Annotated in this window: 207 protein-coding genes, 1 tRNA gene and 15 pseudogenes (1 of these 223 only partly in view); 100 read left to right on the forward strand and 123 right to left on the reverse strand. The window is 64.8% G+C overall.

Translation table 11 applies throughout. The features are described from left to right. Window positions 1–236: 236 nt before the first annotated feature. A pseudogene (locus tag ACVWYO_RS04800) lies at window positions 237–830 on the forward strand (IS110 family transposase); the annotation flags it as partial. Window positions 831–892: 62 nt separating this feature from the next. Here ACVWYO_RS04800 and ACVWYO_RS04805 read toward each other — a convergent pair. Beyond that, window positions 893–2,022, reverse strand: a protein-coding gene (locus ACVWYO_RS04805) for an IS3 family transposase (protein WP_457349017.1) whose coding sequence is annotated in 2 segments (ribosomal slippage) — window positions 893–1,761 and window positions 1,761–2,022 — 1,131 coding nt in all. Because the reading frame shifts where the segments join, the coding sequence is not laid out codon by codon here. 86 nt (window positions 2,023–2,108) lie between these two features. Between ACVWYO_RS04805 and ACVWYO_RS04810 the strand changes: the two are divergent. After that, window positions 2,109–2,564 (forward strand): annotated as a pseudogene (locus ACVWYO_RS04810) (transposase); the annotation flags it as partial. 355 nt (window positions 2,565–2,919) lie between these two features. On the opposite strand, the gene ACVWYO_RS04815 reads toward ACVWYO_RS04810, so the two are convergent. Next, the gene (locus ACVWYO_RS04815) at window positions 2,920–3,639 is read right to left on the reverse strand and encodes an anti-sigma factor family protein (RefSeq protein ID WP_457349018.1); all 720 of its coding nucleotides are present in this window, start codon (window positions 3,637–3,639) and stop codon (window positions 2,920–2,922) included. Beyond that, window positions 3,636–4,124, reverse strand: coding sequence for a sigma-70 family RNA polymerase sigma factor (locus tag ACVWYO_RS04820; RefSeq protein ID WP_457354864.1), 489 nt, complete (start codon window positions 4,122–4,124; stop codon window positions 3,636–3,638). The genes ACVWYO_RS04815 and ACVWYO_RS04820 overlap by 4 nt, the downstream gene beginning before the upstream one ends. A 195-nt stretch (window positions 4,125–4,319) precedes the next feature. On the opposite strand from ACVWYO_RS04820, the gene ACVWYO_RS04825 reads away from it, so the two are divergent. From ACVWYO_RS04825 to ACVWYO_RS04850, 6 genes are all read left to right on the forward strand, one after another. Further along, a complete protein-coding gene (locus tag ACVWYO_RS04825; protein ID WP_457349019.1) occupies window positions 4,320–5,465 on the forward strand; it encodes a S8 family serine peptidase in 1,146 nt (381 codons plus the stop codon). Between the two features lie 94 nt (window positions 5,466–5,559). Further along, window positions 5,560–6,447: a hypothetical protein gene (locus tag ACVWYO_RS04830; RefSeq protein WP_457349020.1), complete on the forward strand. Its 888-nt coding sequence runs from the start codon at window positions 5,560–5,562 to the stop codon at window positions 6,445–6,447. A 473-nt stretch (window positions 6,448–6,920) separates the two neighbouring features. Continuing rightward, a complete protein-coding gene (gene tnpA, locus ACVWYO_RS04835) occupies window positions 6,921–7,262 on the forward strand; it encodes an IS66-like element accessory protein TnpA (protein ID WP_457349021.1) in 342 nt (113 codons plus the stop codon). Then, window positions 7,259–7,600 carry an IS66 family insertion sequence element accessory protein TnpB gene (gene tnpB, locus ACVWYO_RS04840; protein ID WP_457349022.1) on the forward strand — a complete coding sequence of 114 codons (342 nt, stop codon included), beginning with the start codon at window positions 7,259–7,261 and terminating at the stop codon, window positions 7,598–7,600. Before tnpA (ACVWYO_RS04835) ends, tnpB (ACVWYO_RS04840) begins: the two co-directional genes overlap by 4 nt. Window positions 7,601–7,649: 49 nt before the next feature. Next, window positions 7,650–9,296, forward strand: coding sequence for an IS66 family transposase (tnpC, locus tag ACVWYO_RS04845; protein WP_457354866.1), 1,647 nt, complete (start codon window positions 7,650–7,652; stop codon window positions 9,294–9,296). Then, window positions 9,296–9,520 (forward strand): hypothetical protein, encoded by a 225-nt coding sequence (locus tag ACVWYO_RS04850; RefSeq protein ID WP_457349023.1) that lies wholly within the window; start codon window positions 9,296–9,298, stop codon window positions 9,518–9,520. Before tnpC ends, ACVWYO_RS04850 begins: the two co-directional genes overlap by 1 nt. Window positions 9,521–9,592: 72 nt before the next feature. Here ACVWYO_RS04850 and ACVWYO_RS04855 read toward each other — a convergent pair whose 3' ends face one another. The 15 genes from ACVWYO_RS04855 to ACVWYO_RS04925 form a co-directional block, all read right to left on the reverse strand. Beyond that, complete coding sequence (locus tag ACVWYO_RS04855; RefSeq protein ID WP_457349024.1) at window positions 9,593–10,498, reverse strand: tyrosine-type recombinase/integrase; 906 nt, start codon at window positions 10,496–10,498, stop codon at window positions 9,593–9,595. 349 nt (window positions 10,499–10,847) lie between these two features. After that, on the reverse strand, window positions 10,848–11,069 hold the full coding sequence (locus ACVWYO_RS04860; RefSeq protein WP_457349025.1) for a DUF2274 domain-containing protein: 222 nt from the start codon (window positions 11,067–11,069) through the stop codon (window positions 10,848–10,850). Next, complete coding sequence (locus tag ACVWYO_RS04865) at window positions 11,062–12,315, reverse strand: TrbI/VirB10 family protein (RefSeq protein ID WP_457349026.1); 1,254 nt, start codon at window positions 12,313–12,315, stop codon at window positions 11,062–11,064. The genes ACVWYO_RS04860 and ACVWYO_RS04865 overlap by 8 nt, the downstream gene beginning before the upstream one ends. Beyond that, window positions 12,312–13,280, reverse strand: a complete 969-nt coding sequence (trbG, locus tag ACVWYO_RS04870) for a P-type conjugative transfer protein TrbG (RefSeq protein ID WP_457349027.1) — start codon at window positions 13,278–13,280, stop codon at window positions 12,312–12,314. Before trbG ends, ACVWYO_RS04865 begins: the two co-directional genes overlap by 4 nt. Then, on the reverse strand, window positions 13,277–14,080 hold the full coding sequence (gene trbF / locus ACVWYO_RS04875; protein WP_457349028.1) for a conjugal transfer protein TrbF: 804 nt from the start codon (window positions 14,078–14,080) through the stop codon (window positions 13,277–13,279). Before trbF ends, trbG begins: the two co-directional genes overlap by 4 nt. A gap of 4 nt (window positions 14,081–14,084) precedes the next feature. Then, window positions 14,085–15,392 carry a P-type conjugative transfer protein TrbL gene (trbL, locus tag ACVWYO_RS04880; RefSeq protein WP_457349029.1) on the reverse strand — a complete coding sequence of 436 codons (1,308 nt, stop codon included), beginning with the start codon at window positions 15,390–15,392 and terminating at the stop codon, window positions 14,085–14,087. Window positions 15,393–15,497: 105 nt separating this feature from the next. Next, window positions 15,498–16,250, reverse strand: coding sequence for a P-type conjugative transfer protein TrbJ (gene trbJ / locus ACVWYO_RS04885; RefSeq protein ID WP_457349030.1), 753 nt, complete (start codon window positions 16,248–16,250; stop codon window positions 15,498–15,500). Next, window positions 16,247–18,712, reverse strand: a complete 2,466-nt coding sequence (gene trbE, locus ACVWYO_RS04890) for a conjugal transfer protein TrbE (RefSeq protein WP_457349031.1) — start codon at window positions 18,710–18,712, stop codon at window positions 16,247–16,249. Before trbE ends, trbJ begins: the two co-directional genes overlap by 4 nt. Beyond that, on the reverse strand, window positions 18,706–18,978 hold the full coding sequence (locus tag ACVWYO_RS04895) for a VirB3 family type IV secretion system protein (RefSeq protein WP_133189169.1): 273 nt from the start codon (window positions 18,976–18,978) through the stop codon (window positions 18,706–18,708). The genes trbE and ACVWYO_RS04895 overlap by 7 nt, the downstream gene beginning before the upstream one ends. After that, entirely contained in the window at window positions 18,975–19,271 is a 297-nt protein-coding gene (locus tag ACVWYO_RS04900) for a TrbC/VirB2 family protein (RefSeq protein WP_354289044.1), read from the reverse strand. The genes ACVWYO_RS04895 and ACVWYO_RS04900 overlap by 4 nt, the downstream gene beginning before the upstream one ends. Before the next feature lie 41 nt (window positions 19,272–19,312). Beyond that, complete coding sequence (gene trbB / locus ACVWYO_RS04905) at window positions 19,313–20,302, reverse strand: P-type conjugative transfer ATPase TrbB (RefSeq protein WP_457349032.1); 990 nt, start codon at window positions 20,300–20,302, stop codon at window positions 19,313–19,315. Further along, the gene (locus tag ACVWYO_RS04910; RefSeq protein WP_457349033.1) at window positions 20,299–20,700 is read right to left on the reverse strand and encodes a CopG family transcriptional regulator; all 402 of its coding nucleotides are present in this window, start codon (window positions 20,698–20,700) and stop codon (window positions 20,299–20,301) included. Before ACVWYO_RS04910 ends, trbB begins: the two co-directional genes overlap by 4 nt. Further along, window positions 20,697–22,757 carry a conjugal transfer protein TraG gene (locus tag ACVWYO_RS04915; protein ID WP_457349034.1) on the reverse strand — a complete coding sequence of 687 codons (2,061 nt, stop codon included), beginning with the start codon at window positions 22,755–22,757 and terminating at the stop codon, window positions 20,697–20,699. Before ACVWYO_RS04915 ends, ACVWYO_RS04910 begins: the two co-directional genes overlap by 4 nt. Window positions 22,758–23,169: 412 nt before the next feature. Further along, a complete protein-coding gene (locus ACVWYO_RS04920; RefSeq protein WP_457349035.1) occupies window positions 23,170–23,595 on the reverse strand; it encodes a DUF3291 domain-containing protein in 426 nt (141 codons plus the stop codon). Beyond that, complete coding sequence (locus ACVWYO_RS04925; protein WP_457349036.1) at window positions 23,592–24,710, reverse strand: zinc-binding alcohol dehydrogenase family protein; 1,119 nt, start codon at window positions 24,708–24,710, stop codon at window positions 23,592–23,594. Before ACVWYO_RS04925 ends, ACVWYO_RS04920 begins: the two co-directional genes overlap by 4 nt. Before the next feature lie 118 nt (window positions 24,711–24,828). Here ACVWYO_RS04925 and ACVWYO_RS04930 point away from each other — a divergent pair, with 118 nt between their 5' ends. Continuing rightward, window positions 24,829–25,740: an AraC family transcriptional regulator gene (locus ACVWYO_RS04930; protein WP_457349037.1), complete on the forward strand. Its 912-nt coding sequence runs from the start codon at window positions 24,829–24,831 to the stop codon at window positions 25,738–25,740. A 73-nt stretch (window positions 25,741–25,813) separates the two neighbouring features. Here the strand turns inward: ACVWYO_RS04930 and ACVWYO_RS04935 are convergent, their stop codons facing one another. The 4 genes and pseudogenes from ACVWYO_RS04935 to ACVWYO_RS04950 all read right to left on the reverse strand — a co-directional run. Next, window positions 25,814–26,746 carry a ketopantoate reductase family protein gene (locus tag ACVWYO_RS04935; protein WP_457349038.1) on the reverse strand — a complete coding sequence of 311 codons (933 nt, stop codon included), beginning with the start codon at window positions 26,744–26,746 and terminating at the stop codon, window positions 25,814–25,816. 512 nt (window positions 26,747–27,258) lie between these two features. After that, on the reverse strand, window positions 27,259–30,081 hold the full coding sequence (locus ACVWYO_RS04940; RefSeq protein ID WP_457349039.1) for a YncE family protein: 2,823 nt from the start codon (window positions 30,079–30,081) through the stop codon (window positions 27,259–27,261). A 385-nt stretch (window positions 30,082–30,466) separates the two neighbouring features. After that, entirely contained in the window at window positions 30,467–31,282 is an 816-nt protein-coding gene (gene cobA, locus ACVWYO_RS04945) for a uroporphyrinogen-III C-methyltransferase (protein WP_457349040.1), read from the reverse strand. Next, window positions 31,275–33,029, reverse strand: a pseudogene (locus ACVWYO_RS04950) (molybdopterin-dependent oxidoreductase); the annotation flags it as partial. The pseudogene ACVWYO_RS04950 and the gene cobA, both read right to left, overlap by 8 nt. A gap of 64 nt (window positions 33,030–33,093) precedes the next feature. On the opposite strand from ACVWYO_RS04950, the gene ACVWYO_RS04955 reads away from it, so the two are divergent. Beyond that, the gene (locus ACVWYO_RS04955; RefSeq protein ID WP_457348219.1) at window positions 33,094–34,026 is read left to right on the forward strand and encodes an IS5 family transposase; all 933 of its coding nucleotides are present in this window, start codon (window positions 33,094–33,096) and stop codon (window positions 34,024–34,026) included. Window positions 34,027–34,068: 42 nt separating this feature from the next. Here ACVWYO_RS04955 and ACVWYO_RS04960 read toward each other — a convergent pair. From ACVWYO_RS04960 to ACVWYO_RS05020, 13 genes and pseudogenes are all read right to left on the reverse strand, one after another. Next, a pseudogene (locus tag ACVWYO_RS04960) lies at window positions 34,069–34,914 on the reverse strand (molybdopterin-dependent oxidoreductase); the annotation flags it as partial. Beyond that, window positions 34,911–35,255 (reverse strand): nitrite reductase small subunit NirD, encoded by a 345-nt coding sequence (gene nirD / locus ACVWYO_RS04965; protein ID WP_457349041.1) that lies wholly within the window; start codon window positions 35,253–35,255, stop codon window positions 34,911–34,913. The gene nirD and the pseudogene ACVWYO_RS04960, both read right to left, overlap by 4 nt. Further along, window positions 35,252–36,610, reverse strand: a pseudogene (locus ACVWYO_RS04970) ((2Fe-2S)-binding protein); the annotation flags it as partial. The gene nirD and the pseudogene ACVWYO_RS04970, both read right to left, overlap by 4 nt. Window positions 36,611–36,659: 49 nt before the next feature. Continuing rightward, a complete protein-coding gene (locus tag ACVWYO_RS04975; RefSeq protein ID WP_457348219.1) occupies window positions 36,660–37,592 on the reverse strand; it encodes an IS5 family transposase in 933 nt (310 codons plus the stop codon). 36 nt (window positions 37,593–37,628) lie between these two features. After that, window positions 37,629–38,777: pseudogene (locus ACVWYO_RS04980) on the reverse strand (NAD(P)/FAD-dependent oxidoreductase); the annotation flags it as partial. After that, on the reverse strand, window positions 38,774–39,991 hold the full coding sequence (locus ACVWYO_RS04985; RefSeq protein ID WP_457349042.1) for an alginate export family protein: 1,218 nt from the start codon (window positions 39,989–39,991) through the stop codon (window positions 38,774–38,776). The pseudogene ACVWYO_RS04980 and the gene ACVWYO_RS04985, both read right to left, overlap by 4 nt. Continuing rightward, on the reverse strand, window positions 39,991–41,274 hold the full coding sequence (locus ACVWYO_RS04990; RefSeq protein WP_457349043.1) for a nitrate/nitrite transporter: 1,284 nt from the start codon (window positions 41,272–41,274) through the stop codon (window positions 39,991–39,993). Before ACVWYO_RS04990 ends, ACVWYO_RS04985 begins: the two co-directional genes overlap by 1 nt. A gap of 184 nt (window positions 41,275–41,458) precedes the next feature. Then, window positions 41,459–42,673 (reverse strand): CmpA/NrtA family ABC transporter substrate-binding protein, encoded by a 1,215-nt coding sequence (locus tag ACVWYO_RS04995; protein ID WP_457349044.1) that lies wholly within the window; start codon window positions 42,671–42,673, stop codon window positions 41,459–41,461. After that, on the reverse strand, window positions 42,670–43,248 hold the full coding sequence (locus ACVWYO_RS05000; protein WP_457349045.1) for an ANTAR domain-containing response regulator: 579 nt from the start codon (window positions 43,246–43,248) through the stop codon (window positions 42,670–42,672). The genes ACVWYO_RS04995 and ACVWYO_RS05000 overlap by 4 nt, the downstream gene beginning before the upstream one ends. A 381-nt stretch (window positions 43,249–43,629) precedes the next feature. Continuing rightward, window positions 43,630–44,136 (reverse strand): annotated as a pseudogene (locus ACVWYO_RS05005) (IS66 family transposase); the annotation flags it as partial. 120 nt (window positions 44,137–44,256) lie between these two features. Then, window positions 44,257–44,604 (reverse strand): IS66 family insertion sequence element accessory protein TnpB, encoded by a 348-nt coding sequence (tnpB, locus tag ACVWYO_RS05010; protein ID WP_457349046.1) that lies wholly within the window; start codon window positions 44,602–44,604, stop codon window positions 44,257–44,259. Continuing rightward, complete coding sequence (gene tnpA, locus ACVWYO_RS05015; RefSeq protein ID WP_457354868.1) at window positions 44,601–44,963, reverse strand: IS66-like element accessory protein TnpA; 363 nt, start codon at window positions 44,961–44,963, stop codon at window positions 44,601–44,603. Before tnpA (ACVWYO_RS05015) ends, tnpB (ACVWYO_RS05010) begins: the two co-directional genes overlap by 4 nt. A gap of 57 nt (window positions 44,964–45,020) precedes the next feature. Further along, entirely contained in the window at window positions 45,021–45,548 is a 528-nt protein-coding gene (locus tag ACVWYO_RS05020) for a GGDEF domain-containing protein (protein ID WP_457349047.1), read from the reverse strand. Window positions 45,549–45,639: 91 nt separating this feature from the next. Here ACVWYO_RS05020 and ACVWYO_RS05025 point away from each other — a divergent pair. The 11 genes and pseudogenes from ACVWYO_RS05025 to ACVWYO_RS05075 all read left to right on the forward strand — a co-directional run bounded on the left by ACVWYO_RS05025 (window position 45,640) and on the right by ACVWYO_RS05075 (window position 57,385). Then, window positions 45,640–46,776 (forward strand): annotated as a pseudogene (locus ACVWYO_RS05025) (IS3 family transposase). Window positions 46,777–47,016: 240 nt separating this feature from the next. Beyond that, a pseudogene (locus tag ACVWYO_RS05030) lies at window positions 47,017–47,247 on the forward strand (transposase); the annotation flags it as partial. Between the two features lie 184 nt (window positions 47,248–47,431). Next, on the forward strand, window positions 47,432–51,370 hold the full coding sequence (locus ACVWYO_RS05035) for a PAS domain S-box protein (RefSeq protein WP_457349048.1): 3,939 nt from the start codon (window positions 47,432–47,434) through the stop codon (window positions 51,368–51,370). Window positions 51,371–51,518: 148 nt separating this feature from the next. Continuing rightward, complete coding sequence (locus ACVWYO_RS05040) at window positions 51,519–51,917, forward strand: response regulator transcription factor (protein WP_457349049.1); 399 nt, start codon at window positions 51,519–51,521, stop codon at window positions 51,915–51,917. A 54-nt stretch (window positions 51,918–51,971) separates the two neighbouring features. Further along, a complete protein-coding gene (locus ACVWYO_RS05045; protein ID WP_457349050.1) occupies window positions 51,972–52,403 on the forward strand; it encodes a response regulator transcription factor in 432 nt (143 codons plus the stop codon). Between the two features lie 818 nt (window positions 52,404–53,221). Beyond that, window positions 53,222–53,551, forward strand: a complete 330-nt coding sequence (locus ACVWYO_RS05050; RefSeq protein WP_426265366.1) for a hypothetical protein — start codon at window positions 53,222–53,224, stop codon at window positions 53,549–53,551. A 273-nt stretch (window positions 53,552–53,824) separates the two neighbouring features. Next, window positions 53,825–54,193: a hypothetical protein gene (locus ACVWYO_RS05055; protein ID WP_457349051.1), complete on the forward strand. Its 369-nt coding sequence runs from the start codon at window positions 53,825–53,827 to the stop codon at window positions 54,191–54,193. Window positions 54,194–54,524: 331 nt separating this feature from the next. After that, window positions 54,525–54,869, forward strand: coding sequence for a low affinity iron permease family protein (locus tag ACVWYO_RS05060; protein ID WP_426265368.1), 345 nt, complete (start codon window positions 54,525–54,527; stop codon window positions 54,867–54,869). Window positions 54,870–55,278: 409 nt separating this feature from the next. Next, complete coding sequence (locus tag ACVWYO_RS05065) at window positions 55,279–55,740, forward strand: polysaccharide deacetylase family protein (protein ID WP_457349052.1); 462 nt, start codon at window positions 55,279–55,281, stop codon at window positions 55,738–55,740. A gap of 15 nt (window positions 55,741–55,755) precedes the next feature. Further along, window positions 55,756–56,256 (forward strand): hypothetical protein, encoded by a 501-nt coding sequence (locus ACVWYO_RS05070; protein WP_457349053.1) that lies wholly within the window; start codon window positions 55,756–55,758, stop codon window positions 56,254–56,256. A gap of 313 nt (window positions 56,257–56,569) precedes the next feature. Next, the gene (locus ACVWYO_RS05075) at window positions 56,570–57,385 is read left to right on the forward strand and encodes a class I SAM-dependent methyltransferase (protein WP_457349054.1); all 816 of its coding nucleotides are present in this window, start codon (window positions 56,570–56,572) and stop codon (window positions 57,383–57,385) included. A 164-nt stretch (window positions 57,386–57,549) separates the two neighbouring features. Here the strand turns inward: ACVWYO_RS05075 and ACVWYO_RS05080 are convergent. Further along, a pseudogene (locus ACVWYO_RS05080) lies at window positions 57,550–58,032 on the reverse strand (integrase core domain-containing protein); the annotation flags it as partial. Between the two features lie 189 nt (window positions 58,033–58,221). On the opposite strand from ACVWYO_RS05080, the gene istA reads away from it, so the two are divergent. After that, window positions 58,222–59,724: an IS21 family transposase gene (istA, locus tag ACVWYO_RS05085; protein WP_457349055.1), complete on the forward strand. Its 1,503-nt coding sequence runs from the start codon at window positions 58,222–58,224 to the stop codon at window positions 59,722–59,724. A gap of 5 nt (window positions 59,725–59,729) precedes the next feature. After that, window positions 59,730–60,566, forward strand: a complete 837-nt coding sequence (gene istB, locus ACVWYO_RS05090) for an IS21-like element helper ATPase IstB (RefSeq protein WP_457354858.1) — start codon at window positions 59,730–59,732, stop codon at window positions 60,564–60,566. An 86-nt stretch (window positions 60,567–60,652) separates the two neighbouring features. Here the strand turns inward: istB and ACVWYO_RS05095 are convergent. Then, a pseudogene (locus tag ACVWYO_RS05095) lies at window positions 60,653–61,308 on the reverse strand (transposase); the annotation flags it as partial. A gap of 420 nt (window positions 61,309–61,728) precedes the next feature. On the opposite strand from ACVWYO_RS05095, the gene ACVWYO_RS05100 reads away from it, so the two are divergent. Continuing rightward, window positions 61,729–62,010 carry a hypothetical protein gene (locus tag ACVWYO_RS05100; protein ID WP_322164274.1) on the forward strand — a complete coding sequence of 94 codons (282 nt, stop codon included), beginning with the start codon at window positions 61,729–61,731 and terminating at the stop codon, window positions 62,008–62,010. A 304-nt stretch (window positions 62,011–62,314) separates the two neighbouring features. Here ACVWYO_RS05100 and ACVWYO_RS05105 read toward each other — a convergent pair whose 3' ends face one another. The 15 genes from ACVWYO_RS05105 to copC form a co-directional block, all read right to left on the reverse strand. After that, a complete protein-coding gene (locus tag ACVWYO_RS05105; RefSeq protein ID WP_457349056.1) occupies window positions 62,315–64,891 on the reverse strand; it encodes a TonB-dependent receptor in 2,577 nt (858 codons plus the stop codon). A gap of 196 nt (window positions 64,892–65,087) precedes the next feature. Then, a complete protein-coding gene (locus ACVWYO_RS05110; protein ID WP_457349057.1) occupies window positions 65,088–65,672 on the reverse strand; it encodes a phosphatase PAP2 family protein in 585 nt (194 codons plus the stop codon). A gap of 110 nt (window positions 65,673–65,782) precedes the next feature. Then, window positions 65,783–66,787 carry a gluconolactonase gene (locus ACVWYO_RS05115; protein ID WP_457349058.1) on the reverse strand — a complete coding sequence of 335 codons (1,005 nt, stop codon included), beginning with the start codon at window positions 66,785–66,787 and terminating at the stop codon, window positions 65,783–65,785. A 67-nt stretch (window positions 66,788–66,854) separates the two neighbouring features. Next, a complete protein-coding gene (locus ACVWYO_RS05120; RefSeq protein WP_457349059.1) occupies window positions 66,855–68,264 on the reverse strand; it encodes a sensor histidine kinase in 1,410 nt (469 codons plus the stop codon). After that, window positions 68,251–68,928: a winged helix-turn-helix domain-containing protein gene (locus ACVWYO_RS05125; protein ID WP_457349060.1), complete on the reverse strand. Its 678-nt coding sequence runs from the start codon at window positions 68,926–68,928 to the stop codon at window positions 68,251–68,253. The genes ACVWYO_RS05120 and ACVWYO_RS05125 overlap by 14 nt, the downstream gene beginning before the upstream one ends. Before the next feature lie 213 nt (window positions 68,929–69,141). Further along, complete coding sequence (locus ACVWYO_RS05130) at window positions 69,142–72,252, reverse strand: efflux RND transporter permease subunit (RefSeq protein WP_457349061.1); 3,111 nt, start codon at window positions 72,250–72,252, stop codon at window positions 69,142–69,144. Then, complete coding sequence (locus ACVWYO_RS05135) at window positions 72,249–73,274, reverse strand: efflux RND transporter periplasmic adaptor subunit (RefSeq protein ID WP_457349062.1); 1,026 nt, start codon at window positions 73,272–73,274, stop codon at window positions 72,249–72,251. The genes ACVWYO_RS05130 and ACVWYO_RS05135 overlap by 4 nt, the downstream gene beginning before the upstream one ends. Further along, the gene (locus ACVWYO_RS05140) at window positions 73,271–74,614 is read right to left on the reverse strand and encodes a TolC family protein (RefSeq protein ID WP_457349063.1); all 1,344 of its coding nucleotides are present in this window, start codon (window positions 74,612–74,614) and stop codon (window positions 73,271–73,273) included. The genes ACVWYO_RS05135 and ACVWYO_RS05140 overlap by 4 nt, the downstream gene beginning before the upstream one ends. Continuing rightward, on the reverse strand, window positions 74,611–75,966 hold the full coding sequence (locus tag ACVWYO_RS05145; protein WP_457349064.1) for a sensor histidine kinase: 1,356 nt from the start codon (window positions 75,964–75,966) through the stop codon (window positions 74,611–74,613). Before ACVWYO_RS05145 ends, ACVWYO_RS05140 begins: the two co-directional genes overlap by 4 nt. Continuing rightward, window positions 75,959–76,636, reverse strand: a complete 678-nt coding sequence (locus tag ACVWYO_RS05150) for a winged helix-turn-helix domain-containing protein (protein ID WP_457349065.1) — start codon at window positions 76,634–76,636, stop codon at window positions 75,959–75,961. The genes ACVWYO_RS05145 and ACVWYO_RS05150 overlap by 8 nt, the downstream gene beginning before the upstream one ends. A 30-nt stretch (window positions 76,637–76,666) precedes the next feature. Beyond that, window positions 76,667–76,960 carry a PepSY domain-containing protein gene (locus tag ACVWYO_RS05155; protein ID WP_332794787.1) on the reverse strand — a complete coding sequence of 98 codons (294 nt, stop codon included), beginning with the start codon at window positions 76,958–76,960 and terminating at the stop codon, window positions 76,667–76,669. Window positions 76,961–77,265: 305 nt separating this feature from the next. Further along, window positions 77,266–77,649, reverse strand: a complete 384-nt coding sequence (locus ACVWYO_RS05160) for a MerR family DNA-binding protein (protein ID WP_457349066.1) — start codon at window positions 77,647–77,649, stop codon at window positions 77,266–77,268. Next, the gene (locus ACVWYO_RS05165) at window positions 77,646–79,949 is read right to left on the reverse strand and encodes a heavy metal translocating P-type ATPase (RefSeq protein ID WP_457354870.1); all 2,304 of its coding nucleotides are present in this window, start codon (window positions 79,947–79,949) and stop codon (window positions 77,646–77,648) included. The genes ACVWYO_RS05160 and ACVWYO_RS05165 overlap by 4 nt, the downstream gene beginning before the upstream one ends. Window positions 79,950–80,324: 375 nt before the next feature. After that, entirely contained in the window at window positions 80,325–81,251 is a 927-nt protein-coding gene (gene copD / locus ACVWYO_RS05170; RefSeq protein WP_457349067.1) for a copper homeostasis membrane protein CopD, read from the reverse strand. A 4-nt stretch (window positions 81,252–81,255) separates the two neighbouring features. Continuing rightward, window positions 81,256–81,624, reverse strand: a complete 369-nt coding sequence (copC, locus tag ACVWYO_RS05175) for a copper homeostasis periplasmic binding protein CopC (protein ID WP_457349068.1) — start codon at window positions 81,622–81,624, stop codon at window positions 81,256–81,258. Between the two features lie 126 nt (window positions 81,625–81,750). Between copC and ACVWYO_RS05180 the strand changes: the two genes are divergently transcribed. From ACVWYO_RS05180 to ACVWYO_RS05205, 6 genes are all read left to right on the forward strand, one after another. Continuing rightward, entirely contained in the window at window positions 81,751–82,026 is a 276-nt protein-coding gene (locus tag ACVWYO_RS05180; RefSeq protein ID WP_457349069.1) for a hypothetical protein, read from the forward strand. Then, on the forward strand, window positions 82,023–82,463 hold the full coding sequence (locus ACVWYO_RS05185) for a periplasmic heavy metal sensor (protein ID WP_457349070.1): 441 nt from the start codon (window positions 82,023–82,025) through the stop codon (window positions 82,461–82,463). The genes ACVWYO_RS05180 and ACVWYO_RS05185 overlap by 4 nt, the downstream gene beginning before the upstream one ends. Then, the gene (locus ACVWYO_RS05190) at window positions 82,460–83,029 is read left to right on the forward strand and encodes an RNA polymerase sigma factor (RefSeq protein ID WP_457349071.1); all 570 of its coding nucleotides are present in this window, start codon (window positions 82,460–82,462) and stop codon (window positions 83,027–83,029) included. Before ACVWYO_RS05185 ends, ACVWYO_RS05190 begins: the two co-directional genes overlap by 4 nt. Window positions 83,030–83,096: 67 nt before the next feature. Then, window positions 83,097–85,049 (forward strand): copper resistance system multicopper oxidase, encoded by a 1,953-nt coding sequence (locus ACVWYO_RS05195; protein WP_457349072.1) that lies wholly within the window; start codon window positions 83,097–83,099, stop codon window positions 85,047–85,049. Then, a complete protein-coding gene (locus ACVWYO_RS05200) occupies window positions 85,046–86,206 on the forward strand; it encodes a copper resistance protein B (protein WP_457349073.1) in 1,161 nt (386 codons plus the stop codon). Before ACVWYO_RS05195 ends, ACVWYO_RS05200 begins: the two co-directional genes overlap by 4 nt. 94 nt (window positions 86,207–86,300) lie before the next feature. Further along, a complete protein-coding gene (locus tag ACVWYO_RS05205; RefSeq protein ID WP_457349074.1) occupies window positions 86,301–86,690 on the forward strand; it encodes a DUF305 domain-containing protein in 390 nt (129 codons plus the stop codon). Between the two features lie 86 nt (window positions 86,691–86,776). On the opposite strand, the gene ACVWYO_RS05210 is transcribed toward ACVWYO_RS05205, so the two are convergent. After that, entirely contained in the window at window positions 86,777–87,709 is a 933-nt protein-coding gene (locus ACVWYO_RS05210) for an IS5 family transposase (RefSeq protein WP_457348219.1), read from the reverse strand. Between the two features lie 174 nt (window positions 87,710–87,883). On the opposite strand from ACVWYO_RS05210, the gene ACVWYO_RS05215 reads away from it, so the two are divergent. From ACVWYO_RS05215 to ACVWYO_RS05235, 5 genes are all read left to right on the forward strand, one after another. Then, the gene (locus tag ACVWYO_RS05215) at window positions 87,884–88,252 is read left to right on the forward strand and encodes a hypothetical protein (RefSeq protein WP_457349075.1); all 369 of its coding nucleotides are present in this window, start codon (window positions 87,884–87,886) and stop codon (window positions 88,250–88,252) included. A 90-nt stretch (window positions 88,253–88,342) separates the two neighbouring features. Further along, complete coding sequence (locus ACVWYO_RS05220) at window positions 88,343–89,596, forward strand: TolC family protein (RefSeq protein ID WP_457349076.1); 1,254 nt, start codon at window positions 88,343–88,345, stop codon at window positions 89,594–89,596. After that, window positions 89,593–90,810: an efflux RND transporter periplasmic adaptor subunit gene (locus tag ACVWYO_RS05225; protein ID WP_457349077.1), complete on the forward strand. Its 1,218-nt coding sequence runs from the start codon at window positions 89,593–89,595 to the stop codon at window positions 90,808–90,810. The genes ACVWYO_RS05220 and ACVWYO_RS05225 overlap by 4 nt, the downstream gene beginning before the upstream one ends. Continuing rightward, a complete protein-coding gene (locus ACVWYO_RS05230) occupies window positions 90,807–93,968 on the forward strand; it encodes an efflux RND transporter permease subunit (RefSeq protein ID WP_457349078.1) in 3,162 nt (1,053 codons plus the stop codon). The genes ACVWYO_RS05225 and ACVWYO_RS05230 overlap by 4 nt, the downstream gene beginning before the upstream one ends. Further along, complete coding sequence (locus ACVWYO_RS05235; RefSeq protein WP_457349079.1) at window positions 93,965–94,297, forward strand: copper-binding protein; 333 nt, start codon at window positions 93,965–93,967, stop codon at window positions 94,295–94,297. Before ACVWYO_RS05230 ends, ACVWYO_RS05235 begins: the two co-directional genes overlap by 4 nt. Window positions 94,298–94,339: 42 nt before the next feature. Here the strand turns inward: ACVWYO_RS05235 and ACVWYO_RS05240 are convergent, their stop codons facing one another. Then, window positions 94,340–95,176 carry a tyrosine-type recombinase/integrase gene (locus ACVWYO_RS05240; RefSeq protein ID WP_457349080.1) on the reverse strand — a complete coding sequence of 279 codons (837 nt, stop codon included), beginning with the start codon at window positions 95,174–95,176 and terminating at the stop codon, window positions 94,340–94,342. Window positions 95,177–95,999: 823 nt separating this feature from the next. Further along, the gene (locus ACVWYO_RS05245) at window positions 96,000–96,566 is read right to left on the reverse strand and encodes a helix-turn-helix domain-containing protein (RefSeq protein WP_457349081.1); all 567 of its coding nucleotides are present in this window, start codon (window positions 96,564–96,566) and stop codon (window positions 96,000–96,002) included. A gap of 246 nt (window positions 96,567–96,812) precedes the next feature. On the opposite strand from ACVWYO_RS05245, the gene ACVWYO_RS05250 reads away from it, so the two are divergent. After that, entirely contained in the window at window positions 96,813–98,006 is a 1,194-nt protein-coding gene (locus tag ACVWYO_RS05250) for a hypothetical protein (RefSeq protein ID WP_457349082.1), read from the forward strand. 401 nt (window positions 98,007–98,407) lie between these two features. Here the strand turns inward: ACVWYO_RS05250 and ACVWYO_RS05255 are convergent, their stop codons facing one another. The 4 genes from ACVWYO_RS05255 to ACVWYO_RS05270 form a co-directional block, all read right to left on the reverse strand. Further along, on the reverse strand, window positions 98,408–99,634 hold the full coding sequence (locus ACVWYO_RS05255; RefSeq protein WP_457349083.1) for an MFS transporter: 1,227 nt from the start codon (window positions 99,632–99,634) through the stop codon (window positions 98,408–98,410). Window positions 99,635–99,745: 111 nt separating this feature from the next. Then, on the reverse strand, window positions 99,746–100,138 hold the full coding sequence (gene cueR / locus ACVWYO_RS05260; RefSeq protein ID WP_457349084.1) for a Cu(I)-responsive transcriptional regulator: 393 nt from the start codon (window positions 100,136–100,138) through the stop codon (window positions 99,746–99,748). Continuing rightward, on the reverse strand, window positions 100,135–102,510 hold the full coding sequence (locus ACVWYO_RS05265) for a heavy metal translocating P-type ATPase (protein WP_457349085.1): 2,376 nt from the start codon (window positions 102,508–102,510) through the stop codon (window positions 100,135–100,137). Before ACVWYO_RS05265 ends, cueR begins: the two co-directional genes overlap by 4 nt. 48 nt (window positions 102,511–102,558) lie before the next feature. Then, entirely contained in the window at window positions 102,559–102,933 is a 375-nt protein-coding gene (locus ACVWYO_RS05270) for a transposase (protein ID WP_457354872.1), read from the reverse strand. Between the two features lie 264 nt (window positions 102,934–103,197). On the opposite strand from ACVWYO_RS05270, the gene ACVWYO_RS05275 reads away from it, so the two are divergent. Continuing rightward, complete coding sequence (locus ACVWYO_RS05275; RefSeq protein WP_457349086.1) at window positions 103,198–106,404, forward strand: PAS domain-containing protein; 3,207 nt, start codon at window positions 103,198–103,200, stop codon at window positions 106,402–106,404. 340 nt (window positions 106,405–106,744) lie between these two features. Here ACVWYO_RS05275 and ACVWYO_RS05280 read toward each other — a convergent pair whose 3' ends face one another. The 4 genes from ACVWYO_RS05280 to ACVWYO_RS05295 form a co-directional block, all read right to left on the reverse strand. Further along, entirely contained in the window at window positions 106,745–107,257 is a 513-nt protein-coding gene (locus ACVWYO_RS05280; RefSeq protein WP_457349087.1) for a hypothetical protein, read from the reverse strand. A gap of 86 nt (window positions 107,258–107,343) precedes the next feature. Continuing rightward, window positions 107,344–108,294, reverse strand: coding sequence for a CorA family divalent cation transporter (locus ACVWYO_RS05285; protein WP_457349088.1), 951 nt, complete (start codon window positions 108,292–108,294; stop codon window positions 107,344–107,346). Window positions 108,295–108,490: 196 nt separating this feature from the next. Next, window positions 108,491–108,886 (reverse strand): response regulator, encoded by a 396-nt coding sequence (locus ACVWYO_RS05290; protein WP_457349089.1) that lies wholly within the window; start codon window positions 108,884–108,886, stop codon window positions 108,491–108,493. Between the two features lie 89 nt (window positions 108,887–108,975). After that, window positions 108,976–109,953: a sensor histidine kinase gene (locus tag ACVWYO_RS05295; protein ID WP_457354874.1), complete on the reverse strand. Its 978-nt coding sequence runs from the start codon at window positions 109,951–109,953 to the stop codon at window positions 108,976–108,978. A 274-nt stretch (window positions 109,954–110,227) separates the two neighbouring features. On the opposite strand from ACVWYO_RS05295, the pseudogene ACVWYO_RS05300 reads away from it, so the two are divergent. Next, window positions 110,228–110,563 (forward strand): annotated as a pseudogene (locus ACVWYO_RS05300) (RidA family protein); the annotation flags it as partial. A gap of 29 nt (window positions 110,564–110,592) precedes the next feature. On the opposite strand, the gene ACVWYO_RS05305 reads toward ACVWYO_RS05300, so the two are convergent. Further along, complete coding sequence (locus ACVWYO_RS05305) at window positions 110,593–111,384, reverse strand: alpha/beta fold hydrolase (RefSeq protein WP_457349090.1); 792 nt, start codon at window positions 111,382–111,384, stop codon at window positions 110,593–110,595. A 319-nt stretch (window positions 111,385–111,703) separates the two neighbouring features. Between ACVWYO_RS05305 and ACVWYO_RS05310 the strand changes: the two genes are divergently transcribed. After that, a complete protein-coding gene (locus tag ACVWYO_RS05310) occupies window positions 111,704–112,147 on the forward strand; it encodes a VOC family protein (protein WP_457349091.1) in 444 nt (147 codons plus the stop codon). A 79-nt stretch (window positions 112,148–112,226) separates the two neighbouring features. Here the strand turns inward: ACVWYO_RS05310 and ACVWYO_RS05315 are convergent, their stop codons facing one another. Further along, window positions 112,227–112,406 (reverse strand): hypothetical protein, encoded by a 180-nt coding sequence (locus ACVWYO_RS05315; RefSeq protein ID WP_457349092.1) that lies wholly within the window; start codon window positions 112,404–112,406, stop codon window positions 112,227–112,229. A 41-nt stretch (window positions 112,407–112,447) separates the two neighbouring features. On the opposite strand from ACVWYO_RS05315, the gene ACVWYO_RS05320 reads away from it, so the two are divergent. Continuing rightward, entirely contained in the window at window positions 112,448–113,851 is a 1,404-nt protein-coding gene (locus ACVWYO_RS05320) for a methyl-accepting chemotaxis protein (RefSeq protein ID WP_457349093.1), read from the forward strand. 223 nt (window positions 113,852–114,074) lie between these two features. Further along, on the forward strand, window positions 114,075–114,728 hold the full coding sequence (locus ACVWYO_RS05325; protein ID WP_457349094.1) for a dihydrofolate reductase family protein: 654 nt from the start codon (window positions 114,075–114,077) through the stop codon (window positions 114,726–114,728). 163 nt (window positions 114,729–114,891) lie between these two features. Here ACVWYO_RS05325 and ACVWYO_RS05330 read toward each other — a convergent pair whose 3' ends face one another. Both ACVWYO_RS05330 and ACVWYO_RS05335 read right to left on the reverse strand, forming a co-directional pair. Further along, window positions 114,892–115,188, reverse strand: a complete 297-nt coding sequence (locus tag ACVWYO_RS05330) for a hypothetical protein (protein ID WP_457349095.1) — start codon at window positions 115,186–115,188, stop codon at window positions 114,892–114,894. A gap of 3 nt (window positions 115,189–115,191) precedes the next feature. Beyond that, window positions 115,192–115,500 (reverse strand): hypothetical protein, encoded by a 309-nt coding sequence (locus ACVWYO_RS05335; RefSeq protein ID WP_457349096.1) that lies wholly within the window; start codon window positions 115,498–115,500, stop codon window positions 115,192–115,194. Between the two features lie 138 nt (window positions 115,501–115,638). Here ACVWYO_RS05335 and ACVWYO_RS05340 point away from each other — a divergent pair, with 138 nt between their 5' ends. After that, window positions 115,639–116,469 carry an aldo/keto reductase gene (locus ACVWYO_RS05340; protein ID WP_457349097.1) on the forward strand — a complete coding sequence of 277 codons (831 nt, stop codon included), beginning with the start codon at window positions 115,639–115,641 and terminating at the stop codon, window positions 116,467–116,469. 72 nt (window positions 116,470–116,541) lie between these two features. On the opposite strand, the gene ACVWYO_RS05345 is transcribed toward ACVWYO_RS05340, so the two are convergent. Beyond that, window positions 116,542–117,414: a 3'-5' exonuclease gene (locus tag ACVWYO_RS05345; protein ID WP_457349098.1), complete on the reverse strand. Its 873-nt coding sequence runs from the start codon at window positions 117,412–117,414 to the stop codon at window positions 116,542–116,544. 123 nt (window positions 117,415–117,537) lie between these two features. Between ACVWYO_RS05345 and dinB the strand changes: the two genes are divergently transcribed. Then, the gene (gene dinB / locus ACVWYO_RS05350) at window positions 117,538–118,650 is read left to right on the forward strand and encodes a DNA polymerase IV (protein ID WP_457349099.1); all 1,113 of its coding nucleotides are present in this window, start codon (window positions 117,538–117,540) and stop codon (window positions 118,648–118,650) included. Further along, the gene (locus ACVWYO_RS05355; protein WP_457349100.1) at window positions 118,647–119,933 is read left to right on the forward strand and encodes a DUF763 domain-containing protein; all 1,287 of its coding nucleotides are present in this window, start codon (window positions 118,647–118,649) and stop codon (window positions 119,931–119,933) included. The genes dinB and ACVWYO_RS05355 overlap by 4 nt, the downstream gene beginning before the upstream one ends. A 44-nt stretch (window positions 119,934–119,977) precedes the next feature. On the opposite strand, the gene ACVWYO_RS05360 is transcribed toward ACVWYO_RS05355, so the two are convergent. Genes ACVWYO_RS05360 through ACVWYO_RS05370 form a run of 3 tightly spaced genes read right to left on the reverse strand, consistent with a single transcriptional unit; the run spans window position 119,978 to window position 120,879 of the window. Beyond that, window positions 119,978–120,145: a hypothetical protein gene (locus ACVWYO_RS05360; RefSeq protein WP_457349101.1), complete on the reverse strand. Its 168-nt coding sequence runs from the start codon at window positions 120,143–120,145 to the stop codon at window positions 119,978–119,980. Between the two features lie 13 nt (window positions 120,146–120,158). Next, complete coding sequence (locus ACVWYO_RS05365; RefSeq protein ID WP_457349102.1) at window positions 120,159–120,656, reverse strand: hypothetical protein; 498 nt, start codon at window positions 120,654–120,656, stop codon at window positions 120,159–120,161. After that, the gene (locus tag ACVWYO_RS05370; RefSeq protein WP_457349103.1) at window positions 120,637–120,879 is read right to left on the reverse strand and encodes a DUF6582 domain-containing protein; all 243 of its coding nucleotides are present in this window, start codon (window positions 120,877–120,879) and stop codon (window positions 120,637–120,639) included. The genes ACVWYO_RS05365 and ACVWYO_RS05370 overlap by 20 nt, the downstream gene beginning before the upstream one ends. Before the next feature lie 108 nt (window positions 120,880–120,987). Here ACVWYO_RS05370 and ACVWYO_RS05375 point away from each other — a divergent pair, with 108 nt between their 5' ends. The 4 genes from ACVWYO_RS05375 to ACVWYO_RS05390 are packed head-to-tail and all read left to right on the forward strand — an operon-like array spanning window position 120,988 to window position 122,190. Continuing rightward, the gene (locus ACVWYO_RS05375; RefSeq protein WP_457355135.1) at window positions 120,988–121,116 is read left to right on the forward strand and encodes a hypothetical protein; all 129 of its coding nucleotides are present in this window, start codon (window positions 120,988–120,990) and stop codon (window positions 121,114–121,116) included. Continuing rightward, complete coding sequence (locus tag ACVWYO_RS05380; protein ID WP_457349104.1) at window positions 121,067–121,480, forward strand: TraR/DksA C4-type zinc finger protein; 414 nt, start codon at window positions 121,067–121,069, stop codon at window positions 121,478–121,480. Before ACVWYO_RS05375 ends, ACVWYO_RS05380 begins: the two co-directional genes overlap by 50 nt. A gap of 49 nt (window positions 121,481–121,529) precedes the next feature. Further along, entirely contained in the window at window positions 121,530–121,862 is a 333-nt protein-coding gene (locus tag ACVWYO_RS05385) for a hypothetical protein (protein ID WP_457349105.1), read from the forward strand. Further along, complete coding sequence (locus ACVWYO_RS05390) at window positions 121,852–122,190, forward strand: hypothetical protein (protein ID WP_457349106.1); 339 nt, start codon at window positions 121,852–121,854, stop codon at window positions 122,188–122,190. Before ACVWYO_RS05385 ends, ACVWYO_RS05390 begins: the two co-directional genes overlap by 11 nt. Window positions 122,191–122,210: 20 nt before the next feature. Here the strand turns inward: ACVWYO_RS05390 and ACVWYO_RS05395 are convergent, their stop codons facing one another. From ACVWYO_RS05395 to ligD, 3 genes and pseudogenes are all read right to left on the reverse strand, one after another. Further along, window positions 122,211–123,239: an ATP-dependent DNA ligase gene (locus tag ACVWYO_RS05395; protein ID WP_457349107.1), complete on the reverse strand. Its 1,029-nt coding sequence runs from the start codon at window positions 123,237–123,239 to the stop codon at window positions 122,211–122,213. After that, on the reverse strand, window positions 123,236–124,033 hold the full coding sequence (xth, locus tag ACVWYO_RS05400; protein WP_457349108.1) for an exodeoxyribonuclease III: 798 nt from the start codon (window positions 124,031–124,033) through the stop codon (window positions 123,236–123,238). Before xth ends, ACVWYO_RS05395 begins: the two co-directional genes overlap by 4 nt. 4 nt (window positions 124,034–124,037) lie before the next feature. Next, window positions 124,038–125,381: pseudogene (gene ligD, locus ACVWYO_RS05405) on the reverse strand (DNA ligase D); the annotation flags it as partial. A 49-nt stretch (window positions 125,382–125,430) separates the two neighbouring features. Here ligD and ACVWYO_RS05410 point away from each other — a divergent pair. Continuing rightward, window positions 125,431–126,363, forward strand: coding sequence for an IS5 family transposase (locus tag ACVWYO_RS05410; RefSeq protein WP_457349109.1), 933 nt, complete (start codon window positions 125,431–125,433; stop codon window positions 126,361–126,363). 155 nt (window positions 126,364–126,518) lie between these two features. Here ACVWYO_RS05410 and ACVWYO_RS05415 read toward each other — a convergent pair whose 3' ends face one another. The 4 genes and pseudogenes from ACVWYO_RS05415 to ACVWYO_RS05430 form a co-directional block, all read right to left on the reverse strand. After that, complete coding sequence (locus ACVWYO_RS05415; RefSeq protein WP_457349110.1) at window positions 126,519–126,644, reverse strand: hypothetical protein; 126 nt, start codon at window positions 126,642–126,644, stop codon at window positions 126,519–126,521. A 123-nt stretch (window positions 126,645–126,767) separates the two neighbouring features. Then, window positions 126,768–127,810 (reverse strand): annotated as a pseudogene (locus ACVWYO_RS05420) (rod shape-determining protein). 4 nt (window positions 127,811–127,814) lie between these two features. Further along, window positions 127,815–128,537, reverse strand: coding sequence for a spermidine synthase (locus ACVWYO_RS05425; protein ID WP_457349111.1), 723 nt, complete (start codon window positions 128,535–128,537; stop codon window positions 127,815–127,817). A 147-nt stretch (window positions 128,538–128,684) separates the two neighbouring features. Beyond that, window positions 128,685–130,094: a L,D-transpeptidase family protein gene (locus ACVWYO_RS05430; protein ID WP_457349112.1), complete on the reverse strand. Its 1,410-nt coding sequence runs from the start codon at window positions 130,092–130,094 to the stop codon at window positions 128,685–128,687. Between the two features lie 463 nt (window positions 130,095–130,557). Between ACVWYO_RS05430 and ACVWYO_RS05435 the strand changes: the two genes are divergently transcribed. Then, the gene (locus ACVWYO_RS05435; protein WP_457349113.1) at window positions 130,558–131,154 is read left to right on the forward strand and encodes a murein L,D-transpeptidase catalytic domain family protein; all 597 of its coding nucleotides are present in this window, start codon (window positions 130,558–130,560) and stop codon (window positions 131,152–131,154) included. A 15-nt stretch (window positions 131,155–131,169) separates the two neighbouring features. Here ACVWYO_RS05435 and ACVWYO_RS05440 read toward each other — a convergent pair whose 3' ends face one another. The 4 genes from ACVWYO_RS05440 to ACVWYO_RS05455 all read right to left on the reverse strand — a co-directional run bounded on the left by ACVWYO_RS05440 (window position 131,170) and on the right by ACVWYO_RS05455 (window position 134,555). Continuing rightward, the gene (locus tag ACVWYO_RS05440; protein ID WP_457349114.1) at window positions 131,170–131,616 is read right to left on the reverse strand and encodes a D-alanyl-D-alanine carboxypeptidase family protein; all 447 of its coding nucleotides are present in this window, start codon (window positions 131,614–131,616) and stop codon (window positions 131,170–131,172) included. Between the two features lie 236 nt (window positions 131,617–131,852). Then, window positions 131,853–133,046, reverse strand: a complete 1,194-nt coding sequence (locus ACVWYO_RS05445) for an IS91 family transposase (RefSeq protein ID WP_457348794.1) — start codon at window positions 133,044–133,046, stop codon at window positions 131,853–131,855. Window positions 133,047–133,053: 7 nt separating this feature from the next. Next, the gene (locus tag ACVWYO_RS05450) at window positions 133,054–133,959 is read right to left on the reverse strand and encodes a tyrosine-type recombinase/integrase (protein ID WP_457348793.1); all 906 of its coding nucleotides are present in this window, start codon (window positions 133,957–133,959) and stop codon (window positions 133,054–133,056) included. 80 nt (window positions 133,960–134,039) lie between these two features. Beyond that, window positions 134,040–134,555, reverse strand: coding sequence for a D-alanyl-D-alanine carboxypeptidase family protein (locus tag ACVWYO_RS05455; RefSeq protein WP_457349115.1), 516 nt, complete (start codon window positions 134,553–134,555; stop codon window positions 134,040–134,042). A gap of 352 nt (window positions 134,556–134,907) precedes the next feature. Between ACVWYO_RS05455 and ACVWYO_RS05460 the strand changes: the two genes are divergently transcribed. The 3 genes from ACVWYO_RS05460 to ACVWYO_RS05470 all read left to right on the forward strand — a co-directional run bounded on the left by ACVWYO_RS05460 (window position 134,908) and on the right by ACVWYO_RS05470 (window position 137,432). Further along, window positions 134,908–135,639, forward strand: coding sequence for a hypothetical protein (locus tag ACVWYO_RS05460; protein ID WP_457349116.1), 732 nt, complete (start codon window positions 134,908–134,910; stop codon window positions 135,637–135,639). Window positions 135,640–136,170: 531 nt separating this feature from the next. Next, the gene (locus ACVWYO_RS05465; protein ID WP_457349117.1) at window positions 136,171–137,139 is read left to right on the forward strand and encodes an MBL fold metallo-hydrolase; all 969 of its coding nucleotides are present in this window, start codon (window positions 136,171–136,173) and stop codon (window positions 137,137–137,139) included. 95 nt (window positions 137,140–137,234) lie between these two features. Next, window positions 137,235–137,432, forward strand: a complete 198-nt coding sequence (locus ACVWYO_RS05470) for a ComEA family DNA-binding protein (protein WP_457349118.1) — start codon at window positions 137,235–137,237, stop codon at window positions 137,430–137,432. A gap of 3 nt (window positions 137,433–137,435) precedes the next feature. Here ACVWYO_RS05470 and ACVWYO_RS05475 read toward each other — a convergent pair whose 3' ends face one another. Further along, window positions 137,436–137,747, reverse strand: coding sequence for a hypothetical protein (locus tag ACVWYO_RS05475; RefSeq protein WP_457349119.1), 312 nt, complete (start codon window positions 137,745–137,747; stop codon window positions 137,436–137,438). 444 nt (window positions 137,748–138,191) lie between these two features. Between ACVWYO_RS05475 and ACVWYO_RS05480 the strand changes: the two genes are divergently transcribed. Beyond that, entirely contained in the window at window positions 138,192–139,232 is a 1,041-nt protein-coding gene (locus ACVWYO_RS05480) for a diacylglycerol/lipid kinase family protein (RefSeq protein WP_457349120.1), read from the forward strand. Window positions 139,233–139,493: 261 nt separating this feature from the next. Here ACVWYO_RS05480 and ACVWYO_RS05485 read toward each other — a convergent pair. Both ACVWYO_RS05485 and cpdR read right to left on the reverse strand, forming a co-directional pair. Further along, window positions 139,494–139,568 (reverse strand) — tRNA-Val (locus ACVWYO_RS05485). Window positions 139,569–139,647: 79 nt separating this feature from the next. Next, a complete protein-coding gene (cpdR, locus tag ACVWYO_RS05490) occupies window positions 139,648–140,025 on the reverse strand; it encodes a cell cycle two-component system response regulator CpdR (RefSeq protein ID WP_140847034.1) in 378 nt (125 codons plus the stop codon). A 112-nt stretch (window positions 140,026–140,137) separates the two neighbouring features. On the opposite strand from cpdR, the gene ACVWYO_RS05495 reads away from it, so the two are divergent. Beyond that, a complete protein-coding gene (locus ACVWYO_RS05495; RefSeq protein ID WP_457349121.1) occupies window positions 140,138–140,986 on the forward strand; it encodes an N-formylglutamate amidohydrolase in 849 nt (282 codons plus the stop codon). A 169-nt stretch (window positions 140,987–141,155) separates the two neighbouring features. Here ACVWYO_RS05495 and ACVWYO_RS05500 read toward each other — a convergent pair whose 3' ends face one another. The 3 genes from ACVWYO_RS05500 to ACVWYO_RS05510 are packed head-to-tail and all read right to left on the reverse strand — an operon-like array spanning window position 141,156 to window position 144,024. After that, complete coding sequence (locus tag ACVWYO_RS05500; protein WP_457349122.1) at window positions 141,156–141,731, reverse strand: cytochrome b; 576 nt, start codon at window positions 141,729–141,731, stop codon at window positions 141,156–141,158. Next, window positions 141,731–142,501, reverse strand: coding sequence for a SapC family protein (locus ACVWYO_RS05505; protein ID WP_457349123.1), 771 nt, complete (start codon window positions 142,499–142,501; stop codon window positions 141,731–141,733). The genes ACVWYO_RS05500 and ACVWYO_RS05505 overlap by 1 nt, the downstream gene beginning before the upstream one ends. A 59-nt stretch (window positions 142,502–142,560) precedes the next feature. Beyond that, a complete protein-coding gene (locus ACVWYO_RS05510) occupies window positions 142,561–144,024 on the reverse strand; it encodes an FAD-binding oxidoreductase (RefSeq protein ID WP_457349124.1) in 1,464 nt (487 codons plus the stop codon). A 79-nt stretch (window positions 144,025–144,103) separates the two neighbouring features. On the opposite strand from ACVWYO_RS05510, the gene ACVWYO_RS05515 reads away from it, so the two are divergent. Together ACVWYO_RS05515 and ACVWYO_RS05520 are read left to right on the forward strand one after the other, a co-directional pair. Continuing rightward, window positions 144,104–144,559: a hypothetical protein gene (locus tag ACVWYO_RS05515; protein ID WP_457349125.1), complete on the forward strand. Its 456-nt coding sequence runs from the start codon at window positions 144,104–144,106 to the stop codon at window positions 144,557–144,559. A gap of 99 nt (window positions 144,560–144,658) precedes the next feature. Next, window positions 144,659–146,299 carry a DEAD/DEAH box helicase gene (locus ACVWYO_RS05520; RefSeq protein WP_457349126.1) on the forward strand — a complete coding sequence of 547 codons (1,641 nt, stop codon included), beginning with the start codon at window positions 144,659–144,661 and terminating at the stop codon, window positions 146,297–146,299. 266 nt (window positions 146,300–146,565) lie between these two features. Here the strand turns inward: ACVWYO_RS05520 and ACVWYO_RS05525 are convergent, their stop codons facing one another. From ACVWYO_RS05525 to ACVWYO_RS05570, 10 genes are all read right to left on the reverse strand, one after another. Continuing rightward, complete coding sequence (locus ACVWYO_RS05525; RefSeq protein WP_457349127.1) at window positions 146,566–147,189, reverse strand: glutathione S-transferase family protein; 624 nt, start codon at window positions 147,187–147,189, stop codon at window positions 146,566–146,568. A 64-nt stretch (window positions 147,190–147,253) separates the two neighbouring features. Continuing rightward, complete coding sequence (locus tag ACVWYO_RS05530) at window positions 147,254–148,126, reverse strand: dienelactone hydrolase family protein (RefSeq protein ID WP_457349128.1); 873 nt, start codon at window positions 148,124–148,126, stop codon at window positions 147,254–147,256. A gap of 100 nt (window positions 148,127–148,226) precedes the next feature. Continuing rightward, window positions 148,227–149,294: an MBL fold metallo-hydrolase gene (locus ACVWYO_RS05535; RefSeq protein ID WP_457349129.1), complete on the reverse strand. Its 1,068-nt coding sequence runs from the start codon at window positions 149,292–149,294 to the stop codon at window positions 148,227–148,229. A 44-nt stretch (window positions 149,295–149,338) separates the two neighbouring features. Further along, window positions 149,339–149,995 (reverse strand): HAD hydrolase-like protein, encoded by a 657-nt coding sequence (locus ACVWYO_RS05540; RefSeq protein WP_457349130.1) that lies wholly within the window; start codon window positions 149,993–149,995, stop codon window positions 149,339–149,341. 9 nt (window positions 149,996–150,004) lie between these two features. Further along, entirely contained in the window at window positions 150,005–150,472 is a 468-nt protein-coding gene (locus ACVWYO_RS05545) for an EF-hand domain-containing protein (RefSeq protein ID WP_457349131.1), read from the reverse strand. Next, window positions 150,469–151,512, reverse strand: a complete 1,044-nt coding sequence (gene queA / locus ACVWYO_RS05550; RefSeq protein WP_457354876.1) for a tRNA preQ1(34) S-adenosylmethionine ribosyltransferase-isomerase QueA — start codon at window positions 151,510–151,512, stop codon at window positions 150,469–150,471. The genes ACVWYO_RS05545 and queA overlap by 4 nt, the downstream gene beginning before the upstream one ends. Window positions 151,513–151,544: 32 nt before the next feature. Further along, window positions 151,545–152,309 (reverse strand): peptidylprolyl isomerase, encoded by a 765-nt coding sequence (locus tag ACVWYO_RS05555; protein WP_457349132.1) that lies wholly within the window; start codon window positions 152,307–152,309, stop codon window positions 151,545–151,547. A 92-nt stretch (window positions 152,310–152,401) separates the two neighbouring features. Next, a complete protein-coding gene (gene coaD, locus ACVWYO_RS05560; RefSeq protein WP_457349133.1) occupies window positions 152,402–152,911 on the reverse strand; it encodes a pantetheine-phosphate adenylyltransferase in 510 nt (169 codons plus the stop codon). Next, complete coding sequence (locus tag ACVWYO_RS05565) at window positions 152,908–153,807, reverse strand: polyprenyl synthetase family protein (protein ID WP_457349134.1); 900 nt, start codon at window positions 153,805–153,807, stop codon at window positions 152,908–152,910. The genes coaD and ACVWYO_RS05565 overlap by 4 nt, the downstream gene beginning before the upstream one ends. A gap of 4 nt (window positions 153,808–153,811) precedes the next feature. Then, window positions 153,812–154,051, reverse strand: a complete 240-nt coding sequence (locus tag ACVWYO_RS05570; protein WP_010185119.1) for an exodeoxyribonuclease VII small subunit — start codon at window positions 154,049–154,051, stop codon at window positions 153,812–153,814. Between the two features lie 90 nt (window positions 154,052–154,141). On the opposite strand from ACVWYO_RS05570, the gene ACVWYO_RS05575 reads away from it, so the two are divergent. Further along, on the forward strand, window positions 154,142–155,488 hold the full coding sequence (locus ACVWYO_RS05575; RefSeq protein ID WP_457349135.1) for an NAD-dependent succinate-semialdehyde dehydrogenase: 1,347 nt from the start codon (window positions 154,142–154,144) through the stop codon (window positions 155,486–155,488). Between the two features lie 77 nt (window positions 155,489–155,565). Here ACVWYO_RS05575 and ACVWYO_RS05580 read toward each other — a convergent pair. Continuing rightward, a pseudogene (locus ACVWYO_RS05580) lies at window positions 155,566–156,568 on the reverse strand (NAD(P)H-quinone oxidoreductase). Window positions 156,569–156,636: 68 nt separating this feature from the next. Here ACVWYO_RS05580 and ACVWYO_RS05585 point away from each other — a divergent pair. The 12 genes from ACVWYO_RS05585 to ACVWYO_RS05640 all read left to right on the forward strand — a co-directional run bounded on the left by ACVWYO_RS05585 (window position 156,637) and on the right by ACVWYO_RS05640 (window position 171,901). After that, on the forward strand, window positions 156,637–156,834 hold the full coding sequence (locus tag ACVWYO_RS05585; protein ID WP_457354877.1) for a DUF1192 domain-containing protein: 198 nt from the start codon (window positions 156,637–156,639) through the stop codon (window positions 156,832–156,834). Window positions 156,835–156,974: 140 nt separating this feature from the next. Further along, on the forward strand, window positions 156,975–159,302 hold the full coding sequence (gene clpA / locus ACVWYO_RS05590; RefSeq protein ID WP_457349136.1) for an ATP-dependent Clp protease ATP-binding subunit ClpA: 2,328 nt from the start codon (window positions 156,975–156,977) through the stop codon (window positions 159,300–159,302). A 291-nt stretch (window positions 159,303–159,593) separates the two neighbouring features. Continuing rightward, window positions 159,594–161,138, forward strand: a complete 1,545-nt coding sequence (locus ACVWYO_RS05595; protein WP_457349137.1) for a diguanylate cyclase domain-containing protein — start codon at window positions 159,594–159,596, stop codon at window positions 161,136–161,138. A 56-nt stretch (window positions 161,139–161,194) separates the two neighbouring features. Further along, window positions 161,195–161,392 carry a hypothetical protein gene (locus ACVWYO_RS05600; protein WP_457349138.1) on the forward strand — a complete coding sequence of 66 codons (198 nt, stop codon included), beginning with the start codon at window positions 161,195–161,197 and terminating at the stop codon, window positions 161,390–161,392. Between the two features lie 67 nt (window positions 161,393–161,459). After that, window positions 161,460–163,154, forward strand: a complete 1,695-nt coding sequence (locus tag ACVWYO_RS05605) for an AMP-binding protein (RefSeq protein ID WP_457349139.1) — start codon at window positions 161,460–161,462, stop codon at window positions 163,152–163,154. A 160-nt stretch (window positions 163,155–163,314) separates the two neighbouring features. Further along, window positions 163,315–164,214, forward strand: a complete 900-nt coding sequence (locus ACVWYO_RS05610) for a UDP-2,3-diacylglucosamine diphosphatase (RefSeq protein WP_457349140.1) — start codon at window positions 163,315–163,317, stop codon at window positions 164,212–164,214. A gap of 5 nt (window positions 164,215–164,219) precedes the next feature. Then, the gene (locus tag ACVWYO_RS05615) at window positions 164,220–165,257 is read left to right on the forward strand and encodes a glycosyltransferase family 4 protein (RefSeq protein WP_457349141.1); all 1,038 of its coding nucleotides are present in this window, start codon (window positions 164,220–164,222) and stop codon (window positions 165,255–165,257) included. Window positions 165,258–165,626: 369 nt separating this feature from the next. After that, window positions 165,627–166,310 (forward strand): cell cycle transcriptional regulator TrcR, encoded by a 684-nt coding sequence (locus ACVWYO_RS05620; RefSeq protein WP_457349142.1) that lies wholly within the window; start codon window positions 165,627–165,629, stop codon window positions 166,308–166,310. 122 nt (window positions 166,311–166,432) lie between these two features. Continuing rightward, window positions 166,433–167,587 carry a tRNA guanosine(34) transglycosylase Tgt gene (gene tgt / locus ACVWYO_RS05625; protein WP_457349143.1) on the forward strand — a complete coding sequence of 385 codons (1,155 nt, stop codon included), beginning with the start codon at window positions 166,433–166,435 and terminating at the stop codon, window positions 167,585–167,587. Next, the gene (locus ACVWYO_RS05630) at window positions 167,587–167,775 is read left to right on the forward strand and encodes a hypothetical protein (protein ID WP_457349144.1); all 189 of its coding nucleotides are present in this window, start codon (window positions 167,587–167,589) and stop codon (window positions 167,773–167,775) included. The genes tgt and ACVWYO_RS05630 overlap by 1 nt, the downstream gene beginning before the upstream one ends. Before the next feature lie 126 nt (window positions 167,776–167,901). Next, complete coding sequence (locus ACVWYO_RS05635) at window positions 167,902–170,733, forward strand: M16 family metallopeptidase (RefSeq protein ID WP_457349145.1); 2,832 nt, start codon at window positions 167,902–167,904, stop codon at window positions 170,731–170,733. A gap of 136 nt (window positions 170,734–170,869) precedes the next feature. Further along, complete coding sequence (locus ACVWYO_RS05640; protein WP_457349146.1) at window positions 170,870–171,901, forward strand: cell wall hydrolase; 1,032 nt, start codon at window positions 170,870–170,872, stop codon at window positions 171,899–171,901. 174 nt (window positions 171,902–172,075) lie between these two features. Here the strand turns inward: ACVWYO_RS05640 and ACVWYO_RS05645 are convergent, their stop codons facing one another. Next, on the reverse strand, window positions 172,076–173,980 hold the full coding sequence (locus tag ACVWYO_RS05645; RefSeq protein WP_457349147.1) for a prolyl oligopeptidase family serine peptidase: 1,905 nt from the start codon (window positions 173,978–173,980) through the stop codon (window positions 172,076–172,078). A 78-nt stretch (window positions 173,981–174,058) separates the two neighbouring features. After that, complete coding sequence (locus ACVWYO_RS05650) at window positions 174,059–177,313, reverse strand: S41 family peptidase (protein ID WP_457349148.1); 3,255 nt, start codon at window positions 177,311–177,313, stop codon at window positions 174,059–174,061. 131 nt (window positions 177,314–177,444) lie between these two features. On the opposite strand from ACVWYO_RS05650, the gene ACVWYO_RS05655 reads away from it, so the two are divergent. Together ACVWYO_RS05655 and ACVWYO_RS05660 are read left to right on the forward strand one after the other, a co-directional pair. Continuing rightward, window positions 177,445–178,806, forward strand: a complete 1,362-nt coding sequence (locus ACVWYO_RS05655; RefSeq protein WP_457349149.1) for a hypothetical protein — start codon at window positions 177,445–177,447, stop codon at window positions 178,804–178,806. Between the two features lie 49 nt (window positions 178,807–178,855). Continuing rightward, window positions 178,856–179,542, forward strand: coding sequence for an ATP12 family chaperone protein (locus ACVWYO_RS05660; protein ID WP_457349150.1), 687 nt, complete (start codon window positions 178,856–178,858; stop codon window positions 179,540–179,542). Between the two features lie 7 nt (window positions 179,543–179,549). Here the strand turns inward: ACVWYO_RS05660 and gmk are convergent, their stop codons facing one another. The 4 genes from gmk to ACVWYO_RS05680 form a co-directional block, all read right to left on the reverse strand. Then, window positions 179,550–180,206, reverse strand: coding sequence for a guanylate kinase (gmk, locus tag ACVWYO_RS05665; protein WP_457354879.1), 657 nt, complete (start codon window positions 180,204–180,206; stop codon window positions 179,550–179,552). A 51-nt stretch (window positions 180,207–180,257) separates the two neighbouring features. Beyond that, window positions 180,258–180,479 (reverse strand): hypothetical protein, encoded by a 222-nt coding sequence (locus ACVWYO_RS05670; RefSeq protein ID WP_457349151.1) that lies wholly within the window; start codon window positions 180,477–180,479, stop codon window positions 180,258–180,260. A gap of 58 nt (window positions 180,480–180,537) precedes the next feature. After that, window positions 180,538–181,926 (reverse strand): class II fumarate hydratase, encoded by a 1,389-nt coding sequence (gene fumC, locus ACVWYO_RS05675; RefSeq protein ID WP_457349152.1) that lies wholly within the window; start codon window positions 181,924–181,926, stop codon window positions 180,538–180,540. Window positions 181,927–182,160: 234 nt separating this feature from the next. Beyond that, window positions 182,161–182,643 (reverse strand): SspB family protein, encoded by a 483-nt coding sequence (locus ACVWYO_RS05680; protein ID WP_457349153.1) that lies wholly within the window; start codon window positions 182,641–182,643, stop codon window positions 182,161–182,163. Between the two features lie 71 nt (window positions 182,644–182,714). On the opposite strand from ACVWYO_RS05680, the gene hisB reads away from it, so the two are divergent. The 9 genes from hisB (at window position 182,715) to ACVWYO_RS05725 (ending at window position 188,466) form a co-directional block, all read left to right on the forward strand. Beyond that, window positions 182,715–183,302 carry an imidazoleglycerol-phosphate dehydratase HisB gene (gene hisB / locus ACVWYO_RS05685; RefSeq protein ID WP_457349154.1) on the forward strand — a complete coding sequence of 196 codons (588 nt, stop codon included), beginning with the start codon at window positions 182,715–182,717 and terminating at the stop codon, window positions 183,300–183,302. Between the two features lie 103 nt (window positions 183,303–183,405). Further along, window positions 183,406–184,011 (forward strand): imidazole glycerol phosphate synthase subunit HisH, encoded by a 606-nt coding sequence (hisH, locus tag ACVWYO_RS05690; protein WP_457349155.1) that lies wholly within the window; start codon window positions 183,406–183,408, stop codon window positions 184,009–184,011. Then, complete coding sequence (gene hisA / locus ACVWYO_RS05695; protein WP_189677138.1) at window positions 183,999–184,736, forward strand: 1-(5-phosphoribosyl)-5-[(5-phosphoribosylamino)methylideneamino]imidazole-4-carboxamide isomerase; 738 nt, start codon at window positions 183,999–184,001, stop codon at window positions 184,734–184,736. The genes hisH and hisA overlap by 13 nt, the downstream gene beginning before the upstream one ends. Before the next feature lie 4 nt (window positions 184,737–184,740). Continuing rightward, a complete protein-coding gene (locus ACVWYO_RS05700) occupies window positions 184,741–184,959 on the forward strand; it encodes a hypothetical protein (protein ID WP_457349156.1) in 219 nt (72 codons plus the stop codon). Further along, window positions 184,956–185,723 (forward strand): imidazole glycerol phosphate synthase subunit HisF, encoded by a 768-nt coding sequence (gene hisF / locus ACVWYO_RS05705; RefSeq protein WP_457349157.1) that lies wholly within the window; start codon window positions 184,956–184,958, stop codon window positions 185,721–185,723. The genes ACVWYO_RS05700 and hisF overlap by 4 nt, the downstream gene beginning before the upstream one ends. A gap of 130 nt (window positions 185,724–185,853) precedes the next feature. After that, the gene (locus tag ACVWYO_RS05710) at window positions 185,854–186,042 is read left to right on the forward strand and encodes a hypothetical protein (protein WP_457349158.1); all 189 of its coding nucleotides are present in this window, start codon (window positions 185,854–185,856) and stop codon (window positions 186,040–186,042) included. A 31-nt stretch (window positions 186,043–186,073) separates the two neighbouring features. Further along, window positions 186,074–186,397: a phosphoribosyl-ATP diphosphatase gene (locus ACVWYO_RS05715; RefSeq protein WP_457349159.1), complete on the forward strand. Its 324-nt coding sequence runs from the start codon at window positions 186,074–186,076 to the stop codon at window positions 186,395–186,397. 22 nt (window positions 186,398–186,419) lie between these two features. After that, the gene (locus ACVWYO_RS05720; protein WP_457349160.1) at window positions 186,420–186,797 is read left to right on the forward strand and encodes an HIT domain-containing protein; all 378 of its coding nucleotides are present in this window, start codon (window positions 186,420–186,422) and stop codon (window positions 186,795–186,797) included. A 79-nt stretch (window positions 186,798–186,876) separates the two neighbouring features. Further along, complete coding sequence (locus tag ACVWYO_RS05725) at window positions 186,877–188,466, forward strand: amino acid permease (RefSeq protein WP_457349161.1); 1,590 nt, start codon at window positions 186,877–186,879, stop codon at window positions 188,464–188,466. Between the two features lie 189 nt (window positions 188,467–188,655). Here ACVWYO_RS05725 and ACVWYO_RS05730 read toward each other — a convergent pair whose 3' ends face one another. Continuing rightward, on the reverse strand, window positions 188,656–189,654 hold the full coding sequence (locus ACVWYO_RS05730) for an adenosine kinase (protein WP_457349162.1): 999 nt from the start codon (window positions 189,652–189,654) through the stop codon (window positions 188,656–188,658). 132 nt (window positions 189,655–189,786) lie between these two features. On the opposite strand from ACVWYO_RS05730, the gene ACVWYO_RS05735 reads away from it, so the two are divergent. Then, entirely contained in the window at window positions 189,787–190,467 is a 681-nt protein-coding gene (locus ACVWYO_RS05735) for an EI24 domain-containing protein (RefSeq protein ID WP_457349163.1), read from the forward strand. Continuing rightward, entirely contained in the window at window positions 190,464–190,829 is a 366-nt protein-coding gene (locus ACVWYO_RS05740) for a hypothetical protein (RefSeq protein WP_457349164.1), read from the forward strand. The genes ACVWYO_RS05735 and ACVWYO_RS05740 overlap by 4 nt, the downstream gene beginning before the upstream one ends. 1 nt (window position 190,830) lies before the next feature. On the opposite strand, the gene queG is transcribed toward ACVWYO_RS05740, so the two are convergent. Further along, complete coding sequence (queG, locus tag ACVWYO_RS05745) at window positions 190,831–191,892, reverse strand: tRNA epoxyqueuosine(34) reductase QueG (protein WP_457349165.1); 1,062 nt, start codon at window positions 191,890–191,892, stop codon at window positions 190,831–190,833. A 104-nt stretch (window positions 191,893–191,996) separates the two neighbouring features. Here queG and ACVWYO_RS05750 point away from each other — a divergent pair, with 104 nt between their 5' ends. The 3 genes from ACVWYO_RS05750 to ACVWYO_RS05760 are packed head-to-tail and all read left to right on the forward strand — an operon-like array spanning window position 191,997 to window position 195,456. Next, entirely contained in the window at window positions 191,997–192,944 is a 948-nt protein-coding gene (locus ACVWYO_RS05750) for an ABC transporter ATP-binding protein (RefSeq protein WP_457349166.1), read from the forward strand. After that, window positions 192,941–194,197 carry an ABC transporter permease gene (locus ACVWYO_RS05755; protein WP_457349167.1) on the forward strand — a complete coding sequence of 419 codons (1,257 nt, stop codon included), beginning with the start codon at window positions 192,941–192,943 and terminating at the stop codon, window positions 194,195–194,197. The genes ACVWYO_RS05750 and ACVWYO_RS05755 overlap by 4 nt, the downstream gene beginning before the upstream one ends. Window positions 194,198–194,226: 29 nt before the next feature. After that, a complete protein-coding gene (locus ACVWYO_RS05760) occupies window positions 194,227–195,456 on the forward strand; it encodes a cytochrome P450 (protein ID WP_457349168.1) in 1,230 nt (409 codons plus the stop codon). 101 nt (window positions 195,457–195,557) lie between these two features. Here ACVWYO_RS05760 and ACVWYO_RS05765 read toward each other — a convergent pair whose 3' ends face one another. Next, on the reverse strand, window positions 195,558–195,842 hold the full coding sequence (locus tag ACVWYO_RS05765; protein ID WP_457349169.1) for a hypothetical protein: 285 nt from the start codon (window positions 195,840–195,842) through the stop codon (window positions 195,558–195,560). Window positions 195,843–195,957: 115 nt separating this feature from the next. On the opposite strand from ACVWYO_RS05765, the gene msrB reads away from it, so the two are divergent. Further along, on the forward strand, window positions 195,958–196,449 hold the full coding sequence (msrB, locus tag ACVWYO_RS05770; protein ID WP_457349170.1) for a peptide-methionine (R)-S-oxide reductase MsrB: 492 nt from the start codon (window positions 195,958–195,960) through the stop codon (window positions 196,447–196,449). A 33-nt stretch (window positions 196,450–196,482) separates the two neighbouring features. On the opposite strand, the gene ACVWYO_RS05775 is transcribed toward msrB, so the two are convergent. After that, window positions 196,483–197,010 carry a CHAP domain-containing protein gene (locus tag ACVWYO_RS05775; RefSeq protein WP_457349171.1) on the reverse strand — a complete coding sequence of 176 codons (528 nt, stop codon included), beginning with the start codon at window positions 197,008–197,010 and terminating at the stop codon, window positions 196,483–196,485. 204 nt (window positions 197,011–197,214) lie between these two features. Between ACVWYO_RS05775 and ACVWYO_RS05780 the strand changes: the two genes are divergently transcribed. From ACVWYO_RS05780 to ACVWYO_RS05790, 3 genes are all read left to right on the forward strand, one after another. Beyond that, on the forward strand, window positions 197,215–197,694 hold the full coding sequence (locus ACVWYO_RS05780; protein WP_457349172.1) for a hypothetical protein: 480 nt from the start codon (window positions 197,215–197,217) through the stop codon (window positions 197,692–197,694). A 142-nt stretch (window positions 197,695–197,836) separates the two neighbouring features. Next, window positions 197,837–198,982, forward strand: a complete 1,146-nt coding sequence (locus ACVWYO_RS05785; RefSeq protein ID WP_457349173.1) for an acyl-CoA dehydrogenase family protein — start codon at window positions 197,837–197,839, stop codon at window positions 198,980–198,982. A 160-nt stretch (window positions 198,983–199,142) separates the two neighbouring features. Beyond that, window positions 199,143–199,931: an SDR family NAD(P)-dependent oxidoreductase gene (locus ACVWYO_RS05790; RefSeq protein WP_457349174.1), complete on the forward strand. Its 789-nt coding sequence runs from the start codon at window positions 199,143–199,145 to the stop codon at window positions 199,929–199,931. Window positions 199,932–200,048: 117 nt separating this feature from the next. Here the strand turns inward: ACVWYO_RS05790 and ACVWYO_RS05795 are convergent, their stop codons facing one another. Both ACVWYO_RS05795 and ACVWYO_RS05800 read right to left on the reverse strand, forming a co-directional pair. Beyond that, window positions 200,049–200,672: a retropepsin-like aspartic protease family protein gene (locus ACVWYO_RS05795; RefSeq protein ID WP_457349175.1), complete on the reverse strand. Its 624-nt coding sequence runs from the start codon at window positions 200,670–200,672 to the stop codon at window positions 200,049–200,051. Window positions 200,673–200,735: 63 nt separating this feature from the next. Continuing rightward, the gene (locus ACVWYO_RS05800; protein WP_457349176.1) at window positions 200,736–202,031 is read right to left on the reverse strand and encodes a glycoside hydrolase family 130 protein; all 1,296 of its coding nucleotides are present in this window, start codon (window positions 202,029–202,031) and stop codon (window positions 200,736–200,738) included. Window positions 202,032–202,231: 200 nt separating this feature from the next. On the opposite strand from ACVWYO_RS05800, the gene ACVWYO_RS05805 reads away from it, so the two are divergent. Continuing rightward, window positions 202,232–203,791, forward strand: a complete 1,560-nt coding sequence (locus ACVWYO_RS05805; protein ID WP_457349177.1) for a hypothetical protein — start codon at window positions 202,232–202,234, stop codon at window positions 203,789–203,791. 10 nt (window positions 203,792–203,801) lie between these two features. Here the strand turns inward: ACVWYO_RS05805 and ACVWYO_RS05810 are convergent, their stop codons facing one another. Next, a complete protein-coding gene (locus ACVWYO_RS05810) occupies window positions 203,802–206,060 on the reverse strand; it encodes an NADP-dependent malic enzyme (protein WP_457349178.1) in 2,259 nt (752 codons plus the stop codon). 60 nt (window positions 206,061–206,120) lie between these two features. Then, on the reverse strand, window positions 206,121–206,507 hold the full coding sequence (locus ACVWYO_RS05815) for a winged helix-turn-helix transcriptional regulator (RefSeq protein WP_457349179.1): 387 nt from the start codon (window positions 206,505–206,507) through the stop codon (window positions 206,121–206,123). Between the two features lie 99 nt (window positions 206,508–206,606). On the opposite strand from ACVWYO_RS05815, the gene ACVWYO_RS05820 reads away from it, so the two are divergent. Together ACVWYO_RS05820 and mutS are read left to right on the forward strand one after the other, a co-directional pair. Continuing rightward, on the forward strand, window positions 206,607–207,359 hold the full coding sequence (locus tag ACVWYO_RS05820) for an SDR family oxidoreductase (RefSeq protein WP_457349180.1): 753 nt from the start codon (window positions 206,607–206,609) through the stop codon (window positions 207,357–207,359). Window positions 207,360–207,472: 113 nt separating this feature from the next. Continuing rightward, a complete protein-coding gene (gene mutS, locus ACVWYO_RS05825) occupies window positions 207,473–210,046 on the forward strand; it encodes a DNA mismatch repair protein MutS (protein WP_457354881.1) in 2,574 nt (857 codons plus the stop codon). A 15-nt stretch (window positions 210,047–210,061) separates the two neighbouring features. Here mutS and ACVWYO_RS05830 read toward each other — a convergent pair whose 3' ends face one another. Next, window positions 210,062–210,754 carry a GNAT family N-acetyltransferase gene (locus ACVWYO_RS05830; RefSeq protein ID WP_457349181.1) on the reverse strand — a complete coding sequence of 231 codons (693 nt, stop codon included), beginning with the start codon at window positions 210,752–210,754 and terminating at the stop codon, window positions 210,062–210,064. Window positions 210,755–210,821: 67 nt separating this feature from the next. Further along, window positions 210,822–211,709, reverse strand: coding sequence for an ion channel (locus ACVWYO_RS05835; protein ID WP_457349182.1), 888 nt, complete (start codon window positions 211,707–211,709; stop codon window positions 210,822–210,824). A gap of 76 nt (window positions 211,710–211,785) precedes the next feature. Between ACVWYO_RS05835 and ACVWYO_RS05840 the strand changes: the two genes are divergently transcribed. From ACVWYO_RS05840 to ACVWYO_RS05850, 3 genes are all read left to right on the forward strand, one after another. Next, complete coding sequence (locus ACVWYO_RS05840) at window positions 211,786–214,530, forward strand: [protein-PII] uridylyltransferase (RefSeq protein WP_457349183.1); 2,745 nt, start codon at window positions 211,786–211,788, stop codon at window positions 214,528–214,530. A 68-nt stretch (window positions 214,531–214,598) separates the two neighbouring features. Beyond that, window positions 214,599–215,048 carry a YaiI/YqxD family protein gene (locus ACVWYO_RS05845; RefSeq protein ID WP_457354883.1) on the forward strand — a complete coding sequence of 150 codons (450 nt, stop codon included), beginning with the start codon at window positions 214,599–214,601 and terminating at the stop codon, window positions 215,046–215,048. Window positions 215,049–215,147: 99 nt separating this feature from the next. Beyond that, on the forward strand, window positions 215,148–215,549 hold the full coding sequence (locus ACVWYO_RS05850; RefSeq protein WP_457349184.1) for a VOC family protein: 402 nt from the start codon (window positions 215,148–215,150) through the stop codon (window positions 215,547–215,549). An 82-nt stretch (window positions 215,550–215,631) separates the two neighbouring features. On the opposite strand, the gene ACVWYO_RS05855 is transcribed toward ACVWYO_RS05850, so the two are convergent. The 3 genes from ACVWYO_RS05855 to thrS form a co-directional block, all read right to left on the reverse strand. Beyond that, window positions 215,632–218,457, reverse strand: coding sequence for a TonB-dependent receptor (locus ACVWYO_RS05855; RefSeq protein ID WP_457349185.1), 2,826 nt, complete (start codon window positions 218,455–218,457; stop codon window positions 215,632–215,634). 242 nt (window positions 218,458–218,699) lie between these two features. Beyond that, entirely contained in the window at window positions 218,700–219,224 is a 525-nt protein-coding gene (gene infC, locus ACVWYO_RS05860) for a translation initiation factor IF-3 (protein WP_037492586.1), read from the reverse strand. Between the two features lie 198 nt (window positions 219,225–219,422). Beyond that, complete coding sequence (gene thrS / locus ACVWYO_RS05865; protein ID WP_457349186.1) at window positions 219,423–221,441, reverse strand: threonine--tRNA ligase; 2,019 nt, start codon at window positions 221,439–221,441, stop codon at window positions 219,423–219,425. A gap of 143 nt (window positions 221,442–221,584) precedes the next feature. Between thrS and ACVWYO_RS05870 the strand changes: the two genes are divergently transcribed. After that, entirely contained in the window at window positions 221,585–222,013 is a 429-nt protein-coding gene (locus ACVWYO_RS05870) for a hypothetical protein (protein WP_457349187.1), read from the forward strand. Between the two features lie 126 nt (window positions 222,014–222,139). Here ACVWYO_RS05870 and gorA read toward each other — a convergent pair whose 3' ends face one another. Genes gorA through pgi form a run of 3 tightly spaced genes read right to left on the reverse strand, consistent with a single transcriptional unit; the run spans window position 222,140 to window position 225,411 of the window. Beyond that, on the reverse strand, window positions 222,140–223,489 hold the full coding sequence (gorA, locus tag ACVWYO_RS05875; RefSeq protein ID WP_457349188.1) for a glutathione-disulfide reductase: 1,350 nt from the start codon (window positions 223,487–223,489) through the stop codon (window positions 222,140–222,142). Window positions 223,490–223,534: 45 nt separating this feature from the next. After that, window positions 223,535–223,921, reverse strand: coding sequence for a DUF4174 domain-containing protein (locus ACVWYO_RS05880; protein ID WP_457354885.1), 387 nt, complete (start codon window positions 223,919–223,921; stop codon window positions 223,535–223,537). Next, the gene (gene pgi, locus ACVWYO_RS05885; protein ID WP_457349189.1) at window positions 223,921–225,411 is read right to left on the reverse strand and encodes a glucose-6-phosphate isomerase; all 1,491 of its coding nucleotides are present in this window, start codon (window positions 225,409–225,411) and stop codon (window positions 223,921–223,923) included. Before pgi ends, ACVWYO_RS05880 begins: the two co-directional genes overlap by 1 nt. Window positions 225,412–225,527: 116 nt before the next feature. Here pgi and lepB point away from each other — a divergent pair, with 116 nt between their 5' ends. From lepB to ACVWYO_RS05900, 3 genes are all read left to right on the forward strand, one after another. After that, a complete protein-coding gene (gene lepB, locus ACVWYO_RS05890) occupies window positions 225,528–226,364 on the forward strand; it encodes a signal peptidase I (RefSeq protein WP_457349190.1) in 837 nt (278 codons plus the stop codon). Then, a complete protein-coding gene (rnc, locus tag ACVWYO_RS05895; RefSeq protein ID WP_457349191.1) occupies window positions 226,361–227,056 on the forward strand; it encodes a ribonuclease III in 696 nt (231 codons plus the stop codon). The genes lepB and rnc overlap by 4 nt, the downstream gene beginning before the upstream one ends. An 81-nt stretch (window positions 227,057–227,137) precedes the next feature. Continuing rightward, window positions 227,138–228,073, forward strand: coding sequence for a D-2-hydroxyacid dehydrogenase (locus tag ACVWYO_RS05900; protein WP_457349192.1), 936 nt, complete (start codon window positions 227,138–227,140; stop codon window positions 228,071–228,073). 42 nt (window positions 228,074–228,115) lie between these two features. Here the strand turns inward: ACVWYO_RS05900 and ACVWYO_RS05905 are convergent, their stop codons facing one another. Together ACVWYO_RS05905 and ACVWYO_RS05910 are read right to left on the reverse strand one after the other, a co-directional pair. Continuing rightward, window positions 228,116–228,442, reverse strand: a complete 327-nt coding sequence (locus tag ACVWYO_RS05905; RefSeq protein ID WP_457349193.1) for a hypothetical protein — start codon at window positions 228,440–228,442, stop codon at window positions 228,116–228,118. A gap of 238 nt (window positions 228,443–228,680) precedes the next feature. Further along, window positions 228,681–229,087: the final stretch of a hypothetical protein gene (locus ACVWYO_RS05910; protein WP_457349194.1), read on the reverse strand. The gene runs 862 nt beyond the window's last position; only the last 407 of its 1,269 coding nucleotides appear in the window; its start codon lies off the right edge, out of view — the gene reads right to left on this strand; its stop codon occupies window positions 228,681–228,683.

Raw genomic sequence — 229,087 nt, forward strand, 5'->3', positions numbered from 1 at the left:
CCGCCATCAGTTTTGCAACAAAGCCCTTCTGACAATAGCTGCCGATGGAGCGCTCCGAAGCGGACCGTCAGGAAAGCGCCCCAATTGTCGCCATTCAGGCGGTTGCGTTGCTGTCTTAAAAGATGGTGTATCGCGGCGGCTGCATTTCGACAGCAGATGAGATTGCAGCCCCTTCACGTACGATGCCTGGATCGGGGTCGACCTGACCTCGTGCATCGAGGGGAGGAGTGAGAGCGATGACGCATTTCGTGGGTCTCGACGTCTCGGTTAAGGAGACGTCGGTGTGCGTGGTGGACGATGCCGGCAAGGTGGTGTGCGAGCGCAAGGTGCCGACCGAGCCGGATGACATTGCCGTCCTGCTGACGTCGGTCGGCGGCGATTACGTGCGGGTCGGGATCGAGGCTGGGCCGCTGTCGCAGTGGTTGGTCAACGGGCTGAGCGAGGCAGGGCTGCCGGTGATCTGTGTTGAGACCCGCCACATGAAGGCGCTGTTGCAGGCGCAGCAGATCAACAAGTCCGACCGCAACGATGCGCGCGGCATCGCCCAGATGATGCGGGTCGGGTTGTTCAAGCCGGTGCATGTGAAGACGCTGGCGGCGCAGGAGCAACGCATGCTGCTGACAAGCCGCAAGCTCGTGCAGCGCAAGCTGATCGACATCGAGTCCGACATGCGCGGCACGCTGCGCAACTTCGGCCTAAAGGTCGGCGTGGTCAGCACGATCGGCTATGAGGCTCGTATCCGTCACCTGGTCGAGGGCTTTCCGAGACTGGCGGCGATTGTCGAGCCGTTGCTGACGGTGCGGCGGGTGATGCGCCAGCAGCTGGCCAAGAGAGGTGGCTCCGCTTGTCTGAACAGGCTCGCGGTCTGGATAAGTGGACTACCGCGGGTTGATCATGCCGCTGCGAGAAGCGGCTGGTCGAAGTATACCTGGTCCGGTGTTCTGGCGCCAAGGGCTGAATGTGGCCGGACGCCGTTATAAAATGCGAGATATCGACCGATGCCGGCGCGGGCTTCGGGAACCGAGGCGTAGGCATTGAGGTACACCTCTTCGTATTTCACCGAGCGCCACAGGCGCTCAACAAACACGTTGTCCCGCCAGCACCCTTTGCCATCCATGCTTATTGCTATCTCTTCGCGGTGCAGGACGGCGGTGAAGGCCACACTGGTGAATTGCGAGCCTTGGTCGCTATTGAAAATGGAAGGCTTGCCGTACCGTGCGAGCGCTTCCTCCAACGCAGCGACGCAGAACGCGACATCCATCGAAATCGACACTCGCCAGGCCAGCACCCGTCGGGTGAACCAATCGACGATAGCCACCAGATAGACGAAACCGCGAGCCATTGGGATGTACGTGATATCCGTCGCCCAGACCTGGTTCGGCCGGATCACTGCCAGCTTGCGCAGCAGGTACGGATAGATCTTGTGCCCCGTCGCCGGTTTCGACGTGTTCGGACGGCGGTAGATCGCCTCGAGCCCCATTCGCTTCATCAGCGTCGCGACATGCCGTCGCCCGATGACCACGCCTTCCTGCCGGAGCAGATCGCGCAGCATCCGGCTGCCGGCGAACGGATAGAGCAGATGAAGCTCATCGATCCGCCGCATGATCAACAGGTCGGCCGGCGAGACAGGCCGCGGGAGATAGTAGATGCTGCCGCGGCTGATCTTGAGCTGCTGCGCTTGACGGGCCAGCGGCAGCTCATGGTCACGGTCGATCATCGCTTTGCGCTCGGCAACAGACCGGCCTTCCCGAGCGCACCGGCCAAAAAATCGTTCGCCAGCGTCAGCTCGCCAATCTTTGCGTGCAGCACCGTTATATCGACCGCTGGTTCGCTCGCTGCCGGCACCGCTCCGAACACGTCTGACGCCCCCTCCAGCAGCTTGGACCGCCACTGATTAATGAGGTTCGGGTGCACCTCATACTCCTGCGCCAGTTCGGCCAGCGTCTTCTCGCCTCCCACGGCAGCCAGCGCCACCTTGGCCTTGAATGCCGGGCTGTGGTTCCGGCGGGGTCGCTTGCTCATCTTGCCTCCTCTTCGCGGCCAGCATGGCCGCTCTCAGATCGGCAATCCACTTATCCCCGCTGTTCAGATTCCTAGAACCACCTCTCAAGCTCCACAAGATGCTGCTCGACACGGTCCGGCACGATCCGGTGTGTCGGCGGTTGATGACCGCACCCGGCGTCGGCCCGGTGGTTGCGCTTACCTATCGCGCCTCGATCGACCAGCCGCAGCGCTTCATCCATTCCAGAGCGGTCGGCGCACATGTCGGGCTGACACCCCGGCGGCATCAGTCGGGCGAGATCGACTATGACGGCGGCATCTCCAAGTCCGGTGACACCATGCTGAGAACGATGTTGTACGAAGCGGCGCAGATCCTGATGACCCAGAGCCGGCATTGGTCGTGGCTCAAGGCATGGGGGATTAAGGTCGCACAGCGCCGGGGCATGCGGCGCGCCATCGTCGCCCTCGCACGCCGCCTGGCCGTCGTTCTCCACCGCATGTGGACGGACGGCACCGACTTCCGCTGGGGAAGCGAACCCGGCACCGCGGTCGCGGTCGCCTGATACGATCTCAGAAAGGAGCTTTCACGGTTCTGCCTCGGCAGAAAGAGGTCCTCACGGGGACGAAGGTGGTGTGAGATCGTAACGTCCGCAGCCCTGTCGCCAGCGACAAGGGCGTCCAAAAGATTGATCCACACCGCTTTTTCTTACCCCATCATGGGGCGGCTACGTGCCGACCCCGGAGAGAAGCACGAACCCCGTGTGGCGATCTCAAGCCCGGCAGAAACCCAGTATTGCACTTCGTCGCCTGCCCATCCGTCACGACCGGCGCATTCGCGACGGCGGGGAGTGACGTGTGCCTGTTGACTCAAGCCGCGATAGAGAAGTGGACGTTCGGTCGTGCGCACTTCCAAATATTTCAAAGCAATCGCCAGTTATTTTGCCGTGAGCGCATCTCGGCAGTCGCGTCGAACGGTTCGCCGGACATGGCGGCTTCCGCGTCGGCCATGAGTGCCGCGTCGTCGGAGCCCGCCTGGCGATATTCGGTCGCCGCCGCCGCGCGCCGGCTGCGCGTTTCGCGGAACACCCACGCATCCTTGTCACGGCAGGCGATGCCGCCCAGTGTCGGCGTCGTAAAGGTTCGGCAGATCGCGCCGGATCGATCGCGAAAGCTGACGAGCATTCGTGTTGTCGCCGCGCTGTGTTGATTAGATGCGAGTTGCGTATTCAAGGCGCGCGCGAGACTGCCGGACGCGACGAGAACGCCGTCGCGACTTGCAATGGGTGCGTCGCCGCTGGTCCGGCCGCCCAAGAACAGGCCAAGCGTCAGGCTCGCCGCTATCGCGCCGCCGAACCACAAAGCGCCCAGGTTGCGCGTCCGATGGCGCTCTGCCCGCGCTGACATGAGACTCACCACTTTCGGCGCCGCGACCGCCGCCAACAGTGGCGCCGGAACGGGCTCGGTGGCGATCGGTTCAAACGTCAGCGTCAGCGTTTCGCGAAGCGCGCGGTGGCGCGATATTGTAGCGAAAGCGTCCGGGTCGCTGGCGATGGCCCGCTCTACGCGCTTGGCCGAGACCGGATCGAGCTCGCCATCGGCATAGGCCATCAACATTTCGGGATCGATCTCGCCGCTCATGCCGCTTCCCCCAGCGTTCGCATCAAGGCCTCCCGCCCGCGTACCAGTCGCGAGGTAAGCGTACCTATGGGGATATCCAGCACCGCTGCCGCTTCCTTATAGGCGAGCCCTTCCACCAGAACGAGCGCGACCGCCTCGCGCTGTTCCGGGGGCAGCATCGCCATGGCGCGGCCGACGTTACCAAGTTCGACGCGCGCCTCAATCACGCGGTCGCCCTGATCACCCACCCGTTCGCCTGCCTCCGCCTCCACAAAGGTCTCGCCGCGTCGTTTTGTCGCGCGGACAGTGTCGATCCAAGCATTGCGCATGATACGGTACATCCAGCTATCCAGTCGCGTTCCCGGTTGCCATTGGTCACGCGACTTCAATGCACGCTCGATGGCCGCCTGGCAGAGGTCGTCAGCATCGGCGGTCGCGAAGGCGAGCGTGCGGGCGAAGCGCCGCAGACGCGGCAGCAGGCCGATCAGCTCGTCCTCGAAACTCACCTCTCCCTGGTCCTCCACCTTTACGATATGGATGAAACGACTGCCCCGATCCGTTTCATCCATGACATGACAGAATTTCCCGCTTTGGCTATATCTGCACGCACCATGATGAGGCGCGTGCTAGTCCCTGCCTTTCTGCTGCTGCTGGCAATACCCGCAACGGCGCAGCTATTGCCCGCGCAAGTGCCCGGTGTCGTGAGCGGTGCGCTGCGCGGTGTGACCGACAGGGTGATGACGGTGCCCGCACTGCCTTCGGCCGTTATAACGCTGGCAGAGGATCGGCTTGATCGGATCGCGGCCTTGTTGCGTGATCATCGCGCCGAGATCGCTCGCGACGATCATGGGGATCCCGCACGCGCGGCCACCATTCTCGTCAACGATCCGGACGATGCGCTGGTCTCGGCCGCGGCACGCGCAGGCTTTGTGTTGGCCGAACGGGGTGAGATGCAGGACCTCGGTATCGCCTACGCGCGTTTCGATGTGCCAAGCGGCAGATCACTGGCCGACGGACTTCGTGTCATGCGCAAGCTGGCCAAGGGGCACGACGCCTCGGCCGATCAATTGCATTTCGAGAGCGGCGCCGTGGCAAGCGCCGCGACTTCGGGCGCGAGCGCCGCGGGGGAACGTGTGTCCGGCGCGATCGGGATGATCGACGGTGGGGTGGCCGTGCTCGGCAGTCCGATGGAGCAGCGCGGCTTTGCGGCGGGTGCCCCGTCGCCCGGTAATCACGGCACGTCTGTCGCGTCGCTTCTGGTCGGCGGCAGCGACGTGACCGGCGCGGCGGCAGGCGCGCGACTGTACGTGGCGGACGTTTATGGCAGGGACCCGGCGGGCGGCAGCGCACTTGCTATCGCCAAGGCACTGGCCTGGCTCAGCAGCGAGCGTGTGCCTGTGACGGTCATCAGCCTGGTCGGTCCGTCAAATCCGTTGCTCGCGCGTGTCGTGCAGGCAGTGCAAGGTCGCGGCATGATCGTTGTTGCAGCGGTGGGAAACGATGGCCCCGCTGCGCCGCCATCCTATCCGGCTTCGTATCCTGGCGTGATCGCGGTGACAGGCGTGGATGCGCGCGGGCATGCTCTGATCGAGGCGGGGCGTGCGTTGCATCTCGATTATGCCGCGCCCGGAGCGGATATGCTCGCGACAGACGTGCAGGGCCGAGCCGTGGCGGTACGCGGCACATCTTTCGCCGCGCCGCTGGCGGCCGCACGGCTCATGCGTTTCGCGGGCGGTGGCAGGGCTGCCGCGCTCCGGGCTGCGGATAGCGAAGCACGCAAGGCTGGTCGGGCCAGCCGTTACGGTCGTGGAATCCTCTGCGAAAGCTGCAGGACGGCGCCGAACTAATTTTCCGGCGGCGCGGATTAAACGCCGGACGGCACCCGTTCTTCCTTTGAGGGCCCGATGAGGAGCCCGCACGATCAAAGGAAGGAATGATATCATGAAGACGCTCCTTATGGGTACGACCGTGATCGCTCTCGCATTCGGCGCGATACCTGCGTCGGCGCAATTGCTGGGCGGTGGCGGGGGACTCGGCGGCGGCCTGAGTGGATCGCTCGGCGGCGGGCTCGGCGGAATCGCAAGTACCGGCACCGGCTCGCTCAGCGGTACGCTGAACGGTACCTCAACCATTACACGCGGCGTGCGCTCGTCGACACAGGGTACGCTCGACAACACCGTGTCGACCAAAGGGTCGAGCAAAGTCGATCGCCGGAAGGGCAGCGTGTCGACCAACCGCTCTGTCGACAGCGCGATCGGCGGGACCGTCGCCAACGCGACCGGTCCGGCGAGCGGCTCGGCATCGGGCAGCGCCACTGGTTCTGCATCGGGCAGCGGTGGCGCGCAGTTGATTGGCACGGATGCCGTTCAAGGCGCGGCAGGCCACGCGATCGGCACCACGCGAAACACGGTCGGCACGGTTCGTGACCGCGCTGACGATAGCGTGGGCACCGTGCGCGACCGGGCCGGCAATGTGGTGAGCAATGCGCGTAATCGTGCGGGTGGGTTGACGTCGGGCTCCGGGTCGGCGGATGGTAGTGCCTCCGGCAATGCCGATGGGGGCGCTGGCAACTTGGCGTTGGCCAGTAGCGGCGAAGCGAATGGATCGGGCGGCTTCACCGTAATGCGCGGCATGAAGGTGCGCGATACTGCGGGGAACGTTATCGGCCGCGTCCGTTCGGTGGCGACCGATGCGCGGGGCCGTATCGAGGCGATCAGCATGAAGGTCGGCGACAAGCTTGCGACGCTGCCTGCGACCAATTTCAGCGGCAACGGCAATCTTCTTATCTCGGCAATGGGCCAGAGTGAGGTGCAGAGAGCGGCGAACTAAGCGCGAACTTACGTGGAGTCTCGGAAATGCAGCGTTTCGACCCGGGCGGGTTTTCGCCCGGGTCGAAGGCTTTGTTGGCGACGCACGGACTGTTCTCGGAAGTAGGAGGCGCTTGCGATCAAGTCATCGCCATCAGGCAGCCAATCAGAATACCCACCCCGATAGCGGCCAGCCACCAAGTGGCCCATGCTCTGTCGATCTGCAATGCCGGTCAGGCAACCTCTGAATGTCTGTTCCTGGCGAGAGCTGCTGTTCGAACTTTCGCTCTGGAACGACAGGATCGTCCCAAACTTGGTCACCCCCAAAGTCGATGTCGCGCATGAATGCACGGCAGCTTTCAGGTTTTTCTGAGCGGCTTTGAATGACGAGGAATGCGTATCGCAGGTAGCCATCCGGCGGAGGCCGCCTTGCTGATTGTGGGCTGGAGCTAGAGGACGTCCTTACAGTCGCACGTAAGGACGTCGGTTTCGATCATGGCGCAGGTAACGATACTGGCGGGACCGGAGCGTCGCCGTCGCTGGAGCGATGAGCAGCGCGAGCAGATTGTCGCAGAGGCGTTTCAGTCGGGCGCGCGGGTCTGCGACGTGGCGCGGCGCCATGACGTTGCCCGCAGCCAGATCTACGAGTGGCGGCAAGTGATGCGGCGCCAGGCGGACCCGGCCTTCGTGCCGGCGGTGCTGGTGGATGAGCGACCCCAGCAAGTGTGCGAGCCCGTTGTCGCTGCCGTTTTCGATCTGCCCGATGGCGGGCGGCTGAAGATCTTTGCTTCAGCGTCACCGGCTCTGGCGGCGGCGGCCTTGAAGGCGATGCGATGATCCCGTCGGATGCACGGGTGTGGATCGCGATGGGCCACACCGATATGCGCAAGGGGATGCAGGGTCTGGCGCTGCTCGTGCAGCAAGGTCTGGGCCGCGATCCGCATGGCGGCGACCTGTACGTGTTCCGAGGCCGTGCCGGATCGTTGGTGAAGATCATCTGGCACGACGGGATCGGCGCATCGCTCTACTCCAAGCGGATCGAGCGCGGCCGCTTCATCTGGCCCTCGGCGAAGGATGGCGTGGTGTCCTTGACGCGCTCGCAGCTGGCCTGCCTGCTCGACGGGATAGACTGGCGTAATCCGCAGCATAGCTGGCGCCCGGCGAGCGCGGGATAGCGCATTTTGCGGCTTGCATGAGGGCGTGGAGGATGATTCACTCTCCGTCGTGGAAGCCGTCATTTCGCCTCTTCCGGATGATATCGCAGCGCTCAAGGCGCTGCTTGCTGCAACGATCCAGCGCGCCGACGAGGCCGAGGCGCGCCTTGCCACCGCCGCGGCGCGCGAGAGCGCGACCCAGGCGATGATCGTGCACCTCAAGCTGCAGATCGCCAGGCTCAGGCGTGAACAGTACGGCCCAAGCGCCGAGCGCAGCCGCCGTCTGCTCGAGCAGATGGAGCTGCAACTCGAGGACCTTGAAGCGGACGCCGGCACGGACGGCCTCGTCGCCGAAGTCGCCGCCGCCAAGGCGACCAGCGTCGCCTCGTTCGAGCGCAAGCGACCGGCGCGCCAGCCATTCCCCTCCCATCTGCCGCGCGAGCGCGTGGTCATCGCAGCGCCGTGCGCGTGCGCGGCCTGCGGTGGCACGCGCCTGTCGAAGCTCGGCGAAGATGTGACCGAGACGCTCGAGGTGATCCCGCGCGCGTGGAAGGTCATTCAGACCGTGCGCGAGAAGGTCGCCTGTCGGGACTGTGAGAAGATCACCCAACCGCCGGCACCGTTCCATGTCGTGCCGCGCGGGTGGGCCGGACCCAGCTTTCTCGCGATGCTCTTGTTCGAGAAGTACGGGCAGCACCAGCCGCTGAACCGCCAGGCCGAACGGTTCGCCCGCGAAGGCGTGCCGCTCAGCGTCTCCACGCTCGCCGATCAGGTCGGCGCGGCCGCCTTTGCGCTCACGCCGCTTTACAAGCGGATCGAGGCGCATGTCCTCGCCGCCGAGCGGCTGCACGGCGACGATACGACCGTGCCGGTCATGGCCAAGGTCAAGACCGATGTCGGTCGATTGTGGGTGTACGTCCGCGATGATCGGCCGTTCGCCGGTGCCGATCCGCCGGCAGCACTGTTCCATTACTCACGCGACCGACGCGGCGAACATCCCCAGGCGCATCTCGCGACCTGGTCCGGGATCCTGCAAGCCGACGCTTATGGTGGCTATGGTGCGCTGTATCGAGACGGGCGCTTGCCCGGTTCAGTGCGCGAGGCTGGTTGCTTCGCGCACGCCCGGCGCAAGTTCTTCGAGCTCGCCGATGTCGCGGGTGCCGCTCGCAAGAAGAGCCGCGGCGAACACGCCGGCATGATCTACCCGATCGCGCTTGAGGCGGTGCGACGGCTCGATACCCTGTTCGACATCGAGCGTGAGATCAACGGCAAGCCTCCCGCCGATCGCCTGGCCGCGCGGCAGCAGCGCAGCGCGCCGGTAATGAACGAGCTTCAGGCCTGGCTCACCGCCCAACACGCGACGTTGTCGCGCAACCACGACCTCGCCAAGGCGATCAACTACATGCTGCGGCGCTGGGGTGCGTTCACCCGGTTCCTCGACGATGGCCGGGTCTGCCTCTCCAACAACGCCGCCGAGCGTACGCTTCGCTGCATCCCGCTCGGCCGCAAAGCGTGGCTGTTCTGCGGTTCCGATCGTGGCGGGCAGCGTGCCGCGATCCTCTACACCCTCATCCAGACCGCGCGGCTCAGCAACGTCGATCCGCAGGCATGGCTCGCCGACGTCCTCGCCCGTATCGCCGATCATCCCGCCGCCCGGCTCGACGAACTCTTTCCCTGGAACTGGTCACCCTCGAACCAGGTCGCAAAAGCCGCCTGATGGCCGCCCCGTCCATGGTGTTCACCAGTCGCTACGCCGCACTCCGACTCTGTGTTGATCTCGATCTCATTGAGGAACTGGCCGAACAAATGTCACCCGAGGACGGCTGCCTCAGCATCATCGACAGCCTCGACGAAACAGCCGAGTCCGTCACCGCGTTCACTCGTTGGGGCCTCGATCGCCTCAACGAAATGCTCGATGAACGACGCTCGCAGCTTATGTAAGATAGCTTGGCTGCGCGGCCTTCGCCGGATGGATACTATCGCAGCCGCTGCAACTTACTAAATTGTACTTGCTCACACGAGCTTGCTGACCGCTTCCTGCATATGAGTGGTATCGACGGCGGCGTAGCGCTGGACCATTCGCAGCGATTTCCACCCGCCCAACCGCATGATCGTGATGAGATCCACCCCGGCCATTACGCAATGGCTCGCCCAGTGGTGGCGCCAGTCATGGACGGTAAAGTTCGCGACGCCGGCGCGTTCGCAAGCGGTGGTGTGGGCGCGTTTGAGCGGGTTGCCGCCTTGCACCGCGAGGTCGCGCGTGTCGGTATAGGGGCGACCAAGTCGGTTTAGGAACACGTGCCCTGTGTCCGGCTTGCCGCGCTTCTCCCACAGCGGCCGCAGCATCGCTTCCACGCGTGGGTGCAGCGCCACCGTGCGCGGGTTGCCGGTCTTCGTACGCGCAAAGAAGATCGTGCCACGTGCGAGGTCCACGCCCCCTGCCCCCCAGTGCAGCTGCAGTGCTTCCTGCGTCCGGGGACCCTGGAAGGCGAACATCGTCACGATCGGCTGAACATGACCCACATAACACCCGATCAGCCGATCGCGCTCGGCATGACTCAAGAAGCGAATTCGCTGATTGTCGAACGCGATCGCCTTGATTTTGATCGGCGGCAGGTCGTGCCGCTCCTGCCAGACGTTGATGCAGGCCTGGAGTAGCGAGCGGTAGCGATCCTGGCCGGCTGGCGCGTATCCCGCCAGAAACGCGTCCTGAAACGTCCGCCACGCAGCGCGAGGATCCGCCAGCGACATGTTCCCGATCCGCTCGTTCATAACTCCAACACGCAGGTTATCGCTCGAGTTAGGTCGTTTGGGCTTTGCCAGATACGCCTCGAACGCGTCGGCGATCACTGCGCGGCTGGCCACAGCCCGCGGCCCGAACATCAACTCCTCGCGCAGCGCTCGCTCGCGCTCCGCCATCAAGTGCCGCGCCGCATCCTCGTCACGCGTGCCCGTACTGAATTCTGCGACGACGAAGGACCGCTCGCCCAACGAGACCGATCCTCGACCGTGCCAGATCCCCGCGCGACCGCGCCGTCTGATCGTAAGCATTTCAGCCTCACAAGGAGTTCCGAATATTGTGCCTCCGTGAGCCGCATGCGCCCGCGCACCCTTAACGGCACGATGCTGTGTTGCGCACAAAGGCGTCGTAGCCAGCGGCGTACGTCTCGAACGTCCACGCGGAGTCGCTCTGCCACTTCACTCGGCGTCAACAGCGCTTCTCCCGCCACTGGCTGTGTCATTTTGCTGCTTTCAACCCGGCCAGTGGTTAAGTGGACCGATTTCGAATCGCGCGCGAGAAGTCTCGGTCGCTATCGAGGAACGCCGCCAAAATCGCCGGTATCAACTCAACGACCGGCTCCTCGCGACCATAGCTGGCCGCGTAGACCGCAGCATATTCGCTCAGCATTTGGTTCAGATCGGGCGCAATCGTGATAGTCAGCTTGACCGGTGTTCTGTCCGGCAAACGCGCGAGTTTCAGGTTAGCCATGGTCTCCTCCTATCGAACCGGGGGGGGCAAAGATCAGGTCACGGTGAACCACGAGGCGCACCGGTGCGCCGGGACGGATCGTGATCGTCGGCTGAATTTGCAGGTTTCGAGAGGTGAGCTGGTCTCCCGCGCGCGAAACATTTTGCTGCGTAGACTCTCGAATTGCCTGGACCAGATCGCTCTCTCCAGTGACGGTCAGGCTCGAACCGACGCCCAATAGCGTCGACAACGCTACCCCTTTGAGCAGCGCCCATGTGTGAAAATCCACTTTATCTTTCAGCCCGGCATAGCCGGATGGATCGGCCGCCGGCACATTGTCGATCTGCAGCGAGCTGCCATCCGGCATGATGATCCGCTGCCAGACGACCAGAGCGTTACGTTGCCCGAAGGCCACCACGCTATCGTAGGAGCCGATCAACCTTGCCCCCTGCGGAATGAGCAGAATTCGTCCGGTGGCACTGTCATAGACCCGTTCGGTAATTTGCGCGGTTACGAGCCCCGGCAGATCGGAGCGTAAGCCCGTGATGAGGCTGGCAGCGATCACGCTGCCGGCCGATAGCATGTAGGGAGACCGCGCGGCGATAAGGGCGTGCGGATTGACGTCGCCTCCCTTGTCCTGCGCACCCACGAAATCGGACTTGCGCTGCTGCCCGTTCGGGTCGTGCTCGGAGTCCGTCGCGACCTTGACCGGCTCTGTCGCGGTTGGCGCGGCGTTGGGCGAGGCAACGGGCTCAACTGCCGCCGTCCGGTTGCCGGATTGGACGATCAGGCCCGACTCTCTTGCGGATTTGATTTCGGCATCACGGCGCTCGCGCGCGGTAACCTCCGCTTGGTCGATCTTGGCCCCCTCTCCCATTGCGTCCTGTGGCGGCATGCTGCGCTGGCGCTCGAGGATCCCCCGGCCAAGATCGCCAGGCAGAGGCGGGCCGAGCTTTGGTGCCGTGCCATAAGTGTCGGGCAAAGCGTTTAGCGCGTCCGGCGTACCCTTGCCCGCAACAGCGCGCTCATCGTCCGCATGGATCATCCGCACCACGGCCGGCCTGAGTGCAATGTAGCCGACTGCCACGAAGACGATCACTGCGAGAGCAGCGCCTCCAATGATGATCTGTCGCTTGAACCGGATCGCACGGGAGGGCTTTGCCCTTAACACCATGGCTTCGGGATCAAGTTTGGGTGGGGCGCCCTCCTCTACCGTTTCTCGCTCGTGTGGACGCTCTTCAACGGCGCGCTCGTCGACCTCGGTCACGACGCCCTCCCTTGCAAAGCAGCTGGCGCGGCAGCGCGCGAAATCCGGACCACATCCTGATGTTTGGTCCCGAGCCTGAGTTCTGCGGCATCGAACAAGCGATCGACGATGTAGAAGCGTCCCGACACCCGGTAGTTCACGAGCTGCGCAACGCCGTGGCTATCGACCAGAAAGAGCGGCGGCGCTTCACCAACAGCCAGTGATGCAGGGAATTCGATGAACGTTTGCCGGCCATCGTCGAACGCGCGCAGCGGTCGCCAGGCCGGATGGTCACCGGATAGCGCGTAATCGAAGTGAAGCTTTTCGATTTCAAGCCCCGTCGCCACAGGAGCCGCAGCCTGAGCTTGGGCCTCGACGTGTTTCAACGCGATCATCGCATCCTGCGGATAGATCCAGGATATCGCTGCCATGGCCGCGGCAGTGCTGGCCAGCGTTATATGATACGTCCGACGATCCGTCGTGATGACGAGGTTGGTCGTAAGCCCCGTCGCGAATGGCTTTACCAACACGTGCGTCCGCTTTTCGGCGCCGGAGCCACTGCTGGTATCGCCGATCACCCAACGAACGGTGTCGCCGCTTGCTACCGCGCCGAGCGCTTCGCCCGGTTGCAATGCGATGTCGGTCACCCGCTCGGGCGCCGCATACACGTGATAGAGGATGCCCTCGGCATAGGGATAGACCTGCACTCCGTTGAGATAGGCGTGCGATGTCGGCTCGAGCGTCGCCGCTCGATTGGCCGCTGCGACATGTGCCAAGGCAGACGGCAGCGCGCGGCGATGCAGGCGGCTGAAGCGCCGCGCGGGTCTCAACGAGCCCCGGGCTTCTTCCCGCGCGGTCACGGCGCTGGGCGCCGGTCCAGGCTTGACACTAGTCGGGACGGTCTTCGCTTGAATGGGCAATGCGCTGCCAGCCGGTACGATCATCACCACGGTCGACAGAGCTGCGAAGATAGGAAAGCGGTTCACGGCTTAACCTCCGGAGATTGGATGGATTGAGTTGCGAGCGTCGGATCGACCGGCGAACCGACCGGAACGGTCTGCGCCTGGTCCGGCGGGGGCAGCGGGGGTTGCGCAGGCGCCGGCGGATCAAGTTCGCGGCTCCAGTCGATCGCGTCCACATAGATGCCGAGCGGATTCCTGCGCAGCGTTTCGGCGGTCGACGGTGTCCGGGTGGCGATCGTCAGGATGCCGGTCCAGTGCGATACGCCGACTGACGCACCGCGGTCATAAGCACTCTCGATCCACTTGATCTGGAATGACCGATCCGACGCGCGCACTACGCTGACGATCTGCACCGACACCGTCTTCTCGCCGATTGCGGCGAACGGATTGGCGGTGTGCGCGTAATCGCCGAGGGCTACCGCGCCACGCTGGGTTGCGAAATCGTAGGCGGATAGCCAGTCTCGCCGCATCAGCACGGGATCGAGCGAAATCGAACGGACGTTCTCGATGAACTTCGCCAGGTGCCACGCGATCTGCGGATCAGTTGCGCGGTAGCCCGCTTCGGCCGCCGTGACCGCTCGGGCCTCTCCAAGGCGATCGACCTCGACGACATAGGGCGTGACACGGCTCTGTGACGACTGCCAGATCAGAGCCGCTGACATCATGCTCGAGAGGGCAAGGCCACCAAACGCCATCAAGCGCCAGTTGCTGGCCTGAGCGCGCGCGGTACCGATGCGGTTGTCCCACATTTGGCCGGCACGCTGATAGGGGGTCTCGGGTTCGGGAGTGCGCCCGTAACGCTGCACGCTTCGCTTGAAGACCATGGGATCAATCCTCCTTTTCCTTGATATCGGGGGTTGCAGATGCGCCGCCGCGGTCGCCTTCGCGCAGCGCCTGCACGGCAGCGTGGCGATGATGGCGCGCGGATTGCTCCTGACGCATGGCGCGTGCCCATCCGGGCACTGACGGGTCGCCATCAGAACGGCCGCCGCGCGGACTAGGGCTAGAGCTGCCATTCAGCGCGGACCAAGCGGCGTCGCGGCCTGATTGCCGCGCCTCGGCGAGACCAAGCGTCGCACTGGCCTTCTGCCGCAAGGCCCCACCAGCCGCCTGAGCTATGCCATTCAAGCCAGCACCGACGGTGTTCAATCCCGCGGCAGTCTGGCCGAGGCCATAAGCGGTGGATGTCGCCGATCCCATCGCCGTCCCGCCGCGGACTGCGCCGAGCGCTCCAGCTCCGGCCGCGCTCACGGCACCGGCCACCGCGCCGCCGCCAAGGGCGGTTATGCCGGCGGCGCCGATCGTGGTCCCAATCGCGGCGCCAGCACCAAGCTGCGGAGCGCCGGCCACCAGGCCCGAGGCGATGCCCGGTCCGAACACGCCGAGCCCGAACAGGCTGAGCGATCCCAGCACCAGGCTCATGGCTTGGCCGATATCCGGCTCGTGACCCGCGAGCGCTTTGGTGAAATCCGTGAAGAAGCCCGAGCCGATTCCAACGATGACGGCGAGTACCATAACTTTTACGCCGGAGCTGACGACGTTACCGAGCACCTGCTCGGCAAGGAAGCTGGTCCGATTCCACAGCGCGAACGGCACCAGCACAAAGCCTGCCAGCGTGGTCAGTTTGAACTCGAGGATCGTCACGAACATCTGCACCGCGAGGATGAAGAAGGCGCAGATCACCATCACCCAGGCAAACAGCAGCACGACAATCGTCAGGAAATTGTCGAAAAAGGTCGTGAAGCCGCTCAGCTGCCGCACCTGATCGAGCAAGGGCCACGCTGCGGTGAAGCCCGTCGCGGCAAGCCGGCCCGGTCTCAGCAGATCGTCGGCGGTGATCGTACCCCCGCCCGCGGTCAGGCCTGCCGCTGCGAAAGACCGGAAGATGATGTCAGCGAGCATCGAGAAGCGGTTGAGGATGAAGGCGAAGGCACCGACGTACAAAATCTTCTTCAGCAGTTTGCCAAGAACATCCTGATCGCCGCCCGTTGCCCACCACAAACCGGCGAGCGTGACATCGATCGCGATCAACGTACTCGTCAGGAACGCGACGTCGCCGCCCAGCAGACCGAACCCGCTGTCGATATATCGAATGAAGGTGGCCATGAACTGGTCGATGACGTTGAGGTCATTCATCGGAGTGCCTTCCCGATCGTGAAAGATGCCGCGAGGCGCGCGTAGGGGCCGCGCGCGCCGCGGCGAAGGCGATGGCGAGAGGACCGCGGCCGTCTGTCCGACCACCTACTTGGGCGTGTAGGCGGAGCCGGAACCAAGAAACTTGGCCGTGGCGGCGCTGCTGTCGCTCTGCGACTGAAGTTGCCGAGCCTGATCGAGCGCGGAGGCGCGCCCCTGCGATACCAAAAGGTTCTGGAGCTGCATCTGTTGCTTGGCGATTAGCGCAAGCAGCTGATTGGTCGCTTGCGCTGCCTGCAGTGCGCCTTCCGCACCCTGGCTCTTGGCGGTCAACGCCGACAAGGTCGCGGCGTCGGCCGTCACGTTCGCAACGATCTGCGCCTGCACGTCCATCGTCTCCTGATAGGCCGACATCGAGGCATCCATCCGTGCCTTGGCAGCGGCAACATGATCGTTCGACGTCAGTGCCGCGTTGAAGCTTGTCGGAAACATCTGCCGGAATTGGGCATCGACATTGCCGACCTGATATTCGATCGCCTTGGCCCGTCCCATCAGCGTGTCGATCTGCTGCAGCGTCGCACGCAGCGCCTGGAGCTCGGGAAAATCGATATGGCTGAGGTTCTTCGCCATGTTGGTAAGCATCATCGCCTGATTTTGTAGCGACTGGATCTGGTTGTTGATCTGCTGAAGCGAGCGCGCGGCGGTGAGCAGGTTCTGCGAATAGTTGGTCGGGTCGAACACCGTCCATTGCGCGCGGACCGGCACGCTCGCCAGCGCCAGAAGTACGGCAAGGGTTACGCCGGAACCCCGTTTTGAGATGGTGTGCAGGTGAACTGAGCGCATTGGGCTGAGCGAAATCATGACGGCATCTCCAAGTCTGACGGTTGCGGTTGGGAATCTGCGAGGAAGCGGAGCAGTGTTGCTGCCCAGTCGAGACCGGCGTCATTGAGCCAGTGCGCGGCGAAGCTCTCGGCACCGTGCTCGGCGAGCAGGGCATCGATGCGTTTCTGCGACTCCGGATCGGACACTCCACACAGCGCCAGAGCGACCGGCCCCAGGCCAAGTTCGAAGAGCCGATTGCCGCGGGTCGATTGCAGGTAATATTGCCGCTTGGGCGTCGCGCGGGCGATCAGTTCGATCTGACGGTCGTTGAGTCCGAACCGCTCATAAGCGGAGCGCGACTGCGGTTCGATCGCGCGGTCGTTAGGCAATAGGATACGCTGCGGGCAGCTTTCGATGATCGCAGGCGCAATGCTGCTGTCGGCGATATCGGCCAGGCTCTGCGTCGCGAACAGCACCGCGACATTCTTCTTGCGGAGCGTCTTCAACCACTCGCGGATGCGCGCGGCGAACAATGGATGGTCGAGAAAGATCCAGGCCTCGTCGAGGATCAACAACGTCGGTCGTCCATTGAAGCGCTGTTCGAGCCGGTGGAACAGATAGGTGAGCACCGGCGCGACCACACCCGCCTGCCCCATCAGCGCTTCGGTCTCGAAACACTGGATATCCGAGATGACGAGCCCGCTCTCGGCGGCATCGAGCAGCCGACCGTATGGCCCCTCCAGCGTGTAGGGCGTGATCGCTGATCGCAGCGCGTTCGACTGCAGCAGCAGCGCCAGGCCGGTGAGGGTTCGCTCTTCCTCCGGGGCCGAGGCAAGGATCCCCAGTGCCGACCAGATCGTCTCCTTGATCTCGGGGGTGACGACGATCTTTTCGTGCGCGAGCAGCGCGGTGACCCATTCGGCCGCCCACGCGCGTTCGGCAGGCGCATCGATGTCACGCAGCGGCTGGAACGCGATACCGCCCTGCCCTCTCGTTTCAGCGCCGAGGCCGAGCGCGTGATGCGCGCCTCCCATGGCCAGTACCGCGGCGCGCGCCGAGTGTCCCTTGTCGAAGATATAGAGTTGCGCACCGTGATAGCGGCGGAATTGCAATGCTATGAGGGCGAGCAACACGGACTTCCCCGCGCCGGTTGGGCCGACGACAAGCATGTGGCCGACATCGCCAACGTGCGTAGACAGCCGGAACGGGGTCGAGCCCGCCGTCTGCGCGGTCAACAATGGTGCCCCGCCAAGATGCGTGTTCTCGGTGGGGCCCGCCCAGACCGAAGACAACGGCATGAGATGCGCGAGGTTGAGCGTGTGGACGAGCGGCTGGCGAACATTTGCGTAAACTTGTCCCGGCAGCGATGACAGCCACGCCTCGACGGCGTTGATGCCCTCCCGCATGCAGGTGAACCCGAGCCCATTGACGATGCGCTCGACGCTACGCACCTTGTCGTCGGCGCGAGCGCAGTCGGCATCGGCAACGGTGATCGTTGTCGTCAGATACCCGAACGAGACATACTCGCTTCCGAGCGCCTGCAGTGCGAGATCGGCGTCGAGCACCTTGTTGTCGGCGTCGCTGTCGAGGAGTTGCGCTGGCTGGTTGTACATCACTTCGCGCAGCATCGCGGTGATCGACTTGCGCTTGTTGAACCACTGCCGCCGTATCCTGGTCAGCGCCTTGGTGGCCTCGGTCTTGTCGAGTGCGATGAAGCGAGTAACCCAGCGATACCCGAAATTCTGGTGGTTGAGCGCGTCGAGGATTCCGGGCCGGCTGAGGTTGGGAAAGCCCATCACGGTCACGGTCCGCAGGTGCAGGTCGCCCAGTTTTGGCTCCAGACCACCGATGAGCGGTGTATCGGCGAGCACCCCGTCGAGATACATCGGCGTCTCGGGCACGCCGAGGTAATGACGGTGGGTCGAGATCGTGCCGTGAAGGTAGGTGAGGGTTTCGGCGGACCCGAGTCCACGCATCTCGGGCATGAAGCCGGCGAGCAGATCGATGACGCGGTCGGTCTCTGCAGCGAATGCGGCGAGACTTGCCCGCCAGTCCCTGCCCTTTGCATCCTCGGGCCGCTCGATCATCGACCGGCCTGCCGCGTCGGCACCATCCGCGCCCGGAAGCCAAGTCAGGGTAAGAAAGAAACGGCTTTCAAAATGGGTGCCCTCGGCCTGGAAGGTCGCGCGGCGCTCCTCGTCGACCAGCCGCGACGCGACGTCCGGAAACACGCTGTCGGGGTACCCAATAGCTTCGCGCCGCTCGGCCTCGAAGAACAGCGCCCAGCCCGAGCCGAAGCGTTTCAGGACGTTGTTGGCACGCGCACAGGCCGAGACCAGTTCCGCCTCTGTCGCACTCTCGAGATCGGGGCCACGAAACGCGAGCGTCCGTTGGAAACTGCCGTCCTTGTTGAGCACCACCCCCGGTGCCACCAGAGCGGCCCAAGGAAGATGATCTGCCAGCCGGTCGGCACGCTGGCGGTATTCACGCAGATTCAGCATGCGAAATACCCTTTCTGCCGGAGGTGGCGGAGCAGGACGGGCGCGAAATCCGGATCGCGCCGGGCGGCGAACACTGCGAGGCTGTGCCCGCCCGCCCAGAGAACCAGTCCGACCAGCCATTGCTGTAGCCCGAGCCCGAAGGCAGCGGCGATCGTGCCGTTGACGATCGCGATACCGCGCGGGGCCCCGCCGAGCAGGATGGGCACCCCGAGCGCGCCGTGGATCGGCGCCTCGAAGCCGGCGATGTGCTGGCCGGACCCGATCATGCGATCAGCGCCCCGCCGCCGAAGCTGAAGAAGCTCAGGAAGAAGGACGACGCGGCAAAGGCGATCGAAAGCCCGAAGACGATCTGGATGAGCCGGCGGAAGCCGCCGGCGGTCTCGCCGAAGGCGAGGGTGAGGCCGGTGGTGATGATCACCATGACCGCGACGATCTTGGCGACCGGTCCCTGAACGGAATCGAGCACTTGCTGGAGCGGCTGCTCCCACGGCATCCCCGTTCCGGCGGCGGTCGCCTGGTGGGTGACCGTCATCGCCAAGGCGGCGGCGGCGCTCAGCATGAGGGTCGAGGAACGACGAGGCAGGCGTAACGTACGCATGGTCAATCTCCTTGGTTTACACTGGTGGAAGTCTCTGAAAGCGAGAGCACGGCGTAACCGCCGTCCGGATCGAGCCCGACGACCCGGGCGAGCGTTTCGACGCGGCGCGCGGTGCCGCGGCCGGCGATGAACACGATCGTGTCGATCGCTTCGGCAATCAGCCGCCGCGGAACGGTGACCACCACCTCCTGCACCAGCTGCTCGATCCGATAGAGCGCCGACACCGCGCTGTTGGCGTGGACCGTCGCGATGCCGCCGGGGTGGCCAGTGTTCCAGGCCTTGAGCATGTCGAGCGCTTCGGGGCCGCGGACCTCGCCGACTATGATCCGGTCGGGGCGAAGCCGCAGCGTCGAGCGAACGAGATCCGCCATGCTGACGAATCCTGCGCGGGTACGTAGCGCGACGGTGTCGGTCGCCGGGCACTGCAGCTCGCGCGTGTCCTCGATCAGGATCACGCGTTCGTCGAGATGTGCCATTTCGGCGAGCAGAGCATTGGCTAGCGTCGTCTTGCCCGAACTCGTGCCGCCGACGACAAGGATGTTGCGACGCGCGACCACCGCCAGCGAGAGCAACCGTGCGGTGTCCGCGGACATGATGCCGTCGTTCACATAATCGATCAGCGTGTAGAGACGCTGCGCCGGCTTGCGGATCGAGAAACACGGCGCGAGCGAGACCGGCGGCAACAGTCTATCGAACCGCTCTCCCGCCCCTTCACCATGCGGCGGGAGCTCGGCCGATACGATCGGCGCGGCGCCATGTACTTCGGTGCGCGAATGGCTTGCGACCAGGCGGATGATACGCTCGACCTGCGACGGGTCGAACCGGACCCCGGTGTCGGTCCGCCCTTCGCCCAATCGGTCCAGGCGAAGCGAGCCATCGGGATTGACCATGATCTCGAGCACGAATGGGTCGGACAGCGCTGCGGCAATGGCAGGCCCCATCGCGCTGCGCAGCATTGACCTGCGGCGGTCTGTGGATTCGTCCCGGCTCATGGGAGGACCTCAGCTTCACCACCGGCGATCTTGCGCTGACGCGCCTCGACCTGCCGTCCGACCTGTCGCACGAACTCGCGGTAGCGCTCCCGCCCCTGCGCAATTCGGGCAGTGTCGTTTTCCGGGATCGGCGGGTTGATAGTGAGCTCATAGCGGACGAACGCCGCGAAGCTCTCGAACAGCACGTCGAAGTCGCGGCGCAGCGCCACGATCTCGCGCTGCAACCGATCGAATCTGGGACCGAAGGTCTGGTCCAGCTCGCGTGTCCCGCGGTTGCGCATGAAGTCGCGCAAAGCATCCTCCACGATCGCCGACTTGGCGGCCCCGGAGTCGTTGGCCAACGCTTCGAGCTCAGCGCTCCGGCTTTCGCTCAGATAGATGTGGTGCCGGGGCTTCATCGACCGGCCCCGAATGCTGGCACCGGCGCGTCACGGCCCGCGCCTTCGTCGATCGCCACTGCCTTGCTCACGGTATTCACGGAGCGCGTTTGGTTGATCGCGCGAAGGTCGGACCCCGGATCATCAACCTCATCGAACATTCCGGCGAACACCGGCTGTTCGGGCGCGATCGGGCTGGACTGCTGCTCCTCGGCGAGCCCCGGATGGCGTTGTTGCTGAACACCGCCATCTTCGCTCGCGGCATCGCTGTTCGTCGGCGCGGCCTCCTCGACAATCCGTTCGAGGCGTGGATCTGGCCGGCGCGCGAAGGTCCCCCATGGATTGCTGCGAGGCGGCGGACGATCGGCATAGCCATCGAGAGCCAGTGTCGGCGGAGCCAGTACGCGGCCACGGAAATTGCGGTCCATAAAATAGCGCAATTTGGTGGCCCGGATCGGCGCCATGCCGGATATCAGGACCAGTTCGTCGGTTGGCGGAAGCTGCATGACCTCGCCAGGCGTCAGCAACGCCCGGGCGGTCTCCTGCCGGCTGACCATGACGTGTGCGAGCCAGGGTGCAAGGCGATGTCCGGCATAGTTGCGCATCGCGCGCTGCTCGGTCGCAGTGCCGAGCGCATCGGAGATACGTTTGGCGGTGCCGTCGTCGTTCGTGCTGAACGCAACGCGCACATGGCAGTTGTCGAGGATCGCGTTGTTCTCGCCATATGCCTTGGAAATCTGGTTGAGCGACTGTGCGATCAGGAAGGCGCGGATGCCGTAGCCGGCCATGAAGGCGAGCGCGGTCTCGAAGAAGTCGAGCCTGCCGAGTGCTGGGAACTCGTCGAGCATCATCAGCAACTGATGGCGCCCGGTCTGGGACCGCTTGGCATCGAGGTGCTCGGTCAGCCGTCGGCCGATCTGGTTGAGAATGAGGCGGACGAGCGGTTTGATCCGTGAAATGTCAGACGGCGGCGTGACGAGATAGAGCGAAACCGGACGCTTGCCTTCGACTAGGTCGGCAATCCGCCAGTCACACCGCGACGTGACGGCGGCGATCGTGGGATCACGATACAGGCCGAGGAACGACATCGCGGTCGACAGCACGCCGGAGCGCTCATTCTCCGACTTGTCAAGCAGCTCACGTGCGGCGGAGGCGACGACCGGGTGCACGCGAGGGTGGTTGTCGTCGCCGAGATGATTGGTGTTCATCATCCGCTTGAGGGTTTCGAGAAACGTGCGCTGCGGATCGGACAGGAACGTCGCGACCCGCGCGAGCGTCTTCTCCTCCTCCGCATACAGAACGTGGAGGATCGCGCCGACCAACAGGGAGTGGCTGGTCTTTTCCCAGTGATTGCGCCGCTCCAACGCCCCTTCGGGATCGACCAGAATGTCTGCAATATTCTGGGCGTCGCGCACCTCGTTCTCGCCGCGCCGCACCTCTGTCAGCGGATTGTAGCGTGCTGACAGCGGATCGGTCGGGTTGAACAGCAAGGTGTGCGAGAAGAGCGAGCGCCAACCAGCGGTCAGTTGCCAATTCTCTCCCTTGATGTCGTGAACCAGCACCGAGCCGGTCCACGACAACAATGTCGGCACGACGAGGCCGACACCCTTGCCCGAGCGCGTGGGCGCGAACGCCATGACGTGTTCAGGCCCGTCATGCCGCAAGTACCGACCGTGCAGTATCCCGAGGAAGACGCCGGCATCGCGGAACAGGCCAGCCTTCTCGATTTCATGCACCGCCGCCCAGCGTGCCGACCCATAGGTGGTGACGTTTCCGAGCGCGCGTGCGCGCCAAAGGGAACCTGCAATTGCGGCGCCACAGGCGAGAAATCCACTCGCCCCAGCCAGCATACCCGCCCTGTTGAAAACCCGAGGGGCATAGGCTTCATAGTGATACCACCATTCGAACAGCGCCCATGGGGCATAGATCCGGTGCCCGAAGGCGATCATCCAGGTCGGACCGAGTTGGGGCTGGTATGCCAGCATCGCCGCCGCCCACTGCGTCGCGCCCCAGACGCCCGCGATCACGATCGCAAAAACGAGGACAATCTGGCCGACGAGCAGTCTGGTGGGTGTCATTACGCGAAATCCGGCTACGGCCGCACCACGCGCGCCGATCACGTAAAATCGCGCGTATCCGGCTTTAAAGGAACGACGCTGCGTGACGTTGCACGACGATATTGATGCAAACTTGACGTCGCTCCGACCGGCTCTGTCGTGTTGCCGCCAGTCTTCAACTGGACTCAACAGGCAGGATCGCTCCAGTTGACGTAACAACGGCAGCTACGCGACATTCCTCGTCGTTCATGGCCGCCGAGACGAACCGTGAAAGCTGCCGTACATTCACGCGCGGCATCGACGTCGGGGATGAACAGATTTGAGACGAAGCCGTCGTTCGGGGATACGTCGTGAATGTCGGGTTCGACGCATTGTCGCCATTCGCTGCAGCAACTCTTAGGATTAGCGCAGAGGTGACGGACAATGCGACCAGTCAGATCCGTGCCATCTGCGCCGGCTCGCTTGCCGCGAAGCCGAGACCGGCATGACCTGGTCCCGGGTGACAGAGCGGGATCGGATGCCCCTCGCGGCGCATCCGCTCGATCGCCTCGGGCCAAGATGGAAGTTCATCGCTGTCCTGAACCCACCGAACGGTGCTGGCCTCGTCACCCCACGCGCTCAACTTGGGCATCGCGGTGCGGTGGGCACCGCCGGTGACATAGGCCAGGAGTGCAGCCTCGTCGCGCCACACGCTTGTCGTCCAATAGGCGTGATCGCGATCGTGGCGTAGCGCCCCGGCCAAATAGCCGTCGCTTCTCCTGATCTGCGCGAGGCAGCGCTGCGCATGGATCAGGAAGAAGGGCAGAAACCGCAGGCTGCGAACGCGGAACCTGGTGACGCTGACAACGACGCCGCTCACAACGTCACCACCAGCTTGGTCGCCGAGACGCCGCGGCGCTGCCGTTCGAGCGCTGCCGGAATCGCCGCAAGCCCGTGCCCTACGACCTCGACCGCAGGGGCTGCAACGTATCGGCCGTCGGACAGCGCTTCGGGCAGGAATGTTTCGAAGATCATCGGCCCCACTTCGTTGCTGACCAGCGTGCTGCCCCAAATCATTTTCAGCCTCACCTTGTTGCGGCGTGCGCGCAGCGCGAGCGCGATGTTGCCAGCGACCGTGCCGGCCATCGCGGCAATCAACTTGCGCCAATGACCACGCCCGGCCGGGACGGCATCGAAAGACGCGGGCGGCGTCGCCGTCGCAATGAAGCGATTGCCGTCGCACGTTCCCAGAATGTCGATGCACGGCTGCACCGATCCCGCGCCGATCGCGACGGCGCCGGCGACCGTTTTCCCGCGAAGCGCTGCGGATATGTCGGCAACCACCGTCGGGCTGCGATAATCAAACACAGCCGCTGCGCCGAGCCGCTTGATCAGGTCAAAATTGAGCGGTGAGGCCGTGGCGACCACCTCGTAGCCGGCGGCTACGGCCAGTTGCACCGCATTGACGCCGACGCTGGTTGATCCACCCCACACCAGAACGGTCTTGCCGGTCGCCATCGCTCCCTTGACGGGCGGGTTCAGGGCGAGGAAATCGCGCTGGAAGAGCGCGCAGGCTGCCGTCGAGATGCCGAGCGGAAGCGCGGAAGCATCTTCGAACGAGAGCGCGTCGGGGATCGTCGCGATCATATGCTCGAGCAAGACGACAAAGGTCTGGAAGGCACCTTCGCCAGCGCGGTTGCGGGTCTTGTCGGTGCTTGCGGCAAAGCCGACGACCCGGTCGCCAACCTTGAACCGCGTCACCTCCGCTCCGACCGCAACGACATCGCCGGCAACGTCGGAGCCGAGGATCGCCGGGTAGTGCAGATACGGCGTCATCAGGTCACCCGAGGTCTGCACCAAACGGTCCATCGGGTTCACGGCGATCGCGCGTGTGCGGATCACGATTTCTCGCGACTGCACGATCGGAAACGGTGCCGCCCCCAGAGTGAAGTCGGCCCGTTTGGAGGAGAGCCAAAGGGCGGTGTTGTCGGTCATGTCCATCTCCTGCGGTGCCAAATGAAGATGCATCGCTAAGATCTGAGATAGGCCAGTGTTACTGGACGGCCCATGCTGCTACGTCCGCCAGTTCATCGCCAGCGTCCAGGAATTGCCAATGGATCCCTTGTCAGACGTGCTCAGCTTGCTGAAGCCCAGCAGCTACGGATTTCGCGGCCTCGATGCCGGCGGCGACTGGGCGCTTGCCTACCCTCCGGCTGAGGGTGTCAAATGCTTCGCTATCCACACAGGGGCCTGTTGGATCGCGCTCGAGGGCGACGCTGCGCCGATGGCGCTCGAAGCGGGCGACTTCATCCTGCTGCCGCGCGGGAACGCGTTCAGCCTCTACAGCGCGATCGGCGCGCCGGTGACCGACGCTTTTGCCTTCTTCCCGTCGTTCCCAGCCGGCGAGACGGGTGTCCTGGGTGGCGGCGGCAGTTGCTCGGGCGTGGGCGGGTTCTTCGACTTCACGGGGCTCCATACCGAACTGCTGCTCGGCATCCTGCCCCCGATCGTTCACATCCGGGCAGAGGCGACCAAGGCGGCGCTCGGCTGGCTGATCGCGCGGCTGATGCGCGAGCTGCGTGACCCGCAACCGGGGGGCACGCTGATGGCGGGGCATTTGGCGCAGACGCTGCTGATCGAGGCGCTGCGGCTGCACCTTGCCGAGCGCTCGCCGCACAGCGCGGGCTGGCTGTTCGCGCTGGCCGACAAGCAGATGCGTGTGGTGATATCGGCGATGCACGCCGAACCTGCGCGGCGCTGGACGCTTGCCGACCTCGCCAGTGTCGGCGGCATGTCGCGGTCGAGCTTTGCCGTCCGGTTCAAGGAAACGGTCGGCGAGCCGGCAATGGATTACCTGACGCGCTGGCGGATGATGGTGGCGGCCGACCGGCTGGCAAGCGGGCGCGTCTCCATCGCGACCGTGGCACCGGCGGTCGGCTATGAATCCGAAAGCGCGTTCGGTGCGGCGTTCAAGCGAACGTTCGGTCACTCGCCGCGGGAGTTCGCCAAGGCGGTGGCCGCGTAGCCGAACGTGTGGACGCCGGCGGTGATCTCACGGACGTCTCAGCGTCGGCTTGCCGTCCACGAGCAACCCGCGGTCAGTCGCGGCGGGTGCCATGGTTAGCGGGACGCATCGCCTCGATACGGTCGTCGATGGGACGTTGCTGGAGACGCGCAGCGCGAACCATCGCGTCGATGATGGCTGCGCATTCCGCCCGGCTGGTCGCCAACAACTCCCGAAATCCGCGGACGCGCGACAGGAACCAGAGCGTTCCCGCAAGGGCCGCGACCGGACTGCGGTCGAGCCAAGTCTTCGATCGGGGGTAAATCGGGTATCCCATCGCCTTGATGAGATCGAAACTCGCGTGAACGCCTCGCGACAGGATGACGGCTTCGCTCCATGATGCGCCGCCGCCTCGCTCCACGGCGCCAATCGACACGCTTTCGAAGGCGACGCAGAGCGGAGCATGGCAGCGTAGCCACAGCGGCATGTCGGGTTCGAGCGCGGCCGGAAGTCCGGCCGCGTTGAACACATCGACCCACTGTTGTTGCCCCATCAATGTCTTCTGCCCCCCAGCCCCGATGCTCGCCTTGAGCTTGCCGTCAGTATCGAGCTGTGCCTGCACGAACGGCATCCCGAACGTGCAGCGCGCTGCACCGACGACGCCTTTGAGGGGCGTCGGATCGAACGTGTTGAACATGAACTGGATGCACTTCGCGGCACTGCGGGACAGGGCCAGGAGTATGGCATCGACCTGATGGGCGAGCAGCGTCACGATCACCAGATCATATGCTGTGCCCTCGTCCAGCCGGTCCAGCACCCGAACCTCTGCGCGGGTGCCGTCGAAATCGATGATGGCGCCGTCACGTTGCAGTTGCGCCACGCGAGGCGAGCCGGGACGCGCCACGACGGTGACCTCATGCCCGCCGTTGCGTGCGAGCCGAGACGCGAAGGTACTGCCGATTTGGCCTGCGCCGATCACCGCGATTCGGAGTCGCGAGGGCGGTGTCGGAGCGGGTGTCTGGGTCATCGGGATCTCCAGGAGCAGGCGCGGGCGTCAGGTCGGCCGATCGCCTTATATCGATGACTAGAGGTCCACTTGGCGGACGCTCCATGCTGCAACGTCCGGATAGGCGTCGCGATCGTCCAGCACTTTGTTTGAGCCCTCTTGTAAGGGTTCGGTCCCTCAGGCCGGCGGCGATCACTGTGGCGGTCTGAGTACCGCTTGCAGCTGTCGCTTTGTAGGTGGAGCGATCTGTCATGCTGACGCTGCCACCTACTTACGGAAAATCCTTATGCGCCCATGAAGAGTCCGCCTATGGGGATATTCGCAAGAAGATTGAGGGCCGTTGCTGTGAGAAACAAGAAGCTTAACTTAAAGCCGGGATTCGAGCGCGTGATTGTAGGATGCTGACAGCTGTGCGTGCGACTGATTCTTTCAGGAGCGGTCATTCACGCGCTCATCCGCAAATGGCTTGAGTTGGTCGAATACTGTCGTCGCCTCTTGGGACTTTCCCGCCATCCGCGCTCTGACAGCGTAGATCACTTTGCGGCGAAGGCGGGACCGCAATGGGTGTCAGCTCCGTCTACAAGGACACGGCGGTTGGCGCGCAAGTCTGTGCTAGGCCGATTGACCGGCTCCGGCCCAGCCCCCAGCCCCTTCCACAAGGCGGCGTTGAACTTCGCCGTGTCGAGATGGTCCTCGGTTCGAAAATCCTGCCCCTTCATTGCGGCAGCCCAGTATTCGGAGTCGTGCAGGGGGCCGCATACCGATGCAGCCGCGACGAAACGATCCACCTCGATCGGCAGCTTCGTATCGCGCAATACGTCGGACGCGGTCGCGCGGAAGCTCCAGGCCGACATCGCCGGATCGAACAGATCGGCCATGGGCATCGCGAGTGAATCGTTAAGGCCCAGCGGCGCCAGACCGAGCACCGCCTCGATCGTCCGCAGCATGTTGATCGTCGTGTAACGAGTCGAGATCAGCGCATGCTGTTTCACCATTGGCCCCACCACAAACGCCAGGCTGCGCCGGGCATCGACATGGTCCGCACCGTTCTGCGCATCATCCTCAATCACGAAGATCAGCGTCGAGTCGCGCGCCTTCCCGTCCGCTACGGCTTCCACGACGCGGCCGACGGCATAGTCGTTGTCGGCCATTTCAGTTTCAACCGTATTCACGCCGTCGAGCGCGTCCTCAAAGTCGCCGAAATGGTCATGGCTCAGACGCAACAAGGTCAATGTCGGCAGCGTGCCGGCGGTCGCCATCGCATTATATTCGCGCTGCCATTCCAGCATCCGCCAATAATCGGGCATCTTCTGGTCGAAGCCGCGAAAATAGGGGTCACTGCGGCTGGCGAGCAACCGGTCTCCGGGCGTGTAGATCCGCGTCTTCGTCTTGGCCGGTTCGCGCACCAAGGGCACGGTGCCCGGCGCGCCCACGTCATAGATCGATGCGTCTGAAAAGCCGTAATTTCGCACGCTGAGCCCGGCGCGTATCGCCGCGTCCCACACGAATCCCTGGCCGCGATCGTCATCATCGCCGTCGCCATCGGGCGCGGTCAGGAGCGCCGGCCCGGGCATCAGATCGGGATCCTTGGCCAGCGCCGGGTTGGTGGCCTGGCGTTCGGCCATCGTCTGCTGCGTGTAGACGAAGCGATCCGCCTCCTCCGCTTCATAGGCAAGACCGCGCTGCGCGTAGTTCACCGGCGCGGTCTTTTCGAGCAGATCGGACACGCGGCCTGCGGTCGTCCATGTCCAGCCGGTGCTCGACTGTTCGCCGCTGTCGTAGAAATTGTCGAGCGTCACGAACTGGCGAGCCAACTGGTGGTGATTGGGCGACAGACGTGCCCCGAGGATAGCCAGTTTGGGGTCGCCGTTGCCAACTTCGAGGTCGCCGAGCACCTGATCGTAGGTGCGGTTTTCCTTCACGATGAAGATCACGTGCTTGATCCGCGCGCGCACCGCCGCCATCCGCGCTTCGGCGGCCACACGGTCTGCGTTGCGTAATAGCCCGACATTGTCGGCGACCTGCAGTGTCGTACGGGACAATTGCCGCTCGGTCGGCATCGGAAACTGCAACAGCCCTGACTTTTCGAGCTGGAAGATATATTGGTTCGCCGCGCCGCATGCGTTGGGCTGGCCGCGATAGATCGCGAGCTTCGGCGCGCAGCCCGCTGGATTTGGCCCCGGCGGGCTCTTGCGATTGGCGACCAAGACCCGCCGGCCATCCGCGCTGGTCGCGACGGCGCTGGGGTACCAGCCGGTCGGAACCAGCGCCGTCACCGCCAGTTCAGCGCCGGTCGGGGCGACGACGGCGAGCGCGTTGACGCCGCCCAACGTCACGAGGAGCCGACCGTCGTGGGCCTGCGCGATCGCATTGGGATTGAGCCCCTTGCGGACAGGCTCGCCGCCCAGCGCGGCGGGGAAGCCGAGGCGCGGTTCGGCGATCATCCGCCCCGTCGCCAGATCGACGATGGCCAGCCGGTCGGCATTGTCTTCGGTCGCGTAGAGACGATGCGCCGTCCGGTCGTACAGCATCGCGGTTGGCTCGCCGATCGTGGCGATTCGCCGCGTCACCTTCAGCGTGTCAGCGCTGATCGAGAGGCCGACCAATTGCCGATCGCGCGGTGTCGAAACCCAGGCCTCGCCCGCGCTCGTCCACGCCACCGCGAATGGGAACTCGCCGCCAGGCTTGCCGCTGTCCGCCGCATCGATCTTGCCCGGCCGCAAATCCTGTTCGGCCAGCACGCTGCCGCCTGCGAGGTCGATCAGCGACACGGAATCATTATAGTAATTGGCGACGATCGCCCTGCGTCCGTCCGCGCTAACCGCGATCCCCGCCGCCTGCGGTTTCACCGCTGCGCCGTTGCCCGTCTTGTGCCCCAACGTGATCGGCGGCGCGATTTCGGCAAAGGCGCTGCCCCGGCGCGCGAAGCGATGCACCACATCGTCGACGCCACCGCCGACCACGAATCCCGATCCGTCCGGCAACCAGGCTATCCCGGAATAGCTGTTCGGCACGCGCAACGTCTGCCGCGGTCGGCTGCCCCGCGCGTCGATCGCGTAAAGCAGGATGTATTGCTGCGACTGATCGGGAACGACCTTGCTGTCGGCACCATTGTAACGATTGAAGCCGCTGGTCATCAGCAGCATCTGCCGCCGATCAGGGCTGACGACCATCGCCGCCGCACCATCGGCGACATAGTCGGGATGCGGGCCGACATGCGTCACTAGCGCGTCGAACCGCGCGCCGGGCGTAACAAGCGGGCTCAGCGATTGACCGGTGGGCAGTTGCTGTCCGCCCTGGGAGGCCGTCGAACACGCGGCGAAGATCATCACTGCTACAACGGACCCGCGCTTCATATTCGTCGCCCTTCTTGAACAGCGCATACGCTGCCGTTGTGACACAATGGCGGCAAGGACTTATCAATCGATGGGGCGGACGAGCGTGACCGCGTTTCGTATCGCCCTTCTCATGCAATATAATAAATCTGGCGTGTTGCCGATGGTCATCTCCTCGATTTGTAAACGGCGGCTCGTGTCACAAGCGGATGTTTAGAAATGGACGGCGGAATGACCGGGTCTGATCGAGTGCTGCCGACCACACGGATCGGCGAAAATGGGACTTTATTACCATTCGCTGCTTTTCTCCCAACGGCAGCTCCAAACCACACCGGACATCAAAGCTGTATGCAACCCACGGAATGGAAAAGAAATGACTGGGCCAGCCGTTAAGCGGTCAAACCGCTTATGACGGCATCTCGAGCATACCGACGGCAAGAGTGCCGCTGCCGCTAGCATCGTACGCAGCCTGGACAAGTTTCGGCGCGGTTTGGGCGCGCATTGCTTCTCCCACCAAGATCAAGGCGGGGCCGGCACCCGAGGCGCGATTTATAACCAGCGCCAGCAAATCGAGTCGGGTATGGACGAGACGTTCCGACGGAAGGCTGACATCGCTCGCGATCAGCACCGGGGTAGCCGGGGCGAGGCCGTTTGCGATAAGCTGGCTGGCGATGTTAGCCGCGGCGCCGCGGCCCATGTAAAAGGCGAGGGTCGCCGAGGGATCTGAAAGCGCCGCCCAGTCAAGATCCAGCGGCTCGCCAGCACGCGCGTGGGCGGTTACGAAACGCAATTGACGCGCCGATCCGCGCCGCGTCAGCGACACGCCCGCGCTGGCCGCCGCGGCGCTCGCGGCGGTAATGCCGGGGCAAATCCGCACGCGAAGGCCGTGGCGGGCAAGCGCGTCGATTTCCTCAATCGAGCGGCCGAAAATCGAGGGATCGCCGCCCTTCAGCCGCACCACCCGCTCCCCGGCGAGCGCGGCATCGACCAGCAACGCATCGATCGTGGGCTGCGTCTTGGAATGGCGGCCCGAGCGCTTACCGACCGAGACGCGCGCGACATGCGCAGGGATTAAGTCGAGCACGCCCGGGCCAACCAACGCATCGTAGAAGACGATGCTGGCCGCGCCGATCAGCCGCTCCGCTTTGCGCGTGAGCAGATCGGGGTCGCCCGGGCCGGCGCCGACCAGCCAGACCTCGCCGGGTGCGATGAGCTCAGACATGGACACTCTCCTGGACGGGCAACAACTTGGCGATGGCGGGGCGGCACGAGCCGCAATTGGTGCCGGCGTTGATCGCCGCGCCCACCGCCTCGACGGTGACGAGCCGCTGGTCGATTATCGCGGCCAGCAAGGTGTTGAGGCCGACGTCGAAGCAAACACAAACGATCGCGCCGCGATCCGGCGCGGGTGCGGCGGGCCGGCCGGCAAGGACTTCGAACGACGACACCTCGGCCGCGCCGAGCTGGCCGATCAGCCAGTCACGCGGCGGCAGGCCGGCGCTGCGCGAGACGAACAACGCCGCCTGCAACTGCCCATCTACCAGCACCGCCGAGCGCACCACGCCGCGGCGTGCGTCGATCATCTCGGCGCGCTCGCCCTTGGGCATCAGCGCAATCATCGCCGCGGGATCGCCTTCGCCCGCCAGTTCGACCAGCCAGCCATGTGCGGTGCAGATTCGTGTCCAATAGGCGCAATCCGGGATGCCCGAAAGCTCGCGCGATACGAGGAAGCCGGTCCAGTCAGGCTTGTATGACCCGGCGCGCGCGGGCGTGTTCTTGAAGCCGGGCTGGCCCGAGACGGGGTCGCGATCCTTGCCGGGGAGCAATCCGGCGCGGCCGCCGGCGCTGGTCTGGTCGGTCCAGTGGATCGGCACGAACAGCTCGCGGCGGCGCTGATCGGGGGTGATCGCCACACGGAAGATGCTCGCGCCGTGCGGCGTCTCGATCCGGGCGAGCGCGCCGTCGGTGAGGCCAAGCCGCTGCACGGTGTCGGGATGGACATCGACCAGCGGCTCGCGGCGATGCTGCGAGAGCTTGGGCGACAGGCCGGTGCGCGTCATCGTGTGCCACTGGTCGCGGTAGCGGCCGGTATTGAGCCGCAACGGATACGCGCGGCTGGCGTCGTCGCGCAGCGCGTGCACGACGGGCACGAGCCGCGCCTTGCCGTCGGGGGTCGGGAAAGCGCGCTCGGCGAACGGCGAGGCGCCACCCCATTGGAACGGCGCCATCGCGGCATAGGCGGCGTCGGAGATCGTTGCCTGGCCGGAAATGTCGAGCATTCGCGTGCCGTCATTCTCGAACCCGGTCTGCGCGGCGAACTCGCGGAACACGCTCGCGGCGCTGGGATAGTCGAAACCGGCGAACCCCATCCGCCGGGCGACTTCGGCGATCGCCCACCAATCCGCCCGCGCCTCACCCGGCGCGGCGAGGAAAGCACGCTGGCGTGACACCCGGCGCTCGGAGTTAGTGACCGTGCCGTCCTTCTCGCCCCAGCCGAGCGCGGGCAGCTTCACCTGCGCGAAACGCAGCGTATCGGTCTCGGCGATGCAGTCCGACACCACGACGAACGGGCAATTGGCGAGCGCGACGCGCGCCATGCGGGCGTCGGGCATCGACACGGCGGGGTTGGTCGCCATGATCCACACCGCCTTGATCCTGCCCTTGGCCATCGCCTCGAACATGTCGACCGCCTTGAGCCCCGGCCCCGGACAGATCGTCGGCGACTGCCAGAAGCGTTGCGCGCGGTCGCGTTCGGGATCCGAAAACCCCATATGCGCGGCGAGGGTCGAGGCGAGTCCGCCGACCTCGCGACCGCCCATCGCATTAGGCTGGCCGGTAATGCTGAACGGCCCCGCACCGGGCTTGCCGATCCGGCCGGTGGCGAGGTGGAGGTTGATGATCGCGTTCGCCTTGTCGGTCCCGCTGGTCGACTGGTTCACGCCTTGGCTGAACAGGGTGATCGTGCGCGGGGGCTTTGTTGCAAAACTGATGGCGGGGATTCACGCAGGGAATCGAGCGGTATAGATAGGCGTAATGCCCAAACCTGCCGCACCTGTGTATCGTACGACGAACTGGCCTGAGTATAATGCGGCGCTGAAGCGGCGTGGGTCGCTGGAAATATGGTTTGATCCGGAGATGCACTGGCTTTCGAAGCCGTGTGGTCGCCCTGGTCGCCCGATGCGGTTTTCAGACAGCGCGATAGAGCTGTGCCTGACGCTGAAGACGCTGTTCAACCTGCCTTTGCGGCAAGTGACGGGGTTGGTTTCGAGCCTGATCAAAATGGCGGGGCTGGATTGGTCGGTGCCGGATTATACGACGCTGTGCCGACGGCAGAAGACGTTGAAGGTCAACCTCGGCGGGCGGATCAGCTCGGGCGGACTGCACCTGCTGGTCGACAGCACCGGGATCAAAATGACGGGAGAAGGCGAGTGGAAGACGCGCAAACACGGACCGTCCTACCGTCGCCAGTGGCGCAAGGTGCATCTCGGGATTGATGCTGGGACGCTGGATATCCGGGCCATTGAGGTCACGACGAATGCCATTGGTGACGCACCGACGCTGCCCGTTCTCCTGGCGCAAATTCCCGGAGACGAGCGGATACTCAGCGTCGGCGGAGATGGCGCTTATGATACCAGGGACTGCCATGCCGCTATTGCCGGGCGCGGTGCCGATGCGGTCATCCCGGTCCGCCGCAACGGGCAACCATGGGCAGAAGGCGGTCCCGGCGTCGATGCACGCAATGGAGCGCTACGCGCGACAAAGCGGCTTGGTCGCGCAATCTGGAAAAAGTGGAGCGGCTATCATCGCCGCAGTCTGGTCGAGACCAAAATGCACTGCTTCAAACTCCTGGGCCAGCGCGTTGTCGCCCGCACCTTCGATCGTCAGATTACCGAGCTCAAAGTCCGTGCTGCAATTCTCAATCGGTTCTCCGAAATAGGAACGCCGGTGACCGTCCGCATCCAATAACATCTTCAAGTAAAACGTCGGTCATGCTCTCGCGTAATTATGCAACAAAGCCGTGCGCGGGTGATCCGCGAACAGATCGTAGAACGCCTGCAGGTCGGCGGGCGCGATGTCGCAAGTGCTTGCGACGTCTGGGTTCGGCAGTGACTTCCAGAAGCCGTCGGGGACGTGCACGCGCTCGGCCAGCGCCTTGCCGTCGAGCCGCCAGCTCGAGCGCATGTGCGCGAGCAGTCCGGTGAACAGCGCGACGTCGCTGTCGGGGGCGATCGCGAGATGCAGGTCGGCGCGCTCGGCGGTCTCGGTGCGGCGCGGGTCGATCACCACCAGCTTGGTGCCACGCGCCGCCCGCGCAGCCTCGATCCGCTGCCAGATCACCGGGTGGCACCAGGCGGTGTTCGATCCGACCAGCACGATCAAATCGGCGGCGTCGAGGTCGTCATAGCTGCAGGGCACCACGTCCTCGCCGAATGCGCGGACGTGCGCGGCCACAGCACTCGCCATGCAGAGGCGGGAATTGGTGTCGATATTGGCGGTGCCGATGAAGCCCTTCATCAGCTTGTTGGCGAGGTAATAATCCTCGGTCAGCATCTGGCCCGAGGCGTAGAAGGCGAAGCTGTCGGGGCCATATTCGGCGACAGTCGCGGCGAAGCGCTGTGCGACGTGGTCGAGCGCATCGTCCCAGCTGGCCTGGCGGGTGCCGATCATCGGGTGGAGCAAGCGGCCCTCGAGGCCGATCGTCTCGCCGAGATGCGTGCCCTTGGAACACAGCTTGCCGAAATTCGCCGGATGGGCCGGGTCGCCCGCGATCGTCGCCGTGCGCGCGCCGGTGGGCGTGGCGAGCACGCCGCAACCGACGCCGCAATAGGCGCAAGTTGTCTTGACCGTGGTCAAGCCACGCCTTCCAGCGCCGCCGCGCGGCCGATCAGGATGCGGCCACCATCGATCTTGACCGGGATGACCGGCACGCAGCCCTTGTCCTCGCCGAGCGCTTCGCCCGTCACCAACGAGATCCGCCAATTGTGCAGCGGGCAAGTCACCGTGGTGTCATGCACGATCCCCTGGCTGAGCGGCCCCTGCTTGTGCGGGCATTGATTGGCGAGCGCATAGACCGCGCCATTGGCGGTGTGGAAGATCGCGATCTCGCGCCCGCCGCGCACCGGCAACGTCCGCGCGCCGAGCGCGGGGAGCTGGTCGACCGGACCGATGTCCAGCCATTCGCCGACCGCGCTCATGCCGTCACCAGCGCAGGCGCCGCCAGGGGACGGATTTCGGCGAGATGCTGATGGAGTTTGTAATCCTCCCCCGCCGCGCGCTTCGCCCAAGGATCGTCCTGCATGAAGCGCTGCGAATAGTGAAAGCGGGCCGTCAGCGCCACGCGGCCTTCCACATCCTCGACGATCCGCGCCTTGATATAGGCGAGCCCGACGCGCTCGACCCACGGCGCGGTGCGATCGAGATAGCGCGCTTCCTCGCGGTACAGCTGGATGAACGCGGCGCAGTGATCGAGCGCCTCCTGCTCGGTCGCGACCTTGCACAGGAAATCGGTGCCGCGCAGCTTGATCCCGCCATTGCCGCCGATCGACAATTCATATCCGCTGTCGACGCAGATCACGCCGAAATCCTTGATCGTCGCCTCGGCGCAATTGCGCGGACAGCCCGACACCGCGATCTTGAACTTGTGCGGCATGAAGCTGCCCCAGGTCATCTGCTCGGTCTTGATGCCGAGCCCGGTCGAATCCTGCGTGCCGAAGCGGCACCATTCGGAGCCGACGCACGTCTTCACCGTGCGCAGCGCCTTGGCATAGGCATGGCCGCTGACCATGCCCGCGGCGTTGAGATCGGCCCAGACCGCCGGCAGATCCTCCTTCTTGATCCCGAAGATGTCGAGCCGCTGGCCGCCGGTCACCTTGACCATCCGCGCCTCGTATTTCTCGGCGACATCGGCGATCGCGCGCAGTTCCTTGGGGTTGGTGACACCGCCCCACATCCGCGGCACGACCGAATAGGTGCCGTCCTTCTGGATGTTGGCGTGCATCCGCTCGTTGACGAAGCGCGACTGGTTGTCGTCGACGAACTCGCCCGGCCAGCCGCAGAGCAGATAGTAATTGAGCGCGGGGCGGCACGACGAGCAGCCATCGGGCGTCGTCCAGTGCAACGCCTGCATCACCTGCGGGATCGCCTTCAGGCTTTTTTCGGGGATCAGGCGGCGGACGTCCTCGTGTGTGAAGCTGGTGCATTTGCACACCGTCGGCGCGATGCGCTCGCCGTCGAACGCATCGCCCAGCGTGACCGCGAGCAGCCCTTCGACCAGATTGGTGCACGATCCGCACGAGGCCGAGGCCTTGGTGCAGGCGCGCACCGCGTCGAGCGTGCAGGCGCCACCCGCGATCGCGCCAACCACCCTGCCCTTGCTGATCCCGTTGCAGCCGCAGATCTCGGCGTCGTCCGCCAAAGCCGCGACTGCCGCGTTAGGGTTTGCCGATGCCGCTCCTCCGCTAGCAAAGGCCTGCCCGAAGATCAGCGCATCGCGGATTTCGGCGACGTCCTGCTGCTTCTTGAGCAGGTCGAAATACCAGTTGCCGTCGGCTTTGTTGCATAATTACGCGAGAGCATGACCGACGTTTTACTTGAAGATGTTATTGGATGCGGACGGTCACCGGCGTTCCTATTTCGGAGAACCGATTGAGAATTGCAGCACGGACTTTGAGCTCGGTAATCTGACGATCGAAGGTGCGGGCGACAACGCGCTGGCCCAGGAGTTTGAAGCAGTGCATTTTGGTCTCGACCAGACTGCGGCGATGATAGCCGCTCCACTTTTTCCAGATTGCGCGACCAAGCCGCTTTGTCGCGCGTAGCGCTCCATTGCGTGCATCGACGCCGGGACCGCCTTCTGCCCATGGTTGCCCGTTGCGGCGGACCGGGATGACCGCATCGGCACCGCGCCCGGCAATAGCGGCATGGCAGTCCCTGGTATCATAAGCGCCATCTCCGCCGACGCTGAGTATCCGCTCGTCTCCGGGAATTTGCGCCAGGAGAACGGGCAGCGTCGGTGCGTCACCAATGGCATTCGTCGTGACCTCAATGGCCCGGATATCCAGCGTCCCAGCATCAATCCCGAGATGCACCTTGCGCCACTGGCGACGGTAGGACGGTCCGTGTTTGCGCGTCTTCCACTCGCCTTCTCCCGTCATTTTGATCCCGGTGCTGTCGACCAGCAGGTGCAGTCCGCCCGAGCTGATCCGCCCGCCGAGGTTGACCTTCAACGTCTTCTGCCGTCGGCACAGCGTCGTATAATCCGGCACCGACCAATCCAGCCCCGCCATTTTGATCAGGCTCGAAACCAACCCCGTCACTTGCCGCAAAGGCAGGTTGAACAGCGTCTTCAGCGTCAGGCACAGCTCTATCGCGCTGTCTGAAAACCGCATCGGGCGACCAGGGCGACCACACGGCTTCGAAAGCCAGTGCATCTCCGGATCAAACCATATTTCCAGCGACCCACGCCGCTTCAGCGCCGCATTATACTCAGGCCAGTTCGTCGTACGATACACAGGTGCGGCAGGTTTGGGCATTACGCCTATCTATACCGCTCGATTCCCTGCGTGAATCCCCGCCATCAGTTTTGCAACAAAGCCGTTGCCGTCCTGTGTATCGCCGTAGAGCACCGCGCCGATCACGCGGTCGTCCTTGACGACGACGCGCTTGTAGATGCCGCGCGAAGCATCGCGCATCACAATATCCTCACACCCCTCGCCGCCCGAGAAATCGCCCGCCGAGAAGACGTCGATCCCCGAAACCTTCAATTTGGTCGAGGTGACCGAGCCGGTATAGCCCGAGGGCGTCGCGACGAGCCCGTCGGCGAGGCTGCGGCACATGTCCCACAGCGGCGCGACGAGACCATAGACGAGGCCGTTATGCTCGACGCACTCGCCGACCGCGAGCACGTTGGCGTCCGAGGTGACGAGATGATCGTCGACATGGATCCCGCGCCCGATCGCCAGCCCGGCGCCGCGCGCGAGCTTGACGTTGGGGCGGATGCCGACCGCCATCACCACCAGCGCCGCGGGCATGTCGCGTCCGTCCTTCAGGCGCACACCCTCGACCTTGCCCTGGCCATAGATTTCGGCGGTGTCGGCACCGGTCAGGATCGTCTGTCCGCGCGCCTCGAGCGCTTCCTTGAGCAGCCACCCAGCCGCTTCGTCGAGCTGGCGCTCCATCAGCGTCGGCATGATGTGGAGCACGGTCACCTTCATCCCGCGCAGCGACAGGCCGTGCGCAGCCTCAAGCCCGAGCAGCCCGCCGCCGATCACCACCGCATTGCCGCCCGCGTCCGCCGCGCGCAGCATCGCGCCGACATCGTCCATGTCGCGGAAGGTGACGACACCCTGCAAATCATGCCCCGGCACCGGGATGATGAACGGGTCGGAGCCCGTTGCGAGGATCAGCTTGTCGTAGCTTTCAACCCTGCCCGACCGCGCCGTGACGGTCTGGATCTTGCGGTCGATCGAGACGACGGGGTCGCTCGCCACCAGCTCGATCGCATTGTCGGCGTACCAGGCGAGATCGTTGATCACGATGTCGTCGAACGCCTTGTCCCCGGCGAGCAACGGCGAGAGCATGATGCGGTTGTAGTTCACGTGCGGCTCGGCGCCGAAGATCGTGATGCGATAGCGCTCCGCATCGCGCGCGAGGATCTCCTCGACCGCGCGGCAGCCCGCCATGCCGTTACCGATGACGATGAGATGCGGTTTGGTCATGAGAAAGCCCAATCCAGGGAGAGCCAGAGTTTCTTGGTGTCGGTCGCGAAGCGATCGGCGCGATAGTCGGCATATTTGAGGAGCGCGGTGTATCGGCCCTGCTTGACGCTGAGCTGCGCATCGACCTCATCGCCGTAATGTTGGCCGAGCCGGTCGCTGTCGAAGCGGTGGTAGGCGGCGACCAGGGCGATCGCGTCGAGCCCGGCGACCTTCTTCCAGCCATAGCCAACCGACCCATAGGCATCGCGCAGGCCGTTGGGCGGGGTGACGAGGAACTTGTCGGCCCAGCCGTTGAACTTGTGCAACGTGGCGAGCGGAGTCTGGAAGCTCGTGACCGCGACACCCCTGTCCGCGCCGAGCACTTCATAGCCGCCGGTCAGCGTCAGCGCCTTGGCGGCGATGCCGAGTTCCCCGGCACAATAGTCCGCGTGATAGCGGTTGGGGTTGCGGTGATAGTCGCGCTGCGACGCGAAGCTCGCGAGGTAGCTCAGCTTGAGCGTCTTGCTCAGCGGATAGGCCCCGGCGAATCGCCCGCCATAGCTCTGGCTCGAATTGACGAACACCTGCCGCTGATCCTGGTCGACCAGATAGGCAAAGCCCGTCAGCGTGCCGAGGCTGGTCTTGTAGCCAAGGTTGACGAAGACATTGTCGCCGCCGATCTCGCCCAGCCGCGTCGGACCGAAGCGATTGCCGCCGTCGATCCCCCAGATCGTGCGGACATTGTTCGCATAGGTGACATCGGCCTTGAGGTTCTTGATGGCCGACCATTCGACCCGCACCGCATCGAAGGTCTGCTCATTGTCCCGCCACGCCACCGCGCCGACGAAGCGCTGGTCGTCGAGGTTGATCGCCTGCCGCCCGACGGTGACGACGGTCTGCTTGAGCCCGCGATATTGCAGCTGCAGCCGGTTGAGTTCGATATTCTGCGGATCGGAGACGATCGGGTAAGCCGTCTTGCCGTTGACCCCGCTATTGTACGCCGGGTTGATCGCGAGCGTCGCCTCGGATTCGGCGAGGAAGCTGAAATCGCTGAGCTTCGCTTCGAACCCGCTGCGGAGCCTGAGCGTGACGGCGTCGGCGTCCTTCGCAAGCGGCGCCTGCTCGACATGTTCGTAGCGCAGCCGCGCATCGATCAACGGGGTGAAGGTGAGCGGGTCGGCTAGGGCCGGTGTGGCCACCAGCCCTCCCAGCGCTAGGAGCGACAGCGCGCGCATCAGATCCGCGCTCCGTTCGCCGCGGTCCAGCTGCCGCGCCAGTGGCGCTTGACCTTGAGAATCCCGAGCAAGGCGACGACCGCGAGCCCGGCGAAGATCAGGAAGCCGGGCGAAGTGCTGCCGGTCCATTGCCTGGCGAAGCCGAGCGAGGAGGCAAGGTAGAAGCCGCCGATCCCACCGCCGAAGCCGACCAGGCCCGTCATCACGCCGATCTCGCTGCGGAAGCGCTGCGGCACGAGCTGGAACACCGCGCCGTTGCCGAAGCCGAGCGTCGCCATCACCAGCAGGAACAGGCCGAGCGAGACGACCAGCGAGGCAGGCGCGGTGCTGATCGCCACCAGGACGAGCGCCGCCAGCAGATAGACCGCAGTCAGCGTGCTGATCCCGCCGACCCTGTCCGCCACCGCGCCGCCGATCGGCCGCACCAGCGACCCGGCGAAGACGCACGCCGCGGTGCAATAGCCCGCCGTCACCGGGGTCAGCGCGAAGCGGTCGGTGAAATAGACCGGAAGGCTGGCGGCCAGCCCGACGAACCCGCCGAAGGTCACGCCGTAGAACAGCATGAACCACCAAGTGTCGGCTTCCCTGAGCACCGACAGATAGGCGGCGAACGGCTTGGGTGCGGGCTGGCTCGGCGAATCCTTCGCCATCGCCATGTAGAGCGCGAACACGATCGCCAGCGGGATCACCGCGAGCCCCAGCACCGCGTTCCACCCGAACGCCTTGGCGAGCATCGGCGCGAACAGCGAGGCGAGCACGGTGCCCGAATTGCCCATGCCGGCGATCCCCATCGCCTTGCCCTGATGCTCGGCCGGATACCAACGCGACGCGAGCGGCAGCGCGACCGCGAAGCTCGCGCCCGCAAAACCGAGCACGACGCCGAGCGCGAGCGTGCCCGCAAAGCTGTTGACCCCGAACAGCCAGCCGATCGACAGACCGGCGATGACGACGATCTGACCGATCGCGCCGGTCTTCTTTGGCCCGATCTTGTCGACCAGCAGACCGTTGACGAGCCGCAGCACCGCGCCGGCAAGCGTCGGCACGGCGACCATCAGCCCCTTCTCGGCCGGCGACAGCGCCAGCTCCTTCGCGATGATCGGCGCCAGCGGCCCGAGCAGCACCCACACCATGAAGGCGAGATCGAAATAGAGGAAGGCGGCGATCAGCGTCGGGCGATGCCCGCTCTGCCAGAATCCCTTTGCGCCCGCTGCGCTCGGCTTCGCCTTGGGTCGCGCGCTGGTCCCCACCAGCCCCGCGTCGAACTCTGTCTGCAGCTGCGTCATCGTCCCGATTCCCCTCGAGCAAACGCAAAAAAGCCGCCGCGGCGCTCGATCATTAGAGACGCGACGGCGACTTTGCCAAATTGTTGGTGATGCCGAAGACGCTACTCCGTTGCAGCGACTCGACGATGATCGAAAACTGCCGTGATTCGCGCCGCAACGCAACAATTATCTGTGGCGATGCGGATTATGCTTCGAATCCGCCCAGATAGCCGGCGAGATCGGCCGGATCGAAGCTGCGCGCATCGAAGAATCGATCGGCGCTCAGAATCAAGCGCCCCTGTGTCGTGCCGACACCGAGCGATCCGGCGATCCCGCCCTCGAGCTTCGAGCTCGCTCCCGGCAGCGGCACACCGAGCGGTCGCAGCGCGGCGCGATAGACGTCGGGGCGGAAGACGCGCTGCGCCGCGTCGTAATCGGCCGGGTTCGGTGCCGCGTGGCCGGCGATGCACATCTGCGCATAGAGCCACGCCGCCTGGCTTACCCAGGGGAAATTGGCAGCCTCGCGGTGCTGGAACATGAAGTCGGGCACGTCGATCGGCGCGGCCCCTTGCGCAAACACGATGCGGTCCGAAATGGCGTGCCCGATCAGCGTTGCCGACCCATCGAGATAGTCGGGACCAGCAAGGATCGCGGCAATCTCCTCGCGCCGCTCCGGATCGACGAAGGCGATGCCCGCCCGGTAGAGCGCGCGCAACAGCCGATGCGTGAGATCGGGATCCTCCTCCATCCGCGCGGTGCGCATCGCCAGCACCTTTTCGACGCCGCGCAGCCAGATTTGTGAGGTCACCGCGACGATCACCCCGACGCCGCGGTCGACCGCGACGCTGTTCCACGGCTCGCCGACACAGATTCCGTCGATCTCGCCCGCCGCAAGTGCATCGGCTGCGAAAGGCGGCGCGACCGTGACGATTGATATGTCGCGATCGGGATCGATCCCGCAGCCGATCAGCCAATAGCGCAGCATGTAATTGTGGCTCGAATAGCGATGTACCACGCCGAAGCGCAGCGGCGTGCCGCGCTCGCGCGCCGCCTGCGCGACGATGGCAAGCCGTGCCCCAATCACCGCGACGTCGCCGGGCGCTCCCACTGCGGTGACCTGCGCCGCAAGGTCGGGCCGCAGCGTGATCGCATTGCCGTTGAGCCCGAGCACAAACGGCACCGACAGCGGCGTCGCCGGCCGCCCCAGCCCCAGCGTCGTCGCGATCGCCAGCGGCGCGAGCAGATGCGCGGCATCGCTATGGCCGTAAAGCAGCCGGTCGTTGACCGTCGCCCAGCTCATGTCGCGCACGAGCTCGAGCGCGATACCCTCGTCCTCGGCAAAGCCCAGCTCGCGCGCGAGGATCGGCAAGGCGGCGTCGACCAGCGGCAGGAAACCGATGCGGAACGGCGTGGTCGTCATAGGTCCCCCATCAGCCGGTTGGCGGTAACGATAGCGTCGGCGACGTCGCCGATCCGCCGCCCGCTGTCCATCGCCGCCTTGCGCAGCGCGGCATAGGCCGCGGGCTCGTCGATCCCGCGCTTCTTCATCAGCAGCGCCTTTGCCTCGTCGATCGCCTTGCGCTCGGCGAGCGCGGAGCGCGCTTCGTCGAGTTCGGTGCGCAGCCGCGAATACGCGCGGAAGCGGCGGATCGCGAGTTCGAGGATCGGCCGGATCCGCTCCTTCTTGAGTCCGTCGACGACATAGGCGGAAACGCCCGCATCGATCGCTGCCTCGATCCCGGCGACGTCGCTTTGGTCGACGAACATCGCGACCGGCCGCGCCATCGCCTTCGACAGCGCGAACAGTTCCTCGAGCTCGTCGCGGTGCGGATTAGCCAGGTTGATCAGCACGACGTCGGGCGACAACGCCTCGAGCCGTGCGGCGATGCCGCGGCGATCGACGAAGATCGTGACATCGCTGAGGCCCGCATCATGCAGGCCTTCCTCGATCACCGCCGCGCGTGCGGCACTTTCATCGACAATCGCAATTCTCAAATGCGTATCCCTCGTGACATCCCTTAGACCGATGACCTGGGAGACCAAAGCTGATTGAGCGGACGATCCGCTAGTACCGTGAGCGCGCTTACGACGACAGCTTCTGGGGCCGCAAACATGTCATGGGAGCGGCGATAATGAGCGCATCGTCGACCCTCCGCGCCGCGCACCCTGATCGGCAGCTTCCGTCAGAATCGGACGTTCACCAACGCTGACTTGAATGACAAGCTCTGGTAGACTGCTGCCGGCCGGGCGGAGCCGCTCGAACGACAGCTTATCGGGGTTTACTCCTAAGAACATACCGAACCGGTATCAGCCCGAGCGTTGCCGTTCGCTAAATCGACGGACCTCGGGATCGCCCAAACGACCAGCTAACGCCATCTGGATCACCTTGTGGCGCGCCGGCACCTTTTCCAGCGTCTCGGTGATATCGGCGGGAAGATGGCTGAGATCGTCCGAGCCGCAGCATGGGCACTGCTCGGGTGCGGGGATAATGACCTGCTCGCGCCGCAGTCCAGGATCGAAGTCGCGGCGTGTTGCCCGCTTGCGCGTGAACGCGGTTACAGCCGTCGCCCGGGCCGCGGCTATTTCGCCACGGATCTCGGCTTCGGTGGCGTCGGTCTGAAGATCCTCGAACGTCAGCTCCAGCTGGTCGAGCAGACGACGGATGCGCTCCGAGCTCGGGCCGTATTTGTCGCGACGCATCTTCTCGTTCATCAGTTCGAGATGGGCGTTACGCGCCAGAAGGTCGGCATTGATCGCCATGACCCGGGCCGCCTCAGCTTTTGCATCGAGCGCCTTGGCCTCGGCCTTTTCAGCAAGATCGCGGGCAGCGGCGAGGTCAGCGCGAACCTGCAAAAGCTCGTCGGATGCATCGCTCGAAGCCATGATCGATGATAACAGATCAGCCCCGACAGGCCTACATTTTTTGGCAGATTTCCGCCGATTTTCTGACCTCAAAGAGCAACTGCCGATCGCGCTTTTCTCATCCTGATTGTCGCGAAGCGTTCAGCCGATCTGGGTCGGACGCCACGTTTCCTGAGGGTTGCGCCAGTCGACCCCCTCGAGCATGCACGCCATCGCTGAGGCCGAGATCGTGATGGTTCCGTCCTTCGCCGCCGGCCACACGAAGCGGCCCTTCTCCAGGCGCTTGGCGTAAAGCGACATGCCCAGCCCATCATGCCAGAGGATCTTGCACAGCGACCCGCTCCGGCCCCGGAACACATACAGGTCGCCGGCATGGACGTCTTTCTTCAGGACCTGCTGGACCTGCAACGCGAGTGAACGCATTCCCCGGCGCATGTCCGTGTGACCCAAAGCAAGCCAGACCCTGGCGCCGCTCGGGACGGGGATCATCGCATAACAGCCTTGAGCACGGCGGCGGCCAGGGCAGGCGGCGCCGAGGCGAAGATGTTCACCCGTCCCACGCGCGCCAGATCAATGACGATGGCGGGCTGTGAGGGCGCCTGATCGGCGCGCTGATCATCAACCACCACCGCCTCGGCGAAGCCGGCTTCAGCGGGAAGTGACGTGCCGGTTTCTGCGACCGGCTGGCATAGCTTGCGGCGCCAAGTGTAGATCAGCGCCGTCGAGACGTCATGCCGCCGCGCGACCTGGGCCACGAACGCGCCGGGCGCAAACGCCTCTGCCAAGATCTGAAGCCGCTCCTCTTCGCTCCAGCGCCGCCGACGCTCAGGCCCGCCAAAAACCGTCATCTGACCCACCAAACCGCTCCTAAGCTCGCTCTCAAGAGCACGCTTAAGACCGGTCCATCACGCCACCGGCAAGGCGGCCGCTATCGGAGGCGTACCTCGCATGCAGTTCCGCCCCGCCGCTTTGGCCGCGTAAAGCATTGCATCGGCTTGCTTCAACCAAGCCTCGAATGAGCTGGTACCGGATGTAAAGTTAGCCAGACCGAAGCTTGCTGTGACGTGAAGCGTTGCGGTATTTTCGAGAGATATCGGGTGGCTGGCGATAGCCTGACGCAAACGTTCGATGGCAAACTTCGCGTCGCCGCCGGTCGTTTCCGGCAGTAGAACTGCAAACTCCTCACCGCCCAAGCGACCGAACACATCGATTGGGCGAAGCGTCGCACTTATGACATCAGATAAGGCTCTCAGAACCCGATCACCAGCTGCGTGGCCGTGGGTATCGTTGACCAATTTAAAGTGATCGAGGTCGATCATTACGAGCGTGCCGAAGCGGCCATTACGGCGAGCGCGCGCTATCTCGCGCTCAGCCTGTTCGACGAAGCCGCGACGGGTGAGCGCGCCGGTAAGCTGATCCACCTGCGCTACCATACGGAGAGAGGTGGCTCGGCAAATCTGGACAGGCTGCTAAGTGGAGTTTCTGCCTGAAGGCGGCCAGCATGGCTGCCGAACAGGAGATAAGATGACGAAGCGAACACGCCGGAACCATAGTCCGGCCTTTAAGGCGAAGGTGGCCCTTGCGGCCGTGAAGGGCGAGAAGACGCTGGCCGAGTTGTCGCAGCAGTTCGACGTTCATCCGAACCAGATCACGATCTGGCGCGGCCAGCTGTTGGAAGGGGCGGCGGGGGTCTTCGGGTCGGAGAACCATAGCGAGCCGGCGGAGCCGGCGATCGACGTGAAGACGTTGCACGCCAAGATTGGTGAACTGACGCTGGTGAACGATTTTTTGTCCGGAGCGCTCAGCAAAGCAGGACTGTTGCCGAGCGCAAAACGATGATCGACCGTTCGCACGCGCTGTCAGTGACACGGCAGGCGCGCGAGTTGGGTATCAGCCGCGGCAGCGTCTATTATCTTCCCAGGCCGACCTCGGCTGCCGACCTTGCCCTCATGCGGCGGATCGACGCGCTGCACATGGATTTCCCGTTCGCGGGCAGCCGGATGGTGCGCGACCTGCTTGCCGCCGAAGGCATCAAGGTCGGCCGCCTGCACGTCTCGACGCTGATGAAGAAGATGGCGATCGAGGCGATCTACCGGCGGCCGAACACCTCGAAGCCGGCACCGGGCCACAAGATCTATCCGTATCTCCTGCGCAAGCTGGCGGTGACGCGGCCCAACCAGGTCTGGGCGACCGACATCACCTACATCCCGATGGCGCGCGGCTTTGTCTATCTGATTGCGATCGTCGATTGGTTCAGCCGGCGGGTGCTCAGTTGGCGGCTGTCGATCACGCTGGAGACTGATTTCTGCATCGAAGCTTTGGAGGAAGCGCTGACGCGCTTCGGGGTGCCGGAGATCTTCAACACCGATCAGGGAAGTCAATTTACCAGCATGGCCTTCACCGCCGTCCTGCAGCGCGAAAAGATAGCGATCAGCATGGACGGCCGCGGCGCCTGGCGCGACAACGTGTTCGTCGAACGCCTATGGCGCTCCGTGAAATACGAGGAGGTCTACCTGCGGGCCTAATGCCTCAGTCAGCGAGGCGCGCGCCTCGATCGGCCAGTATCTGACCTTCTACAATGGACGACGCCCGCATTCGTCGCTTGACCGCAGGACGCCCGATCACGTCTACTTCAACCGGCCGCTTCTCGCAGCGGCATGAAACCGGCGGACGCTCCACTTAGCAATCGCGCCGAGCTGTTCAAATGAACCGAGCCACCTCTGCCCGCTCACCCGCCGACTATCGAGATAATTCCTTTTCGAAAACACGCGCTGGTCTTTGCACAGATTTTTGGTGTCATAAATTGGTCGAGACTGTTGAAAAATGCGCATTTGAGATAGCGATAGGGGCATAGGGGCGTGATTCACTGCGGGAGATCGGCGGGAGGCACGAGTATGATGGGTCGTCAGCGAGGATGCCCGCGACACCGTGCGCGCCCTTGCCCGCGCCGACGCCTACATACACGCGTGGCGTCGAAGACAGCGGATCGAGCGCGTGTTCGGCCACCTGAAACGTAACCTAAAGCTACGAACGCTCAAGCTGCGGGGCCTCGCCGGAGCAGCTGAAGAGTTCTCCATGGCTGCCGCCGCATACAATCTTCAGCTGCTGGCCCGGCAGGCCTCGCCGGTCTGATACGGGGCGCATCTTCCGGTGTCCGGCGTCACCTGTCATCCGCCACGCCGATCCCACGCGATCCTTTTTCAGCAGTCTCAACAGGTTGTAAAACCGCCATGTCGAGCAACGTGCGGGGCTACGATATCGGCGACCCATTGCCCCAGCGACGATAATTTAACAGGTGCGCAATTATGAGTATGAGATGCGACCAACCGTCTCTCACGTCACAAACGCACGACATAACCAACTTTACGCCTTTGCTCGCCTGTTGCCGGGATTCGCGGCTGTCGCTGTCCTGTTTTGGATTTTGGCGCTGCTCGGGATCGAGCTGACACGCGGCACAGGGCGCATTGCGGCGCTTTGGCTGCCTAATGCAGTACTTGCAGGCGTGCTACTACGGCGACCAGGCCAAGGCTTAACGTACTTGGCGGCATGCTTCGTCGCAAACATTTTGGCAAATCTGATCGTAGGCGATACGGTTTTGCTGGCAGTCGCGTTGGCCGTTGCGAACTCGATTGAGGTGGCAATAGTCGTTTGGGCTATGCGCCAGCTTTGTGGGCCTTCGCCGGCAATCGAGGAAATTCGCGCACTGGGTTGGCTCCTGCTGGTATCTCTGATCGCTCCTTCCGCCGCGGCGACGCTGGATGCCGTCGTGCTTGCACCGCCCGGGAAGTACTTCGACGTGACGGTCTGGCTGACCAAGTTGTTCGCCGATGGACTGAGCCTCTTAATTGTTACACCACTGATAATAATTGCCGCACAGGAATGGCGAAACAGGACGTGGCCGACCCGCCGGGGCCTGCGGGAGTGGTTAGTATTTCTGACGATGGCGACAGCCGCTGCCAGCCTCATATTCGCCCAAAGTCGTTTTCCGTTTCTGTTCCTCGCATGTCCGATCGTTATCCTCGCTGCCTTTCGAAAAGGGGTTGTGGGTACAGCTGCGGCTATAGCGATCATATGCATCGTTGCATCCGGCTTCACGATGGCGGGCATTGGCCCCATCACGCTGGTGAAAGGAGGTAGCGGCGACCAGCTCGTGGCACTTCAGCTTTTTCTAGCCGTGAGCTTCGCCATGGGCCTTCCGGTCGCGTCAACACTAGCGACTCGCGAGACGTTACGTCGCGAGTTGAAGGACAGCCGCGATTTTTCACAATCTATCCTCGATAATGTAGGTGAGGTCATCTTCAAAACGGATGCGAAGGGCCGTTGGACTTTTCTCAATCCTGCATGGGAGTTGCTCACCGGTTACCGGGTCGAAGCGAGCCTCGGGTGGCCGACAACCAAGCTGCTCCATCCCGACGACCTCGTTGCTGCTACCGAAACATATATGAAGATCGTGTCGGGCGAAATCGACGCCTGGACGCTGCGTCAGCGATTTTCGACTTCGACTAATGATTGCCGGCATATCGAAGTCGTGATCCGACGCCTTGCAAGCGAGGATGGCCGCTTCTTGGGTACGACTGGCAACATCCGAGATGTGACGGCGACTGTCCTTCAGCAGGAGGCGTTGCTCGCAAGCGAGCGGATGCACCGCCTCCTCGCCGATCATTCGAGCGATATGATCGTCCGCATCGGCTTTGATGGCATACGCAAGTACGTTTCGCCGGCTTGCCGGGTGGTGCTGGGCTATTCGCCCGAGGAGATGACTGGCGGCGCGCCAGTCGCGGCGATCCACGTCGAGGACCGCATGCGCGTCATGGAGGTATGCCGGACGCTGCTGGCGGGCGCGACTAATCCCATATGCACATATCGACAACAACACCGTGACGGTCACTACGTCTGGCTAGAAGCGGCATACCGACTTGTCAGGAACGACGCGGGTGACCCGATCGAGTTCGTGGCGAGCGTCCGCGACGTGAGCCAGCGGCGCGCGGTAGAATTGGAGGCTGCCGAGTCTTCTGCTCGCCTTCAGGAGAACAACCGCCTGTTCGCGATGGCTTCTGCTCTGACGCAAATTGGCCACTGGCGAGTCGACCTGGCTCGCAACCAGGCCATCTGGTCGGACGAGGTTTGCCGCATCCACGGCGTGGAAAATGGCTATTCGCCAGCGTTGGAGAACGCAATAAGCGCATACCATCCGAACGATCGGCAGCGGGTCGGCGACCTAGTGGCGCACACCATCGAAACCGGGGAGAGCTTTGAATTTACCGCGACGCTGCTACTTCCGGATGGGAGCACCAAACGCGTCGCGTCGCAAGGCCAGGCCGAACGTGCTCCCGACGACGCGGTGATCGGCATCTTTGGTGTCATCCAGGACATAAGCGCTCAGGCCGCAGCCGAGGAGGCCGTCCGTTTCAGCGAGCAGCAATACCGTCTACTTGCAGAGAACGCGACCGACGTCGTACTCCGCACCGGCGACGACGGCTTCGTGGTTTATGCTTCTCCTTCTTGTGTCGAACTGTCGGGCTATCTTCCCGAAGAATTAACGGGTCGGCACTGCGGCGAATTCATTCATCCAGAAGATCTGGAGGCAGTTCACGCCGCGCACGTCGCTCTCATTACAGGCACGCAGACGGCGCGAACGGTCGAATATCGACTACGCCACACAAACGGCGACTGGCGATGGCTGGAATCGCACATGAAGCCTTGGCGCGCACCTGAGGGCGACATGGGCGTTAAGGGCGGTGTGATCTCGGCAATTCGCGACATCGGTAGTCGAAAGGAACTTCAGGGCGAATTGGTGGGAGCTCGCGATAAAGCCGAAAGCGCCACCCGCGCCAAGGCTGGTTTTCTTGCCAATATGAGCCATGAAATACGCACACCCATGAACGGCGTACTGGGTTTCACCGAGCTGGTGTTAGCCGGCCAGCTGGAATCCGACCAGCGCCGACACGTAGAACTGATCGCCGAGTCCGGCCGTTCGATGATGCGGCTACTCAATGATATTCTTGACATCTCTAAAATCGACTCGGGAAAGATGCACGTCACTGAAGAGCCGGTCGATATTCGCCACATAATCCGGCGTTGCGCGGACCTGATGAAGACTGTTGTCAGCGTTAAGGGCGTAGCGCTGTCGACCAAAGTCGATCCTGCTGTTCCGCGGCGTCTTTTGGGTGACCCGCTGCGGCTGCGGCAAGTCTTGCTTAACCTCATCGGCAATGCCGCAAAATTTACGGAGCGAGGCGCGGTTACGGTCAATGTTCTGGTGGAACAGCAGATGTTGCGTATCGACGTGACGGATACTGGGATCGGCATTCCGGCTGAGCGGCTGGAGGTGATTTTTGACCAATTTACTCAAGCCGACGATTCCACGGCACGGCTATATGGCGGGACGGGGCTTGGTCTCAGCATCAGCGGCGAACTTATCAATCTTATGGGTGGAGCCATCACTGTGCAGAGTGTGGTTGGCGAGGGCACCACCTTCACGGTGCGCCTGCCGCTTCGGATTATCGAGGGCGAAGTCGCTACGATCGAGGCGGCTTCTACCGTGACCCCGATTGTTGGTGAGATCGTTCGGAAACCCCGCGTGCTGATCGCGGAGGACCATGACATCAATCAGGAGCTGATCATGGCCATGGCTCATCGCGCTGGCATGGAGCCCATGCTCGCAGTGAACGGGGCGGAGGCGATCACAATGGTGGAGTCGGCTGAAAAGTCGGGCCAGCCCTTCGAGTTGGTCCTGATGGATATGCAGATGCCCGAGGTCGATGGGTTGGAGGCTACCCGCCGGTTGCGCGAGTCGGGGTTTACTCCGGAGGCACTGCCGATCGTAGCGTTGACTGCCAACGCCTATGCGGAAGATATTGAATCGTGTCTCATAGCGGGCATGCAGGCTCATCTCGCCAAGCCCGTCCGCGTGCGAGACCTCACGGCCATCCTCGCCAGGTTCGTCGTTTCGGAAACGGCCACGCCGATCGTAAAGTCAGTGGTCAGCACAAAGCTTCTTGATCGTTATCGCACTCGCAAGGCGGACACAGTTCGCAAGCTCGAGGAGTTGTCGATGGATGACTCGCCCGCCGAGAAAGCCATTATGGAGGTTGCGGACCTTCTTCATAAGCTTGCTGGAGTTGCAGCTATGTTCGGTGAGGCCGAACTCGGGGATCGCGCCAAGCGGTGCGAGGATGAGCTGCTCGCATGCCCTGTTGGTCAGTGCGCCGCGGTTGCCGAAGCCGCAGCCATTGCGTTGCGACAAGCGGCATGAGGTAAGGCCGCAATGCGCTTACGTACCCAAAGACGGCCGGGCCCATCCGGCGAGCTTGGATCTTTAATACCCCCGATTGCGTACGATACATTACCTCCTCATAATCATGGCGTCCATCGAGCGAGGCGGGTGTTGTAGGGAGACTGAAATGGCTCGAATCATCATGGCAGACGACGACGAGATCGTCGCCGAGATTGCCATCGAAGCACTCAATGCAGCCGGGCATGCCGTAGGGCTTTTGGCAGATGGCACGGACATGATGAAAGTCATTCGAGACAGAAAGCCCGATTTGGTTATCCTTGACTGCAATATGCCCGAGAAGAACGGCATCATAGTTCTTCGAGAGATGCGCAACACAACCGAGTTTTATGATACGCCAGTCTTGATGCTTACGGGTCGCCGCGGCGAGCGCGACGTAGAACTTGCGATGTATGAAGGCGCGAACGACTATATGAAGAAACCTTTCGATCCCGATGAACTTGTTTTTCGCGTATCCGAGCTGCTGGAAAAACGACGGATTGCTATGGCCCGTCGGCCCACTCGGTGATCCGCTCTACTGCCGTGATTGGGCCCCACATGATCATACTGAGCCGGGTTTTTTATGCACCAGTCTGACACTGCCCTGCCACCCAAACGGCTTATCCGAATAATCTATGTGGAAGACGACGATCTAATGGCGGATATCGTCAAGGATCTGTTGACGAACGCCGGATATCTAATCGGTGTAATCGGTCACGGCACGCTGGCGTATGAGACGATCGCATTCAAAAAGCCCGACCTAGTGATACTTGATCGCTCGCTACCGGGCATGCAAGGAATTGAAATATTACAGCGCCTTCGAGCAACACCCGAGACGTACCTAATCCCGGTGCTAATGCTAACTGCTACCGGGGGTGAGGAGAAGATTGAAGAGGGACTTGGCGCTGGTGCTGATGGTTATCTCGTCAAACCATTCGAATCAGATGCCCTTGTTCAAAAAGTCAAAGCTATTGTCGAAAATAGTTTATTTATTCGATCCACGCGGCGCACCTAGAAACCCATTGTTGGTATGCAATGCCATCGGTTTTGGGCTGGAGGAAACTGGAGCCCTAACGCAAGTCACCCGATCTTCGATCGTTGGTTTGAATACCAGCATCCCCCACTGCCCCGTCATCGCCTTACCCGATGCAGTGGCCCCAAAATCGCCGCTGGTTGAATTCCGCTCTTGCCGTTCTCACGGAGGTGATGGATCATCTTCGGAACGATAGCTCGCTGAAGCGGGCTACCTACTGATCAGTTCGAAGGTGCAACGGAACCCAGGAGAACGGTCGTGGCTTTGTCAGATGATCAAGTAAAACTTATCAGAGAAAGCTATTGCATTATTCAAAAATCTGAAGAGTCGTACTCTGTAGATGAGCGTCGCAGCGGGGCCCCACAAAAAACCTAGCAAGCATCTGTTAAAACTAATCAATCTGGGATTATAGGGTCCTGATCGGCGCCGATCGGGGCCCGGAGAACCTTGATTCTGTTTTCCGCCACAATGACTTAGGTGCATCTAGGCTGGGCCTGGTTTCGACGCCTATTCACAGCCTACCGCCGATGTAGCAGGTCTGCCGAGTGCGACCGCCGGGTAGCCAAGCCCAGCGGCGATCATCGCGCCGTTGGCGACATCGCGCAAAAGCACATTGATAAAAGGTAATGTAACATTTTCGTTACGCCGGAGTTACGTCTTCATCTGAGCTGGGGAAAGCCAGGACTTGCCTTGCCGAGATGTCGCAACATGGCCTCGGAGGCTCAATGACCTGGCTCTGCTCGGAACCGTTCAGACGAGCGGCCCCTCCGGTTTACCAACGGTGTTAGAGGACAACGGAAATGGCTGAATATCGCGAAGCGAACGGCGACACGACCTATGTCGAGAAGCGGAGCAGCACCGGTCTTGTCATCGGCGGCATAGTGCTTGCCATCCTGATCGTGGTTGGACTGCTTTTCGCAACCGGCTTCTGGAGCGCGAATGTCAAAGGCGGCGCCCTGCCAACCGTGAACGTGAGCGCCAAGAACGGCGCCCTCCCGGACGTGACGGTGCACTCCAAAGAAGTCGTTGTCGGAACCAGCAAGCAAACCGTGACGGTCCCCAAGGTCGAAACGAAAAAGACATCGATCGACGTTCCAACGATCGGCGTCAAAGACGATAGTAAGCAATAGCATCCGTCGTCTTCGCAGGCGGGGTGGCGCCATGAAATCGACGCCACCTCCGCCGCCCACTGCGTGGTTGAATGGGACTTCCCGGCAGCCAAAGAAATCCCCGCTGTCAGAACGCCGACTGCTTGCAAGAAACGCCGACGCATCAACATCGAGGTGTCGGAATTGGACTATTCCGCAGCAGACCATGAGACATGAACGGCTTCTGTCAGATGCATTCAGTATAGGGCCGAATCAATCGTGTATCGGGGTTCAAGCAAATTAAAGGAGAAGGCTATGTTGAAAAAAATCACCCGCTCGGCAGTTTTGGCAGTCGCAGCCTTGACGACGGCTGGCATCGCCACCTTGCCCGACGTGGCACTTGCTCAAACTTATCATCATTATCGTCATCATCGCGCTTATAATGGTGGTGATCGGTATTACCGTAGTAATGCCGACCGCGGTCAATACGACAATCGCCATTGCGGAAGCGGGAACGGTGCGGTTGGCACAATTGCCGGTGGCGCTGGCGGCGCAGTGCTTGGCAACGTGTTGGGTGGCGGAACGCTCGGCACGATTGCGGGCGGCGTCGGGGGCGCACTGCTCGGGCGGACGCTCGACAAAAACAACACCCGGGATCGCAACAGAAACCGCAACGGCTGCTGATTGCAATGCGCCGCCGTTACAATGACATCGTGGCGGCGGCGCATTCTTAAACGATCGGGTCGGTTCTACGCGTTTGCCGCGATATCATGGATCGACGACCAAAGAGGATACTTATTCCAAGCCCGTGATGGTTGTTCATCACCGGGTGTTCATCATGGGCATGTTCAACACCGGCGTCGCAATGCGCCGCTGCGAACGACGAAAAATAACACTGTAGAAACCAGCGCCCCAACCGATCCGAAATAAAATTCGCGTAATCGAGAGGAGGTTTTCGTAACCGACGAACCTTCGCTGATATCGCCGAGCAGCAATATTGAAAAGCGAGTAGCCAATGCTGAAACGCCTCAATGAACTTGGGAGTCGTATTTCTGGTCGGACAGCCGATCTCGCTGGCGCACCTCTATCGATCCTGCTCGTCGCAATGTTTTGCGCTGGTTGGTTTTTGAAAGCTGGTGCCGCCGGTGAAAATACGTTGACTCTCATTCTATCTGTAGCATCGATCACCTTGACTCAGATGGTTCTTAACGGCCAGCGGCGGAGCGAGAAGGCGCTACATTTAAAGATGGATGAGTTGGTGATCGCCATGGACGGAGCCCGTAACGAGGTGGCGGGCATAGAATCAAAATCTATCGAACATCTGGAAGCCCTACGGCAGAACAGCAGTGACTTCGCTTAAAGCCTCATTCGAAGGTGTTCGCGAGAGCAATTTCGAGGGCTAGTTGCAATCAGATGGTTGATTCAACATAACGAAGAGAATTTTAGATCGGCAACGCCGAAATTAAGCAAATCGAAAATTCGTTTGTTCCGCCAATGTACTATATGAAAAACAGTACGGGGTAGGTCGGCCAGCCGGCGCTCCGCTGCCCGGCGGGAGGCCTCAAGATTACATCGAATGCTTCAAATCACGCATCTCATCCTCGCCTGCCTTGACTGTCTGCCAAGCGGACCGGATTGCCAATTTCGTCTCGGGCGACAGATCGATGTCCTTCATCGCGCCTTCGTGGCGGGCAATGCCCGGTGACCGCGAACGCCGCGACGCTCTTCGCTAAATGATAGCGGTCCGGTGGAAGCGAGCCGCCCGCGCCATGCTCGTGCTTTCGGCGCTGACGGCCCTGCCGTCCGCGGGATTAACTTCGTCCGGGCGCGTCGCGCTTACGTTCGACGACCTGCGGGTCTTCGGAAAATTCGAGTCCGCGGCAGATGGTGCCGAGGTCACTGACCGTCTGCTCGTAGGTATGACGCGGCACCGCTGGAAGGTGACCGGATTCGTCAACGAGATCCAACTCGAAGCCGCCGACCGTCCGCAACGCATCGCGCTGCTACAGCAATGGCTCGACGCCGGCATGGACCTCGGCAACCACACCTTCTCGCACCTGTCTCTGAACACGACACCGGTCGACGCTTACATCGCCGATGTCGCAAGCGGCGAGATGGTTACATCCCCGCTCCTTGCCGCCGAGGGTCGCCGCGAGCGATGGTTCCGATATCCCTATCTGGAGACGGGCACGACCGTGGCGGCACGCGCCACGTTCGAGGACTGGCTATGAAGCCGTAGGTATCGGGTGGCCCCGGTCACGATGGAAAATAGCGACTGGCAGTTCTCGGCACTCTACGATGATGCAGTCGAGCGCGGGGACGCGCGCGGGGCGGCAGCCATAAAGCGCTCATACCTTGCGTTCACGCGGAGGATCGTCGGTTGGTATAGACTGGCAGGCCGCGCGCTGTTCGGGCGCCAGCCCGCGTTCGTGTTTCTGCTCCATGCCAGCCGGCTTAACGCAGCCAGCCTAGAGGGCCTTGCAGGCATCCTGCGTGCCGAGGGGCTTAGGGTCGTGTCGCTGGACGCTGCCATGCGCGACCCCGCCTATCGCGCGCCGGATCGATATGTTGGGCGCGACGGCAACGAGTGGCTGGAGCGCTGGTCATCGACCCTACACCGCGACCTGCCATTCGAGAGCATCCCTGAGGTCCCAAGTGCTATTGCCGCGAGCGACATGAGGCTGGAATTCAAGGAGGATCCGCGCGCCGTGTCGCCACTCGGCGGCGACATACCCTTAACGCCGTAGTGCCTTATAGGCGGCCCCTCGCGCCGCGCTCGCGAGATTGCCTCATCGAACAGCTTTCGCGACACGGCGACAATAACGACGATATGCGTCCGGGCGCGCCACCGCGTTCGCGCAGCTTCTTCAGCGGCAGCCATATTCGGGACCTCGTCGCCAGCCAATAGGGGATTCGGCTAATTCGACAGTGTGGGGGGGTAGGGGTCGATCATGTTGTGGGCTTTGAAACAAGAACACTCACCGGAGATTTACCGTCACCACCCGAATCGCGAGCTCAGCGATATTAGGGTATGGGCAAGATGCAGACAGGGAGGGATCCATGAACGCAAACAAGGCACTTTGGGAGAAGGGCGACTTCACGCGGATAGCGGCGAGCATGCGGGATAGCGGCACCGCACTGGCGGCGTCGATCGGGATCAAGAGCGGTCAGAGTGTACTGGATCTCGGCTGCGGAGACGGAACTACCGCGGTACCTGCCGCTAAGCTCGGAGCGGACGTGCTCGGTGTCGATATTGCGAGTAACCTTGTCGCAGCCGGCAACAGGCGGGCCGCAGCCGAAGGGCTGGTCAATCTGCATTTCCAAGAGGGCGACGCTTCGCACCTCGATGATATCGAGAATGATCGGTTCGACCTCGTCATTAGCATCTTCGGAGCGATGTTTGCGCCGTCGCCCTCAGACGTCGCGAAAGAGATGGTCCGCGTGACTCGGCCGGGCGGAAGGATCGTAATAAGGAACTGGATACCCGGCGATCCGACGCTCGTCGCGCAGGTGCTAAAGATCAGCTCGGCCTACTCGCCACCGCCGCCCGCCGGCTTCGTCAGTCCGATGCTTTGGGGCAAGGAGGACGAGGTTGTCGCACGCTTCCAAGCCGCCGACATCGAACCGAGCTGCATCTCTTGTAGCCGAGATACTTACACCTTCGAATATCCAGGTCCGCCCGCGGCGCTCCTGAACGATTTCATCCAATTCTACGGTCCGACGATTAACGCGGTTGAGTCAGCCGAGAGCAACGGCCACGCCGAGCAGCTGAAGAGTGAGCTCCTCGCGCTGTTCGAACAGCAAAATCACAGCCCCGTCAACGATGTGACGGCGATATCGGCAGCGTTCCTCCGTGTGACCGTGCTGGTCAAATGAGGGCGACCTGTGTGTGCTTGCTACCGGTGACTCGGTAGGCCGCGAGCTCGCTTGCGCTCGCCAAGTTAAGCACTCCTGACCTGACCCCCGTCTTTCATCCAGCGGCAACCAGAGACCGGCCGTTGTTTGAGCTGCTACCCATTCTTGGACCACCCGGCTGGGCGTCATCCAGTTCCTGCCGGCCAGGGCGGGCCATGTGCCGCTGACCGGTTCACCAGCGATATCGGCGGCTTATTGCCGATCGCGCTATGTGGTCGCACCTCGTTATAGTCTCTACGCCAAGTCTCGCATTTTCCGACCGCGTCGTCGAGGCTCATGAACCAGTGCTGGTTCAGGCACTCCGCCCGGAACTTGCCGTTGAAGCTCTCGATGAACGCATTGTCCGTCGGCGTGCCAGGCCGCGAGAAGTCCAGTACGACACCCCGCATGTACGCCCACAGGTCGAGGTCTCGGGAGATGAACTCGCTGCCCTGATCCACCCGGATCGAGGCTGGATAGCCGACCTCGCCGCAGACCCGGTCCAGCACGGCGATCACGTCAGGCGCCCGGAAGCTGAACCGTGGCACTACTGCTGGCGAGAACCGGCTGAACGTGTCGATCACCGTCAGGATGCGTAGCTTCGATCCCGTGGCGAGTTGGTCATGGATGCGGCGCGGCGATCAGGATGAGCAAAGCGCGACAAACAGGATGAGGATCGCGAGGGGCTGCGGCGGCGCAGGGCGTAGCCCGGAGCCGACGTAGCCCCTCGCGATGGCGCGTTCCTGATGGGGCGTTGCCGCTGATGATCACGGTCGGTCGGGTATTCCCGGCTTCCTCGCTCGCAGGGGAAGCCGCAGATGCCCGGTCGCCACATCAACGATCATCAGATGAGGCTCTATATGAAGTTCCGACACAGTGACGGCGTCGCGACCGCGGCTGCCAAGGCCGGGTTCAGCACGGCGAGCGGATATCGGATCGCTGGCGATCCGCGGCTGCCCTCGCAAAAGGAGGCTGTTCGGGGACGACGCCGTCCCGATCCTCTGGCCGATATCTTCGACGCCGAGGTCGTGCCGCTGCTTCGTGAAGCACCCGGCCTGCGCTCGGTCGCGGTATTCGAGGAGATGCTGCGACGCCATCCCGATCTTGGCACCGGGGTCCGGCGTACGCTCGAACGACGGATCCGCGACTGGCGGGCGCTTCATGGCGAGGAGCAGGAGGTCATCTTCCGCCAGACCCACGAACCAGGCCGGATGGGACTGTCGGACTTCACCGATATGGCCGATCTCGCGGTTACGGTCGCCGGCGTTCCCCTCGATCACCGGCTCTGTCACTTTCGTCTCGTCTGGTCGGGGTTCGAGCATGCCCATGTGATCCTCGGCGGCGAGAGCTATGCCGCACTGGCCCAAGGACTGCAGAACGCGCTGTGGGCGCTCGGCGGCAGCCCGCTCGATCATCGCACCGACAGCTTGTCGGCTGCGTTCCGCAACCTCGATGCCGACGCCCGGTCCGATCTGACCCGTCGCTATGATGCGCTGTGCGAGCATTACGGCATGACGCCGAGCCGCAACAACCGCGGCGTCGCGCACGAGAACGGATCGGTCGAGAGCGCGCACGGACATCTCAAGAAGACGATCCGCGACGCACTGCTGATGCGCGGCAGCGCCGCGTTCGACGACTTGGCCGCCTATCGGCGGTTCATCGACGAGGTGATCGCGGCCAAGAACCGCCGGGCGGCAGCACGGATCGATGCCGAGCGCGTCCACCTCAAGCTGCTACCCGACCGGCGAACCAGCGATTACGAAGAGGTGATCGTCACCGTCACCTCAAGCAGCGGCTTCACGTTGCGCAAGGTGTTCTACACCGTTCCCTCGCGGCTGATCGGGCACCGCCTGCGCGTCCGGCTCTATGACGATCGGCTCGACGTCTTCCTTGGCGCGACCAGGCTGATGACGCTTCTGCGCGGCAGGTCAGTCGGGAACGGTAAGCACGGTCACGTGGTCGACTATCGGCACGTGATCCACTCGCTGCGGCGTAAGCCGATGGCGCTCATCGGCATCGTCTACCGCGAGCAGCTGTTCCCGCGCGAGGCGTATCGGCGGATGTTCGACCGGCTCCTCGAGCAACTGCCCGACCGCATCGCCTGTCGAACGATGGTCGAGCTGCTCGCGCTTGCGCACGAGCGAGCCTGCGAGGCAGAGCTCGCCGACATCCTCGCAACCGATCTCGATGCTGGTCGGTTGCCGGACATGGCGGCGCTGCGCCGACGCTTCGCGCCGGATCCCGCAACACTCCCCGAGGTCGTCGTCACGCTGGCACCGCTCAGCACATACGATATCCTGCTGAACGGAGTGGCGGCATGACCAACATGACCCAACCGATCGACGCGCAGCGTCTGACGCTCATCCTCAATGACCTGCGTCTTCCCGCGATCAAGCACCACTGGCCCGCGATGGCCGCGCGCTCGGACAAGGAGGGCTGGCCCGCTGCCCGCTTCCTGGCCGCGCTCGCAGAGCACGAGATCGCCGAACGCGATCGACGCCGCATCGAGCGGCACCTTGGCGAGGCCAAGCTCCCACCGGGCAAAACGCTCGACAGCTTCGCGTTCGATGCCGTGCCGATGATCTCGCGTGCCCAGGTCATGGCGATCTGCGCGGGCGACGGCTGGCTCGAACAGGGCGCCAACCTCATCCTGTTCGGCCCGCCGGGCGGCGGCAAGAGTCACCTGGCTGCCGCGATCGGCCTGGCGCTCATCGAGAATGGCTGGCGCGTGCTCTTCACCCGGACCTCAGATCTCGTCCAGCGCCTCCAGGTCGCGCGTCGCGAGCTGACGCTGGAGGCCGCCATCGCCAAGCTCGATAAATACCATCTGCTGATCCTCGACGACATGGCCTACGTCACCAAGGACCAGGCTGAGACCTCGGTCCTCTTCGAACTCATCAGCGCGCGCTACGAACAACGCTCGATGCTCATCACCGCCAATCAGCCGTTCGGCGAATGGAACCGGATCTTCCCCGATCCCGCCATGACACTCGCGGCCGTCGACCGCCTTGTCCACCACGCAACCATCTTCGAGATGAACGTCGAAAGCTACCGGCGTCGTACCGCCGTCCAGCGACGTACCGGTGCTGGCAGACCGCCGACCTACGCGACAATCAAGACGGTCGAGCAATCGACGCCCAGCGACAATCAAAGCACCACATAAATCTTGCCAGCGACAAACAGACGCGCCATCCCTGTCGCGCCGCGACAATCAGTTCTCATCCTGATTGACGCGCTTCTCAACCAGATCGTCGCGCTACAGTCATGGACGAAGTCCATGGCCCATACTTCATTCGAACACGACGCCGCGCAGCGTCCTTCTCTTAGCTTCGCTTTCACCCGGCGCTTCGGTGGCTTTTGTCGCAGCTGCAGCCCCAACTCCTTGTAAAGCCGATAAACACGTTTCGCGTTCACGTCCCAACCCTCCCGCCGGAGCAGCACATGGATCCGGCGATAGCCGTAACGCACGCGCGTTTCAGCGATCTCCTGCATCCGCTTCTTTAGGTCGGCCTGATCCGCGCGGCGTCCACGATAGTGGTAGCTCGATCGCTCCGCCCGAAGCACGCTGCACGCCCGTCGGATACTGACGGACCAGATGCCCCGGATGTCGTCGACGAGCTGACGCCGCCGATCAGGCCTCAGAGCTTTCGCGAGACGACATCCTGCAACATCGCCTTGTCGAGACTCAGGTCGGCCACCAACCGCTTGAGCTTCGCATTCTCATCCTCGAGTTGGCGTAATCGCCGCATCTCCGATGGCATCAAACCGGCGTATTTCTTGCGCCAGGCATAGAATGTCGCATCGCTGATCCCGGCTTTGCGGCACACCTCGCCGATCGTCGTGCCGTCCTCGGCCTGCTTCAACACAAACGCGATCTGCGCCTCGCTGAACTTCGATCTTTTCATCGCTCACTCCATCGACTGACCCTCAATCCTAAACTGGAATTTTCCAGCTCAAAACGGTCCAGGAAACGGGCAGCAGGTCACTCCCAACCACGAATATTCGGGCTCAAAACCCAATGCGGGTTGGTTGATCAATCAGACCCTTCGGACTGGGATCTCGTCTCACGGCAGCGAGATCGGCAGCATGGCCTTCCATGGCCGTTGCTCTCGCTAAGAAAACTTGAAGCAACGGAGCCGCCGCGCTGGCTTGGGAGCTAAGAGCGCGGCGGCCCACCCGAACCATCGTCCGTGGTGATCGAAATGTAATCCCATGGGCGATCATGCGCCAGTCCAATGATCGCTTTCCACTTGCTGCCCGCGAAGATTTCAGGAAGATCGCTGACGCATCGACAGATCGGTCGAGCAACTCTCTAGGGGATGCAAATGAACAAGAAACTCGTGCTCGCCGCAGGCTTCTGCCTGCTGTCGCTCACCGCGTGCGGTCACAAAACCGCTGCTGCCGACAACGTGGCCGCTGCCACCGACAATGCCGCGGACAAGATGGACGCAAACGCATCTGCAATCCGGGATACCGCCGACGCTATGGGTGGAAACACCGAAGTCGCGATGGACAATCGCGCTGATGCCTTGAACAACAAAGCGGACGCGGTCCGCGAGGCTGGCGAGAACAAGGCGGATGCCATGGACTCGGCCGCCAAAAAATAACGCCGCACCGAGTAGCGATGAGGTGCGAAATCCGCGCTTCATCGCTACCAAGTCGTGGCGAACCACGAGACGATTTTGTTTCTTCAGACCTGCTGCCGGGCGGCCACGCCGGGTCCAAGGCCGCATAGATACGAACGCTGCGACCCCACTATGGCGCGTATCTCGAAACCGCGGCGCGCGCTACGAAATGTGAGTAAAGCCGCTCTCGAAACAACGTCCTCCCGACCGCTCGTAACCGACTGGGCTCGCAAAGTCGCATTACGGCTAACGGCTCGCTCTTGCCGATGTTGCTGTTCGCTCGACCTCAGAACTTGAACCTAAAGCCAGCCTCATAGCTCTGGTCATAAAATTCGCGCTGCGTCGTCCGGTTGGGCAAGCCTTCATAATAGCGGAGCGGTGAATTGTTGAGGTTTTTCGCGTTGAAATACACGGCCATATGCTGCGTCACCTGATACGACGACGTCAGGTCGAGCTGAGTCCGCTGATCTTCGAAGGTATCGAATCCGGAAGCTCCGCCGACACCGAAGATGGCGCCATCGACATGGCTGAGCGACAGCCGCAGCTGTGCCTTATGCGCTTCGTAGAACAGGCTGAGATTGTAGGTCAGCGGCGACGTGCCCGGCAGACGGCTCGTCTCGCCCGGTCGAATGGCGAACTTCGACCAGACATAGGTCACATTGCCCAGGGCGCCGAAGCCATCAAACGGCGCCGGCAGGAAGGTGAACTTCTGGCTGTACTGCGCTTCGATGCCACGGGCGTGTGAGCTGGCGACGTTTGTGTAGGTCGTGATCGTGGTGATGCCATCGGTTATGCCGGGATAGTTGGGATCCCGGGTGACGCCGTTAATGATGTAATTGTTGAACTCCTTGTCGAATGCACCGAACGATACGATGCCTGCATTCGGCAGATAATATTCGACCTGCCCGTCAAACGCGTTGACCGTCGTTGGCTTGAGGCTCGGGTTACCGACAGAGACCGCACGGTTGCCGACATCCACCGTCGCGCCGGACAGCAGTTGCAGGAAGCCCGGGCGCCCGATCCCGGTCGAGTAGGTTGCACGTGCGACGAAGTTCTTGGCCAGATCGTAGCGAAGCTGAACGGTCGGGAAGAAATTGGTGTAGCTCGACTTGCGCGACGCTGGCGAGAACGAGTCAACGCCTAGGGCGCTGGTCGTGCGCGTCGTACCACGATAGGTGCCGTCGGTATTTTCGACCCGCAGCCCTGCAAGAACGTTCAGCTTGCCGAACTTGCCGGAATATTGCGCATAGGCCGCGTAGATGTTCTCTGTGTCGTTGAAAAATCCGGAGGCATTACGCACCGCGTTGGCGGCGCTGGTAAACTGGGTCAGCGGCGCCAAGACGGCGCGAACGCCGGAGATGCTCGCAGCATAGCCGACATTGTAGGTCCCGGCATAATAATTGGTGAACGGCCCGTCCCCAAGCACAGCAGATAACGACGTCGCCGGCATGCCCGCATAGCTCAGATTGTTCGGCTGATCGATCTTGTCACGAAAACGCAGCTTGCCGCCAACCTTGAACGCGCCGTCACCACCAAGCAAGGTGGTAGGAACCGTCACATTGAGCACGGCTGCATATTCCCGGTCATGAGCGCGCTCGGTCGCGTTGTTCGCGCCGGTAAGGGTGAATTGCGACGGGTCACTCGGATTGAAGCCCGAGGGCGACAGCGTGGGATAGAGCAAGCTCGTATTGTCATAGGCAACGGAGAAGCCCGGCTGGCCTGGGCGCGTGAAGGTGGAGTTGCGGTCGTAATCGCGGTGATAGGTCGAAGCCGTATAAGACAGCTGATAGTCGAGAATGACCTTGCCCAGATCGTTCCGGCCGCCGGCCGCCGCGATGAAATTGAGATGAGTCTCCTGTTCGTCGCGAAGCGTAACGTGCGCATCGACGCCCGTTGCAGTGATGACGCTGCCATTGGTGCTCGTAGTGTCCCCCAAGCCCCGATACTGCAGCACCGAACGGTGCACCGACTCGGTATAACCTGCATCGTTTGCGCGAATATAAAAGTGGTTCTGCCCGTCGGGATTCCAGTCGAACTCGCCGCCAAAGCCGAAGCGACGGCGATTGTAGCTATAGCGCCGCAGGTCGAGCGAATCGAGGACGCGGTCACCCGGAGTTCCGGGCTGCACGGCGTCGAGTAGACCGGGCTCGGCATCGTCAAAGCCGCGCTTGTCGGTATGAAACGAGCCGGTCAGCACAATTGCGAACTGCTTCTCCGGGCCAAAAGCCGTGCCTGCCGCCGCCTCGCCGATGAAGACGTCGCCATTCTTGTGCGCGTTCTGATAACCGCCTCCGATGGTCCCTTCGAAGAACGGCTTCGTCAAACCCACTGCGGTACGCGGTGTGAGTTCGACCGAACCGCCCAGTCCCTCGGCCTCCTGGTCTGGCATGCCGGTCTTGCGCACGACCAACCGGTCGATCGAACCGATCGGCACGGTATCGAGCTCGACGGCGCGACCGCCACCGCCGAAATAGGTGCCGCCAGGCTGCGTGTTGAGCAACGTTACGCCGCCAAACGTGGTGCCGTTCAGATTGCCGTCGATGCCGCGGATGTTGACGAAACGGCCCTCGCCGGTGTCAATCGCTAGGCTGACGCCCGGGATGCGGCCAAGCGCTTCCGCGGCATTGAAGTCGGGATATTTGACGATGTCTTCCGCTGCCTGGACATTCACCAGGTTTACTGCAGCTTTCTCCTCGGCGCGCGCAGTTTGCGCTGCTCGAGTCCCGGTGACGACAATATCGCGGCTGTCAGTTTGCGCCGCGGGTGCTGGCGCGGGCGCGGTCTGTGCTTGTGCACTGAGCGGGGCAAGCGCTGCTACCGCCGTCGAGAGAAGCGACAACGTCCGAATCTTCATGATGTTCATCCCAATCTATGCGTACGCTCGCCTTATCGACGGCGCTCTTTGACGCTCCCGGTGAAATCGGGGTGGGGATGAATTGTTACAGCAATGGGACTTTGCGGCCTGTTTTCCTAACGTTGGCAAGAATCAATCTTCATGAGATCAGCGCAAGACCGTGTTGAGATCGCAACATTGCCGCAGAACTCCAAAGCTATACTGTCTACTTCGGCGAGTAAGCTTTATGCGCTCGGAACCACCATGCGATGGACCACCAGAGCACTGCCCATCCCGACCCGGCGATCCAGCCGGCGACGACGTCAGTCGTCCAATGGACGCCCAGGTATAGGCGCGACAGACCGATCGCCGATGTGAGCGCGACGGCGCAGCACAGGATATAGACGCGAAGGCGCAAAGTCGGCACCGCAAGCGCGACCAGCCCAGCAAGTGTAAGGTAGATGACGGCCGAGTTCATCGCATGGCCGCTTGGAAAACTCGCGGTACCAAAACTGGCAAGATGCGCCACGACGTCGGGACGGGGGCGATCAAACAAGAGCTTCAGCGCGGTGGTGAGGAGACCGCCGGTTGCAGACGCGGCGACGAGCAGAAGCGCGAGCTGTCTTTGGCGCGCCAGCATGAGAAAACCAGATACCATCGCCACGACGATGACGAGGGTGGCGTTGTCGCCAAGCGCAGTGAGGTCGAGCATCGCTGCCCGCAACGCCGTTTTCCAAGGCGCATCGCCCTCTGTAGCGTGACGGAGGCGCGTGAGGACAGCTATGTCGAAAGCCTTGGTGTCGCCCTCCATCACCTCCGAGCCGAGATAGAAGATGATTAGCAGCGTCAAGGCAGTCAGCGCGAACGCCAGCAGGACGACCAGCTCAGGACGCTCCCTAGCGTACGCGCGTGCCCTGCCGATCACGCCCGCTTTAAGACCAGGACGTGAAAAGACCCAGGCAGCATCACAGGTCGGCCACCGGCAGTAGCGGGGGCGCCGAACTTAGCAGTCGGTAGATAGATCGACCCCGTCTTTGGATCGAGCGCTCCGGTCCGTGCGCCGACCTCGGTCTTGACGACTCCGACATGCGTCACTGCGACGCCAGTGAGGGCGAGGATATCGAGAATGCCATCCTTTCCGCAGGGGATGAAGGCGAGACCACGGGCTTCATCCATGATCACCGCATCCGGCCCCGAACCGATATCGACCAGCGCCGTCAGCTGCCGCTTGTGCGCATCAACAATGGCGGCCTTGCCGTTGGCGCACGATGCGATCAGCCGGTCATGCGCTTTGTCATAGCCAAGGCCTGTGGGGGCCTTGCAGCCCGGAAGCGCGATCGTCTTACCCGCAGCCCCGCGCGTGACATCGACGGTATCGATCTCGTCTTTGTCCTCGTTATTGATAAACAGCGTGCCGTCCGACCCGAACGCTGCATATTCGAGCGCTGGGCTCACCTTTATGGTCTTGGTCACCTTTGCCGCAGCGAGGTCGATCACCGATACGGTACCGCTGTCGGCATTCATGACGAACGCGTGAGTCATCGTGGCGTCGAGGAGAGCAGCATCGGGCTTCTTACCGACCGGAATGCTCGCGAATTCCGTGCCCGACCCGGTGTCGAACAACCGCACGGTGCCATCGGTCCCGCTCGTCACGAGGAGCTTGCCCCCGGGCAGCGGCACTACCGCGTGTCCGCGCTGCACATTACCGAGCGAAGAAACCGCGCCTGTCGTCACGTCGATTACCGTGACGGCATTGCTGCGCGCGACATAGACATGGCTGCCGTCATCATCGGCTCTCGCATAATCCCACGACCCATCGGGTCCGGCGATAGACTGGGCCACCGAATAGGTCGGTGCCGGAGTTGCGGCGATCACGAGCGGCATGGCAGCGGCGGCGAGCAAGGCAGGAAGCGAATGGCGGGGCATTGCGGTCTCCGGGATAATAGCCAGCGCCTTCTGACCCGGCGGGTGCCGCACGTCACGTTAGGGATTGCTAATCTGCTTGGTTTTTTGACGGGCTGGCGCTGTGTTCTAACGCTGGTGGGGACTTGGGAAAGGTTATGCGCACGCGCAGCCCCGGGCTATTATCCAGGAGGTCGATGCGCGCATGATGGAGTGCGGCAATCGCCGCGGCGAGCGACATGCCCAAACCGGTGCCGGGCAGATGACGGCTACGATCAAGTCGGTAAAAGCGGGAAAGAACATTGACGCGTTCCCCCGCCGGAACGCCCGGGCCATCATCGCTGATGGTCGCGATGACACTGTCGTCCATGCGTTCCAGCTTACTGACGATCAGGCTGCCAGCGGGGGTGTGCCGGATTGCGTTGTCGATCAGGTTCGTCAGCATTTGTGCGAGCAATTCCGCGTCTCCCGCAACGACGAGCCCGGGCTCATGCTCCGCCAGCAGGGTCTTGCCGTCATCTTCTGCCACCGGCTGGTGAGCTGCCACCACGTGCCGGATGACTTCGCTCAAATTCACGGGGCGAAAATATTGCCGGCCGTCACCCCCTTCCAGCGTGCCGATCCGCAGCAATGCTCGAAAGATCGCAAGGATTTGATCGGTCTGAAGAACAGCGACATCAATTCCCGCTGTGTAGTGGTCGATACTATTTGCCTCTCGCGTCGCCTCGAGTTGCTGGCGCAGCCTGGTCAACGGTGTGCGCAGATCGTGCGCGATGTCGGTCGTCACTTGGCGCAAACCTTCCATCAACGCGCCGATCCGGTCGAGCATGGCATTTAGGTTCGACGACAGAAGGTCGAATTCGCGGCTGATCCCGATCGTCGGCAGCCGTTCCGCGACATTACCTGCCATGACCCGGCCGATCGCGTCGTTGACGCGGTCCAGCCGCCGCATGAACAGACCCCCGAGTAGATACCCGCCTACCAGCACGAACATCGTGATGAAAACCCCGGCGACTAGCGTGAAGCGATCAAGCCCTCGGCGTAGCTCCTGAACGTCGTAAGTGTCGGTGGCAACGACCAGCACGCCTCCCTCGGGCATTGGCACGCCAAGGCTCTTCAGCATTTCGGGGCGGGCGTCCGCTTCCTGCGGATCGTCCAAAACCTCGACCTCGCCCCACCCTATCTTTGCGTTGCTTGTGCCGATATCGTTTACGAGCAAGCGCCCCCGGCGATCGGTCAGTTGGTAGCGAAAGGCCTCTTCACCGCCAGCCCTCCGATGAAGAGCGATCGCCTGGAGCAGGTTGGACCGACCGCCCTCGCGATCCTCGCCCTGCAGGATGGCCGCTTCGCTTTTCAGGCCTCCATCGGTTGCTTCAACGGCATAGCGTGAGATTGAGCGTTCAACGACGGCGAGGAGCAGCGCGGCGCCCGCCCCAAACACGAGTGCGAGAAGCAATGCGAAGCGAAAAGCGCCGCTGCGAAAACCGCTAAGCCAGCGCATCGAGACTATAACCCGATCCGCGGATCGTGTGGATCAGCTCCCGGTCGAAACCGCGGTCAACCTTCGACCGCAATCGGCTCATATGGCTCTCGATTATGTTGGTTTGCGGATCGAAGTGGAACGACCAGACATTTTCGAGCAGCATCGAGCGTGTCACGATCTCGCCGGCGTGGCGCATCATATACTCGAGCAGCTTGAACTCCTGTGCCTGAAGTAGGATCTGCTGCCCGGCCCGTTTGACGCTGCGCTTGATCAGATCGATTTCGAGATCAGCGACGCGGAGCGCGGTCACGACGTCAGTCGCAGGCCGTCGCCGCAACAGCGCGTTCACGCGCGCTATGAGTTCGATCGCAGCGAACGGCTTGACCAGATAGTCGTCGGCCCCAGCGTCGAGTCCCTCGACGCGATCGTGCACGCCATCGATCGCGGTTAGGAACAGTGCCGGCGATCGAACCCCCGCTGCGCGGAGTGCCTTGAGTACGCCAAGACCGTCGATGCCGGGTACCATGCGATCGAAAATCAACACGGCGTACTCATTGATCGAGCCGAGAGAGATCGCGTGGCGCCCGTCGCTGCACACGTCAACGACATAGCCGGCGGCGACCAGCGTGCGTTCCAGATGCACCCGTGTGGCGTCGTCATCCTCGAGCAGCAACAGCTTCATGGCATCCTCTCGAGCATCTGCGGTTGTGCAACGACTAGCCAACGGCTCGCTGCACCGAGCAAGTTAGGGATAAACACCACCCGGATCACCTGCGGCGCATGTCATACGGCTGACTGCGTCACGACCATCACCCACATCGGACCTACCGATTGTCAGCATCGGATGCTTATAAAACCTGGGTCGACGCCACCGCTGCCAGGACCAAGAACCTTCTCAAATCGCTTCCTCCTGTCGACTGTGGTCAGCTCTGCGCCGCGTCAGCGCCGCGATCATCGCCGGCAAAAACAGCAACACGAGGGGGACCGACGCGGTCAACCCGAATATGATTGCAGTCGCAAGCGGCTTCTGCAGGCCAGAACCGCGACTCATCCCGAGCGCCAGCGGCAACAACGTCAGGATTGCGATAAACGCCGACATCAGGATCGGCCGAAGCCGTTTACTGGCCGCCTCGCGGAGCGCACCTAGGTCGACCACCTTTTCTCGATCGATCTCGGCGAACAGGAAAATAATGAGCTCCGTGACCATCCCGATTACCATGGTCAGCCCCATCAAAGCCGAGATGTCGAGTTCGATACCCGTTACCCATAGCCCCATCAGCACTGCTGCTGCGGATAACAAGACAGTAACGAGGGCGGACAGCGTCCAGATCAAACGCTCGAACAAGAATGTCAGAAGCAGCGCGGTCAGCAAGAGCGCGGCGGCGAACACCATAGAAAGATCAGAGAAACTTTGCTGTTGCTGGGCATACAATCCGCCATATTCGACGCGGATCGAACCCGGGAGGTTCAGTGCGGAGACGTGCGATCGCACCTCCTTCATGGCAGAACCCAAATCGCGTCCCTCTAGCCGCGCCGTAACCGCGATGAACGGGGCGAGGTCTTCGCGGGTCAATTGCTTCTGCCCAGCGCTGATCGATATTTTCGCGACCTGATCGACCCGAACGGCATGCCCGTCGGGTGCTGTAAGGATCAGACGGCCAAGTTCCGATGCGCGAGATCGCAAATCGGCCGGTGCCCGAATTCTCACATCCACCAATTGCTCACCGATCCGCACTGGGGTTGCTGTAGTACCGCCGACCAACGCCTGGAGTTGGGTTGCTACAGCATCAGGATCGAGACCCTGAAGCGCCGCAGAGGCAGGGTTGACCGTGATGTCGATCGCATCGCCGGAGACGCGCAGGCCATCGACCACCTCGACTACACCCGATATGCCGCCGATAGAGGCCCCCACGCGCTTGGCCGCCTGTTCCAGCGCCGCGGGATTCTCGCCGAACAGTTTCACCTCAATCGGCTGCGGCACCGCGGTGAGATCGCCGATCAGATCCTCCATCAGCTGCGCGGTTTCGATCTGGAGGCCAGGAACCTGAGCGTCGATCTTCTGCCGGACTTCGGCCATCACCACATCGATTGAACGGCGCGAACCACCCTTCAGGCGGATGAAGTAATCTCCTTCATCTGCCTCGGTGAGGCCTCCGCCAAGCTGCAGGCCGGTGCGGCGGGAATAGCTCGCAACTTCAGGCGTCGATGTGATGATCGTCTCTACCTGACGAAGCAACCGATCGGTATCTGATAGCGCAGCACCCGGTTGCGCCTTGTAGTCGAGGATGAACCCTCCCTCATCCATGTGCGGCATGAACCCTGATGGGACGTGGCTCCACGCGGCATAGCCAAGGACCGCCATTCCAATGCCCAACAGTGCTGCAAACAGTCGCGGTTTAGCGAAGCTACGGTCAGTCGCGCGCGCATAACCACGATCGAGGCGGCTCATGAACCCTCCGGCTTTTTCGGCAGCCTCGGCATCTTTCTCCCGCAGCCAATAGGCGGACGCTAGCGGGATTACGAAGCGGGCATACAACAGCGACAACGTCAGCGCGGCGACCATGGTCAGCGCAAGCGCCTTGAAGAAGCCGCCAGTCACTCCGCTGATGAGGGCGAGTGGCAGGAAAACCACGATCGTTGCCGAGGTCGAACCAAACAAGGGTGAGCTCATCTCGGCTGCCGCTGCTAGGATCCCCTTTACCCCTTTCGCCGTTCCCTCCTGCATGCGGCGCATGATGTGTTCGAGCATGACGACGGCGTCGTCGACGACGAGGCCAACTGCCGCTGCCATACCGCCGAGCGTCATCATGTTGAAGGTCATGCCGGTCGCGAGCAGGATGAGGCCCGTGCCCGCCAGAACAGCGGGCAGCATCAGGCCGGTGATCACCATCAGTCGGGCAGAGCGCAAGAATACGAACAGCACGACCCCGGCCAGCACCGCGCCCAAGAGGATTGCGTCCCGTACTGCGTTTGCGGCCCCCGTCACGAGTTCCGACTGATCATAGAACGGTGTGACCTTGACGGATGGAGGCAGGCCGAGCGTTGCCAGTCGCGCATCGACCTCATTCACGATCTTCGTCGTATCGCCGTTCAGCGCCTGACGAACGTTGACCAAAACGGCGCGCTGGCCACCGGCGGTGACCAGGGTATAGCTTGGCGCGGTCGAGACGCGGATGTCGGCGATTTGCCCCAGCGTGGAGACGCCGACTTCCGGTTGGTTTTGAACACCGGTGCCGCGGGATCCCGCCTGGGAAGGGGCATTCGGCGCGCTCGCCGCCTTTAGTGGGGTGGAGGAAATGTCGGCGATCGTCGCCAACCGGTTTTGCGCCAGGACCAGATACAGCCGATGCCGATCCTCGATCCGACCGACTCCGCGAACGTCATTCGCCTTGGTCAAAGCGGTCACCACATCCTGCAGACTCAGTCCCAGAGCCTGCGCTTTGGCTGGGTCGATATCGACCGCGAACTCGCGAGGGCTTCCCCCGAGCACGTCCACGCCTGCGACCCCACCAACGGCCGTCAAAGCAGGCCGTACCGTCAACTCCGCGATTTGTCGCAAGGCCTCCTGATCGAGACTCTTCGACGTAAGCGCAACTCCAAGCACCGGAAAGATGGTCGGATCGGAGCGGCGAACGTCGAACCTGGTGCCGGCAGGCAGATCGGGCACTACAGTGGCCAGCGCACTCTGCGTCGCGAGCGTCGCCGACACCATATCGTGGCCCCAGGCGAAGTTAAGCGCGACCTCGGCGGTCCCACGACTGGTTGTCGAACGGATTCCGGAAACGCCGGGCACCGCGCGCAGCGCGATCTCGATCGGCCGCGTGATCTGCGCAGTCATCTGCGCCGCGTCACGTTCACCGGCGTCGATCGACACGACAACCCGCGGGTAGTTGATGAACGGAAATAGACTGACCGGAAGCTTTATGGCGGCAGCCACGCCGCCGAGCGTCAACAGGATCGCCGCAAGCCAGAGCGCGCGCGCATGAAGAGCGATACCTCTCTTCACTTCGTGCGGACCTTCATGCCGTCCTCGAGCGCCGTCCCACCATCGGTCACGACCCTGTCGCCCGAGCTGACGCCCTTGGCGATCGCGATGCGATCGCCGCCGGTCGGCCCGGTCTGGACGTCATGACGGTGGGCGATGCCGCTCGCGACCACGAAGACGTATGGCTGGCCGCCATCATCGAGCAACGCCTGATAAGGAATGGTCACCGCGCTGCTTTGGGTCTGCGTGGCAACTTCACCCTGCAGCACCTCGCCAGAGCCGATGCCGAGGGACGGAGGCAGAGTGGTGAACACAGATTCGAGGCGGGTGTTCGGGTTTACGACCGGATCAATCGACTGGATCGGCACGGACACGGTCGCGCGGCCCTTGGTGCCGGCGATTTTGATCTGTGCACCAGGCGACAAGGTCCTTGCGACCATGGGATCGGCCCCGAAGCGCGCACGCAGACCGCTCCCGTTCGTGATCATCGCGATTGACGCGCCCGCCTGAACGAGATCACCGGGATTGTTGGCGACACTCGCGACATACCCTGCAGCGGGGGCTGTCAGCGCCAGGCTACCTGCACGACCGCGCAAGCTTGCCAGCGTTACGTCGGCACTCTGCGCCGCAGCCCGCGCCGTTTCCACATCGGCGTCTCCAACCAGTCCGTCTTTACGAAGCCGCTGCGCGCGAGCGTAGGCAGCATCGGCGGCGCGGGCATCCGCAGAGGCCTTTGCGAGATCGAGGCGGGTATTAGGTGCCGGAGACAACTGAACGACCAGTTGACCGCGTGTGACCCTGGTTCCGACTGGCGCCACGATGCGGGCGACGATGGCTTCAGTCGGTGCCGACAACGCGATGCTTCCGCCAGGTCCCGCCTCCGCGACGCCGTAGAGCTTCACGGTCTCGGCAATCGAGCCCTGCGTCGCCTGCGCGAGCGTGACCAAAGCAGTGGGAGGTGTCGCTTGGTCGGCGCTGCTGTCGCTTCCGGAGCAAGCAGTGAGAAAAAGGCCGACAGCAGGACCGAGCAATTTCAGATTCATGGCCATGTCTCTTTCGGTGTTCCCGTCAGCAGTTCGAGCGCGATCGTCTGCTCTTCGATGTCCTGCGTGGTCTGCGCGAGCAGCGTCTCCTGGTCGCGCAGCGATTGCGCGGCGGTTTGGGCAGTGGCGGGCGGCAGATCGCCACGTTTCCCGGCACGCGCTGTTGCCACCTCGAACCTTTCGAGCGCCGGCAGCCCCTTGAGCACCGTGTCGCGTTGCGACCGGGCGATCGCGATTCCTCCCACTGCTGCTTCTATCTGGGCGCGGGTCTGAAAGACGCGGGCGTCATATTCAGCCCTCAGTGCTTCTCGCGTCGCGCGTTCCACCGCGATGCCACCTCTGTTGCGGTTCCACAGCGGCAGCGTGAAATCGATGACTGGTCCGAGCAACTGGTTGCCGGCCGAATCCCGGTTTGCATTGACGCTCAGCGCAAGCGTTGGAAACTGGTTTAGAATGGCAAGCCGCACAGCCGCCTCCTGTGAAGCGTAACCCGCCTGAAGCGCCTGGAGATCGGCCCGCTCGCGCAAAGCGACCGCAAAAAGCGCCGAGGGCGAGACCGGTTGCTTGGGGAGTGCAAGCGGTGCCAGCTCCAGCTTCGTTGCTGGCGGGAGACCCAGCAACCGCGTTAGTTCGTAACGCGCTGCGGTGAGGTCGCGTTCGCTCGTACGGACCTGTTGCTGGGCGCTGAAGGCTGCGAGCCGCGCGGCTTGCACCTGCTCCGCGCCGATGTCGCCGCGCCCCGCTGCTCGCAACGTTCGGTCGAGCAAAGATGTCGTCGCCGCGAAGCTTGACCGCGCGAGTTCATAAATCCGCTCCAGACCTGCGATCCTTACGACCTGGATCCGCGATTGACCTACGGTTTGCCACTCTGCCCAAGCGAGATCCAGTCGGACCTGCCTTGCTTGCGCGCCCGCCGCGGCAATGCGCGCATCGCGCGTGCGAAGCGCGTTGATGTCCTGTCCCAGGGCTCTTGTCAGGTCGAGGAGCGGATCTGGTCCGCTTAATACCTTGCTCGCCCCTATACTGAGCGTCGGATCGGGCATGAGGCGCGCTACAAATACCTGCGCGTCGGCAATCCCTGCTCGCACGCGCATCGCCTTAAGGTCGGGATTGGCGATTACCGCAATGACGCCCACCGCGTTGAGATCGAGCGGTTGCGATAGGTCGATCGACGTCGGTTTTAGATATGGTCTGTCGATCGTCGTCGCGTCGTGAGCCAGCACCGCCTTGATCGAAGCAAGCGAAAGGTCATTTCCGCCAGCCAGGGGCAGCGGCACAGGATGGTAGGTGGCGCAGCCCGAAGCCAGTAGGGCGAAGGAACAGGCGAAATGGCGTTTCATCGTTCGAGCAGCCTCGGCAAGATAATTGTGACGCGCAGCCCTGGCTCGTTGTCGGACAGAGTAACGCCGCCTCCATGCAACATCACGATGGCCGATACGAGATTCAGACCCAGACCGTTGCCAGGGGTGGTCCGGCTGGCATCTAGTCGTACGAACCGGCGCAGTATGCGGTCATGGTCCGCCACGGCGACACCCGTTCCAGTATCGGAAACGATGATGCTGGCTGATGCTTCGTCGTGCACCATCTCGATCGTGATCTTCGTTCCGGTCGGCGTATGGATTTGCGCATTTTCAAGGAGATTGATGATCGCCTGCGCCAGCAGTTCCCGATCCGCAGCGATGAAGACCGAACCTTCGATGGTGCACCGAAGAGTGCGTCCGCCGTCTACGACCGCAGGTTCACAGCTTTCGCAGACGTCCTGAACCAAGGCGACGAGATCGACGGGTGCAAACGATTTTATCAGCTCGCCGCCTTCGACTTCCGAAATCCGCAGGATCGCGGCGAACAAGTCGAGCAGATCATCGCTTTCCCGAAGCGCGGCCTGAATGGCCGTATGCTGTGTTCCGGGCGGCGCATCGTCCGCGAGCGCGCGCCCAAGTCGATTGCGCATCCGGACCAGGGGCGTACGCAAATCGTGCGCGAGATCGCTGGAAACTTGCTGCAAATTTTCCAGAAGAAGGGCGATGCGGTCGAGCATCGCGTTCAGCGATGCAGATACAGCGTCGAACTCGTCGTTGCGCGCGCTGACCGGCATCCGCTGGCTGAAATCGCCGGCCATCACCGTGCGCGCGGTCCCGCTGATCCGGCCGAGCCGATGGCGCAGATAGCCCCCGAGGATCAACGCTCCTGCGGCGCCAGCCGTGAGGACAAGAACGAATGCACCGCCGAACAGCACGAGGATCGTATGGTCGATCCGCTCCAGCGCTTCCGTATCCGCCGCCACCATCAAGGTAATGTTTTCAGGCAGGTTCGTGGCTAGGGCTCGCGCCGGATCAGACCCCTCCTCGGGATCGACAAAGACAATGTCGTGCCACCCTGGGCCCTTCGGTTTGGTATTCAGGCCGCCGGCGATGCGCTTGCCTGCACTGTCGAATAGGGCGTAGCTGAACGAATTGGTCGGATGGCTGGCTTCGCGCGCATCGATCCGCTCGCGAAGATCGCCGAGGCCTTCATCGCGATAATCCCGCAACAGCGACGCGGACTCTTCGGCGATTGCGGCATCCTGCTGCTGCCTGAAGCTTCGATCGGCCGCCAGGAAGACGATCGCCCCCAAAACGGCCACTAGCAACGCGAACCCAGCTGAATAGGTGAATGCGATCCGATACGCCGCACTCGAGCGACGTTCAGGCATCGGTGCGTATCCTATATCCTACGCCGCGCACAGTCTCGATCGGATCGAAATCAAAGTCGAAATTCAACTTCGCCCGCATGCGGCTGAGGTGGCTATCGACGATATTTGTTTTGGGGTCGAAATGATATCCCCAGATCGTCTCCAGGAACATAGTCCGGGTGACGATACGCCCAGCGTGACGCATCAGCTGCTCAAGCAAAGCAAATTCCCGTGGCTGCAAGGCGATGTCGCGACCGGCGCGTTTCACGTTGCGGTCGAGAAGATCCAGCGTCACGTCGCCCACGGTAAAATGCGTCTGCGGCTCACGGATCGTAGGGCGGCGGGCCAGCGCCGCGAGGCGGGCAGCGAGTTCGGAAAAGGCGAAAGGCTTGACGAGATAGTCGTCTGCGCCTGCATTGAGTCCGCTAACGCGGTCCGCGATTCCGCCAAGAGCAGTCAGCATGAGGACCGGGGTCGAGATGTCCGCAGCCCGCCATCGCTTCAGGATTTCGACGCCGTCCATTCCAGGTAACATTCGGTCAAGGATCGCTACCTCGAACACCTCCACCGAACCAAAATGCAATGCATCCAACCCCGACCGGACACACGTCACGACGTGGCCGAGTTCGCCGAGCGAATGCTCGAGGAACTCGGCCAAATCATCGTCATCTTCTGCGATCAGGACGCGCATCACATCGCGGCCGCGACGAAGGGCAAAGTGTCAGTCCTTTTCATTCAGACCTTCAAATTTGTCTTCGACGATGCGTCCAGTATTGGCGTCCACACCGATTTCGTGGATGCGCGTTCCCTGTCGGATGTCGAACGAATACCGCCAGCCGCCACCTTCCTTTTCATATTCAGCATCGGCGATTTTGCCGGGCGCCTTGTTGAGCGCGATCGCGCGCGCTTGCGCCATCGACAATTTAGCCGCTGGTTTGTTCGGTGCAGCAGTGGCCATGGCGGGAACCAAACCGGCAGCAGCGGCGGCCATGGCGAGGAGAGGAAGCTTGTTCATTTTTAGTCCTTTCTAAAGTTGCTCTTCGTCGAGCACCTCGGATTGGTACGCCACCTTACATTGGGCCATTGATGCGGCCGCGTTATAAAAACCCAATGTTAGATTCGTTGGACTTTATAGTCGTGGATCAGGCACATCGATCACGGTGGGGCGTCAATGGAGGGAACCGCAGGTGCACGCCGAGCGCAACCCTGGTCCTCCTCGTCGGGGCCAACCTGCTCATCGTAGTCGGTCGGGGTGGGCTGCGCGATCACGTGCGAAGCTCGGCATGGTACTGGCGGGCAGCCGGGGCTTCTTCACGTCACCTAACCTGCTAAGCAATCGATAATTGGACAGTCAGGCCGATCATCCCCCTGGCAGGCTTGGGCGAGATGGATGAGCGAGCGTTGCATCGCTTCCAGCGCTTGAGCCTTACGCCCCAGCTCGGCCGCACGTGCTTCCGCCAGGGCCTTCACCTCGGCGCTGGATCGCGCGCGATCGGACCACAGCCCGAGCAGCCTCCTAATCTCCTCGATCGGAAATCCCAGATCACGCGCGTTGGCAATGAAGCGAAGGCGGTGAACGTCGGGGTCGGCATAGTCGCGGTAGCTCCCCCGCCTGGGCGGCGCGGGCACAAGGCCAATCTTCTCGTAATGGCGGATCATGCGCTGCGAGACGCCGCTGGCATCTGATGCCGCTCCGATGTTCATAGCTTCACCGTGTTCAGCCGCAGCGCATTGAGGACCACGGTAAGGGACGAGAGCGCCATCGCCGCGCCGGCCAGCATCGGCGAGAGGAGGATGCCCGCCACGGGGTAGAGCACTCCGGCCGCGACCGGCACGCCGATCCCGTTGAACAGGAACGAGAAGAACAAGTTCTGACGGATATTCCGCATCGTCGCGTGTGCGAGCTTGCGGGCACGCACGATCGCCGAGAGATCGCCGCGCGTGAGCGTTATGCCGGCGCTTTCGATCGCCACGTCCGTTCCCGTACCCATCGCCAGACCAACATCGGCCGCGGCAAGGGCGGGAGCGTCGTTGATGCCGTCGCCGGCCATTGCAACCTTGGCACCGCTCGCCTTCAACTCGCCGATGATGCGCGCCTTGTCCTCTGGGCGCAGACCGGCGCGCACGTCGTCGAGTCCGCCCACGGCGCGCGCGACCGCGTTGGCGGTCGTTTGATTGTCACCGGTCAGCATGATGACGCGAAGCCCCTGCTGGCGGAGCGCGGCAATTGCCTCCCCGGCGTTGGCACGCACCGGATCGGCGACCGCGAGCAGGCCGGCAAGCGCGCCATCGATCGCCACCAGGATTACGCCTGCACCCTCGCTACGATGACGATTGGCATCGGAATCTACGGCCTTAGAATCAGCGCCAATTCGGCTCATTTGCTCGGCGTTCCCGATCACGACCGAACGGCCATTGACCTTGGCGCTGACCCCTAGACCGGTTTGCGAGGCGAAGTCCGTAACCGTGCCGAGCTGCAATTCTCGATCCTTGGCGGCAACGACGATCGCGTGTGCGAGCGGGTGTTCCGATTGCCTTTCGACGGCCGCAGCAAGCGCTAGCATGTCGTTCTCCACGACCGAGCCGATAGTCTGGACCGCGATGAGCTTAGGCTTGCCTTCCGTGAGCGTGCCCGTCTTGTCGATGACCAATGTATCGACCTTCTCTAGCCCCTGTAGCGCTTCCGCGTTCTTCACCAGAACGCCGACCTGAGCCCCGCGGCCCGTCCCGACCATGATCGACATGGGCGTAGCGAGACCCAGCGCGCAGGGGCAGGCGATGACGAGCACAGCAATGGCATTGAGCATGGCGTGGCCCATGCGCGGCTCAGGACCGACCAGCGACCAGACTACGAACGTCGCGATAGAAACCAGCACGACCAACGGCACGAACCAGCCAGACACCTGATCGGCAACAGCCTGGATCGGGGCACGGCTGCGCTGCGCGTCCGCGACCATGCGGACGATCCGCGCCAGCATCGTATCCGACCCGACCGCGCGGGCTTCCATGACCAGGCTGCCCGTGCCGTTGACCGTTCCCCCGGTGACGGCAGCCTCGACTTCCTTGAGGACAGGGGCAGGCTCGCCGGTGAGCATGGATTCATCGACCGAGGAGCGTCCCTCGACCACCACGCCGTCAACCGGGATCGCATCCCCGGGACGAACGCGTAGCCGATCACCGGCCGCCACATCGGCAAGGCTGACTTCCTCCTCGGACCCGTCCGATCGCACCCGGCGCGCCGTCTTTGGGGCAAGATCCATGAGGGCGCGGATCGCGCGTCCCGTTGCAGCCCTGGCACGCAGTTCAAGGACCTGTCCGAGCAGCACCAGCGCCACCACTACCCCGGCCGCCTCGTAATAGACCGGCACTACGCCGCCGTGCATGCGGAAGGTCGGGGGGAAAATGCAGGGCGCGACCGTCGCGACCAGGCTGTAGAGGAAGGCGGCACCGACCCCGATTGAGATCAGCGTGAACATATTCAGATGGCGGGTTCGAAGCGAGGTCCATCCTCGCTGAAAAAACGGCAACCCCGCCCACAGTACGATAGGCGCGGTGAGCGCAAGCTGTACCCAAGGGGAAGCGGCAGGACTGACGACATGGATGCCGAGCATTTCGGCGACCATCGATATTGCCAGCAGCGGCACCGCGAGCACTCCCGCCACCCACAGCCGGCGCGTGAAATCGATCAGCTCAGGATTAGGCCCATCATCGAGCGACGGTTCTTCCGGTTCGAGCGCCATGCCGCAGATCGGACATGTTCCCGGTCCCTCCTGGCGGATTTGCGGGTGCATGGGACACGTCCAGATAGCTCCTGGCGTTGCCGCTGCCTTAGGCTTCGGCTTGTCGCCGAGATAGGCGTCAGGGTTGGCGACGAACTTGGTCCGGCAACCGGCGCTGCAGAAATGATAGGTTTGGCCGGCGTGCTCGGCATGATGCGCCGTTTTCGCCGGATCGACCGTCATCCCGCACACCGGGTCCGTAACCGTCGCTACGCCTTCAGAAATTTTGCCGCCAGCGCAGCAACCTCCAGCCTCAGGGTGATGCTCGTCGTGTTTGGCCGTCTCTGGAGTCCCCTCAGCCGCTTCACCCGAGCAGCATGCCGCTGGCGCGGGAGAGACAGTCGCGGCCGCAGGCTCAGTGGTACTCCGCCCGGAACAGCCGCACCCGCTGGCTTGAGGCGTATGGGAATGAGGGTCGTTCATGGCGTGAGACTCCTTCTACCCGAGGGCATGTAGGGTCTGACATCGTGTCAAGGTCAAGCCCGCCTACCTAGACTCTACGCGGCCGGGGTCGGTTGCCCTTGGAAACAAGCGGTAGCGATACGCCGATTGATCCATCAGAGCAGGAAGCCGGGAGCCAGACTACCGCCCGGCCGATCCTCACATCGCCGATGCAGGGGGAGCGAGGGTCCCCAGCCAGGCGACGAGCCCCAGGATGACGACGATGCACCCGGTTTCGGTTACGAGGCTCACGCGCAACGTACCCAGAGCCCTGCGATGATCGGCACTGGCGATCGATCGCTCGAAAGTCGGCGTCAACCGAAAGCGGTTGAGGGCGGCAAGACCGAGCATAACTGCAAACAACACCAGCTTCGCGAGCAGGAGTCGACCATAGAGCGACTTGCCAAGGTCCGTGAGGTGGTCGACACCGACCAACATCCAGCCGTTGATCAAGCCGGTGATGACGATCGTAGCGACTGCGATAGTTCCGACTATCCCGAACCCGTGCAGTGCGCGGTGCGTCAGTTCAAGGTGTGCTGCATCGACTCGCGCAGCGGGCCGGGAGACGAGGAGGATTAGCCCGAACAAGGCCCCGACCCAAGTCGCCGAAGCGACGAGGTGTAGAATATCGGCGCCGAGGTGAACCCAGCCGATCGCGGCGTCATCCATCGCACCGTGCCCGGTCCATGCCAGCGTGCCGATCGCAACGACGCCGCAAAGCGCGACGATGCACAGCCAGATTCCGTGGCGAGCAATCATTATTGCCGCCACACCTGCGATAACGAGCGCGACCATGCGGAGCTTCCAGGCCACCCCGATCGCAGAGCCGGTGAGCAGCGCGCCGATCGCTTCGCCATCGATCGGCCACGCTGGCGTTCCCGCCAGCGAGGAGGCCATCAGCACGATCCAGGCGGCCGAGAATAAGAGGCCGAGGGCGGCGCTGCCGACCAGCCATGCGCGCAGCGCGAGCGCATCACCGCGCTCGTCAGCTCGCAGCCCATAGAGGCCGAATGCCGCGAGGCCGAACAGCGCCGCCAGCGTCAGGTAGAACGCGAAGCGGATGCCGATCAGCGACCAATCGGTCATCGTCTCACTTCACCGCAAAGGCATAGCTTCCGGCGACCTTGTGCGTGTCTGTCGACACCACCTGCCATGCCACGCTGTAGCGGCCGTGCGGGAGCGAGCCGTTGGGAGTGACGATCAGCGTACGGCCATCAGGCCCCAGCTTTGCTACGCTTGCCATCTTCATGGCTGCCATCCCGGGCATGGCCGCCATAGTCAGTTCTGCCTTGGAAAAGGCTGGCATCAGCTTTTCGCTGGAATGCAGCTCGATATGCGTCGGCTTGGCAACGGTCGCATTCGCGGCCGGGCTCGCGGACAGCAGTTTGGGGTGAGCGCAGGCGGTGCCGGCGAGTGCAAGGCTTGCGGCAGTGGCGATCAGGACAGGGAAGCGGCGCATGGAAGGCTCCTTCGTAATGGGGACTATCCTTCGTTACGCGCCCCAATCGACTACCCCTCGAAAGGTCGTGTTCAGGGATTGGGCTGCGGCATGCGTAACCTATGCTAGAGGGGTGGAGTGAACGACATGGATGACCTCGACGCAGTATTGACGAGGATGGCGCACGCTCCCGTGGCCGCCAGCCTCGACGGAATGGAAGCCAGAGTGCTTGCGCGCATCGCGGCGCGGCCAGCGGCGCGAGCCGGCACCGGCATCGGCGCGGTGACGATCGCCGTAGCGCTCGTCATGGGCGTATTTGGCGCGGGCTTTCCGGCCAGAGAGGCCGGGGCGGTGTCTGCGCTCTCGCCACTCGGGCCGATGTCGCCGCTCGCCCCGTCGATCTTGCTTGCCGGCGCGCCATGAGCGGTCGCGTCCGGCTGATATTGTGCGTGATCGCCTGCTTTGTTGCGGCGATCGGCGGTGTGTTCATCGGGCGGGCACTTCTCCCCTCGCCGGTGCAGCCCGGCGCGGAGCTGCACGAGGTGTTGCATCATAAGCTGGCGCTCGACGCAGACCAGCAGGCACGCCTGCAAGTCTTGGAACAGCGCTTCGCGGTCCAACGCCGCGCCTTCGAGCTGGAGTTGCGGGCCGACAATGCCCGTCTCGCGGAGGCTATCGAATTCGAACACGGCAACGGACCGCGCGTTGTCGCGGCAGTCGATCGGAGCCACGCCGTCATGGGCGAACTTCAGAAGGCGACGCTCGCGCATATATTCGCCATGCGACAGCTTCTCCGGCCCAACCAGACCGGGCAGTTCGACCAGGCGGTGGTCAAGGCGCTCACCGACGATCAGCGTTGAGCCTCGACTGGACCTCGCTCACCGAGGCCGAGCTTGCGACGCTCAGCATCGCGGGGCGAGAAGCGGCCTTTGCCGAGATCATGCGTCGCCATCGGCAACCGATTTTCCGGATGGTCCGCGCCTGCGTCGGTGAACCCGACGAGGCGCTGGACCTGTTGCAGGAGACCTTCGTCGCCGCGCACCAGGCCATGCCACGTTACGATGGCAATCGGTCGATGCGGGCGTGGCTTTCCACGATCGCGCTCAACAAATGCCGTGATTGGGGACGTAAGCGGACCGTGCGCCGCTTCCTCTCGTTCGCGATCCCGGTCGGCATCGAGGCCGAGGCGGTTACAGACGATCAAGTGCCGATCGACGACGCCGCCAGCGATCGGCAGGAGCTGAACCGGGTGACGCGCGCCATCGCTGCCCTCCCCGTTGCCTTGAAGGAGCCGCTAGTGTTGCGGACGATCGAAGGCTTGAGCCAGGCGGAAACTGCTGCGGTGTTGTCGATCAGCGAGAAGGCTGTGGAAACGCGGCTTTATCGCGCGCGTGCCAAGCTGCTCGAGCAATTAGGCGATCGTTGAGGGGTAGCACGACGGACCGCGTATCAAGGCTAGGGGGACATCCCCGATCGAAAGCCTTGAGGACCGTATGAGCCGCATTATCGACCGCCGCCAGATGCTACGCGGTGCCGCACTTGCAGGCGGCGGACTCGCGCTGTCGGCCTACATGCCGGCATGGGCGCAGACCAATTCGGCAGGCATTATCACGCCGCTGCCGACCGTCACCGGCAACGACATTACGCTCCGCATCGCGCGCCAGACGATGATGATCGATGGCCGCGCGTCCAAGGCGATCGGCATCAACGGCACCGTGCCGGCCCCGCTGATCCGGTTGCGCGAGGGGCAGACCGTTCGTCTCAATGTCATCAACGATCTCGACGAGGACAGTTCGATCCACTGGCACGGACTGCTCGTTCCCCCGCAGTTCGATGGGGTGCCCGGCATCTCGTTCCCCGGCATCAAGCCCCGTTCGAGCTTCCTCTACGAGTTTCCGATCCGGCAGAACGGCACGTATTGGTATCACAGCCATTCCGGGCTTCAGGAACAGCTTGGACATTACGGGCCGATCGTGATCGATCCTGCCGGCGCCGATCCGGTGCAGTCCGACCGCGAACACGTCATCGTGCTGTCTGACCATAGCCAGCTCAGCCCGGCTACCATCTTCCGCGACATGAAAGTTGACCCCGGTCACTTCAACTATCAGCGTCAGACCCTCGCCGGCCTGCTTTCCGGCAAGGATCAGCCGCTCAAGGACCGCGTGGATTGGGGCAAGATGCGGATGGACCCCACCGATATTTCCGACGCGACCGGCCCCGCCTATACTTATCTCGTCAACGGCCACGGCCCGCGCGACAACTGGACCGCGCTGTTTATGCCCGGGCAGCGCGTGCGACTGCGCGTCATCAATGCATCGTCGATGACAACCTTCAATGTCCGCATCCCCGGTCTTAAGCTCAGCATCGTCCAGGCTGACGGTCAAAACGTCATGCCGGTCGAGGTGGACGAGTTCCAGATCGGTGTTGCTGAAACCTACGACGCAATCGTCACCCCGACTGACGACCGCGCCTACACGCTTGTCGGCGAGGCGATCGACCGATCCGGCCTGGCGCGCGCCACCCTCGCCCCGCGCCCCGGCATGGCGGCCGAGGTGCCTGCGCTCCGTCCGCGCCCGCTCGCGACGATGAAGGACATGGGCATGGATATGTCGTCGATGGGCGGCATGGATATGTCCAGCGGCGGGATGCGCGGCCCCGACCAGACCAATGAAAAGAACCCGTCCGCCAGTCTCACCACCCCCGGCGCCGGCATGGCAGCAGGCGCGATGGCAATGGGCGGAATGCCGCAAGGCGGCACAGTGTCAGGGATGGATCATTCGGCGATGAACCACGGTGCGATGGCGACGGGCGGCAGCGCGGGCGGCATGGCGGGGATGGACCACAGTTCGATGGGCGGTCAGCAGGGCATGGCCGGCATGGACATGGGGTCCATGAAGATGCGCGACTTCTCCAAAGCCCCGCAGGTCACGAAGGGACCGGGTGTCCAGACCATCTCGCCGATGCCGATGGATCGTACCGGCGACCCCGGCCAGGGCCTTGAGAATGTCGGGCACAAGGTGCTGGTCTACCGGGACCTGATGGCGCTGGAACGCAACCCGGACGTGAGGGCTCCCAGCCGCAGCCTCGACATTCACCTGACCGGCAACATGGAGCGCTTCATGTGGTCGTTCGACGGCGTGAAGATGTCCGACATGATGGAGCCAATCCCCTTCCTCGAAGGTGAGCGCGTGCGGATCAACCTCATCAACGACAGCATGATGGGGCACCCGATCCATATCCACGGCCACTTTTTCGAGCTGGTGACTGGGCACGGCGATCATGCGCCGCGCAAACACACCGTCATCGTCCAGCCAGGCGGCAAGGTGACGTGGGATTTTACTGCCGATGCGGTCGGCGATTGGGCGTTCCACTGCCATCTCCTCTACCACATGCACGCCGGCATGATGCGAACCGTGAGTGTCCGTCCGCGGGGAGACGCCGCATGACGCGCCTCGCTCCCCTGTTGGCGTCGGCCGCCATGCTCACCCTCGCGGCTCCGGTCGCTGCGCAGTCGATGCAGGGCATGAACATGCCCGGCATGAACATGCCGGCTCAGAAGAAACCTGCCGCGAAATCGTCGGCGCCAGCCAAGCGCGCCAAGGCGAAGCCCGTTGTCGCGAAGCGCAAGGCGCCAACGAAAGCCACGGCTGACCCGATGGCCGGCATGGCGGGGATGGACCATTCGGCGATGCCGGGGATGGAGATGCCCGCAAGCGGCCAAATGGCTCCACAGGGCGCTCAGCAAGCAATGCCGGGGATGAATATGTCCGGCGACCAGCACGGTGGCCATGATATGCAGGCTATGCCGGGCATGGCAGGGATGACGATGCCCGGAATGGAGAAGACCGGCACGGCACTTCCTGCGGGAAACGCACTGGCCCCCGCGCCGCCGACGGACCATTACGCCGACCGCCAGTTTGCGCCGGCCGACATGGCGAAGGCGCGGCACGACATGATGTTCGAGCAAGGCGGTCAGCCGTTCTACCAGGTCATGTTCAATCTTGCCGAATATCAGGCGCGCCAAGGCCGCGACGGCTATCGTTGGGATGGCGAGGCGTGGTTCGGCGGTGACATCAATCGCTTGTGGCTGAAGAGCGAGGGCGAGGGTGCGTTCCGCGAGGGTGTCGAAAGTGCCGAAGTGCAGGCCCTCTACAATCGAGCCGTCGGGCCGTACTTCAACCTCCAGGCGGGCGTCCGCCACGACTTCCAGCCGTCACCCAACCGCACCTATGCGACCGTCGGTTTCGAGGGCCTTTCGCCCTATATGTTCGAAGTCGAGGGTGCTTTGTTCCTGTCGACCAAGGGTGATCTGCTGGGTCGCCTTGAGGGGTATTACGACCAGCGCATCACGCAAAGGCTGATCCTTCAGCCACGCGTCGAGTTCAATCTATCGGCGCAGGACGTGCCCGAAAACCGGCTTGGCGCGGGTCTGACCGACGCCGAGCTGGGGCTTCGGCTCCGCTACGAAATCAGGCGGCAGTTCGCGCCCTATATCGGTGTCTCCTATGTCGCACAGACCGGACGTACCGCCGATTTCACGCGCGCCGAGGGCAAAGATCCGACCACCACCAGCTTCGTGGCCGGTGTGCGGGTGTGGTTCTGATGACGAAGGGCATAGCCGAAATAGAGCCGTTGCCGACGTGTGAGGGGTACGCGCCGCCCGCGCGTAGAACCTTTAGATAACAGAGGAGACGGACATGCGTTTTTCACCGATATTTGCTGCCTTAGCGATCATCGCCACCCCGGCGCTTGCCCAGCAAGGCGGGATGCAGGGGATGGATCACGGGCAGATGGCCGGCATGAACCATGACGACATGTCGAAGATGATGGCTGGCAACCCTTACGCTCAATCCGAAATAGACATGCATCAGAAGATGATGACTGCAAAGCAGGGTGATGCAGCCGAAATGTGGACGCGCAAAATGATCGAGCATCATCGCGGTGCCGTCGCCATGTCGCGCGTCGCAGTCCGCGACGCCAAAGACCCTGAGACAAAGCAGATGGCGCAGATGACGATCACGAAGCAGGAAAAGGATATTGCTGAGCTACAGGGTTGGCTACGCAAGCACGGCAAGCGCCCGCAGTAACGGGTGCCCACCCCGCCCTGTTATCCCTCTACCCGGCTTTGTTGCATAATTACGCGAGAGCATGACCGACGTTTTACTTGAAGATGTTATTGGATGCGGACGGTCACCGGCGTTCCTATTTCGGAGAACCGATTGAGAATTGCAGCACGGACTTTGAGCTCGGTAATCTGACGATCGAAGGTGCGGGCGACAACGCGCTGGCCCAGGAGTTTGAAGCAGTGCATTTTGGTCTCGACCAGACTGCGGCGATGATAGCCGCTCCACTTTTTCCAGATTGCGCGACCAAGCCGCTTTGTCGCGCGTAGCGCTCCATTGCGTGCATCGACGCCGGGACCGCCTTCTGCCCATGGTTGCCCGTTGCGGCGGACCGGGATGACCGCATCGGCACCGCGCCCGGCAATAGCGGCATGGCAGTCCCTGGTATCATAAGCGCCATCTCCGCCGACGCTGAGTATCCGCTCGTCTCCGGGAATTTGCGCCAGGAGAACGGGCAGCGTCGGTGCGTCACCAATGGCATTCGTCGTGACCTCAATGGCCCGGATATCCAGCGTCCCAGCATCAATCCCGAGATGCACCTTGCGCCACTGGCGACGGTAGGACGGTCCGTGTTTGCGCGTCTTCCACTCGCCTTCTCCCGTCATTTTGATCCCGGTGCTGTCGACCAGCAGGTGCAGTCCGCCCGAGCTGATCCGCCCGCCGAGGTTGACCTTCAACGTCTTCTGCCGTCGGCACAGCGTCGTATAATCCGGCACCGACCAATCCAGCCCCGCCATTTTGATCAGGCTCGAAACCAACCCCGTCACTTGCCGCAAAGGCAGGTTGAACAGCGTCTTCAGCGTCAGGCACAGCTCTATCGCGCTGTCTGAAAACCGCATCGGGCGACCAGGGCGACCACACGGCTTCGAAAGCCAGTGCATCTCCGGATCAAACCATATTTCCAGCGACCCACGCCGCTTCAGCGCCGCATTATACTCAGGCCAGTTCGTCGTACGATACACAGGTGCGGCAGGTTTGGGCATTACGCCTATCTATACCGCTCGATTCCCTGCGTGAATCCCCGCCATCAGTTTTGCAACAAAGCCCCTCTACCCCCGACAGGGCGGGGTTTGGTTTCGTCATGTAACCAAATCGATGATCCCACGAAGAAGACTTGGCCGATTGACAGGTTCAGAGGCGCCCCGCAGGGAGTGCATGTGAAGCGCCTATTCCTTTTCCTGATGCTGATCGGCGTGATGGTCGGGCTTGCTGCGCAGCAGCCGGCCCAGGCGCTTGCTGCCCCGGCAGGTGCGATGGACATGGCAGCGATGGCAACCAGCGACATGGCCTCCGTGCCGGATTGCATGTCAGCGATGAAGAAGGACGCAGCCCACAAGCCGTGCAAGTGCGGCTTGGCCGGCTGCATCGCCATGATGGCGTCGGGCGGACCGATGATGCTGTCCGACGCATCGATGGTTCTCCAGGCCGCGGCGCGCTCCGATTGTGACGAGCAGATCGGTATCTTCGCAGCCTTGCGGGGCCGTTCCACCGCTCCGGAACCAGAACCCCCTTCGACCCTGATCTGATTTCAAGTCCGCGCGCGTGCCCGTCACGCGACCCGGCGCGCGTGCGCCGGGTACGACGCGATGTGAACTCAAGGTTCAGGACATGACGAAATGCGACCCCCCTTACGCCGCCGCGCGCCGAGCGCGCTGGTATGCCTCGCGCTCGCGTCGGTCAGTATGCCGGCGATCGCCGGACCGCTGACCTTCGACGCCGCGCTCCAAAAAGCGGCTGCCGACGCGCCGTCCATCAAGGCGAAGTCGCTCGGCGCCGATGCGAAACGATCGGCGCGAAGCGCCGCGGGGCAGTTGCCCGATCCCAAGCTCGCGCTCGGGATCGACAGCTTTCCGATCTCAGGACCGCTCGCGTTCGAGCCGCAGCGCGATAATTTCACCTGGGCGCGCGTCGGTGTCTCGCAGGACATTCCCAATCTCGCCAAGCGTCGCGCGCAACGTGGTCGCGCCGAAGCGGACATAGGCGTCGCCGATGCAGAGACCGGCGTGGAGGCGCGCTTCGTCAAGGTTCAGGCCGCGCTTGCCTGGATCAGCCTCGCTTATGCCGGGCAGCGACTTGCAGCGCTCGGCACGGTGCTCCAACGGCTCGAGCGCTTCGTCAAAGCGTCGCCCGGTGCGGTCGCGTCGGGGGTATCGCGGCCAGCACAGGTGCTCGCCGGGCGCGAAGCCGTTGCGAAATTACAGGACCGTCGCGACGAGCTGGTGTCGATGGTCGGCCGCGCGCGCGCCGACCTCACGCGCTGGACGGGCGAAGCCGACCCCGACATCGCAGGTCCGATCCCGGACTTCACGGTAGAGCCTGCGCGCCTGCGCGCGTCGCTTCGCGAGCATCCGACGCTGGTGTTGGCCGGTGCCACGATCGGTCGCGCGGATGCCGACCTCCGCATGGCCGAAGCAGAACGGCGTCCCGATTTCGGCGTCGATCTGTCCTACCAACGCCGCGATCCCCGTTTCGGCGATTACGTGTCTGCCGGGGTCACGATCGGCCTGCCGTTGTTCAAAAAGCGGCGTCAGGAACCGTTGATCGCGGCCCGCGCTGCCAATGCCAACAGTGCACGCGCCGGCGCAGATGCCAGTTTACGCGAACTGACCGCCGATCTCGAAGCAGGTCTTGCCGATCACGCGATGCACCACGCACAATGGTCCCGCGCGCGAGACGTGCTGCAGCCCCTCGCCGAGCAGCGGGTGACGCTCGAGACCGGCAGTTATAGCGCCGGGCGCGCCACCCTCACCGACATCGCCGACGCGCATGCCGCGCTTGCCGATGCGGTCCTCACCACGCTCGATCGCGAGGCGACTGTCGCCGCGGATGGCGCGCGGCTCATTCTCCTGTTCGGGAGCGCCGACCAATGACCCTCACATCCCTTCAACGGTCGCAGCTGGCTGCCACGCTTGCCGCCGTCGCCCTCGTCGCGGGCGCTGGAGGCTATTATCTAGCCGGCACGCGCAATGGGGCACCTGCCGCCGGGACGCCGGATACTCCTCGCAAGCCGCTCTATTATTACGACCCGATGGTGCCGCAGGAGCATTACGACAATCCGGACTCCCTGTCGTCGATGGGGATGAAGACGGTCCCCAAATATGCCGACGCGAGTAGCGGCCCAACGGCAAAGCCAGGCGTCACGGTCGACCCTTCGGCGATGCAGAGCCTCGGGATCCGGCTCGCGACCACGACCACCGGCACGTTGGCCGGCACGCTCGATGTGACCGGTGCGGTCGACTTCAACCAGCGCGACATCGCAATCGTGCAGGCACGTGCCGCAGGCTTCATTCAGCGGGTCTATGGCCGCGCGCCGGGCGACATAATCCGTGCCGGGGCGCCGATCGCCGACGTGTTGGTCCCCGAATGGGGCGGCGCGCAGGGCGAATATGAAGCGGTGCGCAAAACCGGCGACCCGTCGTTGATCGCTGCCGCACGCCAGCGTCTTCGACTGATCGGCATTCCGGGCGGCGTGGCGGGCGGGCGCGGGATGACCACCATCCGCAGCCCGATCGGGGGGGTTATCCAGACACTTGATGCGCGCGCCGGGGTCACGCTCGCGCCCGGGCAGACGCTCGCGCAGGTAAACGGCCTCGGCACGGTCTGGTTGAACGCCGCGGTGCCGGAAGTGCGCGCAAGCGCTGTCAAAGTCGGGCAGACGGCGAATGCCGAGCTGGCGGGGTTCCCCGGCGAGCGCTTCACCGGCCGCGTCATTGCCGTCTTGCCGACGACGCAGGCGGACAGCCGAACACTGACGGTACAGATCGAGCTGCGTAACCCCGGTGGTCGCCTGCGCCCCGGCATGTTCGCGACCGTCCATCTAGGCGGCACGTCCGACACCGCGCTGCTGGTGCCGAGCGAAGCCGTAATCCGCACCGGCAAGCGCACGCTCGTAATGCTCGCCGACGGCGAGGGTCGTTTCCGACCGGCCGAGGTCCGTATCGGGCGCGAGTCAAGCGGCCAGACCGAAATCCTCGCCGGACTGGCGGCAGGCGAGAAGGTCGTCGCATCGGGCCAGTTCCTGCTCGACAGCGAGGCGAGCCTGACCGGCATCGCCGCGCGGCCCATCACGGGCGACTCGAAGTGATCGCGCGGATCATCGAGGCGTCCGTCAAGGCGCGCTTCCTCGTCCTGCTCGCAGCCCTCGCGCTGATCGTCGTCGGGGCGGGCGCTTTGCGCTCGACCGCGGTCGATGCGCTGCCCGACCTGTCCGACGTTCAGGTCATCATCCGCACCACCTATCCCGGGCAAGCACCTCAGATCGTCGAGAACCAGGTCACGTATCCGCTCGCGACGACGATGCTGTCCGTGCCGGGGGCGCGCGTGGTGCGCGGCTATTCGTTCGTCGGCGACAGCTTCGTCTATGTGCTCTTCGACGACGCGACCGATCTATATTGGGCGCGCAGCCGGGTACTCGAATATCTGAGCCAGGTGCAAAGCCGCCTGCCCGAGGGCGCAAAAGCATCGCTCGGCCCGGATGCTACCGGGGTGGGCTGGGTCTATGAATACGCGCTGGTCGACCGGACCGGGCGTCACGACCTCGCACAGCTCCGCAGCATCCAGGACTGGTTCCTGCGCTACGAGCTGAAGACCGTTCCGGGTGTCGCCGAGGTCGCGAGCATCGGCGGCATGGTGAAGCAATATCAGGTCGTTCTCGATCCGCAGAAGCTGGCCGCTTACGGCATCACCCACGAGGCGGTGACTGAGGCGCTGAAGCGCGGCAATCAGGAGAGCGGCGGATCGGTCCTCGAGATGGCCGAGGCCGAATATATCGTCCGCGCGACCGGCTATCTGAAGACGCTCGACGATTTCCGCGGCGTGCCGCTCAAGACGGTTGGCGGCGTGCCCGTGACACTCGGCGACGTCGCCACGGTTCAGATCGGTCCCGAAATGCGTCGCGGTTTGGCCGAACTCAACGGCGAAGGCGAGGTTGCAGGCGGCGTCATCGTGATGCGCCAAGGCAAGAACGCGCGCGAGGTGATCGATGGCGTACGCACTCGGCTTGAGGAATTAAAGAAGAGCCTGCCGCCCGGCGTGGAGGTCGTCACCACCTATGACAGGTCGGGCCTGATCGACCGCGCGGTCGACAATCTGCGCAGCAAGCTGATCGAGGAGTTCATCGTCGTGGCGCTCGTCTGCGCGCTGTTCCTCTGGCACGTCCGCTCAGCGCTGGTCGCGATCCTCACGCTCCCGCTCGGTATCCTGATCGCCTTCATCGCGATGCGCGTGCAGGGACTGAACGCCAATATCCTCTCGCTGGGGGGCATCGCCATCGCCATCGGCGCAATGGTCGATGCCGCCGTCGTCATGATCGAAAACGCGCACAAGCATCTTGAACACTGGACGCACGATCATTCCGGCGAAACGCTTGAGGGCGCTGAACGCTGGCGCGTGATCACTGCTGCAGCGGTCGAGGTCGGCCCGGCGCTGTTTCTCAGCCTCCTCATTATCACGTTCTCGTTCGTGCCGATCTTCTCGCTTCAGGGCCAGGAGGGGCGGCTGTTCGCGCCCCTCGCGTTCACCAAGACCTATGCAATGGCAGGTGCGGCAATCCTGTCGATCACGCTGATCCCGGTGCTGATGGGGTTGCTGATCCGCGGTCGCATCCCGTCCGAGAATGCCAATCCGATCAATCGCGTCCTCACCCGCATCTACCGTCCCGCGCTCGACTGGGTACTGGCGAGACCGAAACAGGCGCTGGTCATCGCCGGCCTCGTGTTTGCGACCAGCCTCTGGCCGATCAGCCAGCTAGGCGGCGAGTTCATCCCGCAGATGAACGAGGGCGACCTGCTCTACATGCCGTCCGCGCTGCCCGGCATTTCGACCGCCAAGGCCGGCCAGCTTCTCCAGCTCACCGACCGGCTCATCAAGACCGTACCCGAAGTGGAAAGCGTGTTCGGCAAGGCCGGTCGCGCCGACACCGCAACCGACCCAGCGCCGCTCGAGATGTTCGAGACCACGATCCGCTTCAAGCCCAAGGATCAGTGGCGCGCAGGAATGACCCAGGACAAATTGATCGATCAGCTCGACAAGGCGGTAAAGGTGCCGGGCCTCGCCAATTTCTGGATTCCGCCGATCCGTAATCGGATCGAGATGCTGTCGACCGGCATCAAGAGTCCGATCGGTATCAAGGTGGCAGGCTCGAACCTTGCCGAGATCGATGCAACCGCGCGCGAGATCGAACAGGTCGCGAAGACCGTGCCCGGGGTCGGCTCGGCGCTGGCCGAACGGCTCACCGGCGGGCGGTATATCGATGTCGATATCAACCGGGCCGCTGCGGCACGCTATGGCCTCAACGTCGCCGACGTGCAGTCGATCGTGTCGGGCGCGATCGGCGGAGAGACGATCGGCCAGACCGTCGAGGGACTGGCGCGTTATCCGATCAGCGTGCGCTATCCGCGTGAGCTGCGCGACAGCATCGATGGCTTGCGAAACCTGGCCGTGCTTACGCCGGCAGGGCAGCAGATCACGCTCGGCACCGTCGCCGACGTTCGCATCACCGACGGACCGCCGATGCTGCGCAGCGAGAACGGCCGACCGGTGACGTGGATCTACATCGATGGACGCGGCGCGCCGCTCACCACAATCGTTCGTGATCTGCAGAACGCGATCGCCGCCAAGGTGAAACTGCCGCCCGGCGTCAGTGTCACCTATACCGGCCAGTTCGAGTATCTGCAGCGCGCGGTCGAGCGATTGAAGATCGTCGTTCCGGCGACCTTGGTCATCATCTTCCTGCTGCTCTACGCGACCTTTCGCCGGCTCGATGAAGCCGCGCTGGTGATGGGCACCCTGCCGTTCGCGCTCACCGGCGGTCTATGGCTGCTCTATCTGCTCGGTTACAACCAATCGGTCGCGACCGGTGTCGGGTTCATCGCACTCGCCGGCGTTTCGGCGGAGTTCGGCGTGGTGATGCTGATCTACCTCAAGCACGCGCTGGATGCCCGCGGTCCCACACCGGACGACGCAGAGGTCGCAGCGGCGGTCCGCGAAGGCGCCCTCCTTCGTGTCCGGCCCAAGGCTATGACGGTCGCGGTGATCCTGGCCGGCCTGTTTCCGATCCTGATCGGTACAGGCACCGGCTCCGAAGTGATGAGCCGGATCGCGGCTCCCATGATCGGAGGCATGCTCACCGCACCGTTGCTCTCAATGCTGGTACTGCCGGCAGCGTTCCTCCTGCTGCGGCGCGCCCGGCGTTCCACTCACCCTTCGACCCCAGTCCCACCGCTGCAAGGGAATATGCTATGAAGAAGACCCTGTTGGCACTCGCCGTCCTAGCGGGCCTGACGGCGACCACGGCATCGGCGCAGGCGGGTGCTTCCATGCAGGGCATGCCGATGAAAGGGGCCGTGAAAGTCGGTCGCGGCAGTGGCGTCGTGACCGCGATCGATCCCAAGGCCGCCAAGGTGACGATCCAGCATGGGCCGATCGCGGCACTGGGCCGGCCTGCGATGACGATGGCGTTCGCGGCAGTTCCACCGGCACTACACAGGCGCGTCAGAGTCGGTCAGCGGGTCGATTTTGCTATCAGGATGCGCGGGTCGAAGGCGGAGGTGACAGCTATTCGTGGTCGGTGATGCCGAACTGTGGGTAAGCGTCGAATTAGGACCCTAATAGTTTCAAGTTAGGTAACTGAAAAAGCTCAAAAATCTGCGATTGACGGGGCGGTTGGCGGTGATTGCCCCCTCAAATATGCTTGAGATGAGCTTGCTGACTGCCTCCTGCATATGGACGGTATCGACGGCGGCGTAGCGCTGGACCATGCGCAACGATTTCCAACCGCCCAACCGCATGATCGTGATGAGATCCACCCCGGCCATCACGCAGTGGCTCGCCCAGTGGTGGCGCCAGTCATGGACGGTAAAGTTCGCGACGCCGGCGCGCTCGCAAGCGGTGGTGTGGGCGCGTTTGAGCGGGTTGCCGCCTTGCACCGCAAGGTCGCGCGTGTCGGTATAGGGGCGACCAAGTCGGTTTAGGAACACATGGCCTGTGTCCGGCTTGCCGCGCTTCTCCCACAGCGGCCGCAGCATCGCCTCCACGCGTGGGTGCAGCGCTACCGTGCGCGGGTTGCCGGTCTTGGTGCGCGCAAAGAAGATCGTGCCACGCGCGAGGTCCACGCCCCCTGCCCCCCAGTGCAGCTGCAGTGCTTCTTGCGTTCGAGGCCCCTGGAAGGCGAACATCGTCACGATCGGCTGAACATGACCCGCATAAAACCCGATCAGCCGATCGCGCTCGGCATGACTCAAGAAGCGAATTCGCTGATTGTCGAACGCGATCGCCTTGATCTTGACCGGCGGCAGGTCGTGCCGCTCCTGCCAGACGTTGATGCAGGCCTGGAGTAGCGAGCGGTAGCGATCCTGGCCGGCTGGCGCGTATCCCGCCAAAAACGCGTCCTGAAACGTCCGCCACGCAGCGCGAGGATCCGCCAGCGACATGTTCCCGATCCGCTCGTTCATAACTCCAACACGCAGGATGTCGCTCGAATTGGGTCGCTTGGGCTTTGCCAGATACGCATCGAACGCGTCGGCGATCACTGCGCGGCTGGCCACAGCCCGCGGCCCGAACATCAATTCCTCGCGTAGCGCTCGCTCGCGCTCCGCCATCAAGTGCCGCGCCGCATCCTCGTCCGTAGTTCCGGTACTGAACTCGGCAACGGTAATCGTTCGTTCGCCCAACGAGACATAGCCCCGCATGTACCACTTTCCCGCGCTTCCGCGCCTTCTGATGGTGAGCATGTCACTGCTCCCCGTCAGAAGATGTTAAACCCACATAATGCGTAAATCGGACGGCACCCGCTGGCGACGCCAAACGGAACGCTGTCGCTCCGCGGCGCCGCCGTGCCCAGCCGGTGCCCACAGGAAGTGGCTGATAGGGGCAATTCCTGCCCACTATGTGCCCAAACTGGTCGGTTCCTGCAGCTTCCCCGGACACAAAAAAGCCCCGATAACTCGTTGAGTTATCGGGGCTTTTAATGGTGGGCGTGGCAAGGATTGAACTTGCGACCCCTGCGATGTCAACACAGATCAGGGCTACTTTTTCGCAGTTTTCCGCCACTCAGATTGGTCCCGCTTGCAGAACATACCGGGAAGATAACGCGAATTTCGCGCATTCTTACCGCAACTTTACCGCAAGGTAAATTTGCCCGATCAAACCGCGGAATCCCATCGACCCGCCGCACGGCTTCAGCAGCTGCCTTGAACCCTACGCATCGATTTCTGGATGTCGCCGGAAACCGGCGCACGCCGTGAGCCCGTTGGAGCGGCCGGGTTGGCGGTTGAGCTAGTGCTGATCGCACCAGCGCCCGTGAGCCGCCCCGTCTGGGAAACCCAGCGCTCTCGCCAAGGCCTCGGCGGCTTCTGTCGGATCAGTGCCGGGACCTCCATCAAGGAGCGACTTGGTCTCCCATCTAATATCCCGCTCGAAGCGAGACAGCGTCGCGGCACTGATCCCTGCCGCCACCGCTACGGTCTTCAACGAGAGACCAAGATCACGCCGTCGAACGCGCGAACGCGTGCCGATGGTACTGAGACCGACCGGGTTCCATTCCGGCCACGCCGGAACAAGCTCCCCAGGCATGAGGTCGAGCGCAGCCTGAAGGCGGAAGACAGTATCGGCCGCAGGCCTCCGACGTTTCGCCTGATGCGGCAGCAGACGCTGCGCCTCAAGACGTGCAACCGTCTCGCGCTTGATGCCAGCAGCTGCCGCAAGGCGCGCCTGCGTCCATCCCCGCGCCTCCCGCGCGTCCCTGAGCGTGGCTCCGAGTGCCATTGGAACTGAGGAGAGAGGAAACTTTAGCGGAGAGGAAAATTTCATGTGACTAGTTTGCACCACGCCGTTTGGCGGCATCTATAACCACAAGATGCTCCACCGCAACCCCGGCAACCGCTTCCACGGCGGCGGCCGGGAGCCCGGTTCCAGCGCCCACGAAAGGAGCAAAAGCGTGGCTAGCCTGACCGATCTCGATCGCCGCCTGTCGCGCAAGCTGGAGGCCCGCAAGGGCATCCAGCTGACTCCCGATGATCTCGACCTGCTCGTCACCACCGGCGCCTACCAGGCCTTCCGCGACGCCGTGGCGACCCACCAGAGGAATCTATGCCTGCAACGAAGCGAAGCAAGCCGCTCTACGAGCGCGGCGGATACCAACTCCATCGGCGGGAGGGGCGCACCGCACTCGAAATCGTCTGGTACGACGACGAGCGAAAGCGCGAGCGAAGCGCTAGCGCGCGCACAGAGAATGTCGAGCTCGGACGTGCTGCGCTCGATCGGCTCTACCTAGAGAAGACCAAGGGAGAAGCCTTCTGCCCTACGTGCGGCCAGCGCCGCGAGGCAACCCGCATCTACCTAGCCGCCGCGATCGCCGACTATCTCACGCTCTCGGCTGGAAAACCCTCGATTGAGGCGATCCGCCCGCGGCTGACCCATGTACTCTCCTACTTGGTCGAGAAGGATCTCGTCGGAACTGCCTGCGACGATGTCGACGAGGACTGGATCGAACGCTTCAGGAAATGGCTCCACGCAAAGCCGATCGTGACCCCAACCGGCATTAAGAAGGAGCGTTCCTGGTCGACGGTCGAAAACAGCGTCTTGCAGCTGGCGGCGGCCGTCAACCGGAGCGGCGGCATGAGGGCGAAGTTCAAGGCACGACAGCCGAAGGAAGTGAACCAGACGCCACAGCACCGGAGCGATATCGAAGAGCTCGCCGCGATGTTCCGCTACTGTGTCTCGCCGCCTCCCGGCAAGCAGCCGGCCGAACGGGCGAGGCGCGACCGGGCGAGCTTGTTAGCTTTCATGCGGATCAGCGTCGCGACGATGGCGCGACCAGACGCCGCTCACGACGTCTCGACCGATCCGATGCGGAGCCAATGGAATTCCGCACGAAAGATCCTCGATCTGAACCCTGCACAGCGACGCCAAACCCGAAAGTATCGGGCGACCGTGCCGGTGCCCCGGCAGATGGCTCGTGTACTCGATTCCACCGAGGGGTATCTGATCCCCGGCACCAGCGTGAAGTCCGCCTGGGAGACGATGGCCAAAGCGCTAGGCCTTCCCGGCGAGGGAGAATCGGGCATGAAACTCATCCGGCGATCGATCGCCAACCTCGTCCGTCAGCGGCTCCCCCAGGAAGCATGGGGCGAACTCGAAATGTTCCTGGGCCACGACAAGTTCGATGACGTAAGCGATCTGTATGCACCATTCAGGCCGGACTATCTGCGACGTGCATTGACGACGGTGGAGGCGATCATCGACGAAATCGAACTTATTGTGCCAGGCGCATTCTCTCTCTGAACAGGGGCAAGATCGCAAGCGGCGGATACGCCGTTAGCGGGGGGCTGCAGTTCGGGTCAGGCGCAAGGCAACGACTGACCCACCACGGCAACGGGCTTTGAACAGTTAACTTCCGATCTAGCCGTGTCCCCTCAAACTGCGCACCGTCCTGGCAGAACGAACCCTCAGAGACTCGACGACTTCAACGAATCTCCGCGGTGAGGACAGCCCCGGATGAGAATATGGCGACGATTCCGGACATCGCATTCGAGATGAGGACTTCGATGAGACGGGCTTAGCGGACTGCCGAAGACCGGATCGCGCTCGGATAGATCAAAGGAAGGGCCATCAAGACCCCGAAAGCAGCCCCCACCCGGATAGCGCTAGGGAAGCCAAAGTCTCGTTGAACTCCGTCTGGCACCTCACGCCGTCGGCACTGGTGTGCCGCCCTGACCCGAGCTGTCATAGCGGGCGACGAGAAGCAGGGCGATTACTGCGAAAGCCGCACCGGTCAGGAACGTGGCACCCGGTCCAAGACGATCCCACATCAGGCCTGCGACGACGCTGGCGACCAGCATGGCGACGCCTCCCGCAAGATTGAACAGGCCGAAGGCCGAGCCCCGGAGTTCAGGCTGCGCATGATCGGCGACGAGTTTCGCCAGCAGTCCTTGGGTCATTGCCATATGAGCGCCCCACAACGCGATGCCGAGAAACGTGCCGGCGAGACCGTGCAGCAGACCCAAGGCGAGATCAGCTGCAATCAGGCAGACGAGGCCGCAGATGAACAGGGATTGCGGCCGCACCCTGTCGGAGAGCGCACCTGCCGGGTAGGCGCCGACCGCGTAGACAAGGTTCATCGTGACCAAAACCAACGGCGCGAGGGCCAAGGACAGTCCCTCTCGGTTAGCCTTGAGGATCAGGAAGGCCTCGCTGAAGCGAGCGAGGGTAAAAACAACCCCGATCCCGACGGTTGCCCAGAACGCTGGAGGCAGCCGGCGGAGGTCGTCAATTCGTAACGGCAACTGCGATGGCGCCTTGGTCTCGTCGCGCGGCGCATCCTCGACGGCGAGCAAAACACACAGCACGGCCAATACGCCTGGGACCACCGCGACCCAGAAGACGAGGCGCATGTCATTTGCGAACAGCGTCATCAGACCAACCGCCAGCAGCGGCCCCGCGAAGGCACCCACGGTGTCCAGCGACTGGCGCAGGCCAAACGCGCGCCCCCTGATCTCGGGCGGCGTGACGTCGGCGACGAGCGCGTCACGGGGGGCGCCCCGGAGCCCCTTGCCGATCCGATCCATGAAGCGCGCGCCGAACACGGCCCCCGCGCTGCCTGCGAGCGGAAAGAGCGGCTTCGAAAGGGCGCCAAGGCCGTATCCTAAAAAGATGAGCGGCTTACGCCGTCCGATCCGATCGGACAGGTAGCCGGAAAAGACCTTGGCGATCGACGCTGTCGATTCTGCGACGCCGTCGATCAGCCCGACCAGCGCGACACTCGTCCCGAGCGTCACCGTCAAGAACAATGGGAGCAGCGCGTGCACGATCTCCGACGAGAGATCCATGAAGAGGCTGACGAAGCCCAGTGCCCAGACCGTTCGCGGTATTCCAGTGCGCGAGCGATCCATCGGAGCGGGTAGCAGGGCCATGAAGCAACGCTAACAGGCGAGCAATCGATCGTCACGACAGTCCGGCCCGATTGCTTGCGATCGGTCGATGCGCTCCGTCGTGGCGGCGAGGGATCAGCGCGACTCCCGCGTTTAGGGCACTCCCACGAGGTCGTCGATGATCGGACAGTCGGGGCGATTGTCGCCGTGGCACCGCCCGGCGAGGTCGAGAAGGGCGCGGCGCATCGCTTCGAGCGCCGCTGCCTTACGGCCGAGTTCGTCGGCGCGCGCGGTGGCAAGCATCTTCACGTCAGCGCTCGACCGGGCGGCGTCGCTCCACAGCCCCAAGAGCATCCTGATCTCCTCGATCGGGAAGCCGAGGTCGCGCGCGTTGGCGATGAACCGCAAGCGGTGAACGTCGGCGTCGGAATAATCCCGGTAGCCGCTGTCGCGTCGCGGTGCCGACGGGATCAAGCCGATTTTCTCATAATGGCGGATCATACGCTGCGAGACGCCACTGGCGTCGGAGGCCGGACCGATCTTCACAGCTTCGTCGCATTCAGCCGTAGCGCATTGGTCACCACCGTGAAGCTCGATAGCGCCATCGCCGCACCGGCGATCATGGGCGATAGGAGGATGCCGGCGAGCGGATAGAGCACGCCCGCCGCGACCGGCACGCCAATTCCATTGAACAGAAACGAGAAGAACAGGTTCTGCCGAATGTTGCGCATCGTTGCCTTGGCCAACCGGCGGGCGCGCACCATGGCCGCGAGATCGCCCTTGGTCAGCGTCATCCCCGCGCTTTCGATCGCCACATCGGTGCCAGTGCCCATCGCAACGCCGACATCGGCTGCGGCGAGTGCCGGTGCATCATTGATGCCGTCACCCGCCATTGCGACCTTGGCGCCTTGCGCCTTCAATTCGCCGATGATCCGCGCCTTGTCCTCGGGCTTCAGGCCGGCATGGACCTCGTCGATGCCGCCTATAGCCTTGGCAACAGCATCCGCCGTTCCTTGCGCATCGCCGGTCAACATGACGATCCGCAGCCCCTCCTCGCGCAGCGCGGCAATAGCATCGCGTGCAGATGCCTTTATCGGATCAGCGACGGCGAGAAGGCCGGCAAAACGCCCATCGATCGCGACGAACATTGCGCCAGCACCTTCGCTGCGATGGCGGTCCGCAGCCTTCGTCAGCGCCGACACATCGGCACCGACCCGTTCCATCTGAGCGGCGTTGCCGACGGATATTACGCGGCCACCGACTCGGCCGCTGACACCGAGGCCAGTCTGGGAGTCGAAGTCCTCCACCGGCGCAATCTCAAGCCCATCCTTTTGAGCGCCGGTCGCGACAGCATGGGCGAGCGGATGCTCCGACCGTGCTTCGACCGCAGCGGCGGCGGCGAGGACCTCGTTTCGCACGAACCCGTCGGCGGTCTCGACCGCGACGAGCGTCGGGCGGCCTTCGGTCAGCGTGCCGGTCTTGTCGATCACCAGCGTATCGACGTCGGCCATCATCTGCAGCGCCTCGGCGTCCTTGATCAGCACGCCCGTGCGCGCGCCGCGTCCGGTGCCGACCATGATCGACATCGGCGTCGCGAGCCCGAGTGCACACGGGCAGGCGATGATCAGCACCGCAATCGCGTTGAGCAGCGCGTGGCCGAACCGCGGTTCCGGACCCACCAGGTTCCAGACGACGAACGTCACGATCGCGATGACGACGACGAGCGGCACGAACCAGCCCGACACGCGGTCTGCCACCGCCTGGATCGGCGCGCGACTGCGCTGCGCCTCGGCCACCATCTTCACGATCCGCGCAAGCACCGTGTTCGAACCGACGGCGCGCGCCTCGATCACCAGCGCGCCCGTGCCGTTGACGGTGCCGCCGGTCACAGCCGCGCCGTCCTCTTTCAGCACCGGGACGGGTTCGCCAGTCAGCATCGACTCGTCGACCGACGACCGGCCTTCGACCACCAGGCCATCGACCGGCACCGCTTCGCCAGGCCGCACGCGCAGACGGTCGCCCGTTGCCACATCGGCTAGTTCGATCTCTTCCTCACTACCGTCCGCAGCGATACGCCTCGCGGTCTTGGGCGCCAGATTCAGCAGCGCGCGGATAGCGCGGCCGGTCGCGGCGCGGGCGCGCAGTTCGAGCACCTGGCCGAGCAGCACGAGCGTCACGACGACGCCAGCCGCCTCGTAATAGACCGGGACGATGCCGTGCATTCGGAATGACGCCGGGAACAGCCCCGGCGCCACAGTTGCGACCACGCTGTAGGCGAACGCCGCGCCGACGCCGATCGAGACCAGCGTGAACATGTTGAGGTGGCGGGTGACGATCGAGGTCCAGCCGCGCTGGAAGAAGGGCCAGCCGGCCCACAGCACGATCGGCGTGGTCAGCGCCAATTGCAGCCACGGGTTTATCGCGGGTGGGACGACGTGAACGCCGAGCATCTCCGCGACCATCGAGATCGCAAGCAGCGGCACAGTCAGCGCGGCGGCGACCCACGTCCGACGGGTAAAATCGACCAGCTCCGGGTTGGGCGCGTCGTCGAGCGACGGTTCCTCCGGCTCGAGCGCCATTCCGCAGATCGGACACGTTCCAGGCCCTTCCCGGCGAATTTGCGGGTGCATCGGGCAGGTCCACATCGCGCCGGGCGCAGCTTCGGGTCCGGGCCGGGGTTCGTAGCCCAGATAGCGGTCGGGATCTGCGACGAACTTCGTGCGACAGCTGCCCGAACAGAAATGATATTCGTGCCCCTCGTGCGTCCCATGATGCGCCGTCGCGGCTGGATCGACATTCATGCCGCAGACGGGATCTTTCACCACCATTTCAGCATCAACGTCTCCGGTTGCGAGATTGGACGAGCGCCAAACGCCCGCCGCGTGATCATGTCCGTGCTCGTGCGCGTGATTTTTCATATCGAACCTCCAGAGTACGCTGATATGGAGTTTGACACCATGTCAGGGTCAAGACCCGAGATTAGGGAGCCCTGCTCTACGCGAAGTTCCGTCGGTGCGACGACGGATGGATCCGAGGTCGCGGCCGCGCACGCGCGGCGCGCTACTGCGTGTCGGCTCCAGGGCTATGATGGTTGTACTCATCCTCGAAGGCCGGATATTTATTCTTGCGTTGCCGCGGTCCACGCGCTGGTCCGTCCAGCCAATTGTCTCAGTCAGAACACGGCCGCGATCAGGTGATCCAGATCGGCCGATTCCAGAATGGGCAGGCGTGGCGCCCTGCCTCATCAATCGCCGCCAGGTGAAGACGTGATTGCCGCCGATGCCGTGCCGACGGGCAACGAGGGAACGGCTCATTCCCGGCAGATACGTCTCCTCAACGATCCGAACTTCTCCTCCGGTGCGGCGATTGACGACTCAGCGGGTTCGTTCATCGACTCTGACCTTAACAGGCAACGTTCTTTACACGTCCCCGCTAGCGCTACGGGCTTTCAACTCGCATCTGCGCCGTCATCGAGGGACTCCTTTCGAGGCGGTCTTTAGCCGAAACCTCTACCTCTGATCCTGCCGGAGTGGGTTGTCATCGCGGGTTCCAAGTTGATATCCGCGGCAAGCACCTTGAATGCCCTGCCCCTGGAGCCCTCCGAAATGACTGTCGAAGCAACCGTCGATCTCGCCTTTCTACGTGGCGGCGGATCCATGGGAGCTCGCGTCCGCGAGCACGGCTGGTCCTCGACGCCGCTTGGCCATCCGTCATCGTGGCCTCTGCAGATGGCGACCTTGGTCGGCGTGCTGCTGGAGGCTGGCCAACCCATGTTTCTCGCTTGGGGGCCGGACCGGACGCTGATCTACAACGATGCCTACGCGCCGCTTCTTGGCGACAAGCATCCGAGCGCGTTGGGACGACCATTCCTGGAAGTGTGGTCCGAAGTCGCGACGGACCTCGCGCCGCTGTTCGATCAGGTGTTCGGGGGCGAGCCCGTTCACATGGACGACATCACGTTGCACGTCGATCGCGGAGAGGGCCTTGCGGAAGCCCATTTCGCCTTCTCCTACACTCCGGTCCGGGACGACGCCGGCTCCGTGGTCGGGTTGTTCTGTCCCTGCGTCGAAACGACCGAAACGGTCGCAGTCTCTCGCCAGCTCGCCAACGAGCGCGAACGCCAGCGAGAGATGCTTCGACAGATGCCTGGCTTCGTGGCGATGCTGGAGGGGCCGGACCATGTCTTTCGGTATGTGAACGACGCATACGTTCAGATCGTTGGAGAGCGCGACTTCTCAGGGCGGGGAGTTCGCGACGTGCTTCCCGAAGTTGCCGGCCAGGGCTTCTACGAGTTGCTGGATCGGGTCTATGCATCCGGGGAACGTTTCAAGGCCCGAGCGCTCCCTCTGATTTTGGCGGGCGAAAGCGAGACGAAGTTCATCGACTTCGTCTACGAGCCCATTCGCGACGACGAGGGCGCCGTCACCGGCATCTTCGTCGGCGGCTATGACATCACCGAGCGCGTTGCGGCAGAGCATGCACTGCTGGCTTCCGAAGCGTCCTCGGCACAGGTCCTCGATGCGACCTCCGAGGCATTCTATGCGGTCGATCGTGAAGGGTTGACGACCCTGTGCAACGCCGCGTTCCTGAAAATGCTCGGCTTCGACAATCGCGACGCGGTAATCGGTCGCGCGCTCCACAGCGTCATCCACCACTCGCACCCGGACGGTACCCACTACGCTCGCGAGGATTGTCCTATTTACCGTGCTGCAGCTAACGGCTCAGCGGCGCACGTCATTGACGAGCTGTTCTATCGTGCGGACGGCACCGCCTTCCCGGTCGAGTACCGTGCCGAGCCAATCATCCTCGACGGGGTGGTGACTGGGGCGATCTGCACCTTCGTCGACATCACTGATCGGAAGGCAGCGCAGGCCGCTCTGGCCGCGAGTGAGGCCGAGTTCCGCACGTTCGCGCAGGCCATGCCCAACCACGTCTGGGCGTCACCGCCCGATGGTATGCTCAACTGGTTCAACCAGCAGGTCTACGACTATAGTGGCCTCGAACCCGGTGCGCTCGACGGCATTGGCTGGACGGTCATCGTTCATCCCGACGACGCCCTTGCTGCCGGCGAACGTTGGGCGGCTTCACTTGCCTCTGGCGATACTTACGAGACCGAGTTCCGATTGTGCCGCGCCGACGGCGAATACCGGTGGCATCTCGCACGTGCGATCCCGATCCGGGATGAAGCCGGCAAGATCGTGCGCTGGATCGGGACGAACACTGACATTCATGACCAGAAGGCAACTGCGCAGGCGCTTGCAAACCTCAACGCGTCGCTGGAGCAGGAAGTCGCCGAACGCACCGCCGATCGCGACCGTATGTGGCGCAACTCGCAGGACCTGCTGCTGGTGCTCGATCTGGACGGTACCTTCCGATCTGTCAGCCCTTCGGTCGAGGCTACACTCGGCTGGAGCGCCGACGAGATGATCGGGCATTCAGTATTCGAGTTCCTCCTCACCGATGATGAAGCGAGAACACGGGAGGGGTTGACGCTCCTCGCCAAGGGGATCGGCCGTCGATCGGAGAACCGCTATCGTCATCACGATGGCGGTTTCCGCTGGATCTCCTGGGTAGCGAGGGCCGAAGAATGCCAGATTTACGCCACCGGCAGACACATTACCGCCGAGAAGGAAGCGGCGGTCGAGCTGGCCTCTGTGCAGGAGGCGCTGCGCCAAAGTCAGAAGATGGAGGCCGTTGGCCAGCTCACTGGCGGTATCGCGCACGACTTCAACAACATGCTCGCGGTCGTCATTGGATCGCTCGATCTGCTTGGGCGGCGCCTTGGCGATTCCGACGCGCGCTCGCTTCGGTATGTCAAGGCGGCGGCAGAGGGGGCCAAGCGCGCGGCGCTGCTGACGCAACGGCTTCTCGCCTTCTCGCGCCAGCAGCCGTTGCGCCCCGAGCGAGTCGACCCGAACAAGCTCGTCACCGGCATGTCGGATCTTCTGCGGCACTCCCTTGGCGCGGACGTGCGGTTGGAGACCGTCCTCGCAGGGGGACAGTGGAAGATGCATGTCGATCCGAACCAGCTCGAGAACGTGATCCTGAACCTCGCGGTCAACGCGCGCGACGCCATGCCCGACGGTGGTCGGCTCACCATTGAGACCCAAAACGCTAACCTCGACGAGCGCTATGTCGCCGCCCATCTCGGCGTGCCGGCCGGACAGTATGTGCTGATCGCCGTCAGCGACACCGGCTCGGGCATGCCGCCCGAAGTGATCGCGAAGGCGTTCGACCCGTTTTTCACCACCAAGGATGTAGGCAAGGGGACCGGCCTCGGCCTCAGCCAGGTCTACGGGTTCGTGAAGCAGTCCGGCGGGCATGTGAAGATCTACTCCGAATCGGACCAGGGAACGTCCGTCAAAATTTATCTGCCGCGTCTAACCGGGGCGGACGACGAAGCGCCCGTATCAACGGCGAAGGGACAAACCCCCTTCGGTGATGACCGCGAGGTGATCCTCGTAGTCGATGACGAAGCGGCCGTGCGCCAGTTCAGCGTCGATGCCCTACTTGAGCTTGGCTACAGCGTGCTCGAGGCAGACGGCGCTGCTTCCGCACTCCGTCTACTCGAGAGCCACCCGGAGATCGTCCTGCTGTTTACCGACGTCATTATGCCTGACGTCAACGGACGAAAGCTGGCGGATGCGGCGCGCAGCCTTCGTCCGGAGCTTAGAATCCTGTTCACGACCGGATATACGCGCAACGCGGTCGTGCATAACGGTGTGCTCGACGAAGGGGTCGAGCTGATCGGCAAGCCCTTTGGCGTCGATGAACTCGGTGCCAAGGTCCGCGAGATTCTCGATCGCAACTAACATTGCGAAAGCATCATCGGATTACTCGATTGCGCGCGCGCGCGCTCTGAGACGTGTGCGTGAGACATGCACGTCGGGAGTAGCGTCCGAAACGAATGTGCTGAGAGACCGCAATTCGGCGGGCGTCCGAGCAGGAAGCATGCATTAAAGCCGATTGCGTTGAGGCGTTGAGGCGTCAACCCGAACCCAGGCACTTAGCGGGATGCTAGCGTGACGGTTGCGGTCGTCCTCGCGGGCCGGGTAACCTTCTCCTACGTCGCCGGTTCACGCACAGCTCCGTTCAGACAACTGTCTTAGTCAGAACACGGAGATCACCAGGAAGCTGACGAGTATCCCGCCGCTAGGCCACGCGAGCCGGACGCTGCGCGGCCATTCCTTCAGTCCCACCAATAGTGCCTTGCACCAGCGCTCTGGCGGTGCGGTAGCAGTCCTCGACGTGCGAGTTGCCGACCAGCCTCATGGCGCCAAAACCGACGGCGGCGGCAATCCCCGAGCCGACGAACGGAACATACTTCGCGACCGAGGCCGTAGCGACGCGCATCCCGACACGGCGCAGCAAGGCCGTGACCAGGCGCTTCGTCACCATCCTCCCGATGACGTTGTTTCCCATGCTCGACGCCAGGACGAGCACTTTCTCCGCGAGGTGGGGCTCCAGCTTCTCGACCTGCTCGTGGTGCAGCTCGAAGCGCCGGCTTATGTCGGGCAACAAGGTCGCGAGGAGGCTGATGTCCGCCACGATGTCGGCTCCGGGAATGGGGACCACCGCTGCGCCGGCTGCCATCATGGCCCTGTTGCTAACCAGCTTCCGGCATTCGGCCCGGACGCGATCGAGTTCGGCAACGCTGTTGATCATGACGTATCCCCTTCCCAGGATGAACGCACGGTCGCTCCGATCGCTGCGTCACCGATCACCAAGCCGAGCGGAAGCCCGCCGGACCGCTAGATCCAGTCACGCCACTTGAACCACAGCAGCGGTAGGATGATCGATGCAACGCATAGCGCAAGGGCGTAGGGATAGCCCCAGTGCCAGGCCAGTTCAGGCATGTACTTGAAGTTCATGCCATAGATGCCGACCACCAGGACGGGAGGCACACCGACCACCGACACTACGGTGAGCACCTTCACTACATCGTTCTGCTCGATGCTGATGAACCCGGCGGCGGCGTCCTGCAGGAGCTGGATCCGCGCCGAGAGGCTGGCCTCGAATTCGTCTAGAGAGGCGATGTCGTGCTGAACTGCCTCAAGGCGTTCGCGGATCGGCGCTTCGATTGCCGGAGTGCAGCGGTCGATTACGAAGGTCGCCATGCGGCCAATGCTGAGAAAGGCATAGCGTACGCGCGAGGTCCGGTCGCTGACCTGCCCAATGCTGCGCATCGCCTGATGCAGATGCGCCGTGTCCTTGCTCAGCTGTCGCCGCTTGGGCTGGTCGAAGAAGATTGCCTGCGATGTGTCGTTGATCACGGCGGAACCGCGTTCGAGATGATCGGCGGCGCGGTCGACGATCTCCTCCAGTAGCCGCGTCAACACCTCCGCCGGCGCTACGTCAGATTGATCGGCGATGTCGTCGGCGACGGCGTCGAACGCTGCAAGCTCGACGAACCGCACGGTGACGCAGACCGTCGCCGTAAGAACGAAACCTACCGGCGCCACTGCCCACTGATCGGTGTCCGTTCCGGATATAAGCGGCGCGCTCATGTAGAGCGTCCCGCCCGCCGCCCGCAGCCTGCTTGTCGCCTCGATCTTCTGAAGATCCGCCAGCGTCGGAACGTCGATTGAGAACCGATCAGCGACGGACTTTACCTCCCCCTCGGTGGGATCGATAAGATCGATCCAGCGACAGTCCTCGAGATCGCAGCTGGATTGGTCGCGTTTGGGAAACGATCGGAGCATCAGCCGGGACCTTCGGGTGTAAACACTAGAATAGCGATGCAATGCATTCGTATCCCGGCGGATCTGTTCCGGCAACGGTTCGCCAATGTCTCGCGCCACCGCGTTGGCGCGTGCGTACGGGCACATAACATCTCATGCCTGCTGTCTGACAGACGACGACCAACGTCATATCCTGGTGCCATCGAAGGTGGCGAACCTAGTGCAAATCCCGTCCGCCAAGAGCGGAGGAGATGGTTTGACGCAGCGCCTCCACCGCGATGGGCTTTCGAAGCACATGCGCGCCCGGAACGTCCCGGGCGATCCGCTCCCGCTCCTCGCGCCCTGCATGACCCGTGACGAATACTATCGCGGTCGCGGTCGCGGTCGTGCCGAGGATGGCCGCGGCGGCGTCGATGCCGTCCAGGCCAAGCTGACCGAGATTGATATCGGATATGACCAGTCCGGGACGAACGCGAGCAGCCTCTGCGACCGCGTCCTCTCCACTCGAAGCGACCGCGATCGAAATGAAGCCCATGTCCTCCAGCAGGCTCTCGAGCATCCACGCGATCATCGCCTCGTCCTCGACAATCAGGACGGGCGTTTCAAGTGGCACCCCCTCAAGCCTTCCGGGGCCTCCAACGGGCAAGCCAGCTGGGTCCGTGCCGGATCCCGCCAAGTTTAGCCCGCCGACTAGTTGTTCAATCATCGTCCGTCCTTGTCCGTCGTTTGGAACGAAAGCCGGAAATACATTCCATCGGAACGCCACTCCGTCGTGCTATCCCCTCGAAGCTCGTGACTCACCGACAAGGCGATCATCTTGGAGCCAAATCCCCGTCGCGTTGGTGGGCTAACATCCGACAGGCCTGACTCGATCCATTCCAGTGATAGGTGCTCGCTCAAAAAACTCCATGTCAGCGAGACCCTGCCGCCGGGCCGCGAAAGCGCGCCATACTTCACAGCGTTCGTCACGAGCTCGTGCAGGATCATGCTTACACTCAGCAGGTGACGGGGCGCGAGCAGGACGTCGGGCCCAGAGAACCGCGCTTGAGCATCGGGCCCACCGGCGTATCCGCCGAGCAGCTCGTCCACCAGAGACCGCAACGGCGCACGTTCCCAGGTCGCCGCGGTCAGGATCTCGTGCGCGCTTCCGAGCGAAGACAGCCGGCCGTTAAACGCCTCACCAAACTCACTGAGCGTCGTCGAGCTGCGTGCAGTCATGTGCGCGATGCTGGAGACGACACCCAACAGGTTCTTCACCCGGTGGTTCAACTCGCCGATCATCAGGTCCTGCCGTCTTGCAGCGTCTCGGCGCTCGCTGATGTCGCGTAGGAAGCCGAGGAACACCGGTTCGCCGAACTGTTCGGTGCGGGTGATCGACAGCTCGACGGGCATCTCGCGCCCCGTCTGATGCAGCGCCTCGATCTCCAGGTGCGTGTCGAGCACCAGCCCCTCGCCCGTCGCAAGGTAGTGCTTTAGCCCGCGCTCGTGCGCCTCGCGGTAGCGATGAGGGATGATCATCTCGCTCATGCGGTGGCCGGCCGCCTCCGCGAAGGTCCAGCCGAATGTCCGCTCTGCAACGTCGTTCCAGCCAGCGATCGTTCCGTCCAAGCGCATGACGACCACGGCATCCAGCGCTGTCTTCAGAACCGCGCCGAGACTGGCATTGTCGAGGGAATTCATGTCGTTCACGTCGATCGATTAACGCGCCCAGACCCGCAGGTCCACGCCGGAAGCGCCTCGCCGGGCAGCAAGTGGTCCCAGTCATTTTGGCAGTGGCAGGAAGGCGGTGGAGCAGACCTGCGTTTCCTGGAACCTCCTTCGACAAAAAGCTGACGGCCTGCGGGGTTGCGGCCGCGGGAGCGCCCGTTACGCTTGCAACGCTTAAGCTGTACGAGGACCGGAACCAGACAACGACTCGGACGCTCATCGCAACGCCGCGACGCCCAAGCCGCCTCCCTCCCACAGTCAGGCCGTCAAGGCTGCGGGGCTGGTCTTCGTGTCCGGAACTGCGCCAGTCGATCCGATGACCGGTCAGCTCGCGGAAGGGCCGGTCCAGCTTCAGGTGGCTCAGTGCCTACGCAATATCTCCGCGATCCTGGAGGCAGCCGGGAGCAGCCTCTCGAAGGCCGTCAGCGCGACGCTCATTGTCGCCGACGAGGACGACTTTGCGGGCGCCAATGAGGAATGGTTGAAGTGGTTTCCGATGGATCCGCCGGCGCGACAGGGCGCGAAGCTGCCGGTCCGCATTCCGGGCCTGAAGATATCGATCGCGATGATTGCGGAGGCCTGATGTCGCGGACCGATCCGAACCGGATCGCGTTAGGCGGACTGGACGGCGATCTGTCGCTTGATCAGCTTCGCAACTGCCTCGGGGTGTGTGGCCGTCATGAAATGCGACGCGCCGGTGATCGTCTCGAAGACCGCACCCGGAATCCGTTCGGCCACCAGGCGATTGGCGCGGATCGCAGCCGGATGGCTGCGCGAACCCACCGCCACGCACACTGGGAGACCTGCGAGTGCAGCCAGTCCGTCGTCCAGAACGAACCGATAGGCATTCTGCCAATCCATAAGATTCACGGAGGTGGTCGCCACCGCATAGGCACGCACCGGCTCGGGCATGGCGTCCCAGCTGCCCAGCCCGCCATAGAAGTCGATCATCTGCCCGATCGCGTCGACCTCGCCAGCCCGGTAAGCCGCCGAGTAGGCGTCGGTCATGATGGTGAACGCGTCCAGGTGAGCCCTCTCCGCCACGCCGATCAGCGCTCCTGGCGCCGGGGCCTCGAAGACGGTCAAGCTCAGCAGCGGCGATGTGCCCCGCAGAGCAACCGCTAACGCCACCGAGCCCCCGAATGAATGCCCCACGAGATGGACGGCCCCTCCGACCTGGGCGATCAGCTCCTCGATAACCTCCGCCGCCGGCGCTATCGAGAGATCCGCATCCGTGCGACGCTCGGCGGTGCCGCCGTAGCCCGGAAGGCTGGTCGTGATAGCTCGGACGCCATGGAGGTGAGCCACCACCGGCCTCCAGGCTGCGCCGGTGCTGCAGGAGCCCGGCACGAGCACAACGCCCGGACCAGTCCCCGCTTCGCGATATTCGATCTCCGCTCCCATGCCCCCAACCGTCACCACGCCCTCCTCCAACAGCGCAACGCTAGATCAGGCGGGCATTAATGGCGAGTGCCCGCGCAAGCGGCTGGCTCAGGGAGCGATGTCCTGTGGTACAGGCTCGCGGACATCGGGCGGCAGGGCTGGGTCCCTCCGCATAACGCTCGAACTGCCGCCGCTGATGCTCGGCTCCCGTTCCGCCAACTAAGCCTATCGGGCCGGCCCGGCTCTGCGGTTTCGTTGACGCCCGTCGACGATCGGAGCAGCATCAATAGGTCGGATCATCGCAACGGTATTTCGCAAACAACGCAAGGAAGCCGCCACAATGAAGACTGTTTTCCTGACTGCTGCAGCCGTGATGTTCGCCCTGCCGACTGCGCCTGCGCGCGCCGATCCGCCCGGCCATATCACTGGGCTTGGCGGCGTATTCGTAACAAGTAAGGATCCGAAGGCGCTCGCCGCCTGGTACCGCGACGTGCTCGGCATTCGCCTCGAACCCTGGGGCGGCGCTCTACTGCGCTACGATGCCCCGGGCCATCCGCCGATGGCGCTCTGGAGTGCGATGTCGCGGGTGAGCGAGGAGATCACGCCTTCGAAGCGCGAGTTCTTGATCAATTTTGCAGTCGACGACCTCGACTCTTTCGTGAAGCGGCTCGAAGGCAAGGGGGTGACCATCCTTAAGCGCCAACAGGACAGCACCGGCAAGTTCGCCTCCATCCTCGACCCTGACGGGACCAAGCTCGAGTTCTGGCAACCCCCTGTGAAGTGATCCGTGCACGGCACCGGCTTGCTGGCGGCTTCCATTGAAGCGGACGTCCGGTTTTTGCAAATCCGAAGCTCACTGCCGCTTAATTCGATCGAACCAGCGCCGTCGACCGGCTGACCGCGATTGCTGCGTAGAGAAGCCTGATCCCGTCCTCGCCGCCGGTCGGGGTGGCAAGGAGCCCCTGTATCAATTGCGGCGGAGCGAGGCGTGGATTGACCGCCAGCATCTTTGCTGCGGCACTTGCAACGAGCGGCGCGGCCATTCCTTAAGTCTCGGCTAACCATGACTGGCTATCGTTGAACGATGACCGGCTCCCCATCCAACGCTGTGCCCGCCCCCAACGAGATGCTGGGCATCGTCAAGATCGCCGAGGGGGTCGCGGTTGGCGCGACCGGGGCGTACAACCACATGATCGAAGTGTCGGCCACGATCCCGAGGCAAATGGCGACACTCTCCGAGTTGCAGCGCACGACTGAGCGCTTACTCACCGAGCAGGACGCGATCGCCAAGTCGGTAGAAGCCGCGCGCGCAGCAGCCGATGGGTCGTCCAGAAAGGTGCAGAACGGCGCGGAGCTGATCGCGATCGCGGTCGCCGACTTCGCGGCACTGACCGACATGGTGAGCGCACTCGGCGGGCATCTCACACAGTTCGCCCAGGCGCTTGCTGAAGTCCACAAGGCGACCGCTGAGATCGAGGAGCTGGCGCGAACAAGTAATATGCTGGCCTTGAATGCGACGATCGAAGCGGCAAGGGCTGGCGACGCAGGTCGCGGGTTCGCGGTCGTCGCCGATGAGGTGAAGCGCCTCGCGGTCCGCACCCAGGCCGCCAACACTGCAATCCGGTCCAGGGTGTCCGCACTGCACGAACAGGCCGGCGAGTTCAGCGAAGGTCTAGCGGCCGGGGTCGCCAGATCCGAAAAGGCGCAGCAGCAGTTCGGCGCCGTCGAGGACGTGCTGGGAGAGGTTGTTGGCCTTGCGGCACTCGTCACCGATCAGTCGGTGCAGATGGAACGGTCCTCCATGCTCGTGCGGAGCGGCGTCAGCGAGGTGCACCAAGGATTTCTCGGCTTCATCCAGGACGCCACATCGAACGGCGAAAGTCTCGGAAAGGCCGAGAGGATGGTCACCTCGCTCGAGGTGCAGGCAAACGCGATGTTCGGACTGCTGGTCGCCAACGGCCTAGCGCCCGACGACAGCGCCTTCGTCGCCAAGGCTTTCCAGGCCCGTGACGACGTCGAACGGATCATCTCCGCCGCACTTGATAAAGGGGCCATCACAGTCGACCAGGTGTTCGACGTCGCATACCGGCTGATCCCGAACTCCGCACCGCCTCGCTACGACAATCTCCTAAACAGCTTCGCGGACGAACACATCAGGCCCATCCTGGATATCGTCACTCAAAGCGACGAACGGATCGAGGGAGCCGTCTGCTCCGACGTTAACGGCTACCTCGTGACGCACCAGTCGCGGCGGTCGCGAGAGCCACGCGACAATGACCCCGGGTGGAATGACCAGCACTGCCGACATCGCCGGATCCTACTGGATTCCGCGACCGCCAGAGCCGTCGCGAGCGACGCGCCGTTCTCGGTCTCGACCTATCAGGTGCTGCGGGGCACTGAACGGCTCATCATAAAGAGCGTCTACGTCCCATTGCGGTTTGCCGGCCGCAGATGGGGCAACTTCGAGATTGGCTACCATACAGGCTGACGGTCCACCGTCGTGCTTACGCCGGTCACACCCGAACACCGTGTCAAAGCACGAGAACAACAAGTGATCTGGGATCGATCTAACCCGTTCAAGGGCAACGATACTTCTTCAAAAGCCTCGTTGCGCGGTAAGGCAGGCTCGGCCGGACAGTGGGCGCCGTTGCTCTCGATTGCAGAGATAGGTCCGGCGAGGCAGAATGGGGTACGCCGTAGAGGAGGCACGGGTGGGAAGCATCAAGGTCGCGGGATTCTCGATTTCGCTCGATGGATTCGGAGCAGGCCCCGGACAGAGCCTTCTGGATCCGCTGGGAAAACGCGGACCTGAACTTCATAGCTGGTTCGTCGGGACAAAGTGCTTCAAGGCGATGTTCGGTCAGGCGGGGGGTTCCGAGGGCGTCGACGAACTCTTTGCCCGTCGTGCGATGGACGGCTTCGGGGCCTTCATCCTCGGCAGGAACATGTTCGGTCCTGTGCGCGGCGAATGGCCAGACGAGACGTGGAAAGGCTGGTGGGGCGACAACCCACCCTATCACGCGCCGACCTTCGTCCTCACCCATCATGCCAGGAATCCAATCGTGATGGAGGGCGGCACCACTTTCCATTTCGTCACCGACGGCATCCACGCCGCTCTGGAACGCGCACGTGACGCGGCGGGATCACAAGACGTCAAGATCGGCGGAGGCGTCTCGACCGTTCGCCAATTCCTGAAAGCCCGCCTCATCGACGAACTTCATTTTGCCGTATCACCGGTCCTGCTCGGACGAGGCGAGGCCATGTTCGACGGTCTGGATTTCCCCGCTCTTGGCTACCGCGTGATAGAATCCCGTGCCACCGAGCTCGCGACGCACGTGGTGCTCGCGCGCCAGGACAACGCGTAAGCACCCCGCTCTGCGGGTCAGCGGTTCGGGCCGGTTCCCCTCTGCACCGTTCGCCAAGTTCAAGTCCGGATTGTGCCTCCTGTGCAACCTGCCGACCGTCGCCGCCGCCTCACCGAAGCAGGCCCGAACACGGAGCGTCGCGCACCTCTGCGGGAAGCGCGACCTAGCGCGTCTCGACATCGGCCGCAGTGAGGAGGATTGGTGGTTCACCGCCGAGACGCTTCACGAATTCGCGCAGCGCGATGCGGTGAATATCGGCCTCGAACTCGACGAAGATCTCAAGCGCATAGTCGGCGTCGATGCCGTCGAGTTCAGGGTTGAGCATCTCCGCGAGCGCATCGCTCGTGATGAGAAACTCGACCGGACCCTGCTCCGTCGTGCCGATGAAGCCGACGCTGCTCCGCTCCGCTACCCAGTAGCCACCGCCGAGCTCGAAGATAACACTGGGCCGAGTCGCCACCGGTCAGTCCTGACCGGTCGGAAGGCGCTCGGCCAGCACCGCTATCCCATCGCCAACGAAACTCGCGTTCGCGACACCATCGATCTGCACGGCTCGCTCGGGCGTCAAGGTCGCCGCCGCGCGATGCGGCGGATCAAGGTCGAGCCATGCCCGAACTGCGCCGTCGAGACTTGTCACCTCAGGCATGTCGTCTTCGCCGCGTGGCACGTCCTCCAGAGAGGCGCTCATGCGCCATTCGATCGACGGGTTCTTTGCCTCGTCGCCCCAGCTAGCTTCGCTCATCAATTCGCCCTCCAGCGGATGCGCCCGCAAGCGCTTATGACACACCAACTGTGAAACTCGCACGCTCCATGCGCAAGCCGGCCTCACCCCGCCGCTTCCGACACGTTGAGCGATTGGCCTGGCCGGACGTTGGTGGCGAAGACCGCCGCTGGCTGGAGAGTGCGAGAGATGCATACCGTCAAAATTGCAGAAGATGAGCGAGTGCCCTGCATTGGCCAGGGGACATGGAGGATGGGAGAGCGACCAGACGCGCGCCCCGACGAGATCGTCGCCCTGCGCACCGGCGTCGATCTCGGGATGACACTGATCGACACGGCCGAGATGTACGGCGACGGGGCAACCGAAGAGCTGGTCGGAGAGGCTATCTCCGGCGTTCGCGACCAGGTCTTCCTGGTCAGCAAGGCATATCCCCAGAACGCGGGTCTCGGCCTCCTCCAGCGATCCTGCGAAGCCAGCCTTAAACGTCTCAACACCGATCGGCTGGACCTCTATCTGCTCCATTGGCGCGGAAGCGTGCCGCTGGCGGAGACCATCGCAGCGATGGAGTTGCTCCGTAACGCCGGGAATATCCGGCATTGGGGCGTCAGTAATCTCGACACGGAAGACATGGAGGAACTGGTCGACGCAGGCGGTGGCGCGTGCGCCACGAACCAGATCCTGTACAATCTCACGAGGCGTGGCCCAGAGTGCGATCTGCTGCCCTGGCTGCCCGAACACGGAATGAGCGCGATGGCCTACAGTCCTGTCGAACAGGGGAGATTGACGCGCAGCAACGCGCTCTCTGAAATCGCGTCGGGACTCGATCTCACACCTGCACAGACCGCGCTCGCCTGGACATTGCGCCACGAGGGGATGATCGTGATACCAAAGAGCGGTAGCGTCGCGCACGTTCGCGAGAACCGGGCGGCGGCCGACCTAGTCCTCGACGCTGCCACGCTGGCCCGCCTCGATGCGTCGTTCCCCGCGCCGAACTGCCGGATCCCGCTGGAGATGCTGTAGCGTGCAGTCACAGCGACACCTGCCTTCGATCGGTCGATGGCCTCTGCGAGCTGAGCCGTTCACAGCGGTCGCTCACAAGCTCAAGACGTCGCGCTCGGCTAAAATTCGGATCGCCTCCCCGCCCCGCCTCAGTCCCTCGGCCCGCCGAAAGCCCGCGTCGTAGATCACGCCGTAGCCGAACGGCTCCTCACCGACGATCGCGAGGATCGTGGTGGTCGTGCCCACAGCACTTACTACGCGGCCACCTAGTTGCGCGACCTTGTGCGCCAAGCGTCCATCCCTGGGCTCCCCCAGGATCGCGATGCGATGACCCTTGCGCGGTCCTTCGCCCCCTGGCTTCGGCGGCGGACCTGCCTTCGCTCGCGGCGCCGGCGCAAGCCAGTCGCCCAGCGACAGGCCGGTGTGCTCGATCGCCTTCACGACCACTAGGCCTGCGGCGCGGGCATCGCTGAGCGCGTCGTGGTGCCGGTGCGCGATACCGAGAAATCGCGATAGCACGTTGAGGCGATGGCTCGGCAGCTCGGGCCACGCTCGCTTTGCGACGCGAACACTGTCGAGCCAGGTCGTCTCGATCATCGGGCGATCGTGGACCCGACAGGCCGCCGCGAGGGCACCCTTGTCGAAGTAGGAATGAGCGACCGTCGTCTTTCCGCCGAGATGGGCATTCACAGTCGCGTGTATCTCGCCGAAGCACGGCTGCCCGACGACATGCGCGGCTGCGATACCGTGGATGCGCGTGTTGAAGCCGTGGAACTCGTCGCGCGGATCGACCAAGGTCTCGTACTCGAATATCACCTCGCCCGCACGAAAGCCGACGATGCCGATCTGACAAATGCTGCTGACCCGAGAACACGACGTCTCGACATCCACGACGACGAAGTCGGGTTCCGAATTACTGTCGGGAAGGTTGGCATCTGGCGAGAAGGTTGGCGGACGCCCGGACATGAACCGCCGTAGAGGTTTTGGTCGCGCGCAATCAAGAAGTTCATGCACGGATCGAGCAGTTCGACGGTCTTGTTGGCCGATCCCCCTGTTCTCTCTATGTTCATGATGTGCTATGTCGTCGCAATGGTTCCCGAATCCGTCATCCGCAAGGTGATCCATGTCGACATGGACGCGTTCTTCGCCTCCGTCGAACAGCGAGACGATCCGGCCCTGCGCGGCAGGCCTGTCGCCGTGGGCCATGGTGCTGCGCGCGGGGTCGTCGCGGCCGCGAGCTACGAGGCACGCAAGTTCGGCGTCCGTTCAGCGCTTCCGTCGGTAACCGCCATTAGGCGCTGCCCCGACCTGGTATTCGTGCCGCCGCGATTCGAGGTCTACCGCGCGGTCTCGGCGCAGATCCACGCGATCTTCTCCGAGTTCACCGATCTGATCCAGCCGCTGTCTCTCGACGAGGCCTATCTCGATGTGACCACCAATCGGCGCGGACTTCCGACAGCATGGCTGACAGCCAAGGCCATTCGGGCACGGATACTGGAGGAGACCGGGCTCACCGCGTCTGCGGGCATCTCGTACAACAAGTTCCTGGCGAAGCTCGCGTCGGACCACCGCAAGCCGAATGGGCAGTTCGCCGTGACGCCCGACATGGGAGAGGCGTGGGTAGAGACCCTGCCGGTCTCGCGCTTCCATGGAGTCGGACCGGTGACGGCGGAAAAGATGAAGCGGCTCGGCATCGAGACTGGCAGCGACCTCAAATCGAAATCCCTCGCATTCCTCCAGACCAACTTCGGAAGTTCGGCAGACTGGTATCACGCCATCGCGCGCGGTGTGGACCATCGGCCGGTGAACCCTGACCGCGTGCGGAAATCGTCCGGCTCCGAGACCACGTTCCGGCAGGACCTCCTGGCGCCGCATGAGATCGAGGCAGGAGTCCTTCGCATGGCGGACGATGTGTGGAGCTGGTGCGAGAAGCGGCGGTCATTCGGAAGGACGGCGACGGTGAAGGTGAAGTACGCCGACTTCCAGCAGATCACGCGCAGCCGCAGCCGGGCTTCGGCGATCACCTCTCATGCAGACCTCCGGTCGGCCAGTCTCGAGCTAATCCGGTCGGTGCTGCCGACGACCAAGCCGGTCCGCCTCGTTGGCGTGACCGTCTCGAACTTCGGGACCGAAGCGCCATCGAGCGCGCAGGAGCTCTTCGACCCGGTCGCCGACGTGCCGTCAGCCATGGCTCCCGCATGACCCGGCGCGCGGGTAGCGCCGACCTGCCCCTGCACGGCGGCAGGGTTCCAGCATGGCTGGCGCAGCGCATGACGAAGCTCGGCGCCGTGATCGTGGAGGCCATAGTGATGGAATACGGCCGCGACGAGATGCTGCGGCGCTTAGCGCATCCCTTCTGGTTCCAGTCGTTTGGCGCGGTGATGGGCATGGATTGGCATTCGTCGGGCATAACGACGAGTGTGCTTGGGGCACTCAAGCGCGGCCTGGCCCCCCTGTCGGGCGAGCTCGGCATCCACGTCTGTGGCGGTCGCGGTAAGCACAGCCGCGCAACGCCCTCCGAACTTCTGGCGGTCGGCGAGCGCGTCGGCATCGACGGCGCGGACCTGGCACGCGCGAGCCGTCTGGTGGCGAAGGTGGACAGCGCCGCGGTGCAGGACGGGTACGACCTCTACCTGCACGGCTTCATTGTCGCCGACGACGGCCAGTGGGTGGTCGTGCAGCAGGGCATGAACGGCGACCGCAAGCAGGCGCGCCGTTACCACTGGCAGTCCGAGGGCCTGGAGAGCTTCGTCAGCTCGCCGCACGCGGCGATCGAGGGTGCCGGACAAGGCACGATCGTGAATTTGGCCGACCGTCGCGCGGCCGCTTCACAGATTGGTCAACTGGACCTCTTGGCTACGCTCGGGCCCGATCGGATCGTCAGCAAATTCGTCGCTCTCGAAGGTCGGACCGCGACTGCCGTGCCGTCATCGGCGCAAGGCATGCTGCCGCACCTGATCATGCCAGATCACCATGATGTCCGACCGGAGAACGTCATCGAGCGCCGCCTCCATGGCGCGATAGCCGCGGCGGCGGATCGTGGTCCGGAGGACTTCGCCGAGCTGTTGCTCGTGCCGGGGATCGGCGCTCGTACCGTGAGAGCGCTGGCGATGGTCGCCGAGGTCGTTCACGGGGCGCCGTGCCGTTTCAGCGATCCCGCCAGGTTCTCGCTCGCGCACGGCGGCAAGGACCGACACCCCTTTCCCGTTCCAACCAAGGTCTACGACCATACCATCCAGGTGATGAAATCGGCAGTGCGAAAGGCAAGGCTCGGCGAGACCGAGGAACTCGCGGCAGTCCGGCGGCTCGACGAGCAGGCACGTCGGCTGGAGGCCAAGGCCACCGGTCCGTCGGTCGCCGGACTGATCGAGAGGGAGGACCACGCGTCGCATTCCTATGGCGGGCGCAGCGTGTTCGGCTGGGAACCCGAGCCGTTGGCGGCTACCGGTGGGGTAGGCGAGCGGCAGAAAACGGATCTAGGCTAAACGATCGACCTTCACTTCCCAGGCATGTGGGGTCCTCCGTTGGTTCAGCGCGGCCCCTCTGCGCGGCGCAGCGCCTCCTGCCCAGATGCCGACAGGCTCCGGAACGTGATCGACCGGCGCGTCTCCGCCATCTCGGGGATGCTATGTTCCCAGACGTGCCGCGCCTCGCCTGAGAGGTGGTAGATCGAGCGCGGCGGAAGCGGGACGCTCACACGTTCGAAGCCCTTAGCGAGCCGCCTGCGGAAGCGCATGGTCGCTGGCGCCAAGCGAGATGCCGATGACGTGCTCGTAGAAAGGACGGTCGCGGTGCCAGCTTATGCCCGCGCCTGGATCGTATCGGATCAGCAGCGCCTGGGAGAGGTGTGCAGGATCTAGTCCCGCGAACCGCGCCGCCCGTTCGCGCGCGGGCAGGAGCCATTCGGGAACTGCGTCGGAGACTGCCAGCCGACCCGCATCGAAGTCATAGCCCGCACCGTAGGAAGTGGTCAGGCGCTTGCCGAGCCAACCCTGAAACCTGAAGGGTGACAAACCGGTGCCGTCGATCCGCGCGGTGAGTTCGGCCTCTTCGTCCGTCGAGACGACATCGTCGCTAGACCTCAGCCCCGCCAGCGGGACTGTTCCGAAAAGGTCTGGGGCGGCGTCGATCGCACCGATCGCTGAATTGCCTCCGGACCGCAGTTCGAAGGACCGGGCAACGTCGACGTCAGTTCTTTCCGATCTCACGCCAGCTCTTCCCCTTGACCTCGACGCCGTGCTTCTTCGCGGCCGCCTCGATCCGCTTCCAGGCGGCGTCGCGTTCGTCGTCGCTTACACCCTTAACCTGGTTGAATCGGGCGATGGCGTTCCGCACGTGGCTGGCGTTCTCCAGTGGCTCCTTGCGCTCCTTGGGAAAGGCGAACTGACCCGTCTCCAGATCGTCCCTTTCGTCAGCCTTGAGTGTCGCCATCGTCCTTCTCCACATCGATGACCTCCACAACGATCGTTAGCCCGGTCGGCTCCGAAGACTGGGAGGAAACCTCAGCGTCGCCTCTCGTTGTGTCACTCGAATCAGTGGATGGCCGGCGGTTGGACGCGCGACGGCGCGGTGCAGGACCAGATCGACGATACGGTGATGGAGGCGGTCCAGTTCGCACGTGCCCGAATGGCGGCAGGCGAAGGGGAGACCAACTGCGATATGCGGTGATGAGATTCCGGAAGCGCGGCGCATCGCACTCCCCTCTGCCCGGACCTGCGTGCCTTGTCAGCCCAACCGAGACAGCAAGCCGGCCTTTTCGTCGTTCAACCGCCGCGGGACAAGGATAGCGAGTTGCGCTAGCGCAGCCGAAATCGCGTGCGACGTTCCGCCACCGAGCGGCGTTGAGACCGGATGCTGGTATTTCTCGATTTCGAAGCCTCCTCGCTCGCCAAGAGGAGCTACCCGATCGAAGTCGCATGGGTGTTCGAGGATGGTCGGTCCGAGGCCCACCTCATCCGACCAGCGCCGTCGTGGACCGACTGGGACGAAGAGGCGGAGGCGATCCACCACATACCCCGAAGCGAACTGCTGAGCGCGGGAGAACCCCATGACGCGGTCACGCGGCGGAGGTCGAGGAGCTTGTGGCCCACGACCTGCTCGCCAGCGCGCCGTCCTGGGACGGGAAGTGGCTCAGTGCCCTGCTCCGCGGCGCCGGCCTCGACCGGCGCGCGCTTCGCCTCCGCGACACCGACGACGCCATCGACGAAGTCGCACGTGGGATCCTCTCGCCCAGCGTACCACCTGAATTGCTGGACGCGACGGTGGAGAACCTTCTGACCCTGGTCGAGGTCCGCGCACCGGGTAAGGCGCCGGCCCACAGGGCACTGGCGGACGCCGAGGAGGAACGTCAGCGATGGCTGACGGTTCGTGACGCCGCGATGGAACTGGCGGAAGATCATCGTCGTGGACGCTGATGGTGTCCGCGTCGCTGGCCACCCTGTTACGCCAGACGGCCGCTACTTCGTCGTCCGCGGCAGGCTGTGGCGGACGAGTGACCCCAGCCTAGGGGAAGAGGAACGCGCCGCCCTTGTTGCGAGCCTGATGGATGCCCGGCGCGCCGTCGGCACGGCGAGGAAGGCGGGAGACGTGGCCGATGAGAAGGCGGCTCGCGCGGCTGTCGATGCAGCGAAGTGCGGGCTCGGCGAGCGGGGCCCCGTCTGGTGGAGCGACGGGGCTCCCGACCTGAACCGCCACATGGCGCGCAACACGCCTTACACCGAGTGGTTCGCCAGCCTCGACTGATCCGTGTTTTTTTTCGCGACCTAGCTGATGTCAGCGAGGTCCGAAGGCCGGAGCGCATAGTCGAGTTGCTCCATTCGGCACTGCCGCGGCGCCTTGTCCGGACGCCATCGCACGAGCCCGGTCCCATGGCGGAACCGGTCGTTGGTAACTTGGTCGAAGCTGACCTCGACGACGAGTTCCGGCTTCAGCGGAAACCACTCGCTCTCCTTGCCGTCGTTCCAGCGGCTAGGCCCGCCTGGCGCCTTGCCTGTGAATCCATGAGGCGAGATCAGCCCTTCCAGTCTTCCAGTGAGCTGCGCGCGGTCCTGCTTCGCCAGTGCCGACGTGAACCCGACATGGTTGAGCAGGCCAGCGTCATCATACAGGCCAAGCAGCAGGGATGCGACAAGCGGGCCGCCCTTTTCCCGACGAAAGCCGCCGACCACGCAATCCGCGGTCCTGTGCCGCTTGACCTTGAGCATCGCGCGTTCGCCCGGTCGGTATGCCTGATCGAGCGACTTGGCGATCACTCCGTCCAGGGCGCCGCCGCTCGCGGCAAGCCACGCTTGTGCGCCCGCGAGGTTTGGCGCGCGCGGTGAGAGCAAGAGCAGCGCGTTTCCGTTGGCGCGGTGAAAGCGCTCGAGCGCGGCGCGCCGTTCGTCCAGCAGCCGTTCGATCATTGGGCTACCGTCTAGCGCGATGCAGTCGAACAGCATCAGTTGCGCCGGGGTCTCGCGCGACAGCCGGCGGATCCGGCTCTCGGCGGGGTGGAGACGTGCCTGCAAAGCGTCGAACGAGAGGACGCCTTCGATCGGCAGGATCAGCTCGCCGTCCAGGACGTAGTCGTCGGTCGGGGTGGCCTCCAGCGCCGCGACGATCTCGGGGAAATAGCGCGCAAGCGACTTGCCCGATTTGGACCGGAGTTCGACGTGTCCGCGCAGACGCGACGCCACGGCGCGGAAGCCGTCCCACTTCGGTTCGAACTGCCAGCCGACTTCGGTTGGCAACTTATCGACGAGCTTGGCTTCCATCGGCTCGGTCTCGGCAAGGGCATGCGCGTTGTCCGTCATGCGCGGCGCTTGCGCTTCGGCTTGTCGGAGAGTTCGATCCAGGTCGGCACATGGTCGCTGGTCTTCTCCCAGCCCCGCACATCGTGATCGACCTGCGCATCGACGAGCCTGTCCGCAAGCGCCGGGCTGAGCAGCAAGTGGTCGATCCGAAGGCCGGCGTTGCGGCCGTAGGCGTTCCGAAAATAGTCGAAGAACGTGAAGATCGTCTCCCCCGGATGCATCTTCCGCAGGGCGTCGGTCCACCCCTGCCCGGTAAGGCGGAAGTACGCCTCGCGGACCTCGGGGGCGAACAGCGCATCCTTGACCCAGCGTTCCGGCTTGTAGACGTCGAGCTCGGTCGGCATCACGTTGAAGTCGCCAGCGAGCATGACCGGCAGTCCGGATTCGAGCCGACCCGCGGCGTGCTCGATCAGCTTCTCGAACCGGGCCATCTTGTATTCGAACTTCGGGCCGGGACGCGGATTGCCGTTGGGCATGTAGAGACCGCCAATCAGGATGCCGTTGACCGCCGCCTCGATGTAGCGGCTCTGCGTGTCGTCGGGATCGCCCGGCAGGCCACGCCGCGTCTCGTGGATCTCGCCAACGCGGCTGAGCATAGCGACCCCGTTCCAGCTCTTCTGACCGTGCCAGATGGCCTCGTAGCCCAAGTCGCGGATGGGGCCTTCCGGGAACTTCTCCTGCGGGGCCTTGAGTTCCTGAAGGACGACGACGTCGGGCTGGCTCTCGGCGAGCCAGCGCAGCAGTACCGGCAGGCGCCCGTTCACACCGTTCACGTTGTAGGTCGCGATCTTCATGCCATCAGAGGTCCGGCAGCGTCTGGTCGGCACGCCCCCAGCCGGCGAGCTGCTTCGAACCAGCGCGCTTCACCAGCTCCGCTGCATCGCCGATGTGGAAATGGTTCGGGGCGTCGATCGTCTCCATCTCTTGCCACGTGATCGGCGCTGCCACCGGCGCATTCTCGCGTGCGCGGACCGCATACGGCATCACTGCCGTCGCGCCGCGTTGATTGCGCAGGTAGTCGACGAAGATCCGCCCCTTGCGCTGTACCTTCGGGAGCGCGGCGGTGAAGTTGTCGGGATCGCTCTGGGCGACGGCCTGCGCCAGGCGGTGGGCGAAGTCCTTCACCTCCGGCCACTCGGCCCTGGGCACGAGCGGCGCGATGACGTGGATGCCCTTCCCGCCCGTGACCATCGGGAACGTCTCGAGCCCGATCGACTTCAGGATGTCGCGGAAGTGGAACGCGGCTTTGCGCACCGCCTCGAAGTCGAGGCCCTCGTCGGGGTCGAGGTCGAACACGAGACGGTCAGCCTTCTCGACGTCCTCGATCCGAGCGCCCCAGCCGTGAAATTCGATGGTGCCCATCTGCACGCAGGTCAGCAGACCGTCGGCGGTGTCGATGAAGAGATACGGCTCCTCGTGCCCGTCCTTCTCCAAGATGCCGACATGCTTTACCGTGTCGCCGAAACTGCCGGCGTCGTGCTTCTGGAAGAAGCACTTCTTGGCGCGTCCCTGCGGACAGCGAACCAGGCTCATCGGTCGGCTGCCGATCCAGGGCAACATGATTGGAGCGACCGCTGCATAGTAGTCGGCGAGCTGACCTTTGGTGATTCCGGATTCCGGAAAGATCACCCGGTCGCGGTTGCTGACCTTCACCTTGGAGACTGCTGGCGCGGCGATCTCGGCGACGGGCTGCTCGACCTCCAAAACGACGGCTTCGGCCTTCTTGTCGGCGCGAAGCCCGAGGTAGCTCGGGTGCCGCAGCGTCCCCTCGTTCGTCATCTCGGTGTAGGCGATCTCGGCGACGAGCTTCGGCTTAAGCCAATGGACGCCGCGCACCTCCGCGCGGGGCGCCTTCACGGTCGGCTTCTCCTGCTCGAGCGTCTGCATCGTCTCCATCAGCCGGAAGATCTCGTCGTTGCTGAAGCCAGTCCCGACCTTGCCTGCGTAACGCAGGATGCCGTCCTCGTGAATGCCGAGGACAAGGGAACGAAAGGCTCGCGACTTGTCGGACGGCGTCCAACCGACGACAACGAATTCCTGTCGCTTGATGCACTTGGTCTTGAGCCAACCCCCGGAGCGGGAGCCGATGTAGCGTCCGTCAGCCTTTTTCGAGATGACGCCTTCGAGTGGCTTTGTTGCAAAACTGATGGCGGGGATTCACGCAGGGAATCGAGCGGTATAGATAGGCGTAATGCCCAAACCTGCCGCACCTGTGTATCGTACGACGAACTGGCCTGAGTATAATGCGGCGCTGAAGCGGCGTGGGTCGCTGGAAATATGGTTTGATCCGGAGATGCACTGGCTTTCGAAGCCGTGTGGTCGCCCTGGTCGCCCGATGCGGTTTTCAGACAGCGCGATAGAGCTGTGCCTGACGCTGAAGACGCTGTTCAACCTGCCTTTGCGGCAAGTGACGGGGTTGGTTTCGAGCCTGATCAAAATGGCGGGGCTGGATTGGTCGGTGCCGGATTATACGACGCTGTGCCGACGGCAGAAGACGTTGAAGGTCAACCTCGGCGGGCGGATCAGCTCGGGCGGACTGCACCTGCTGGTCGACAGCACCGGGATCAAAATGACGGGAGAAGGCGAGTGGAAGACGCGCAAACACGGACCGTCCTACCGTCGCCAGTGGCGCAAGGTGCATCTCGGGATTGATGCTGGGACGCTGGATATCCGGGCCATTGAGGTCACGACGAATGCCATTGGTGACGCACCGACGCTGCCCGTTCTCCTGGCGCAAATTCCCGGAGACGAGCGGATACTCAGCGTCGGCGGAGATGGCGCTTATGATACCAGGGACTGCCATGCCGCTATTGCCGGGCGCGGTGCCGATGCGGTCATCCCGGTCCGCCGCAACGGGCAACCATGGGCAGAAGGCGGTCCCGGCGTCGATGCACGCAATGGAGCGCTACGCGCGACAAAGCGGCTTGGTCGCGCAATCTGGAAAAAGTGGAGCGGCTATCATCGCCGCAGTCTGGTCGAGACCAAAATGCACTGCTTCAAACTCCTGGGCCAGCGCGTTGTCGCCCGCACCTTCGATCGTCAGATTACCGAGCTCAAAGTCCGTGCTGCAATTCTCAATCGGTTCTCCGAAATAGGAACGCCGGTGACCGTCCCCATCCAATAACATCTTCAAGTAAAACGTCGGTCATGCTCTCGCGTAATTATGCAACAAAGCCGTCCAGTCTGCAAAAAGTCGGCGCGATCATTTCTAGAGATCTTGCCTGAGGCGTGAAACGCCCCGCCTAGCACACCGCGAAGATTCGGCGTGCCAAGTCTACGTCAGCTTGTTGCCTTCGCCGACTTAGGCTTGCTTTTTGCGCCAATCGGCGCGGATGGCTTTTTCGGGTTATTGAGCTTGATGGCAGTGCTTTTACGACGATTGTTTCCAGTGCGAAGCTGACCCATTATCTTTTCCTTTGTTCGTACGCGCGGTAAGCCGAAACGGTGACCCTCGCTTCTCAATCGAGGAGTTGCGCAGATGCAGGCGGGATGACAAGCGAAATACCAGGTCGCAGTATGGAATCCACCTCAGGAGTCGGTCATGACCCCGTGGAACGCGGGGTCCTCTAGCGCCTGTCCTGCGCCACGCGCGACACAGGTCAGCGCATCCTCAGCGACGACGACGGGCAACCCAGTGGCGTCCGACAGGACTTCGTCAAGTCGCAGAAGCAAGCTCCCGCCCCCCGTCATGACGATGCCTCGATCGTATATGTCGGCGGCAAGCTCCGGCTCTGTGGTCTCGAGCGCTTTGAGCACCGTCTCCACGATCTGACCCACCAGATCCGTCAGATAACCGGCGACCTCGGATTCACTGACTTCGATTTCAGCTGGAACACCGTCGACAAGGTCGCGACCCCTCACCGCCATGGTTTTTCCGGCGCCATGAACTGGCGCGCGAGCCGCCCCGATCTCGACCTTGATCCGCTCAGCGGTGGCTTCGCCGATCATCATGTTGTTGCGTCGGCGGATGCCCGAGGCGATCGCGTCATCCAAGCGATCGCCGCCGACCCTGACGGAGTTGCTGTAGGCGAGACCGCGAAGCGACAGCACCGCCACCTCTGTCGTGCCGCCTCCGATGTCGAACACCATCACGCCAACCGGCTCGGTCACCGGCAGCCCGGCACCGATCGCTGCAGCCATCGACTCCTCGATGAGACGGACCCTGCCTGCCCCGGCGTTCGACGCGGCCTGCTTGATCGCCCGGCGCTCGACCATCGTCGCGCTCGAGGGAATGCAGATCGCGATCTTGGGACGACGAGGCAGGCGGCTTGGACCGCCATTGGCCTTGTCAATGAAGTGCTTGATCATCTGCTCGGCCACGTCGATGTCAGCGATGACACCGTCGCGCATCGGACGGATCGTGCGGATCGTGTCCGGCGTCTTCCCTAGCATCAGCTTCGCCCCAGCGCCGATCGCTCGCGCGCGAGACACCATCGACGGTCTCGATCGCGACTACCGAGGGCTCGTTCAGGACGATCGCCCCTGCCGCGCACATATACGACCGTGTTCACCGTTCCGAGGTCGATCGCCATGTCGTTCGAGGCGAGCGAGAAAAAGCGAGAAAATCGCATCAATTCATTCTTCGAGTTGGAGCTGGACAGGCGGCCTGCTCGCGTTCCCACTTGCTTGCATCGGTCTAGACGCCAGCCAGATAGTGAACGGCGAACGTGCAGTGGGGTCAGTCGCCTGAACGGTAACCTCTTCGACACCGAACCCAGCTTTCTCCAGGCGCTCCACGAAGGCATCGTCCTGGTAAGCCGACCAGATCCCCAACACGCCCCCCGGTCGAAGCGCCGCGTACGCGTCGCGGAGCCCCCAGTCGCAATATAATCGATCGTTGGCGAGGTGGATGAAACCGTCGGGGCCGTTGTCGACATCGAGCAGGATGGCATCGAAGGCCGCAACTTCGTCGACGATGACGTCGTGAACATCGCGTACCTCCAGCGTTACCCTCGGGTCAGTCAGATAGTCGAAGAATAGATGCTGTAGCGGCCCCTTCGCCCAAGCCACAACCTGGGGGACCAGTTCGGAGACCACGATCTTCGCCCCGGCCGGGAATGTGGTCAAGGCGGCGCCCAGCGTGAAGCCCATGCCCAATCCGCCGATGAGTACACGGTCGGCCGGCCTGTTCATCCGGGCGAGAGCGAGTGTTGCCAACGCCCGTTCCGAACCGACCTCGGTGTTGCCCATTAGCTCGTCCTCGCCGAACCATATCGAGAAGTCCGAGCCGCACCGCATCAGGCTCAACAGCCCGCCACCGGGAATTTGCGCCGTATCGACGAGATGGATCGGGCTCATGGTTTCCTTACGGCGAACGGGAGGCGATCATATAGTGCGGCGGCCAGATTTTCAGGGCTCGCCGCCCGGTCAGACCCGAAGCCAGTAACTCGGTAGACGTGACCAGGCAGCTCTTTTAGCGTTCCATCGAGCTACTGCGCGAGCCTCTCAGGGTCCGACATCCGCATCGTCAGTCTTAAGCCGGTACGAGGTGGTGGCGCCCAGTCCCAGCGCGACGGCGACGCGATCGTTCCATCCATAGGGATCGGCGCGTACGATTGGCTGGCCACCGTCGTCGAACAGCACGGTCTGGTACAGAAAGCGCACCGGTATTTCATGCGGGAGCGACACAAAGCTCTCCGGCTTGCCTTGTCGCGCCTGATGCCATTTATCCAGTATGCCCTCGTCCTGCGCGATCATCTCCGCAAACCCCAGTGCATCGTCGACCCGCACGCAGCCATGGCTGCGCTGCCGCTGAACCTGGGCGAACAACTGCTTTGCTGGCGTGTCGTGCAGATAGATTGCGAGCTCATTCTTCATGTCGAACTTGACCAGCCCGAGCGAGTTCTTCGGGCCGGCCTGCTGCACGATCCAGCCGTTCTTCCAAGCGAGATTGTTCTTGCGGAAATACGCCGCGCCCTTCCCGGTCATCTCCTTCTGTTGAACGGAGCGCGGTACCGTCCAGGTCGGGTTGGCGACGAGGCGGAAGATCGGCGAACCGAGCTGCGGAGTCTCCTTGTCAGGCTCGCCAACCACCACCTTGCGGGCGTTGGCGAGCTTGCCGTCTCGCCAGTAGCTGAGCCGCGCGGCCGCGAGATTTACGTCGATGCGCGTGGCGGCCGCGTTGCGGTCCAACCAGCGCAACCGTTCCATGTTTACCGCGATGGCACGCGCACGGTCGACATCAGAGAGGTTGAGGATCGCGAGTGCATCACTGCCAATCGCGCCGTCCGGCTTAATGCCGTAGTCGGTCTGCATCGCCTTCACCGCTGTGATCATCGCAGGCGTGAGCCGGTCGCCTTGGACCGCCGCCTTGTCGAGATAGTCAAAGGCGACCAGCTGTTGGGCAATCGCCGGAATCCGCGAGTCCGAGGCCCCGGGCTTGATGGCCTTGCCGCTGTCAGGGATCACCGTCGTCGGTGCCTCCTTCTGACCACGCAACGCGACGTACGCAGCAGACAGCTTGCGATAGTTCGCGTCCTGCGGCGCGAGACTTTCGAGCCATTGATAGAGTTTACCCGAGGCCAGCGCAGCCTTGAGTTCGCGTGCGAGATCGAGTTTCGGCCTTGGAACCGTGTAGACGTCGTACAGCTTCGTTGGATCGGTCACGCCGCGCGAAAGCGCGCTGGCGTAGGAAAGCGCGGACTGGTTCAGCGCGGCGTCACCTGAGCCAGGTGCCCCGTCCACGGCGAAGTTTACCTTGTCGAGCCCGTGGGCGCCACGAGCGTCGATCGCCTTGTGCAGTTGCCCGACGGTCGTCGCGGACCAGCCGCCCTGATGAGCCTCTGGCTGCGCCGGTTGCTTGGCCACCGTCGCGGTCTTGGTCTCGCAAGCGGACAGCGTGACCATGATCGCCATCAACGACGAGCCAATTACAGCAATCCGCACAATCTTCTCCTGTTGCTTGTTCCGATGTCGCAATCGGTCCACTTCGTTGGCGTGAGGGACTACCGCACCCGGCACAAGCGCTAACCCACGAAGCCAGTGGAATTTTCAAGCCGTCGGCATCACATCGATCCGATCGCGTCCGACTGTCCGGTCAACTCACCAAAAGATCTATGCATTCGGTCGAGCGCGGCGGCGCCGGCTCGGCGTCAGCGAGCCGGTATGCTGCGGCCGCCTCTGACGCTCTCGGGTCCTTCGGAATTTCTTCGAGAGACGCCAAACCGAAAGCGTGCTGCGACAGAGCGCCGCGCCAGGCGGCCTAACGTTCACAATTTTGTGCTACGCAGCGACCTTCCAGGACCGAAAGCCATGCCGAACCGTGCTAAATCAAACCGTTACTCTCTCTCGTCGCGGGTTCGCCGTTGGGGGCCTCGCATTGGTCGGAGTCGCCACTGCTGGCATTTCCAGCGCGGCGACCGCGGCGCGAGTCCCGGCAACGGTTCAGCCGCTCGCCTCCCCCCGCGTCGTACGCCCCGAGCTCCTGCGTCGGGCAATGGCCGCACTTCAGCGGCACGGGTCGCAGGTCAAGCATAGGGACCGCATCGCGATCGCCGATTTCGCGCAGGCGTCGTCGCAACCGCGCTTCTATCTGGTCGACATGGCAAACGGCATGGCGACGACCATGCTGGTCGCACACGGCAGTGGAAGCGACCTCGCTCACACCGGATTTGTCCAACGTTTCTCGAACGCCGAGGGCTCGAACGCATCGAGCGAAGGAGCCTTCCTCGCTTCTGACTATTACGTCGGCAAGCATGGACGATCGCAGCGTTTGATCGGTCTGGACCCGACCAATAGCAACGCTCTAGCACGGGCGCTCGTCGTCCACGCCGCCTGGTATGCCAACCCGGACATGCTGCGCACGCACGGAGAGCTCGGCCGCAGCCAAGGCTGCTTCGCCGTCAGCGAGGGCGATCTCCAGCAGGTCTTCGCTAGGCTTGGTCAGGGCAGGATGATTTACTCTGCCAAGGTTTGACCGCTCGTGTCCCGTTTAGGATGCGTGACGTCTGCGGCCACCGTTCGGTCCGGCCGTGAAGCCCAGCTCCACTAGGTTCGCCACGCGCAGGTCGCGGGCCTGCACAGACTTGGCCCCTAGCACGACCGCGACCACGCGGACGCCGTGTCGCTTGGCCGAAGTGGCGATGTTGTAGCCCGCATCGACGGTATATCCGGTCTTGATCCCGTCAACCCCTTCGACCTTCCCGAGGAGATGGTCGTGATTGACGATGCGACGCTTCCGCCAGACGATGGAACGCGCTGCGAAAATCTTGTATTCCCGGGCATGGTTCCTGAGCAACGCCCTCGCCAAGATAGTCATGTCGCGAGCCGAGGTCTGGTTGCCGGGGTTGGTCAGGCCGCTCGCGTTGGCGAAGCGTGTGAAGGAAATCGGATGCCGTGAGGCGTACGATATCCTCCAAAGCAGGAAGCCGCGGGCCACGTGTACTGGCTATGGGGATTTCGAGTTTGGCCCGGCTGTGCGGCGCGTGTGACGGCTGTCGAGGCGCGTATCGGCGGCCGAGATCATGGTCCCGAGGGGCAGTGTCCGGGGTGCATCTTGCCCATGATCGCAGGTTGAAGGTGCCGCTGATGCAGTCGGTGATGTTGCCAGCACGAGCGGCAGCATCGCCGGAACCGCAAGACCTGCGTGGCGGGATGAAGCTGAGCCATGCGGGGTCATGGCGTGGTCGTCCCGGTCGATGCGGTGCTCTGCGGCGGTGCGCGCGGCTGCCGCCAGCGTTCGAAGGTCTCTATGACGACCATGTGCCCGCCGCAGCATGGACATGGCGGTCGAACGTCTTCCGGCCCGGTCGGCGCATCGGTGATGGCCGGCGGTGCAACGCCAAGTAGCTCACGGATCCGCTCGAGCTGCCCCTTGCGGGTGGCACCGGCGAGCAGGCCGTAGTGACGGATGCGGTGGAAGCCTTTTGGCAGGACATGGAGCAGGAAGCGGCGGATGAACTCATCGGCCGCGAGCGTCATGGTCTGCTGGCGGTCGGCTCCGTCTCGGCGGTAATCCTTGTAGCGGAACGTCACGCCGGTCTCGTCGAAGCGCAGCAGCCGGCCGTTCGAGATCGCCACCCGGTGGGTGTAGCGCGACAGATAGGCGAGCACCGCCTCTGGTCCCGCGAACGGTGCTTTGGCGTAGACGACCCAGTTCTTCTTCCGGACCGGCGACAGGTGGCGCAGGAACGCACGCCGGTCGGCGAGATGGCCCATGCTTCCGAAGAAGCCGAGCCGCCCGGTGTCGCGCAGCGCCATCAGTCGGGTGAGGAACAGGCGGCGGAACAGCTTGCCGAGCACGCGCACCGGCAAGAGGAACGCCGGGCGCGACGACACCCAGCGGCTGCCGTCGGGCGACAGCCCGCCGCCCGGCACAATCATGTGGATGTGCGGGTGATGGGTCATCGCCGATCCCCACGTATGCAGCACCGCGGTGATGCCGATGCGTGCGCCAAGATGCTTGGGGTCGGCGGCGATGGTGGTCATCGTCTCGGACGCCGCCTGGAACAGCAGGCCGTATAGCGCGGCCTTGTTCTGGAGGGCGATATCGGCGACCTCGGCCGGCAGCGTGAACACGACATGGAAGTAACCGACCGGGAGCAGGTCGGCCTCACGCTCGGCCAGCCAGGCGCGCGCGGCGGCACCCTGGCACCGCGGGCAGTGTCGGTTGCGGCAGCTGTTATAGGCCACCCGCCAATGCCCGCAGTCGGTGCAGGCTTCGACGTGACCGCCCATGACGGCGGTACGGCAATGTTCGATCGCCGACATGACCTTCAGCTGGTGCAGGCTCAGGTGCCCCGCATGCGCCGTTCGATATGCGGGACCAGCGCCGCGAAAGATGTTGGCGACCTCGAGGGAGGTCCGCACGAGGGCGTCAACCGGGCGGCGTCTTGCCCTCCATGAGCGCCATCAGCCGGTCGAGCGGGCTGGTCACGGCGCGGATCGTGCGCGTTGCGACCTTGGTGTAGAGCGCGGTCGTCTCGAGCTTGCTGTGCCCGAGCAGCACCTGGATCACGCGGATATCGACGTCCTGTTCGAGCAGGTGAGTGGCGAAGCTGTGCCGCAGCGTGTGCGGGCTGACGCGCTTTCGAATCCCCGCCGCCTCGGCCGCCTCGCAGACCGCGCGGTGCAGTTGCCGGGTCGAGATCGGGTCGGTGTAGCTGCGCCCTGGAAAGAGCCAGCCGTGCGGCAGAAGGACACTGCGCCGCTTGCCTTCGCGCCACCACAGCCGCAGCAGCTCGAGCAGCTGCGGCGACAGCATGGCGTTACGATCCTTGCGGCCCTTGCCCTCCTCGATCCGGATCAGCATCCGCTTGCTGTCGATATCGTCGGCCTTGAGGTGCGCGACCTCCGACACGCGCAGGCCAGCGCCATAGGCCACGCCCAGCGCCGCCCGGTACTTGATGCCCGGTGCCGCCTCGAGCAGCCGTCCCACCTCATCGACGCTCAGCACGTCGGGCAGCTTCCTGGGACGACGCGCCAGCACCAGCCGCCGCGACAGGTCGGGTCGCTCGAGCGTCACGTCGAACAGGAAGCGCAGTGCCGATACCGAGCCGTTGATCGTGGACTCTCCGACACCCTGCTCGCGTTGGTGAAGCTGGAAGCGGCGCACATCCTCGGCGGTCGCGGTATCGGGCGAGCGCCCGAGGAAAGCCGCGAAGGCGCGGACGTGGCGGATATAATCATGCTGGGTCCGCGACCGCATCGCGCGCATCGCCATGTCGTCGAGCATCCGCTGACGCAGCGGGGTGACGGGTCGTTCGATCGGTACAATCGCCATGATCAAGTTCCTTTGGTTGAAGGAACTCCATCGTCTGCCGCCGCTGCCGCCGGGCCAAACCTCACCGCAAAGGCGCTACCTCACCACCAACACCAATGCCGCGCAGCGGCTTCGTGCATTGTTCTCCTCATGCCAAGCTGTTGGGCCTTGGTCGTCATCAAGTCAGCGAACTTGCTTTCGCTTACACCGAGCTTCTCCGCCATCGCAACGGTCACGTCGTTGGCGGAATCTACTGCTATCGCGTGTATCGCCTCGCGCACCGACAAGGTCTTGTCGGCCGCAATTCCGAGCCTGGAGGGCTGTTGACGCGCGGCGTTGTGCGAGAACGTCAACGTGTCGCTCATCCGGATCCGACCGGCTTCGAGGGCGTCGAAAACAAGATACAGGGCCATCATCTTGGCCAGGGAGGCGGGCCTGTGTAGCGCGTCGGGCTGCTCCGAGTAGATGACCCTTCCATCCGACGCATCGACCAGCAGCTCGGAGGTGGGCCGGGCATGTGCATTGCGGGCGACAGCCGGCACCTGCCACCCGACAATCATCGGGAGGCATAGCAAAGCCGATCGTAGGCGCGACCATATGCCGAAAAAACGCTTCATATCTTTTCCAATGGCTTAGGAGCTCACAGTGCCGCGCGCTATGTGAACATGGCCTTGCCTAACCGACGGCTGACATTCCAAGTTTGGATCCTGCGGCTCCCGTCCTCGACCTATTTGCGCCATGTCGGCCTCAGGGTGGCGTGTCTTCTACCGGTCCATTCGATGCCGCCAACCTCCATGGTCGTCCGGGCCGCTGCGGTGCAATTGGGGAAGTCAAGGCGACGGGTGCGGGCTGCGGGAACAACCTCTTCTGGGCTGAAGCTATCCTCTGGCTGTGCTTCCCTGCCGCCACACCGGGTGTGGAAGACTTCTTTCGCATGCGGTATCTTCGTTTTGGCGGCGCCTGGTTCGCATGTCGGAAAAGATCAGAATTGTGCCTTGGGCCGCTCACAATGCGAGGATCATCTATTGCGGCCTCACCGTCGATTTCATCGACGAGGGATACTTCTGCCGCATTCCTATCAAGGACGTCGCAATCGATGCGGACGGCGCACCAGATGCGTACGGCCCACCGAGGTTCGAGGGCGATCTCGATGGATGCGGCACCGACACCCTGAACCATGCGGGCTATCCAGACAACAAGCACAATTCGATCCCGGACGACTGGCGCGACATCCTCGTGTCCGACGCTCAAGACCGTCCCGCGCTGGGTAAAGGCGGCTTCTTCATCTCCAAGACCTCGCTTCAGGACGAGACCGTCGGGGACCGCGTGCCAGGCAAGTTCGTGGATGCGAGCCGCGTTTCCTACATCGTCATGCCAAGATTCTGGATCGACCATCTGGGGGTCAAGCTCGGGGACCTCTGCCTTCTGTGGCACGCGCGATTGAAGATCAGGACCGTCGCGATCGTAGCCGACACCTGCCCGGTTGACGAGCCGCTTGGCGAGATGTCGATCGCCGCCGCCAGGAACATCGGCGGGAGGAACGTGTCGCCGATCACCGGCGTGGACCTGCCGGGCAATGGCAGGGTGCTTTGCTGCATATTCAAGAACTCCAGACCTGACCTGGTCTGGCCGATAACCGACGCGTTCGTGCAGTCCTTCCGCGGCGTGCTCGAGGCGAGGCTTGCAGCGGTACCCGGCTGATGCATAGCGCGACCCGCGTTCGCCCGCAGGATTCCGTCAGACCCCGTCCGCTCGGACCCTTGAAGTCTCGTGACGAAGGCTTGGGCATTCGGACACCTTTCGAACCGGAGATGCCTGACGCCGGTATCCCGCGCAGCCACGACGCGCATCGTGTTAATGGACTTTCGCTTGTGCCACTGGGTGTGCGTACGAATCTCTTCAGCGACGCAATGTCACACACAATTCCCGGCTCGTAGTTCCAGCCGATAATCCTCCGCGAGGCTTAGCGGCAGAGACGGCCTGCTGATCGACCGAGCGGACGACCATGAGCCTGGGATCTATCAGGTGAAATCTATCGCGGCTTGATGCGCAGCCGAGCTGGCTTTTTCGAACCGAAGCCAACCTGTCTTCACCGGTCGTGGCGCTGCCGGTTCGGTCACCAAGAAGCCATGCCGCAGGTCCGACGGCAATCCGGTCGACACCGAATTTCCGAACGACTAGACCGCTGCGTTGATGTCATCCGTTAAAGCTGGACTAGATGGGAGCAGCATCATGAACAGTGGGCTTGTCCGTAGATTAGTCCTGCCCACCATGGCTGCGGCGACTGTGTTTGCCGTCCAACCCGGCACCGCATCCGGGCCAGCAAGCGATCCGTTCACGCTGAAGCCGATCGCACCGGGTGTCTATGCAGCGATCGACGGTCCGGAAGGACGGTCGGGGTCAAATGCTGGGTTCGTCATCGGGGATGACGGCGTGCTGGTGATCGACAGTTTCTTCAATCCGGACGCGACCAGAGCGCTGGTCTCGGAAATCCACAGGCTGACGCCGAAACCAATCCGCTATGTGGTCAACACGCACTATCACGCAGATCACGTCGGCGGCGACGCCGTGCTGAGGGCCGCAGGTGCGATGATCATCGCGCACCGCAATGTTCGCGGCTGGGTGCGGACCGAGAACCTGCATCTCTTCGGAGAACATATCTCGCCTAAAACTGCGGCCATGATCAAGGCGCTCCCCCTGCCGGACCTGACGACCGAGCACAACATGACGATCTGGTTGGGCAATCAGCGAGTTCTGATAGAGCCTGCGCTTGGTCACACAGGCGGCGATCTCATGGTCACCGTTCCTGATGCAAAGACCATTTTCTGCGGCGACATACTCTGGCGCCGCATGTCACCGAACATCATCGACGGCGACGTCGCCAGCTGGGCAAAGACCGTCGCCGCGTTGCAGCAGGCGCCGACTGGCAGCGATACTGTCTTTGTCCCCGGGCATGGCGATGTGGCGACGCTAAAAGACGTTGGCGAGTTCGAGCATTATCTTAGCGACTTGCTGGAGTTAGTGACGCGAAAACGTGCTGGCGGCCTGTACGGGAAAGCCTTGGTCGAGGCCGCCCTACCCGAATTTGCGAAGCAGCACGGCGACTGGACGGCATTTACCCATTTCGCGCCTCTGGAACTCGGCTTCATGGACGACGAGTTGGCTGGCAAGAAGCGGCGTCCCCTTCCCGTCACGGACTAGCCGCGCCAAAGATTCTCAGGTTCGTGCGCTCTCAAAACCGCGACCCACTGATATACTAAGTCAAGTCGAGACAAATCGAATTAGGAAGGCATAGCTTGGCTAAAATCGACGTCAACACGGCTGATCAGCACGAACTCGACGCCGCCGGAAGTCTGCGCGGGCACGGTCCCGAGATAGTCCGCTACCGCGAGCAACGCGGCCGGTTCACGAGCCTGCGGCAGCTCGACGAGGTGCCGGGGCTTTCGGGGAAGGTCGACGAGGAGACGAAGGCGTTGCTGACGGTCGGAGAATAATCGTCAGAGCAACGTCTTCGCCGTCCGATGGCAGTCCTCGATGTGCGAGTTGCCGACGAGCTTCATCGCACCGAAGCTGATGCCCGCTGCGATGCCCGATCCGATCAATGGCACGTACTTGGCGACCGAGGCCGTGGCGACGCGTGTGCCCACTCGGCGCAGCAGGCTGGTCACCAGCCGCTTCGTGACCATCCGGCCAATGACGTTATTCCCCATGCTCGCCGCGACGACGAAGACCTTCTCCGCGACCTGAGGGTCGAGCTTCTCAACCTGCTCATGATCCAGACCGAAACGCCTGCTGATCTCGGGCAACATCGTCGCGAGCAATCCGACGTCTGCAACGATGTCCGCGCCCGGGATCGGAACGACAGCTACCCCCGCCGAAAGAAGCGCACGAGTGGTTACCATTCGCCGACATTCCGACCTGATCCGGTCGAGGTCGGCGATCTTCGTGCTCACTGGAATCTTCATTTCACTCTCTCCCCGTTGTCATCATCGGTCCGCAGACCTCGACCGCGCGCTTGAGCCCTGGATGTGCCTGCAGACGCCGCCAAGGGTCCACCGGACCGGGACGGTCGATCGGCGTCCCGTTATCAGGCTCACCGGTATGGTGCCGAACATATCGTAGATCGCGGCGATTGCGTGCAGGCTGACCCATGCGTGCGCTTGACGTCGCGGGTGACGACGTCCGGACACCTCGCAATCCCGGCAGCGACATGCGCGTACTCGGAGTCTCCGAGGTCGAACGAGGTCGATTCTTTGCGTCCGATCAACGGCTGCGGCTCCAATTCGGACATGGCACATCGGGAATACCTAATCTGGAAGATCCTCAACGCGGGGCAAAGCGCGGAGTATCCGCTTCCTGCCCGACTTCCGAAGCCAAATGCATCGCCGCAGCGTACCTCGATCAAGATCGGAAATCAGTTGAACGCCAAGACCCGTCCTGCGATCGATACGGTGCAGTTGTTCGCCAATCCCACCGCCGGCCGGGCCGCGCGGCGGCGCGTCGCTGCCCTGCGATGCAGTTTCGTGGCTCGAGGCATCAGGGTGCTTGATGGCGAATACGGTTCGGAGGCCCTACAAATCGACCAGCGAGCGCAGCACGTCTGTTGTGCGGGTGGCGACGGTACCTTGCGGCACGTTCTTACAGCGATTCTGGAAACGGATCGCGAGATAACGGTAAGCGTCTACCCGAACGGCACGGTCAACCTAGTCGCCAGAGAGTGTGGCTATCCGAACGACCCGGTGGCATTCGTCGACCGCGTGCTGCTGGGTGTTTGCCGCCTCAACCATTACATAGGACTCGTCGGCGAGGTTCCCATGGCGAGTTGCGCGAGCATTGGGCCCGACAGCTACGCGGTCTCTACAGTCTCGCCACTGTTGAAGCGAGCGATCGGCAGGGCGGCGTATTTCGTCGCCGTCTGCAGCTATATCATCCGCTGGCGCCGCGAGAAGGTCACTCTGCTAGGTCCAGAGCTGCAAATGGCGTGCGAAGCGGTCTCCATCGCAAAAGGACGCTTCTTTGCCGGTCCGTGGTCGCTTTCCCCTGACGCAAGTGCACATTCCCCGAAATTCGAGGTGATCGCCTTCCGTGACGCATCACGCACGACCTACTGCAGGCTATGGTGGTCATTGTTGCGAGGACTGCCAATAGGAGCGCTACCGGGCGCGGAGGCATTCACATGCACCGAATTGGTAATAACAAGCGAACAGCCCGTCCCGCTGCAGTCTGACGGCGACATAGTCGGCGATCTACCGCTTCGGATATCGCTGAGGGTCGCGCCGATCGAGTTCGCGTAACCGCGGGTGCCCACGACCAGACTGCCTGACGCCCTAGTCGCGGTCACGAACGCCCATCGGCCGCTCTGGTTGACAACACCGACCCTGTGGGACGGGTCCTCTGGAAGATCGACCAAAACAGGGTCGGACCCGCAATTTAGGCGGGGCAAAGTCGGGGCAATCTTGACCTCGTCACCGCAGATTTACCGCGCAGAGACGACGATTTTTCAATAAAGAGAACAAAAAAGGGCCGCTAACTCATTGAGCTAGCGACCCTTTTTATGGTGGGCGTGGCAAGGATTGAACTTGCGACCCCTGCGATGTCAACACAGTGCTCTACCACTGAGCTACACGCCCACTTCGCTGCGGCAGTGCCTAGCGAGGGGCGGGCTGTAGCGAAGCCTTTGCCGCTGCGCAAGCACCTGCACGCGCAAAATCAGATATTGTCGCTCATTCGCTCGAGCTCGAACATCCGATCGACCTCGAGCACGAGATCGCGCAGGTGGAACGGCTTGGACAGGACGCGCGCCTGCGGCATCGTCTTGCCCGCCTTGAGCGTCACCGCGGCGAAGCCGGTGATGAACATCACGCGCAGGTCGGGCGCCAGATCCGCTGCCTTCTGCGCGAGTTCGATGCCGTCCATCTCGGGCATCACGATGTCGGTCAGCAGCAGGTCGAAATGCTGGGTTTCGAGCAGCGGAATCGCCGCGGTCCCGCGGTCGACCGCCGCGACCGCATAGCCCGAACGTTCGAGCGCGCGCGTCAGATAGTCGCGCATCACGCGATCATCCTCGGCGAGCAGAATGCGTATCATGTCCAAAATCCCGTTTCGCGGCCGCGCCGCTTCCGTAGCGCGCGATCCTATGCGCACAGGCCTTAACATTTTCCAGCCGGATCGGCGCGCGCTTATGGTACGTATTGGCACAATGGCATCCCCCCCGCCCTCGTTCGACCGTTTTGGCGACGATCCGCCCGCCAGCCCGGTCGTGCTGTCCGTCCCGCATGCCGGGCGCGACTATCCGGTCGCACTGCAGGCGGCGTTGCGAGTGCCGCTGAGCGCCGCGCGCGTCCTCGAGGATCGCCATATCGATGCCGTCGCGCTGGCCGCGCAGGGCCGCGAAACGATGCTCGTGCAGCGCCGCGCGCGCGCCTGGATCGACCTTAACCGGTCCGAGCAGGAACGCGACCCGGTGATCGACGAGGGTGCGGCCTGGACCTCGCAGCCGCTTGCTACCGCCAAGCTGCGCGGCGGGCTCGGGCTGATCCCACGACGCGTGGCGGGCGCGGGCGAGCTGTGGCGGCGGCGACTCGACGCCTATGATGTTGCCGCGCGGATCCGCGACGATCATCGGCCGTACCACGCCGCGCTGGCGGCAGCGCTCGCCGCGGCGCGCGCGCGGTTCGGGGTCGCAGTGCTGCTCGATGTACATTCGATGCCGTCCCTCGGTGCTGGCAAGCCGGTCGTCGTCCTGGGCGATCGCTTCGGGCGCAGTGCCGCCACGCGCTTCGTTTCGGCAATCGAGGCGGTGGTCGGGGCCGCGGGGCTACCGGTCGCGCGCAACGCGCCATATGCCGGCGGGCACATCCTTGACACGCAGGCGCGCCCGGCGGCCGGGGTCCATGCGATCCAGATCGAATTCGACCGGACGCTCTACCTCGATCCAGCTGGTGATGTGCCGGGCGATGGGATGCCGGCAATCGCTCGGCTGCTGCGGCAGGTGATCGATACGCTCGCCGACGAGGCGACCGCCGGGCGCGCGCTCGCTGCTGAATAAAAAAACCACCGCGTGCAATGCAGCACGCGGTGGCCAAGGTTCAGGGAGGAGGCGCCCTGAAAGGGCGCCGCGCGGTCCCGCGAAAGGGGGGAACACGGGTCCGCGTACGATGGATATAGGTGGACGCTTTTCGGCCTTCAAGGGTAAAAACTGCGCCGGCAACAGTTCGTCAGAATTCGGCGCGATCGCGCTGGCGGACCGCCGGCAGCATCCGTCCGAGCACCGCGTCGTGCAGCATGAAATGATGCCGCAGCGCGGCAGCGGCGTGCACGACAACGAGTGCCGCCATCGCATAGCCGAGCATCGTATGGGCGCTGTCGCCGATCGCAGCAGCGGGCGCCGACACCGGCAGATGCGGCACGTCGAACAGGCCGAACCAGCGCATCGGATAGCGCGCCTCGCGCCCCGCCGAGCCCATCGCCCAGCCCGACAGCGGCAGCGCGAGCAGCAGCGCGTAGAAAGCGGCGTGGCTCGCGCGCGCGGCGGCGCGTTCCCAGGACGGCAGGCTCGCTGGGAGCCGCGGCGGACGGTGCGTCAGCCGCCAGCCGATCCGCGCGAGCGTCAGGACGAGGACGCAGAGACCGATCGACTGGTGCAGCGGGATGACCCCCGCCGCACCGTCGAGGAGCCTTTCGTGCAGCAGCCCGATCGCCAGATTGATCCCGACCAGTGCGGCGATGATCCAGTGAAACCCGATCGCGCCGCGCGAATAGCGATCGATCCGAACGATCGCGCTGCGCGCCATCAGTTGACGAGCTGTGGCACCGGTGCCTTGCCCAGACGCACCTGACGATCGAAGATCTGCGGCAGGGTCGAGAGCGAGAAAAGATGGGCGTAGATCAACGGTAGCAGGCCCGACTTCTGGATCTTGCGCAGCTGGTCGCCGCGCAGCTCGTTGAGCTTCTCTTCATTGACCATCTGGAAGCCGCGATAAATGAACGGCTGCTCGTTGCCCTCGACCTGCAGCGTGACCTCGCCCTCCATCAGCAAGCCGAGCTCGCGCAGTTCGACCATGAAGTCGGCGGTGCGGGCGCCGGCCTGTTCGAACTGCTCGTTGAAGCTCAGGATGTTCTGGACGACTTCGGTCGGCTTGCCATCGGCGAACAGGGCCTCGCCATCGTCGAACGCGCCGATCGCCTCGCCGGTCGGATCGAAGCAGAGCGACAGTTCCTCGGCATCGGGGCGCAGCCGTGCGAGCATGAAGGGATAGCGGCGAACATAGGCCGGAACATAGACCGTGTCCTCGGTCAGCTTGCCGTCGTCGCCGATGAAGACGTTGACGCCCTCGTTGAGCCCCATCAGCGCGATCGGGATCGCATCGTCGCCGCTGGTGAAGACGATCGGCAGCGTGCGCTGCGCCATGACGAACTCATCGACGGTCACGGGAATCGCATGCTGGCCGACCAGGAAGGTCGCACGGTCAAGCATGCGCATCTTGAAGGCGGCATGCGTCTCGCTCGAAAGCGGCTCAAGCGCGTTATAGAAGAGCGGAAGCGATTGCGGCGCGCTGGCCATCGGGATTCTCCATCGAACGTCAAAGCGCTGCGGTTTGCTACGCCGGATGGCCGCTGGCTCTATGGTGCGGCAGGGTTTTCCGCAAGGCCGAGCAGTTTGTCGGGGTTCATCAGCCCCTGCGGATCGAGCCCGGCCTTGATCGCGCGGAGCGCCGCCATGCGCGCGGGCGACGACAGCCGGGCAAGTTCGGCGCGCTTCATCTGGCCGATGCCGTGCTCGGCCGAGATCGAGCCCCCCGCCGCAACGACGAGATCGTGGACGAAGCGCGTGACGACGGGCGCGTCCTCGGCATACCAGCGCGCGGGATCGGCGCCGGCGGGGGCGCGGACGTGGAAATGGACGTTGCCGTCGCCCAGATGCCCGAAGGCAGTCGCGTGGCTCCCGGGGAAGCGCGCCTCGGCGGCGGCGGCCGCCTCGACCATGAAGCGCGGCATCGTCGCGACGGGAACCGAAATGTCGTGCTGCATCGCCGGCCCGCTCGCGCGCTCCGCCTCGGAGAGCGAATCGCGGATCCGCCAGAAGGCTTCGGCTTGCGCCTCCGATGCCGCGATCGTCGCATCGGCCGCCTGCCCATCGGCAAGTGCCGGCGCGAGCAGGCGTTCGAGCAGCGCGCCGGGCGCCTCGGCGGCAGGATCGGTCGCGACGGCTTCGATCAGCACGTGCCAGCGGTGTGAGGTCGCGAGCGGCGCGCGCGTGCCCGGGATATGCTGGAGCACCTGCGCCAGCGAATCGCCCGAGACGATCTCGAAGCTCTCGATCGTGTCGGTCCGCCGCTCGAGTCGGCGCAGCAAAGCGAGCGCAGTTTCGGGGTCGGCCAGCCCGACCCACGCCGCGGCGCGCTGCGCGATCGCCGGGTAGAGCCGCAGCGTCACTGCGGTGAGAATGCCGAGCGTCCCCTCGGCACCGATCAGCAGGTGATCGAGATCATAGCCGCGGTTGTCCTTCTTGAGCGCCGCGAGCCCGTCATGGATCTCGCCATTCGGCAACACCGCCTCGACGCCTGCGACGAGCCCGCGCATCGTCCCGAAGCGCAGCACCTGCGTGCCGCCGGCATTGGTCGAGGCAAGCCCGCCGATCGTCGCGCTGCCGCGCGCGCCAAGCGTCAGCGGGAACCGCATCCCCTGCGCCTCGGCTGCCGCATGGAGATTGGCGAGGATCACGCCTGCCTCGGCGACTGCCAGCCCGGCGGCGGGATCGATCGAGCGGATCCGGTTCATCCGGCGCAGCGAGACGATCAGCGCCGATCCGTCGGCCGGCGGGGTCGCCCCGCCGACCATCGAGGTATTCCCGCCTTGCGGAACCAGCGGGACACCATGTTCGGCGGCGAGCCGCAGCACCGTCGCGACCGCCGCGGTGCTGTCGGGCGATAGGATTGCCGGACTGCGGCCGTGATAGCGCCCGCGCCAATCGTCGAGCCACGGCGCAATGTCGCCGGGATCGGTCGTCACCGCAGCGTCGCCGAGCGCGGCGCGCGCGGCGTTGATCAGGCTGGTCTGGCGCGGACTCGGCTGTATTGTGGTCATGGCGCTGCCTCTATCATCGCCGTTCGCACACCGCCAATTCATCCGCTGTTCAAGCCCATATGGTAACCCCGCGTCCCCAATGCCGAACCTGGTCCTCCCGTCCGTTTTGTTGCTTGCGCTTGCCCCGGCGGCTTCCGCCGAAATGGGCCCGTTCGATCGTGTCGAACTGGCGCAGCTGTCGATCCACCAGCGAATCGTGATCCGCATTCCCCGCGTCTTCGGGCGGCGCGACGCGGAGCGCGCGGACTTTGCCGAACAGCGCTGGAGGACCAAGAAGGGCCCGAAATGCGTGCCGATGGGTGCGCTCGAAGGCGCGGTCATTACCGGCGCCGATAGCGTCGATCTGCTCGTCGCCGATGGCACGCGGCTGCGCGCCGAGTTCGACGACGATTGCCCCGCGCTCGATTTCTATTCGGGATTGTACGTAAAAGGCACGTCGGACGGGATGGTTTGTGCCGACCGCGACTCGATTCGCTCCCGCTCGGGCAGCGCCTGCAAAATCGAACGTTTCCGGCGGCTCGTCGCCAAGCGATAAGGGCTGCCGTGCCCTTTTTCTTGACATTCGCGCCTTAATCCGCAAGCGCTTTGCCTCGTTCGCGGGCGCTTTCGCCCCGGCGCTTTTTCCGGACACCGCATGACTTTTGCCGATCTCGGCCTTTCCGACGAACTCCAGCGCGCCGTCAACGAGTCGGGCTACACTGAGCCGACTCCGATCCAGGCGAGCGCGATCCCCTCGATCCTGATGGGCAAGGACCTCGTTGCCGTCGCGCAGACGGGCACCGGCAAGACCGCCGCCTTTGTGCTGCCGATGATCGACATTCTCGGCGAGGGCCGCAGCCGCGCCCGCATGCCGCGCACGCTGATCCTCGAGCCGACGCGCGAACTGGCAGCGCAGGTCGCCGAGAATTTCGAGAAATACGGCAAGTATCACAAGCTTTCGATGGCGCTGCTGATCGGCGGCGTGTCGATGGGCGACCAGACCGCCGCGCTCGAAAAGGGCGTCGACGTCCTGATCGCGACGCCGGGCCGCCTGATGGATCTGTTCGGGCGCGGGAAAATCCTGCTGACCGGCTGTTCGATGCTGGTGATCGACGAGGCCGACCGGATGCTCGACATGGGGTTCATCCCCGACATCGAGGAAATCTGCACTAAGCTGCCCAAGACGCGGCAGACCTTGCTCTTCTCGGCGACGATGCCGCCGCCGATCAAGAAGCTTGCCGACAAGTTCCTCGACAATCCCAAAACGATCGAAGTCGCGCGCCCAGCGACCGCTAACGTCAATATCAAGCAGTGGCTGGTGCATGTCACCGCCGCCAAGAAGCGCGACAAGCTGATCGAGCTGCTGCGCCAGGAAGACGTCAAGACCGGGATCATCTTCTCGAACCGCAAGACGACGGTGCGCGAGCTCAACAAGGCGCTGCAGCGCGCCGGCTTCGCGTCGAGCGAGATCCATGGCGACATGGAGCAATCGCAGCGCATCGCCGAACTCGACCGCTTCAAGAAGGGTGAGGTCAGCATCCTCGTCGCCTCCGACGTCGCGGCACGCGGGATCGACGTGAAAGGCGTGAGCCACGTCTTCAACTTCGATGCGCCGTGGCATCCGGACGATTATGTCCACCGCATCGGCCGCACCGGCCGCGCGGGGGCGACCGGGATCGCCTTCACCTTCGCGACGCCCGACGACGTCGAGAATATCCAGAATATCGAGAAGCTGACCGGCTTGAAGATCGAACGCTATGAAGCGGGCGAGGCGCCGGTCGTCGCATCCGACGAAGCCGAATCCCCCCGCGTTGCCGCCGCGGCCCCGAAGGGGCGCCGTCGGCCTAAGGCGGCGGGCAAGACCGACAACGCGCCGGTCGAGGCCGAAGCCGAAACCGCCGCACCGGTTGCAGCTGAACGCCCTGCCCGCGCGCCCCGCGAAGAACGTGCGCCACGCGCCGAGCGGTCGGCTCGTGAAGAGCGACCGGCTCGCGAAGAGAGCGCCGCCCGCGATGAGCGCGCCGCCCGCGATGAGCGTCCTGCCCGTGAAGAGCGCGCCGCCCGCGAAGAGCGCCCTGCCCGCGATGAGCGTCCTGCTCGTGAAGAGCGCGCCGCTCGTGAGGCCCGCCCCGCCCGCGACGCGCGTTCGCAGCGTGACACGCGCACCGGGCGCGAGAGCGACGCTCCGCGCGCCGAGGTGGTCAACCAGATCGAGCCGATCGATGCGGTCGACGATGGCGGCTGGAACGGCCCGATGCCGGCGTTCCTGCTTGCGAAGCTGACGCTGACCGAGTGATTTTGCGGACCGCGGTATAAGCGGTCTGCCAACGAAGCGTTCGGGGATCCGGTGCTGCTCAGCGCCGGCGATTGTGTCGGGGCACATCCACGCAAGGCGCTCCCCCGCGTAAATCCCCCGCCCGCAATTGGGGGAGAAGGAAACCGCCCATCTCCTTCAGACTGGAGGCGGGGGGGGCCACCACATGCGTTGCGGCCCGTAGCTGACACCCATCCCCTTCGCGGAACGCTCGCCCCCCCACCCGCTAGGCGCGGGAGGAAATTACGTTACTCGGCCGCCGCCGCCTGCGCGATCAGCGCATCGTCGATCTCGCCTGCGCGCGTGTACGCGGGGCGCGCAAGGATCCGGCCGAGATAGGCCTCGAACGCCGGGCGCTTCGGCAGCGAACCGAACATCACGCCCCAGGCGACTTGTGACCCGACATAGATATCGGCCGCACTGAACGTCGCCCCGGCGATATACGGATTCGCCGAAACCGCCTTCTCAAGCACATCGACCATCAGATCAAAGTGGCCATAGCCCGCCATCCGCTGCTGCTCATCGGTCGGGGTCACGCCGAGCGACTTGTTGGTCACGGCGTGCTCGACCGGCCCCGCCGCAAAGAACATCCAGCGATAATAATCGGCGCGCTCACCGAGCGGCGGAGCGAGCCCGGCCTCGGGAAAGGCATCGGCGAGATAGGCACAGATCGCCGCGCCCTCGGTCACGACATGCCCGTCATGGACGATCGCGGGCACCTTCCCCATCGGATTGATCGCCAGATACGGCTCGGCCTTCATCGATGCGGCATAATCGAGCACGACCGTCTCGTACGGCGCGCCGACCTCCTCGAGCATCCAGCGGGCGATCCGACCGCGTGACATCGGATTGGTGTAAAATGTAAGGGCCATGACCGTTCCTCCCAGGCGTCTATTAGAACATTAGAAGAACATTACTTGTGCGAAACGTCAATCCTCAGAGTGACTTTTCGAACAGAGCCAGCATCCGTGTCCACGCCTTATCGGCCTGCGCCACGTTGTAGACCTTGCTGTCGGGCGGGGTCCAACCGTGCATCGTGCCGGCATAGACTTCGATCTCGGCGGGCAGTTTGGCCGCGGCAAAGGCGGTCCGCAGCGTGTCCTTCGCCACGGGATCGCGCTGGTCGTCGTTCGCGGCGATCGCGATGAGGTAGCTCGCCTTCATCTTCGGGATGAGCAGATGCGGGCTGTCGGGCTTGTCGGTGGCAAGGCCGCCGCCGTGGAAGCTCGCGCCCGCGCGGACTCGCGCCGGATTGGCGGCGGCGGTGCGCATCACCATCGGCCCGCCCATGCAATAGCCCGTGGTGGCGAGGCCCTTGGCGCGGTTCACCTGGTGCTGCGCGTCGAGCCAGGCGGTGAAGGCAAGCGCATCACGCGTCGTGCCGTCGGTGCTGAGCGCCTGGACATAGGGCATGATCTTCGCGCGCACCGCGGGCTGCCCGAAATCCTCGCCCGGCGCGATGATCGGCGCTTTAACCGAGCGATAGAACTGATTGACCACGAGCACGGCATACCCCGATTGCGCGAGCCGGTCGGCCATCTGCCGGAACGCCGGGCGCAACCCCATGATGTCGGGCCAGACGAGCACGCCGGGCGCCTTGCCGGTGGCAGGCGTAACGAAATAGGCGTCGGCCTTGCCGTCCGGGGTGTCGATCACGACGTCGCGGCCCAGGATCTTGGCGGCGTTGGCGGGCGCAGGGAGCAGCAGCGCGAGTCCCGCAGCGCCGGCGATCGTGGCAAAGCCGCGGCGGGTCAGCGAGGGATCGGCGAGATGCGCGTCGTTCTCGGCTACGGTGAAATCATCACACATCGGTCTCTCTCCTCGCGAGTCGCCGTTCCGGCGTTCGACGCACCATAGGGAATTTTTCCGAAGCCGGTATCCCGCCGATCCTCCTCCTTCCGGGGAGGATCTAGATGCTACGCCACCACCACACGCCGTCCTCGACCGTGCGCACCGCCCGCCCCTCGACCTCGAGCCGCCGGACATGCGCGAGCGCCTCGCCCGTCGCCATGCCGAGCATATCGGGCCCGATCGCGCGGCGGAACAGCCGCCCGAAACAGTCGATCGCGCGCTTGGGTTGGGCGAGGAACACCTCGAGTTCGTCAAGCCGCTCGCGATGTTCGCGGTCCATCGCCTCGAGCCGCGCGTGCAGCCCGGTGAACGGGTCGCCGTGCCCGGGCAGCACCAGCAGGTCATCGGGCAGCTGCTTGAGCCGCGCGATCGACGCGAACCATTCGCCGAGCGGATCGGCAGCGGGCTCGGTCACGCCGAGCGAGATGTTGGGGCTGATCCGCGGGAGCACCTGATCGCCCGCGACCAGCACCTTGCCGATCGGATCGTAGAGGCAGGCATGTTCGGGGCTGTGGCCCGAACCGACGACGATCTGCCACTCGGTCTGCCCGATCCGCAGCGTGTCGCCATGCCTGATCCGTGTGTAACCGAGCGGCAGCGGGGTCACGATCCGGCGAAAGCCCGTCCAGCCGCGCTCGCTGGCGTGCGCGATCTGCGCATCGTCCCACCCCGCGCCGCGCCAGAAGGCGACCATCTCGTCCGGGACAGCATCGCGAGCGTCGGCCACCAGCATCCGCGCAGTGAGCCACTCACCGCGCGTCATTACCAGCGGGCAACCATGCCTGTCGCACATCCAGCCGGCGAGCCCGATATGGTCGGGATGGAAATGCGTGCCGATCATCCGCGTCACGCGCACCCCGGCGAGCGCCCCCTTCGACAGCGTCTTCCACGCGTCGCGTGCTTCGGTCGTGTTCATGCCGGTATCGACCAGCGCGACGCCGCCATCGTCGTCGAGCACCCAGCAATTGACGTGCTTGAGCGGCCCGGGAACGTGCAACCGTACCCAGCGAATGCCGGGGGCGACGGCCATCACGGCATGCGCGTCGGGCTCGGCGCCACCGAACGGATAGGTCAGGCCCTTATGGCTGGTCGGGGCAAAAGCGCGAGCGATGGGTGCGATGGACATGGCACGGGGTAGCGCGACGGCGTCGCCGAAGTCACGCACTTCCGCTAAGCGGCGAGCGCCGAGTCCGCGCCGAGCAGATACCGCAACACCTGCTCTGGCGTATCGAACAGCAGATCGGGCTCGACCCGCGCGAGCACGTCGCGATTGGCATAGCCCCACAGCACCGCACCCGAACAGATCCCGACCTTCTTCGCCGCGACGACATCGCGCGTCTCGTCGCCGATCGAAATCGCCTCATGCTGCGCGATAGCGCATTTGCGCAGCACCCGGCGATAGCGCCGCGCCTTGCCGAACAGCGACGCGCCGCATTCAAATCGCTCGATCAGCGCTGCATTGGCGGGCCCGAGGATGGCGCGGGCATTGTTCTCGGCGTTCGACGTGACAAGCGCGATCCGCACACCGCTCTCCGCCAATTGCTGGAGCAACGCGGTGATCCCGTCGAACAGCGCGATGCGATCGGTCTGCTGTGCGAACAGGTCGTGAGTGTAGCGCCCGATCGCGGGCAGCTTCCAGCGCGGGATGCCGAGATGGCGGATAACTTCGCTCGACGTCTTGCCGCGGAGCGATTCGACCTCGTCCGCGGCGACCTTACGAAACTTGAAGCGCTCGGCGAGGTGGTCGGCGATCGACAGAAACCAGTCCGCGCTATCGGCCAGCGTCCCGTCGAAATCGAAGATCACGAGACGATAGCGCGGCGGCATCAGGCGGCCTCAGCGCCGGCCGCGGCGTTTGCCGCCGTCGCCGTCCTGCGGAATGGCGGCACTGCGGATCGTCACCAGTTCGGCGCGGGTGACGACGCCGTCCTTGTCGAGATCGAACCGGTCGAACAGCACCGCGAACTGCGCCTGGAGTTCGGCGAGCGTGATGCGGTTGTCGTTATCCCCATCGGCTTGATACGGGCTGGGCAGCGCGTTGCGGTCCCCCAGCCATTTCTGCGCCCAGTCGCTATAGCCGATATAGCCCGCCGATCCGGATTGCGGCGCGGCGTCGGGAAAACTGCGCGCGACGCAGGCGGCCAGTTCGGCGCGCGTCGTCCGCGCGTCGCCGTTGACGTCGCACGCGGCGATGAACAAAGCGGCCGGCTCTGCGACGATCGTCGCGCCGGGCTGGCGCGGAGGAACCGGCGCGGCCGGCGGCGGCACCTGCGCGGCGAGCGCGAGCAGCAGAATCGGACTCATGCACGCACCCCCCTGTCCGGCAGCAGCAGACTGGCATCACCGTAGCTGTAGAATCGGTATCCGTCTGCAATGGCATGCGCATAGGCCGCCTGCATCGTGTCGGTGCCCATCAGCGCGCTGACCAGCATGAACAGTGTCGAGCGTGGCAAATGGAAGTTGGTGACAAGCCCGTCGATCCCGCGGAAGCGATAGCCCGGCGTGATGAAGATCGCGGTGTCGCCCGCGAACGGCCGGATCACGTCGTCCTCGCCGGTCGCGCTTTCGATCAGGCGCAGGCTTGTCGTGCCGACCGCGATCACCCTGCCCCCGGCGGCGCGGACCGCGTTGAGGCGATCGGCGGTCGCCGCGTCGATCCGGCCCCATTCGGCGTGCATCTTGTGATCGGCAGTATCGCTCGCCTTGACCGGCAGGAAGGTGCCCGCGCCGACGTGCAGCGTCAGCGTGGCATGCTCGACACCGGCGGCGGCGAAGCGCGCCATCAGCTCGGGCGTGAAGTGCAACGCCGCGGTGGGCGCTGCGACCGCGCCCTTTTCGGCGGCGAACATCGTCTGGTAATCGTCGGCGTCCTGCGCATCGGCGGGGCGGCGCGCGGCGATATAGGGCGGGAGCGGCATCCGCCCCGCGCGCTCGAGCAGCAGCTCGACCGGCTCGTCTCCCTGGAATTCGAGCGCAAAGCTGCCGTCTTCGCCGCGGTCGTGCGCGGTTGCGGTCACGCCGCTGCCGAAATCGATCACATCGCCGTCACGCAGGCGGCGCGCGTTGCGGATGAAGGCGCGCCAGCGGCGTGGCCCCTCGCGCTTGTGCAAGGTCGCGCCGATCCGCGAATCGCCGCGCGTTCCCTCGAGCTGCGCCGGGATGACGCGCGTATCGTTGAAGACGAGCAGATCGCCCGCGCGCAACGCCCCCGGCAGATCGCCGACGCTGCGATCGTGCAGCGCGGTGCCGTCGACCACGAGCAACCGTGCCGAGTCGCGCGGCGACGCCGGGCGCAACGCGATCCGCTCGGGCGGCAGGACAAAGTCGAACAGGTCGACGTTCATTGACCGCATGCTCCCCGCCGCAAAGACCTGGCTTACGCGGCCTTCTTCTTCGGCGCAGCGGCGGGCTTGGCCTTGAGCATCGGCTTCACTGCCGGCTTGCTCGGCGCAAGCGTGGCAGGCGCGAGCGTTGGCTCGGGGGCCGGCGGCGCAGGCACATAGGCCGGCGGGCTGTCGGCGGCGACATAGGCGTGGAGGATCCGCGACGGACGCGTCGGCGGCTCGCCGCGCGCGATCGTGTCGACATATTCCATGCCCGAAATCACGCGGCCGAAGATCGTGTACTTCTTGTCGAGCTTCATGTTCGGGTTGAAGACGATGAAGAACTGGCTGTTCGCGCTGTTCTCCGCCTTGGTCACCTGCTCGACGGTCGCGCCTTCGGCCGAGCCTTCGCGCGCTGCCGACACCGCGCCGCGGACGTGCGGCAGCCAGTTGAACTCGGCGGGGACGTTGGGGAGGGTCGAGCCGCCGGTGCCGTCGCCCTTGGGGTCGCCGGTCTGCGCCATGAAGCCTTCGATCACGCGGTGGAACAGCAGCCCGTCATAGAAATGCTGGCGGGTGAGCGTCTTGACGCGCTCGACCATCTTCGGCGCGGCGTCGGGACGCAGCCAGATGATGACGCGGCCGCCGGTCGACAGATCGAGATAGAGCAAATTCTCGGGGTCGGTTGCAGACGGGATCGGCGGGCGGCCCGCCGTCGTAACGACCGCGGACTTGGCGTCGTCCTTCTTCTTGTCGGCAAAGGCGGGTCCGGCGAGGAACGCCAGGAGAAAGACAAACAGGCTGGCAACGAAACGCATTATTTCCCCGCGAAATATCTCGGAATGAAGTCGCGCTTAGACCATGTGCCGCTTTGCGCCAAACTGAACGTTGCCGGGCAAAGGCGACCGAATTAGGGCCGCGCGCCCTTTCGGCCGATCCGCTCGACGCGGTCGGCCACTTCGCGCGCCACGCTGGGCGTCACGAAGCGATGGATCGGCCCGCCATAGAAGGCGATCTCCTTGACCAGGCGGCTCGCGATCGGCTGGAGCGCAACGTCGGCCATCAGGAACACCGTCTCGACGCGGTCGTTGAGCGCGCGGTTCATGCCGGTCAGCTGATACTCATATTCGAAATCGGTAACGCCACGCACGCCGCGCAGGATCGTGCTCGCGCCCTGCGCCTCGGCGAAATCCATCAGCAGCGAATCGAACGCGACGACGCTGACGCCCGCGATCGCTGCAGTCTCACGCTCGATCATCGCGAGCCGCTCTTCGAGGCTGAACATCGGCGACTTGGACGCATTGGTCGTGACACCAATGACGAGCCGGTCGACCAGGGTCGCGCCGCGCCGGATGATGTCCATATGCCCCAGCGTCACCGGGTCGAACGTACCCGGATAGACGCCGATGCGCTCGCTCAACGATCGCGCTCCAGCGTGAAGCGCGCGATGTCGCGGAGCAGATCGGCTTCGGGGCCGAAATGCTGGAGATGCTGGATCGCCTGGTCGACCAGCATCCGCGCCTGCGCGCGCGCACGGTCGAGCCCGAGCAGCGAGAGGAAGGTTTCCTTCCCCGCGCCTTCGTCCTTGCCGAGTTTCTTGCCGACCGCAGCCTCGTCGCCCTCGACGTCGAGAATGTCGTCGGCGATCTGGAAGGCGAGCCCCATGTCGCGCGCATAACCGCGTAAGCCCACGCGCCCCTCGGGCGGCACCTTGCCGAGGATCGCGCCCGCTTCGACCGAGCAAGCGATCAGCGCGCCGGTCTTCATCGCCTGGAGCCGGGTGACGGTCGGCAGGTCGAAGGTCGACTTCTCGGCCTCCAAATCCATCGCCTGCCCGCCGGCCATGCCCGACGGGCCAGCCGAGCGCGCGAGATCGAGCACCAGTTCGCTGCGCACGAACGGATCGGGATGCGTCAGCGGATCGGAAAGGATCTCGAAGGCGAGCGCGTGGAGGCAATCGCCGGCGAGGATCGCGGTCGCTTCGTCGAACGCCTTGTGGACGGTCGGCTTGCCGCGACGCATGTCGTCATCGTCCATCGCGGGCAGATCGTCATGGATCAGCGAATAGACGTGGATGCATTCGATCGCGGTGGCAACACGGCCGGCGCAATCGCGATCGACCGCAAACAGCCGCGCGGTCGCAAACACGAGCAGCGGGCGCAACCGCTTGCCCCCGCCGATCGCGGCGTGGCGCATCGCGCGATACAGATCGGCGCGGGGATCGTCTGGGATGGCGAGGAACTTGTCGAGCCGACGATCGACGTCGGCGCCGACCTGGGACAAGGCCGCCTTGAGCGACAGGGACGCTGCGGTCATGCCATCAACCTGCGGCAAAGGGCTGCGTGCCGACGGCACGCCCCTCGCTGTCGGTACGGATCGCTTCGATCCGCGCCTGTGCCGCCGTCAACCGGTCGTCGCAACGACGCCGCAACTTATCGCCGCGCTCATAGAGCGCGATCGCCTGGTCGAGCGGCGCATCGCCACTTTCGAGCCTCGACACGATCCCCTCCAGTTCCTTGAGCGCCGCTTCGAACGTCAACTCTTCGATCGGTGTATCCATTTGGCAGCTATGCGGCACGCGAGCGTTTGGGGTCAAGGATACGCGAGGCCTGACTTGCGTTTGTTGTCCGCCCCCAACGAGGAATACCCCATGTTTACGAGCATCGACCCCGCCACCGGCGCGCCTGGCCAATCCTATGCCGAGCTGACCGGCGGAGAAATCGAAACCAAGCTCGCGCGGGCGCACGCCACGTTCCGCGAATGGCGGCTGACCGATCTTGCGACGCGCACCGCCTTGCTAGAGCGAATCGCCGAACAGTTCGATGCGAACACGCAACGTCTGGCCGAGACCGCGACGCGCGAAATGGGCAAGACGCTCAAATCGGCAATCGCCGAGGTGCAGAAATGCGCGCAGGCGTTCCGCCATTACGCGCAGGAAGGGGCGGCCATGCTCGAACCGCGCAGCTTCCCCGGCGCGACCGCGACATGGCATCCGATGGGTCCGGTGCTCGCGGTGATGCCGTGGAATTTCCCGTACTGGCAGGTGGTGCGCTTCATGGCGCCGACGATCCTGGCGGGCAATGTCGGGCTGTTGAAGCACGCCTCGAGCGTGCAGGGCTGTGCCGCCGCGCTTGAGGAGATGGTGATCGCCGCGGGTGGTCCAGCGGGGCTGTTCCAAAATCTGCCGATCAAGTCCGACAAGGTCGACGCGCTGATCGCCGACGACCGGATCGTCGCGGTGACGCTGACGGGCAGCGAAGGCGCAGGGATGAAGGTCGCCGAAGCCGCTGGACGCGCACTCAAGAAGGTCGTGCTCGAACTCGGCGGGTCGGACCCGTTCATCGTCATGCCCTCGGCCGATCTCGACGCCGCTGCCAAGGCTGCGGTTACCGCACGCGTGCAGAACACCGGCCAATCGTGCATCTGCGCCAAGCGGATGATCGTCCATGCTGACGTCTACGACGCATTCCTCGCGAAATTCTCGGCCGGGATGCAGGCCGTCGTCGCGGGCGATCCGATGGATGCGGCGAGCGACATGGGCCCGCTATCGAGCGAGGAGCAGCGCGACACCGTGCTCGGCCAGTTGAAGCTGTTCGAGCAGGCTGGCGCGAAACTGCTGTTCGGCGGTGAGGCGCTGCCGGGCAAGGGCGCTTATATGTCGGCCGGCATTCTGGTCGACGTGCCGATCGACCATGAGGTCGCGAACGAGGAGCTGTTCGGGCCGATCGCGATGCTGTTCAAGGCAAGCGATATCGACGAGGCGATCGGCATCGCCAATGCGGTGCCGTTCGGGCTGGGGTCATCGGTCTGGACGCAGGATGCCGACGAGCGCGCGCGGTTCGAGCGCGACATCGAGGCCGGGATGATCGCGGTCAACAAGATGCTGGCGAGTGCGCCCGAAGCGCCCTTCGGCGGGGTCAAGCGGTCGGGCCATGGGCGTGAACTCGGGCCGTACGGGCTGCACGAATTCATGAATCTGAAGACCGTACTCGCCTGATATTTTCCTCCCCTCCCTGGAAGGGAGGGGAGGCACCCGGCTGGGTCGGCAGCACACTCCTCCAATGAGGAGCCGCCTCAATCCATCGTCAGCACGATCTTCCCGATATGATCCCCCGCCTCCATCCGCGCATGCGCGGCGGACGCTTCGGCAAGCGGGAAGGTTCGGTCGAGGATCGGTTTCAACCGCCCGGCCTCGACATGCGGCCATACATTGCTGTGCAGCTCATCCCGCCACCAGGCTCTTGAACGCCGAATCGCGCGGGCGCAGCGTCGATCCGGTCAGCGTCAGGCGGCGGCGCATGATGTCGAAGATCGGGATCGTCGCGGTCGCCCCGCCCTGCACCGCGATCGAAACATGACGGCCGTCCTCCGCGAGACATTTGAGATTGCGCGGCAGATAGTCGCCGCCGACCATGTCGAGCACGACCGCGCAGCCCTTGCCGCCGGTGATCTCGGCAACGCGCGCGACGAAATCCTCGGTCTTGTAGTTGATCGCATGCGCCGCGCCCAGCTTGAGCGCCGCCGCACATTTGTCGTCCGAGCCGGCGGTCACGATCACGGTCAGCCCGAAGATCGCGCCGAGGCCGATCGCCATCGTGCCGATCCCGCTGGTGCCGCCATGCACCAGCACGGTGTCGCCCTCGGTCGCATAGCCACGCTCGAACAGATTGGTCCACACGGTGAACAGCGTCTCGGGCAGCGCCGCCGCCTCGATCATCGACAGCGCATGCGGCACGGGCAGCACCTGCCCCGCGGCGACCGCGACATATTCGGCATAGCCGCCGCCTGCGAGCAGCGCGCAGACCGGCTGGCCCATCAGCTCGAAATCGACGTCCAACCCCTGCGCGACGACGGTGCCCGAAACCTCGAGCCCCGGGATCGACGGTGCGCCCGGCGGCGGGGCGTAGCCACCCTTGCGCTGGAGCACGTCGGGCCGGTTGACCCCCGCTGCGACGACGCGGATCAGCACTTCATCGGGGCGCAGCGTCGGGACGGGACGCTCGACCACGCGCAGCACTTCGGGTCCGCCCGGACCATCGGGGTCGATTGCGCGCATGGTAGCCGGAATTCCGTCCATCGGTCGTATGCCCCGTTTTGCCTGCGCGCCTTATTGACATGGCCGCTCGCCGGGTCAACGATCCCGCAATGGACTTGGACGAGATTCTCCCGAAACGCGCGGGCGATCCGCTCGCGGCGCTGCTCGCGCAGGACTTAGATCCGTTGTCGGTGGCGGAGCTCGAGGCGCGTGTCGCGGCGCTCGAGACCGAAATTGCTCGGACCAACGCGAAGATGGAACACGCCGCCAGCCATCGCGTTCAAGCCGATAATCTGTTCAAGTCTTGATGCCAGACAGCCCGCCATCCGCTATAAGATGGCATGAAGGGTGGTGAACGATTTTCAAGAGCTTGCAGTGGCGGATACGCCTTCCGACATAGGCGCAAAGGGCTGCGCTTTCGTCGCAGCTCGCAAGGAGTAAAGACCTAATGCCATCCTTTGCCTCCGCGCTGGAAACCACGCTGCACAAGGCGTTGGAAGCCGCGTCTTCACGTCGCCATGAATATGCCACGCTCGAACATCTGTTGCTGGCGCTGATCGATGACGAACATGCTTCGAAGGTGATGCAGTCGTGCGGCGTCGATACCGCCGAGCTGACCGCGACCGTGAAACACTATCTCGATACCGAGCTCGAAGCGTTGAAGGTCGATGCGGCGACCGACCCCTCGCCCACCAGCGGCTTCCAGCGCGTCGTCCAGCGCGCGATCCTCCACGTCCAGTCCTCGGGCCGCGACGAAGTGACCGGCGCCAACGTGCTCGTCGCGCTGTTCAGCGAGCGCGAGAGCTATGCCGTCTATTTCCTGCAGCAGCAGGACATGAGCCGGCTCGATGCGGTGAGCTTCATCAGCCACGGCGTCGGCAAGGGCGGCGCGGCGCCCGAAGCCTCGATCCCCAAGGGCGTCGAGGAAGAAAAGCCGCAAAAACCCGGTGAGAAGGGCAAGAGCGAGAGCGCACTCAAGCAATTCTGCGTCGATCTCAACGAGAAGGCCAAGAAGGGCAAGGTCGATCCGCTGATCGGGCGTGGGCCCGAGGTCGATCGCACCGTCCAGATCCTGTGCCGTCGTTCGAAGAACAACCCGCTCTATGTCGGCGATCCCGGCGTCGGGAAGACCGCGATTGCCGAAGGCCTGGCGCGCAAGATCGTCGAGGGCAACGTTCCAGAGGTGCTGCTCCCGGCGGTGATCTACTCGCTCGACATGGGCGCGCTGCTGGCCGGCACGCGCTATCGCGGTGACTTCGAGGAGCGCCTCAAGGCGGTCGTCACCGAGCTCGAGAAGATGCCCGATGCGATCCTGTTCATCGACGAGATTCACACGGTGATCGGCGCTGGTGCCACCAGCGGCGGTGCGATGGATGCGTCGAACCTGTTGAAGCCTGCCCTTTCGGGCGGGACGATCCGCTGCATCGGCTCGACCACCTACAAGGAGTTCCGCAACCACTTCGAGAAGGACCGCGCACTGCTGCGGCGCTTCCAGAAGATCGACGTCAACGAGCCGACGATCGAGGACACGATCAAGATCCTGGCGGGCCTGCGCTCGGCGTTCGAGGACCATCACAAGGTGAAATACACTCCCGACGCGATCAAGTCGGCGGTGGAGCTCAGCGCGCGCTACATCAACGACCGCAAGCTGCCCGACAAGGCGATCGACGTGATCGACGAAGTCGGCGCGATGCAGATGCTGGTGCCGCTCGCCAAGCGCAAGAAGACCATCACCTCGCGTGAAATCGAGCAGGTCATCGCGACGATGGCACGCATCCCGCCAAAGTCGGTCTCGACCGACGACACCAAGGCGCTCGAATCGCTCGAAACCGATCTCAAGCGCGTCGTGTTCGGGCAGAATGCCGCGATCGAGAAGCTCGCCTCGGCGATCAAGCTCAGCCGTGCCGGCCTGCGCGATCCCGAGAAGCCGATCGGCAACTATCTGTTCACTGGTCCCACCGGCGTCGGCAAGACCGAAGTTGCCAAGCAGCTTGCCCAGATCATGGGCATCCCGCTGCAGCGCTTCGACATGTCGGAGTATATGGAACGCCATTCGGTCAGCCGGCTGATCGGTGCGCCTCCGGGCTATGTCGGGTTCGACCAGGGCGGTCTGCTCACCGATGCGATCGACCAGCAGCCGCATTCGGTGCTGCTGCTCGACGAGATCGAGAAGGCGCATCCCGACCTGTTCAACATCCTGCTGCAGGTGATGGACAACGGGCGGCTGACCGACCAGCACGGCAAGACGGTCGACTTCCGCAACGTCATCCTGATCATGACGACCAATGCGGGTGCCTCCGACATGGCGCGCGAGACGCTCGGCTTCGGCAACCTCACCCGCGAGGGCGAGGATGAGCAGGCGGTGCAGAAGATGTTCACGCCCGAGTTCCGCAACCGTCTCGATGCGATCGTGCCGTTCGGCTATCTGCCGACCGAAGTGGTCGCGCGCGTCGTCGACAAGTTCATCCTGCAGCTCGAGCTCCAGCTCGCCGACCGCAGCGTGCACATCAAGCTCGACGACGAATCGAAGACCTGGCTCACCACCAAGGGCTATGACAAGCTCTATGGTGCGCGCCCGATGGGCCGCTTGATCCAGGAAAAGATCAAGCAGCCGCTCGCCGAGGAATTGCTGTTCGGCAAGCTGGTCCATGGCGGCGAGGTGACGGTCAAGCTGAAGGACAATGCGCTGTCGTTCGAGATCACTTCGGCCCCACCCAAGAAGCCCAAGAAAAAGACGACGACTCGGACCGACAAGGATACGACCCCGGTCAAGTGACCGACACGATGCCGGGTCCGAACCACGCGTTCGGACCCGGTGCCGCTGTTCCGATGGAGCGCTGCTGACCACTGCACCGATCTTGCGTTGGGCGGCGTCCTAGCGATTTTTGTTAATGATCTTTTTGTCAAAATCGCCTTATGGCGGGCTATGCAAAGTGCTGCGCACGCCCTTTTCCTGGCACTTTTCGCCACGCTTCTGAGTCTTTTTGGATCGTCGTTCCCTGCTGCCGCGACAACAGCGCATTCCGGCCAGGCGGTCGCGGTCTGCGTCGTGCGGGCACAGCCGGGCATGACGCCGCGATCGCTTCTTGCGGGTGCGGCACGCTTCGATTGCGGTCGCGGCCAGACCGCGCTCGGCAGCGGGGACTTCTGGGTCCGCTCGGCGCCGGTGCGGCGTGCGGGTCCGGTCGAGATCCGCATCGCCAGCCTGTGGGAACAGGCGGTGACGCTCCATGCGCTATACGCCGATGGCGCGATCGTGTCGCAACGGCTCGACCCCTATGCCACGTCGCGGCATCTCCAGCTCGGCGCGATCATCGCGCAACCGCTGGCGGTGCGTTCAGCGCCGGTCGTCCGGTTGCTGTGGCATGTCGAAGGCGCCGCCAATCTGCGCGGCATTCTGCGCGAAGCTCAGATTGCCACGCCCGCACAGGGCGTCCGCTCCAACCTGATGCTCGCCGCGCTCTATGGTGGCTTTGGCGGGCTGTGCATCGCGCTGCTCATCTATCACTTAGCGCTGTGGGCAACGCTGCGGCATCGCTTCCAGCTTGCATATTGCGCGATGGTGCTGGCCCTCCTGTGCTACGCCTTCTCGTCTTCGGGCGCGCTCGCCTGGGCCTGGCCCATGATTGCCAATAACGACCGGATGCGGATCAATTACCTCACGCTCGGTCTGTCGGCGGTTGCCGCTTTGGCGTTCGCGCGGACCTTTTTCGAGCCCCGCGTCTTTGCGGGCCCGCTGCGCACGCTGATCCTCGTCGCGGGGGCGACCATGCTGACCGCGACGGTCGCCTATACGCTGTTCGGCCCGCGCAATGTCCGAATGTTCGACCGCTTTTATACGTTGGCGTTTGCCGGGCAGCTGCTCATCGTCATCCCGATGCTCTGGCGCGCCTGGGTGACGCGGAGCAATTATCTCTGGCTGTTTGCACTGGCGTGGGGAGCGCCCGTGCTCGTCGCCTGCTTCCGCGTCGCGAGCGGGCTCAGCCTGATCCACTGGAATTTCTGGATCGACAATTCGACGATCGTGATGATGACGCTCGAGGCGTTGCTGTCGAGCCTCGCCATCGCCTACCGCGTCCGCGTGCTCAGCCGCGAGCGCGATGCCGCGCGCGAGGGCGAACTCGCCGCGCTGCTGCTTGCCGAGAGCGATCCGCTGACCGGGCTCCTCAACCGCCGCGCGTTCCTCGAGGCCGCGATCGGGCGCGAGGGCGAGCAGATGCTGATGATCGTCGATCTCGACCATTTCAAGCTGATCAACGAGACGATCGGCCATGATGGCGGCGACGAGGTGCTGCGCGCGGTGGCGCTGGCCTTGCAACGGTCGGTGCCCGCCGCGGCGCTCGTGGCACGGATCGGTGGCGAGGAATTCGCCATCGTGCTTCCCGCCGATGCGCCGGTCGAGCCGCGCGATATCCTCGATCAGCTGCGCGCGGCACGGATGCCGTATGACGTGATCGTCACGGCGAGCATCGGCAAATGCGTCGGTCCGCTGCGCCGCGAGATCGACTGGAAGGCGCTCTATGGCTGCGCCGATCGCGCCTTGTACGACGCCAAGAGCGCCGGACGGGATCGCGCCCGGACGCGCATGCTGGCAGACCGTGCCGCAGCGTGAGACGCCTTGCCGCGAATCGGCGGTAAGCGTATAAGCTGCGCGCAAGGGGATTGGCGTTGCGCAACCGTCGCATCATGGTTGGAATCGTCGCAGTCCTCGCGCTGGTTGCGGTGGCGCGCCACCCGAGCGCCGACATCCAGATCCTCACCCATGATCCGACCGATCCCGCGCCGCATCAGATCAAGGCAGCGATCGATCTCGGGCTGGTCGGGATTTCGCTGCTGGTGACCTGGACGGGCAAGCATCTCTCCTGACCCGCGCCGAGTGACGTGAGGGCCCAGTGACTTGCAGGCGGCGGACGGCTTGCTTACACCCATGTCAATGAGCAATACTGAAGCCGTCTGGCGCGAATCCTACCGTCATCCCAATGCCTGGGACAGCCTCTATCCGCCGCTTTCGATGGTGGAGCTGTTCGATCAGGCCGCCGCGCGCGCCGGCAATGCGCCGCTGATCGACTTTCTCGGGCGGCACTACAGTTATGCCGAAACGCTCGGCGGCGCCAATCGCGTCGCGGCGGGGCTGCAGGCGCTTGGCTACGGTCGGGGCGACCGGATCGGGCTGTTCCTGCCTAATGCGCCGCATTACCTTGCGGCCTATTACGGCATCCTCAAGCTCGGCGCGACGGTGGTCAATTTCTCGCCACTCTACACCGTTGCCGAGCTCGCGCATCAGGTCGAGGATTCGGGCACCCGCGTGCTGTTCACGCTGTCGGCGACCGCGCTGCTGCCGACCGCGCTCAAAGTCCTGGAGACCAGCCAGCTCGAGCGCCTCGTCGTTGGCTCGATCGCGGGCGCCTTGCCGGCCTCCAAGTCGATCCTCTATCGCCTGTTCAAGCGCAAGGAGGTGACGCCGCGGCCGCACGATCCGCGCATTCTGAGCTTTTCGCAGCTGATCGCCAATGACGGTACGCATGCCGCGGTAACGATCGATCCGGTCAGCGACGTTGCACTGATCCAATATACCGGCGGCACCACCGGCAGCCCCAAGGGCGCAATGCTGACGCACCAGAACCTGTCGGCCAATGCCCGCCAGGTGATGGGCATCGACCCGCACCCGACCGAGCCCGACCGGATCCTCGGCGTGCTCCCCCTCTTCCACGTCTTCGCCAACACCTGCGTACTCAACAGGACCGTTCTCAACGGCGGCTGCATCGTGATGCTGCCGCGCTTCGAGGCGGGCGCGGTCCTCGGCGCGATCACGCGGACCAAGGCGACCGCGCTCCCGGGCGTGCCGACGATGTACCAGGCGCTGCTCGACCATCCGGACATCGCCAAGACCGACTTTGCGTCGCTGCGCGTGTGCATCTCAGGCGGAGCGCCGCTCGCTGCCGAGCTCAAGGCGAAGTTCGAGGCGGCGACCGGGGCCACCGTGGTCGAGGGCTATGGCCTGTCGGAAAGCTCGGGCGTGCTTTCGGCCAACCCCTATGAGCGGCCCGGCAAGACCGGCAGCATCGGCCAGCCGATCCCCGCGACGCATTTGCGCCTCGTCGACAAGGCCGACCCGACCCAGCCCCCGCCCCCCGGCGAGCCGGGCGAGATCGTCGCGATGGGCCCGCAGATCATGAAGGGCTATTGGAACCGTCCCGACGCCGATGGCGAAGTGTTCGTGACCAATGAAACGGGGCGCTGGCTGCGCACCGGCGATGTCGGCACAATCGACGAGGACGGTTTCGTGCGGATCGTCGACCGGTTGAAGGACATGCTGTCGGTGTCAGGCTTCAAGGTGTTCCCGAGCCAGATCGAGGCGATCCTGCACCACCACCCCGCGGTCAAGGAGGCGATGGTGATCGGCCTGCCCGATCCGTATCGCGGCGAGCAACCGCGCGCTTATGTCACGCTCAACGAAGAGGTCGCGGCGACCGGTGCGGACTTGCGCGACTGGCTCAACCCGCAGCTTGGGCGGCATGAGCGGGTGGATGACGTCGTCATCCGCCTGACGATGCCGAAGACGATGATCGGGAAGCTCAGCCGCAAGGACCTGATCGCCGAGGTCATGGCGGAAATTGCCACGGCCTGACCGCGTCTCGGCCAGTCCTCCCGAGAAAGCAGCAGTCGACTTCGGTCGATGCTCGCGCGCGGCTGCCAGCGATATGACAGTTGCGTGAAGGTCAACGATTCCGATTGTAACAATCTGTCTGCATAGGCGGAAGACCAGTAGGGCTTCGAGGTTGTCGACGATGGATGCTGTAACCAAAAGCGCGATCACCGGACTGTCGAGCGGCACGGTCGCCGACTTTGCCGACTTCGCCCATTCGCAGCCCTCGATTCCTGAACGCACCACCTGCGAGCGCCGGGCGTATCGCACGATCTGGATTTCCGACATCCATCTCGGCACGCGTGGCTGCAACGCCGATCTGCTGATCGACTTTCTCGACCATGTCGACAGCGAGACAATGTATCTGGTCGGTGACATCATCGACGGCTGGCGGCTGAAGAAGAAATTCTACTGGCCAGCGGCGCATAACGACGTCGTCTGGCGCCTGCTCAAGCGCGCCAAGCGCGGTGCGAAGGTCGTCTATATCCCCGGCAATCACGACGAGGTCGTCCGCCAATTCTGTGGGCTCGATTTCGGCGGCGTCGCGATCCGCCGCAACGCGGTGCATGAAACCGCCGACGGGCGTCGGCTGTTGGTGCTGCATGGCGACGAATTCGATGCGATCACCCTCGCGCACCGCTGGCTGGCGCATGTCGGCGATGCGGCGTATGAATTCATGATGGCGCTCAATCGCTGGGTGAACGCCTATCGCCGCTTCTGCAACCTGCCGTACTGGTCGTTGTCGAAGCACGCGAAAGCCAAGGTGAAGAACGCGGTGCAGTTCATCTCCAACTACGAAGAGATCGTCGCGCAGGCGGCCGGCGCCCGCGGCGTCGATGGGGTCGTTTGCGGCCATATCCATACCGCCGAGTTCCGTGATATCGACGGTATCGCCTATTATAACGACGGGGACTGGGTGGAAGGCTGCACGGCTTTGGTCGAACATTTCGACGGGAGAATGGAATTGCTGCACTGGGCTGACGAGATTGCCGCGCGGGAGAAATCCCGGCCGACGGCGAAGATCGAGATGTTGGCGGCCTGACGCGCGTGCGCATCGCCATCGCCACCGATGCATGGAGCCCCCAGGTCAACGGGGTCGTGCGCACCTTGCAAGCGGTGCGTGCCGAACTCGAACGCCAGGGCCATGAGGTTCTGATCGTCTCGCCCGATCTGTTCTATTCGATGCCGTGTCCGACCTATCCCGAGATCCGCCTGGCCTTTGCCAGCACCGCGAGCGTCGGCAAGATGCTCGCCGATTTCGCCCCCAACGCGATCCATCTTGCGACCGAGGGGCCGGTCTGCCTCGCCGCGCGGCGCTGGTGCCTGACGCGCGGCTTCCCCTTCACCACCGCCTATCACACGCAATTCCCCGATTACGTCTCGGCGCGGACCGGCGTGAATCCCGAATGGGTGTGGCGCTATATCCGCTGGTTCCACTGGCCCGCCCAGTCGATCCTCGCCTCGACCCCGTCGATCGCCGCCACGCTCAAGTCGCATGACCTGACCAAGATCCGCCACTGGGGTCGCGGCGTCGATCTCGCGACCTTCGGGCCGGGTGTCGCGCCGCTCCCAGCGATCGCTGCCCTGAAGGCGCAGGGCGGCGGACCGATCCAGCTCTATGTCGGGCGCGTCGCGGTCGAGAAGAATATCGAGGCGTTCCTCACCGCCAAGCATCCCGGCACCAAGGTCATCGTCGGCGATGGCCCCGCGCGCGCCGCGCTCGCCGCGCGCTATCCGCAGGCGCATTTCCTCGGGCCGCTGTTCGGCGCCGACCTCGCCGGGGCCTATGCCGCCGCCGACGTGTTTGTTTTCCCAAGCCGCACCGACACGTTCGGGCTGGTGATGATCGAGGCGCTCGCCAGCGGCACGCCGGTCGCTGCCTATCCGGTGACGGGACCGGTCGACGTGCTGAACCCGCAGGTCGGCGCGATGGACGAGGATCTCGACACCGCGATCGCCGCCGCGCTGACGCGCGATCGTGCCGCCTGCGCCGCCTACGGCCAGACCTTCACCTGGGCAGCCAGCGCGCGCCAGTTTCTCGGCGCACTGGTTCCCGTCAAGCATCCCGAGGCGATCGCGGCGTGAGGCGATAGCGGCGATGTGAAGCTTAAGGCAGTGCGCGCGACGCGGCCGGCGTCGATCGCGCGGGGCGGATCGCACAGCGTTCAAGACGCCTTGCACTGCGGTCGCGACACACATGAGGTCCGAGGATGCGCGCGGCATTCACGAGCGAAGATCTTCGATACGGCGCTGACATGCGCGCGCATCGCGCTTGAGATCATCGGCATTCTCAACGCGCGACGGTACGCCGCGGCACGTTCCACCGCGCACGACCGCGAAATCGGAGCCCCCCGCAACCGCGCTTGCCCTCCCCCGCCATTCGCTCTACGTTGCATGCCAGCACAAGTGGCCGCTCCGAAAGGGGCGGCCCTTTCCGTTTTTGAGGAGTATCCCGTGGCCCAGCCGCTCATGCCGCACGCGACCGCCGCCTGGCTCGTCGACAATACCGCGCTCAGCTTCGAGCAGATCGCCGAATTCTGCGGCCTGCACATCCTCGAGGTCCAGGCGATCGCCGACGACACCGCCGCGACCAAGCTGACCGGGCGCGACCCGATCCGCGCGCACGAACTGACCCAGGACGAGATCGACAAGGGTCAGGCCGACCCCGAATACACGCTCAAGATCCTCAAGGGCCCCGAGCAGGTCCGTCGCACCAAGGGCCCGCGCTACACGCCGGTGTCGAAGCGCTCGGACAAGCCCGACGGCATTTCGTGGATCATCCGCAATCATCCCGAGATCAGCGACGGCGCGATCGGCCTGCTGATCGGCACGACGCGGACGACGATCGCGGCGATCCGCAACCGCAGCCATTGGAACATCGCCAATATCACCCCGAAGGACCCGGTCACGCTGGGTCTGACCACGCAACGCGAACTCGATGCAGCGGTGACCAAGGCAGCCAAGGCGGCCGGTCTCGAAGCGCCGGTCGACACGCGGCTCGAGGGTGACCGCGAAGCGCTGATCACCGAGCTGCGCGCCCAGCGCGACCAGCTCGCGCGCGACGCCGAAGCCGCCGAGAATGGCGAAGTCGTCGCCCCGCGTGCCGAGCCGACCGCCGAGACGCTGTTCAAGCGCTGAGGTTTCTACTCCCCTCCCTGGAAGGGAGGGGTTGGGGGTGGGTTGGCCCGTAGTAGGGCGCAACGCCCGCCCCATACCGACCCACCCCCGGCCCCTCCCTTCCAGGGAGGGGAGGAAGCCATATGACCGCTCGCCCCCGCTTCGACTTCACCATCCACGCAACTGACGGCAAGGCGCGGACTGGCGAGATCGCGATGCGCCGTGGCTCGATCCGGACGCCTGCTTTCATGCCGGTCGGCACCGCCGCGACGGTCAAGGGCGTCAAGCCCGCCGACGTTCGCGCGACCGGCGCCGACATCATCCTCGGCAACACCTATCATTTGATGCTCCGCCCCGGCGCCGAACGGGTCGCGCGGCTTGGCGGGCTGCACGCCTTCATGGGCTGGGACCGTCCGATCCTCACCGACAGCGGCGGCTATCAGGTGATGAGCCTCAGCGACCTGACCAAGCGCGACGAGAATGGCGTGACCTTCAAGTCGCACCTCGACGGCTCGCGCCACACGCTCAGCCCCGAACGCTCGATCGAGATCCAGCGGCTGCTCGGCTCGGACATCGTCATGGCGTTCGACGAGCTCGTGCCAACCACTTCGACCCCCGAGGTGCAGGCAGCAGCCATGGCGCGCTCGATGCGCTGGGCCAAGCGCTCGCGCGATGCGTTCGACGGCGGCGGCGCGCATGCCAAGGGCGCGGCGATCTTCGGCATCCAGCAGGGCGCGCTCGACCAGACGCTGCGCGGCGACAGCGCAGGCGCGCTGATCGACATCGGCTTTGACGGCTATGCGGTCGGCGGGCTCGCGGTGGGCGAAGGCCAGGAGGCGATGTTCGCCTGTCTCGACTTCGCGCCGGGCCAGCTTCCCGTCGACAAGCCGCGCTATTTGATGGGCGTCGGCAAGCCGACCGACATCGTCGGTGCGGTCGAGCGCGGGATCGACATGTTCGATTGCGTGCTGCCGACGCGCTCGGGGCGCACCGGCCAGGCGTTCACGCGGCACGGCCCGCTCAACATCCGCAACGCCAGGTTCGCCGAGGATCAGGGGCCGCTCGATCCGGCCTGCGGCTGCCCGACCTGCACCGGTGCGGCCGGCGGCAGCCGCGCCTATCTCCATCATCTCGTCCGTTCCGGAGAAATCCTCGGCGCAATGTTGATGACCGAGCACAATCTGTGGTTTTATCAGGCGATGATGGCGGACCTGAGGGCAGCAATCGCGGCGGGGCGGCTCAAAGCCTTCGCCGATGCGTTCCGACAGGCATATGAGAGCCACGCAGAGAGGGTGTAATGTCCAAGATCAACGAAATCGAAGCCGCCGCACGCGACCATAAGCGCGTCCGCGATGCCGCCGAGGCCAAGGCCGAGCAGCACGGCAACTGGCCCGTCACGCCGATCGCGATCAGCGTCGGCGTCGGCGTCGGATCGGCCGCGCTGGCGGCGGTTCTGCTGTATGTGAACCGGTCGAAGAAGACGTAATACGCTCGGATACGCCCCTCCCTGGAAGGGAGGGGAGGCGCATGGCGGGTGTTCCACGCGATTGACACAGCGCCTGCTGGTCACGACACATAGCTACAACACCGCCCCCCATCCGGAGCCTCCCCCATGCTGTCCCGTGCCGCCCTCCTGCTGGGCGCCGCCCTGCTCCCGCTGACCGTCGCCACCGCCAAGCCAGCGCCGACCGCACCCGCCCCAGCGATCAAGCCGATCGCCTTTACCGAACGCACGCTCGCCAATGGCCTGCGCGTGTACGCGATCCGTGACACGAGCACGCCCAACGTCTCGGTGCAGGTCTGGTACGATGTCGGCTCGAAGGACGATCCCGCTGGCCGCTCGGGCTTCGCGCACATGTTCGAACATCTCATGTTCAAGGCAACGCGCAACCTCGTCTCGGAGCAATTCGACCGGCTGACCGAAGATGTCGGCGGCAACAACAACGCCTCGACCAATGACGATTATACCGAATATCACGAGACGATCCCGGCGAACCACCTCCAGCGGCTGCTGTTCGCCGAGGCCGACCGCATGGCCGCGCTCGTCGTCGAGCCCAAGAGCTTTGCCTCCGAACGCGACGTGGTGAAGGAGGAGCTGCGCCAGAACACCAATGCGCGGCCCTATGGCAAGCTGTTCTCGCTCTATTTCCCGGCGATCTCCTACACGCGCCACCCTTACGCGCGCGGGACGATCGGCAGCCTCGACAATCTCGAGAGCGCACAGATCGACGACGTCCGCGCCTTCCACGCGACCTATTATCGGCCCGACAACGCCGTGCTCGTCGTATCGGGCAATTTCGATGCGGCGCAGCTCGACGCCTGGGTCGATCAGTATTTCGCGAAGATCAAACGCCCCGCCACGCCGATCCCGCGCGTCACCGTGGCCGAGCCCGAACGCACCCAAGCGACGCATTATGTCGTCCATGAAGCCAATACGCCGCTCCCCGCGGTAATGATCAGCTATCCGATCCCGGCCGACAACGACCCCGACGGCCCCGCCCTCACGGTGCTCAACGCGGTCCTGTCGCAAGGTGAGAGTTCGCGGTTGTACGAATCGCTCGTCTATCGCGACCAGCTCGCACAGAGCGCCGAGAGCGTACTCGATTCGAAGCAGGGTCCGGGCAATCTCGCGGTGTTCGCGATCCTGGCGGGTGGCAAGACCGCCGCGCAGGGCGAAACCGCGCTGCGCCGCGAGGTCGCGCGGCTGCGCGATACGCCGGTGAGCGCCGCTGAACTCGCCGAGGCGAAGAACGAGATCCTGACGAGCGCGCTCCAGGCGCGCGAGACCGCCGAGGGCGCGGGCCGCACGATCGCCTCGTCGGTGATCATCGACCGCGATCCGCGCGCCGCCGACCGGCAGCTCGCCGCGATCGGGCGCGTCACCGCCGTCGACGTCCAGCGCGTCGCCGCGAAATATCTGCGCGACCAGCGTTCGGCGACGATCCAGTATCTGCCCGAGGACGCGACTGCCAAGGCGCCGCAGAACGACCGGATCGAGGTCGCCGATACCGTGGTGGTCTCGCCATTGGTTGCGCCCGGCAAGGTCGAGGTGGTGACCCCCGCCAGCGCCGCCGATCGGATCGCCCCGCCGCCGCCCGCCGCCGCGATCGCCGCCGCCGCACCGGTGACGGACGAATTCGCGCTCGCCAACGGGATGCGCGTCGTTGTGGTCGAGAAGCACGACCTCCCGCTGCTGACCGCCTTGCTCGTCGCGCAGGGTGGGGCTGCCGACGACCGACCCGATCGCGCCGGGGTCAACAGCCTTGCCGCGGACTTGCTGACCAAGGGCACGACGACACGCTCCGCGACGCAGATCGCGCGGCAGATCGAGGCGCTCGGCGGATCGATCTCGAGCGATGCGAGCTGGGACGGCAGCTCGATCGAGGTGACCGTCAAGTCCGATCAAGCGACGCCCGCGCTCGCGATCCTCGCCGATGTCGCACGCAACCCGGTCTTCGCCCCCGCCGAGATCGAACGCGCGCGCGCGCAGACGATCGACGGCGTCCAGGTCGCCATCAAGGATCCGAGCCAGCTCGCCGGGCTCGTCGCGGCGCGCGCGGCGCTCGGCGCCTCGCCGTACGGGCACCCGCGCTCGGGCACGCCGACCTCGCTCAAGGCAATTACGCCTACCGACATCCGCAGCGCCTATGCCAAGGCCTGGGCACCCGCGCAGGCCACGCTGGTGCTCGTCGGCGACGTCACGCCTGCGCGCGCCAAGGCGCTGGCCGAAGCCAATTTCGCCAGCTGGAAAGCGACCGTGCCCGTCGGTCCCGACGGCCCGCGTCAGATCTACCCCGCGCCGCGCGTCGTCGTGGTCGACATGCCCGGTGCGGGCCAGGCCGGAGTCGTCGTGGCGCGCCCCGGGATTGCGCGCAGCGATCCGAGCTATTACCCGGCCGCCGTCGCCAACACCGTGCTCGGCGGCGGTTTCTCGTCGCGGCTCAACCAGGAAATCCGCATCAAGCGCGGGCTCGCTTATGGCGCCGGCAGCAGCCTGCAGGCCGGCCGCCTGCCGGGCGTCGTCGCCGCGCGCACCTCGACCAAGAACCCGAGCGCACCCGAGACGGTGTCGATCATCCTTGCCGAGATGCAGCGGCTCGGCGCTGAGCCGGTCAGCGCGGCCGAGCTCGACACGCGCAAGGCGGTGCTGGTCGGCAATTTCGGCCGCGCGACCGAGACGACGAACGGGATTGCCGGCACGGTCGGCGGCTATGTCGTGCAGGGCCTGCCGCTGAGCGAACTCGGCCAATACACGCAGCGGGTCTCGGCGGTCGATCCGGCGGCAGTGCAGGCGGCGGCGGCAAAGCTGCTTGATCCCGCCGCGGCGAGCGTCGTCGTGGTCGGCGACGCCAAGCTGTTCCTGCCCGACCTGCGCAAGGCGTATCCGAATGCCGAAGTGATCAGCGCGGACACGCTCAAGCTCGACAGCGCGACGCTGCGCTGACCGGCCGATGCGCCACGCGTCACCCCGGCGACACGCCGGGGTGACCAAACCCCTGCATTAACCACCAATCGTATCGTCGCGAGACACACCCAAAACAGCAGCATCGCAGCGCGCCGAAATCGGCTACAGCGCGCGCGTGTATCTGCAGGCGATCCTGGGTTGGGTGAAGATGCGGCGGCTGAGCAAGCTCGGCGCCGTCGGCCTGTGCGCGCTCGTGCTTGCCGGGGTGTCGGCGCATGCCGCATTGCGCGCGATCATCATCCAGCACGCCAAGGCGACGCAGCACGCCCCCGCGCCGAGCGGCTATGAGGTCGAGGATCACTTCCCCGGCGCCGCCTATTTCAACGCCGCCGACGATGCCGTGCGGGGCGACACCGCCCCGGCACACGGCGCGACGGGGACGATCGCACTGCCCGACCTGCCGCTGCCGGTCGGCGCTGCCGCTCTGGCGGCGGACACCTCCATCCGCGCGGCGCTCCCCTTTTCGATGGCGCGCGCGAGCGCGATCGACCGCGGGCGGGCGCTGCAATGCCTCACCACTGCGATCTATTACGAAGCCGCGAGCGAGCCCGATGCCGGGCAGCAGGCGGTCGCGCAGGTCATCCTCAACCGCGTACGGCACCCGGCCTTTCCGGCGACGGTATGCGGCGTTGTGTTCCAGGGCTCGGAACATACCGGCTGCCAGTTCAGCTTCGCGTGCGACGGGGCACTCCAGCGCGGCGCGCCGTCGCAAGGCTATTGGCTGCGCGCGCTCAAGGTCGCCGCCGCAGCGCTCAACGGGCATGTCATGCCGCAAGTCGGGCTGGCGACGCATTACCACACCTACGCCGTCACCCCGGCGTGGAACCGCAGCCTGGTGATGACGGCCGCGATCGGCGCGCATTTCTTCCATCGCTGGCAGGGCGGTTGGGGGACGCCGGCGGCGTTCCGCCAGCCGTATCTCGGCGGCGAGCCGATTCCGGGCCCGCATCCGCGGCTCGATCCGCCCGCACTGGTAAGCGCAGCGGCGGTCGTGCCGGTGTCGCCGATCGCCAAACCCGCGACGATCCAGCCCGCCTATGCGCAAAGCGGCACGCCGATCGCCCCGGCAACCCCGGCCGCGGATACGCTGCCGGGCGACTCGCAGATCCTCGATCGCTGGAAGGACTCGGGCAAGCCGCTGCGATAAGTCCGTCCCCTCCCTGGGAGGGGCTGGGGGTGGGTCGGCCGGTAGCGGGCGTGCCGTTCGACAACGGGCCGACCCACCCCTCGATCCCAGCGTCGGGTCGGCCATGCCCCCGGCATGGCCTGAACAGCGCGGGGCGCTGTTCACCTGACGCTCTTCCAGGGAGGGGAGGAAGCGTTACTTCTTCACCGCCAGATATTTGTCGAACCACGCCTGCGTTCGCGCCGCGACATCGGCCGAGTTGGCCGGCGCGCGGATGCCGTGGCCTTCTTCGGGATAGATCACCAGGCTGGTCGGCACGCCCATGTCCTTAAGGCCATGCCAATATTCGACCGACTGGGTCGGCGGCACCTCGATGTCGCGCTCGCCGACATAGATGAAGGTCGGGGTGCGGGCGTTCTTGATGAAATTGACCGCGGAGACGTCCTCATAGGCCTTGCGGTCCTCGTACAGCGTCTTGCCGAAAAACGGCAGCATCCACTGGTCGATACCGTTGGTGCCGTAATAGCTCACCCAGTTCGACAGGCCAGCGCCCGCGACGATCGCCTTGAAGCGGTTGGTCTGGGTGTTCGCCCACATCGACATGAAGCCGCCATAGCTGCCGCCGGTCAGCCCGAGCCGCGCATCGTCGACCGGAGCGACCTTCTCGACCGCGTCGATTCCGGTGAGGATGTCGCGCAGATCGCCGCCGCCGAAATCGCGCTTGTTCGCCGCGGTGAAGGCTTCGCCCTGGCCGTAGCTGCCGCGTGGATTGGGCAGGAAAATGTAATAGCCGGCATCGAGCAGCGCGCCGAAGCCGCCACCGAAATACGGCACGTTCGCCGCCGACGGGCCGCCATGAACGAGCGTGATCATCGGGGCCTTCTTCTTCGGGTCTGCGCCGAGCGGGGCGAGCAGCCAGCCTTGGACGTCGAACCCGTCATTCTTCCAGCTGATGCTGCGCGCGGTCATCTTGGGCGTGATCGCGTCATTGTCGTGCGTGATCTGGACGGGCGCATCGACCGGCCCGGCGAAGATCGCGGGCGCATGCGTGAAATCCTGCACGACGGTCGCGACGATCTTGCCGTCGGCACTCCACGCGGCCTTGGCGTCGCCCGCGGCAAGCGTCGACGGACGGCTCCAGCCGAGGCCATCGGTGCTCGCGCGCTCGGCATAGAGCCCCATCCGGTCCCCACGCAGCGCCGTGCCGCGGATCGCGGCGTCGCGCCAGACCAGCGACGTCACCGTCAGCTTGCTGTTCGGCTGCGTATTGCGCGACTCGCCGCCAGCGAAGGGCACGGTCCAGACATCGCCGCCGACCGACCCGAAATCGCTCATCAGGCCGCCGATATAGGCGACGGTCTTGCCATCGGGCGAGACGCGCGGGAAGTTGAGCTGCGTCTTCGGCTTGGCGATGGTGCGCACCGCGCCGGTCTTGGCGTCAACCGCATCGAGCGTCGCGACCCACCAATTGTTGTCGCCATTGCCGAGCGCCGAGGTAACGACGAAGCCGTTGCCATCGGGCGTCCAGTCATATTCGTAGATATAGCGATCGGCGGGTGAAAGCGGCTGGATCTTGTCCGCCGTCACGGTGTCGCTCACGTCGAACACCGCGAGCCGCTGCTCATCGCTCTTCTCGCCGATCTCGCCGATCTGGCGCACGCCGGCCTGGGTCGCGCCCGCTTCCTTCGCCGCGCCGATCGTGACGAGCAAGGCGATGCGCAACCCGTCGGGCGAGAAGCGCGGGGTCTGCGCGATGCCGGTGATCGTTGCTACGGTGTGCGGCTTGCCGTCATGGTCGACGAACAGCGTAACGCGCCCGGCCTTCTTGTCGCGCGTCAGATACGCCAGGCTGCCGTCGGGCGCGAACGTGAGGCCCGACACCGAACACACAGTGCCGCACGGATCGAAGCTGCGCAGCACCTTGCCGCTCGTCGTGCGGATCGTGATGCCGCTCTTGCCGCCCCCACCCTCACCGTCGATCGTCGCGATCCGGTCGCCCTGCGCCGACAGCGCGAGCCCGCCATACGAGTGCACCGTGGGTGCGGCGAGCGCCGGGCTGGCGGACGCGGCGAGCAGAAAAGCGAACAGGCTGAGGCGCATGGAAGGGAAGCTCCGTCGAGGGATGGAGCGGGATAGCACAGTGCGGCGGCGGAGCAATCGCGCCGGTGCGGCGATCCGTTATGGCTTCCCCACCTGCGCCAGCAGCACATCGACGGCAGCGCTCAACTGCGCATCGGTGCCCGGCCCCTCGCCAAGCGGCCGCACCACGGTAACATCGACCGGGCGCGGATGCATCTCCATGTCCTGCCCACGCCCGTCCTGGATCCGCGTGCTCGGCGTGCGCACCGACGACCCGTCGATCAGCGGCTCGCCGCCGGTAAAGATGATCCACCCCGCAGTCGGCTGCCCCACCACCTTGCCGAGCCCGAGCGCGCGATAGCCCTCGGTGAAATCCTCGGCGTCCGACAGCGACGATTCGTTGGTGACGAGCACGGTCGGCTTGCCGAGCGCGCGCTGGCCGAGCGCCTGGCGGCCGGGCAGCGGGAACAGGCCGCGCGGCGTCATCGTCAGGTAATTGGCGCGCGCGAACACATCGATCGCATAGCCGTTGATGAAGCCGCCATTGTTGTTGCGGATATCGACGACGACGCCCTGCCGCCGCTGATTCTCGGCATCGAGATCGAGATAGAGCTGGTCGAGCGATTCGGACGACATGTCGGCGATATGGACATAGCCGAGCTTGCCGCCCGACAGCCGATCGACCAGCGCGCGGCGATCGTCGACCCATTGCCGGTACGCGAGCCCCGCCGCCGCGCCGACCGAGATCGGCCGTACGACCACGCTCCGCTGGCCAGTCGCGCCGGCGACGCCGAGCGCGACACGGCGGCCGACGCTGTTCTCGAGCAGCGCATCGATATTGCCGTGCGCGCCGATCGCGACGCCGCCGACACTGACGATCCGGTCGCCGGGCGCGATCCTCTCGATCGCCGCAGGCCCGAGCCGCACGACCTCGCGCACGATCAAACCACGTCCCGCATCATAAGCGGCGCGGTCGAAGCGCAACCCGAGATCGCCGACGCGGTTGGGCCGCGCGCTGCCGGGCGCGCCGGGGCTGAGCGAGATTCCTGAATGCGAGGCATTGAGCTCGCCGATCATCAGGTTGATGATCCGCCGCTCCTCGTCGGGCGTCCGCGCGCCTGCGATAAAGGGCTGGAAACGCGCGCGCAGCGCCTTCCAGTCCTGGCCGTTGAACATCGCATCGAAGAATTTGCGGTCGAGGATGCTCCACGCCTGGTCGAACACGATCTGCTTTTCGGTCGCGAAATCGACATCCATTTCGGCACCGACCGGGATCGGCTTGGGCTTGGGGCTGTCGAGCGGTGTCGAGATGACGCGGCCGCCGTCGAGGTAAAAGAGCGTCTTGCCGTCGCCTGCGAGCGCGAAGTCGCCCTTCGGCCGATCGCTTTGCGTCAATTGCTGCGCGACCGGTGGCTCGTCGGCAAGCTCGTCGAGGTTGTAGCTGTAGAGATTGGCGCGGCCCTTCTCGCGCGCGCGGAAGACGAGCGTCTTGCCGTCGGGGCTGATCACCGGCGTATCGGCGTTGAGCCCGAGCGGCAGGATCGTCGCGCGCGCCCGCAGGCCCTCCCAGACGATCGACACCGGCTTGACCTTGGGTGCGGGCGGCGGAGTCGCGCCCTTCCTGGCCGCGACCGGCAAAGGTTTGGGCGTGGGCGGCGCAGGCGTGTCGGGCGGCGTGTCGGGCGTGCCCGGCTGCTTGCCGGGCTTGAACAGGTCGCTGAACTTGTCTTCCTTGAACTTCGGAACATGCGGCAACAGGTCGATTCGCACGATCCGCGAGTCCTCGCTGCGCTGCGCGGTGTCGAACAGGATGTAGGTGCCGTCGGGCGACCAGGCGATCCCGCCCATCTGCCCGTTGGCGAGGAAGCTGACCGGGCGCGCCGCGCCGCCCGCAGCCGGGACGAGCTCGACGTTCACGAACGAGCGCGGGTCGGTCAGTGGGAAGGCGATGTACTGGCCGTCGGGCGACCAGGTCGGGCGTGGGCCATCGCGCTCGTCGGTGGCGATCGCGCCGGTGAACAGCGTGCGATCCGCCCCGCCCGCCAGCGTCACGACATGGAGTTCGCGGTCGTCGAGGACATAGGCGGCCGACTTGCCGTCGGGCGCATAGGATGGCGACGAAGCGATGCCTTGCCGCGTCAGCAACGTCTCGCGCCCGGTCGCGACGTCATATTCGACGAGCCAACGCGCGAGCCCGCGTTCGGAAATGACGAGTGCGCGACGGCTGTCGGGCGACCAGACCACCTCGCGTTCGGCGCCGGGGGTGTTGGTCACGCGCTGCGCGCTGCCGCCGTCCTTGGCCGACGTCGCGAACACCTCGCCATGCCCGATTACCGCGACCTTCTGCCCATCGCTCGAGAGCGCCATGCGCGCAAAGCTCTGCAACTGTTCGTGGCGGCGCGGCGTCGTGCTGGCCGCACCGCGCAGCGTGATCGACACCGCGGCGGCCTGCCCGGTCGCGGGATCGTAGCGCCACACGCCGAAATCGCGTTCGAACACGATTGCCGACCCGTTCGCCGCCATCGACGGATAGAGCACGCGGCCGCTCGTGAAGTGCGTCAGCTGCTCGGGCGCGGCCCCTGCCCCGACGCCCATGCGCCAGAGATTCTCGGGCCCACCCTTCGCGCTCATATAGATCAGGCTCGCGCCATCGCGGCTCCACATCGGCCACGCGTGCTTCTCGCCATCCGCCAGCAGACGGCGATACGCGCCGCCCTCGGCGACCGGTTTCAGCCACAGTTCGGTCTGGTCGATGTGCGAGGTGCCGTTGCGCCACCACTGCCCCGCGCTGATGCCGCGCGTGTTGACCGCGAGCGTGCTGCCGTCAGGCGACGGCGCGGCCTGGAACTCGGCGAGATAGGTCTCGCGGCTGACCTGCATGGGCGTGCCGCCATCGACCGCGATGCGGAAGATATCGGCCTGGCGGCCGACATCGGCGACGCCCGAGGCGAAGTAGAGATACCTGCCGTCGGGCGACCAGGCGTCGAGCTCCTCGCCCGCCTCGGCATAGGTCAGCCGCGTGACGGCGCCGCTCGTGAGATCGAGCAGATAGATGTTGGCATTGCCGCCGCGCGTCGAGGTGAAGGCGAGCATGGTCCCGTCGGGCGAATAGAGCGGGCGCGCCTCGGTCGCCGCATCGGTAACGAGCGGCCGCGCAACACCGCCGTTCGCCGCGACCTCCCAGATATCGCCGCCCGAAGCGAAGGCGATCAGCGCGCCATCGGGCGATAGTGTCGGCTCGGCGAAGGCAGGCTTGGCCTCCTGCGCGAAACTGGGGGCAGCGAGCATGGCCGTGGCGAGCATGGTCGTGGCCAGCAAGCTCGCGGCAGCGAGCGCGCGACGTTGGAATATCATGGAAAAGCCCCCTGGCGTGACGATAGTGTCGGCGCGTTAGCGCCCAACAAAGCGCAATTGCGTGGCGATCGCAAGCCGTGGCGGCGGGGTGGCTTTGCCGCCGCCGCATGGTACATCGCCGCGTGCGACCGATGACCTCCCGACCCGTAATCCTTGGCGCGATCGTGCTGCTCGCGCTGATGCATGGCGCGCTGTTCTGGCCGGGAATCATGACCTGGGACGCGATCCGGCAATATGGCCAGGCGTTGACCGGCCACTATGACGATTGGCACCCGCCGGCGATGAACTGGCTGTGGCGGCAGCTTGGGGCGTTCGGCGCGGGGCCGGCACCGATGCTCGTGCTGCAGCTTGGGCTTTACTGGGGCGGCACCGCCTTGTGGGCACAGACGGCGTGGTCGCGCGGACACCGGGCGGCGGCTGGCGCGATCGCCGTGCTCGCACTGTCGCCGATCGTGCTGGTGCTGGTGGGCACGATCCTCAAAGACAGCCTGTTCGCGGGGACGCTGCTGCTCGCGAGCGGCGTGCTCGCCGCTCGACCGGGCGACCGGACGGCGCGGATCGTCGCCGCGCTGCTGCTCGTCGCGGCGGCGACGCTACGCTTCAATGCGGTTCCGGCGTGCCTCCCGTTGCTGCTGCTCGCCGCGCCCGATTCTTGGCGGCTGACTTGGCCGCGACTCGGCGCCACTGCGCTGCTCGCGGCGATCCCGCTGGTACTCGCGCTGCCGCTCGCCAATGCCGCGCTCACCGCCAAGCGCAGCGGCGTCGAACTGTCGCTGGTGATCTACGATCTCGGCGGGATCGACGCGGTCGCCAAGACCGACGTTTTCCCGCGCACCAGCGTGGCGAATCCGGTCGCGGTCAATGCCGACTGCTATTCGCCGATCTCGTGGGACCGCTACGCCTGGTGGGGCACGGCGCCGTGCGCGATCGGTTTCACCACGCTCGAGGGTCCGCTCAAGACCGGACATGGCCCCTATAGCTGGTGGGCCGCCGCCGTCGCTGCGCATCCTTTTGCCTATGCCGCACATCGTCTCGCGCATTTCGACCGCAACACGCGCTTCCTGGTCCATGATGCCGACCTGCCGGGCCTGTCGCCGCAGTCCGATCCCAATCCCTGGAGCTTCACCGTCGCGCCGAACGTCGGGCGCAGCGCGCTCCAACACGCTGCCGACGCGATGTTGGCGACACCGCCCGGCTGGCCGATCTGCTGGCTCGCGCTGGGGTTCGGCTTGCTGGTGCTGCGTCCCAGGATCGGCGACGGCGATCCCGCCGTGGCGCTGGCGTGGTCGGCGGTGCTCTACGGTTTCAGCTACCTCCCGCTGAGCGTCGCCTCCGAAGTGCGCTACCACTTCTGGACAATGACCGCGGTTGGGATCGCCGCGGCGCTGCTGCTGTCGCAGCGCGCGACGTGGCAGCTGCCGCGCTGGCGGCTCGCCACCGCTGCGGCACCTTTGCTTGTGGTGGTCGCTGCGGGCATCATCGCACGCGTCTAGGAAAGGGAAGCGTTTTGAAGCGGCGCGTTCCTGCTCTAGGGCTGCGGCCATGAAGCGTTTCTGGACCAACGTCACCCTCGACGACACTCGCGCCGTCTTTCTCGACGGCAAGCCGGTGCGCACCCCCGGCCGCGCGCCGCTCGCGCTGCCGAGCGACGGGCTGGCGCACGCGGTCGCCGACGAGTGGCGCGCAGTCGAAGGCGAAATCGACCCGCGTGCCATGCCGCTCACAGGGCTCGCCAACGCCGCGATCGACCGGATCACGCCTGACCCGGCAGTGTTCGCGCAAGGGCTCGCGGCTTATGCCGAGAGCGACCTGCTCTGCTACCGCGCCGATGCGCCCGAGGACCTGGTCGCGCGTCAGGCCGCCGCCTGGGATCCGCTGCTCGACTGGGCGCGGTTGCGCTATGACGTGCATGTCGAGGTCGTCACCGGCATCCTGCACCGCGCACAACCCGCCGCGACGCTCCAGCGACTCGGCGATGCGATCGCCGCGCGGGGCCCCTATGAACTGGCGGCGCTGTCGCCGATCGTCACGATCGGCGGCTCGCTGATCGCCGCCCTCGCGCTCGCCGAGCAAGCCGCGACGCCCGAACAGGTGTGGGACGCGGTGACGCTCGACGAGGACTATCAGGCCGAGCGCTGGGGCCGCGATCCGCTCGCCGAGGCGGGGATCGCGACGCGGCGGCGCGATTTCGGCGCGGGCGTGCGGATGCTCGAGCTGCTGAGCGGCTGACGCGCGCTTACTTCTCGGGCAACCGCCGAATGAAGCCGATCATCCCACGCTGGCGCGACCGCTTGAGCCGCTCGGCGGTCAGGATCGTCTGGACGCACTCGTAGCAATCGTCGAGATCGTCATTGACCAGCACATAGTCATAGCCGTCCCAATGGCTCACCTCGGCGAGCGCGCGGTCCATGCGGCGGTCGATCACTTCCTGCGTATCGGTGTTGCGATCCTCGAGTCGCTGGCGCAGCGTCTTGAGGCCGGGCGGCAGGATGAAGACGCGGACGACGTCGCCGCCGGCAAGCTGGAACAGCTGCTGCGCGCCCTGCCAGTCGATGTCGAACAAGATGTCCTGCCCGTGCTCGAGATCCTTGAACACCGTGTCGCGCGGCGTGCCGTAGCGCTCGTCGAACACACGCGCCCATTCGAGGAACTGGTCGTCTTCCGCCATCGCGCGGAAGGTTTCCTTGTCGACGAAGTGATAGTCCTTGCCGTCGACCTCGCCCTTGCGCGGCGCACGCGTCGTATACGATACCGACATCTTGATGCGGTTGCGCTCTTCCGTGAGCAGGCGGTTGGCAATCGTGGACTTGCCCGCGCCCGACGGCGAGGACAGCACGAACATCAGCCCGCGACGCTTGAAGTTCTTGGGCTGGGAGGAGCGATGATCGACCATGCGCGCTAGTGGCGCGGGCATGCCCCTCCCGTCAAGGTTTGGTGTGCCGACTCAGGCGCGCGGTGCATCCTCGCCGAACACGCGCGTCTTGAGCTGAGCAAGCCCGCGCAGCACGAGCCAGCCGGTCGCGAAGGTCAACGCCAGCGGAATCACCGCCTTGACGACATTGGCGACGATCGCGCCTTCGATCGCACCATCGACCGTGCTGTCATCCCCGTCCGAGCCGTCGATCGCCGCGCCGATCGCGGCGCCAATCATCGTCGTAAAACTCATCGTCCTGTCTCCCGTTCGTTACGCTCAGCGCACGAAATCACCGATGGTTCCGGCAGCGTCAAACCATGCGTTCGGGGCGAACCAGCCGATCGAAGGTTGCGGCATCGACGAGGCCGAGCGCGAGCCCCGCTTCCTTGAGCGTCAGGTTTTCCGTGTGCGCGTGCTTGGCGATCCTGGCGGCATTGTCGTAGCCGATCTCGGGCGCGAGCGCGGTGACGAGCATCAGCGAGCGATCGACCAGTTCGGCGATGCGGTCGCGATTCGGCGCTATTCCCTCGACGCAGCGCTCGGCAAAGCTCGCCATGCCGACGGCGAGCAAATCGATCGAGCGCAGCAACGCGGCGCCGAGCATCGGCTTGAACACGTTGAGTTCGAGATGCCCCTGCAAGCCGCCGATCGTGATCGCCTGATGGTTGCCGATCACTTGGGCGGCGACCATCGTCAGCATCTCGCACTGCGTCGGGTTGACCTTGCCCGGCATGATCGAGCTGCCGGGTTCGTTTTCGGGGAGGTGAAGCTCGCCGAGCCCCGAGCGCGGGCCCGAGCCGAGCAGGCGGATGTCATTGGCGATCTTGGTCAGCGCGACCGCCAGCGTGTTGAGCGTGCCCGAGACATGGACGATCGGGTCATTCGACGCGAGCGCTTCGAATTTGTTGGGCATCGTCTCGAAGGCGAGGCCGGTCAGCCGCGCGATCTCGGCGGCGATCGCACGGTCGAAGCCGGCGGGCGCGTTGAGTCCGGTGCCGACCGCGGTCCCACCCTGCGCGAGCAACAGCATGTTGTGCGTGATCGCGGGTTCGATGCGGTGATAGCAGCGATAGAGCTGCACCGCGTAGCCGGAGAATTCCTGGCCGAGCGTGATCGGCGTCGCGTCCTGCAGATGCGTGCGGCCGATCTTGACGATATCGTGCCACGCGTCCGACTTCGCTTTCACCGCGCGATTGAGCCGGTCGAGCGCGGGGAGCAGCCGCTGCGTCGCACCAATCGCCGCGGCGATGTGGAGCGCGGTCGGGAAGCTGTCGTTCGACGACTGGCTCATATTGACGTGATCGTTGGGGTGGACCGGGGTCTTGCCGCCGCGCTTTCCCGTGAGGACTTCGTTGGCGCGACCGGCGATGACCTCGTTGACGTTCATGTTCGACTGCGTGCCGCTGCCGGTCTGCCAGATGACGAGCGGGAACTGGTCGTCGAGCTTACCCGCTGCGACTTCGGCAGCGGCCGATTCGATTGCGTCGGCGATTTCGGGGGCAAGACCGTGCGCACGATTCACGCGCGCGGCGGCCTGTTTCACGATCGCGAGCGCGTGGATGATCGCGATCGGCATCCGCTCGGTCGCGGCGAAAGGGAAATTCTCGATCGAGCGCTGCGTCTGCGCGCCCCAATAGGCGGCGGCGGGGACTTCGATGGGCCCGAGCGAATCGGTTTCGGTGCGGGTTGTTTCAGCCATGCCAGTCTCCGTCATGCCGGCCCCGTCCCGGCATCCACCGGGCCGCAAAACCGAACGGGTGGGATGTGCGGCACGGTCGCCCCCGGGACAAGCCCGGGGTGACGGAAAGTGCTCGTGATTTTGGCGAGACAGCGGTCACGGGAGTAAATCCCGTGTCGTCGGACGCGGCGGACCGCGCCGGCCGGCAGTTCGCGTCGCTTGCGCGACCGCCGCGCAATGTGCGCGGCGCGCTCCCTACTTCTTCCGCTTGAAATCCACCGCGACGACGTTGGATCCGTCCTCGACCGGCTTGTGGATCGGCTCGTCATTTTCGGCGGTGTCGTGCGGCTCGGGGCCTTCGGGTACGTCCTGCGCCTGGAAGCGGAGTTCGAAATTGACCGCCGGATCATGGAAACCCGTGATCGCCGAATAAGGAATTACCAGCTTGGAGGCGACCTGGTTGAAGCTCAGGCCGACCGAGAAGCGCTCGTCGTCGACGACCAGATCCCAATAGCGGTTCTGCATCACGATCGTCATCTCGTCGGGAAAGCGCTCGAGCAGCCGCTGCGGGATGTCGACGCCGGGCGCCTGCGTCTTGAAGGTGATATAGAAATGGTGCTCGCCCGGCAGGCCACCATTGGTCGCCACCGACCCAAGGACACGGCCGACCACGGCACGCAGGGCTTCCTGTACGATATCATCGTAGGGAATCAGGCTATCGGGCATGCCATCGCTCATGCGCCCTTGGGTAGCGCGGTTTGATGGCGGGTCAAGATTGCATGAGCCCCCGAGCGCGCTATGGGAGACGAATGCGCACCGCCACGATCAGCCGCCGGACCAGCGAGACCTCCATCGACGTCTCGGTCAACCTCGATGGAACGGGGGCGTTCCAGATTTCGACCGGGATCGGCTTCTTCGATCACATGCTCGAACAATTGAGCCGCCACTCGCTGATCGACCTCGATGTGAAGACCGTCGGCGATCTGCATATCGACCAGCACCACACCGTCGAGGACACCGGGCTCGCGATCGGCGCGGCGATTCTCGAGGCGCTCGGCGAAAAGCGCGGGATCCGGCGCTATGCCGACGCGCATTCGCCGATGGACGAGACGCTCACCCGCGTCGCGATCGACATTTCGGGGCGGCCGTACCTCGTGTGGAAGACCGAGTTCTCGCAGAAGCGGCTGGGCGAGATGGACACCGAGATGTTCGAGCATTTCTTCCATTCGTTCGCGCAGACCGCTGGCATCACGCTGCACATCGAGACGCTGTACGGGTCGAACAACCACCACATCGCCGAGGCGGCGTTCAAGGGCGTCGCGCGGGCATTGCGCGAAGCGGTCGAGCTCGATTCCCGCAAGGCGGGCGTGATTCCCAGCACCAAGGGGACGTTGTGATGCCCCCCTCCCGCTTGCGGGAGGGGCTGGGGGAGGGCCTGTCATTGGCTTGCGCGGTCCCGACATTCCCTCCCCTAACCCCTCCCGCAAGCGGGAGGGGGATTTGACCCTCGCCCTCATCGATTACGGCGCGGGCAATCTGCACTCGGTCGCCAACGCGCTGAAAGCCGCGGGCGGCACAGACGTGCTCGTCACCGCCGATGCCGACGCGGTGCTCAAGGCCGACCGTATCGTCCTGCCCGGCGTCGGCGCGTTCGGCGCGTGCGCTGCCGCGTTGCGCGCGGTGCCAGGGATGGTCGAGGCGCTCGAGCAGCGCGTTCGCCGCGACGGCGTACCCTTCCTCGGCATCTGCGTCGGGATGCAGCTGATGGCCGACACCGGCGAGGAACACGGCGTTCACGCCGGGCTCGGCTGGGTCGCCGGCACGGTGCGGCACCTCACTCCGAACGACGCGACCGCGAAAGTCCCGCACATGGGCTGGAACGACGTCGTCCCGACCGTCGACCACCCGCTGATCGTGCCGGGCGAAGCCTATTTCCTGCACAGCTACGCCTTCGACGGAGCCGACACTTTGGCGACAACCGAGCATGCTGGATCCGTGACCGCCGCAATCGGCCGCGACAATCTGCTCGGCGTGCAATTCCATCCCGAAAAGAGCCAGCGCTACGGTCTTGCGCTGCTGGAGAGGTTCCTGACGTGGCGTCCCTGATCATCTTCCCCGCGATCGACCTCAAGGGTGGCCAGGTCGTCCGCCTCGCCGAGGGCGATATGGACCGCGCGACCGTGTATGGCGACGATCCCGCAGCGCAGGCGATGCTCTTTGCCGAGCAGGGCGCCGAATATCTCCACGTCGTCGATCTCGACGGCGCGTTCGCCGGCAAGTCGGTCAATGGCGAAGCGGTCGCCGAGATCGTCAAGCGCTTCCCCGGCCATGTGCAGCTGGGCGGCGGCATCCGCGATCGCGCCGGAATCGAGCGCTGGTTCGATATGGGCGTGTCGCGCGTGGTGATCGGAACGGCCGCTTTGGAAAACCCCGAGCTGGTGCGCGAGGCTGCGCGCGATTTCCCCGGCGGGATCGTCGTTGCGGTCGACGCCAAGGACGGTTTCGTCGCGACCAAGGGCTGGGCCGATGTCTCGACCGTCGAGGTCGCCGATATGGCGCGGCAGTTCGAGGATGCCGGCGTGGCGGCGTTGCTGTTCACTGATGTCGGGCGCGACGGGATGCTCAAGGGCGCCAACGTCCAGGCGACGGTCGATCTGGCGCGCGCGGTGAAGATTCCGGTGATCGCCAGTGGCGGCGTCAAGGGGATCGCCGAGATCCATGTGCTGGCGCTGCATGCGCGCGACGGGATCGAAGGCGTGATTACGGGCCGAGCACTGTATGACGGGCGGCTCGACCTGGCGGCGGCGCTTGCCGTGGCGGCGGCGGCGTGAGCCGATGGCCATCTATCTGACAATGAGCGCCAGCTTCACCATTGGCGGCGTTTGGCTAGTTCGGGCCGACATCCGCGATGGCTCTACGGGACTGAACGGATTCACGGGAATTGAGCGGAATCAACAGCCCATTGCATTCTGGGCAATCATAACCCTTCTAACTGCCCTGACTTCGGCAGTCGCCGTGTGCGCAGTGATGACAGTTCTGGAATCGAACAAATGACCGTCCGTGCCCGTGTCATCCCCTGCCTCGACGTCGCCAATGGCCGCGTCGTCAAGGGCGTCAACTTCGTCGACTTGAAGGACGCCGGCGATCCGGTCGAACAGGCGCGCGCCTATGACGCCGCCGGGGCCGACGAGCTCTGCTTCCTCGACATCGGCGCGAGCCATGAGGCGCGCGGCACGATCCTCGATGTCGTGCGCCGCACCGCAGAGGTGTGCTTCATGCCGCTGACCGTCGGCGGCGGGGTGCGATCGGCCGAGGATGCGCGCGCGCTGCTGCTCGCGGGTGCCGACAAGGTCGCGGTCAATTCCGCCGCGGTCGCGCGGCCCGAACTCGTCGCCGAGCTTGCCGACAAGTTCGGTAGCCAGTGCGTCGTCGCGTCGGTCGATGCGCGGCGCGTGGGCAACGGCTGGGAAGTGTTCACGCATGGCGGCCGGCGCGCGACCGGGATCGACGCGGTGGCGCATGCGCTGCGCCTCGCCGGACTCGGCGCAGGCGAATTGCTCGTCACCTCGATGGACCGCGACGGGACCAAGAGTGGGTTCGACCTCGCGCTGACGCGCACGATCGCCGACCAGGTGCGCGTGCCGGTGGTAGCGTCGGGGGGCGTCGGCGGGCTCGCCGATCTCGTTGCGGGGATCTGCGAAGGCCATGCCAGCGCGGTGCTTGCGGCGTCGATCTTCCACTTCGGCGAGTTCAGCATCGCTCAAGCCCATGCGGCGCTCGGTGCGGCGGGAATTCCGGTGCGTCGGCCGGTGGCGTGATCCCCGTCACCCCGGGCTCGACCCGGGGGCCGGAAGCAGATCGCTCGCGCTGCGCGATCGACGTCTCGCCTGGATCCCGGATCCAGCCCGGCATGACGGAACGTTAAGAGCCAGAGGGTATCCTTCCATCATGCGTTTCCTCATCGCCCTCCTGCTTGCCACGCCAGCGCTCGCCGCACCGCATAGCGGTGTCGTCAAGGTTCGCACCGGCCCCGAACTGTCCGACATCGTCCTGTTCGTCGTCGCGGCCCTCGGCGTGTGGCTCGTCCGGCGCGCGATGCGCGCGCGTTTCGCCAAGCGCGACGCGCGCAAGGATTGACGCAAGCACGCGCTTGGGCCAGCCCCGGTGCATGGCCGAAGATACACTCGACATGTTAGAAGCGACGATCCGCGCACGCCGCGGCGCCGACCCCACGACCTCCTACACCGCCAAGCTGTTCGCGCGCGGTCGCGGCAAGATCGCGCAGAAGGTCGGCGAGGAAGCCGTCGAGACCGTCATCGCTGCGTTGACCGAGGACAAGGCCGCGCTCGTCGGAGAGGCGACCGACCTGATGTTCCACCTGCTGGTGCTCCTCGCCGACTGCGATGTCTCGCTCGATGACATTCGCGCCGAGATCCGCCAGCGCGAAGGCGTGTCGGGGATTGACGAGAAGGCCGCGCGGAAACCCACCTGATCTTCAGCTTTTGGAGGACGCCATGCCAATCGATGCCACCCAGCCGTATGACGACCAGAACGTCTTCGCCAAGATCCTGCGCGGCGAGATCCCCGCGACGCGGCTCTACGAAGACCAATACGCCATCGCCTTCCCCGACATCGCCCCGCAGGCGCCGACGCACATCCTGGTGATTCCCACGGGCGCCTATATGTCGTGGGACGATTTCAGCGCACGCGGCTCGGATGCAGAGATCGCGGGCTTCGTCCGCGCCGTCGGCACGGTCGCGCGCGATGCCGGGCTGGTCGCGCCGGGCTATCGCCTGCTCGCCAATACCGGGCTCGATTCGCACCAGGAGGTGCCGCATCTCCACGTCCATATCTTTGCCGGTCGACCGCTCGGTCCGCTGCTCGCGCGCTAAGGGGATTGCGCGCGCCTGTTTAGGCTTTAGGCTCGCGTCAGGTTCGAGCGCTACGCGCCACTGCTGGGGATCCGACTGAATGCTGTTTGACCGCGTAAAATCTCTCGACGCGATTCTCGCGACCGCCGAAAAGAAGGGGCTGCACCGATCGCTCGGCGCGTTTCAGTTGACGATGCTCGGGATCGGCGCGGTGATCGGCACCGGGATCTTCGTGCTGACCTCGGAAGCCGCGCAAAAGGCCGGGCCGGGCATGTTGCTGAGCTTCATCGTCGCGGGGTTCGTCTGCGCCGTCGCCGCCCTTTGCTATTCGGAGCTCGCCTCGATGGTCCCGGTCTCGGGATCGGCCTATACCTACACCTATGCGGTCACGGGCGAATTGCTGGCCTGGATGGTCGGCTGGGCGCTGATCCTCGAATATGCGGTCGGCGCGAGCGCGGTCGCGGTCGGCTGGTCGAACCACTTCATCGGCTTGCTCAACGGGCTGGGGCTACACGTGCCCGCCGCGATAAGTAATGCCGATGCGCTGATGGCGCATGTCGCGATCGCCTTCGGCGCGGTGCCGAGCGCCGATCTGACGACGGCGATGGCGACCGGTGGCTGGGTCAACATTCCCGCGGTCGTGATCGTCGGGCTGGTCACCTGGCTGCTCGTGCTCGGCACGACCGAGAGCGCGCGCGCCAATGCCGTGCTCGTCGCGATCAAGATCGTCGCGCTGACGGTCTTCGTGATCCTGACGATCCCGGTGCTCAAATCGAGCAATTTCGATCCCTTGATGCCAACCGGCACCGTCGGCGTGTTCGGCGCCGCAGCGTCGATCTTCTTTGCCTATGTCGGCTTCGACGCGGTCTCGACCGCCGCCGAGGAAACCAAGAACCCGCAGCGCAACGTGCCCATCGGCCTGATCGCGTCGCTCGGCATCTGCACGATCTTTTACCTGCTCGTCGCCACCGGCGCGATCGGCGCGATCGGCGCGCAGCCGGTGATGAGCGCTGGCATCCCGCTGTCGCCGGGCTCGCCCGAGCTCGCCGGCCGCTGCGCCAGCATTGTTGCAGGCGGTGCGCTCGAGCCTTTGGTCTGCTCGAAGGAAGCCCTGGTCCATGTGCTGAGCTCGATCGGCTGGCCGGGTGTCGGCCGGCTCGTCGGCCTGGCCGCGGTGCTGGCCTTGCCTTCGGTCGTCTTGATGATGATGTTCGGCCAGACGCGCGTGTTCTTCACGATGGCGCGCGACGGCCTGCTGCCCGCCAAGCTCGCCTCGGTCCACCCGAAGTTCCGCACGCCGCACGTCGTGACGGTCGTCACCGGCATCGGCGCGGCGCTGGCTTCGGCGGTGCTGCCGGTCGGCAAGCTTGCCGATTATTCGAACTCGGGGACGCTGTTCGCCTTCTTCATGGTCGCCGTCTCGGTGATGGTGCTGCGCAAGACCGACCCGACCCGCCGCCGCCCGTTCCGCACGCCGGCGGTGTACATCATCGCGCCGCTCGCGATCATCGGCTGCCTCGGGCTGTATTTCTCGCTGCCGCTGACCGCGATCCTCGTCCTGCCGGGCTGGGGTGCGATCGGGCTGGTGGTGTATTTCGTCTACAGCCGCTCGCGCAGCCATGTCGGGCGCGGCCTGACCGAAGCCGTTTCGGACGATGAGCTGGAGCCCGCGCCTCCGGGCGCCCGCTGAGGCGGACGGGACCGCATACGAAAAAGGCCGGGGAGCGATCCCCGGCCTTTTTTGTGTGACGCCCTGAAGCCCCTCCCTGAAAGGGAGGGCTGGGGGTGGGTCGGCCCGTAGTCGGGCGGAGCGCTCCTGCTGAGAGCAACCCACTCCTCGATCCCCTCCCTTCCAGGGGGGGGCGGAAGGTAGGCCCCGTCAGCCGAGCTTGGCCGCCACCAACGCCTTCAGGTCGACCTGCGCGCGCGCGCCGTAGTGCGAGATGATCTCGGCGGCGCAGACAGCCCCCATCTTGAGCGAATCGGCAATGCCCTTGCCCTGTGCCTGGCCGCGCAGGAAACCCGCTGCGAACAGATCGCCCGCGCCGGTCGTATCGACGACGCGCTCGATCGGCTCGGCGGCGACGCTGACGGTCTGCCCGCCCGAGACCGCGATCGCACCCCTTTCGCTGCGCGTGACGACGAGCATCGGCACCTGCGACGCCGCCGCGGCGACCGCTGCATCGAAATCCTGATCCTCCATCAGCGCGGTGATCTCCGCCTCGTTGGCGAACATGATGTCGATCAGGCCGTCGGCCATCAGTTGGCGGAAATCGCCGCCGTGGCGCGAGATGCAGAACACGTCGCTGAGCGTGAAGGCGACCTTCCGCCCGGCCGAGCGTGCGACGTCGATCGCAGCGCGCATCGCCTGGCGCGGCTCCTCGGGATCCCACAGATAGCCTTCGAGATACAGGATCGCCGCATTGGCGATCAAATCGCGGTCGAGCGCGGATTCGGGGAGGAACTGCGACGCACCGAGAAAGGTGTTCATCGTGCGCTGGCCATCGGGGGTGACGAAGATCAGGCAGCGGGCGGTGGTCGGATCGCCATCGCGCGCGGCGGTGGTGAAGTCGATCCCGACCGCGCGGATGTCGTGCGCGAAGATGTCGCCGAGTTCGTCCTTGGCGACCTGCCCGATGAAGCCACACTTGCCGCCCATCGCCGCGATCCCCGCAACGGTGTTCGCCGCCGAGCCGCCGCTCGCCTCGATCCCCGGGCCCATCTTGGCGTAAAGCGCGTCGGCTTCCTCGGGCGAGAACATCAGCTGCATCGAGCCCTTGGTCATCGCGGCTTCGGCGAGGAAGGAATCGTCGGACTGCGACAACACGTCGACGATGGCATTGCCGATCGCGACGACGTCATAAGTGGGCTGGCTCAAGGATGGTCTCCGCAAAAAAGGTCTCTTACCGTGTGCCGTACCGGGGGGGTGGAACGTGCGCAACTCTCCGCCGCCGCGGCGCAAGCCGACGCCGGGGTGACGGGCGCGTGGGAGGCGGCTAGGACCAGCGCCATGTTGCGTGCGCTCCTCCTCTCGCTCGGCCAGCTCGGCGATCGCAAGATCGTCGCGGTGTTCCTCAAGTCGCTCGCGCTGACCGTGGTGCTGATCGCCGCGCTCAGCGTCGCTTTGTGGTATGGCGCGACGCAGGCGGCGGCGGATTGGGGCTGGGATCCGGCCGCGGGCGGTGTGCTCGGCGCGGTCGCGCTGCTCGCCGCATTCGGGATCAGCTGGCTGCTGTTCCGCGCGATCGCGATCGCGGTGATGATGGCGTTCGCCGACGATGTCGTCGTCGCGGTCGAGGCGCGGCATTATCCGGCCGCGCTCGAGACCGCGCGCAGCGTCTCGGCAGCACGCGGGATCGGCCTCGGCCTGCGCTCGGCAGCGCGCGCGATCCTCGTCAACCTCGCGCTCGCGCCGGTCTATGTCGCCTTGCTCGTCACCGGGGTCGGCACCTGGCTCCTCTTCTTCCTGGTCAATGGCTGGCTGCTCGGACGCGATCTCGGCGAGCTTGTTGCGGCGCGCCACGTGCCGCCTGCGCTGATGCGAGACTGGCGCAAGACGGGCGCGGTCGATCGCTTCGCACTGGGGGTTGCGGGGACCGCCCTGTTCATGGTTCCGATTGCGAACCTCTTCGCGCCGATCCTCGGTGCGGCGATGGCAACGCATCTGTTCCATTCGGGGCGAACGACATGAAGTTTTTCGGTGCAATTCTGGTCGGGCTGGCACTGTCGGGCTGCGTTGCGAGCACGTCGACGGCCCCGGTCGCGCGCCCGGCGATGGTGCCGATCCCGACCGGAACCGCGGGCCTCGGCGGCGTGGTCGGCGCGACCGCGGCGCATCTGACCGGCCTGTTCGGCGCGCCCGTTGCCGATGTGCGCGAGGGAACGGCCCGCAAGCTGCAGTTCAACAATGCGACCTGCGTGCTCGACGCCTATCTCTACCCCAATGGCAAGGCCGAGCCCGTCGTCACCTATCTCGACGCGCGCCAGACCGACGGCTCGCCGATCGACCGCGCGAGCTGTGTGGGGGCGTTGCAGGTCGGGCGGCGGAAATAGGCTAAGCGCGCGTAAGCTCCGCGAACGCCCAGTTCGCTGCCTCCGCCACGACCGGGTTGGGATCGTCGCGCAGCAATGCGACCTGCGCGCGTAATCCGGGATCGCCGCTGTTGCCCGCCGCGATCAGGCAATTGCGCACCATCCGGTCGCGCCCGATACGCTTGATCGGCGAGCCCGCGAACACCTGCCGAAAGCTCGCATCGTCGAGTGCGATCAGATCGGCGAGCTCGGGCGCGACGAGTTCGGCCCGCGGCAGGAACGCGCGGTTCGCGCTCGCGGCGGCAGCGAACTTGTTCCACGGACACACCGCAAGGCAATCGTCGCAGCCATAGATGCGGTTCCCGATGCTCTTGCGGAATTCAAGCGGGATCGGCCCGGCATGTTCGATCGTCAGATACGAAATGCAGCGCCGCGCATCGAGCCGGTACGGCGCGGGAAAGGCATCGGTCGGGCAGGCGCGCTGGCACGCGTCGCACGAACCGCAATGGTCAGCGACCGGCGGCGGAAGCGCCCCGAACGCGGCGATGTCGAGCGTCGTGTAGATCGCGCCGAGAAACAGCCAGCTCCCCTCCTCGCGGCTCACCAGATTGGTATGCTTGCCCTGCCACCCGAGCCCCGCCGCCTCGGCGAGCGGCTTCTCCATGACAGGTGCTGTATCGACGAACACCTTGAGGTCGATCCCCGGCGCCTCCGCCACCAGCCAGCGCGCGAGCGCCTTCAGCGCGCGCTTGACGACGTCGTGATAGTCGCCCCCTTGCGCATAGGTCGAGATGCGCCCCACCCCGCCCTCGCCCGCCAGCGCGAGCGGATCGGTCGCCGGGGCGTAGCTCATCCCGAGCGCGATCACGCTCTTCACCTCGGGCCATAGCCCAGCAGGCGATTCGCGGTGGTGCGCACGCTCCTCCATCCAGATCATCCCGCCGTGCAGCCCCTCGCGCAGCCATTGCTGCAAGCGCTCGGCGGTCCTGGGCGCAGCGTCCGCCGCCGCGACCCCGCACGCGACGAAACCGAATTCGCGCGCCTTCGCCGCAAGGCGCTGTTCGAGGGGCAAAGCGTCAACCATTGTCGGCCACATAGCGTGTTCGCGCCGCGCTTGTCGAAGCCCGGCGCACTATTCTACACAGGCAATACAGCGCTCAGCATCGGGCGCGGACGGCGGGGGTCTTCTTGGACAATCATCTGGCGGTCAGCGCCTCCGGCCTGATCAAGAATTTCGGCGGGCGGCGCGTCGTCGACGGCGTCGACATCGCGGTGCCCAAGGGCGCGATCTACGGCGTGCTCGGCCCCAACGGCGCTGGCAAGACAACGACGCTCAGGATGCTGCTCGGCATCATCGAGCCCGATGGCGGCGAACGCACGCTGCTCGGCCATGATCGCCCGCGCGATGCGAGCGACCGTGTCGGCTATCTGCCCGAGGAGCGCGGGCTGTACCCCGCGATGCGCGCCAAGGAGGCGGTCGCCTTCATGGGCGCGCTGCGCGGCCTCGATCTCAAGACCGGGCGCAAGCGTGCGGTCGAGCTGCTCGAAGCGGCGGGGCTCGGCCATGCGGTCGAAACCAAGATCCGCAAACTGTCGAAGGGCATGGCGCAGCTCGTCCAGTTGCTCGGCTCGGTCGTCCACCAGCCCGATCTGCTCGTGCTCGACGAACCCTTTTCGGGGCTCGACCCGGTCAACCAGGAGCGGCTCGAGGCGCTGATCCTCGCCGAGCGTGATCGCGGCGCGACGGTGTTGTTCTCGACGCATGTGATGGCGCATGCCGAGCGCCTGTGCGACCGGCTGGCGATCATCGCCGGCGGCAAGCGCCGCTTCGAGGGCACCGTCGCCGACGCGCGCGGGATGCTGCCGATGCGCGCGCATTATGTTCCCGAACGCGACGATCCCGGCATCGCGGCGCATCTGCCCGCCGACGCCCGCCACGGCGAGCAGGGCTGGTCGTTCGAAGTCCCCGATGGCGGCGTCGAGCAGGCGCTCAGCCGGCTGATCGGCGCGGGCCACGGGATCGCCGGCCTCTCGATCGAACGTCCCGGGCTGCACGACGCCTTCGTGCGGATCGTCGGCGCGGCGGGGCAAGATGTGGCGAACCTCGGCAAGGCCGCGACGGAGTACACCGCATGAGCGCGCAGCCGATGAGCAATACGCGCCGCACGATCCGCCAGGCGATGACGATCGCGCGGCGCGATTTCGTCGCGACGGTGTTCACCCCGACCTTCCTGCTGTTCCTGCTCTCGCCGCTGTTCACGATCGGCTTCGGCCTCGTCGGCGGGATGGGCGCGTCGACCGTCGCGAGCGGATCGAGCGAGAAGACGCGAATCGTCGCGATCGTCCCCGGGGGGCAGCAGGACGCGATGCGATCGGCCGATGCGCGGTTGCGCGATGCGTTCCCGCGTGGCGACCGGCCACCCCTGCTGGCGATCGAGGTGCCAACCGCCGATCCCGAAGCGCAGGCACGCGCCGCGTTCAAGAGCCGCAAGGGCATCGATGCGTCTGCGACGCTGTTCGGCGACCTGACGCATCCGACGATCCTCTATGACGGCCAGGGCCGCGCCGATGCGCGCTATCTCGCCTCGCTTGCAGAAGCGACGCTGCGCACCGACCCGACGCAGACCAAGCCGCTGAGCACGGCAACGCTCACCTCGATCGCGCGCGCCGCGCCGACCGAGAGCGGCCACAAGCAGGCCGCCTTCATCGCGGTGTTCGGCATCTTCTTCCTTGCCCTGCTGCTGGCAGGCCAGGTCGTCGGCACGATGATGGAGGAGCGCAGCAACAAGGTGGTCGAAGTGCTCGCCGCCGCGGTGCCGCTCGAGGCGGTGTTCTTCGGCAAATTGCTGGGCATGTTCGGCTCGGCTATTCTCTTCGTCGGCTTCTGGACGACGCTCGTCACGCAGATCGGCGGGATCCTGCCCGCCCGCTACGCCACCGCGATCGGCGAGATCGGCCCCGCGGTCGGCGCGCCGATGTTCTTCCTGTTGTTCTTCGCCTATTTCGCGATGGCCTATCTGCTGCTCGGCGCGGTGTTCCTCGGGGTCGGCGCGCAGGCTTCGACCGCGCGCGAATTGCAGATGATGTCGCTGCCGATCACGATCATCCAGGTCGCGATGTTCGGGCTCGCATTGAAGGCGAGCGCGGCGCCCGACTCGACGCTCGCGAAGGCGGTCGAGATCTTTCCGCTCAGCTCGCCCTACGCGATGGCCGCACATGCCGCCAACCAGCCCGAGCTGTGGCCGCATGTCGCGGCACTCGGCTGGCAAGCGCTATGGGTCGCGATCGCGATCACCGTCGGTGCGCGCGCCTTCCGGCGCGGCGTACTCAAATCGGGGAGTGGTCGGCTGTTCGGGCGGCGCAAGACTGTTGACATGAGTGTCAGTTAGACGTTCACTCTCTCAAAAGGAGAGGATCTATGGCGACTCTGGCGCAGGACGTGACCGATCGGTTCGACGTCAGCCGACCCGAACTCTATCGCGACGATCTCTGGCAGGCGCCGTTCCGCGAACTCCGCGCGACCGCGCCGGTCCACCGCGTCGAGCATTCCGACTTCGGCCCCTATTGGTCGGTGTCGAGCTACAAGCCGATCGTGACGGTCGAATCGCTGCCCGATCTGTATTCGTCGCAGGCGGGGGGGATCACGCTCGCCGATTTCATCGAGAACAACCCGACCGATGTGCGGATGCCGATGTTCATCGCGATGGACCGGCCGAAGCACACCGGCCAGCGCCGCACCGTCGCGCCCGCCTTCACGCCGTCCGAGATGGTGCGGATGAGCGACAATATCCGCATGCGCACCGCCGAGGTGCTCGATTCGCTGTCATGGAACACGCCGTTCGACTGGGTCGACGCCGTCTCGGTCGAACTCACGACGCAGATGCTCGCGATCCTGTTCGATTTTCCGTGGGAGGATCGCCGCAAGCTCACCTTCTGGTCGGACTGGGCGGGCGATATCGAGCTCGTCAAGAACGAGGAGCTGCGGCTCGAGCGGCTCCGCCACATGTACGAGTGCGGTGGCTATTTCCAGAATTTGTGGAACGCCAAGATCGGCAAGCCGCCGACGCCCGACCTGATCTCGATGATGATCCATTCCGACGCGATGGCGGAAATGGACCAGATGGAATTCCTCGGGAACCTGATCCTGCTGATCGTCGGCGGCAACGACACGACGCGCAACACGATGAGCGCGATCGCCTATGGACTGGACCTGTTTCCCGACCAGCGCGCCAAGCTCGAAGCCGATCCCTCGCTGATCGCGAATACGGTCCAGGAAGTGATCCGCTGGCAGACCCCGCTCGCGCACATGCGCCGTACCGCGACGGTCGATTCCGAACTCGAGGGGCAGCAGATCAAGGCCGGCGACAAGCTCGCGCTCTGGTACATCTCGGCCAATCGCGACGAGAGCGTGTTCGAGGATCCCGACCGGATCATCGTCGATCGGGCGAACGCGCGGCGCCATCTCGCGTTCGGGCATGGCATCCACCGCTGCGTGGGGGCAAGACTCGCCGAGATGCAGATCGCGATCCTGCTCGAGGAGATGGCCAAGCGGCGGATGCGGGTGAACGTGCTCGACGAGCCCGAGCGGGTCGCGGCATGCTTCGTCCATGGGTACCGCAAGCTTCCGGTCGAGATCAGCCGCTACTGACCCCAGCCTGCCGTCACCCCGGCCTTGTGACGGGGCCCACCGTGCCGCACGCCGGTAAGGGGCAGCGCGTGCGTCACTGTGGCGCCCTGGACGAGCAAACGTCAGTTCGGCTTGGCGATCGCCTCGGCACGGACCGGCTCGCCATCGCCCGAGCAGTCGCCATTCTGCCGCGCCGTGACTGCCGGCGGCGCCTTGCGGCCCATCGTCCAGTTCGCCTGCATCCGCACCTTGGGATTGGGCGCGCACCAGATTTCGCCGGTCTCGTTGATCGCGGTGACCCAGATGAGGTTATGCTCCTGGCCGTAATCGATCACGGCGAAGGCGAAGCCCGGCCCCTTGTCGAGCACATGCACCGGAAGCGGCGGATCGAGTTGCTGCATCGTCATGGACCAGAATCGCGCGAGATCGCTTGCGGTTCCCGGTGCGTCCACCGACATCACAAGCGCGTAACTATCCTGCACCCCAAGCGTATAGCCGAGTGACGCCAAAAGGACCCGACCCATGCACGACCGCCGCCATTTCCTCGCTCTCGCCAGCACCGGTGCCGCCGCCTTCGCGCTGTTCGGCTGCAAGGGCGCGAATGCGGGACCGCCCGAGAAATTCGAAATTACGCTGAGCGATGCGCAGTGGAAGGCCAAGCTCTCCCCCGCTGCCTATAACGTGCTGCGGCACGAGGGCACCGAGACGCCGTATACCAGCCCGCTCAACGGCGAGCATCGTGCGGGGATCTTCTCGTGCGGCGGTTGCGGACTGCCGGCCTTCTCCTCGAAGACCAAGTTCGAGAGCGGCACGGGCTGGCCGAGCTTCTGGGCGCCGCTCGCCAATGCGGTGGGGAAGCGAACCGACAGTTCGCTCTGCATGGCGCGGACCGAAGTCCATTGCCGCCGCTGCGGCGGGCATCTCGGCCATGTGTTCGATGACGGCCCGAAGCCGACGGGCCTGCGCTACTGCATGAATGGCGTGGCGATGACCTTCACGCCAGGCAAGGCCTGATCTCCCGCACCCCGGCCTCGGCCGGGGTGCCGTTCAGCCGTGACGCTCGTTCGACAGCGACGCCATGATCATCGGTGTGCCACGCTCCTGCGTGTCGTCGCCGGTCGACTTGCCCGAATAGATGAAGCCCTTGGTCGGATAAGCCGAGGTGCCGAGGCCGCCCTGCGGGCCGTACCACACCTTGACTTCGCTCCAGTCGCCATTGGCCGAGACGTCGATCGCGCGGACATCATGCTCGACGCCGCCGCGACGCGACCAGTTGGCGTGGGTGAGAAGGACCTCGCGGTCGTTCACGACTTCGCTGACCATCGCGACATGGCCCATCCGCATCCGGCTGGTCGCAGAGAAAGCGAGCACTGCGCCAACCTTGGGGGCGTGGCCACGCGCGTAGCGACCGGCGGCCTGGCCCCACCAGGTGCTGGCATTGCCGTGCAGATCGATGCCCGACACTTCGCGCGCAAACGGCGCACACTGCCAGAACTGCGCCATCGCAGGGGTCGCCGTCAAAAGGGCGCACGATACCACCAGCGCAAAACGCGCTGCCAAAGCCTTTAATGTCATGTGACCCCCCAAAGGTCGTTTGAACTTGCTGAGTGTCTCAAAGCAGGTCGCCGCGCCGCTGAAAACCCTGTCGCCCCGATGAACGGAACCTTTTCCGACGAAGCGAGTTGACCGCACGATGACTGCCCGTTTCGGCATCTACCGACAGTCCGCCCGTGCCATGCGCGCTCGCATTGCCCCGCGTTCGCAGCTAAGAATCGCGCCATGAAACCAATCGTCGCCAGCCCGCGCCTGCTGCTTGTCCTCGTATTGGTCGCCGCGCCGTTGGCGGGATGCTCGCGCGAGAATGCGCCGGATGACGACGCTGCCCTATATCAGTCGAATGCCGCGACGCTCACGCCGGGTGTCCAGCCGGTCCGCGTCGGCGAAGGCGGCCCGGCGTTTCGCGCCTGCGCCAGTGTCGGCCAAGTGGTGAACCTGTCACCCGCGGGCGAACGCTATCTCGCGGTGCGGTCCGCGCCGTTTGCCGAAGCCGACGAGGTCGGTCGGCTCGGCGACGGCGCGAAAATGTATCTGTGTTCGCGCTCGCTCGATCAGCGTTGGCAAGGCGTGGTGGTGCCGCCCGCGGATACGCCGACAAGCGATTGCGGCGTTACCGCGTCGCTCGCGGGTCCGCGCGCTTATGCCGGGCCGTGCAAGTCGGGCTGGGTGTTGAGCGGCTTCGTCCAGCCTGCGGCGGGCTGACCCAGCACTAGGGTTTGTTAGCCTAGTATGGCGCGTGCTACCTACAAAACGACCTGAATACCGCTGTTTTGAATTTCGGGTTTGCGGGGCACGACAGGATCGGGCATCGCGGTGTCGGACAGACACGGCAGATGGCGGACCCATGGCACTCGACCCCGAAACCTTCGACGCATTGATCGACACGGTCCGGCGCTTCGTCGCCGAACGCCTCCGCCCGCTCGAGGCTGCGGTCGAGGAAGCCGATGCGATCCCGGCCGACGTGGTGCAGGACATGCGTGAAATGGGGCTGTTCGGCCTGTCGATCGACGAGGCGTTCGGCGGGCTCGGCCTGACGATGCTCGAAGAGGCCAAGGTCGCGATCGAGCTCGGCCGCACCACGCCTGCGTTTCGCTCGACCTTCGGCACCAATGTCGGGATCGGCTCGCAGGGGCTCGTCATGGCGGGCAACGCCGAGCAGAAAGCCGCGTGGCTGCCGCGCATCGCGAGCGGCGAGATCATCACCAGCTTCGCGCTGACCGAGCCCGACGTCGGATCGGATTCGGGCGCGGTCAAGACGCGCGCGACCTTCGACGGCCAGTCGTACCGGCTGAACGGCACCAAGCGCTACATCACCAATGCCGACAAGGCCGATCTGTTCACCGTGATGGCGCGGACCAGCGACGAACCCGGCGCGCGCGGCGTCTCGGCGTTCCTCGTGCCGCGCGATCTGGCGGGCGTGTCGATCGGCCACCCTGAAAAGAAGATGGGGCAGAAGGGTGCCAAGGTCGCCGACGTGGTGTTCGACGATGTCGTCGTCCCCGCCGAAAACCGCCTCGGCGCCGAGGGCGAGGGCTTCAAGATCGCGATGCGCGTGCTCGACCGCGGGCGGCTGCACATTTCGGCGGTGTGCGTCGGGGTGGCCGAGCGGTTGATCGCGGACTGCGTCGCCTATGCCACGACGCGCACGCAGTTCGGCAAGCCGATCGCCGAGCATCAGCTGATCCAGGGGATGCTCGCCGATTCGAAGACCGAGGCGCTGGTCGCGCGCGCGATGGTGCTCGAAACCGCGGCGGCGAAGGACGCGGGCAAGGACGTCGTCATGGAATCGGCCGCCGCCAAATATTTCGCGAGCGAGATGGTCGGCCGCGTCGCCGACCGCGCGGTGCAGATCTTCGGCGGGGCGGGCTATATCGCCGATTACGGGATCGAGCGGCTGTACCGCGACGTGCGGCTGTTCCGGATCTACGAGGGCACCAGCCAGATCCAGCAGATCATCATCGCGCGCGAGACGATCAAGCGCGGGGGGTGAGCGACGCAATTCAGCCCCTGCGGGAGGGGCGCAACCAAATCCCCCTCCCGCTTGCGGGAGGGGTTAGGGGAGGGCAGTGCAGCCAAGCGCAACGCCTGCGGCACGCCCCTCCCCCAGCCCCTCCCGCAAGCGGGAGGGGAGTTTTAGGAGAGAGAAGATAATGGACACCACCACCCTGTTCCGCCTCGACGGCCGCGTTGCGCTCGTCACCGGGGGCTCGCGCGGCATCGGCAAGATGATCGCGGCGGGCTTCATCGCGCAAGGCGCGACCGTCTACATCTCCGCGCGCAAGGCCGACGCCTGCTTCGAGACCGCCAAGGAGCTCGGCGAGAAGTGCATCGCGCTGCCGCAGGACGTGTCGACCGTCGCCGGCTGCAAGGCGCTCGCCGCGCAACTGGCCGAGCATACCGACCGGCTCGACATCCTGGTCAACAATGCGGGCGCCGCCTGGGGCGAGCCGTTCGAGGCGTTCCCCGAAAAGGGCTGGGACAAGGTGATGGACCTTAACGTCAAATCGCCCTTCTTCTTGACGCAGGCGCTGTTCGGACCGCTCAAGGCCGCCGCGAGCGCAGGGCAACCCGCCAAGGTGATCAACATCACCTCGATCGACGGCCAGCGGCTCAACCCGTGGGAGACGTACAGCTACCAGGCATCGAAGGCGGCGCTGATCTATCTGACCAAGCGGATGGCGGCACGGCTCGTCACCGATCACATCAACGTCACCTCGATCGCGCCTGGCGCCTTTGCCAGCGAGATGAACAAGGCTGCGCGCGATCATGGCTCGGCGATCGCACAGAGCATTCCGGCCAAGCGTATCGGCGTCGACGAGGACATGGCGGGCGCGGCGATCTATCTCGCGAGCCGCGCGGGGGATTATGTGATCGGCGATACGATCACGGTCGATGGCGGGCTGGTCCATGCCGCGCTAGGGACGTCGATCGACGCGTAAGGCGTCGTCACCCCGGCCTTGTGCCGGGGTCCACCGTGCAGCACAGCCAGCCGTCGACGCGGATTGGGACGCTCGCTGCCTGGTGGGCCCCGGCACAAGGCCGGGGTGACGGTTGGGCTAGGTCGTCTCCTGCGGATGATGCGGCACGAGGATCAGCACGCCCTCCTCGACTCGCCATGATTTCAGCCGCGACAGGAAATTCATCCCCACCACGTTCATGTCGCCGAACGCTGGCGACACCACCACCGGCAAATCCCGCGCGATCACATTGCCGATGCGCAGCACTGGCACCGTCGCGGTCTGCGCGGTGACGGTGCCGTTCGCGGTCTGCATCACCACCGGCATCACCGAATCGCTCGGTTCGATCCCCGCGGCAGCGGCGGTATCGGCCGAGATCGCGGTGACGGTCGCGCCGCTGTCGACCAGCATCCGCCGCTCGACCCCGCCGAGTTTGACGCGCACCCAGAAATGTCCGTCGCTCGCCATCGGCACACGCATCTCCTTGCCGACGAGCTGGTGCCCACCGATCTGGAAGCGCTGTGCGACGCGCGCGAACATCGGATCGAACTGCGCGCGCTCGACCACGAGCAACGCCACCACGACGAGCGCGCCCGCGGTCATCGCGAACGACAGCAGCCGTCCCAACACCGGCACGCGCCGCGCGAGGAACAGGATCGCCACCACGCCGGCGATCAGCAGATACAACGTCGTGTGCGGGCCGAGATTGGGAAGGTTGGTCACGATCGGAATATAAGGCGCGCCCGTGCCTTTATGAAGGCTGACCGAAGCCCGATGCCGGTCGCCTTACGCCATCGCCGCCAGCACGCGGTCGACCGTCGTCGTCGCGAACGCGGTGAAACTGTCCGCGACGCCGTACGGCAACAGGATGTCGCGCCCGACCGCCAGCGCGCCGCAGCTATATACGACGTTGGGGACATAGCCGTCGCGTTCGTTGGGGCTCGGCGTCAGGATCGGCGCGGGCGTGCGCGCGAGCAGCTTGGACGGGTCGGCCTTGTCGAGCAGGCACGCGCCGACGCAGTAATTGCGCACCGTTCCCACGCCGTGCGTGAACACCAGCCAGCCTTCGTCGGTTTCGATCGGCGAGCCGCAATTGCCCATCTGCACATATTCCCACGGATAGCGCGGCGAGACGATCTTGCCGCCGCCTTCCCAATGCAGGATGTCGTCCGAACGGTGCAGCCAGATGCTCTCGCTATCCTGCCGCCCGAGCATCACGAACTGCCCGCCGACCCGCCGCGGGAACAGCGCCATTCCCTTCGCCCCCGCCGCATCGCCGGTCAGCGCGCGCATCACGAAGGTTTCCGATCCGTCGCCCGAGAGCAATTCGGATCGCGCCCGAGAGCCGCTGAACGCGGTGTACGTGCCGTGGTAGGTGGTCGAGCCGTCGTCGTCGGTGAAGAGCACCAGCCGCAGGTCCTCGATGCCCTGATGCTGGCTCGGCAGCACCGGGAACAGCACGGTCTCCGAAATGTCGCGACTGCCATCGACGCGCAGCGTGACGACGGCACCGTCCTCGAGGCTCGTCCCCTCGATGATCGGCGGCACCGCGACGGGGCTCGGCGGATCGATCGACAGCGCGCCGCCGGGCACCCAATGCCCGGTGCGGAACGCAACCGAGGAGACATGCCCCTCGCCGATCCCGCGCAGCGACAGGACGAAGCGCACGCCGCCGTCGCGCGCGGTCGACTGGTCGCGCACGAGGACCGCGCTCGGGTTGAACAAGGCGGCCGCCTCGTAGGAATATTCTTCGCTGAAATAGGCGCCGATCAACCGGCGCTGTGCTGCGCTGGTGGTCAGCGGCGCGGGCATCAGCGCTGCGATCTCGTCATAGCGCCGCAGCAGCATCGCATCGACATCCCGGTGCCGCTCGTCGAGCGAATGGGTGACGAGCGCGAGTTCAGTCGCGAGCCCGGCATCGTCGAGCGTCAGGACACGCTCGACGATCATTTGCGTGCGACTGTGCCCGGCAACCTGGAAGGCGCTCGGATACTCGAGCGTAAAAGGCCGGACCACCGTGCGCGCCGGGTCGGGGCGGAGGATGAGGTCGGAATGGTCGAGCACCGGCTGGCCGTCAGGCATGGCAATTCCCTTGGTGAAACGGCAGACTATCCCAGCCGAGCGGCGCCAACGTGCGAGCGAGGCGGTCGATCCGGGATAATCGGGCAATCAAAATACGACGCTGTGGTGCTGTCCTTAGCGGCGTTGCGGATATTGTTATACACCGACCTTTCGTGCCACCGTCGGTTCCGCCGGGAAAGGCCGGTCGACGGGGGCAGGCGATGATAAAGCACGGAATCCTTGCGGCGGGCATCGGCCTGTTCGGGCTGGCCAGCCCGACAGGCGCACAGCAGGTCGAACAGCCGCCCCTCGTCGCGGAGCAACCCGCTTTGGCGGTGCTCAATCAGCTTGGCGGAGCGCCGAGCGATACCGCGCGGCTCGTCCTGCTTGACCGTGCGCTGACGCTGCTTCCGCAACCTACGACGCTACGCGGACACGTGCTGTGCGGCCGGGCTGCACTCCTCAGCCAACTCCACCGCGAAGACGAAGCGCGCGTTGGTTTCGATCAATGCCGGCAATTGCTGCCCGACGATCCCAACGTGCTGTTGCCGATCGCCTTCGACGAATCTCGCCGAAAACGGCCGGTCGAGGCGGCGGAATTGACCATCCGCGCGGCACGACTCAAGGCGCCGGGGCTCGACCATATCGATGCTGACGTAATGGCGACGGTGCTGCGCCAACTGGCGTATGTCGGAAAGGGTGATCTCGGCGAGACGATGATCGACGCGCTGGTCGCGGCCGGCTATCCGCGCGACAATCCAGTCGCCTTTTCGCAATATGCGCAGACCGCGATCCTGTACCGATTGCGGAGCGGCGATTGGGCGACTGCGACGCAGCTTCTGCCATCAGTGCTCAGCCCGCGCGCGGGCGTCGCGATGCTCGTCGATCGCCGCTATGCGCCGATCTGGCCCGCGATCGCGGGGTGGGCGGGCACCGATCTGGCGGTCCAGCGCAGCGCGTTGCTCGCGGGCGCGCGTGCCACTTTCGAGATGCACGAGACGCCGGAAACGCGGCTCGCTTATGCGCAGGCGCTCGTCGACACGGGCCATCGCGGAGAAGCGATCGCGCTGATCGATCAATGGCTCCACACCGAGATCGCGGCCGAGAAGATGTGGGTGCGCAGCATGGCGCTCCTCAGAATGGGGCGCTGGCTGGCGGAACAAGGCGAGCGCGCCGAAGGGATTCGCCGGATGCGCGCGGCGGTCGACGCCCCCGAACAGCTCGAATCCGGGATCGAGAACATCGTGCCCAATCTGGTGATGCAAGTGTTGCTGGCGCAGGACTTTACCGGCGCGATCGAACTGCTCGACCGCCATCCGCCAACCGCGGACAAGCTCGAAAGCCCGGTTGCTGCGGGCTATTTCGTCGCGTTGCGCGCGTGCGCGCTGCAGGGTCTCGGCAAGCAGGATCAGGCCAAGGCGCAACTCAAGCGGCTGCAGACCGTCTATCCCAGCGCCAAGGCTGCCGAGGACTATGCGGTCGCCTGCGTGGCGCCCATCGACGACCAGGCCCGCCACTGGATCAGGGCCGCGCGCGACCCCGACATGCGCACCGAGGCGCTCGTCGCGCTCGAAACCGCGCGGTATCGCGCGAAAAAGGGGCTGCCCGCGCTGTCGCTCACCGAACAGATGCTGCGCCGGATCGCGCCGCGCGCAGACGTGCAGCGCACCTTTGCCGAATTCGGCCGACCGCTGCCCAGCAGCTACGCCCCCGCTCTTGACGACTTCCACGTCGCACCCGCCGACATGCCACGCGGCCCCTCGCCCACGCCGGTCGCCTGACGCCGGGGACTCAGCGCGCAATTCCCCCGGCGGCGAGCACGGCGAGCGTCACAAGCTCGCTCGCGGTGCTCGTCATCGGCGCGATCTGCACCGACTTTTCCATGCCGACCAGCATCGGCCCGATCACCGCGTCGCCGCCCAGCTCGCGCAGCAGCTTGGCCGAGATGTTGGCCGATTGCAGCCCCGGCAGGATCAGCACATTGGCCGGCACCGACAGCCGCGCGAAAGGATAATTGGCGAGCTGCTTGGGGTTGAGCGCGACGTCGGGCGCCATCTCGCCCTCATATTCGAAGCTGACCTTGCGCGCATCCAGCACCTTCACCGCCGCGCGAATGTCGTCGAGCCAATTGCCCTCGGGATTGCCGAAGGTCGAATAGCTGAGGAACGCGACGCGCGGCTCATGCCCCATCCGCTTGGCGACGAGCGCGGTGCCCTCGGCGATGTCGGCGAGTTCCTCGGCACTGGGGCGTTCATTGACCGTCGTGTCGGCCATGAACACGGTGTGGCTCTGGCCGACCATCAGATGGATGCCGAACGGCGTGCGGCCCGCCTCGGGATCGATCACGCGGCGCACTTCGCGCATCGTGTGCGCATAGGTCCGCGTGATGCCGGTGATCATCGCATCGGCTTCGCCGAGCTGGAGCATCACCGCGCCGAAGATGTTGCGATCCTGATTGATCATCCGCTCGCAATCGCGCCGCAGATAGCCGCGGCGCTGGAGCCGACCATAGAGGAAATCGACCATCCGCGGCACCAGCGGCGATTTGCGGCTGTTGTGGAGCTCATAGCTGTCGGGATCGGTGACGCCGAGCGCGCGCAGCCGCTCGGGAACGTCGTCGCGCCCGACCAGCACCGGCGTGCCGTAACCGCCGTCCTTGAACGCGATCGCTGCGCGCAACACGACTTCCTCTTCGCCCTCGGCGAACAGCACGCGCTTGGGATGCGCCTTGGCGCCTTCATAGGCAAGCGTCAGCACCGACGTGGTCGGGTTGAGCCGCGCCTTGAGCGTCTGGCGATAGGCGTCGAGATCGAGGATCGGCTTGGTCGCGACGCCCGAATCCATCGCCGCCTTGGCGACCGCGACGGGGACGATTTCCATGAGGCGCGGATCGAATGGCGCGGGGATGATGTAATCGGGGCCGAAGGTGTGCCGCACGCCGTACGCGACGGCGACTTCCTCGGGCACCTGCTGACGTGCAAGCGCCGCCAGCGCATGCGCCGCGGCGAGTTTCATCTCGTCGTTGATCGTCGTCGCGCGCACGTCGAGCGCGCCGCGGAAGATGAACGGGAAGCATAGCACGTTGTTGATCTGGTTCGGATAATCCGAGCGCCCGGTGGCGATGATCGCGTCGGGGCGCGCCGCCTTGGCTTCGGGCGGGGTGATCTCGGGATCGGGGTTGGCCATCGCGAAGATGATCGGCTTGGGCGCCATCTTCATCAGGTCCGCCGCTGGCAGCGCGCCCGCCGCCGAAACGCCGATGAACACGTCGGCGTCCACCAGCGCCTCGGCGCGCGTGCGCGCGGCGGTGTTGACGGCATGCGCCGACTGCCACTGGTTGATGTCGTCGCGGCCCTGGTAGATCACGCCGCCCAGATCGATCATCGTCAGATGGTCGTTGGGCAGGCCCATCGCCTTGATGAGTTCGGCGCAGGCGATCGCCGCCGCGCCGGCGCCGTTCATCACCACCCGGGTGGTCTTGATGTCGCGGCCGGTCAGGAACAGCGCGTTGATGAGCCCCGCCGCACAGATGATCGCGGTGCCGTGCTGGTCGTCATGGAACACCGGGATGTTCATCTTGGCGCGCAGCGTCTGCTCGATGATGAAGCATTCGGGCGACTTGATATCCTCGAGGTTGATCCCGCCAAAGCTCGGCTCCATCAGCTCGATCGCGTCGATCAGTCGATCGGGGTCCTCGGTCTTCAGCTCGATGTCGATCGCGTCGACATCGGCGAAGCGCTTGAACAGCACGGCCTTGCCTTCCATCACCGGCTTGGAGGCCAGCGCGCCGAGATTGCCGAGCCCGAGGATCGCGGTGCCGTTCGAGATCACCGCGACGAGATTGCCCTTGGCGGTGTAATCATAGGCGAGGCTCGGATCGGCGGCGATCGCTAGCACCGGCACCGCGACGCCCGGCGAATAGGCCAAAGCGAGGTCGCGCTGCGTCGCCATCGGCTTGGAGGCGATGATCTCGAGCTTGCCCGGCCGACCCTCGGAATGGAACAGCAGCGCTTCGCGCTCGGAAAACTGAAGGTTCGATTCTTCGGACATGGCGGACGGTCTCCTGGAATGGCGCTGCCTTAGGCAGAGTTTGGCGCGATGGGAACGCCCCTAGTCGATGCCGCGGCTATCGAACGCGGCGCGCGACGCGGTGATTCGGTCGATATTCCGCGCCGCCCACGCCCATACGCCGCAAAACGCCTCGGCCAGCGTGAGGCCAAGTTCGGTCAGGCGATATTCGACCTTGGGCGGGATCACCGGGTGGATCGTACGGATCACCAGACCATCGCGCTCCATCTGGCGCAGCGTCTGGGTCAGCATCTTCTGGCTGATCCCCTCGACCAATTGCGCGATCCGCGAAAAGCGCAGTTCGCCATGTTCGGTCAGCACTTCGAGCGTGATCATCGTCCATTTGTCGGCGACGCGGCCGATCACTTCGGTAACGAGCGCCTCGACGCGCGGATCGAGATCCTCGGGATAGTCATGCGAGACAGCCATCGGTTTCCTTCAGGTGCGTATGGCAGCTTTCGGTGCCTACTTTCTAATGGAGAGCGTAGCCCATATCTGCGTCCACGTCATTGCGGCAGGAGAATTTTCATGAAGATGACCGGCAACACCCTTCTCATCACCGGCGGCGGATCGGGCATTGGCCGCGCGCTAGCAGAGCAGTTTCACGCCCTCGGCAACCAGGTGATCGTCGCCGGGCGCCGTGCCGCCCCGCTCGAGGCGCTCGCGCACGATGTGCCGGGAATTGCGACCGCCATGCTCGATGTCGCCGATGCCGCCGATGTCGCGCGCTTTGCAGCCCAGATCGTCGTCGATTACCCCGCGCTCAACGTCGTGGTCCACAATGCCGGGATCATGCGCGCCGAGACGTTCACCGCCGAACCGTATGACGTGAGCGACGCCGAAGCGATGATCGCGACCAATCTGCTCGGCCCGATCCGACTGACCGCCGCTCTGCTCGCGCACCTGCGAAGCCAGGCGGATGCCGCGATCCTGACGGTTTCGTCAGGGCTCGCCTTCGTCCCGCTCGTCGCCACGCCGACCTATTCGGCGACCAAGGCGGCGATCCACAGCTGGTCGCAGGCGCTGCGTTCGCAGCTCGCCGAAACCGGGATCGACGTGATCGAGATCGCGCCGCCCGCGGTCGCGACCGATCTGATGCCGGGGCATGCCGAAGATCTCAATTCGATGCCGCTCGACGCCTATATCGCCGAGACGATGGCCTTGCTCGCGGCGAACCCCGAGGGCCCGGAAAACACCGTGGAGCGCGTCAAATTCCTGCGCGATGCCGAGCGCGAGGGGCGGTACGACGCCGTCTATGCGCGGCTCAACGCCGCGCACTGACGGGCGAGGACCGCGCGCGGGCGGTTTCCTTTCGGGGGTGGGGGCGGTATCGGACGGGGATGGCGCCTCCGCTGACCCCTCCCCCCGCACCTGCCGCATCCACTCCAACCCCGATGATGGCGCAGTATCTCGCGCTCAAGTCGGACGCGGCAGATTGCCTGCTGTTCTACCGGATGGGCGACTTCTTCGAAATGTTCTTCGACGATGCGAGGATCGCCGCGGCGGTGCTCGACATCGCGCTCACCGCGCGCGGGGAGCATCACGGCGTGCCGATCCCGATGTGCGGCGTGCCGGTCCACGCCGCCGACGCCTATCTCGCGCGCCTCATCAAGGCCGGGCACCGCGTCGCGATCGCCGAACAGACCGAAAGCCCGGCCGACGCCAAGAAGCGCAGCGGCAAGACGCTCGTCTCGCGCGCCATCGTCCGCGTCGTGACGGCGGGGACGCTGACCGAGGAAGCGTTGCTCGACGCGCGCACCGCCAATTGGTGCGTCGCGATCGGCGAGGCGGCGGGCGGCGTCGCGGTTGCCGCCGCGGATATCTCGACCGGGCGTTTCGAGCTGATCGAGTGCGATGCTGCCAGTCTCGGTGCTGAACTCGCGCGGCTTGCGCCGGCCGAAACGATCGCATCCGAGGCTACCGCGTTTGCCGACACGGCGACGATGCTGCGCCCGCGCGCCGATTTCGACAGCGGCCGCGGCGAGACGCGATTGAAGGCGCTGTACGACGTTGCGACGCTCGACGGCTTCGGCCAGTTCGGCCGCGCCGCGCTTGCGGCGGCAGGCGGTCTCGTCGCCTATCTCGACCATACCGCCAAGGGCGCGATCCCGTTCCTGCGCCCGCCGCGCCTGGCGCAAACGACGCAGCAGATGGCGATCGATGCGGCGACGCGCGAGAGCCTTGAGCTCACGCAGACCACCAACGGCGCGCGCAAGGGCAGCCTGCTCGACGCGGTCGATCGTACCGTCACTGCGGCGGGCGCGCGGCTGCTCGCCGCCGATATCGGCGCGCCGCTGATGGACCGCGGCCGGATCGAGGCGCGGCTCGATCTGGTCACCTTGCTCGCCGAGGATGCGGGGCTGCGCGAGGCGTTGCGCGGTACGCTGCGCAGCATGGCCGATATCGGCCGCGCGCTCGGACGCCTCGCCGCGGGGCGCGGTTCGCCGCGCGATCTCGGGCAATTGCGCGACGGGCTCGACGGCGCGTGGCGATTGGGCGAGCGGCTTGGCAAGATCGATCAGCCGCCGGCCTTGCTTGGCGAGCTGGCCCCAGCGCTCCGCGGTCACGGCGCGCTGATCGACCTGCTGACGCGCGCGCTCGTCGCAAGCCCGCCGATCGACGCCTCGGACGGCGGCTATATCGCGCCGGGCTATGACGCCGCCCTCGACGACCTGCGCGATGCGGGTGCCGGCGGACGTCGCGCGATCGCCGCGCTCGAGGCCGACTATCGCGGCCGCACCGGCGTCACCGCGCTGAAGATCCGCCACAACGGCGTGCTCGGCTATCATATCGAAGTGCCCGCGCGTTTCGGCGATGCGCTGATGAAGCCCGAGAGCGGCTTCACCCATCGCCAGACGATGGCTGGCGCGATCCGCTTCAACGCGCCTGAACTCCACGAGGTCGCGCTGAAAGTGACCCAGGCCGGCGCCCACGCGCTGGCGGCTGAGGCAGCGCACCTCGAAGATCTGATCGCCGCCGCGCTCGCCAAGCGCGAGGCGGTCGCCGCGACCGCTGATGCGCTCGCGCGGCTCGATGTCGCGGCCGGCCTTGCCGAACGCGCGACCGAGGGCGGTTGGGCGCGCCCGACGCTGGTCGATCACGCCTGTTTCGATATCGTCGGCGGGCGGCACCCGGTCGTCGAGGATGCGCTTGCGAAGCGCGGCGAGCGCTTCGTCGCGAACGATTGCCGCCTGTCCGAAGACTCGCGGCTGTGGCTCGTCACCGGCCCGAACATGGGCGGCAAATCGACCTTCCTGCGCCAGAACGCCGCGATCGCGGTGCTCGCGCAAGCCGGCAGCTACGTCCCCGCCACCGCCGCGACGCTCGGCCTGGTCGATCGGCTGTTCAGCCGTGTCGGCGCATCGGACAATCTCGCGCGCGGGCGCTCGACCTTCATGGTCGAGATGGTCGAGACCGCCGCCATCCTCGCGCAGGCGACGCCGCGCAGCTTCGTCATCCTCGACGAGGTCGGCCGTGGCACATCGACCTATGACGGGCTCGCGATCGCCTGGGCGGTGGTCGAGGCGATCCACGAGGACAATCGCTGCCGCTGCCTGTTCGCGACGCATTATCACGAGCTGACCCGCCTCGCCGAGCGCTGCGACGCGCTGACGCTCCACCACGTCCGTGCGCGCGAGTGGAAGGGCGAGCTTGTGCTGCTCCACGAAGTGTCCGAAGGCCCCGCCGATCGCAGCTACGGCCTCGCCGTCGCACGCCTTGCCGGCCTGCCGCCCGCCACGATCGCCCGCGCGAAGGCGGTGCTCAGCAAGCTCGAGGCCGGCCGCGCCAAGACCGGCGGGCTTGCCGCGGGGCTCGACGACCTGCCGCTGTTCGCCGCCGCGCTCGAAGTCGCGGAAGAGCAATGCGACGCGATCCGCGCCGCTGTCGAAACGCTCGACGTCGACGCGCTGACCCCGCGCGAGGCGCTCGAGACGCTCTACCGGCTCAAGGCACTCGCGCGGGAGTAGCGGCCCCTCGCGGGTTCAAGCGCGGGCGAAGAGCGTCAGCGTCATCGCCGCGCGCGGCACGAAGCCCATCGACCGGTAGAGCGCGACCGCCGGGTTATCCGGATAGTGGTGCAGAAAGACGCCCTCGCCGCGCTCGAGCCGCGGCGCGATGACCGCTTCCATCAGCGCACGCGCATAGCCCTGCCCGCGATGATCGGGATGCGTGCAGACCGCGCTCACCTCGGTAAAGCCGGGCAGCTTCATCCGCTCGCCCGCCATCGCGACCAGCCGCCCGCTGCGCCGCACACCTACATAGCCACCCTGCAGATAGGTATTGGGAAAGAACGGCCCCGGCGCGGTCAGCGTTGCGAGCTCGAACATCTCGGCAGCGTCGGCCGCGCCAAGCGGGACGACGTCGATCGTCCGGCCGGCGCGGGTAAGCTGCATCGCGACCATCTGGTCGAGCCGCCGCTCGGCGTCGACGACGGTCCCTGGCAGCGGCGGCGCCGCGCCGATACCGACCGTTGCCAGCACGCCCTGCACGGGGACCAACGCCGCAAGCGCGGCGAGCGCTTCGGGCGACGCGTCGGCGGCGGCACCGAACAGATTGACGTCGGGGCGGAACCGCACCGCCCGCGCATCGCCGATGGCCAGCGCGGCATGCCGCCCGGTGAGGCTGTGCCAGACGGGACGGTCGAGGGGGGTGGAAGCGGGCGTCGGATCGGTCATGCGGTCGCTGGACCACAACGCGCGCCGCCGCGCATCCCGGCGCTTGCGCCCAAAGGTGCCGCGCCGCTCACGGCACCTCGATCGTCAGCACCGGCTCGGCGATCGCCACCGTTTTGTGGAAACCGCGCAGGTCGAGATGCGTCGTGCCATTCTCGTCGCTAATGACATCGACGAACTCGTGGTCGATCAGCACGGTCTCGCGGACATAGCGCTGGCCGCCGAGCGACTGGCTCGCGAGCAATGTGTCGATCCCGCTGATCGACAAAGTCAGCAGGAAGCGATCGTTCGCGTCCGCCAGCGCGGCGAGCACCGGGCTGTCGTCGTCGAGGATATGAACCAGCGTCCAGGCCAGCCCGAGCATCGGATTACGACTCCGCACCAGCGGCAATTCGCTCAGCCGGCGAAAGGTTCGGCCGTCGCCGAGATGCACTGTTTCGAGCCAGCTCATCTGCGCCGTGACGTCGGCGAGCGGTCGCGACCGTTTCGAGGCGACGCGGATCATCAGCGCGCGCCGCCCAAGATAGCGCCCGATCACCGCGACATCGCTGAAGATCAGGCTTTCGCGCGGGCGGGCGAAGCGCGCGAAGATCAGCCCGGTGATCGTCGCCGAGAAGAACAGGCCGATCAGGATCTCGACCGCGGCGATCGCATGGCCAAGCCGCGTCACCGGCGCCATGACGCCGTACCCGACGGTGCCGAGCGTATCGACCGAGAAGAAGAAGCCGTCGATCACCGATCCGGGCTGCATCGTCCCGATTGCACCGGGGAGCAGCGCGTAGATCGTGCCGAACACCAGATTGATCGCGACGAAACTCGCCGAGACGAGCGCGATGAACCACGGCCAGCTCATCTCCATCACGCCGTAATAGAGATCGCCATAGGGCGACGGCCCACCGGTCTTGACGGCGGGGAAGCCGCCCATCTGGACGATCTGGCGGCGCGGGGATCTGGGCATGGCGCGAACCTTGGACAGGCGCGCGCTTACGTCAAGTCGCGTGGACGGACGCACACTTACCCCCTATCTGCGCTGCATGGCTTCCCGCTTCGAATCCGTCCCCCAGCGCCGCGCGATCATCGACCGGCGCAGCCTCGCCGATGCGCTCGCCGCGCTCGATGGCGACAAAGCGGCGTTGCGCGCGCAAGGCACCGCACTGCTCAAGGCCGCGCTCGATGCCGGGCGCGAGGAAATAGCGCAGCGGCTGATCGAACATCCCTCACGCGGGCTCGAGATCGCCGCGAGCCAGGCGTTCCTGACCGACCAGTTGCTGCGGCTGCTCTACGATTTCACGACCGAGCGGCTCTATCCCAACAGCAACCCGACCGCCGCCGAGCGCATCACGATCATCGCGGTGGGCGGGTACGGGCGCGGCGAGATGGCGCCCTATTCGGATGTCGATGTCGGCTTCCTCACCCCTTGGAAGCAGAGCGGCTGGACCGAGCAAGTGATCGAGACGATCCTGTACGCGCTATGGGACTTGGGCATGAAGGTCGGCCATAGCAGCCGCTCGCTCGACGAAATGGTGCGCCAGGCCAAGAGCGATGTGACGATTCGCACCGCCTTGCTCGAGGCGCGCTACGTCTGGGGCGACCAGGCCGTCTATGATGAGGCGGCACGGCGCTTCAAGGCTGAGGTCCAGGCCGACAGCGCGCGCCAGTTCATCGCCGACAAGCTCGCCGAGCGTGACGTGCGCCACAAGAAGATGGGCGACACGCGCTATGTCGTCGAACCCAACGTCAAGGAAGCCAAAGGCGGCCTGCGCGATCTCCACACGCTCTTCTGGATCGGCAAGTTCGCCTATAACGTCAGCGAGCCCGCGCAACTGGTCGAGGCAGGCCTGCTCAGCCGCGACGAATATCGCCAGTTTCACCGCGCCGAGAATTTCCTCTGGGCGGTGCGCTGCCACCTCCACGCGATCTCGGGCCGTGCCGAGGACCGACTGACCTTCGACCTGCAGCGCGAGATTGCCGAGCGGATGCGCTTTGCCGACCGTCCCGGCAAATCCAAGGTCGAACGCTTCATGCAATTCTACTTCCTGCAGGCGCGCACCGCGGGCGATCTGACGGGGGTCTTCCTCGCGCATCTCGACGAGAAGTTCGCCGCACGCGGGCGGCGCTTCGGACTGCCGACGCTCCGCCGATCCCCGCGCAAGCTCAACGGCTTCACCGTGATCCGCGGGCGGCTCGCCATCCCCAGCGACGACTTCCTCGCAGAGAAACCGACGCGGCTGCTCGAACTGTTCGCGCTCGCCGACAAGCACGGCCTTGAAATCCATCCACTGACGATGCGCGCTGCCGCGCGCGATGCGAAGCTCGCCGACGACATCCGCCAGGACCCGACCGCCAACGCGCTGTTCCTCGACGTGCTGACCTCCCCGCGCGACCCCGAGATCGTGCTGCGCTGGATGAACGAGGCCGGCGTGTTCGGCCGCTTCGTTCCGGATTTCGCGCGCGTCGTCGCGCAGATGCAGTTCGACATGTACCATCATTATACCGTCGACGAGCATACGATCCGCGCGATCGGGCTGCTGTCGAAGATCGAACATGGCGATCTCGAGGTCGACCACCCGCTGGCGACGGTCCTGCTCCACCAGATCGTCTCGCGCCGTGCGCTCTATGTCGCGGTGCTCCTCCACGATATCGCCAAGGGCCGCGGCGGCGACCATTCGATCCTCGGCGCCGAGGTGGCGCACAAGCTGTGCCCGCGTTTCGGCCTGAGCCCGGCCGAGACCGAGACTGTTGCCTGGCTGGTGCGCTTCCACCTGCTGATGTCGGCGACCGCGTTCAAGCGCGACCTGTCGGACTTCAAGACGATCCTTGATTTCACCGAGATCGTGCAGAGTCCCGAGCGGCTCCGGCTGCTGCTGCTGCTGACCGTCGTCGACATTCGCGCGGTCGGGCCGGGCGTGTGGAACGGCTGGAAGCGGCAGTTGCTCGCGACGCTCTACGACTCGGCCGAGGAAGTGCTGCGGCTCGGCCACAAGCAGAAAGGCCGGAGCGAGCGCGTTGCGGTCAAGCAAGACGCGCTGCGCGCGTTGCTCGGCTGGAGCCCCGAACAGTTCGACGCGCTCGTCCGCCGACTGCCCGAACCCTATTGGGTCGCCGAGCCCGAGGATGTCATCGCGCGCAACGCGCGCCTGGTCGCCGACGCGGGTGACGCACAGCTTTCCATCGCGGCGCAAGTCTATCCCGAACGCGGCGCGACTCTGGTGACGATCTACGCGGCCGATCATCCCGGGCTGTTCTACCGCATCGCAGGCGCGATCAGTGTCGCGGGCGGCAACATCATCGACGCACGAATCCACACCACGCGCGACGGCATGGCGCTCGACAATTTCCTCGTCCAGGATCCGTATGGCCGCCCGTTCGACGAGGCCGCGCAGCTCGAGCGACTGAAACACGCGATCGAAGACGCGCTCGCCAATCGCGGCAAGATGATCGACCGGCTGATGGCCAAGCCGCTCCCCCGCCCACGCGCGGAAGCCTTCGCGATCGCGCCCAACGTGCTGATCGACAACAAGGCGTCGAACCGCTTCACCGTCATCGAAGTCAATGCGCGTGACCGGCCGGCGCTGCTCCACCAGCTCGCCTATACGCTGTTCCAGTCGCGCGTGACGATCCACTCGGCGCATGTCGCGACCTATGGCGAACGCGCGGTCGACACCTTCTACCTGACCGATCTGACCGGAGACAAGATCGCCGCGGTAAGCCGGCTCCGGACGATCGAGCGCCGCCTGCTTGCGGCCGCCGCGGGCGAGCGGATGGCCGACGCGGCGTAGGATATGTCCAAGCGCACGGCTTGCCGCCGCGCCCGCCCGCATGGCATGGCTTCGAAGTGACCACCCTAGTGCAAATCCTGATCGACGCCGATGCCTGCCCGGTAAAGGACGAAATCTACCGCGTCGCGTACCGCGTCGACATCCCCGTGATCGTGGTGAGCAACATTCATTTGCGCATCCCGGTGCATCCGCTGATCTCGCGCGTCGTGGTCGATTCGGGGTTCGACGCCGCCGACGACTGGATCGCGGAGCACGCTCATGCCGCGACGGTGGTGGTGACCGCCGATATCCTGCTCGCCGATCGCTGCCTCAAGGCCGGCGCGGTGGTGATCGGCCCGACCGGCAAAGCGTTTACCAGCAGCTCGATCGGCAGCGCGATCGCGGTGCGCGCGATCATGGCCGATCTGCGCGCCGGCGGCGAGCAAACCGGCGGGCCCGCGCCGTTCCGTAAGGAAGACCGCTCGCGCTTTCTCTCGGCGCTCGACCTTGCCTTGACGAGCTTGCTGCGCGCGCGCTGAGTGCGACCGCGCAATCGGTGATTGGCGACCGTCCCGACGTGCCGTAAATCGCTGCGGGATAATCGATTCCCGCACGCGACTGCATGAAAGGAACGATCGATGCCGGTACTCGGAATTGGCGGCCTGTTTTTCCGCAGCAAGGATCCGGACGCGCTGTCCGACTGGTATCGCCGCCATCTCGGGGTCGGTGCCGGCTGCGTCTCGCTCGAGGGCGCGGCGCCCGACGCGTGGGCGTGGCAGGCGCAAGGCGGTCCGGTGGTGTTCGCACCCTTCGCCGCCGACACCGACTATTTCAGCCCCGACAAGCCTTACATGCTCAACCTGCGCGTCCATGATCTGGACGGGCTGGCGATCGCGCTCGGCGCGGCAGGGATCGACGTGCTGACCAACGAGGCGTGGAACGATCCAGCGATCGGCCGCTTCGCGCGGATCCACGATCCCGAGGGCAATCCGATCGAACTGTGGGAACCGACGACACCACCCCAGCCGACAGTGCGCTGAGCCGCGCCACGGGCGGTTTCGAGACACGACGGCCCGCCCCTCGACACCGAGGAGCGGGCCGCCAGTCTCACCGCGCTAAGCGTCAGAAGCGCGAGCGCAACGTCACGCCATACGTGCGCGGCTCGGCGAGGAAGGCCGAGTAGAGCGCATTGCCGGTCCCGCCGAAATTGGCGACGTTGGCCGACGAGCCAGCGCCCTGGAACGGCGTGTTGAACGCGACCTGGATGTACTGCTTGTTGAACACGTTCTGCGCCCAGAACTCGATCGCCCAGAGCTGATCCTTGCCGCGGATACCGACGCGCGCATTGACCAGCGCAAAGCCGTCCTGCTTCTTCTCGGGCGCCAGATCCGAGCCGGTGTTATAGTCGGAGGTCATGCGGCTATCGACATAGACCAGGCCCGACAGGCCGTTCGAACCAAGATCGGGAGTCCAGGCCGCCGAGGTCGTGACGACATGACGCGGGGCGTTCGACAATTGGCTGCCGGGCAGCAGGAACAGCGCCGGATCGAGCGGGGCACCAGCCGCATTGCCGACCAGATTGCGCGCGATCCTCGTGTCGGCGAAGGTATAGCCTGCCGTCACCTGGAACTGGCGGATCGGCGTCATCGTCGCTTCAAGCTCGACACCCTGCGAGATCACGCCGGGCTTGTCCGCCTTGCCAGTGCACTGGCCGGTCGCGGCCAGATTGTCGGTGTCGCCGCCGTTGAGGCTGGTCGAGCAGCCGATGAGGTTCTGCACGACGAACACCGACCCGTTGAAGGTGTTGAGCTGGAAGTTCTTGAACTCCGAACGGAACGCCGCGACGTTGAGGCTGAAGCCGCGCGTCTTGAACTTGGCGCCGAGCTCATAGCTATTGACCGTCTCCGCTGCGAACCGCAGCCCCGCCGCATCGGCGTTGCTGCGCGGCCCGAACACGCCCGACGCGCCACCCAAAGGCGAACGGTCGAGGTTGTAACCGCCCGACTTGTAGCCCTTGGCATAGGACGCATAGGTCAGCAGGCTGGGGATCGGCTTCCAGGACAGGACCGCGGTGCCGGTGACCTTACCCTCGCCGAAATTGTTCTGCAGGTTGAGCGTGTTGAGCTGCGACGACGAGTTGCCGGTGCAGCTCAGCGTCAGGATGCCGCCGATATAGGCCTTGGCGGCTGCAGGAACCGCCGCACTGGCGAGCAGCGGCGACAGATTGGCCTGCTGCACCGGGCACACGGTGTTGGTGTTGTTGAAGTTCGCACTGAAATTCTTGGCTTCGTGCGTGTAGCGCGCGCCGAGCGTCAGCGAGATGGTGTTGGTGATGTGGAAGATGTTGTGCGTGAAGAAGGCGTAATTCTCGCTCTTCTGGCGATAGACCGAACCCTGGTCGCCGACATTGTTGACGCCGCCGCCGACGCCTGGACCACCGGTCAGGCGATCGAGCCCACCGAGCACGGCGGGTGCGAGTGCGCCGAACGCGCCCGTGATCGTCGCGCGACCGGTTGCCGACAAGCAGCCCGGCGCGGTGTTGTTCTGCAGCGCGGCGTTCTGGCTGATATTGGCGACCAGACGGCACGCGCCAAACTCGCCATATTGCGCACCGAACACGGCGTTATCGACGACCCGCAAGTTCTCCTTCGAGTAGAAACCGCCGACGAGCCAGTCGAGCTTGTCGCCGAAGGCCGAGCCTTGGAGGCGCGCTTCCTGCGTGAAGGTGTGGAACTGGCGGTACGCGTTGCCGTCGGCCGCACGGTGCGTCAGGTCGACATTGGTGTAGTCGACGTCACCGGCATTGCCCGATTTGTACTCACGGTATGCCGTGATCGAGGTCAGCGTCGCGCCGCCCAGATTCCAGTCGGCCTGCAGCGAGCCGCCATAATCGACGGTCGTGTTGCGATAGGTCTGGCCCGGCGTGATCGCGACTTCGCGGTTGAAGGTGCCCGGCGTGTTGCCGGCGAGCGGATAATAGGCGCCCGCGCGCCGCAGGATGTCGACGATCGGATTGGCCGGGGTAACCGACACGGCGCGATCGGCATTGACGCCGGCGCCATTGGCCGCCGCCGCGTCCGGCGTCGGATCGGTCGTCTGCTTCTGGCCGTAATAGGTCGCGCCGCAGCAGCTCTCGTTGCGGTGCGAATAATCGCCGATCAGGCGGAAGCTGAGGTCGGCGGTCGGCTTGAACAGCAACTGGCCGCGGACGAAGTAACGGTTACGATCGTTGACCCGCGATTCGGTGCCGTTCGCCGGATTGACGGTGCGGTAGAAGCCGTCGCGATTGACGTAGACGCCGTCGAGCCGGAAGGCGAGCGTGTCGGTAATCGGTCCGGTCACCCCGCCGGCGAGGCGCTTCTGGTCGTAATTGCCGTACGTGCCTTCGCCATAGCCGCCAAAGGTGAATTTCGGCGACGCGGTGATGATGTTGATCAGGCCGGCCGAGGCATTGCGGCCGAACAGCGTGCCCTGCGGCCCGCGCAGCACCTCGACGCGGTCGATCTCGCCCAGTTCGTTGAGGCCAACGCCGGTGCGGCTGCGATAGACGCCGTCGATGAACACCGCGACCGAGCTTTCGAGGCCGGGGTTGTCGCCGACGGTGCCGACGCCGCGAATGCGCGCCGAGGCGTTCGATTCGCTGCCGGTCGAGGAGATGAGCAGCGACGGCGCGAGCTGATTGAGCGCACGGATGTCCGAGCCGCCCGAATTCTGCAGCGCTTCCTGCCCGACTGCGGAGACCGCGATCGGCACGTTCGACAGGCGCTCCGAGCGGCGCGTTGCGGTGACGATGATGTCGCCCGCATTCGCATCCTGGGTGGCGGCGGGCGCTGTGGCGGGCGTTCCGGCCTGCGCATCTTGCTGAGTGGTGGCGGGGGCGGTCTGGGCGAAGGCAGGGGCCGAGATCGCGACGGCAGCGACCGACAACAAGTACGCGGTTTTGCGCATTTCAGAACTCTCCAACGTTTTTCGTTTTTTGGGTATTGTCGTTCTGATTAGCTACGCAGGGCTGAGCGTAAAGCAAAAAGCCCGCGAGAAACACGATTTAGAAGATGGGTGATGTAGTATGGCCACACCGGCCCGTTCGCCGCAGTGCAGCAAGAATGGGGTGACGTTACGTAAAGCGGGGAAACGCACCGGGCCGGCGCGCAGAGGCGTCGGCCAGCCCGGCAAAGGTAGCCATTAAGGACTTATTTGGGCGCGAGCACCATCAGCATCTGACGGCCTTCCATACGCGGATAGGCCTCGACCTTGGCGGTTTCCGCCACATCGGCCTGGACGCGCTGGAGGAGGACCATACCGAGCTGGCCGTGGCTCAATTCACGGCCACGGAAGCGCAGCGTGATCTTGACCTTGTCGCCCTCGTCGATGAACTCGAGCACCTTCTTCATCTTGGTGTCATAGTCGTGGTCATCGATGTTGGGACGCATCTTGATCTCCTTGATCTCCTGCGTCTTCTGCGATTTCCGCGCGAGGTTCGCCTTCTTCTGCGCCTCGTACTTGAACTTGCCGACGTCGAGGAACTTGGCGACGGGCGGATCGGCGTTGGGCGACACTTCGACCAGGTCGAGACCGACCTCGCGCGCCTGCTCCATCGCCTCGCGCGTGTACATGACACCGAGGTTCTCACCGTCCTGGTCGATCACGCGAACCTTGGGCGATACAATGAATTCGTTGAAGCGAGGGCCATTCATTGGCGGCGCCTGGCGGGTCATCGGGGGTCGGATAGGTGTAGCTCCTGCGATTGTTTCAGAGACGATATAGGGGTTTTTCGGGCAAAACGAAAGGTGGCCTCGCGCATCTTCGTCACCCGGGCCTTGTGCCCGGGTCCACCGTGCACCACGATCCGCTTTCGAAGCGAGACGTGCCCCCCGGCGCACGGCCGGGGTGACAGTCGTGCGGGATCGGCGCCGTTACAGATCGGGGGCCTTGGCGGCTTCGGTGAGCATCGCGATTGCGTCGTCGAGCGTCAGGAATTGCTGGCGATCGCTGCCCAATTGGCGCAGCGCGACCTTGCCCTCCTCGGCCTCGCGCTTGCCGACTACCAGCAGGTTCGGGACCTTCGCCAGCGAATGCTCGCGCACCTTGTAGTTGATCTTTTCGTTGCGCAGGTCGGTTTCGACGCGAATTCCCGCGGCCTTGAGCTTCTCGGCCACTTCGCGTGCGTAATCGTCGGCGTCGGACACGATCGTCGCGACCACCGCCTGTACGGGCGAGAGCCACAACGGGAAGCGCCCGGCGTGGTGCTCGATCAGGATGCCGATGAAGCGCTCGAACGTGCCGAGGATCGCGCGATGGAGCATGATCGGGCGATGCCGCTCGCCATCCGCGCCGACGTACGACGCGTCGAGACGCTCGGGCAGCACGCGGTCGGACTGGATCGTGCCGACCTGCCACGTCCGCCCGATCGCATCGGTCAGATGGAATTCGAGCTTTGGCGCATAGAACGCCCCCTCACCCGGCAGTTCCTCGAACTTCGCCTTGATCGACTCGCTGAGGCTGGACCCGAGCACCGCCTTGCGCAGTTCATCCTCGGCCGTGTCCCACATCTCTTCGCTGCCGAACCGCTTCTCGGGCCGCAGCGCGAGCTTGACCGCATAATCCTCGAAGCCGAGGTCGCGGTACACGCTGTCGAGCAGCTCGCAGAATTGCTGGACCTCTTCGACAAGCTGATCCTCGCGCACGAAGATGTGCGCGTCGTCCTGCGTGAACTGGCGGACGCGCATGATGCCGTGGAGCGCGCCATGCGGCTCATTGCGGTGGCAGCAGCCGAATTCAGCCATGCGGATCGGCAAGTCGCGATACGATTTGATCCCCTGGCGGAAGATCAGCACGTGCGCCGGGCAGTTCATGGGTTTCAGCGCCATCAGGTCGGCGGTGCCGCTGAAGATCGCGGCGTCATCCTCGGTATTGGGGATCTCGTCGGGAACGACGAACATATTCTCGCGATACTTGCCCCAATGGCCCGACTGTTCCCACTGGCGCGCGTCCATCAGCTGCGGCGTCTTGACCTCGGCATAGCCCGCCGCGTCGAGCCGGCGGCGCATATACGCTTCGAGCTGCCGCCACAGGATGAAGCCCTTGGGGTGCCAGAACACCGAGCCCTGCGCCTCGGACTGGAGGTGGAACAGGTCCATCTCCTGCCCGATCTTGCGATGATCGCGCTTGCCGGCTTCCTCGAGCATCGTGAGATGCGCATCGAGCTGCTTCTTGTTGAGCCAGCCGGTGCCGTAGACGCGGCTCAGCATCGCGTTCTTCTGGTCGCCGCGCCAGTATGCGCCCGAGACGCGCGTCAGCTTGAACGCGTTTGGATCGAGCTTGCCGGTCGAGGCGAGATGCGGCCCGCGGCACATGTCGAGCCAGGCACCGGGCCCGTTGCCCGCCTTGTAGACCGTCAGTTCCTCGCCCTCGGGGAGCTCGGCGGCCCATTCGGCCTTGAAGGTCTCGCCCTCGGCCTGCCAGCGCGCGATCAGATCGGCGCGGCTCCACACTTCGCGGATCAGCGGCTCGTTCTTGGCGATGATGCGGCGCATCTCGGCCTCGATCGCGGGAAGGTCCTCGTCGGTGAACGGGCGATCCCGGCCATCGATTCGGGGGGGCGCGAAGTCGTAATAGAAGCCGTCGTCGGTCGAGGGGCCGAAGGTGATCTGCGTGCCCGGGAACAGGTGCTGCACCGCTTCGGCGAGCACGTGCGCGAAGTCATGGCGCGCGAGTTCGAGCGCATCGGCCTCGTCCTTCGACGTCACCAGCGCCAGCTGCGTGTCGCCCTCGAACGGGCGCATGATGTCGCGCAGCTCGCCGTCGATCCGCGCGGCGATGGCGGCCTTGGCGAGGCCGGGACCGATCGCGGCGGCCACATCGGCCGGGGTAGTTCCCGGGGCTACCTCGCGGACGGAACCGTCGGGCAGCGTGATGCGGAACATGGCGGACATTATCGCGGTCTTTCGTGGGACAATAGGAACCGGCGGCTAGGCCGGGAGCGCCGATATAGCCACGTGCAAGCGCGCCGTCATCCCCGGGACTGGTATGGCGGCAATGGGCCCCTTATCTCGTCCGCGGGATAAGGGGGAATATCATGCTGACGGGTCTGCTGCTCTTTGTGATGGTCGTGCTCAGGGGTTTTCCCGAGACCGCGGCGGCACGCTGGCTGGACCGCATGGTGCGCGCGACGTTCGACGCGGTGCGCCAGGTCGAACGCCGGCACCTCGTGTTCCTCGTCCTCATGACGCTTCTCCTGACCATCGGCGTCGAAGCGCTCGCGGTGATGGGCCCGCTCGATCTCGCGACGATCGTCGTGATGTGGGACATCTCGACCTATATCGACATCGTGGTGACGACGGTCGTGGTCGCGACCGCGACGCGCGGCAGTATCGGCTGGCGCGCCCTCGTCGCCCGCTTCGCACCGCGGCGCGCCCCGCGCGCTCGGCGGCAGCGGAGCGCGCGCAAGGCCGCTCCGCCCTCCAATGATGATGAAAGACCGGCGGTGTTCGCACGCGCCGCCTAACCCGTCACCCCGGCCTTGTGCCGGGGCCCGCCGTGCCGCGCGAGCTGAGCCGTCAGTGCATGCATCCCGGTGGACCCCGGGACGAGCCCGGGGTGACGGAGATGGGGGTGGCCGCGCGAACGACCCCTAGCGCAGCAGCACCAGCTCTTCCGCCATCGACGGATGCAACGCGACGGTCTGGTCGAATGCATCCTTGGTCAGCCCGGCCTTCACCGCGACCGCTGCCGCCTGCAGGATCTCGGGTGAATCGGGCCCGATCATGTGGAGCCCGAGCACCTGACCCGTCTCGGCGTTGCACACCATCTTGTACAGCGCGCGCTCGTTGCGGCCCGCCAGCACGTTCTTCATCGGGCGGAAGTCGGACATATAGACCTTCACCGATCCGAACTTGTTCTTGGCCTGCGCCTCGGTCAGGCCGACGCCCGCCATCGGCGGATGGCTGAACACGGCGGACGGGATGTTCTCGTAATCGACGCGGTGCGGTTTGTTGCCGAACAGCGTGTCGGCGAACGCCTGCCCCTCGCGGATCGCGACGGGGGTCAGCTGGACACGGTTGGTCACATCGCCGACCGCATAGATGCTGTCGCAGGTCGACTTGTTGTCGGGATCGACGACGATCGCACCCTTGTCGTCGAGCTCGACGCCGGCGCTCTCCAGCCCAAGCCCTTCGGTATTGGGCGACCGACCGGTCGCGAACAGCACGCAATCGACGTCGATCGGCTCGTGCCCGGTCATCGACACCCGCAGGCAGCCATCGGGCTGCTGCTCGATCCCGCGGAACGCCGCGTTGAAGCGGAAATCGAGCCCCTTCATCATCGAGATCTGGAGCAGGCGATCGCGGATCGATTCGTCATAGCCGCGCAGGATCACGTCGGTCCGGTTGATGAGCGTGACCTTCGAACCGAATTCGTTGAAGATCCCGGCGAATTCATTCGCGATATAGCCCGCCCCCGCGATCAGCACACGCTTGGGCAGTGCGTCGAGATGGAACACCTCGTTCGACGTGATGCCGAGCTCATGCCCCGGGCATTCGGGCACGATCGGCGTCGCGCCGACCGCGATCAGGATCTTGCCCGCGGTGACTTCGCGCCCGTCGCCGAGCTTGACCGAATGCGGCCCCGTCACCGTCGCGCGATCGAGGATGATATCGACGCCGTTATTGGTCAGCGTGTCGGTATAGGCGCCGTTGATCCGGTCGACCTCTTCCATCACATTGTCGCGCAACCGGGCCCAATCGAACCCGAGATTTTCCGGCACGTCCCAGCCGAAGCGCTTGGCGTCCTTCAGATCCTCGGCGAAATGCGCGCCATAGACGAGCAGCTTCTTGGGGACGCAGCCGCGGATGACGCAGGTGCCGCCGACGCGATATTCCTCGGCCACCGCGACCTTTGCGCCGTGTGCCGCCGCAACGCGCGACGCGCGCGTGCCGCCCGAGCCCGCACCGATGACGAAAAGGTCGTAGTCATACTCAGCCATGTCGTGTCCTCTTGCGGCCGCCCATCGGCGGACCGTCGCTCATCATTATCGTTGCCCGGCGCGGCGCATCGGCATCGCATCGATCGTCGCGACCAATGTGGCGCGGTCGATCGGCTCGGCGCGACGCAAGGCGGCATGGCCGTCCTTGCCGACCAGCACCATGCCGAACGCCGCCTTGGGCAGTCGCCAGCGCGTCCGAAGCGCCGCCGCACTGTCCTTCGCCCCACGCACGGTATCGCCCGTAATCTCGACGACCGTGACGTCACGATCGTCGAGCTCCTTCGGCATCCCATCGAGCGCGGCCCGCTGCGCAGTGCGCCGCGCATCGGCCTCGCTCGGCGCGGCGACGATCAGCACGCGGCGCTGATGCCGCATCTCGGCAACGCTCGCCGTTGCCCCCGATGCTGCCACTAGCGCCGCCGCGAGCAGCATCACCCGAACGCGCGCTTGATCAGGTCGGTGGTCGACACGTCGAACGCCTGGTCACCCGCATCGGCGGCCTTGGCCATTTCCTTGCCGAGTTCGACGCCGAACTGGTCGAACGAATTGATCCCGAGCAGCACGCCGCTCACGAACACGCGCTGTTCGTAGAAGGCGATCAGCGCACCCAGCGTGCGCGCATCGAGGTCCTCGATCAGGATCGTCGAGCTCGGCCGGTCGCCCGAATAGCTGCGCGCCAGATCGTCGTTGGGACGGCCCTTCATCAACGCCGCACCCTGCGCGAACGCGTTGAGCAGCAGCTGGCGATGGTGATCCTCGGACAGCGTATCGCCCGGCTCGATCACCGCGACGAATTCGACCGGCACCAGATGCGTACCCTGATGGAGCAACTGGAACACCGCATGCTGCGCATCGGTGCCGACCCCGCCCCAGGTGATCGCCGCGCTCGGCCGATCAAGCGCCTCGCCGTCGATCGTCGTGCCCTTGCCGTTCGATTCCATCTCGAGCTGTTGGAGATACGACGGCAGCAGCCGCAGCCGCTCGTCATAGGCGAAGGTCGCGCGCGTCTCGGCGTGGCGAACCTGCGTGTAATAGAGGTCGGCGAACGCCGCGAGCGCGGGCGCGTTCTGGCTGAGCGTGGTGTGCTGGAAATGCCGGTCCATCTCGGCCGCGCCCTCGAGCAGTTCGGCGAAATTGTCCCAACCGAGCGCGATCGCAGCCGGGAAACCGATCGATGACCACAGCGAATAGCGCCCGCCGACCGAATCGGCGAAGGGCAGCACGCGCGTCTCGTCGACGCCCCATTCGACCGCCTTGTCAGGATCGGCGGTGAGCGCGATCACGCGGCCATAGGCATCCTCGACGCCCGCCTCACCCATCCACTGCAGCACCGAATCGGCGTTGGTCAGCGTTTCCTTGGTGGTGAAGGTCTTCGACGCGATCACCAGCAGCGTCGCGGTCGGATCGAACTTCTTGAACACTTCCTCGAGCGCGGCGCCGTCGATGTTCGAGACGATCGCGACATCGTACGCGGTATCCTCACGCCCCAGCGCATCGACCAGCAGGTCAGGCCCGAGCGCCGAGCCGCCGATGCCGACGTGGAGCACGTGGCGGATGTCGCCGAGCGCGCCCGCCGCGATCGCGTCGATCAGCGCGCGCATCCGTGCGTGGAGCGCGGCGGCCTTGGCATTGTCCTCCTCGCTCCCCTCGCCGCGCTCGGCGACGTGGGTGACCGAGCGGTTTTCGGTGACGTTGATGACCTTACCCGAGAACAACGCCTCGCGCTTGCCGTGCAGGTCCTGCGCCTTGGCGAGCGCCTCGAACGCGGTGACAGCTTCGGTCGTCAGATGCGTCTTGGACCAGTCGAAGTGGATCCCGGCGACGTCGGCGCTGAACGTCTCGAGCCGGTTGGCGTCCTCCGCAAACAGCGTCTCGAGCTTAAGCGAGGGCAGAGCCTCGATCGCGGTCCAGTCGGCAGACATTCAGGCACCTCTTCGGTCGTGGGGCAGGAAACGATTCCCGCGCTAAATCGCCCTAGCGGGGCGGCATTACAACCACCAGCTTGACGATGTGGGCCCGCAGCACCAAACCGCGCGCTATGGCCGATCCGATACCGCTCCGCGACGTACCCCCACGCACATCCGAGACGCGCGAAACGCTCGTCTTCTTCCTCAAGCTCGCGATCGTCGTGTTCGTGTTTCGCAGCTTCGTCTTTGCGCCATTCAGCATCCCGTCGCAGTCGATGCTGCCGCGGCTCTATATCGGCGACTATCTGTTCGTCTCGAAATGGAATTACGGCTATTCGCGCTGGTCGCTGCCCTGGGGCGTGCCGCTGATCCCGGGGCGGATCCTCGGGCGCGATCCGGCGCGCGGCGACGTCGTCGTGTTCCGCGGCCCTCCGGGCGACGACCATGACGTGATCAAGCGCGTGATCGGCCTGCCCGGCGACAGTGTGCAGATGCGCCACGGTCAGGTGATCCTCAACGGGAAGCCCGTACCCAAGGTCAAGATCGCCGACTTCACGATCCCGCTCTCGCCCAATTACCCCGGCGGCAGCGAATGTCCCGCCGAGTTCGAGGACGTTTCTCGAGCAAATGGGGCGGCCGGCAAGCCGATCTGCCGCTACCAGCAATTCCGCGAGACGCTGCCCAACGGCAAGAGCTACGCCGTGCTCGACCGCGGCGAGCAGATCAACGCCGACGAAACCGGCGTCTACAACGTCCCCGCCGGCCACGTCTTCGTGATGGGCGACAATCGCGACGACAGCGGCGACAGCCGCTTCGATCCGCCCGAGGGCATGGGGATGGTTCCGATGGAGCGGATCGAGGGCAAGGCGGTGTTCTCCTTCTTCTCGACCGACGGCTCGGCCAACTGGCTGCTCCCCTGGACGTGGTTCTCGGCGGCACGCTGGAGCCGGATCGGGGAAGGCTTTTGAGCGCAGATCGGAGTGACGGGGGCCTCAGCGCCTGGATCGCCGCGAGCCTCGGCCATACACCGCGCGACATCGCGCCGTTCGAGCGCGCGCTGACGCATGGCAGCCAGGCCAAGGCAAATTACGAGCGGCTCGAATTCCTCGGCGACCGCGTGCTCGGGCTGGTGATGGCGGAATGGCTGTTCGAGCTGTTCCCGAACGAGCCCGAAGGCGCGCTGTCGAAGCGCTTCAATGCCTTGGTGACGGGCGCGGTGTGCGCCGATGTAGCGCGCTCACTCGGCGTCGCGGCGCAATTGAAGCTCGGCAAGCAGGCGCGCGACGACGGCGCGTCGGACAGCGACAACGTACTCGGCGACGTGATGGAGGCGCTGATCGGGGCACTCTACCGCGAGGCCGGGCTCGACGGCGCGCGCGCCGCGATCCGCACCGCCTGGGGCGACCGCGCGAGCCGCGAACTGACCGTACCGCAGCATCCCAAATCGGCGTTGCAGGAATGGGCCGCGGCGCACAACCGCAAGGCGCCGGCGTACGAGGTGGTAGAGCGCTCGGGACCGCACCACGCGCCACGCTTCCGCGTGAAGGCGCTGATCGGGACGTTTGCTGAAGCCGAGGCCGAGGGAAGTTCGAAGCAGGAGGCCGAGACGGCGGCCGCGACGGCGTTGTTGGAGACGGTGCGGCAGGCGGGCCGCGGGTAACGGCCTTCGACAGGCATCGGACGAACGGGTTAGGATCTTTTAGACGCGAACAAATCCGCGCGACCGAACTGGAGCCTCGCAATGAAAGTCGTCCTCCCCGCCCTCGCCCGCGCTTTGCTCGAACCCAAGCTGCCGGCCGGACTAGACCTCGTCTGGGTCGCGACCCGCGCGGAAGCGACCGCGGCGATGGCCGATGCCGATATCGGCTGGGTCGATCTCATTCCACACGGCCTGACGCCCGAAGCCGTCGCGGCGGGGGCGTCGCTCCAATGGCTGTTCACCGCGATTGCCGGGCTCGACTCGCTCGACCTGTCCGAACTTGCCCGGCGCGGGACGATCGTCACCAATGGCGCCGGCATCAATGCGATCGCGGTGGCCGAATATACCGTGCTCGGGGTGCTCGCCGCGGCGAAGCGCTTCGACCAGGTCGTGCGGATCGCCGACCGGCACGAATGGCCCGATGTGGCGCCGGGCCGGATCGAGCTGTTCGAAACGCGCGCGTTGATCATCGGATACGGCGCGATCGGTACGCTGGTCGGCGCGCGGCTCAAGGCGTTCGGGGTCGCGGTCACCGGCGTCACGCGCTCGGGCCGCGACGGCACGCTGACCCCTGATGCGTGGAAGCCGCGGCTTGGCGACTTCGATTGGGTGATCCTCGCCGCTCCCTCGACCGACACGACCAAGGCGATGATCGGCGCGGACGAGCTCGCCGCGATGAAGCCGAGCGCCTGGCTGATCAACATCGCGCGCGGCGAGATGGTCGATCAGGACGCGCTGATCGCCGCGCTGACGCAGAAGACGATCGCCGGCGCCTATCTCGACACCGTCACGCCCGAGCCGCTGCCCGCCGATCATCCCTTATGGTCGGCGCCGAACACGATCCATTCGATGCATCTGTCGGGCCGCAGCCAGACCAAGATGTTCCAGCGTGCGGCGGCGTTGTTCCTGCGCAACCTCGACGCGTTCCTGGCGGGACGCGCGATGGAGAATGTGGTCGATCTCGACGCCGGCTATTGAGGCCGGGACGGCGCCCGATCCTTTCGGGCGCCGTCCTGCCGATCAATAGCCGTCGTTGCGCCAGTCGCGACCGCGGCCCCAGCCACCATGTTCGAAGCGCTCGCGCTGCCAGTGGCGGCGGCGGGCCTGCTCCTGCCAGCGACGATGCTGGATCCAGCGCTGGCGGGCATAGCCCCCGCCCTGATATCCACCGCGCTGGTAGCCGCGATCGCCGTACCGGCGGTCCCCGCGGTCGTGATAGCCGTAGCCATCCTGATACTGGGCAGGGCTGTTCCAGCCACCATAGCGCTGCGCCGAGGCGGCGCCGGGGATGATCGCCAGCAGGGCCGTCAGGCCGAGCGACGCCGGAAGGATCAGTTTACGAAACATGCGCGAACTCCTCGTCGGCAAGAGGCCGATCGCTGTCGTCTAGCAATCCGCCGATGCGCCATCGCTGAACGCATGATGCAGCCAAGGTTAACCCCGCCAATCGTCAAAACGACGATCGCCCCGCCATTGCCGACGGGGCGTTCGAATACACCACGCGACGGCCGTACGCGTCGCCATTGTCTTGGACACCGTGGCAATCCCGTCGACGATCTCGACGCGGGATATCAAACGACGCGTCTCAACACCCGCCAAGTCCCGTGACCGCGCCAAGCAGGCTTGGCCTGCACCGCTTCTTCGGGCGGTCCGCGCTCGATCGGTCGCCTGCCGACCGATCGCCCGCCGATTCGTCATCCATCTCGGGCATTCCGGGAAAGAAGGTGGCCGAGGTGCGGAAGCGCACGCGCGCACTCCACTCCTGATTCCACGGTCCCGTTGCGGGTCGCTCGGGATAGACGAAGGTCGATTCGGGCCCATAGCCGATCAGCGTTCCGAACAGCATCTCGCCCGCCGCCTGCTTCACTTCGGCCGGCACCGCGCAATTGGTCTGTGTCGGCGCGAGCAACGTCCCGTCTGCCACAAGCCGCTGCGCCGTGGCCGGGCTGATCCAGTCCCAGAGCGCGCCGCCGAATTCGCGGCTGGTCGAGG

It is taken from the genome of Sphingomonas sp. UYP23, from assembly GCF_054059235.1.

Coding starts and splice junctions, on each gene's coding strand:
- ACVWYO_RS04910 (WP_457349033.1), bottom strand. CDS start 20,700: ATGAAGCCCCGGCACCACATCTATCTGAGCGAAAGCCGGAGCGCTGAG.
- ACVWYO_RS05495 (WP_457349121.1), top strand. CDS start 140,138: ATGGCATCCCCCCCGCCCTCGTTCGACCGTTTTGGCGACGATCCGCCC.
- ACVWYO_RS04990 (WP_457349043.1), bottom strand. CDS start 41,274: ATGACGCAGCTGCAGACAGAGTTCGACGCGGGGCTGGTGGGGACCAGC.
- ACVWYO_RS05320 (WP_457349093.1), top strand. CDS start 112,448: ATGACCGGCTCCCCATCCAACGCTGTGCCCGCCCCCAACGAGATGCTG.
- ACVWYO_RS05255 (WP_457349083.1), bottom strand. CDS start 99,634: ATGGCCCTGCTACCCGCTCCGATGGATCGCTCGCGCACTGGAATACCG.
- ACVWYO_RS05475 (WP_457349119.1), bottom strand. CDS start 137,747: ATGTTGCCCGAGATCAGCAGGCGTTTCGGTCTGGATCATGAGCAGGTT.
- ACVWYO_RS05635 (WP_457349145.1), top strand. CDS start 167,902: ATGCTGTCCCGTGCCGCCCTCCTGCTGGGCGCCGCCCTGCTCCCGCTG.
- ACVWYO_RS05510 (WP_457349124.1), bottom strand. CDS start 144,024: ATGACCACAATACAGCCGAGTCCGCGCCAGACCAGCCTGATCAACGCC.
- ACVWYO_RS05315 (WP_457349092.1), bottom strand. CDS start 112,406: ATGGCCGCGCCGCTCGTTGCAAGTGCCGCAGCAAAGATGCTGGCGGTC.
- msrB (WP_457349170.1), top strand. CDS start 195,958: ATGCACGACCGCCGCCATTTCCTCGCTCTCGCCAGCACCGGTGCCGCC.
- ACVWYO_RS05775 (WP_457349171.1), bottom strand. CDS start 197,010: ATGACATTAAAGGCTTTGGCAGCGCGTTTTGCGCTGGTGGTATCGTGC.
- ACVWYO_RS05295 (WP_457354874.1), bottom strand. CDS start 109,953: ATGAATTCCCTCGACAATGCCAGTCTCGGCGCGGTTCTGAAGACAGCG.
- ACVWYO_RS04940 (WP_457349039.1), bottom strand. CDS start 30,081: ATGAAGCGCGGGTCCGTTGTAGCAGTGATGATCTTCGCCGCGTGTTCG.
- trbJ (WP_457349030.1), bottom strand. CDS start 16,250: ATGATTTCGCTCAGCCCAATGCGCTCAGTTCACCTGCACACCATCTCA.
- ACVWYO_RS05755 (WP_457349167.1), top strand. CDS start 192,941: ATGAGCGCGCAGCCGATGAGCAATACGCGCCGCACGATCCGCCAGGCG.
- ACVWYO_RS05785 (WP_457349173.1), top strand. CDS start 197,837: ATGGCACTCGACCCCGAAACCTTCGACGCATTGATCGACACGGTCCGG.
- ACVWYO_RS05520 (WP_457349126.1), top strand. CDS start 144,659: ATGACTTTTGCCGATCTCGGCCTTTCCGACGAACTCCAGCGCGCCGTC.
- ACVWYO_RS04955 (WP_457348219.1), top strand. CDS start 33,094: ATGCCCAAACCTGCCGCACCTGTGTATCGTACGACGAACTGGCCTGAG.
- infC (WP_037492586.1), bottom strand. CDS start 219,224: ATGACCCGCCAGGCGCCGCCAATGAATGGCCCTCGCTTCAACGAATTC.
- ACVWYO_RS05780 (WP_457349172.1), top strand. CDS start 197,215: ATGAAACCAATCGTCGCCAGCCCGCGCCTGCTGCTTGTCCTCGTATTG.
- ACVWYO_RS05660 (WP_457349150.1), top strand. CDS start 178,856: ATGAAGCGTTTCTGGACCAACGTCACCCTCGACGACACTCGCGCCGTC.
- ACVWYO_RS05275 (WP_457349086.1), top strand. CDS start 103,198: ATGACTGTCGAAGCAACCGTCGATCTCGCCTTTCTACGTGGCGGCGGA.
- ACVWYO_RS05500 (WP_457349122.1), bottom strand. CDS start 141,731: ATGGCGCGCAGCGCGATCGTTCGGATCGATCGCTATTCGCGCGGCGCG.
- ACVWYO_RS05065 (WP_457349052.1), top strand. CDS start 55,279: ATGCTCGTGCTTTCGGCGCTGACGGCCCTGCCGTCCGCGGGATTAACT.
- ACVWYO_RS05340 (WP_457349097.1), top strand. CDS start 115,639: ATGCATACCGTCAAAATTGCAGAAGATGAGCGAGTGCCCTGCATTGGC.
- ACVWYO_RS05220 (WP_457349076.1), top strand. CDS start 88,343: ATGCGACCCCCCTTACGCCGCCGCGCGCCGAGCGCGCTGGTATGCCTC.
- ACVWYO_RS05610 (WP_457349140.1), top strand. CDS start 163,315: ATGGATGCTGTAACCAAAAGCGCGATCACCGGACTGTCGAGCGGCACG.
- ACVWYO_RS05125 (WP_457349060.1), bottom strand. CDS start 68,928: ATGAAGCTGTTGCTGCTCGAGGATGACGACGCCACACGGGTGCATCTG.
- ACVWYO_RS05055 (WP_457349051.1), top strand. CDS start 53,825: ATGTTGAAAAAAATCACCCGCTCGGCAGTTTTGGCAGTCGCAGCCTTG.
- ACVWYO_RS05235 (WP_457349079.1), top strand. CDS start 93,965: ATGAAGAAGACCCTGTTGGCACTCGCCGTCCTAGCGGGCCTGACGGCG.
- ACVWYO_RS05525 (WP_457349127.1), bottom strand. CDS start 147,189: ATGGCCCTTACATTTTACACCAATCCGATGTCACGCGGTCGGATCGCC.
- ACVWYO_RS05850 (WP_457349184.1), top strand. CDS start 215,148: ATGCCGGTACTCGGAATTGGCGGCCTGTTTTTCCGCAGCAAGGATCCG.
- ACVWYO_RS05225 (WP_457349077.1), top strand. CDS start 89,593: ATGACCCTCACATCCCTTCAACGGTCGCAGCTGGCTGCCACGCTTGCC.
- fumC (WP_457349152.1), bottom strand. CDS start 181,926: ATGGCTGAAACAACCCGCACCGAAACCGATTCGCTCGGGCCCATCGAA.
- ACVWYO_RS05035 (WP_457349048.1), top strand. CDS start 47,432: ATGCGACCAACCGTCTCTCACGTCACAAACGCACGACATAACCAACTT.
- ACVWYO_RS05375 (WP_457355135.1), top strand. CDS start 120,988: ATGGCCGGCGGTTGGACGCGCGACGGCGCGGTGCAGGACCAGATCGAC.
- ACVWYO_RS05765 (WP_457349169.1), bottom strand. CDS start 195,842: ATGACGATGCAGCAACTCGATCCGCCGCTTCCGGTGCATGTGCTCGAC.
- ACVWYO_RS05870 (WP_457349187.1), top strand. CDS start 221,585: ATGCTGACGGGTCTGCTGCTCTTTGTGATGGTCGTGCTCAGGGGTTTT.
- ACVWYO_RS05200 (WP_457349073.1), top strand. CDS start 85,046: ATGACGCGCCTCGCTCCCCTGTTGGCGTCGGCCGCCATGCTCACCCTC.
- ACVWYO_RS05835 (WP_457349182.1), bottom strand. CDS start 211,709: ATGCCCAGATCCCCGCGCCGCCAGATCGTCCAGATGGGCGGCTTCCCC.
- ACVWYO_RS05465 (WP_457349117.1), top strand. CDS start 136,171: ATGAACAGTGGGCTTGTCCGTAGATTAGTCCTGCCCACCATGGCTGCG.
- ACVWYO_RS05655 (WP_457349149.1), top strand. CDS start 177,445: ATGACCTCCCGACCCGTAATCCTTGGCGCGATCGTGCTGCTCGCGCTG.
- ACVWYO_RS05700 (WP_457349156.1), top strand. CDS start 184,741: ATGGCCATCTATCTGACAATGAGCGCCAGCTTCACCATTGGCGGCGTT.
- ACVWYO_RS04855 (WP_457349024.1), bottom strand. CDS start 10,498: ATGGCGGAGCGCGAGCGAGCGCTGCGCGAGGAGTTGATGTTCGGGCCG.
- ACVWYO_RS05115 (WP_457349058.1), bottom strand. CDS start 66,787: ATGCCCCGCCATTCGCTTCCTGCCTTGCTCGCCGCCGCTGCCATGCCG.
- ACVWYO_RS05670 (WP_457349151.1), bottom strand. CDS start 180,479: ATGAGTTTTACGACGATGATTGGCGCCGCGATCGGCGCGGCGATCGAC.
- copC (WP_457349068.1), bottom strand. CDS start 81,624: ATGCGCCGCTTCCCTGTCCTGATCGCCACTGCCGCAAGCCTTGCACTC.
- ACVWYO_RS05570 (WP_010185119.1), bottom strand. CDS start 154,051: ATGGATACACCGATCGAAGAGTTGACGTTCGAAGCGGCGCTCAAGGAA.
- ACVWYO_RS05650 (WP_457349148.1), bottom strand. CDS start 177,313: ATGATATTCCAACGTCGCGCGCTCGCTGCCGCGAGCTTGCTGGCCACG.
- ACVWYO_RS05855 (WP_457349185.1), bottom strand. CDS start 218,457: ATGCGCAAAACCGCGTACTTGTTGTCGGTCGCTGCCGTCGCGATCTCG.
- ACVWYO_RS05535 (WP_457349129.1), bottom strand. CDS start 149,294: ATGTCCATCGCACCCATCGCTCGCGCTTTTGCCCCGACCAGCCATAAG.
- hisF (WP_457349157.1), top strand. CDS start 184,956: ATGACCGTCCGTGCCCGTGTCATCCCCTGCCTCGACGTCGCCAATGGC.
- ACVWYO_RS05160 (WP_457349066.1), bottom strand. CDS start 77,649: ATGAACATCGGAGCGGCATCAGATGCCAGCGGCGTCTCGCAGCGCATG.
- ACVWYO_RS05905 (WP_457349193.1), bottom strand. CDS start 228,442: ATGTTTCGTAAACTGATCCTTCCGGCGTCGCTCGGCCTGACGGCCCTG.
- ACVWYO_RS05740 (WP_457349164.1), top strand. CDS start 190,464: ATGAAGTTTTTCGGTGCAATTCTGGTCGGGCTGGCACTGTCGGGCTGC.
- ACVWYO_RS05370 (WP_457349103.1), bottom strand. CDS start 120,879: ATGGCGACACTCAAGGCTGACGAAAGGGACGATCTGGAGACGGGTCAG.
- ACVWYO_RS04975 (WP_457348219.1), bottom strand. CDS start 37,592: ATGCCCAAACCTGCCGCACCTGTGTATCGTACGACGAACTGGCCTGAG.
- ACVWYO_RS05075 (WP_457349054.1), top strand. CDS start 56,570: ATGAACGCAAACAAGGCACTTTGGGAGAAGGGCGACTTCACGCGGATA.
- copD (WP_457349067.1), bottom strand. CDS start 81,251: ATGACCGATTGGTCGCTGATCGGCATCCGCTTCGCGTTCTACCTGACG.
- istA (WP_457349055.1), top strand. CDS start 58,222: ATGCCCGGTCGCCACATCAACGATCATCAGATGAGGCTCTATATGAAG.
- gorA (WP_457349188.1), bottom strand. CDS start 223,489: ATGGCTGAGTATGACTACGACCTTTTCGTCATCGGTGCGGGCTCGGGC.
- lepB (WP_457349190.1), top strand. CDS start 225,528: ATGGCCGATCCGATACCGCTCCGCGACGTACCCCCACGCACATCCGAG.
- ACVWYO_RS05505 (WP_457349123.1), bottom strand. CDS start 142,501: ATGGCCAGCGCGCCGCAATCGCTTCCGCTCTTCTATAACGCGCTTGAG.
- ACVWYO_RS04995 (WP_457349044.1), bottom strand. CDS start 42,673: ATGACGACCACGCCGTTCCGCATCGGTTTCCTGCCGCTGGTCGACGCC.
- ACVWYO_RS05395 (WP_457349107.1), bottom strand. CDS start 123,239: ATGACGGACAACGCGCATGCCCTTGCCGAGACCGAGCCGATGGAAGCC.
- clpA (WP_457349136.1), top strand. CDS start 156,975: ATGCCATCCTTTGCCTCCGCGCTGGAAACCACGCTGCACAAGGCGTTG.
- ACVWYO_RS04815 (WP_457349018.1), bottom strand. CDS start 3,639: ATGAGCGGCGAGATCGATCCCGAAATGTTGATGGCCTATGCCGATGGC.
- ACVWYO_RS05530 (WP_457349128.1), bottom strand. CDS start 148,126: ATGTGTGATGATTTCACCGTAGCCGAGAACGACGCGCATCTCGCCGAT.
- queA (WP_457354876.1), bottom strand. CDS start 151,512: ATGAACGTCGACCTGTTCGACTTTGTCCTGCCGCCCGAGCGGATCGCG.
- ACVWYO_RS05555 (WP_457349132.1), bottom strand. CDS start 152,309: ATGCGTTTCGTTGCCAGCCTGTTTGTCTTTCTCCTGGCGTTCCTCGCC.
- ACVWYO_RS05630 (WP_457349144.1), top strand. CDS start 167,587: ATGTCCAAGATCAACGAAATCGAAGCCGCCGCACGCGACCATAAGCGC.
- ACVWYO_RS04830 (WP_457349020.1), top strand. CDS start 5,560: ATGAAGACGCTCCTTATGGGTACGACCGTGATCGCTCTCGCATTCGGC.
- ACVWYO_RS04935 (WP_457349038.1), bottom strand. CDS start 26,746: ATGACCCAGACACCCGCTCCGACACCGCCCTCGCGACTCCGAATCGCG.
- ACVWYO_RS05800 (WP_457349176.1), bottom strand. CDS start 202,031: ATGCCTGACGGCCAGCCGGTGCTCGACCATTCCGACCTCATCCTCCGC.
- cobA (WP_457349040.1), bottom strand. CDS start 31,282: ATGTCTGAGCTCATCGCACCCGGCGAGGTCTGGCTGGTCGGCGCCGGC.
- queG (WP_457349165.1), bottom strand. CDS start 191,892: ATGGTTGACGCTTTGCCCCTCGAACAGCGCCTTGCGGCGAAGGCGCGC.
- ACVWYO_RS05040 (WP_457349049.1), top strand. CDS start 51,519: ATGGCTCGAATCATCATGGCAGACGACGACGAGATCGTCGCCGAGATT.
- ACVWYO_RS05725 (WP_457349161.1), top strand. CDS start 186,877: ATGCTGTTTGACCGCGTAAAATCTCTCGACGCGATTCTCGCGACCGCC.
- ACVWYO_RS05880 (WP_457354885.1), bottom strand. CDS start 223,921: ATGCTGCTCGCGGCGGCGCTAGTGGCAGCATCGGGGGCAACGGCGAGC.
- thrS (WP_457349186.1), bottom strand. CDS start 221,441: ATGTCCGCCATGTTCCGCATCACGCTGCCCGACGGTTCCGTCCGCGAG.
- ACVWYO_RS05265 (WP_457349085.1), bottom strand. CDS start 102,510: ATGAAAAATCACGCGCACGAGCACGGACATGATCACGCGGCGGGCGTT.
- ACVWYO_RS05605 (WP_457349139.1), top strand. CDS start 161,460: ATGAGCAATACTGAAGCCGTCTGGCGCGAATCCTACCGTCATCCCAAT.
- tnpB (WP_457349046.1), bottom strand. CDS start 44,604: ATGATCCCCGTCCCGAGCGGCGCCAGGGTCTGGCTTGCTTTGGGTCAC.
- trbE (WP_457349031.1), bottom strand. CDS start 18,712: ATGCTGAATCTGCGTGAATACCGCCAGCGTGCCGACCGGCTGGCAGAT.
- ACVWYO_RS05430 (WP_457349112.1), bottom strand. CDS start 130,094: ATGGCGATCATGGTCACGCTGTCCGCTTGCGAGACCAAGACCGCGACG.
- trbF (WP_457349028.1), bottom strand. CDS start 14,080: ATGGTCTTCAAGCGAAGCGTGCAGCGTTACGGGCGCACTCCCGAACCC.
- ACVWYO_RS05355 (WP_457349100.1), top strand. CDS start 118,647: ATGACCCGGCGCGCGGGTAGCGCCGACCTGCCCCTGCACGGCGGCAGG.
- ACVWYO_RS05450 (WP_457348793.1), bottom strand. CDS start 133,959: ATGGCGATTGTACCGATCGAACGACCCGTCACCCCGCTGCGTCAGCGG.
- ACVWYO_RS05735 (WP_457349163.1), top strand. CDS start 189,787: ATGTTGCGTGCGCTCCTCCTCTCGCTCGGCCAGCTCGGCGATCGCAAG.
- mutS (WP_457354881.1), top strand. CDS start 207,473: ATGATGGCGCAGTATCTCGCGCTCAAGTCGGACGCGGCAGATTGCCTG.
- ACVWYO_RS04930 (WP_457349037.1), top strand. CDS start 24,829: ATGGATCCCTTGTCAGACGTGCTCAGCTTGCTGAAGCCCAGCAGCTAC.
- ACVWYO_RS05120 (WP_457349059.1), bottom strand. CDS start 68,264: ATGCGCTGGCTTAGCGGTTTTCGCAGCGGCGCTTTTCGCTTCGCATTG.
- ACVWYO_RS05565 (WP_457349134.1), bottom strand. CDS start 153,807: ATGACCGCAGCGTCCCTGTCGCTCAAGGCGGCCTTGTCCCAGGTCGGC.
- cpdR (WP_140847034.1), bottom strand. CDS start 140,025: ATGATACGCATTCTGCTCGCCGAGGATGATCGCGTGATGCGCGACTAT.
- ACVWYO_RS05180 (WP_457349069.1), top strand. CDS start 81,751: ATGGATGACCTCGACGCAGTATTGACGAGGATGGCGCACGCTCCCGTG.
- dinB (WP_457349099.1), top strand. CDS start 117,538: ATGGTTCCCGAATCCGTCATCCGCAAGGTGATCCATGTCGACATGGAC.
- ACVWYO_RS05540 (WP_457349130.1), bottom strand. CDS start 149,995: ATGCCGCCGCGCTATCGTCTCGTGATCTTCGATTTCGACGGGACGCTG.
- xth (WP_457349108.1), bottom strand. CDS start 124,033: ATGAAGATCGCGACCTACAACGTGAACGGTGTGAACGGGCGCCTGCCG.
- pgi (WP_457349189.1), bottom strand. CDS start 225,411: ATGTCTGCCGACTGGACCGCGATCGAGGCTCTGCCCTCGCTTAAGCTC.
- ACVWYO_RS05050 (WP_426265366.1), top strand. CDS start 53,222: ATGGCTGAATATCGCGAAGCGAACGGCGACACGACCTATGTCGAGAAG.
- ACVWYO_RS05415 (WP_457349110.1), bottom strand. CDS start 126,644: ATGGGTCAGCTTCGCACTGGAAACAATCGTCGTAAAAGCACTGCCATC.
- ACVWYO_RS05830 (WP_457349181.1), bottom strand. CDS start 210,754: ATGACCGATCCGACGCCCGCTTCCACCCCCCTCGACCGTCCCGTCTGG.
- ACVWYO_RS05720 (WP_457349160.1), top strand. CDS start 186,420: ATGCCAATCGATGCCACCCAGCCGTATGACGACCAGAACGTCTTCGCC.
- ACVWYO_RS05790 (WP_457349174.1), top strand. CDS start 199,143: ATGGACACCACCACCCTGTTCCGCCTCGACGGCCGCGTTGCGCTCGTC.
- ACVWYO_RS05155 (WP_332794787.1), bottom strand. CDS start 76,960: ATGAACAAGCTTCCTCTCCTCGCCATGGCCGCCGCTGCTGCCGGTTTG.
- trbB (WP_457349032.1), bottom strand. CDS start 20,302: ATGAGCCGGGACGAATCCACAGACCGCCGCAGGTCAATGCTGCGCAGC.
- nirD (WP_457349041.1), bottom strand. CDS start 35,255: ATGAGCGCGGTCGGCGAATGGCTGGACATCGGTCCGGTCGACCAGCTC.
- tgt (WP_457349143.1), top strand. CDS start 166,433: ATGACCGCTCGCCCCCGCTTCGACTTCACCATCCACGCAACTGACGGC.
- ACVWYO_RS05045 (WP_457349050.1), top strand. CDS start 51,972: ATGCACCAGTCTGACACTGCCCTGCCACCCAAACGGCTTATCCGAATA.
- ACVWYO_RS05815 (WP_457349179.1), bottom strand. CDS start 206,507: ATGGCTGTCTCGCATGACTATCCCGAGGATCTCGATCCGCGCGTCGAG.
- ACVWYO_RS05760 (WP_457349168.1), top strand. CDS start 194,227: ATGGCGACTCTGGCGCAGGACGTGACCGATCGGTTCGACGTCAGCCGA.
- ACVWYO_RS05840 (WP_457349183.1), top strand. CDS start 211,786: ATGGCTTCCCGCTTCGAATCCGTCCCCCAGCGCCGCGCGATCATCGAC.
- ACVWYO_RS05455 (WP_457349115.1), bottom strand. CDS start 134,555: ATGAAGCGTTTTTTCGGCATATGGTCGCGCCTACGATCGGCTTTGCTA.
- ACVWYO_RS05250 (WP_457349082.1), top strand. CDS start 96,813: ATGCCTGCAACGAAGCGAAGCAAGCCGCTCTACGAGCGCGGCGGATAC.
- ACVWYO_RS05575 (WP_457349135.1), top strand. CDS start 154,142: ATGTTTACGAGCATCGACCCCGCCACCGGCGCGCCTGGCCAATCCTAT.
- ACVWYO_RS05410 (WP_457349109.1), top strand. CDS start 125,431: ATGCCCAAACCTGCCGCACCTGTGTATCGTACGACGAACTGGCCTGAG.
- hisB (WP_457349154.1), top strand. CDS start 182,715: ATGCGCACCGCCACGATCAGCCGCCGGACCAGCGAGACCTCCATCGAC.
- ACVWYO_RS05645 (WP_457349147.1), bottom strand. CDS start 173,980: ATGCGCCTCAGCCTGTTCGCTTTTCTGCTCGCCGCGTCCGCCAGCCCG.
- ACVWYO_RS05515 (WP_457349125.1), top strand. CDS start 144,104: ATGCCGAACCTGGTCCTCCCGTCCGTTTTGTTGCTTGCGCTTGCCCCG.
- ACVWYO_RS05060 (WP_426265368.1), top strand. CDS start 54,525: ATGCTGAAACGCCTCAATGAACTTGGGAGTCGTATTTCTGGTCGGACA.
- tnpA (WP_457349021.1), top strand. CDS start 6,921: ATGGCGCAGGTAACGATACTGGCGGGACCGGAGCGTCGCCGTCGCTGG.
- ACVWYO_RS05100 (WP_322164274.1), top strand. CDS start 61,729: ATGAACAAGAAACTCGTGCTCGCCGCAGGCTTCTGCCTGCTGTCGCTC.
- ACVWYO_RS05135 (WP_457349062.1), bottom strand. CDS start 73,274: ATGAATCTGAAATTGCTCGGTCCTGCTGTCGGCCTTTTTCTCACTGCT.
- ACVWYO_RS05210 (WP_457348219.1), bottom strand. CDS start 87,709: ATGCCCAAACCTGCCGCACCTGTGTATCGTACGACGAACTGGCCTGAG.
- ACVWYO_RS05240 (WP_457349080.1), bottom strand. CDS start 95,176: ATGAACGAGCGGATCGGGAACATGTCGCTGGCGGATCCTCGCGCTGCG.
- ACVWYO_RS05595 (WP_457349137.1), top strand. CDS start 159,594: ATGACGCCGCGATCGCTTCTTGCGGGTGCGGCACGCTTCGATTGCGGT.
- ACVWYO_RS05195 (WP_457349072.1), top strand. CDS start 83,097: ATGAGCCGCATTATCGACCGCCGCCAGATGCTACGCGGTGCCGCACTT.
- ACVWYO_RS05460 (WP_457349116.1), top strand. CDS start 134,908: ATGTCGGAAAAGATCAGAATTGTGCCTTGGGCCGCTCACAATGCGAGG.
- ACVWYO_RS05185 (WP_457349070.1), top strand. CDS start 82,023: ATGAGCGGTCGCGTCCGGCTGATATTGTGCGTGATCGCCTGCTTTGTT.
- ACVWYO_RS04900 (WP_354289044.1), bottom strand. CDS start 19,271: ATGCTGAGCGCCGCCGCCGCCTTGGCGATGACGGTCACCCACCAGGCG.
- ACVWYO_RS05205 (WP_457349074.1), top strand. CDS start 86,301: ATGCGTTTTTCACCGATATTTGCTGCCTTAGCGATCATCGCCACCCCG.
- ACVWYO_RS05680 (WP_457349153.1), bottom strand. CDS start 182,643: ATGAGCGATGGCATGCCCGATAGCCTGATTCCCTACGATGATATCGTA.
- ACVWYO_RS05585 (WP_457354877.1), top strand. CDS start 156,637: ATGGACTTGGACGAGATTCTCCCGAAACGCGCGGGCGATCCGCTCGCG.
- ACVWYO_RS05715 (WP_457349159.1), top strand. CDS start 186,074: ATGGCCGAAGATACACTCGACATGTTAGAAGCGACGATCCGCGCACGC.
- ACVWYO_RS05145 (WP_457349064.1), bottom strand. CDS start 75,966: ATGCCTGAACGTCGCTCGAGTGCGGCGTATCGGATCGCATTCACCTAT.
- ACVWYO_RS05710 (WP_457349158.1), top strand. CDS start 185,854: ATGCGTTTCCTCATCGCCCTCCTGCTTGCCACGCCAGCGCTCGCCGCA.
- tnpB (WP_457349022.1), top strand. CDS start 7,259: ATGATCCCGTCGGATGCACGGGTGTGGATCGCGATGGGCCACACCGAT.
- ACVWYO_RS05900 (WP_457349192.1), top strand. CDS start 227,138: ATGAAAGTCGTCCTCCCCGCCCTCGCCCGCGCTTTGCTCGAACCCAAG.
- ACVWYO_RS05810 (WP_457349178.1), bottom strand. CDS start 206,060: ATGTCCGAAGAATCGAACCTTCAGTTTTCCGAGCGCGAAGCGCTGCTG.
- ACVWYO_RS04925 (WP_457349036.1), bottom strand. CDS start 24,710: ATGACCGACAACACCGCCCTTTGGCTCTCCTCCAAACGGGCCGACTTC.
- ACVWYO_RS04985 (WP_457349042.1), bottom strand. CDS start 39,991: ATGCGCGCGCTGTCGCTCCTAGCGCTGGGAGGGCTGGTGGCCACACCG.
- tnpA (WP_457354868.1), bottom strand. CDS start 44,963: ATGACGGTTTTTGGCGGGCCTGAGCGTCGGCGGCGCTGGAGCGAAGAG.
- ACVWYO_RS05545 (WP_457349131.1), bottom strand. CDS start 150,472: ATGAGTCCGATTCTGCTGCTCGCGCTCGCCGCGCAGGTGCCGCCGCCG.
- ACVWYO_RS05285 (WP_457349088.1), bottom strand. CDS start 108,294: ATGCTCCGATCGTTTCCCAAACGCGACCAATCCAGCTGCGATCTCGAG.
- ACVWYO_RS05280 (WP_457349087.1), bottom strand. CDS start 107,257: ATGATCAACAGCGTTGCCGAACTCGATCGCGTCCGGGCCGAATGCCGG.
- trbL (WP_457349029.1), bottom strand. CDS start 15,392: ATGAATGACCTCAACGTCATCGACCAGTTCATGGCCACCTTCATTCGA.
- ACVWYO_RS04895 (WP_133189169.1), bottom strand. CDS start 18,978: ATGATCGGGTCCGGCCAGCACATCGCCGGCTTCGAGGCGCCGATCCAC.
- ACVWYO_RS05345 (WP_457349098.1), bottom strand. CDS start 117,414: ATGTCCGGGCGTCCGCCAACCTTCTCGCCAGATGCCAACCTTCCCGAC.
- ACVWYO_RS05110 (WP_457349057.1), bottom strand. CDS start 65,672: ATGGAGGGCGACACCAAGGCTTTCGACATAGCTGTCCTCACGCGCCTC.
- ACVWYO_RS05020 (WP_457349047.1), bottom strand. CDS start 45,548: ATGGTAGCGCAGGTGGATCAGCTTACCGGCGCGCTCACCCGTCGCGGC.
- ACVWYO_RS04860 (WP_457349025.1), bottom strand. CDS start 11,069: ATGGCTAACCTGAAACTCGCGCGTTTGCCGGACAGAACACCGGTCAAG.
- ACVWYO_RS05305 (WP_457349090.1), bottom strand. CDS start 111,384: ATGGGAGCGGAGATCGAATATCGCGAAGCGGGGACTGGTCCGGGCGTT.
- ACVWYO_RS05310 (WP_457349091.1), top strand. CDS start 111,704: ATGAAGACTGTTTTCCTGACTGCTGCAGCCGTGATGTTCGCCCTGCCG.
- ACVWYO_RS05105 (WP_457349056.1), bottom strand. CDS start 64,891: ATGAACATCATGAAGATTCGGACGTTGTCGCTTCTCTCGACGGCGGTA.
- ACVWYO_RS05140 (WP_457349063.1), bottom strand. CDS start 74,614: ATGAAACGCCATTTCGCCTGTTCCTTCGCCCTACTGGCTTCGGGCTGC.
- ACVWYO_RS04850 (WP_457349023.1), top strand. CDS start 9,296: ATGGCCGCCCCGTCCATGGTGTTCACCAGTCGCTACGCCGCACTCCGA.
- ACVWYO_RS05245 (WP_457349081.1), bottom strand. CDS start 96,566: ATGCCGCCAAACGGCGTGGTGCAAACTAGTCACATGAAATTTTCCTCT.
- ACVWYO_RS05150 (WP_457349065.1), bottom strand. CDS start 76,636: ATGCGCGTCCTGATCGCAGAAGATGACGATGATTTGGCCGAGTTCCTC.
- ACVWYO_RS05805 (WP_457349177.1), top strand. CDS start 202,232: ATGATAAAGCACGGAATCCTTGCGGCGGGCATCGGCCTGTTCGGGCTG.
- ACVWYO_RS05820 (WP_457349180.1), top strand. CDS start 206,607: ATGAAGATGACCGGCAACACCCTTCTCATCACCGGCGGCGGATCGGGC.
- ACVWYO_RS05425 (WP_457349111.1), bottom strand. CDS start 128,537: ATGAGCCCGATCCATCTCGTCGATACGGCGCAAATTCCCGGTGGCGGG.
- istB (WP_457354858.1), top strand. CDS start 59,730: ATGACCCAACCGATCGACGCGCAGCGTCTGACGCTCATCCTCAATGAC.
- ACVWYO_RS04915 (WP_457349034.1), bottom strand. CDS start 22,757: ATGACACCCACCAGACTGCTCGTCGGCCAGATTGTCCTCGTTTTTGCG.
- gmk (WP_457354879.1), bottom strand. CDS start 180,206: ATGGTCGATCATCGCTCCTCCCAGCCCAAGAACTTCAAGCGTCGCGGG.